This window comes from Streptomyces sp. LUP47B, assembly GCF_001746295.1.
GTDB lineage: Bacteria > Actinomycetota > Actinomycetes > Streptomycetales > Streptomycetaceae > Streptomyces.
Genome location: NZ_MJAH01000005.1, coordinates 168493 through 399178, shown reverse-complemented (window position 1 = coordinate 399178; position 230686 = coordinate 168493). Strand labels below are relative to the sequence as shown.

The following is a 230686-nucleotide window of genomic DNA, read 5'->3' as shown; positions in this document are numbered from 1 at the left end:
AACTCACCCCGCAGGGCCTCATGGGGCAGGTGCTGCCGCCCCAGTCGGCCCGGATCGAGGTGCTCAGCGGTCCGCAGGCGGGCTCGCCGCTCACCACCGACGACATGGGCCGCTTCACCTACGAGGCGTCCCCCGCCGGTCCGTTCGCGCTGCGGCTGCGGACGGGCGAAGGAGTGATCGTCACCGACTGGCTCACCGTCTGAACCACGCGTCAGGAGACTCCAGCGCATCCACGAGAGCGGCGAGTGCCTGCGCGAGCCGGTGCAGCCCCGGCCCGGCGGGCCCGCCCGGTTCCGTCATGTAGGTGTCCCGCCGGATCTCCACCATCAGGGCGCTCACCCGGGGCTCGCGGCCGTAGAACTCCAGCGGCACGTACGTCCCACCGAACGGACTGTCCAGCCCGACCTCCCCGAACGCCTCCCGCGCCGCGGCGAGCAGCCCGTGCGGCGTGTGGAAGGAGTCGGTACCGAGACAGACCGGAGGGCGTGGCCCCTGGCCGTGCAGCTCGTAGGGCAGCGGCGCGCTGGGGTAGGAGTGCACGTCGATGACGATGGCCCGCCCGGTGACGGCCAGCCGCTGGGCCACGGCGTCGGTCATCGCCCGGGCGTACGGCCGGAAGTAGCGCGCGAGGAGCGGCTCGGGGTCGGTGTCATCGGTCCGCAGCTCCTCCCGCCCCGTGGTCTTCGTGTATACGGCCCCCATCCCGACGGCGAGCATCTCCTCCCGCTCGTCCGGGAACCGCTCGGGATCGACGACCAGCCGCGAGAGCCGGTTCACGAACCGCCACGGGGCCACCCGGGCCAGCCGGGCCGCCTCCTCGGCGAGCTCCGCGGTGTGCGCGTCCACGATGTGATCGAGCTCCCGCTCCAGCGCGGAATCGTCCAGCACGATCCCGGCCCGTACGTCGTCCGGTATCTCCCGGGAGGAGTGCGGCACATGAAGGATCACCGGAGATTCCCCGGCGCCGGGCACGAGGTCGAACGAGGGCATACGGCTGCTCCCGGGGCGTTGTCAGTGGCGTGGTGCACCATCTCAGCATGAACATCAGCAACCAGCAGGTGACCGCCCACCCGTTCCTCGAGGCGCTCTACCGCGACGGCTACTACCCCGACCGCGCGGTGGACCGGGGCAAGGAGATCCTGCTGCGGCTGTGCGAGCGGATCGAGGCGGACCGGCCCGCCGACCTGGCCGCGCTGTACGTGCTGACCCAGGCGGCCACCGAGGAGTTCAACGACCTGCAGGACGACGACTTCGACATCGAGACCGTGGCCCGCGAGGAGATAGCCCAGAACTTCTGGTTCGTGGCCGACGCCTACGGCTTCGCGGGCGCCGACGTCGAGGAGCTCATCGCGACCCGGGACTGGTGAGCGCGCAAGATCCTCGCCGCAGACCCGGCCTCCCCACGGCGGAGACGACCCCGCCCCGGCCGGGCAGACGCCGACCGGGGCGGTATCACGCGGCGAGCCTGTGTCAGCTCAGGGACGCCAGCGTCTCGTTCCACGTCGTCGACGGGCGCATGATCTTCGCGGCCTTGGCCGGGTCGGGCTGGTAGTAGCCGCCGATGTCGGCCGGCTTGCCCTGGACGGCGTTCAGCTCCTCGACGATCTTCTGCTCGTTCGCGGCGAGCGTCTCGGCGAGCGGGGCGAAAGCCTTCGCCAGGTCCGCGTCGTCGGTCTGCGCGGCCAGCTCCTGGGCCCAGTACAGGGACAGGTAGAAGTGGCTGCCGCGGTTGTCGATGCCGCCGACGCGACGGGTCGGGGACTTGTCCTCGTTGAGGAAGGTCGCCGTGGCGCGGTCGAGCGTGTCGGCGAGGACCTTCGCGCGGGAGTTGCCCGTGAAGTCGGCGTACTGCTCCAGGGACGGGACCAGCGCGAAGAACTCACCGAGGGAGTCCCAGCGCAGGTAGTTCTCCTTTACCAGCTGCTGGACGTGCTTCGGCGCGGAGCCGCCGGCGCCCGTCTCGAACAGGCCGCCGCCCGCCATCAGCGGGACGACCGACAGCATCTTGGCGCTGGTGCCCAGCTCCAGGATCGGGAACAGGTCGGTGAGGTAGTCGCGCAGCACGTTGCCGGTGACGGAGATGGTGTCCTCGCCGCGGCGGATGCGCTCCACCGACAGCTTGGTCGCCTCGACCGGGTTCAGGACGCGGATGTCCAGGCCCTCGGTGTCGTGCTCGGTCAGGTACTGCTCGACCTTGGCGATCAGGTTGGCGTCGTGGGCGCGGGTCTCGTCCAGCCAGAACACCGCCGGGTTGCCGGTCGCGCGGGCGCGGGTGACGGCCAGCTTCACCCAGTCGCGGATCGGCGCGTCCTTGGTCTGGCAGGCGCGGAAGATGTCACCGGCGGAGACCGTCTGCTCGATGACGGCGTTGCCGTTCTGGTCGACGAGGCGGACCGTGCCGGTGGTCCGGATCTCGAAGGTCTTGTCGTGGGAGCCGTACTCCTCGGCCTTCTGCGCCATGAGGCCGACGTTCGGCACCGAGCCCATGGTCGAGGGGTCGTAGGCGCCGTTGGCCCGGCAGTCCTCGATCACGGCCTGGTAGACACCGGCGTACGACGAGTCCGGCAGCACCGCGAGGGTGTCGGCCTCCTGGCCGTCCGGGCCCCACATGTGGCCGGAGGTGCGGATCATGGCCGGCATCGAGGCGTCCACGATCACGTCGGACGGCACGTGCAGGTTGGTGATGCCCTTGTCGGAGTCGACCATCGCCAGGGCCGGGCCCTCGGCGAGCTCGGCGTCGAAGGACGCCTTGATCTCGGCGCCCTCGGGCAGGGACTCCAGGCCCTTGTAGATGCCGCCCAGACCGTCGTTCGGGGTCAGGCCGGCCGCGGCGAGCGTCGGGCCGTACTGCGCGAAGGTCTTCGGGAAGAACGCGCGCACCACGTGACCGAAGATGATCGGGTCGGAGACCTTCATCATCGTGGCCTTCAGGTGCACGGAGAACAGCACGTCCTCGGCCTTGGCGCGGGCGATCTGCGCGGTGAGGAACTCCCGCAGCGGGGCCACGTGCAGCACCGAGGCGTCGACGACCTCGCCCTCGAGAACCGGTACGGACTCGCGCAGCACGGTGGTGGAGCCGTCGTCACCGACCAGCTCGATCCGCAGCGAGCCGGCCTCGGAGATCACGACGGACTTCTCGGTGGAGCGGAAGTCGTCCACGCCCATGGTCGCCACGTTGGTCTTGGACTCCGACGACCAGGCGCCCATGCGGTGCGGGTGGTTCTTGGCGTAGTTCTTGACCGAGGCGGGGGCGCGGCGGTCGGAGTTGCCCTCACGCAGGACCGGGTTCACGGCGGAACCCTTGATCTTGTCGTAGCGGGCCTGGATGTCCCGCTCCTCGTCGGTCTTCGGGTCGTCCGGGTAGTCCGGCAGCGCGTAGCCCTGGGCCTGCAGCTCGGCGACGGCGGCCTTGAGCTGCGGGATCGACGCCGAGACGTTCGGCAGCTTGATGATGTTGGCCTCGGGCGTCTTGGCCAGTTCGCCCAGCTCGTGCAGGGCGTCCGGGATCCGCTGGTCCTCGGTCAGGTACTCCGGGAACACGGCGATGATGCGCCCGGCCAGCGAGATGTCCCGCGTCTCCACGGAGACACCCGCCTGCGAGGCGTACGCCTGGACCACCGGCAGGAAGGAATACGTCGCCAGGGCCGGGGCCTCGTCAGTGTGCGTATAGATGATGGTCGAGTCAGTCACCGGGTGCTCCGCTCCACGTCTGCAACATTGCTCGACATCAAGATATCTCGTGATCCCGCCGGTCTCGACAGCGGTCCTCGCCTACTTCCGGAGATCCCGCACATCCACCGAGGCAACCGAAGCGTCTGATCTTGTGGTCATGCACGTTGATCGCACTCATCCGACGGCCGGACCCGACCACCCGGCCGCCCGAGGGAAAGCAGACCATGAGATATCGCACCAGAGTGACGGCCCCGGCAGCCCTGCTCGGCACCGTGGCGGCCCTGTCCGTGGCCGCCCCGGCGCACGCGGACCCGGAGACCGGCACCCCTGGCCCGGAGACCCTCGGGGATCCCGTCTTCCCGGGCCTCGGCAATGACGGCTACCGCGTCCCGGCCTATCACCTCGACCTCGCGTACGACGCCACGACCCGGCTCGTCGACGCGACGGCGACCCTGACGCTCACCACCACCCAGGAGCTGAGCCGCCTCTCCCTGGACGCGCTGGGCCTCGACGTGCACGAGGTGCTGCTCGACGGCGTCCCGGCCGCCCGGGAGCAGGCCGGCGAGAAGCTGCGGATCACGCCGGCCGCCCCGCTGGCCGCGCGGACCACGGCGACCGTGACCGTGACGTACACGGCGGACCCGCGTGCCGCGCTCGCCCATACCGCATGGGTGCCCACCCCGGACGGCTTCGCGATCTGCCCCCAGCCCAATACGGCGCACACGGTCTTCCCGTGCAACGACCACCCCTCGGACAAGGCGGACTTCACCTTCCGCATCACCGTCCCGGCCGGCCTCAAGGGCGTCGCGAGCGGCCACCTGGTGAGCACCGAGGACCTCGGCGACGGCCGGACCGCGTACTGCTACCGGTCCCGGGAGCCGATCGCCACCGAGATCGTGCAGATCACGGTCGGCGACTACGTGATCAAGGACCGACAGGGGCCGCACGGACTCCCGCTCAGGGACGTCGTCCCGACCGCCCGGGCCACCGCCCTGGAACCCGCGCTCGCCCTCACGCCGAACCTGGTGAGCTGGATCGAGCAGCGGCTCGGGGCCTTCCCGTTCGAGACGTACGGCCTGCTGCCCTGCAACAGCGACGCCTCGGACGCCTTCGACTTCACGGGTCTGGAGACCCAGACCCTCACCCTGTACAAGCCGAACTTCCTGCTCCAGGCGGAGAAGAGCATCGGCTCGCACATGATGCACGAGCTGGTCCACTCCTACTTCGGCAACAGCGTGAGCCCGGCGACCTGGTCCGACCTGTGGCTCAACGAGGGCCACGCCGACTTCTACGGGCTGCTCTACCGCTACGAGCGCGGCTGGGCCGACTCCCTCGGGCTCACCACCATGGAAGCCCGCATGAAGGACACCTACGCGCGCGGCGACCAGTGGCGCAAGTCCTCGGGCCCGGTCGCCGCCCCGAACGAGGCCAACCTCTTCGACAGCCAGCGCTATCTGGGCGGCGTCCTCGTCCTGTACGCACTGCGCCAGCAGGTCGGGGAGAGCGTCTTCAGCGCGATCGAGTCCACGTTCCTGGAGCGCTTCCGCAACGCCTCGGCGTTGACCGACGACTACATCGCCGTCGCCTCGGAGGTCTCCGGCGCCGACCAGTCCGGCTTCCTGCGGGACTGGCTCTACGGCACCAGGACCCCGAGGATGCCCGGTCACCCGGACTGGACGGTGACACCGGTCAGCTCCGCGCTGCGGCAGCCGCAGAACCGGACGGACGGCCACTGGCACGACAACTCGGCGACCCTCTAGGGAACTCAGTCGAACCGGGCGGAGGACACCTCGCCCGGCTCGATCCCGATCTGGGCCCCGCGCTGCTGCGGAATCGACACCGATCCCTGCTGGAGGGCAACGGTCCGCGCGGGGGCCGGAATCCGGATGCCCTCGTCGCGGTAGCGCTTGTGCAGCTGCTTGATGAACTCGTGCTTGATCCGGAACTGGTCGCTGAACTCGCCGACACCCAGGATGACCGTGAAGCCGATGCGGGAGTCGCCGAACGTGTGGAAGCGCACCAGCGGTTCGTGCTCCGGGACCGCGCCCTCGATCTCCGTCATGACCTGGGTGACGACCTCGCAGGTGACCCGCTCGACGTGGTCGAGATCGCTGTCGTAGGCCACCCCGACCTGCACCAGGATCGTCAACTGCTGCTCGGGACGCATGAAGTTGGTCATGTTCGTCTTGGCGAGCTCGCCGTTGGGCACGACGATCAGGTTGTTGGAGAGTGCGCGGACCGTCGTCTGTCGCCAGTTGATGTCCTCGACGTAGCCCTCCTCGCCGCTGGCCAGCCGGATGTAGTCGCCGGGCTGGACGGTCTTGGAGGCCAGGATGTGGATGCCCGCGAAGAGGTTGGCGAGGGTGTCCTGGAGGGCGAGCGCGACCGCGAGACCGCCGACGCCGAGAGCGGTGAGCATCGGCGCTATGGAGATGCCGAGGGTCTGCAGGACGACCAGGAAACCGATCGCCAGGACCAGCACCCTCGTGATGTTGACGAAGATCGTGGCCGAACCGGCGACGCCGGAACGGGATGTGGTCACCGTCCGCACGAGCCCCGCGACCACCCGGGCCGCCGCCACCGTGACGACGAAGATCAGCAGCACCGTCAGGACCTGGTTGACGGTGTGCTGGACCGCCTTGGTCAGCGGCAGCGCCGCCGCGGCGACGGCGATGCCGCCAGCGACCGCCGCCGAGGGCACCACGGTCCGCAGCGCGGCCACGAGGACGTCGTCGCCGCCCCACTTGGTGCGGTCCGCGTGCTTGCCCAGCCACTTGAGCAGCATGCGCAGCAGGAAAGCCGCCACCAGGCCCGCCACCACGGCGATGCCGGCGCCGACCATGTCGTCCATGGTGAGATCCCGTTGAAATGCCGTCACGTTGCCACCTGTTCGAGAATTGCGGGATGTGCGATCGCGTCGTCCGCGTGAAGGTTCCGTGGCCGACGCGACCGCTCATCCTGCCGTATTCCGCGCCGGAGTTCGTACCTGGCCCGGTGCCGGACGGCGGGGTTTCGGACGATGCCGTCGGCGAGTTCGGCCTGTTCCCGGTCGGAGTACGCGGCGGTCGTGGGGGGTTCCGTACGACCGCCGGACCACGAACCACCAAGGACCGTCCTGGAGAGACCCTGGCCGGAACCGAACCCCCCGACGGCGTCCCCCTGTAGACCGACCCGTCCTGCGCCGGACCGCCCCCGAACCGCGTCACGCCGGCCGACGGCCGCCCCTGCACCCCGCCCGCCTACGCGACCGCCCGCTGGACGCACCAGCACGACCCCGAAGCTGGTCGTCGGCCGACCCGTCCTGCGCCGGACCGCCCCCGAACCGCGTCACGCCGATCGACGGCCGCACCCCGCCCGCCTACGCGACCGCCCGCCGGACGCACCAGCACGACCGCGAAGGCGGCCGTCGGCCGATCCGTCCCTACGCCGGCCGCCCCCGAACCGCGTCACGCCGGCCGACGACCCCGAGGGCGGACCGGCGCGCGACGTCCGGGTCAGATCACCTTCAGCCGCACCAGCGCGCCCAGCGTCAGCGCCCCCGGCACCAGCGGGACCCAGACCGTGATGATCCGGTAGGCGAGCACCACCGCCGTTGCCACGGCCACCGGGCCGCCGGCCGCCACCAGCGCCACCACGAGAGCCGCCTCCACCGAGCCGACCCCGCCGGGTGTGGGCACCAGCGCCACCGCGCAGGTCGCCGCCAGATACGCCACCGCCATGTGCAGGGGAGGCACCGGCAGCCCCAGCGCCTGTCCCACCGCGGCCAGTCCGGCCGCCTGCAGCGCCGGGAAGGCGAGCGAACCGCCCCACAGCGCGAACGCCCGGGACGGGCGGGTGTGCACCGAGCGGGCCTCGCCCAGCGCGGTCCGCAGGAAGGAACCCACGGCCGTCCGCACCCGGCGGACACCCGTGAGGACACTCACGGCCACCAGGAGCACCAACCCCAGGCCCAGCAGCAGCGGACCCACGGCGGTGTCGGGCAGCAGCCCGCCGAGGCGCAGCGCGTCCGGGAAGGCGACGAACAGTACGGCCAGCAGGGTGAGCCGGCCGATCGACTCCGCCAGCAGATAGAGGGCGAGCGCGGCCGAGGAGCGGGCGAGCGAGACACCGCACACGGTCATGAAGCGCAGATTGACCGCCCCGGCACCAAGGCCCGTCGGCAACAGGTGGTTCGCCGCGCCCGCCGCGAACTGTGTCGCCAGCAGCCGCCGCCGGGGCAGTCGCTCCACCACGGCGCCCTGCCGGGTGAAGGAGGCGGCCACCCAGGTCAGACAGGTGGCACCGGCCGCGGCGAGGAGCCAGGGCCACTCGGCGTGTCGCAGATGGCCGAAGCCCTCGGCGAGCACGGACCGGTGCCGCACCGCCACGACGGTGACCAGCAGGAGCGGGACCAGACACAGGATCTGGCGGATACGGCGGACGGGGAGGCGCTGGGGAGGGCGTCCCTGGGGGAGTTCTACCGCTGTCACATCGGGAGAGGTTCTCCTCGCCGTGCCAACGGCGGGTTGCGGAAGCGGGGCCAGGGTCTTACGTACGGTCATCGAGTCCTTCGGTCGGGCGGTTGTTGTACGGACGTTGACCTCAATAACGCTCGAGGTTCTAAGTTCTCTCCCATGAGCATGGAGACCACAGCCTGGACACAGCTGCACAGTGTCATGACCGCCGAGCAGGAGCGCCGCCCGTTCGCCCGTGCGACGCTGCGCCGCATCGGCTCGTTCGCCCGCCCGCACCGTACCCGTATCGCCCGTTTCGTCGTACTCGGGGTGGCGACCGCGCTGCTCGCCGTCGCCACGCCCGTACTGGCCGGACACATCGTCGACGCGATCGTGTCGGGCGACGACGAGGGCACGGTCGTACGCCTGGCCCTGCTCATCGCCCTCATCGCGGTCGCGGAGGCCGCCCTCGGCGTCCTCGGCAGACGCCTGTCGGCCGCGCTCGGGGAAGGACTCATCCTCGATCTGCGCACGGCTGTGTTCGATCATGTGCAGCGCATGCCGGTCGCGTTCTTCACACGCACTCGTACGGGAGCGCTGGTCTCCCGTCTCAACAACGACGTCATCGGCGCGCAGCGCGCCTTCAGCAACACCCTGTCAGGCGTGGTCAGCAACCTGGTCACCCTGCTGCTGACCCTTGTGGTGATGCTCACCCTGTCCTGGCAGATCACCCTGCTCGCGCTCGCGCTGCTCCCGGTGTTCGTGATCCCGGCCCGCCGCATGGGAAGCCGGATGGCCCGGATGCAGCGGGAGGCGGCCGCGCTGAACGCGGCCATGGGCACGAGGATGACCGAGCGGTTCTCCGCGCCCGGCGCCACCCTGGTCAAGCTCTTCGGCCGCCCCGAGCAGGAGTCCGACGAGTTCGCGGCCCGGGCCCGCCGCGTGGCCGACATCGGCGTTCGGACCGCCACCGCCCAGTCGGTGTTCATCACCGCCCTGACCCTGGTCTCCGCCCTGGCGCTCGCCCTGGTCTACGGCCTCGGCGGCTGGTTCGCCCTGCGCGGCAGCCTGGAACCCGGTGCCGTGGTCTCCCTCGCGCTGCTCCTGACCCGCATGTACGCCCCGCTCACCGCCCTCGCCGGCGCCCGCGTCGAGGTCATGAGCGCGCTGGTCAGCTTCGAGCGGGTCTTCGAGGTACTGGATCTGAAGCCGCTGATCGAGGACAAACCGGACGCCCGTGAGGTCCCCGAGGGTCCGGTCGCCGTCGAGTTCTCGGACGTCCGCTTCGGCTACCCCTCCGCCGACAAGGTCTCCCTGGCCTCCCTGGAGGAGGTCGCCTCCCTCGACACCCGCGGCGGCGCCGAGGTCCTGCACGGCGTCTCCTTCCGCGCCGAACCCGGCCAGACCGTCGCCCTCGTCGGCTCGTCCGGCGCCGGGAAGTCGACCGTCGCGCAACTGCTGCCGCGGCTCTACGACGTGGACGAGGGTGCCGTACGCATCGGCGGCGTCGACGTCCGCGATCTGACCGCCGGTTCCCTGCGGGCGACCCTCGGCATGGTCACCCAGGACGGCCATCTCTTCCACGACTCGGTCCGCGCGAACCTGCTGCTGGCCCGCCCGGAGGCGACCGAGGCCGAGCTGTGGGACGCGCTGCGCCGCTCCCGCCTGGACGATCTCGTGCGGTCCTTGCCGGACGGTCTCGACACCGTGGTCGGCGAGCGCGGCTACCGGCTCTCCGGCGGCGAGCGTCAGCGCATGACCATCGCCCGTCTTCTGCTGGCCCGCCAGCGTGTCGTCATCCTTGACGAGGCCACCGCCCACCTGGACAACACCTCGGAGGCCGCCGTCCAGGAGGCGCTCGGCGAGGCGCTGGAGGGCAGGACGGCGATCGTGATCGCCCACCGGCTGTCCACGGTCCGTACGGCCGACCAGATCCTGGTCGTCGAGGACGGGCGGATCGTGGAGCGGGGGACGCACGAGGAACTGCTCGTGCTCGACGGCCGGTACGCGGAGCTGTACCGGACCCAGTTCGCGTCCCACGACGGTGGGGTGACCGAGACCGCCGTGGCTTAGCCCCTCACCGGGTGCCGGCCGGGCACCTGACTCCTGAGCCGTGGCCGTCACTGCCGAAGCCACAGCCCAGGGTCGTGTTGCCGGACAAGGCGGCGGGACCGGTCAGCCGTCCTTGCCCATGGCCTTGCGTACGGCGTCCCGCGTGCGGTCGACCAGGGCGGCGACCGGCCCCAGGGTCATGTTCTTGGCCGCCGACTCGGTCCCGGGGTGCGGGTGGGTCGGTGCCATCGCTTCCGCCGCCTTCAGAGCGGTGGCCATGGAGGCCAGACGGGCCTTGTCCGCGTGCCTGCGGATGTGGTTGAACTCGTACCGCTCCTCGGCGCGGGCGTGTTTCATCACGTCCACGCGCAGCGTCAGGAGTTCGGGCAGGAACTTGGCGTCGTCGGTGTCCATCCCGTCGAGCCGCGACAGCAGTTCCTTCGCCTCCCGCTCCTCGGCAAGCCGTTCGTCGGCCACCTTCGCGCCGTCCGGCACGGACGTACGGGTGAAGGGCCTGATGACCTCCTCCTCGGCCGTCTCGTGCACGGCGAGAAGCCGGACCAGGTTCCGGAACGCCGCCCGGCGCTCGTCCCCGGCCGTCCGCTCCACCTCGTCGAAGAGGTTGCGGATGTCACCGTGCCGGCGCATCAGCAGGGCCACGACATCGGCGTCGCTCGCCGCGATCCCCGCCATCTCAGCTCCTCTCCCGGGAAGCGACGTCGGGGTGCTCGCCCTCCGACTCGATGCGGTACTCGCGGCCGAACATCTCCCGGTGCTGGGCCATCACCCGCTCACTGGGCGGCTCCTCGCCACCGTGGATCTGCTCCTGCATCCTCTCGAACCGCTCGTGGGCGTCCCGGACATAGCCGGTGCCGAGGGTGGTCAGATCCATCTGGGTGTCCAGCAGGCCCCGTACGAACTGCTTGTTCTCCTCGAAGGTCAGCACGTTCGGCAGCTCCGGCGCGAGGATCTCCTGCGGCTCCCGGCCGTCGTGCCGGCGCATCAGCTCGCACGCGATCCGCAGGTGTTCCAGCTCCATGTTCAGGTGGAGCTCCCAGATCGCCTTCACCTTGGGATCGGGCTCCTGCTCCATGAAGGAGTGGTAGAGGTAGCACTCGTTGTACTCGTGGGTGACGAGCTGCTCCCACCACGACTCTCCCGGGTCGACCAGGGACTCGTAGTGGGTGACGTGCTCCTCCTCGATCAGCCCGATCTCCTGGTACAGCTGGCGGGCGATCGGCTCCATGTACTGGGGGCCGACGTTCAGGTAGAAGTTCATGGTCTGCTGCTCGGCCGCCATGATGGTCAGCGCGTGCAGCCGGGAGAGCGGGTTGACCGTCGTACGGTCGTAGGGCTCGCGCACGTTGTCGGCCGGATGCCGGTGGTGGAACTTGGTCGGCCGTCCCGGCATCACCTCGGTGAGCCCCTCGACGATCGACTCCGCCTTGCGGTGCTCGATCATCTCGTAAAGGTTGGCGTACGGGTAAGGTGGTCGAAGTCCTCCAGGACACCGAATTCGTAGGCCTGCTTCAGATACGGGTCGGGCTCGTGGCGGGCGATCCAGCCGGTGAGGTCGACCGCGACCTGCTCGTAGGAGATGGTCGTCTCCAGGACCGAGGCGAGGCCGGGAAGCAGCCAGTTGACCGCCTTCTGCTGCTGTTGCTCGATGTAACGGACCTCGGCCAGCTGTCGCTTGACGTCCAGGTCGGGACAGTGGCGGGCGAACTGGTGGCTGAAGAGGATCGCCTCGATCTCGATGCCGTTCATCGCGATGATGCGGCACTTCGTGTACGGGTCGCCGTGGTCGGGATCCACGGGCTCGACGTCGAGCTCCCGCCAGTTGCGCACCTGGCGGTCCAGGGGGATGCCCCGGTGTTCCAGTGGGTTGAAGCCCATGAGGGTCTCCTGGTCTGAGGGACCGGAAACGGAGCCGCGCGAGTACCCGGGCCATTGCCCTGTAACCGAAACGTGAAGGGCGTGGTGGGAACGAATCGGCCAGACCGGCGAGGGCCGTCAGCCCGAGGAGCTCGTGCCTGCCGTGGTCTTCGACGCCGGTGCCTGCCCGGTCACCGGGAAAAGCAGTGCCGTGGCGATCCTCGCGTGCAGAGCGTCCATGGTCCTGATCTGTTGCTCCGCCCTGCGCAGCAACTCCTCCAGCCGGTCGGCGTCCAGACGCGAGTCCTGCGCCGACGCTGCGAGCAGCCCGCGCCACAGCGAGGCCTTGCCCTGCGCCCCCAGCCGCATCGCCTCGAGCTCGACCAGCAGCGCGAGCCCGGAGCGGCGCAGCAGCCGGCCGTTGGGCTTCAGCCGCCCGACCTTCTCGCCCAGCCACGCCCCGTACGTCTTGTAGCGCCTGACGGGGACGTCGAGGTCGGCAAGGAGGCGTACCAGCGCCTGCCGGTCCTGCGAGATCTCCTTGCGCAGGCTCTCCAGGGTCTCGCCGTAGGCCGACGCGTGGTGCTCCTGCGCCATCCGGCGGGCGAGCTCGACACCCGCCGTCGCACCGGCCAGGTGGTCGTTGAGATAGATCACCAGCCGCTTCTGCCGTGTCGGACCGTCGTGCGCGTTCCGTGCCGTCCTGTCCATGATTCCCCTCCGGCTGCCGGAGTCCTGTGATGGCCTCCGAGTGCCCCGGCCGGGCCGGTCAACCACTCCGTCCCGGAAACCCCGGCGCCGACGGCGGGCCCGGGCCCGTCCGGTGCCGGCGTACCAGCCCATTCCCATCACCACGGCCAGGCCCGCTTCCACGAGGTCGCCGCCGTAGTACATCCACTGGGCCGCGTGATGCAGGTCGGCGGCGGTGAAGCCGGTGCCGGGCGGCGGCCGGGAGTAGAGCGTGCGGGCCAGCACGGCGTGGGCGGTACCGGCGGCGAGTACGGTCGCGCCGCGCACGGCGAGACTCCAGCGGCGGCGCACGGGATCGAGCCCGCACACGGCGAAGGTGAACAGCAGCCCGGCCGCCACCATGTGCACCTGTACCGCGCCGTGCGCCAGCGGCCGGTGCGCCGTGGCCGCGAACAGTTCCGTGCGGTACGGCAGCCAGAGCCCGCCGATGTCCAGGACGGCCGCCAGGGGAGGAAAGAGCAGCAGCCCGACGGGAGCGGAGTGCGCGAGGGTCACCAGGAGTCGCCGGGGCCGGCCGGGAGGCAGGGCGCGCAGGGCGAGGGTCAGGGGGCGAGCCACCACGAACAGCAGCGGGGCCGCCATGCCGACGACCGGGTGCCGCACCACGTGCTGGGTGAACGGCCCGCCCCACCGTTCGGCCGGCGTCGCCCAGGCCGTTCCCGCGCCTGCCGCGGCGAACGAGGCGTCCCGGGCGCGGGGCCAGACGTCCCCGCGCCGCCGCAGCCGCCCCGCTGCCGCCAGGTAGCCGACGGTCACCAGTAGCGCGGCCCCGGCGATGAGCCCCTCGGCCGGTGCCGTTCCCGCGCCGGGGCCCGGGTGGACATGCCCGGGTGTCACGCCGGCGGCCCGCCGTCACCGTGCCGCCGCGCAGCGCGCACGGCGAGCCCGGCGCCGGTGAGCAGCAGGAGCAGGCCGGTGAGGTTCCAGGCCACGTCGTAGGGGGTGACGTCCACTCCGTAGCGGATCTGGTGCAGGCGCAGCACCTTGTGGTCCACGACGCCGTCGAACAGCTGGAAGGCGCCCATGCCGAGGAGGAGGCCCGCCCAGGCGTGGGGCGCCGCCAGGGATCCACGGCGGCGCAGATCGGCGTAGAGGAAGAACCCGGCGCACAGGGCGAGCAGTTCGGCGGTGTGCAGGAGTCCGTCGGAGAGCAGGCCCGCACTGGTGGTGGCACGGTCGTAGAAGTGGTGCCAGCCCAGGAGCTGGTGGAAGACGATCTCGTCGACCGCGGCCGTCACCGCGGCCCCGATCAGCGCGCACACGGCCATCGACCTGCGCGGTTCGGTGCGCACGCCCGGGCTGGTGCCGGGCCGGACCGAGGCGCTCATGTCCTCAGGACCGTCGGCCTTCGTGCCCCTCGGCGTCGATCGCGTCCCGCCTGCCGGAGTGCTCCTTCTGGTCCAGCTCGGCCGTCTCCCGGTGATGCAGGTCGAAGGCGGGGGATTCGGAGCGGATGCGGGGAAGTTCGGCGAAGTTGTGGCGCGGGGGCGGGCAGGAGGTGGCCCACTCCAGGGAACGGCCGAATCCCCAGGGGTCGTCGACCTCGATCCGCTCGCCCTTCTTGGCGGTCTTCCACACGTTGTAGAGGAAGGGCAGGGTGGACAGGCCCAGCAGGAAGGCGCCGAGGGAGGAGATGGTGTTGAGGGCGGTGAAGCCGTCGGCGGCCAGGTAGTCGGCGTAGCGGCGGGGCATGCCCTCGGCGCCCAGCCAGTGCTGGACCAGGAACGTGGTGTGGAAGCCGACGAACAGCGTCCAGAAGTGGATCTTCTCCAGGCGGTGGTCGAGCATGGTGCCGGTCATCTTCGGCCACCAGAAGCTGAATCCGCCGAACATCGCGAAGACGATGGTGCCGAACAGGACGTAGTGGAAGTGCGCCACCACGAAGTAGCTGTCGGTGACGTGGAAGTCCATCGGCGGCGACGCGAGGATCACGCCGGTCAGCCCACCGAAGAGGAACGTGACGAGGAAGCCCGCCGCCCACAGCATCGGCGGTTCGAAGGAGATCGAGCCCTTCCACATCGTGCCGATCCAGTTGAAGAACTTCACGCCGGTCGGGACGGCGATCAGGAAGCTCATGAACGAGAAGAACGGCAGCAGCACGGCCCCGGTGGCGAACATGTGGTGGGCCCACACGGTCACGGACAGGCCGGTGATGGCGATGGTGGCGCCGATCAGACCGACGTACCCGAAGATCGGCTTGCGCGAGAACACCGGGATGATCTCGCTGATCACCCCGAAGAACGGCAGGGCGAGGATGTACACCTCGGGATGGCCGAAGAACCAGAACAGGTGCTGCCACAGCAGCGGTCCGCCGTACTGGGCGTCGAAGACGTGGGAGCCGAAGCGCCGGTCCGCCTCCAGGGCCAACAGGGCGGCCGCCAGGACCGGGAAGGCCAGCAGAACCAGCACCGAGGTGAGCAGCACGTTCCAGGTGAAGATCGGCATCCTGAACATGGTCATGCCGGGGGCGCGCATGCAGATGATGGTGGTGATGAAGTTGACCGCGCCGAGGATGGTGCCGAATCCGGCGAGCGCCAGCCCCATGATCCACAGGTCGGCGCCGACGTAACCGCTGCGGATAGGGCCACTGAGCGGGGTGTAGGCGGTCCAGCCGTAGTCCGCGGCGCCCTGCGGGGTGAGGAAGCTGCCGAGGACGATCAGGCCGCCGAACAGGAACAGCCAGTAGGAGAACATGTTCAGCCGCGGGAAGGCGACGTCCGGGGAGCCGATCTGCAGTGGCATGACCGCGTTGGCGAACCCGGCGAAGGTCGGCGTCGCGAAGAGCAGCAGCATGATCGTGCCGTGCATCGTGAACGCCTGGTTGTACTGCTCGGTGGACAGCAGCTGAAGTCCCGGCCGGGCCAGCTCCGCCCTGATCGCCATCGCCAGCGCGCCGCCGATCAGGAAGAAGCAGAACGAGGTGATCAGGTAGAGGTGGCCGATCTTCTTGTGGTCGGTCGTGGTCAGCCAGGACACGACCACGCGGCCCTTGCTGCGCCGCTGCGCCGCCGGGACCGGAGCGACCGGTTCGGTATACGTGGCCATCAGCCGCCCTCCGGTACCTCAAGGGTCATCCTTCGGGCAGCGTGTAACCATCCTGCCGGAAGCCATTCCTACCGGTTTGGAGGCTTTGGTGCGCAGGCTCGGCGGCTCCGGGCCCCGGCACGGCTCACGGACCGGACCAGCCGCTCTCCCACTCCGCGCGCTCTTCGCTCTGCTCGGCGTCCTCGCCCTTCCTGTCCTCGCCCTCCGCCTGCGAAGGGGTCGTTCGGGGCACGTCATTAAGGCCGGACGTCTCCTCCTCCGGCCTGTCCCGCTGCGGTTCGCCCTCCGCCTGGGACGGGGTCTGTTCACTCATCTCGGCCTCCTGCGCTGTGTCCGGAGTCTGCGCCGGGCGGGAGCTCAACGATTCCCACTTCGCGCCCGTGCGGTGTCCCTTCCGGGGACGGACCGCAGCCAGGTGCTGATCCACCCGGCCCGCATCGCGGCGTCGAAGCGTCGCCGCCGTGGTGACGCGCAGGCCCCCAGGGCGTACGCCATCACGGCCATCGGGTCCCCACCCGGGGACCGGGGAAACGCCCAGGTCGCGGGGTGGCGGGCTCTCCGACGGCAGGGCGGCACACGGCAAGGCCCGGCGAACCCACGTGGGTTCGCCGGGCCTTGCCGTCGCTGTGCGATCAGGCGGGGCGGATGTTCTCCGCCTGCGGGCCCTTCTGGCCCTGGGTCACGTCGAACTCGACCTTCTGGCCCTCCTGCAGCTCACGGAAGCCCTGGGCGGCGATGTTCGAGTAGTGGGCGAAGACGTCGGGGCCGCCACCCTCCTGCTCGATGAAGCCGAAGCCCTTCTCGCTGTTGAACCACTTGACAGTGCCCTTGGCCACGACAAACTCCTTCGAGGGAAACCGGGCCCGCACCCTGCGAGCCCGGAGGTGATCGCCCTGGTCCGGAGAGGCGCTGAAACGCAAGAACGCCCGTGATGGCGATCACGGGCGAACGGGACTTCGGAACCACGACTGCTAGGTCACGACGCTACACCCGGGGAGCGGCAGCCGCCATCAGGACGCGGCCGGTGTCGCGTACTTCCTGCCATTCGCCGTCTCCACCGCGGTCGTGGCACCCGGCACCGAGGGCCTGCCCCTGACCAGGCGGGTCGGCCCCATGGGGTGACGTTGCGGAGATGCGGGGAAGAAGTTGCGGCAACCGATGGGAGGTTGCTGTGGAGGGTGGAGATCTGGAACTGGGCGAGTTGCTGGCCGCTGCGGAAGCGGCCCCGCCCAGCGAGTCCGTCGACGTGGTCGCCCGCGACCTGCAGAAGCGGCTCGGAGCGCAGCGGGTGTCCTTCCTGTTCGTCGACCTCATCGGTCAGCGGCTGGTACGGCTCGCCGCGGCCGACGACGAGGTCGCGGACCAGACCTGGCCGATCGACCTGCAGGGGACCGTCTACGACAGCGTGCTGCGAAGCCAGCGCCAGCATGTGGAGCCGGACGGCCAGGGCGGACGGCGCGTCATCACGCCGGTCAGCAACCGCGGCGACTGCCTCGGCGTCCTGGAGGTGACCCTGCAGTCCGTGGACGACACCGTGCTGCGGCAGGTCCGCGACGCGGCACACACGCTCGCCTACATCATCGTCACGGACGGGCGCTTCACCGACCTCTACCACTTGGGCCGGCGCACCACCGAGACCAGCCTGGCCGCGGAGATCCAGCACCAACTGCTTCCCTCGGCCCCCTGCTGCGAGGCGGCCCAGTTCACCCTCGCCGCCGGGCTGGTCCCCGCCGACGACATCGGTGGCGACACCTACGACTACACCCTCGACCGCGACACCCTGCACCTGTCCATCACCGACGCGATGGGCCACGACACGAACTCCGCACTGCTGGCCACCTTGCTGGTCGGCGCGCTGCGGCAGGCTCGCCGCAGTGGCTGTGACGCCCTCAAGCAGGCCCACCACGCCCATCAGGCCCTGCTGAGCCACAGCCGCGGGCTGGCCACCGGACAGTTGCTGTGCGTCGACCTCGAAACCGGTCTGTGCGAACTGGTCAACGCCGGCCACCCGTGGCCGCTGCGGCTGCGTGACGGCACCGTCGAAGAGGTCAGGCTCGCCGTCAACCTGCCGTTCGGTGTGGCGGCACCCACCTCCTACCGCGTCCAGGAACTGCAACTGCGTCCCGGGGACCGCCTGATCCTCCTCACCGACGGCATGCAGGAGCGCGGTGCCGCGGCGGCCGACCTGACCTCGGTCATTCACGACACCCGCGCGCTGCACCCGCGAGAAGCCGTCCGGGCCTTGACCGGCGCGGTCCTCGATGCCTGCCACGGCAGCCTCAAGGACGACGCCACGGTCATGATCCTGGACTGGCACGGTGGCTCGTAGGGGTACTCCGCCTGCCTCCGGCACGCCGTCGTCGCCTACTCTCCACCGGAAGGAGATACTGGGGAGCAGGACGGCAGGCGACCAGGGGTGACCGCGTGGACAGTTCAAGGGAGGCGGACGTGCCAACGGCATCGTCGGCCCCGCCCGGGGGCGCTCTACGCCTGCTCCCGCTGACGGACCGGCCCGGCTGGCAAGCGGCAGGCGAGGTCAGTCTGCTCACCCGCCCGGCCTGGCAGCAGACGCTGGACCGCGTTGCCCGGACCGACGAAGAGACGTGCCACTTGGATCTTTCAGCCGTCACCTTCGTCGACGTCGCCGGTGTCTCCGCTTTGGCGATGACCGCCCAGGGCCTTCCGCGGGGGCGACGCATCGTGCTCGAAGAGCCGCCCGCCACCCTGCGGCGCGTTCTGGACCTGTTCTGGCCGGACCTGCTTTCTGTCGAGGTGATGGGGCGATGACGGCTCCCAGCGTCGAACCGTTCGTTCACCCCGCCTTGTTCTACCGGGGTGAGGAGGAGTATCTGCACGGCACGGTGCCCTTCGTCCGCGACGGCCTGAAGGCCGGCGAGCCGGTGGCGGTGGCCGTGCCGGGGCCCAACCTCGCCATGCTCAAGGCGGCTCTGGGCGAGGACGTCGCACACGTGAAGTTCCTCGACATGACCGAGGCGGGGCGCAACCCGGGACGGATCATCCCCAGGGTGCTGCGCGCCTTCGCGGACACCCATCGCCACACGCGGGTGCGGATCATCGGCGAGCCGATCTGGGCCGGCCGCAGCACCGTGGAGTACCCGGCATGCGTCCAGCACGAGGCGCTGATCAACCCGGCGTTCGAAGGCCGGGACGTCACCATCCTGTGCCCGTACGACGCCGACCGCCTCGACGAACAGGTGCTCACCGACGCGTACGCGACGCACCCTCTGATCATCTCCGGCGGCAGGGAGCGGCCCAGCACCTCCTACGCCCCCGAGCATGTGGTCGCACGCTACAACCAGCCCCTGGAGCAGCCGGCGGCTGCCGAGGAACTCGCCTTCCAGGCCGACCGGTTGCCGGGCGCCCGGCACTTCGCGGTCGAACGGGCCGCGCGGTTCGGTCTTTCCGGTGGCCGCCTGGAGGACGTGGCCCTGATCGTGGCCGAGCTGACCACCAACAGCGTCGTGCACGGCGGGGGTTCCGGCGTCCTGCGGGTGTGGGCCGAAGGGGACCAGGTGGTGTACGAGGTGCGCGACCACGGGAACCTGGACGATCCGCTCGCCGGCCGTCGCCCACCCGCACGGGAGAAGCCCGGCGGCCGGGGCCTGCTGCTCGTGCACTCCCTCGCCGATCTCGTACGCCTCCACACCGGCCCCGACGGAACGACCGTTCGCTGCTACCTCGGTCAGGCCTGAACCCCTCCGTGCCGGGCACCGCTGCCCGGCACGGATGTGCTCCCGCGGATCCGCGCCGAGCCGGCGACATCATGAGCGATCGACCGCCGCGGGGCGTTCAGGCCGCGGTGACACGGGAGTTGACCCGCCGCATCCAGTCCCGGTCGGTGTGCCACATGGGGTGGTGCGGGGCCGCGTTGGAGGTCAGGACGACGCCCTGGAAACCCGCGGCGACGCAGCGGTCGACGACGAACTCGGCGATGTCCTTGCCGACCGCGTCCTCCTCGAAGCGCGTCAGCAACGGGGTGTAGCCCACGACGCCCTCGCCGAGGACGGCCGGGATGCCACGGCGACGGGCGAACTCGGCGACGGAGTCCACCCACCCGGCGAGCGTCTCCCGCATGGCCTGCCGGTGCGCCGGATAGTTCTCGTAGAGCCACAGGTCCCAGCGGTCGGGGTCGACCCAGTCGTGGGCGTAGAACAGCTCGCGCGGGATTCCGGTCGCGGCCAGCCGCCAGGGCTCGTCGGGCTGGTGGTCGGCGAAGGAGGGTGCGTCGGGGCGCAGCATGGCGGCCAGTTCGGGGGTGGGCCAGGTGGCCGTCTCGGGCGCCGCTTCGGTGCCGTGCCCCAGTCCGACCGCCTCGTACAGGGCGCCGAGCACGCCGTAGACGTAGAAGTGGAAGTGCGCGATCTGCGCCTGCTCCGGCAGGTCGTCGAGCTCGCCGGGCCAGGGCTCGCCCAGCGAGTAGGTGACGGGGATGCCGGGGTGGCGTGACCGCAGCAGCTTCACCGCGCGTTCGAGCGGGCCGCGCAGCCGGGTGTAGTGGCCGGGGGTGCCGTCGGCCGGTACCAGATCGCAGTTGTCGACCTCGTTGTGCACTTCGACGTAGGCGACCTGGTCGGCCAGGCCGCGCTCGGTGAGGAAGTCGAGGAGTCCGGCGAGCGCTTCGGCCACCGCCTCGGCGCGGTCCGGGCCCGGCACCTCGGCCAGGGCGCGGTGCCAGGTGTCGGTGTCGGCGAAGCTGGGGGACTGCTGGTACTCCCAGGAGGACACGATCACCTTGCAGTCGTGGCGGGCGGCGGCCTCGAACAGCTCGACGAGCCGTCGGCGGCCGTCCAGCGGGTAGCCGCCGCGCACGTCGTACCAGCGGGTGCGCTGGCCGAACTGCTCGCCCAGGCCGCGGACCTGGAGGGACTCCGGGTCGGGGACGCGCCCGGAGAACAGCAGGAAGGGCATGGCGCAGACGCGCACGGTGTTGAAGCCGCGGTCCACCGTCTCGGCGAAGGCGCGGTCGAGGTCGGCGAAGGGCTCGCCGGGTCCTGCCTGTGTGTACCAGCTGAAGTCCCACAAGGTGATGGCGAGTCGGCCCGTGGGCGCGCTCGTGGTGGCTTGCTGCTGTGCGGTGGTCATGAGGTCACCCGTCGTTCGTGTGCGGTAGGACGCCGTCGGCAACTGACTCGACGGCACCACGCTAGCTCAATTCATTATTTATGAATAATCCTTGACGAGGGTGACGGGGTTGTCCAGGCTGTGGGGCGGACGAACACGCATGTGCATCGAGGAGCCGCCTGTCATGACCGAATCCATCCACTTGTCCCGGCGCGCCGTCGTCACGGCCCTCGGGGCGGCCACCGTCGTCGGCCTGCCGGCCTGGCCGCAGACGGCACGAGCGGCGGACGGCACACCCGCGGCCGCCGCGAACGGCCCGGTTCTCGACTCCCACCCCGCCACCGAGCCCTCCGGCACCCATGTGCGCGACGTGGGCGGCACCCACGTCGTCTTCCAGTACGGCACGGTGCTTCCGGCCTTCGACGGCTGGCGCACCCACGAGCCCACTCGCGACTACCTGTCCCTGGACAAGCGGTGGCGCTTCCGCTTCGACCCCGCCGACCAGGGACTCGGCGAGACCTGGCAGTCCCCGCACCACGACGACCGCGCCTGGGACCTCATCGACGTCCCGTCGGCCTGGGACCTGTTGCACACCCCCGGATTCGGCTCGCAGTCCGCCCCCTTCGGCCAGGGCACGGCGTTCAGCGACGGGTACGCCTGGTACCGCACGGCCGTCGACGTTCCCGCGTCCTGGCGTGCCCGGCACGTACGCATCGCCTTCCTGGCCGCCGGCTACAGCGCCGAGGTCTGGCTCGACGGCACGCACCTCGGCAAGCACGAGGGCGCCAACTCGCCCTTCGCGCTGCCGGTGGCGGGGGCGCTGCGGCCGGGAACCCGCCAGACGATCGCCGTGCGCGTCTTCCGCCGGGCGAGCTACACCGACTACACGGCCTCGGCTCCGCAGCCCGTCACCGACGACCACGAGCTGCCCTACAAGCCCGTCGACCACTGGCCCTACGCGGGCCTGACCCGGTCGGCCTGGATCGAGGCGGTCCCGCAGGTCACCGTCGCCAAACTGCTCGTGGCCGCCGCGAACGGGCACCTTACGGCGCACGCGGTCGTCGAGAACCACGGCGACGCGGACTTCGACGGCCGGATCACCCTGGACCCCGGACGGGACAGCGGCGGCCGGCCCACGGTGGTCGCGGCCCGGATCGCCGCCCGGTCGGCGGGCGTCGTACGGGTCGTGGTCCGCATACCCGGCGCGCCCCGCTGGAGCCCGGCCGCGCCGCACACGCTCACCGCCCGCGCCACCCTGACCGCCGGCAGGTCCTCGGGCCCACGCGTGGACACGCTGTCCACCGTGTACGGCGTACGCGAACTGAGCACCGCCGACGCCCAGTTGCGCCTGAACGGCAGGCCGCTGTTCCTCAAGGGCCTCAACTGGCACGAGGAGACGGCCGAACACGGCAGGGCGATGACACCGGCCGAGTACGACCGGGAACTGGGCCACCTCACGACGCTGGGCGCCAACTTCATCCGCAACTGCGTCTACAACCGCCACCCGTACGTCTACGACTGGGCGGACGCGCACGGCGTGCTGGTGATGGACGACATCGACACGATGTGGCTCAACACCGCCCAGGAGAAGCTCCAGACCGAGCGGTACGGCCTCGCCCGCGCGCTGGCGCTGACCATGGCGTGGAACCAGCACAACCACCCGTCGGTGATCCTGTGGGGGCTGCAGAACGAGTCGGAGATCGACGCGGACGGCGCGCCCGTCTACCGGGCCTGGCTCGCCGACCTGAAGGCGGCCGTCAAGGCCGTCGACCTCACCGCCCGCCCGGTGACCTGGGCCTCCAACACGAGCAACGACCCCGCGTTCGACCTCGCCGACGTGATCGGGTTCAACGAGTACTTCGGCTACTTCTACGGCAAGGACGCCGACCTCGGTCCCACGCTGGACGCCGTCCACGCGAAGTATCCCGGCAAGCCGATCCTGATCACCGAGAACGGCACCTGGTCCCTGGCCGGCACCCACGGCCCCGACACCACGCAGGGCACGGAGGAGTGGCAGGCGGCGAGCTTCACCGCGCACTGGGCACAGGTGACCGCGCGCAGCGCGTTCGTCGCCGGCTTCACGTACTGGGTCCTCAAGGACTACAAGCAGCGGGCCGGGTACAACCAGGACTACAACGGCATCTCCGTGATGGGCCTGCTCACGTTCGCGGAGGAGCGGCCCAAGCTGGTCTACGACGCCTTCCGGAAGGCGGCCGTGCCGCGCGGTGAGTGAGCGTCAAATGGCTGAAGGGGGGAGGGGCGGACCGCCAATCCCCCCTTCAGCCATCGAGGCCTCAGCCCTTGACGCTGCCCTCGGTCAGACCGCTGCGCCAGAAGCGCTGCAGGACGACCATGGCGATCATCAGAGGGACGACGGAGACGAAGGCACCTCCGACGGTCAGCTGATAGAGCTGAGGCTGCCGGTCGGCGAAGGACTGCCACGACGTCAGACCCAGGGTGATCGGGTACAGCTTGGAGTCGGACAGCATGACCAGCGGCAGGAAGTAGTTGTTCCAGATGCCGACGAACTGGAAGAGGAAGATCGTCACCAGGGCGGGGGTCATGATGCGCAGAGCGACGACCGTGAAGATGCGGATCTCGCCCGCGCCGTCGATGCGGGCGGCCTCCAACAGCTCGTCCGGTATGGATGCCGCGGCGTAGATCCGGCACAGGTACACGCCGAAGGGGCTGACGAAGCTGGGCAGCAGTACGGCCCAGTAGGTGTTGGCCAGGCCTGCTTGGCTGAACAGCAGGTACATGGGCAGTGCCAGCGCCGTGGCGGGGATCAGGACGCCACCCAGCACGAGGTTGAAGAGCGTGTCGCGGCCGGCGAAGGAGAACTTGGCCAGCGCATAGCCGGACATCGCGGCCAGAAGCGTCGCCACGACTGCGCCGACGCCCGCGTACAGCAGGCTGTTGGCGGCCCAGCGCAGGTAGATCGCATGGTCGTAGGTGACCACCTGGCGCAGGTTGCTCAGGAACTGGGGATGGGAGAACCACAACCCGAAGCTGCCGAACAGGTTGCCGGTGGATTTGGTGGACGCCACGGCCAGCCAGTACACCGGAAGCAGGAAGTATCCTGCGGCCGCCACGAGCAGGCCGGTGACCAGCATGCGACTGCGCGTGGTGACCTCGGTGATGCCGCTGCCCGGCTTCGGGCCGTCGTCGGAGGCCGGCGTCTCGCCCAGCGGCGGGACTTTGCGGGCCGGTGTCTGGAGACTCACGCGTCCCCGCCTCTCTTGTTGATCAGCCGCAGGAAACCGAAGGAGAGCACGAACGCGGCGAGGGCGAGCAGCACTGCCTCGGCAGCGGCGAGGTGGTAGTTGTCGTTGGTGAACGCCTCGTTGTAAGCGCTGAGGTTGGGGGTGTAGGCGCTGTCGATACTCGACGAGACGGGCTTGAGCACCAGCGGTTCTGCGAACAACTGCAGCGTGCCGATGATGGTGAAGACCGTGGTGAGGATCAGCGCCGGGCGCAGCAGCGGCAGTTTGACGTGCCGGACCGTCATCCACGCACTGGCGCCGTCGATGCGGGCGGCCTCGTACAGCTCCGCGGGGATTGTGCGCAACTGGGCCACGAGAACCAGCACGTTGTAGCCGGCGAACTCCCACGTGACGATGTTCGCGATGGACCACAGGACCGTGTTTCCGCCCAGCAGATCGACCGACACCCCCAGATGGCGCATGCCGTCCACGAGAGGGCTGACTCCCGGAACGTAGAGGAAGCCCCACAGGATGGACGCGATGACCCCCGGAACGCCGTAGGGCAGGAAGAAGGCGGCGCGGAAGAACCGCACGCCTCTGGCCGAGGCGCTCTCCAGCAGCAGCGCGAGCCCGGCGGACAACGCGACCATCACCGGTACCTGGACGGCCGCGAACAGCAGTACGCGACCGATGCTTCGCACAAAGGCGTGATCGGACAACGCGTCGGCGTAGTTGCCGAGCCCTACGAAGACGGTATGGCTGCCGCCGAGCCCCAGGGCTCCGGTGTGCTCGACATCCATGACGCTCTGGTAGACGGCGTAGCCGATGGGCAGGGCGAAGGTCAGTAGGAACAGCAGGAGGAACGGCGCGACGAAGACGACGGGCGCCAGATTTCTGCGGCGACGGGGCGCTCGGGTGGGCATCAGGGTTCTTTCTGGAGTCCGGAGGGCACAACGGCGGCGGCCGTGTCGCGCCCTCCGGAGATGGTCACTGGCCGGTGGAAACCTTCAGACCCTTCCTCTTCAGATCCTCGACGGTCTGCTTCTGCGCCTGCTGGACCGCGGAGACGAACGTGCCCTTGCCGGCCAGGGCGGCCTGGAAGCCGTCGTTGAGGTGCTGGTAGGTGGCGTCGATCGTGGGTATCCACTTCCACGAGTTGTCGATGCTCTTGTCCGCCTCCGCGAAGACCTCGTTGTACTTCTGGCCTCCGAAGAACGATGACGGCTTGTCCAGCGAGGAACCCTTGTACCCGTCGGCCGCCGCGGGCCAGCCGTAGCCGCCCTGCAGCAGCAGGTCGACGCTCGTGGGGTCGGTGTTGAGCCATTCGGCGAACTTCAGGGCCTCGGGGATGTGCCCCGCGCCCTTGAGGACGGCCGTGGAGGATCCGCCCCAGTTCGCGGACACGTTCGAGCCCTTTTTCCACTGCGGCATGGGTGCGACCGCCCATTTGCCGGCGGTCTGAGGAGCGTTGCCGCTGATGATGGCGTCGCCCCACTGGGCACTGACCCACGAGGTGATGGCGCCGCTCTGCAGGTCCTTGTACCAGCCGTTGGCGAAGTCGGGCTCGGTCTTGATCACCTTCTTGCTGCGCAGGTCGTCCCAGAAGGCCGCGACCTTGAGCGTCTGCGGCGAGTTGATGTTCACCGTCCAGGTGTCGCCGTTCACGCCGAACCACTTGGCGCCGGCCTGCCATGCGAGGGCGGTGAACCAGGCGGAGTTGCCGGCCGGGAAGGTGCTGATGTAGGCCTTCGGGTCGGCGTCGTGGATCTTCTGCGCGGCCTGGGCGAAGTCGTCCCAGGTGGCGGGCGGCTTGATACCCCACTTCTTGTACAGGTCGGAGCGGTAGAACAGGCCCATCGGACCGGACGCCTGGGGGATCGCGTAGACGGCCTCGTCGAAGACGCCCTGCTGCCACTGCCAGTCCACGAACTTCGACCGGTCCTTGTCCGCGCCGTACTGGGACAGGTTCACCAGGCCGTTCTCCAGGAGGAACGAGGGGATCTCCTGGTACTCCACCTGTGCCAGGTCGGGTGCGTTGCCGCTCTTCAGCGCGGCGCGCATCTTGGCGTAGCCGCCGCTGCTGCCCGCCGGGATCTTCTCCAGTTTGACGTGGATGTCCGGGTGGGTGGCGTTCCACTTGTCGACAGCCTTGTCGACACCGGGTACCCACGACCAGAAGCGCAGGTCGACCTTCTGGCCGGGCTTGGCGGGTTTCTGGACCGCGGGGTCCTTCGAACCGGTCGAACCCCCGCAGGCGGAGATCAGCAGGGAGGCGGCGGCAAGGGTCACTGCGAGTGCGCCCCGGCTTCGGCGGCGGGGTGTGGTGCGGCTCATGGGGAGGAGGGTCCTTCCTGGCTTCGTACTGAAGGTGCCTGTTGCATGCCGGTCAGTTTCGGAGCGGCATCGCCACCCCGTCAAGATATATTCATAATTAATTGAAACAGCTATGGTGGGCCCGTAGGCAGGAGCGAGGGGAGAGCACGTGATGACGGAATGCCGCAGGATGACCGGGCGCGTGGCGGTGATCACCGGTGCCGCACACGGCATCGGCGCGGCCACGGCACGCAGGCTCGCGGCCGAAGGCGCGGTGGTCGTGGTCACGGACGTGGACGACACAGCCGGCAAGGCGGTCGCGGCAGGCATCATCGACAGCGGTGGACGCGCGGAGTACGTGCGCTGCGATGTGACCTCGGCCGCCGACTGGGAGAACCTGGCCCGCCACGTCGCAGAGCGCCACGGGCGGCTGGACGTGCTGCACAGCAACGCCTTCGCCCAGCTCAACAAACCCGCCGACGAACTGAGCGAGGCCGAGTGGGACGGTCAGATGGCCGTGCTGCTCAAGCCCGCCTGGCGGGCGATGAAGACCTTCGCGGCCATGCTGCGGGAAGCCCGGGGCTCCGTCGTGCTGACCTCCTCGGTGCACGCCGTCATCGGGCTGCCGGGCCATGCCGCCTACGCCGCCGCGAAGGGCGCACTGTGCTCGCTGGGACGGCAGTTGGCCGTCGAGTACGGTCCTGACATCCGGGTCAACACCGTGTTGCCCGGACCCATCCTCACCGCCGCCTGGGACGGCATCCCCGAGCCGGACCGGGAACGCAGTGTGGCGGCCACCGCGGCCCGGCGGTTCGGGCAGCCGGAGGAGGTGGCGGCCGCCGTCGCCTTCCTGGCCTCGGCGGACGGCTCCTATGTGACCGGCGCCAGCCTGGTGGTCGATGGAGGATGGAGCGTCATGAAGGAGTCCTCGTGAGCAGTGCGCACAGCACTTCAGGACCGATACGGAAACGGAGCACGTGGTGACCCATCCCCCCAAGGGGTTGCACGGCCAGGCGGTGGAGGAACTGGGCCGGCGCATCATCCGCGGCGACTACCCTCCGGGCTCCGTCGTGGACCCGGTCAAGTTCGAAACCGAACTCGGCGTCAGCAAGACCGTCGTCCGCGAGGCGCTGCGCGTGCTGGCGGCCAAGGGCCTGCTCGAGTCGAAGCAGAAACGCGGTACGACCATCAGGCCCCGCGCCGACTGGAACCTGCTCGACAGCGACCTGCTGCGCTGGCAGGGCAGCAGCGCCCCCACCGACGGCTTCCTGGAGGACCTGGCCGAGGTCCGCGCGATCGTCGAACCCGCCGGAGCCAGGCTCGCCGCGGCCCGCCGCACCCCCGCCGACCTGACCGCGCTGCGGCAGGCGCTCGACGCGATGGCGGCGGCCGGGACGGACGCGGACGCGATGGTCGAGGCGGACCTGGCCTTCCACCGCGCCCTGCTGGAGGCCGCCCACAACGAACTGCTCAGCCGGATGGAGGTCGTCATCGAGGCGGGTCTGCGCGTACGCGACCGGATCGTGCACGGCGCCCGGCACTTCTCCGACTCCATCCCCGTGCACCAGGACCTGCTCGCGGCGGTCGAGGCGGGTGACCCGGACGCGGCCGTTGCCGCCGTGGAGTCGCTGCTCGCGCAGGCGTCCCACGACCTGGCCGCCGTACAGGCGCAGGAAGACCACGACGACGCCCCGACCGACCCGCTCCCCGAGGAAACTCCTTGAAGATAACCGGACTTGAGACGTTCCTGGTGGCTCCGCGCTGGCTGTTCCTGCGCGTCGCCACCGACGAGGGGGTCACCGGCTGGGGCGAGCCCGTGATCGAGGGCCGCGCCGAGACCGTACGCGCCGCGGTGCACGAACTGGCCGACTACCTCGTCGGCCGGGACCCGCTGCGCATCGAGGACCACTGGCAGGTCCTCACCAAGGGCGGCTTCTACCGGGGCGGCCCCATCCTCTCCAGCGCCGTCGCCGGCATCGACCAGGCCCTGTGGGACATCGCAGGCAAGACCTACGGCGTCCCGGTGCACCGCCTCCTCGGCGGCCCCGTACGTGACCGCGTCCGGATGTACGCCTGGATCGGCGGGGACCGCCCCAGCGATGTCGCGGAGCTGGCCGAGGAACAGATGAAGGCGGGCTTCACCGCGGTGAAGATGAACGCCTCCGCCGAACTCGCGCCGATCGACACCCCGGCCCGCACCGCCGAGGTCGTCGAACGCGTCGCGGCCGTCCGCGAGGTGCTGGGCGACGAGCGGGACGTCGCCGTCGACTTCCACGGCCGGGCCTCCACCGCCATGTCACGACGTCTGCTGCCCCTGCTCGAACCCCTGCACCCGCTGTTCGTCGAGGAACCCGTCGCACCGGAACACTCGGGCCATCTGCGCAGCCTGGTGGAGTCCACGAGCATCCCGCTCGCCACCGGCGAACGCCTCTACTCCCGCTGGGACTTCCGTGAGGTCATGGCCAGCGGCATCGCCGTCGCCCAGCCGGACCTGTCGCACGCCGGCGGCATCTCCGAGGTCCGTCGCATCGCGGCCATGGCCGAGACGTACGACGTCGCCCTGGCCCCCCACTGCCCCCTCGGCCCGATCGCCCTGGCCGCAAGCCTCCAGATCGCCTTCTCTGTACCGAACTTCCTCATCCAGGAACAGAGCATGGGCATCCACTACAACCAGCAGTGCGACCTGCTGGAGTACGTGATGGACCCCGAACCCTTCCGTTTCCAGGGCGGATACGCCGTCGCCGGCTCCCGCCCCGGTCTCGGCGTCGACATCGACGAAGACGCGGTACGCCGGGCCGCCGAGACCGGACACCGCTGGCGCAACCCCGTGTGGCGGGGAGCGGACGGGGCGTTCACCGAGTGGTGAAGCACCCTCCGGCCCCCACACCCCGAAACCAAGGAGAGCCCGCTCCCATGAACCTGGTGGAATCGCTCGGCGCCCAGCGCCTGTTGGCGATCGTACGAGGCAAGGACCCCGCCGCCGCCCTGCGCACCGTAGGCACCCTCGCCGAGGAGGGCGTCACGGCCGTCGAGGTCTCACTGACCACGACCGACGCCCTCACCGTCATCAGGCGGGCCCGCGCCGAACTCGGCCCCGACGCCCTGCTCGGCGCCGGAACCGTGCGCTCGGCCGAGGACGCCGCACGCGCCGTGGACGCCGGCGCGTCCTACCTCGTCACCCCGGCACTGGTCGACGGACTGGCATCGTACGGCGTGCCCGTGCTGATGGGGGCGCTGAGCCCGAGCGAGATCGAACAGGCCCTCGCATGGGGCGCCGACGCGATCAAACTCTTCCCCGGCTCGCTCGGCGGGCCCGGCTATCTGCGCGCCCTGCGGGATCCCTTCCCCGAGGTGCCCTTCGTGCCCGTCGGCGGAGTGGACGCGCGGGCCGCGCGCGACTACCTGGACCGGGGTGCCCTCGCCGTAGGCGTCGGCTCACCCCTCGTGGGCGACGCGGCCGACGGCGGCGACCTCGCCGGACTCCGCGCCCGGGCGGCCGAGTTCCGCGCGGTGGCCGCGGGGGAGACGCCATGACGACCCCGGCCGCACCCGAGGTCGTGACCTTCGGCGAGACCATGGCGGCGCTCCGGGCCCAGGGTGCGCTGCGGCTCGGCGGCAGCCTCGGCCTGTCCGTCGCGGGAGCCGAGTCCAACGTCGCCATCGGCCTCGCCCGGCTCGGCCACCGGGTGCGCTGGGCGGGCCGGGTCGGCGCGGACGAACTCGGCGCACTGGTACTGCGCACCCTGCGCGCCGAGGGCGTCGACATCGGCCACGCGGTCACCGACGACACCGGCCGGCCCACCGGCCTGCTGCTCACCGAACCCCGTCTCGGCACGCTCACCCGGGTCAGCTACTACCGCGCGGGTTCCGCCGGTTCGGCCGTCTCACCGGCCGACGTCCTGCCCGCACTGGCTCCGGGATCCCGCATCCTGCATCTGACCGGCATCACCCCTGCGCTCGGCCCGTCGGCCGCCGAGGCCGCCCTGGCCGCCGCCACCGCCGCCCGCGAAGCCGGCATCACCGTATGCCTCGACGTCAACCACCGCTCCCGGCTGTGGACCGCCGACCGCGCCCGCACCGCGCTCCTACCGCTGCTGGCCCGCACCGACCTGCTCATCGCCTCGGAGGACGAACTGCCGCTGGTGCTCGAACGACCGGCCGCCGACGAAACCGAGGCCGCGCACGGCATCCTGGCGGCAGGCGTGACCGAGGTGGTCGTCAAACGGGGCGCGGCGGGCGCGACCAGCGTCACCGCCGAGGGAGCGACCGACTGCGCGGCGCGCCAGGTCGACGCCGTCGATCTGGTCGGCGCGGGCGACGCCTTCGTGGCCGGATACCTGTCCGGCCTCCTCGACGGCGCGGACACCCCGGCCCGCCTCCACCGAGCCGTCACCACCGCGGCCTTCGCCGTCGCCACCCGGGGCGACTGGGAGGGCCTTCCGACACGGGACGAACTCGGCCTGTTCGACCAGCCCGACGGCACGACCATCCGCTGATCCAGGAGACGCGACATGACATCAACGGCAGCGTCGGCGACGCTCGTCGTGGACGGAGCGTACGAACTCGCCGAGGGCGGCCGCTGGTTCGACGACCGGTACGTGTACGTCGACATCCTCAGCGGTCGGCTCTTCGAACCGCGCGACGACACCGGGCCGACCCGACTCGCCTGCCTCGACGTACCGTTGGGCGCCGTCGCGCCGGTGCACGGCCGGCTGGACACCTGGATCGCCGCCGCGGGAACGGGCATCGCGCTGCTCACCCCCGACGGCGCCCTGGACTGGCTGGACCGACCAGAGGACCGCACCCCGTTCCCCAGCCGCATGAACGACGGCGTCGCCGACCCCGCAGGGCGCTTCTGGGCCGGCAGCATGGCCTACGACGGCACCCCCGGCGCGGGTTCCCTGTACCGCACGGACCCCGACGGCACCGTGGTACGCGTCCTCGACGGCCTGACCATTGCCAACGGCCCGGCTTTCACCGCGGACGGCGCCATCATGTATCTCGCCGACACGGCGGTCGGCACCATCCTCCGCTGCCGGATCGACCCGCTCTCGGGCGATCTCCCGAGCAGCCCGGAAACCTTCGCCCGACTGCGTGACGACGAGGGCAGCCCCGACGGAATGACCGTCGACGCGGAGGGCTGTCTGTGGGTCGCCCTGTGGGGAGCCGGTGCGGTCCGCCGCTACCACCCCGACGGCCGCCTCCTGCACACCCTGGCCGTCCCCGCCCCGCATCCCACGTCGGTGTGCCTGCCCCCCGACGACAACCGCCTGTTCGTCACCACGGCCCGCTACGGGGTGACGAACCCGACGGCGACCTCCGGCGCGGTGCTCAGCTTCCCGGTACCGGTACCGGTGCGGGGAACGGCGGGGCGTTCCTGGCGGGGTCGGCTCTGAGATTGACGGCCTGAGTTAACATCGATAAGTTATCGCCGTTAACCTAGACGGGAGCAGCCTGTGCCCACACTTGAAGCGGAAGACGTCTACGCGCTGGCGCCGTACGCCAAGACGCTCGGAGTCGTGTTCGAGGAGATCTCGGAAGCCGGTGTGCGGGCCCGGTTGGCGCACGACCGCTCCCTCTCCACCGTGGGTGGTGGCCTCCATGGAGGGGCGTTGATGGGGATCGCCGACGTGTGTGCTGCCGTGTGCGCCGCCCTCAACGGTCCAGTCGGCGCCGCGCCGGCCACGGTCGAGTCGAGCACGCACTTTCTTCGACCCGCACGCACGGGCGTCGTGGCGACAGCTCGTCCCTTGCGGGTGGGGCGCAACAGCGTGGTCGAGGTCGACATCCGTGATGACGAAGGCGAACTGTGCGCCCGGGTGACCCAGGTGGTCACGACCGTCAAACCGAAGGCACCGTGATGCTCGGTGACGGACCGTCGGAGCACCGTGAATCCCGGGTGCGCGCCGCCAAGGGGCACGGCGGCCTGCTCCGGAACCAGCTTCTCGACATCGCCGATCAACTGCTCGAAGACGGTGGCGCCGACGCGCTGACGGTCCGGGCGGTAGCGACCCGTGCGGGAGTCAGCCCGCCGGCCGTCTACCTCCACTTCGCCTCGAAGCGGGAACTCGTCCATGCGGCGTGCCTGCGTGTGTGGAGTTCGCTGTTCATCGAGCTGGAAGCAGTGTCCCGGGACGTCGCGGACCCTGTGACGGCGCTCCATGAAACGTGCGTCGCCTATATCGCGTTCGGCCTGCGCCACCCGTCCCAGTACCGGCTGGTGATGGCCGGTGAGGCCACCGAAGCCAGCCGCCAGAACGAGGACGCGTGCTTCCGCTATTTCCGGGACAAGGTGGCAGCCTGTCTTGATGCCGGGGTACCTGTGGAGAGCAGGACCGAAACCGCCAGAGTGCTGTGTGCCGGCGTGCACGGGGCGGTTTCTCTTCTGATCCACCAAGACCGCGATGCCTGGCCCTCGGACAGTGATCGCTATGTCGGACGGGCGGCGTCCTCGGCCGTCCACGGAGCCCTCCTCACCGCATCCCAGGCGTCCACACCCTCGATCGCCGATGTGCTGCGCCTGGGCTGAACGGCGGTGCCGAGCACTGCGCAGGACCGTATCGAGAGAACGGAGCATCCAAGTGGACGTCTTCATCATCGGCATCACCGGCGGTATCGGTGGTCTGCTCGCGCAGAAACTGCGCTCGCGGGGAGACACCGTCCACGGGCTCGTACGCCGGGACGATCAGCGGGCTGAACTGGCGACGCGAGGAGTGGTCGCACAAGTCGGCGATCTCTCGAGCATGACGGTGGAGCAACTGGCGGCAGCCTTCGGTGACGTCGATGTGATCGTCTTCAGTGCCGGATCGAACGGCGGCACCAAGGAGGTCACGACGGCCATCGACGGCGACGGCGTCGTCAAGGCGATCGAGGCGGCGGGCCGCGCCGGTGTGGAGCGCTTCGCGCTGGTGTCGGTGCTTCCGGAATCGTGGCGGGAACGCGACCTCGGCGAGGAGGTCGAGTACTACTTCGCCCTGAAGAAGGGCGCCGACATCGCACTCAGCCGCAGTGACCTGAACTGGCTGATCCTGCGTCCCTCGCTGCTCCTCGACGGTCCGGGGACCGGCACCGTGTCCCTCGGGCCGGCGGAGTTCCACGGTGAGATCACTCGCGACGACGTCGCCGCCACCCTGGCCGAACTGCTCCACGAGCCCCGGATCGGCCGGCAGATCCTCGAACTCAACACGGGGTCGACACCCATCGAAGAGGCGGTCCGCGCGAACGTCCGCTCCTGACCGGCCCGGTGGGCGCCCCGACTCAGACGATCTTGACAGTGGTGCCGTTGCTTTCGAGGGCCGTGGTCTCGTCGGTGGATGCGGTGGTGTCGGTGACAAGGGTGTCCACCAGGGTGGACGGCCCGACGTAGGCGTGGGTGGTGCGGCCGAGTTTGCTGCCGTCGGCGGCCGCGATGATCCGGCGTGCCGAGGTGATGACCGCCCTTTTCACCGCCGCTTCGTCCAGCGCCTTCGCCTACCACGGCGACTTCGACTGGCCCGGCATCGCACTGGCCAACCGGGTCATGCAGCCGTACGCGGCAGAGCCGTGGCGCAAGCGAGCGGCCGACTACGAGTACCTCGCGCCCCGCGCCCAGGTGAACGGCACACCGTCGATCGCCCTCACCGGACCGTCGGCCGAGGCGCTGTGGGACACGGAACTGGCCCCCGCCATGGACGCGCTGGGCGTCGCCCTGCACAAGGAGGCGGCGCTCGATCTGCTACTGAAGGATCTCGGGTGAATGCCCGGCCGGTATCCCTTGCAGCCACGTCGGCGCGTGAAACACGGCCGGTGTCCGCTACGAGATCACTGGCCAGTGATCAGGAACGCCTCAGACGCCATCGAGAAGAGCCATTACATTCCGTACACGATGCGTCATCACATCTGTTGTTAACGACGTCAACAAATACGTTCATTGATAGTGGCATGAGCCCTGTGTACGGTTGCCCGTATGACGGACACCCCTGCCCCGCAGGCCACCCCCCTGGTCACCGGCTCCGAGATCGCACGGCTGGCGGGTGTCACCCGCGCCGCGGTATCGAACTGGCGGCGACGCTACGGCGACTTCCCCACGCCTGTCGGCGGCGGCGCCAACAGTCCGTTGTTCGACCTGGCCGAGGTACAGAGCTGGCTGGACAGGCAGCGCAAGGGGCAGGAAGTCTCCGTGGAGGTGCAGCTGTGGCAGGCGCTGCGCGGAGCCTACGGCGACGACATGCTCGGCGGGCTCGTGGACGTCGCCCGTTTCCTCACCGAGGGAGAGGCAGGTGAGGAGCTTCCGGCGGACGTCGCCCGGCTCGCGCGCGATCTTGCCGAGAGCGGTGGCGCGGCAGAGGCGGTGAGCGCCCTGGCCGAGCGCTTCACCGACTCCGTACGCCGAGCCGGATCGGACCAGGTCACCTCAGCGCGGGTCGTTCGAGCCGTACGCCACTTCGCCGGTGAGGTGGCACCGGACGCGACCCTTTTCGACCCGGCCTCCGGGATCGGCTCCCTCCTGCTCGCAGTCGGTCCAGACCACGGCCCAAGGCGCTGCGGGCAGGAGGCAGACGCCCGCAGGGCCACGTTCGCACAGCTGAGGGCCGTCCTCACCGCGCACGACGGTACCGACATCGTCGCCGGCGACTCCCTGCGTGATGACCAGTGGACGAATCTCAAGGCCGACCTGGTTGTCTGTGATCCGCCGGTCGGTGAACCCGACTGGGGACGCGAGGATCTGTTGCTCGACCCGCGCTGGGAGTTCGGCACCCCCTCTCGTGCAGAAGGTGAACTCGCCTGGTTGCAACACGCGTACGCGCACACTGCGCCTGGTGGCCGGGTCTTCATGGTCCTACCCGCCTCGGTCGCCTACCGCAAGGCAGGCCGCCGTATCCGCGCAGAACTCGTACGACGTGGCATCCTCACCCAGGTCACCGCCCTTCCCTCCGGCACGGCGGCCTCGCATGCGCTTCCGGTTCACCTCTGGCAGCTGCGTCGCCCCCTGACCCCGGGAGATGCCGCCACCAGCGTCCGCATGGTCGATCTGACGGCCGTCGATCCGGACGGCTCACTGGAACCGGATCCCGAGCAGATGGCGGAAGTGCCCCTGATCGATCTGCTGGACGATGCCGTGGACCTCACGCCCGGCCGTCATGTCGAGGATTCCCATCGCGACTTTGCCATCGAATACCAGACCCTACGACGGGAGTTGACCGAGCAAGTTCGGCTGCTGGCGGAGTTGCTGCCGGCCTTGGTCGCGGGCGAGGGCCCCAGCTCTCTGGACGGACCTACCGTCAGCGTCGCCGACCTCGCGCGCGCAGGGCTCGTCGCGTACGGAGATCCGGAACCGGTCTCGACCAGCGACCAGCTCGACACCGACTATCTCCAGGGCTTCCTGCGCAGCGCCGGCAACACCCGGCGCTCCACGAGCACCAGCGGCACCTTCCGTCTCGACAGCAAGGGCGCCCGCATTCCGCAGATGGACATCACCGAACAGCGGCGGTACGGGGCGGCCTTCCGCGCGCTGCAGGAGTTCGAGGAGCGGGCGCGGAGAGTGGTTGAGCTGAGCCGGGACGTGACGGCCCTGGCAAGAAATGGGCTCGGCAACGGGGCACTCGCCCCGGAAAGGTGACGGAGCCCGTCAGATCGCCTCGTCCGCGAGTCGATCAGGTCGGGGCACGAACGAACTGGCCGACCCGCTCCAGGTCACCGCCAGAGCCTCCCGCGCCCGCGTGCACGCCACGAACAGCAGACACCGCTCGCGCAGCAGATCCGCGTCGTGCTGCAGTGCGTCCACGGAGGCCGGCGTCACCTCGCGAGCGAACGGCACCGCGCCGGCCGTCACGCCCAGGACCGCGACACAGCGGAACTCCAGCCCCTTCATGGCGTGGATGGTGGCGAGCCGCACCCCGTCCTGGTCGGGCCCTGGGTTGTCCCTGACCCGGACGACGGGGATCCCGGCCGCGGCCAGCTTGTCGTACGCCTTGTCGAGCAGCATGTTGAACCGCGCGCACACCCCGATCTCCGACGGCCGGATGCCCTGGGCGATCCAGCCCTCGACGCGTTCGACGAGTGCGGCGACCTCCGCCTGCTCGGAGCCGTACCCGTGCACGTGCGGTCGGCGGCCGTGCAGCAGGGAGCGGTAGCCGGCCAGGGTGTCGCTGCCCTCGCCGCCCAGGTCGTCGACCGAGACCGGGTTGAGAATGCCCGTCGACCAGATCAGGATCTCCTCCGTCGAGCGGTAGTTGATCCGCAGACGGTGTGTCCGGCCGGTCACCGGGATGTCCAGGGAGCCGAGCGACACCTTCGAGTCGTAGATGCGCTGGTGCGGGTCGCCCGTGATGAACAGGTCGTCGCCTCCCGCGGCCACCGCGCCCCGCAGGACTCGCCACTGTGCGGGATGCAGATCCTGCGCCTCGTCGACCACGACGTGGTCGTGCGTGGGAGCCGACCCGGCCAGGAGGTCGGCCGCACGCGCGCACACCTTCAGGTGTGTGGTGGCCTTCTGCGCGCGCAGCATCGACGCGAACAGCTCGACGGCCGACCACAGTTGATCGCGTCGCGCCGGCGGCAGCGCGCTGCCGCGTCCGCGCCGCAGGGCGCTGCGGTAGGCCTCGGCGGTGCGCAGGTCCTGGGCCAGGACGACGTTCCGGTACTCCTGGGCCAGGAACTGTTCCGTCCACGGCAGGCCCAGCTGTTTGACGACCCGCTGTCACAGCTGCCTCTCGTCCCGGTCGTTGACGGGGGAGGGGGCCCTGCCGTCGAGGCGGGTCACGACCCCGTGCGCGTAGGCGTTGACCGTGGTCACATCGACGCGGCCGAGTAGCGCCGCGTCATCGCCCAGGAGCAGCGACAGGTTCTCGCGCAAGGAGGAGGCCAGCGCGTTCGTGTAGGTGGTCAGCAGGACGCGGGTGTCGGGCGCGCGGGAGAGGAGGTGCTTGACGCGGTGCAGGGCCGCGACCGTTTTGCCTGTGCCGGGGCCGCCCGTGATCTGGACCGGGCCGCCGTACGACACTCGGTAGGCGACCCGGCGTTGTGAGGGGTGCAGGAACACCCGCCAGGCCGTGAACGGCTTCTCCAGGATGTCTGCCAGCTCTTCGGGACCGCTGACCAGCGTGATGCGGCTCGTGGTGTTGGCAATGGCCACGGCGAGGCTCTCGTCGGAGTCGGGGCCCGCGTCGACCGGGCGGCGGACGGCGACCACGTCCCGGTACACCTCGTCGGGGCCGAACCCTTCGGCGAGGTACTGGAGCACCTCGCACTGGTCTTCCGGCAGCAGTGTCTCGAACGCCTTGAGCTGTGCCCCGTCGACTATGGTCCGCACCGCGCGCAGCACCTGGTCGTCGATGCCCAGTTCGCGCAGCACGCCGTCCGAGTACTTCGCGAAGAGCAGGGAGTCGGCGGCGGCAGCCGCCTTCTCCAGAGCCGGAGTCAGCTGTTCGAGCGCGACCACGTTGCGGACTTCGAGGGCGCGCGTCGCGGAGTTCGTCGTGTACAGCCGCTTGGCCGCCCAGGTGTACGCGTCGTCGTGCCGCACGACGTTGACGAGCAGGAACACATCACTGCCGTCGTCGGGTGCGAGGACGACTCCGCGCCAGAAGTCGTTGATGCGGATGGTCCGCATGCGGGTGTCCTGCGCGTTCTGCACGGACTCGAGGTGGAGCCCCTTGTCCGCATGCAGTTCGGGCACGGAGAGCAGCTGGAACTTCTGCATCGCCTTGCGCACGCCGGCCTTGACGGGCCTTTCCAGGGAGTCGTAGCTCTCCCAGAAACTGTTGGCGAACGCGAGCTGCGGCACGAAATGAACTCCCAACCCTGGTCGGACACTCCGCAGTCGATCATACGCGCGCGGTGTCCTCCAGCCGCTGGGCCAGTTCCTCGACCTCCGCAAGCAGTCCGGCGGGCTCCAGGCCCAGGTCGAGGGCGTGCTGATGGATGACGATGCCGGCGTGACGTACCTCGTGGGAGGCATGCGGGGCATTGCCCTTCGCATAGACGAGATGGCCCTCGCGCAGGTCGAGGGCTGTGCAGTACGCCAGCATCTGGTAGAGATCAGCGTCCGGGAAGCCGCCCCGCTTCTCCGCCTTGTACTTGGCGTCCACGACCGCGCACGGGATGTCGGCGCGCCCGTACAGCACGAAGTCCGGCCTCATGCGGATCGCGGCGGCCTCGTCGAGGTGGTGCGGGTCCTGGAACCGGACTGTGTGACCCGAATCCATGGTTCGGAAGGCCTCACGCAAGGCGACCGTCACGAAGTCCTCGAAGAGCTTGTTCATGTCGAACAGGAACCCGTCGATGTGCAGATCGCCGGGCGTGTGCTCGGCGGAGGCACCGTCCAGGACGACGCTTGAGAGACGCAAAGCGTGGTGATAGCGGGAGTTGAGGCGGGTGGGACGCCAGTCGGGGATCGGCTGCCCGCGCACGACGGTGGTGACGTCGGCCAGCCGGGCGCGCTGGTGCAGCAGTCTGCGACGCACGTCGCGCGGTATGCCGGGCAGCCGGAGGAGACGCTCGACAGCCGTACGCAGGATGCGGTTCTCCGCGATGTCGGTCGTGAACTCGTCGTACGCCACCTCCACCGGCAGCATGGCTCCGAACCGGCGCCGGATCTGTTCGGCCTCCCTGATCCGGCCGCGGACGACGAGCGCGGATTCCTCGGTCGCTCGATAACCCTGCAACAGCCCTTGTCGCAGGGCCCGGTCCACCTGCCGCTCCACGGCATGGGCGAGTGCCGGCAGCAGATCGCGGTGCTCGGCGACCTCGACCTCCCCGTCCCGCCAACTCCGTCGCGGATCGAGCGTGTAGCCGAGCAGGAAGAAGAGCCGGGCGATGGACACCTTGGGTGTGACACGCACCGTTACCGGGGTCCCACCGTCCGGTGCCGTGACGGCCACGGCCCCGACCTTGCTGCCGGCTCTCAGGGACCAGAACCCGGGCGTGTACGGGTCCGGGGCCGCGTCCACGACGTCGGAAGCGGCAAGGGCACGACCGATGGCGTCCGGCAGGGCGAGACGGGTCGCCGGCGCGTGCTCGACCAGGTCGACGGACCGCACGGCTTCCCCCGCGGGCGTCACGCCAGGGACTCCCGCAGCGCGGCCAGCCCGTACCGCTTCTCGATGTCCAAGCCCTCCCCGTAGTGGTGCTCTTCGAGGAGAGGGAGGATCTTCGTACGCCAGGTCCGCTCCAGGCCGCCCTCGCGGTACACGCCCTTCTTCATCAGGTACGAGGGCCCGATGCGGAAGTCGGGATCGCCGATGCGTGAGTTCAGCACGTCGAGCAGGTCGGCGGGCTCCGCGTCCTTGCCCTCTCTGGCCAGCCAGCGGCGCAGCAGGCCGCGTGTGGGTTCCGTACGCGGCGACAGTTCGACGAAGGCGAAGCGGCGGCGCATCGCCGCGTCCACGAGAGCGATCGAGCGGTCCGCGGTGTTCATCGTGCCGATCACGAACAGGTTCGGAGGCAGCGCGAAGTCGTCGCCGGAGTAGGTGAGACGCACCGACTTGTTGCGGTATTCCAGCAGGAAGTAGAGCTCGCCGAAGACCTTCGCCAGGTTGGCCCGGTTGATCTCGTCGATGATCAGGAAATGCGGGATGTGCCGGTTGCCCTCACGGGAGGCCAGATCGGCGAGTTCGCGCAGCGGACCCGCGGTGAGCCGGAAGGCGACCTCCCTGGTCTGCGCGTCCTCCTGGGGCCGGAAGCCCTCGAAGAAGTCCTCGTAGGCGTATGACGGGTGGAACTGCACGAGCTTGACCTGCTCGGGCCCGCCGCCGAGGAACTCGGCGAGCTTCAGCGCCAGGTAGGTCTTGCCGGTGCCGGGCGGCCCGTACAGCACCAGCTGCCGTTCGTCTGCCAGCAATTCACGCACCTCTCGCAGCCACGCGGCGTCGTGCACGAGGAGCTCGTCCGCCAGCTCGTCCGTGGGGGCGGGCAGTTCGGGCTCGCGACGGGCGACGATCGCCGGGAGCTCGACACTCGGGTCCCGGTCTATGGCCTTGGCTTCCTCCGTCAGCTCTTCGTCGCTTCGGCCCAGCCCTTCCACGAGGGCCTGGACGGGGGTCAGGTCGACGACGTCGTGCTGGATCGAGAGCTTCTGCTGGAGAGCCTCCGGCAACTCCTCGTACGGGATTCCGGCGGGCCTCCACCTGGCCCTGCGGCGCAGATTGGACAGACCGCCCTCGGACTCGACCTGCTCGGCCTCACCGGTGACCGTGCCCACGTACAACTGCCCGTCGGAGATGGCACAGAGGGTGTCACCCAACCGCATCTGGGCCAGGAAGTAGTGCAGCTCGTCGACCATGGCCTGCTTCTGGTTGTACGAGGTGGTGGCGTCGTACCCCTCCTGCACGTACCGCCGCAGCACGCTCTTGGTGGGGTCCGCCTCGTCCACCTGCGGCAGATGCGTGGCCGCCAGCGTCACCCATCCGTCCGGCACCCACAGCCGCTGCACCAGGTCGCGTCCGGACACATTGGAGCCCCGCACCAGCCAGGTCTTGTGCGGGGTGCGCCACGAACTCCCGAGGTAGTCGACGAGCGGGAAGCCTTCCTCCGTGCGCCATTGCGCCAAGCCGTCGGTGCCGCGCCCGGCCACCACGGACGCGGCCGCAGAAGGGGAGTTGCACTCGATGTCCCGTGTCGTCTCCCAGTGATCCGGCCACCGGTCCGACTCTCTGCGGATGCCGCCGTCCGCCACGAGCTTCTCCCGTTGGGCCGCGGGATACGGCGGGATGCCGGGGGTTGCTTCGGGATGCACGGGCGAGCCGGCGAGGACGAGGAATTTCAGACTTCCGTTCATCCCCTTCTCGGGCAGCACCCGCCCCCGGGCCACCATCTTGCCGTTCGGCAGCCTCAGCCGAAACTCGGGAAACTCGTCGGCCATGGACATCCTCTCAGCCCGCACTGTCCGATGTTGCCTGCAGCGTAGTGGCCACCGCCGACAGCCCGGCTTCTCTCACCCGCGACCCGGCTTCCTAGGATGTCCTTTCGCGTCGAGGAGGGGATCACATGACTGTGATGAGCGGTACGGGCGGGTTGTCGGAGCGGGAGTTCCGGCAGGGGCGAGCGGATTGGATGGAGATCAGGACCGGGGACCTCGCAGCCGTCCTGGAGACCGCGGGACCCCGGCTGTTAAGGCTGCTTCCCACCGATCTGGGCGACCGGAGACTGGTCGCGGCGGTGACGGTCGCGCGGGTGGCCGCGGACGGGGCGCGGGCCCAGCCCGTGGCGGAGACGGTCCACTGGCTGGAGAGGCTGATGCCCGGGGGCCCGCTCCACGATCTGGAGGGAGCGGTACGAGAACTCCGGTCCCGGCTGGCGGCGAGCGGTGAGCCGGCCCTGTGGTCCTGGAACGCCGAAGGCTGGGAGGAGCTCCTGCTGTGGTGGTGGAGGCGGGAACAGCCGGGAACGGGCGATCAGGCCGCCGACTTCGCGGGGTGGCGGGCACGGTGGTCGGCGGAGATCCTGCGGGACGGTGAGATCGACCGTCCGGAGTCGATGCCACGCCGACACGGCAGGCAACTCCTCACGCCCGCCGAGTTCTTCGCCGACGAGCCGGAGCCGGTACGGCTTCTGGCACAGGCCGTACTGGACGCACCCGGTACCGTTGCCGCGGTCCAGGACGCGGTGCTGCTGCGGGAGGAACACCTCCAGGGCGCGGGGCACCTGGTGTGGCTGTCCGAGCAGCAGGCCTGCGTCGAACAGCTCGAAGCGTGGCGCCGCAGACAGCAGGCCACCGGATCGGAGGCCACCCGGGCGTTCCTCGTGGAGCTGTCCGAAGCGGTCAAGCGATACATGTCGCTCGTACTCCAGCCGGTCATCGACGCCCTCTCCCGGTGCGAGCGGGCTCTGCTCGGTGACAGCAAGCACGGTGCGCGACGCTCCGCCGCCGACTACCTGGACGCCTTCCTCGACGCGCAGGAACAGCCCGGCACGGATGCCTGGCGGGACGAGCGGCTCGCCACGGACGTCGAACAGCAGGCGCGGGAGCACCATGACCGGGGGGAGACCACCTGGCACGGCATGCTCGGCACGCTCCCCGTCTGGTACCACGTCGTGACCTCCCGCGAAGAGCGGGCGGCCGCGCTGGCCTACTCCGGGAAGCCGTCGACGTCCGTCGTGCGGGTCAGGACCGGCACGACGACCCAGGGCCTGCTGACCGACCTGTTCGGATTTGGGGGCCCGGAAGACGAGCAGGAGGAGTGGTACCCCGAACCCGGGATCGAGATCGCCTACGACCCGGACCGCGCCTTCGACCTGTGCGCGCTGCTGGCGGTAGCCCAACTCGGCCACGCACGGCTGGAGTTCCTCGTACGGCGCGCCGACGGCACTTTCCAGCGGCTTCGCTCGGTGCGAGCACGGGTCCGTCGTGACGACACCGCCGCCTGGCGGCTCTGGGCGCTCAAGGTGCTGTCGGCGCTGGTCCCGGACCCGGAGGACCTGGCGGACCTGATCGCGCGGGAGGACGACGACGGCACGGACGAGAGCGACGCGGCGGACGCCCGGACGCGCGCCGACGACCGCACCTCGTCCGACTCCGGCATGTCCGGGCCCGGCCCCCGGGCCGCGCGCGACGGACTGCCCGAGGCATTGCTCGGCAAGGTCAGATCGCTGCTGCGGAAGGCGGAGAACGCGGGGGCCACAGAGGAAGAGGCCCGCGTTTACCTGGCCAAGGCCACCGAGCTCATGGCCAAGTACGGCATTGAGCAAGCGATGCTCGACGACGTGACCGAGCCAGAGCGGCCCGTGGACCGGATCGTCGATCTGTACCCGCCCTACGTCAAGGAGGGGCGTCGGCTGCTCGCCAGGATCGGCTACGAGATGCGCTGCCGATCGGTGTACCCCGGCGGCAAGGCCAACCGTCACCGCGTCCACCTCTTCGGTTTCGAGGCCGACATCCAGGCCACCGAGGTGCTGTTCGCGAGCCTGCGCCTGCAGATGCTGGAGGGCGCGGACCGTGCGGACCGCCTGCATCGCCCCGAAGGCGAGGACGCCCGCGCCTACAAGCGTTCCTGGATGCTCGGCTTCATCCGCGAGGTGACCGCGCGGATCGGTGCCGCCCAGCAGGTTGCGAGGGCCGCCGCCGAGCAGCGAACCGAAGCGGAAGGAGAGGGACCGGGCGGCCGCAGCGTGGCGCTGGTCCTCGCCGACCGGACGACCGTGGTCGAGGCGCGGCTCGCCGCCCAGTACCCGAAGCTGAATAAGACCCGTCCGACGAAGTTCAAGGGCACCGGCTACTGGCAAGGAGTCGCCGACGGGCGGGACGCCGACATCGGTGGCCCGGCCTTCGACGAAGAGGGCCGGGTTTCAGAGCTCGCCACCTGAGGCACGTGTCGCGCGGCGCCCCGAGAGGGTTGCGGGCCGGGGAAGACTCCGTCCCGCACCGGTCTCGCCGATGGTCAGCGCAGCATGGAGCCGATCCAGGCCGCCGCCTGCTCGGGCGTGGCGCTGGTGTCCACACCGAGCACCGGGATGATGCCCAACAGGCCATTGGGGCCGCGCACCTGGAGGGTTCGCTGGGTGTGACTGCCCGGCTGGGGATGGACGATAACAGCGAGCGGGGTGCCGGCGGACGCGTAGCCGCTGCCGTACGTGAGGAGCTGGTGGACGTCGTCCGAGCTCACACCGTGACGGTCGTAACGCTTGTACTTGGCGTCCACCGGCAGCAGCGTGCGCTGTGCCGTGTCATGTCCTGGAAAACTGAGCAGGAGATCGGGCCGGAAGGCCGAGGCGTTGCCCAGGTCTCCGCCAACGGTGATGCCGGCGACGCTCCCGCCGGGTACGGCGTGGCCGCCGTGCGGGCCGACGGCCTCGGTGCCGAGGCGGCGGACGACGGCTTCCCAGAGCGGGGGCATGGCGAGTAGAAGACCGTCCGCCGTAGTGCCCTGGTCGGTGAGCAGGTCCGTCACACCGCCCCCGCGCAGCAGCAGGCGGGCCCAGGTATGGGCGGGGCGGTAGCGGGCGTTGAGGCGCGTGTAGTGGGTGCGGTCCAGGGCGTGGAGTGCCGCGGTCGGGGTCGGGGCCTGTGGGAAGGCGTCGGCGGCGCTGTGCAGGGCGCGCGCAAGGCCAGGACCGGCGGTCAGGCCGAGAGCCGCCCTTAGCGCGCTCCCGAGAACGCGGTTGTCCCAGATGCCCGCCACCCGGTCAAAAGTGCGTACGTGCAGCTGGTCCAGTTGCCCGAAGCGGCGGGTGGCTTGGGCGGCCACGTCCAGAAGACCCCGCAGCACCGGTTCGACACTCCGGCCGCGTACGTAGTCCCGGCGCAGGCCCTCCCGCAGCAGCCGCTCGCACTCTTCGAGCAGGGCGGCGGCGACCAGGTCTGCGTAACCGTCGGGGCCGGTGGCCCACCGTCTGGCCGCCGCCGGGACGGGCGTGCCGAGGGCGTAGGCGAGCCAGCTCATGAGCTGTTCTCCGGGAATGGCGAACTTGGGTGAGATCACCACGCGGACACGGTCCAGGACCAGGACTCCGACGGTCGCGTCGGCCTTGAGTCGCCACCCGGTGCGCTCCCTGGTCAGGGTGAGACGGCCCCGTGCCTGGAGGGCGTGCAGACGGTCGACGTCCCGGGAAGTGAGCTGCCCCGGCTCCAGCGTGGTGGACTCGTACTCGCCGAGCTGGACCGGCGTGCGGTCAGGCATCCGGGCCGATGACGCCGCTGGTGAACTCGGTCGCCAGCGCGTCCGCCAGATCCTGCGGGGGCATGAGGAGCGGACGCCCGGTCTCGGCGTCGACCAGGCCGCCGAGGATGCGGTGCAACAGGTCCGCCCGGCCGAGGCAGTGGTCCTCCAGGAGTGGGATCACCTCGTGGTGGAAGGCCGCGGCCAGATCCTCCTCGGTCGCGATGGGCTCGCCGTCGCGGAGCAGGTAGGCGTGCCCGATCTGGTGGTCGGCGTCGAGATGGCGGGCGATGCGGGTGTTGAGGGACTCGAAGAACGCGGCCAGGTCCAGGGGACCCACGGTCCCCGAGACCGCGTCCGGGTCCGGGCCCACGGGCAGGAAGGCGAAGCGGCGGCGAACCGCGGCGTCCAGGTGGCTGATGCTCCGGTCGGCGGTGTTCATCGTGCCGATGACCCGGACGTTCGGCGGGACGGAGAAGCTTCGCTTGCTCACGGGCAGGGCGACCGGCAGGTTCCGTTTGTCGAGTTCGAGGAGCGTGATCAACTCGCCGAAGACCCGCGGCAGATCACCGCGGTTGATCTCGTCGATGACCAGCAGGAACGTATGGTTCGGATGGGCGGCTGCCCGGCTGCACACGCCGTGGAACAGGCCGTCGGTGAGGGCGAGGGTGAGTCCCGGGCCGGTGGCGCTCAGGTCCGGCTTGAAGCCCTCGACGAAGTCCTCGTACCCGTACGAGGGGTGGAAGGTGACCAAGCGGATACGGTCACCGTGCAGCATCTCGGCCTGCGCCTGGGCACGTTGGCGGGCGTCGGCGTCGGCGCCGAGCACGTCCGCGCGGCCGTCCAGGGCGAGGGCGGCGCCGAGTGCGAGCCGGGTCTTGCCCGTCCCGGGCGGTCCGTGCAGGATCACCTGGCCTTTGCGTTCCAGGGCGTCCAGTACCGCCTGTACATCCTCGGGCAGCGCGACGGGCGTGCCCGCCTGTGCCTGGTTCGTACCCGGGGCGGAGCCGGAGTCGACGTCGTGCGCGGTGAACCTGGCGAAGAGGGAGGGGTCGACCTTGGCGAAGGTGGACCGCCAACCGTGCTGAGGCTTGGACAGTTTCTGCGCGTGGGAGAGGTCCCAGGTCACCGGGACGACGTGGTGGAACTCCGGCCGGTCCGGGTCGTAGCGGTAGCTCCCGTCGACCTTGCCGGTGGCCAGGACCTCGTCCGTCCCGCGGTTGGCCACGACCCGATCTCCCGTCTCCAGGTCCCGGAAGGCCAGCAGCCGGCGGGCGAGGGTCAGGCTTCCGCCACTGCTGCGCGGCCAGTACGCGTCCAGGGCCTGCTTCAGCTCCGTGTCGCTCTGGTACTGGCCGAGATCGCCGAGCGCGTCCCACCCGACGCAGATGAACCCGCCGTCCCGGCATTCCTCCCACAGACGGCCGCGCTCGCCCGGGGCGATCTTCCAGATGGTGCGTTGCCGGGGGCGAGGGTCGAAGTGCTCGTACAGGAAACGCATCACTTCATGGCTGGTCCAGCCGTCGAACTCCGGCTGTACGCGGACGAGTTTGAGCAGGCGGCGATTGATGCGCCAGGCCGAGGCGTCGCCCTGGTCCAAGTCGCCCAGAAGCAGGGCGACGAACCGGCGTAGGTGTTCCCCCGCGTAGATCGGCAGAAAATGCTCGGGGAAGTAGGTCGCCAAGGTCTTCGTCACCAGTGCTGGCCCGTAGCGCAGCACTTCGAGGTCGTCCAAGGCGTCGAAGTCTCCTGCCCCGGCGGCCTCGAAGGCTCGGACGAACTGTCCTCGCAGTTCCGCCCAGGCGTCCTGCGGATCCATCCCTCTCAGCGGAGCGGCCAGCCGCCATTCGCCGGAGTTGTGGTGGTACATGATGTGCTTCGCGGCACTGCCGCCCTTGATGCTCCCCAGGTGGGGTGTGCCGAACTCCATGAGCCGGCAGTACGTCGGCCCCGACCCGGGCGGCTCTCCCTGCCCGAGGGCGTAGCGCTCCAGCGGCAGCTCCGCCCACTCCTCCAGCGGAAACCGGGCCAGCACCTGCTTGCGCTCGTCCTCGGCGGCCGACTCGGCCTCCGTCACGGAGCCCCTGTCGAACTTGGCCACGGCCGCGTGCACATCCAACCCACCCGTCATACGAGCCATCATGCCGGAACCGGCGGCAACGGCCATTTCACGAGCTGAGGTTGAGCATCCTTCTGCGGGGTTGCCCGAACGGCTGTCACCATGACTCCGCAGGGCGTTTTCCGTCTCGGGAAGGGCCGAGGGCCAAGGCGACAGGGGGAGATCGTGGAGGACTGGATCTACATCCTCAATCCGAACAGGGACACCCTGGACGGGGAGCCCTCCGACAAGGAGACCGTCCGCCGCCTCTCGCATGAGGACCCCGAGCTCGACCTCTGGCTCAGCCGACGCAACCGCATGAACCCCGGCGACCGCCTGTGGTTCTTCTTCAGCCAACCGGAGGCGGCAGTCGCCGCGGTGGCCGAGGTCGACAACGAGCCGCGAGAGGACCCCGACGACCCGGACTTCTCCTACCGGGTCGACGTGACCCTGCTGCCCGAGCCCACGGACTCTCTGTACCGCGCCCCGGTGGGCCGGGACGAGCTGCAACTCGGCCAGGTGCGGTCCGTGCAGAAGGTCAAGCCGGGGGCATTGAAAATCCTGCTGGAGCGGGCCGGTCTGTGAGATGACCACCCGGGGCGGATCGCTGCGGCCACAACGGGGACTTCGGACGAATACGCCTGGACGTAACCGCCGAAGGACTACCGTCAACCAGCCGCCGATGCATCGCCTGGATCCCGGGGGAGGTCCACCACCCTGGCGAGAACTCCTTCGGACAGCGCCTTGAACTCCTTGAAACAGGTCTTCACGTACTGCTGGGTGCTGCCCAGTGCACCGTCGGCCGGCTTCAGATCGAACATGGGCTTGCGCGCGTCGTGCGCCAAGGGCATCAGGCTCCGGTAGTTCCTCATGGTGGCGATGCGATGGCTGTCGTCCTGACGCGAGGGCGGCGACTCGTCGAGGACCGCCGAGGAGTAGACCCACGGAATGCGCTGAAGCCATCGCTCATACGCCTTGACCGGCCTGTCGAGTCGCATTTCCGGCTGCATGATGACGTACCCCAGCGGCTGCATGGCCGCGCGAGGAGCGGAAATGCCTTTCGGCACCCTGGGCAGGACCAGGGACTGCCAGTCGGTACGCCACTGGCGCAGTGTCGGGCCGAGGTTGCTCAAGCCCTTGAGGGAGAACAGGTCTGCGGCCAGCGGCATCAGCACGGTGTCGGCCGAGATCAGCGCCGCCCGGTTGATGGCACCCAGGTTGGGGCCGACGTCGATCAGCACGATATCGGCGTCCACGGCTCGCGCCGCCTGCTCGATGATGCGATGGAACGACGTGGATGTGCGAATGGCCGCGATATCGCCCGCATAGGCCCGTGACCACTCATTGGACAGTTTGTCCTCGAAGCGGCTCAGGTCGAGGCTGCCCGGCAGCAGCCAGAGGTCCGGCTGGAGCCGCGCGGGCTCGACGACCGCGATGTCGCCCGTGCCCTCCAGGATGGGACGGACGGCGTCGGCGATCGTCTGGCCGCTGCGCACCCGTCCTGTGCCCGGCAGACCCGCCATGGCCGCGCCCTGGTCGATGAGCTCCGAGGAGTTTTCCCACAGCTCTTCGATCTCCGTCTCCTCCAGGCACATCGAGGTCAGGTTGGCCTGGGGATCGAGGTCAACTGCCAGCACACTCAAGCCGAGTCGCCTGATCATGTGCGCGAGGTGGTAGGTGAGGGTCGTCTTCCCCACACCGCCCTTGTTGTTGAACAGCGCGATAGAGGTCATGCGGCCCTCCGGATGACGACGGCCCAGGACGCGTCATCGACCTGGAACTCGGCGGGTGGGTTTCCGTTGGTCTCCAGCGCCTTCTTCACCCGGCCGATGCCCCTGCCGAACCGGTTCACGTAGCCAAGGCCCTTCATCGCGGCGGCCAGGGACGGATTGCGGTAATCGGTGACCCGGTCGAAGTTGTCCTCCCGTACTTGCCCGAAAGGCCCACCGGGGTTGGTGACCTCGATGCGGTCGTCGAACCACACGATGCGGGTCGGCGCGTATGAGGTCTCGTAGTTCCGGTGCATGAGGGCATTCATGCAGAGTTCGCGCAGTGCCTCCAGTGGATAGTCCGGGCGGGGCGTCTCACGGAACCCGTCCTCGACGAGGCGGGTGCGCAGATTGCTCCGCAGGAGGGGTTCGAGCCGGGCCGACATCCCGACCAGGTTCTGCCGCAGTTCCTGCTCGTCGGAGATGGGGGCGTCGAGGTCCGTGCCCTGATAGCGGACGAACTGGAGGTACGCCCCGGGAATGTGGCTCCCTGGGTCGAGGCCGACCGTCAGCAGGCCGAGCACTGTGGGCGTTCCGTCCGGCGTCAGCAGGTGGAGGGACGACAGCTGGAGGTCCACGGGACGGCCGTTCTCCTCGATGACCTCGGGCGCGACCATGGAGGGCAGGTACGACTGCCGGAACAGATCGAGGTCCAGATCGTCGAGGTGGGCGAGAGAAAGCGGCCGGGTGTCGAACGGGATGTCCTTGGCGCGCCGCCGCTCCGCCAGCACGCGTTCGTCCTCGCGGCTCGCCTTGCGCGTGGTGGGACCGGGGCGGACCCAGATGACGCCCTCGAACCGGACTGGTGGAGTCGCGCAGGCCTCGACATGGAGCCGGATGACCGGCTTGCCCCGGAAGACGGCCCGATCGACGGTGAGCGACGGACGGTCGAGGATCCGGCCGTCGTCCCGCAGCTCGGTGAGCTGAAGGAGCGCCCGGTCGCTCAGGTCGACATCGTCGACAGGCTGACCCTTGTCGTCCACACCGATGAGGACATCGCCGCCACCATGGCCGCACAAATCATTGGCCATGGCACACACCGCGTTGCCGATGGCGTCTCCACGTCTCCCCTCGCGTTTCGCGGTGCGCTTGAACTCGAGGGACGCGGACTCCTGTGTGCCCAGGAGGTCCGCAAGATCCGTACTGTTGTCGCTCACGGTGCCCATTGTGCCGTGCGGGCTGGGCCCAGCCGTGTTCCAAGCCCGGAGCCTGCGCTTGTGCGCCGCGTCCGGCTCACTCGGCCAGCGGGACGACGTTTCCCCATCCTCCCTGGCGCACCCGGCCCACACCGCCTCGCCGACATCAGGTGGTCAGGCTTCCAGGGAGTCATCGGGGCTGTCCTTGCTTTCGGCCATCACCTTGCCGCCGACGAAAGCCACGCTCAGGGCGAGTGCGGCACCAGCGCCGGCCAGCACCCTCTTGAGATTCACGCTCAAGAACTGCTTGTTCTCGCTGTCCTTCTGGAACTCCATCCTCAGGGTTTCCTGGATCTGCTCGATGATGAATTTCTTGTCTTCCGCACTCAGGTTGTCTTTGCTCAGTTCAACCCTGAGGATTTCCCTTACCTCCTGACAGGCCCGATGGAAATGCTCCTGGCTCTGCTTGTTGGCCGAGAGCGTGGATTCATATGCCTTCTCCATCACTCCCACAACATCCTTGGCGAAATCCTTGAACGCGGGGAACTGTTCAATGATCTTCAGAGCCACCTCAGTGCTCATGTCGGGCATCATCGCCACAAATCTGATCATTTTCTCTTTAGAGAGATGCCGCCAGGATTCGATTCCAAGCGCCCGCTTGATCTCGTCTTCGTTCTTGTAGCCCATGCCGTGGTTCCGTCCGTCGTCCTGTCAGGAGTAGACCCAGCGCCAGGCGTTCGCGCTGTAAGTACACGTGATGCGGGTGCCGCCCGCGGTCGTGGTGGCGGCTCCGTGATTGCTGTTCCGGCAGAACTGCCCTGCCTGATAGCAGTTGCCCGAGTTGGAGGCTATGGAGCATGTGCCACTGCCACTGCCGGATACGGCTGCCTGCGCGGCTTTGGTGACGGTGACGGTGGGGCCGGGCCGTGTGACCGTCTTGGTCTTGGTGACCGTCGGCGCGGGCGTGGGCTCGGCGGTGGTGGTGACGGTGGCTGTCACCGTGATGGTCGGAGCGGGCCGCGAGGCGGCCGTGCGTGCGGTGTCCGCGTCGTCCTGACCGGCCTCCTGGCAGCCCACGAGCCCGAGAGCGAGCAGTGCCGCGCCTGTGGCCCACGCCCTCCTGCGCGTGTGCGGCGGTCTGGAGCCGGCCGGGCGTGACGGCCTGTTGCGCGAGTTCATGAATCCCCCCCGGGCTTCAAGCGTTCGCGGAAACATTCCTGCGAACGCGTCGGCCGACACCTCGCTGTGCCTGACACTCAGGAAAGGCCCTACGGGCGAAGACCGGAACGCCGTCGGCAGGCGACGGCGTCGAAAGGGAGCATGAGGCATTGCTGTTGGCGATGTCAACAGACTCGACTCGTCGAGGATGTGCAGACCTGTGTACGATCGGCTGTGCGGGCTCGGGGAGGTCGAGACACCGAGCGAGTGGTGATGCCGACTGATCGCCGAGCCCAGGCGGACGGAGCTGACGGCCCCTCTGCCACCGGTCGGGAGCGCGGTATTAGAGTGTCTCCGCTGATGAGGGGGGCTTCATCGCACGGCCGCCGCTGCTCGCGGGAGAAGCCGCCGGTCGACCGCAGGTACGCCGACGCCCGAAGTCGGCCGCGTCGCAGCGTACCGATCGGTACGCGAAGGCGCAGAACATCAGGGGGGTACATGACTCATCAGCGCGATCCGCGGTGTGATCTCCGAGCGCGGACGGTGTCGGCCGTACGGCCGTGCCCGGCGCCGAGGAGCGTCCCGTGCCGGTGAACCTGCCCGAACGCATCGGCCCCTACCGGCCGACCCGGCACCTCGGAACCGGCGGTATGGGCACGGTCTACTACGCGACCGACCCCGACAGCGGGCGTCCCCTCGCCGTGAAGGTCCTTCACCAGGGCTTCGCCGACGACCCCGCGCACCGGGCCCGTTTCCGCCGGGAGACCACCACGCTCCGCAAGGTCACCGGCCCGTACCTCGTGCCGCTGGTCGACGCCGACCCCGACGCCCCGCTGCCCTGGCTGGCGACCGCCTACGTCCAGGGCAACACCCTGCACCAGCACGTCCGGGACACCGGGCCCCTGCGCGCGGACAACCTGCTGACCTTCGCGGCGGCCGTCGCCCACGCGCTGGCCTGCGTCCACGGCGCGGGGGTCGCCCACCGCGACCTGAAGCCGACGAACGTACTCCTGGCGGCCGACGGTCCACACGTCGTGGACTTCGGCATCGCCCACCACCTGGACGCCACCGCCATCACCGCGACATCGGTGACGACCGGCACTCCTGGCTGGATGGCACCGGAGCAGCTCACCGACGGCACCACCCTCCCGGCCTGCGACATCTTCTGCTGGGGGCTGCTCGTCGCCTACGCCGCGGCAGCGGTCCACCCCTTCGGAGCCCCCACCGGGATCAACCACCGCATCATCAGTGCGGCGCCCTCGCTCCAGGGCGTGCCCGACGCTCTGCGGCCCCTGGTCCGTGACGCCCTGCACAAGGACCCCGGGGAGCGGCCGAGCGCGGCGGAGATCGCCGAGCGGGCGGCCGCCGTGTACGGGCCGACAGGGACCGCCGTCTTCCCGACCATGGCCTACACCCGGTCCTTCGAACGGGCCGAAACCGCCGTCACCGTGCCCCTGGACCGCGTGCGCTGGAACGTGCCCCTGCCCGCCGAGCCCTCCGCCGACGAGGCCCCTGCGGGTAGGGAGCCTGTGGGCGGTCAGAAACCTGCGCGCAAGGGGCCCGTGAACGATGAGGAGACCGCCGCTCCTCCGGAACCCTCGGAGCCCCCTCTTCAGCAGGCGTCCGGAGAGCCGGCGCTCTCGCCGACCGCGCAGGACGTACGTCGGCACGCTCCCCCGGTCACCCCTTCATCCCAAGCTCCGGCACCGCCTCCCGCCGCCTCGGGGGCCGCACCTGCCGGGCGCCGTACGCGAAGTCGCCGGGTCGTCCTCTGCACGGTGGCCGCTGCCGCGGTGCTGGGCGTCGTGGCCGGTGCCGTGGCGGCCGGCAACAGCGGGACCGCAGGCGCCGCCGGGCACCCCGCCACCGGTTCGACGGCCGAGCCGAAGCGGACGGCGACGAGTCGGCACCCGGTCGCCGCGCCACCCTCCGCGTCCGAGTCCCCGAGCGCCGAGGAGACCGCCGCATCGGAGCCGGAACCGGTGGCCCTCTTCGGCGGCCTGCGGGTCACGCTCCCCGTCGACTCGGACCTGGAGTTCTTCCGGTCGGGCGACGAGGACGCGGACGCCGGATCCTCCTGGGACACCTCGGAGACTTCGGGAACCACCGCCGCGACCAGTGCCGACTTCATCCTGCACGGGGACTCCGACACCGGCGTGCGCATCATGTACTCCCCGAGTCTGACCCTGGACCAGATCAAGGAGGGCCAGACGGACTCCGGTTCCATGTGGTCCGTCGAGAACGAGGACAGTGACACCGTCACGGACGAGTCGGTGATCTCCACGAAGGACGGGCCGCTGGCCGAAGTCGGCGGCAAGAAGGCCATGAGCTGGACGTTCGGCACGGATGTGCTTCCCGACTACGACGGCTCCCGCAAGAGCAGCCACCGCGTCTGGTGGCTGCCGTACAGCAAGTACCTCCTCTACACCTACGGGAAGCACGACAAGGCCGCCGAGGTGGCCGTGGACGAACTGATCGAGGGGATCGGCTTCGAGGCCACGGAGATGCCGCGCGACTGCGCGGACGCCGTCGTGGCCCTGGACAAAGCCGCCGCCAGCGGCGAACAGACGGACGACCAGGGCACCCTCGCCAACTGTTACGGAGCCGCGGCGGACGGTGTCGAACAACTCGACCCGGGGACGGTGCACACGAAGACGGAGGCCGCGTGCATCGCCCTCGTCCAGGCCTACAACGGGTACGGGGCCTACCCCGCCTACGACGAGGCGAAGGCCTACAAGGAACTGCGCCCCTGGTGTGACATCCCCGGGGCAGTCAGCAACCCGCGCCTGCCGGACTGGGCCTCCTGATGCTGTGACGGCCGGACGCCCTCAGCCGACGGGTCCGGTCACTTCCGGGAACGGCCGGTCGCGCGGCGGGGACTGTGTTAGCAGCAGTGCCCACACCGTCTTGCCCGAAGGCGGGAACGGTTCCGTGCCCCAGCGGTCGGCCAGGGCGTCGACCAGGAGCAGCCCGCGACCCGACTCGTGATCCGGCCCCCCCTCCGGAGGGATCGCGGGGCGGCGCTCGCCCCGCATGTCGCTCACCGCGATGCGCAGGGTGCCGGCCGCATTGTCCAGCGTCAGCGCCAGCAGGAAGTCACGCCCCTGGACGCGGCCGTGCAGCGCCGCGTTCGCCGCAAGCTCCGCTACGACGTGTTCCGCTCGCTCGATGACTTGTGGTGACGTCTCCCAGGCGGTCAGCCGTTCCACGGCCAGGAGCCGCGCGAGACGGGCGCCCCGGCGGGTGGAGGAGAGCCGCTGCGCGAACGTGCGTGCGGTGGCGTGGAGTTGGGGCGTAGAGGCGTGCATGGGACAACCGTGACGGGCGTGCGGGAGTGTGTTCCAGTAGCGCGGCCCGTACGCTGCGTCAGCGTACGGGCACGTTCTGTGGACGGTACGGGGATCTTGCCGTCACGCTGGGTGCTGTCGATCGCGGAGAAACCGCAGAGGACGTACGTATCTGGAGGTGGCCGCGTATGACGGACAGCATTGACGTGACGGCGTGCGACTGGGAGCGCGAGCCCGACCCCTCCGACAGTCTGAGGACGTTCGGGGCGGTCGTCCAGGCCCTGCGCGAGCACGCGGGGCTCAGCCGGGTGGACTTCGGGGCACGGGTCCGGTTCTCCAAACACACCGTGGAGTCGGTGGAGTTGGGGCGCCGCATGCCCGACGAATCCTTCGTGGAGCGGGCTGAGGAGGTCCTGGGGAACACGGGTGCGCTGCGGAAGGCGGCGGGGCATCTGGCTCGGGGCGAGGCGGGGCTGGCGGCCTGGTTCCGGCGGTGGGCTCGACTGGAGAAGGTGGCGGTGAGCCTGTGCACGTACGAGTGCCGGCTGGTGCCGGGGTTGTTGCAGTCGGAGGGGTATGCGCGGGCGGTGTTCGAGGGCACGATTCCGGTGGTCACGGATGAGGAGCTGGAGACTCTGCTCGGCGTCCGGATGGAGAGGCAGCGGATGCTGTACGAGCGGCCGACCGTGCCGTTCAGCTTCATCGTGGAGGAGCACGTGTTCCGGCGGCGGTTCGGTGACATGGAGCAGATGCGGGCGATGCTCGACCATGTGCTGGAACACAGCGCACCGCGCAACGTGACGCTTCAGGTTGTGCCGTTGGAGGCGGGGTTGCATGCGTGTCTGGATGGTCCTGTGCGGCTTCTGGAAACGTCGGAGGGGCGACGGTTCGCGTACTCCGAAGGGCAGCAGAACGGACGGCTGATTGCCGACGTGAAAGAGGTAAGCCTCCTTCAACAGCGCTATGACACACTGCGCTCGCAGGCCCTCAACCCCAAAGAGTCGAGGGGTCTGTTGGAGCGACTGCGAGGAGAGCTATGAGCACGACGGAACTCGCCTGGTTCAAGTCCAGCTACAGCGGGAGCCAGGGGGACGACTGCATCGAGGTGGCCGCGACTGAGCACGCCATCTGTGTACGGGACTCCAAGGACGTGACTCGCCCGCACTTCGCCGTCGGGCGTGAGGAGTGGTCGCGGTTCGTGGGGTTCGTCTCGGAGGTCTGAAGAGTTCACGGGGTGGCACTCGGGCCATGAAGTGGCCCCGGTCGGGGAATACCGACCGGGGCCGGACGCGTCTGTCAGGCACGGGCTTGGACGGGTCTGCCCCGACCGTAGAAGCCCCTCCACCCATGGGGTTCGTTTGTGGCCAGGCCACTGGTGACGTTGTCAGCCTCGACGGCAGCGATCCTGAAGCTCGGAGATGACGGCTCTCTCGCGTGAGTTGACGTCGCCGTCCACAGCGGCCACCTGGTTGGCCACGTCGAGGAGGTCGCTCAGATCCCCTGATTCGGCGTCCAGGCGTTGCCACACCTCTATGGGGTCGATGTCGACAAGGCGAGCGAGCTGTTCATCGACGACCTGATGCTGCTCCCGGACCAGTCTCACCAGGTGGCGCATCAACAGCGCCTCATCGTCGGCGATCTTGTGATTCGCCCGGATGACGAGCCAAGCGACCCACAACATCGCCTGTGGGTGCCGACTCCGCTTGCTCAGCCTTTCGGCGACTTCGATCACGCGTGCCTCGTTGCGGAAGACGGCTTGCGCGTGCCTCCCCGCGACCAGCGTCGTATAGCGGTTCAACACCACCGCCAGCGGTACGCCGACCACCGGGATGCCGATCTTGATGACGTTGCGCTGCAGGAGATACTTCCCGACGACGGGAAGCCCTTTCGCGGCGTTCAGCACCCCCTTGGAGTAGAAGCGCTTGATCACCTGCCGTACCACGAGCGGGACCGCCTTGAGCGCGCTTTCCTGGACCACTTCCCCGCTCTTGATGGTGAAGGCCACTCGTATGAGTTTCCACAGGTCCTCGGGGTCGGACAGGTCGAGCGGGACCTGGTAGAGGACCGCGATGTCGTAGGCCAGGCGGAGCTGGAGTCGGCTGGTGAACGCGACATCGACCATCATCGTCGCGACGGCGGCCGGGACGGCGGCCGGAGAGGCCCCGCCAAGGGTTCCGATGGTGGATGCGACGGCCGCCGTGTAAGCCCCGGCGGAGAGTCCGCCCTCGATCGCGGCGTACCGGGCCGCCATCTTGATCCGCTGATCGACGATGCCATCCGGGGGCACGCCCTCGTAGCGCTCCTGGAAGTACTGCCAGTCGACCTTCGCGGTGTAGGAACTCATGGCCTGAGCGCAGAGCTTGGTGAACCAGTTGCCCGACTTGATGTCGTCCGCGCTCAGGCTCTTGACGAACTCGCGTATCTCGGAGCGCTCTTGCTCGACGGACGTCCGGTCGGCAATGTCGTCGGCGGCATCAGTCGGGGGTTTGGGCATGGTGGGGTCTCCTGAGTTCGTTTCCATCGGGGTGGCGTCACCGCAGTTCGGAGTGGCGACGTAGTGCCATGCGCCAGTGCATGAACAGGGCCTCGGGCGGGGGAGCGATCCGGTCCAGGTTGAAAAGGATCTGCTGGTACAGCGGATGCGGCCGTTCGCCTCCGTGCGCTGTGACCAGGGCGGACAGCGGAGGCCAGTCGTCGGGTGTTTCACGGTCGGCCTCGACCAGTACGGCGATTTTGTCGTCGGGGTGGAGAGCCGCGAGGGGAGCCCCGATCCGCAGGGCCAGTTCGCCCCATGTCGTCGTACGGCGTTCACGCGCGCTCTGCCGCAGCGCGAAGCGCACGGCGACGGCGAGGTCACGTATCTGTGACAGAGTCAGACGCTCGGTCATCCGCTCCAGGTGTCGCTGCCAACGAGCGATGTCCTGGCGTTCCTCTGCTGCCAGATCGCCCCCGAGCTCCTCGGCTAGGTCGTTGGCACTCCGTAGAGCGAGCCGCAGCTGGTCCGGATGGAGATCGTCTCCGTCACGGTTGATCTCGTCGACGAGCGCTGACAGGCGCTCCCACGACTCGTGCAACTCGTCGGCGCGCTGGTTCACGAGCCAGTCGGTGAGGTCGCGCAGGGTCTCGTGGGCATCCGTCGAAGGCGCGGCCTGTTCCGCCAGGAACAGGTTCTGCTCGTAGGCGTCGAGGTCACCGGCTTGCTGTGCCTCGTGCGTCAGGTCGAGCAGCGCGTCGAACGCGGCACGGGACTCGGCCTCCTTGCGTCCGCTCCTGATCGGCGGCCGACGTGAGACTTCATGAATGGGCCGAGACGGCGAGTTCGGCTGGCTTCTGCTTCTGCTGTAGGCCGCCTGAACGCGGCCACGCTCGAGGTTCCAGATGTCGAGCAACTCGGCGTCGGAGAAACTCTTCGTCCAGCCGAGTCCGTGCAGTACCTCTTTGAAGAACGAGGCTGGGCCGCCGTCTCGCCCCTTGATGAGGGATGACAGAACGGGCTTGCCCGGTGTCCGGGGCTGTTCGACCTGGAGGAGGAGTTCCCTCCACCGGTCCACGGAGAGTGTGTGGCCGTGGAGGGACGCTCCCTTGCACAGGGTTGCCGTCGTGACGACGTTCCTGCTCCGCGCGGTGTTCTCCAGCGTCTTGCGGAAAGAGGCGACGAGTTCGGCATCAGAGGGAAGAGGGTGCCTCTCTGACGATGGCTCGTGGGTGTAGGTGGATGATGTGGCCCTGACCATGGGCCCGTCAGTGGGCTTGGTCCCGACGCGTTGCAGGGCACTGGCCTTGATCAGCCATGTGCCATCGCTCTCGAGGGAGACAACGGCGTCCAGGGGCAGGTACGTGTGCTGACGCTCGGGCGAATCCGCGTGGGCGGGGAGTGACAAGCGGGCGTTGACGCGCAGGGAGACGTCGAACCAGTGGTCGGTGTCGGTGGTGTGAGCCGGCGTGGCGTCGGTGATGAGTACGGAGGTCGGGGTGAGCGGCAGGCCGGACAGAGGACGGGCAGGTTCCACAGGTGCGGCGGCATGGCGTGGAACGATGCCGTCCGTTGTGTGGAGGAGGCTCGGGGTGACGATGCCTTCGGGGGTGAGCGTGCACTCCGAGAGTGAGGTCCACTCCACGGGCATGTCGGGAAACTGAGTCCCGACCTCCACCTCTCGCGTCGCCCCGAGAGACCGGCACTGCACGCGGAGGGCGTACCCCTGCCGTTCGATCTGCCAGTTGGCCAGGAGGCTGTCGGGCCCGAAGAGCCAGTCGAGCTCCGAGTGCCGGACCCGCAGTTCCGTGTCGGCCTCCTCCCACTCCCGCTTCGACCGCCGAGCGAGCTGTACGCGTATGAGACGGCGTCCAGCCCCGTACGACACGTCGACGGCCTCGCGGACCCGGTGCCCCTTCGGCTTGTAGACGGGCTGGACTGCCCGCTGCCCCTGCCGCTTCAGCCAGTCGGCGACGGCTCGTCCGATGTAGAGGTGGTCGGCGCTGTCCTCACCGGTGTCCGTGCGCCGACAGTGCACGGGCGGCCGGTGCGCGAAGTGGCATTTCTTGTCCGTGTACCGCTTCGGGGACAGTCGCTTGCCGCAGCCGCCGAGCAGCACGCCGCAGTAGAAGTCGTCGCGTGTCCGACCTCGCATGAATCTCTCGAAGTCGTCATGGTCGTAGGGCAGGAACACCGGCCGGTCCGACTCGGCCCGGCCGATGACTGCGGTCTGGACCTTGCGCGTGTCTTCTTCCTGTGCGTACGACAACGGGGGCTCCTGGTGACGGGTGGTGGCGGGTCAGGCGCTATGCCAGCGGTTACGGCCGTCGGAGCCGGGGCCGCAGACCATGGGGGTTCCTGCCTCGGTGACGCCGGTCGCGCCGCGCGGGGAGCAGAACGAGCCGGGGTGGACCGTGCCGACGCTGTTGCCACCGCCTGTGGAACCGCCGGAGGAGGACGAGGAGCCTCCATCGGTCGAGCCGCCACCGGTCGTGCCGTTGTCGTCGTTGTCGTAGTCGGGGTCGTTGGCGGGGATCTTGTAGGTGGTGTCCTTGGCGGACGGGCAATCCTGGACGAGGTCTGCGTCGGTCCACTGGCCCAGGTCCAGGCGGACCGTGGTGGCAAAGTCGACCTTGGTTCCCTCGTCCGGGGACTGGAAGCAGACCCGCCACTCATCGCCGTCCTCCGTGGCCTCCTCGGCGGTCGGAGTGTCGATGTCGAGGTAGACGTCGTCGAGCGTGACGCGGTCGAGGTTGATACCGGCCTGCTTCAGATCCTCGACGGCCTTGTTGTAGGTGGCGCCGACGACGGCTGGCATCTTCGGCCACGGGAGCGGGCCGCCGTCCTTCTCAGGGCACGGCTCGGGGCTCTTGACGGCCGCGAAGTCGATGGTCTTCGCGGCCGTGTCAGCCTTCTGAAAGCACACGGTCCATCCGGACCTCAGGACGATCACGCGATTGTTGTCGGCCGCGTCGTGATGGGCAGCGGTGTAGCCGGCGGAGCGTGCCCGCTTCTCGGCCTCGTCCAGTTGCTGTCCGACGTAGTCAACGGCGATGGCGGGCTGGGACTTCTTGGACGGGGTCGGGGATGCCTGGGCGGATTCACCGCTTGCCCCGCCCGCGTGCGCTGACTTGGTGCCGTTGTCGTCGAGCTGTCCACCCAGGCCCGCGCCGACCGTCAGGAGGATCAGGGCTCCGACCGTCGCTCCGAGCCTGGCGAACCAGCGCCACGGTGGCAGCACCCACACGGCCACCATGGCGCCGATCATCACGAGGAAACCCAGGGCGAAGCTGAACGCGCCGAGCAGGGCGACGAGGACGAGGATGCCGAGCACGGCCTGTGTGCTCTTCCACCAGGGACGGGACAGGGCCGGGGCAGTGTATGGATTCACGTGGTGCTCAACTCCTCAAGTGCGAGCCTGGGCACGGTGGGCTCACACCGGCCCTCGCACGGACCGGGATCGGGCTGTCAAGCGGAGTGTCTGGGGCCGAGGCCCGGGGGCGGAGTGAGGGTGGAGGTGTAGTTCTCGCCTTCGACGAGCGGGTTCTCCAGGGTGAGGCTGGCGGCGGCCATGCGGTCGTACTCGGCGAGGATCAGTTCCTTGGTGCGGTACGAGCCGTACTTGGCCTCGTCCTTGCGGCGGACGATGGGGAAGGTGTCGAGGATGTACTCGGCGTCCTCGCGGGATACGCCGTAGAGATGGAAGAAGAAGGCGTCGAGTTCTGCTCGGATTTGTTGCCGACGGGGCTCGTTCCATCGGAAGGGGGAGCCTGTGTCGTCAAGGTAAGTAGCTAGCCCCGTCATATCGGCGCTGGTATAGGCGAGTTCGAGAACTCGGGAAACAATGAAGTTTTCGTGAACGAAAAGTTGAGTGGGGGTGGGTACCGGGAGCTGCTTGATAGTGAAGTAGCTCATGTGTGTACCGCCGATGCTCTGGCGCGCAGCAAAGTCAAACACGAAGGAGGACCAAGCGGCTGCGAGTAGGGCTGGAAATCGAGACAAGGCCAACAAGATCAGGTGTCCTACGCCCGTTACCGGAAGGAGCGATGCGATCATGCTCCTCTCGTCCGTTGCGCGGCAGATGTCCCGCCACCCGAGCAATAGGTCATGCGGCCACCCTTTGTCTGCGAGACGCTTGCGTACCCCGGGAACGGTGATTTCCTCTCCGTCCTTATCGAATTTTCCGGAGCCCGTTTCATCCTCTGACACCCAGTACCGAGTCAGCGCCAGGGCGTCGCAGTCGTCCTTCTCTTCTGTCGTCAGCGGTCGGGTGCCATCCACCGAGTCGTAAGTGGCCCATCGATGGTCGTAGTGGTGAAACATTTTTGCTTCGTATAGAGGGAGCATGCGCTTCCCGTTTCTGGAGAATACGTTTCCCTCCAGTGACCAGCCGGCTGCTTCGAGCTCCTCGCTGGGGTGGAGTAGGAGCGAGTCGTGGCTCATGTGGTACATCATTTGGAATGTCATGTCCCATGGATTGCCGTTCAGGGTGCCCTCCTTCCAGAGAACCGGCAACCGCCGATATATGGCCAGAGTGATCTCCGCATCTCTCCTGGACCTGAATACAGGCAACGTGCCTGTATTCGGATTGAGTAGCGAGACTTCCTCCGGCGTAAGTGTGAACGCCTTACCCGCATCGTCCAGTTCGGCGGGGTCGTGCAGGAAGAACGCAAACTGGGCTGCCGGTTCCCGAAGGGAACGGCCGACCATGGCCAGAATGCTGAACTTGAAAGACCGGTGCACGCCTGGGAAAATGGGCGCGGCATTTTCGAAGTCGTAAAGCGCTGAGATTGCCCCACTCTGCACCAGATCGCCGGAGAAATGCCGCGTTCGTGCGTCTGTAGCGATCCCGGTCGGGACAATCACGCCTGCCCGTCCCATTGGCCCGAGCAGTATCCGGTCTGTCTCTGTGAAGACCGAGTACGTGTTGAGATTGCCCTGACCGGTCAGAGGGACTCGCCCTGAGCGCCGCAGAAAATGGCTCTCGGCATACATCTTCCGCCTGCCTGCCTCGAATTCTTTGTACAGCGGCAGGGTGTCAGGCGAATCCTTGAGTGCCTCGATCTTCCTTTTTCGCAGCGTTGTTGAAGCCTCGGCGATCTCCGGCAACCGCTGGGCGAAGAACTCCTGCTCGCGGAAGTCCACGCTGTCCCAAGGCGGGTTACCCACTACGGAGTCGAAGCCGCCAGCCCAACCAGTGGCAGGGGACACCCCCACCCCTTGACCGTTCTCGGGAACGGAAAAGACCTCAGGGAACTCCAGGTACCAGTGGAAGAAGTTGTACTGGCAGCGCAGACGCTTGATCTCGGCGCGGGTCTCCGCAGCCACACCTCCGCCGCTCGGGTCCTCCAGTGCCTTGAACACTGAGTGCGTCACCGCGCGCGGAGCCTCCGGCGTCTTCAACCACACGAACGCCGCACACCAGGCGTCCGCAACCCGCCGGGCACGCTGGTACGCCGACGAACCGGCCCACTCCTCGTACGCCTCCTCCTGGCGGCGTACGTCCGCCAGCTCCTCCGCCTGGGCCAGCGTGATGGACCGAAGCCCGCTGGCAAAGGCGGTGTTGGCGACCTGGACCGACTCGTCGCCGAGGTCGAAGAGGCTGCCCTGCCCGACACGCTCCTGCTGGTTGATCTTCTCCAGCGCCTTGGCGTGCTTCTTATCGTCGCCCTCGGTGGCGATGAACGCGTCGTCGGGAATGCCGGCCTGCAATAGCTTCGGCGTCGCACCGATCAGCCCGTTGCCGTGCTTCACGTGGGCGTCGAGGAAACCGAGCGGCTTGCCCGGTTCCAGCGCCTCCAGCCACAGCGACACCTTGGCCAGCTCCACAGCCATCGGGTTGAGGTCCACGCCGTAGATGCACCGGGCGACGACCTCATGCAAGGCATGCCGCACCGCATCCAACGTCGGCTCAGGGTTGCGATCCCGTACCGCCGCCACCTGCTTGGCGATACGCCTGGCCGCAGCCACCAGGAAGTGGCCGGAGCCGCATGCCGGGTCGCACACGGTAAGCGACAACAACGCATCCACGATCGAGTCCGCCGGGTCAGCCGCGCCCGACTTCGCCGCCGCTTCCTCGCCCCGCTTCACCGCGTCCCGTATCACCGGGTCCAGAGTCGAGTCCAGCAAGCACTCAATGAGGGAGGACGGGGTGTAGTAACTGCCCGTCGTTTTACGGGTGTTGCCGGCCACTTCGACCAGCATGAACGTACGGTCGGCGGTGCTGTGCTTCGGCTCCAGCTCCAGCAGGGACTCGTACACGGAGCCCAGCTCCTCCGCGTCCAGGTGCCGGTAGTCCACCGACCGCCAGCGCCCCGAGCTGCCGTCCCGCACCTGCGACAGGTGCCGTACGGCCGTCAGCAACGCCTCGTTGGACAGCTTCAGCCCACGCAGCGGCGCGTCCGCGTCCGTGTCGTTGAACAGACCGCCGAGGCCGGGCAGGCCCAGCTCGGGACGGCCTGCCTCATCACCAAGGGCGTCGAGGACGATGCGCAGGGCCTCGTACAGGTCACCGTTGGCCGTACCTCGCCGTTTCCGCGCGTGCGCACGCAGCCGGGCCGACGAGAAGTACGCCTCGTACCGCTCGCGTGCCTGCGAGTCCGCGTTGGGGGACAGCAGCGCGTCGCGGTCCTCGGCCACGAAGACGAACAGCAGCCTGTAGACGAGTCGCAGTAGCGCGGCCTGGAGAGGCTTGGGGCGGACGTTGTCCCGCAGAGCAGTGTTCTCCGGGTGCCGCAGGAAGCCCGTACCCAGCGCGGTGATCGCATCCTGGACGCCTTTGCGGAGCTGGTCCAGCGCCCGCGTCCCCGACGCGATGGCCTCCGTACGCCACTTCTCCAGACGGCACGCGGACGGCGGTGCGTCCTCCGCCACCTCGAACCGCGACACATGCAGCACCCGGTACAGCAGCACGAACTCGCTGAACAGCTCACCGTCGAAGATCGACTCCAGGTCGAACTCGACGTACGACGCCGTGGCCAGTGCGTTGGAGTCGCGTAGCAGCCGCACCTGACGACCGTTCGTCAGGACGCCCCACAGGTGGGCTTCCGCGCGGTTCAGGCACTCCTGGAGCATCGACTGCGGCGGGACCGTGCCCGCGCCTCCGGGGCGCTTGTCCAGGTCGGCGTTCCAGGCCGTCTGGTGGATCAGCGCGTGCCGCCAGCGGTGGGAGACCGGGAACTTCTTCTCCGTGTCCGAGTCGGCGGTGATGCCCACCACCCCGACCTGCGTCAGCGGGCCGAAGCCCAGCTCCCGCCAGAGCGGGGCCAGCCAGTCGGCCTCGGCGCGGCCCGTCGGGTCGGCCGCCGGCAGGCCCGTCTCCCGGTCCTCAGGGAGGTGTTTGCGCAGCTCGCGCCAGAGCGGCTTCAGGTACTCCCAGCTGCGCTCGGCCTCGTCGCGTACCGAGCGGGAGGACGGCAGGCCGTAGTCGGCCGGCTTCGAGCCGGGGACGTCCTTGCCCTCGGAGATCCGTACCAGCATGTCGGCAGGCAGCAGCCCTCCGACCGTGTGGACGGCGGTGAACACCTGGTTGCGGGTGACGGCGGACATCAGGCGGACACTCCAGAAGCAGCAGGGGCGACGGCCGGGGCAGCGGCGGGGACGGCGGGCAGGTACACGTACGCGCCGAGGATGTCGGCGGGCTTCTGCACGGTGACGGACAGGCCTCGGACGATCTCGCCGGACGCCTGGCGCACCCGGCGGTGCGAGGCGTCCAGCTCGGTGGCCAGTTCCTCGCCGTACGTCGCCAGATAGCCGTACACATCCGGGAGTTGGGAGAGCAGGCGCGTCATCGTCCGCTCGGCGTAGTGGCGGTCGGTGCTCTCCGACGCTGTTGCGTCGAGCAGGTCCTTTGCCTGCTCCGGCGGCAGCCACTCCGCCTTTCTGGCCGAGCCCTCGAAGGCGACCAGTCGCGCGTCCTCCGCGACGAGCTGCTTGTCGCCACTCCGGGACGGCAGCGTGAGGTGGAAGCGGTAACGGACCAGGAGCAGGGTGGTCATGGTGCCGACCGCGTCCGTGGTGACCACACCGCAGCGTCGCGCCGGGCGGACGCCGTCGGCCTGGGGGTCCAGGGCGGCGTTCAGGACGTGGGACGCGAGAGCCCCGACGACGGGATCAGTACGCACGAGCGCTGCCTCGCCCCTCGCCACCGCCGGGTCCGCGCGGAACGGGATCGGGCGGTCCTTGTCGATCACCTCCGCGCCGACTGTCGGAGCGAGTGCGTCCCGTAGGCCGATCGGCGTACCGCCGACCTGGGCCGTGAAGTCCTCACCCTCCCCCCGGAGCACGGCACCGAGGGCGCCCAGCGACTCCCGTACGAACGTGTCGATCTCGCCCGCACCGCCCAGCGCCTCCCGGACCGCGGCGACCTCGCGGGCCACCTCCTGCGGATGCACCGACCGCTGCGCGAACCGCGAGCGGGACGCCTTCTCGCGCTCGGCCGCAGAGTTCCAGTCGCTGTCCAGCTTCGCCGTGCTCACCTTGAACGCGTCCGCGCTGAACAGGGCGTCCTGGTCCTCGCGGCCGCGCATCAGCAGCCACTCTACGATCGCGTCCGTGACCCCCGTCGACAGCTCGTCGGGGACGGAGACGGAGATGCCGAGGTCCTTCTTGATCTGGCGGTGCTTCTTGATGAGGACTTCGAGGACCTTGCCGTCGATGCCGTTGTCGTCGCCGTACAGGGTGATGACGCGGACCTGGTCCCTGCGCTGGCCGTAGCGGTCGACGCGGCCCTCGCGCTGGTCGTGGCGGGTCGGGTTCCAGGCCAGGTCGTAGTGGATGACGGCGTCGAAGTGGTGCTGGAGGTTCACGCCCTCGGACAGACAGTCCGTCGCGATCAGGACGCGGCGGGCGGCAGCGTCCTCGCCGGCCTCCTCCGCGAGCTTCTCGATGCGCTCCAGGCGCTGCTGCGGGGAGAGCGTGCCGGTGACCGCCTTCACGACGGTCTGGGCGCCGAGCGGGCCGCGCTTGCCGGAGTCCTTGTCGTTCTCCAGCTGGGCGGCGAGGTACTCGGCCGTCGGGATGTAGCGGCAGAACACGATCGGGTTGTGGCCGTCCGCGAGGAGCGCTTTGAGGTGCTTGATCAGCGCCTTGAGCTTCAGGTCCTTCGCCGGGCCTTCCAGCTCCTCCGCGATGTCGGCCAGTTCGGCGAGGTACGAGCGTGGGTCCTCGGTCGTTTCCGCGCCCGGTGCGACGTCCATGCCCTCCATCGCGTCGCTGTCGGCCGCGTCGCTGTTGAGCGGGGCACCCAGCTTGTCGGCCTCCTCCGCCGACGCGGCGATCGCCGCCGCCGAACGCGTCCGCAGCGTCTGCGCGGCGGCGCGCGGGGACGACACCAGGGAGCGGAGCAGCGCGATCGCCGACCACCAGGCGATGCGTGCCTCCCGCCTGCCCTGGCTGCCCGCCTGCTCCACGCGCTCACTGGCGTACGCGATCGCGTCGTCGAGCAGGGCCCGGTACTCCGGCGACAGCTTGTACGTCTCGTCCTTGAAGTAGCGGTCCGAGGGGAACGCCGTCCGCTCCGCGAGGGAGTCGTCGCTGAGACCGTCCTCCTTGGTGAGGTACTGGCGTACGTCCGCTCGCTTGCGCGCCACGAAGTGCTGGGCGAGAAGCTTCCTGCCCCCCTCCGAATCCAGGCTCACGTCGGCCAGTTCGGGCTTGACGAGGCCCAGGAGGTTGCGGAACGCGGACTCCTTGCCGCTGTGCGGGGTCGCCGTCACGAGCAGCAGGTGCCGGTTCTCGTCCGCCGCGACGCGGCGCAGCAGCTCGTAGCGGAGCTGGTTCTGCGACGCCGTCGAGGTGTCGTCGGCGACCACGCAGGTGTGCGCCTCGTCGACGATGACCAGGTCGGGACAGTGGCGTACGAAGTCGTCGCGGTGGCGCGGGGACTTGATGAAGTCCGTCGAGACGATCACGTGCGGGTACTTGTCGAAGAGGGACTGGCCCAGGTCCAGGCCGCGTTCGAGGCGCGAGACCGTCGAGGACAGGACCAGCTCAGCGTCGATGCCGAACTTGGTGCGCAGCTCCTGCTGCCACTGCTCGGCGAGCGCGGGGGAGCAGAGCACGGCCAGACCGGTCGCCTCGCCCTGGGCGAGGAGTTCGCTCGCGACCAGGCCCGCCTCGATCGTCTTGCCGATGCCGACGTCGTCGGAGATCAGCATCCGGACCGTCTTCTGGCGCAGGGCCATGAGGAGCGGCACGAGCTGGTAGGCGCGCGGCTCCACCGCGATGCCGGCCAGCGAGCGGAACGGGCCCGCGCCGGAGCGGAAGCCGACCCGCAGGGCGGTGCGCAGCAGGCCTGCCGCCCGCTGGTCGCCCAGGTCGCTCGGCTCCGGGGGCGCGAACTTCGCCTCGTCGACCGTCTCGAACGCCGGGAACACGGCGGCGATGTCGTCGTCCGAGCCGCCCAGCGGACGCAGGACGAGCAGGTCGGGCTTGCTCTCGGGGAGCACGACCCATTCGCGGCCGCGGGCCTTCACCAGGGAACCGGCGGAGTACGTGAGTGCCATGTGTGTCGTCAAGTCCTCTGGATGAGCGGTTCAGTTGGCGGCCGGAGAGCCGAAGTAGCGGGCGTTGGCGGCGGCGACGGCGTCCCAGTCGGCACCGTGGGCGAAGCGGATGACGTCCCAGCGGGCGTTGAACAGGCGGTCCTCGGCGTCCTCGTCCCGGAAGGTGTCCTGCTCCTTGTCCGGCAGGTCCACGAAGACGGCCACGTTCACGCCGGGCAGGCGGTACACGTAGTCGGGGGTCGCCATCGCCTCGGTGAGGAACGAGCCCGGCTCGTCCGGCAGCCGCAGGCCGCGCGCCTTCGCCCAGCCCAGGAAGTCGCCCTGGGCCGCCAGCTCGGTCGGCGATGCCGCCTTGTCCGATGCCTCGACGGCCGCCCTGGCCGCCTCCTCGACCGGTGTCGGCTCGTCGGCGGCGGAGACCTGGTCGAGCAGTCGCCGGTACTGCTCCGAGCGCGACTCGCCGCGCGACTCCCGTCGGGCCTTCGCCGACGCCAGGCGCACCAGCAGGTCCCGCACCGAGTGCCGGTTGATGAGGGCGTGGTTGAGCTGGTTGCCGTACGTCAGCAGGCACTCGTAGCAGCCGAGCGCGCACGGCCGGTCCGGGTGCGGGCCGCCCAGGTCGACGCCGTCCGCGTCGAAGTGGCAGATGTCCAGGGCGCGTACGGCCGCCTTCGCCAGAGTGTCATCCTCCGCCTGGAGGCGGCGCAGCACACCCGCGCCGCCCTCGGCGGCCTCCGTGAACAGGATGCGGTCGCGCGGGCCGTCGTCCGGCGGCAGCAGCTCGCTGGACAGCTCGGCGTCCTCCAGCTCGAACGCGGCCTCGATGCCCCGTTCAAGGGCGTACATCAAGGAGAGCGCCACCGGCTCCGGCAGCGGCTCGTCCAGGGTGACCACGAGGATGTTGCGGCGGTCCTCCACGTACGGGATGACCCGTTTCTTGCGGCGCCGCTCGTTGCCGTCCGCGTCGATCACGGGCAGCTCGCTGGAGTCGCCGGACGCCTCGGAGGCGTCCTTGTCGTTCATCCAGCGGCCGTCCGCGAGGTCCAGCCAGTACCCGGCCGGCTCGTCGCTCTTGGCGCGCACCCGGCCGGTATTGGTGATCCGGACGGTCGCCGAGTCGCCGTACGCCACCTCGGCGAGCGGCGCGCCCGAGGCGTCGGCGACCGACGCGTTCAGACGGCCCTTGCGGGTGCCGTGGTCCTGGAAGCGATACGACGTCTCCAGCTTGAAGCCGGCGCGACGCCGCTCCTCCTCGTCGGACGAGATCCGCTCACGGCGGGTGGTGTACACGGTGTGCAGGTGCAGCAGGCCGTACGTCGCCGAGCCCAGCGGCTCGTGGCACATGGCGCAGCGGTCCTCCAGCTGCTCCGGATCATGGTGGTAGCCGCACTGCGCGCAGCGGCGGGCCTCGCTGGTCGCCAGCTCGCCCGAGGAGTCCGGCGGTAGCTGGATGCGGGTCACCTGGTAGCGGGCGCCCTCGTGGTAGATCAGCGCTCCCGGACCGAACTCGCGGATCGCGAGGAAACGCGGCCGCTGGAGGTAGTCGCCGTCTCCACGGCGCCGGCCGACGGTCGGGATGTACGCGGCGAGCGGGAGCCGCGGGAAGCTGTAGCCGGGCAGGAAGCCCTCGGACGCCAGATAGCGGTACGGGTTGAAGTCGGAGAGGACCGACTTGCTGTCGGCGCTCTCGTTCATCAGCAGGTTCAGCTGAGTCTCCGCCTCCCGGCGGCGGGCATTGGCGCGGATGCGGTCGCCCTCGGTGAGGCTGTAGTCCAGGCGGCGCCTGTTCTGGATGTACTGGTCGTCGAGCGCGGAGCGGAACAGCTGCCGCCAGCGGTCGAAGGCCCGGTCGAAGCGGGCCGCCACGGTCGCCACCCGGTCCTGGATCCAGTCGTCGTGCCACCAGGTGGTGTCGGCGAAGTCGGGCAGGAGCGGGCCGAGGACGCGCAGGGCCGCGTCGACCGTGCGGCGCCGGGCGCTCTCGTCGAGCGAGGCCGCCAGGATGTCCGGCAGCAGCTCCAGCGCGGGGTTCGGACGGTCACCCGTGTCCGGGTACGACACGTCGAGCACCTCGGGGACGGCCCGGCCCAGTTTCAGACCGGCCTCCGCGATCCAGATGCCCTGGAGGTGGGAGAGGACGAGGTCCTCGTTGGCGATGTCCAGACGCGGCGGGGCGACCGCGCCCGCGACCATGCGCTCCGATCGGCGGAAGTAGTACTGGTCGTGGCTGTTGCCTGTCGCGCAATAGGTGGTGACGAGGGCGGGCTGTCCGCTGCGGCCCGCGCGGCCCGAGCGCTGCGCGTAGTTCGCGGGCGTGGGCGGCACGTTGCGCATCATCACCGCGTTGAGCTGGGAGATGTCGACGCCCAGCTCCATCGTCGGAGAGCAGTACAGCAGCTTCAACTCCGCCTTGCGGAACGCCTCTTCGCGCTGCTCCCGCTCCTCCGGCGACACCTGTGCGGTGTGCTCGCGCGCGAACAGGCCGGACAGGGCGCCCGCCGCGTCCTTGTACAGGTCGCGGAAGAAGGTGTTGACGCGCGGGCCGTCGCCGCTCTGGTAGGTGCGGGTCAGCGGGTCGTGCGTGCCCCGCTCGCCCTTGCCCGCACGCCAGACGAGGGACTGGGCGGCCACCCGGTAGCCGGTTGCGGCCGGGGCCGAGAACCTGCGGTAGCGGCCCGCGCGCTGCGGAGCCTCCGTGACCTCCTTCACCAGGCCCGCCTTGGCCAGGACCTTCAGCAACTCCTCGATGACCAGCTGGAGATCGGCAGGGTCGAGCTTCTTGAACGAGGTGTCCGCACGCCGCAGGTACTTGCCGAACTTGCCGCGCGCCGACAGGAACAGGGCGGAGCGGTCCATGCCCGGACGGGAGGGGTGCGGATAGGCCGTTCCGACCTTCGGCCTGTCCGCGGCGGACAGCACCCACGGGTCGATCAGCCGCTCCTCGCTCGCCCGCTGGAGCGAGTCGAAGTCGTCACGGAAGTACGAGACGTCGATGGCCAGGGAGCGGCGCATCTCGTTGAGCAGCGCCTTCATGACCTCGGTCCGCAGCGCCGGGTCGGCGTCGCGCAGCGCCCCGTGCGTGCCCGCCCACCGGTCCTGCTTGGCCGCCACCCAGTCCAGATCCTCGTAGCCGATCTCCAGCAGGCCGGTCTGCTCCAGGTTCGGCATCGTGATACGCCAGCCACGCTCCAGATCCAGATAGAGCCGGAACGCGATCACGTCACGGAGGGTCTTGGCGGCGTTGCGGGCGAGGGAGGGCGGCAGGTCGCTCTCGCCCGTGTAGTCGGCCGGCTCGATGGAGAGCGCGTTCGTCACCGCCGAAGCCAGCTCCTCGTGGTGGACACCGTCCTCGCCCGCGTCCAGAGCCGCCCGGTACAGGGCGCCGCGCAACTGCGTGATCTGCACGAAGTCGTTGAAGTGACCCGCCTGGAGGGACGCGTCCTGCCGGTTGTCGACGAACGTGAGGAGCTTGCGCGCCTCCTTGTCCAGGGTCTCCTCCGGCACCGACTTCAGCGAGCGCACCACCGACGCGGAGATCAGCGAGGTCGCGGAGGACCGGCCCTCCTGGTCGAGCGTCGCCAGCTTCGCGAAATCCCGGCCGCGCGTCTGCTCGTACGCGACCCCGCAGTGCAGACAGAAAAGGAAGGGGGAGGGGACGAACGCGGCCTGGAGTTCGCCGCTCCCCTCGCGGCCGCGCGGATCGACGGTGACGGCACGCGGCACCCGGTCGCGGTACGACTTCTTCACGACCTCCTGGCCCTTGTCGTCCAACTCCAGCCAGGACTCGGGCAGTCGGCGGTCGTCCACGGCGTACTGGACGTTGGACGGCCATGCCCGCTCGTGGTCGACGTACAGATAGCCGTCGCCCTGCCGGCCGCCCGTCGCGGACGTGTCCCGGCGCGCTTCGTACCGGACCTCGCCGTCCTTCTCGGTCCGCCACACCGTCAGATACTCCTGACCGCACTCCCGGCAGAACGCCAGCGGCATCAGCAACTTGCTGCCGCTGCCCGGCTGTTCGAGCTGATACGAGCGGGTGAGGTGGCGCGAGAGCTTGTCCTCCAGGGTGACGTACACAGTGTCGCCCTTGGAGAGGAACTGGTGCAGCCGGAACGCGAACAGCGGCCGCTCGGTCACCGGGTGCCGCGCCTGCGAACCTGCCTCCAGGGTGGCGCGGATCGCGGCGGCGCACTGACTCTCGGCGACCCCGGTCCGCTCGTGCAGCTCCCGTGCCGCGACCTCGATCTTCGTGGGCCGCTGCCGGACCAGCCGCCCGGTGGCCTCGTCGGTGGCCAGTCCGAAACGGGTCTCGATCCAGCGGGCCAGCGGGTCGCGCACGAGATCGTCGTACGCGCGGGGCGCGGCGGGGGAGTTGAGGCGCTCGGCAGGAACGGCGTCGGGTGTGTCGTGGGTCGCGCGCACCAGGGTCTCGCCGATGACGTGCTCCGGACGCACCGGCGTACCGAACAGCGTGCTCGCCACCCCGGCCACGACCTTCTTCTGGTCGTCGAGGGTGCCCTCCGTCGACATCGTGGCCGACGTGCCGATGCACTGCAGGTCCTGCGCCTGGCACGCCTCGCGGACGCGGCGGATCAGCAGGGCGACGTCGGCGCCCTGCCGGCCGCGGTAGGTGTGCAGCTCGTCGAAGACCAGGAACTCCAGGCCCCGCGCCATCTTGATGAGACTCGCCCGGTCGGCGGGGCGGGTCAGCATCAGTTCCAGCATCACGTAGTTGGTGAGCAGGATGTCCGGCGGGTTGTCGCGGATCTCCTTGCGCTTCTTGTCGTCCTCCTGGCCCGTGTACCGGGCGAAGGTGACCGGCTCGCGGCCCGCACCGTATCCGTCGCGCAGGTACTTCTCCAGCTCCTTGAGCTGGCTGTTGGCGAGCGCGTTCATCGGGTAGACGATGATCGCCCGGACCCTCCTGGCGGCGTTCGGTCCCTCCGCGTCCCGCTGGTGAAGCACCTTGTTCACGATCGGCACGATGTACGCGAGCGACTTGCCGGACCCAGTGCCCGTCGTCAGGACGTACGACGCGCCGGACGCGGCGGCGTCGATCGCCTCGCGCTGGTGCTGGTGCAGCGTCAGCGGACGGCCGTCGAGGGCCGTGCCGCCCTCGGTCTTCCTCGCCTGGAAGATCCTGGCGCACTCCTCGTGCAGCACCTTCTGCCCGGCGAGCTCCACCACCGTGCCGCCGCTCTGGAAGAACGGGTTCAGCGACAGCCACGGGTCGGGCCACTGCGACTTGCTGTTGAGGTCGTCCTCGACGAACGCCGCGATGCGGTCGTCCCGGATGACGGTGCCGCCCTCGGTGAAGGAACGGTAGTCCCGGATGAGCGTGCGGTGGAGGCCGAAGACGTCCATGCCCGCGCCGGAGGCGGTGACCGGAGCCGGCTCCGGCTTCGGGGGGCCGGCCCGCCGGGCGGGAACCTGGGCGGCGGACGTACGCAGCGGGCGGGTCGGATCCAGGGCGCCCCAGTGCGGCAGCCGCGACATGTCGCCGTCCTGCCCGGCCAGCGGAAGCAACGCGTCGCGTACGGCCACGGCGTCCGCGGGACGTGCCGCAGGGTCCTTGGCGAGCAGCCGGTCGACGAGCCGGACGAACTCCGCGGGGATCTCGCTGCGGATGAGGGTGATGGGCGTCGGCGTCTCGCGCGTGTGCTTCGTGGCCAGCTCGAAGGGCGACTCGCTGGTGAACGGCGGTACGCCCACGAGCATCTCGTAGAGCACACATCCCAGTGCGTACAGATCGGCGGCCTGCGTGACCTGCTTGGCCTCGAACTGCTCGGGAGCCATGTAGCGGGCGGTGCCCACGCTGACGCCCGTGCTGGTCAGCCGGGCCTCGTCCGGGTCGTCGACGATCCGGCCCATGCCGAAGTCGAGTACCTTGACGGTGCCGCCCTGCGTCAGCATGACGTTGGCGGGCTTGAGGTCGCGGTGGACGATCTCGGCGGCGTGCGCGGCGGCGAGGCCCGAAGCGACCTGGGCGCCGATGGCGGCGGCCCAGGAGACGGGCAGCTGCCGTTCCTCCGCGATGAGGTCACGCAGAGTCTCGCCGTTCAGGAACTCCATCGCGAGGTAGGGAAGACCGTCCTGGTCGTGGGCCACTCCACCGGCGACGATGCGCGTGAGGTTGACGTCGTCGAGGCGACGCATGATGCGCACCTCGCGGGCGAAACGCTCGGTGGCCTTGAGGTCCGCACCGGTGTCGACCCGGGTGCCCGTGCGGCGGCGCAGGATGGTCTTGACGGCGACCGTGCGCTCAGGAGTGCCTTCGGCGGCCTGGAGATCCTCGGCCCGGTGGACCTCTCCCATATTGCCCTTGCCGATGACATGCCCCATGCGGAACCTGCCGTCCAGCAGCCCCTCGCTCACTGCCGCTCCCCTCGTTCTCTGCCGCCTCGTTCCCGCCCTCGCACGTGAGGGTAAGGAAACGGAACGTGCCCCCTGCACGCGTTGCCGCACCGCTCATCGTGACAGAGCGGAGGTGCGGTGCCCGCAACCGTACACGAAATCCACTGCATCCAACAGCTCGTCAGTCGGTTGACATTGTCAACGCGCGGTCATACGCACTGTCGTGTCATCGGCTAGGTGGTGGGCGGTGTGAAGCATCAATCCGTCGGAGGGCGTTGGGCACCAGGCGGTGCGTCCGAGTGGGAGCCGGGCCGCGCCGCGGGGGAGGTGCAGGGTGCTCAGTCGAGTCGCGCACCCGGAACGAAGGCTGCTCTGACGGAGTTGCTGGCCCGCCTGCGTCATGCAGCGGTCGACGGCGCCGTGCCGGAATCCGTGTTCCTGGAACAAGCCGGCGCGCTGGGGCTCGGTGATGCCGAGCGCGAACGGCTTCGCGAGGAACTGACAGGGCTGGGGCTGCCCGTCCTGGGGGCGGTGGTGCATGCAGACGGTGACGGTCCGAATGTGGAAAAGGTTGCACGAATCCGTGAAGGAAATGTGTCCAGCCCCACCTATCCTGTGGGCGACGTCGTTCGGGCGCTACTGAGCCGGTACGCCGACCCCGAGGGATACGTGACTCCTCGCGTACTGGATGGCGTGGCCCGCCTGGCCGGACTCGGTGCGCGGGAGGCAGCGGCCCTGCGGGCGGGGGCGCGGGTACGGGGGGACGCCGTTGCCACGGCTGCTGCGGTGGTGACGAGCGCGGAGACCGCGGTCAAGCTCACCGACGTCGAGGAACACGCGCCGGAGGGTGGTGCGGAGGACGAACCTTTCCCGTTGCCGGACACGGAGACCGGAAGGGGCATCGGGGATGTCACGGCCGCTGTTGCCGCTGCGCTGGCCGTCCTGGAGGACGACCGCTTCCGCAGGCGGCCGGAGACGCGTCTGCTGAGTGCCGAAGCGGAAGTCGGACTCGCCGTGCTGCTGCGTGGTGCCCACCTGCTGATCCGCCAGCTCTCCTTCGAATCCGGCTACACGACGGCCAGCCTGCGCGACCGTGTCTACGCACGCCCCGAACAGGATCAGTACGGCATCCTCGTCTACACCGCCGCGGGAGACGCCGAGGGCACCCTCGGCGGGCTCGTACGGCAGGGCGAGCCGCCGCGCCTCGCCGAGACCCTGCTGCGGATGACCGAAGCCGCCGCCTGGTGCTCAGCCGACCCTCTCTGCGCCGAACACACCGGCAAGGGCTTCGGCAACCTCAACCGCGCGGCGTGCCACGCCTGTGCCCTGCTGCCCGAGACGAGCTGCGAGACCGGCAACACCCTCGTCGACGGCGCTCTTGTCGTCGGCGGACAGGTACCCGGCTGCCTGGAGTCGATCGTCACGGCTGCCCGGAGTGCCGCGGTGGACCCCAGGAGGGGATGTGACCCTCACCTACCTCGACCTCGTACCGGAACAGCGCTCCTGCCTCGACGGCCTCCCCTTCGACGGAAATCACCTGATCAGCGGTCCGCCCAGCAGCGGCAAGAGTCTCCTGGCGGTCCAACGGGCCATCATGCTCGCCCTCACCGGAACCCCGGTGGTCCTGTTGACCCGGTCCAATCTGCTCCGCCAGTCACTGGCCGCGACCGCACACGCGCTCGGCCCGGGGGACCGCAGCATGCGCGTGGCGACCGCACACGACCAGCACGATGACCGCACCAGACAGTCTGCCCCTGCACATCCTCACCGAGGACAATCTCGCCACGGCGAGCCCCGATCTGCTGCGCGCACTGGTCAAGGCGTTCACCGACGCGCTCAGAGACGCCGAGGCCGATGTCCGCGCGAGTGGGACACCCGGGTCGGGACGGTAGAGCTCGCCGCCCCCAAGTTGCGGCAGGCCAGGTACTTCCCGCCCTGGCTCCTCCGAACAGGGTGCCGGCACGGGGAGGCCCTCATGCGAAGGTGGCCCCGCCTGCTGCTCGGGTCTCCACCCGCCGGGTCGAGAAGCTCGCTGAGTCGCTCGGCGTCACCCAGCTGGGGGGCCGGCCGGCCCGGAGTCGTCACAGTTCGGACCGTCCGCGCCGTCCGACGCCGATGCTCCCGGGTGGCCTGCGGTCCTCGGCGATCCATCCCGACGATCGTCATGAACCCGGGACGGTGCCGTATTCGAGGGCTCCGAGGTAATAGAGCGGGACGCCGCTGCTGCTGCCGACCTGGCGTCATCACGATTCTGACCGCTCAGCGATTCGGTGCCGGCAACGCGAGGCTCAGATGTCGCTTGCATCCCTTGGCGGCGACGGCCATGGTTGCGCCGGTACCAGTGCTGCCTCGCTCGCTGGATCCGCGAAGTGACTCGCCCTCAGCCCTAGAATGCCTGATGCATCGTCAGGTGAGTCAGCATTTGATCAGCCTCAGCCGTCGCCCATTCCGTGACGGGTGTCCGATCAGGTACCTGGCCGACGATGTCGCAACAGCCCGCTTCGCACGGAAGCCCAGGGTGGGAGCCTGCTCGGCGGCATGGAGCGATGTTCCTCACAATCTTCGAGTCGGGTGCGTGCCGGTTGTAGAGTGAAGACCGCCCTTGACCTGCACAAAGCAGGCAGGGAGCCGTCTTCCAGGAGTCCAAAGTGCTGCGTACTCTGTTCAAGTCCAAGATCCACCGAGCCACCGTCACCCAGGCCGACCTGCACTACGTGGGATCGGTGACCATCGACGCGGATCTCCTCGACGCCGCCGATCTGCTGCCCGGTGAGCTCGTCCACATCGTCGACATCACCAACGGCGCTCGCCTCGAGACGTACGTCATCGAGGGTGAGCGCGGCTCCGGAGTGATCGGCATCAACGGTGCCGCCGCCCATCTCGTCCACCCCGGAGATCTGGTGATCATCATCAGCTACGCTCAGGTGACCGACGCCGAGGCGCAGGCGCTCGTCCCCCGGGTCGTGCACGTGGACCACGACAACCGCATCGTGGCGCTGGGAGCCGACCCGTCCGAGCCGGTGCCGGGTTCGGACCAGGAGCGCAGCCCGCAGGCGGTGTCGGTCTGACCCTGCTCGACGACCTTCGGACCAGGAGTGTGCCCATGAGCGACATAGAGATCCGCGACGACCGACAGGCCGGTCTGCTGGAGGCCCTCGGTTCCGGGGGAGGCGAAGTCGTCGGCCACATCCAGTACTTCGTCCTCGAATCCCCGGCGCGCGCCCTGGTCCCGGTCCACACCATCGTGGAACCGGCCCACGAGGGAAAGGGCATCGCGGGCTCCCTGGCCCGCGAGCTCTACTCCATCGCGGCTCGCGAGGGCATCACCGTCGCCCCGCTCTGCCCGTACGTCGTCAAGTGGGCCGAGCGCCACCCCGACGAAGCCCCCGCGGTCACCCCCGAACTCCTCCACGCGGCGAAGAAGTGGCTGGCGGCCCACCCCGAGGGCTTCTGAGCGGGCGGGTCCGAAAGCCGCGGTCACGCCGGCCTCCCGCCGCACCCCGGCCCACGTCGAGAGCCCCCGCCCGCACCCCGAGCACACCCACGCGGGCCACGCCCGTCACGCGGGTGGGTGACTGGCGGGAGGGCTCACGGGTACGCGGGGGAGTAGTCCAGAGCCGACGTCGACCGAGTGGCTGGAGGACCCCATGACCAATCCGTACCCCGACCCCGTGCCTCCGGGTCCCACTCCGGGCCCCGGCCCGGTCCCCACGCCGCCGGGCCCCACCCCGGAGCCCCCGTCACCCCCGGACCCGGACCCGACTCCGGGACCGGGACCGGGCCCGGTCCCCGACCCGTCGCCGTCCCCGGTCCCGCCGGGCCCCGAACCGGTGCCGAACCCGGAACCGGGGCCACCGCTCAGCTGACGGCAACCCCGTGAACACACGGAAGGAGGGCCACCGAACGGTGGCCCTCCTTCACGTCGGGGTGACGCTCAGCCCGTCACCTCGGACCGGTCCCCGCCCCACAGCGTGTGGAAGGAACCGTCGCGGTCCGTGCGCCGGTACGTGTGCGCCCCGAAGAAGTCCCGCTGCCCCTGCGTGAGCGCCGCGGGCAGCCGCTCGGCGCGCAGCGCGTCGTAGTAGGCCAGCGCCGCCGCGAAGCCGGGCGTCGGAACACCCTGCCGCGTCGCCGCGACGATGACCTCGCGCCAGTCGTCCTGGGCGTCGGCGATCTCCCGGGCGAAGGTGTCGTCGGAGAGCAGGCTGGGCAGGTCCGCGCGGGTGTCGTAGGCGGACCGGATGCGGTCGAGGAAGGCCGCGCGGATGATGCAGCCGCCGCGCCAGATCGCCGAGACGGCACCCAGGTCGATGTCCCAGTCGTACTCCTCACGGGCGGCCGCGATCTCGTGGAAGCCCTGCGTGTACGACACGATCTTCGAGGCGTACAGGGCCTGCTCGACACGGTCCGCGAAGGCCCCGGCCTCCGACTCCGACAACGGGGACGCCTTGGGCCCGGCGAGACCCCGGGACGCCTCCCGCAGCTCCGCGTGCCCCGACAGGGACCGCGCGAAGACCGCCTCCGCGATGCCCGACACCGGGACACCCAGGTCCAGGGCGATCTGCACGGTCCAGCGGCCCGTGCCCTTCTGCTCCGCCTGGTCCACCACGACGTCCACGAAAGGCTTGCCCGTCGCCGCGTCCACGTGGGAGAGCACCTCGGCGGTGATCTCGATCAGGTACGAGTCCAGGCGGCCCGTGTTCCAGGTGCGGAAGATGTCGGCGATCTGGGCGGGGGAGTATCCGGCCACGTCCCGCAGCAACTGGTACGCCTCGCCGATGAGTTGCATGTCGGCGTACTCGATGCCGTTGTGGACCATCTTCACGAAGTGCCCGGCGCCGTCAGGACCGACGTGCGTCACACAGGGCGCCCCGTCCGCCGCCTTCGCGGAGATCTTCTCCAGCATCGGGCCGAGAGAGTCGTACGACTCCTTCGGACCGCCCGGCATGATGCTCGGTCCGTGCAGCGCGCCCTCCTCGCCGCCGGAGACGCCCATGCCGACGAAGTGGATGCCCTGCTCGCGCAGGTCGCGCTCCCGGCGCCGGGTGTCCGCGAAGTGCGCGTTGCCGCCGTCGATGATCATGTCGCCCGGCTCCAGCAGCGGCGCGAACTCCTGGATCACCGCGTCCGTCGGCTCACCGGCCTTCACCATGATGACCAGCCGGCGCGGCCGCTCCAACGCCGCCACGAACTCCTTGGCGGTCTCGGCCGCGATGAAGTCGCCCTCGCCGCCGAACTCCTCGACCAGGGCGTGCGTGCGCGACGCGGTCCGGTTGTGCAGGGCGACCGTATAGCCGTTGCGGGCGAAGTTGCGGGCCAGGTTGCGGCCCATGACCGCGAGGCCCGTGACGCCGATCTGCGCTGTTGTGCTCATACCGCCTGCTCCCAAAAGATCCTGTGGATCGCGTAGGTCATGTATCGCTGCTGCAAGTCGTGCTCGTCAGTATCGTCCACCGGTCATCCTGGCCTGTCGGAGGACTGTCCGCACACCAGGGATACGGTTCGGGCGCCTCGTTGCGTTCAGTGGGAGACGCCGGTCCGGCGCACGCCCCTATGCGGCTGGTTGCCGTCTTGTCATGGCCTGTTCGCGGCGCTTACTTTTGCCCCTCCTGACGCATTGTTGTAGGGGGAGGCCTCCATGGCCGTACGCGGCCGGCACCGCCGGTATCAGCCGAACAGGATCAACCGCGCCTCGCTCACCGTCACCGCGGGTGGCGTCGGCATCGCGGTCCCGCTCATCGGCACCGGCACCGCCCACGCGGCCGACGTGGACACCTGGAACAAGGTCGCCGCGTGCGAGTCCAGCAGCAACTGGAGCATCAACACCGGCAACGGCTACTACGGCGGGCTCCAGTTCACCCAGTCCACCTGGGAGGCCTACGGCGGCACCCGGTACGCGGGACGGGCGGATCTGGCCACCAGGGACCAGCAGATCGCCGTGGCGGAGAAGGTGCTGGACGGACAGGGACCTGGCGCCTGGCCGGCGTGCTCGGTGCGGGCCGGGCTCACCCGCGGGGGTTCCACCCCCGGCCTTCAGCCCCTCACCAAGAAGACGGCCTCCGTAGCGGACGTACAGCCGCAGACCACCCCGCAGTCGCGGGCCGGGTCCGCCGAGATGTACACCGTGGTCCGGGGCGACTCGCTCTCCCGGATCGCCGACGCCCAGAAGGTCCGGGGCGGCTGGCGGGGGCTGTACGCCGCCAACCGGCAGACCGTCGGGGCCGACCCCGACCTGATCATTCCCGGTCAGCGGCTCAAGCTGCGCGCCACCGCCGCTACGACCACCACCGATCATTCCTCGACGAAGAAGACCTCCTCCCACACCGCGGAGAAGACCGAGAAGGCCACTGACACCGGTCTGGTCGCCCCCGTGAACGCCTCCCTCGGCACGCCCTACCACAAGGCGGGTTCCGCCTGGTCGAAGGGCTACCACACCGGCGTCGACTTCGCGGTGCCCACCGGGACGTCCGTGAAGGCGGTCGCGGCCGGGAAGGTCGTCACCTCGGGGTGGGGAGGCTCCTTCGGCTACCAGGTGGTCATCCGGCACGCCGACGGCCGCTACACCCAGTACGGCCACCTGTCCGCGATCTCCGTGAAGGCCGGGCAGAGCGTGGGTGGCGGGCAGCGCATCGGCCGTTCGGGGTCCACCGGCAACAGCTCGGGCCCGCATCTGCACTTCGAGGTGCGGACGGGGCCCGGCTTCGGTTCCGACATCGACCCGGTGGCGTATCTACGGGCCGGCGGCATCAGGATTTGACACGGGTGCGGTGCCGGTCCAGGACCGGCACCGGGATGTACGCGGCGCCGTAGAAGGGGCCGTAGTACGCCGGGGGCTCGTCGCCCAGCTTCTCCAGGAGCTCGTCGTCGGAGGTGCCGTCCGGCAGTGCCGCCTCAGGGACCGTCGCCGTGGCGGGGCCCGGGACGAACAGCTCCTCGCGCAGGGCGGCGACCTCGTCGAGGAGTACGCCCTCGCGCACGACGGCCGCCGCCGGCTCCTCGGCGGGCACCGGGACGAACCCGTCCCCACCCTTGAGTACGACGGGCGCCGCGGGTTCCGGCTCGGCGTGGGTGCGCTGGAGCCGCTCCGTCGTCAGCAGGATCAGGCCGCCGGCCGCCACCACGCCGCAGCTCAGGGCGAGCGCGGTGCCCGTGGTGCCGTAGCGGAAGGTTTCTCCGAACATCGTGATGCCGACCGCCGCCGCCACCACCGGGTTCACGACCGTCAGGGTCGCCAGCGGGGCCGCGAGACCGGCACCGCGGTAGGAGGCCTGCGACAGCATCAATCCGGCCGTCGCCAGGACGCCGATCGCGGCCAGCGAGGGCAGGTCCGCCGCCGTCACGCCACCGCTCCAGTCGACGGCGACGGTCTTGGTGAACACCGAGGACATACCGAACGCTATGCCGGACGCGGTCGCGAGCAGCACGCTGCGCACCACCGGGTGCCGGTGCGCGGCCCGGCCCGCGATCATCAGCGCGACCACCGCGGCGGCCGTCACCACACCGGCGAACACCCGCTGGGCCGTGCTCAGGGACTGTGCGTCGGACGCGCCGACCAGGGAGAGCAGACCGGCCAGACCCACCGTCGCCATGATCGCGCCCCGCCAGGCGGTGGCGCCGGCCCTGCGGCCGACGAACAGCGCGGCCATCGGCAGCGCGAACACGATCGTCAGGGCGCCCAGCGGCTGCACCAGGCTGAGCGGGCCGTAGGCGAGTGCCACCACGTGCAGCAGTCCACCGAGGCCGTTCAGCGCGACCGCCGCCCACCAGCTCGGCCGGCGCAGCGGCGCGTACTGCTCGTCCGGGTGCGACACCGCGACCTGCTCCTGCACGATCGCTCCGCCCGCGTAGGCGACGGCGGAGACGAGGGAGAGGAGCACGGACAACGCGAGGGCACTCATGAGCTGCTCCTCTGCGTGAGGCGGGGGCTGGCTGCCCGGCGCGACGAACGGTCGTCTTCCATGCAGAACACGATGCCGGGAAAAGTTCTTCCCGTCGTCGTACCTGAGCAGGCAATGGGTCCTACTGCCGATGGAGTACAAAAGGGTCCGTGTCCTACCCAAGGCGGGTGACACGGGGTGGAGGCCCCCTGGTGGGTACCCCTACGGGCCTTGGTACTACTGCTGGTCGTGGACCTCGACCCAGATCTCGCGGCGCTGCGACCGCTCGGCGCCTTCTTCGTACTACGGACGATCGGCGGCACTCGCGGCACAGCACGCCCGGCGCTGCCGACCCTCGCACAAGTCTACGAGCACCAGGCGTCGGAAGTTTATGGAAATACCCTGACTTTTCGTGTCCGTAAGGTCGCTGCGGCTCTGCGCGCCCCCGAACCCCGGATCGCGGCCTCCATCGCCCAGCAGGGCCTCGCGGCCCGGCTGTGGTCGGTGGCGCTCGGCTGCGCGGTGCTGTACGGCCGGATCCCCGACATGTCGCCGTGGCGGCTGTACTGGGACCCCGACGCGAGCGCCCCCGACGACCTGTGGCTGGACGCCGTGGAGCCGCTGCCGGGCGATGCCGGGACCATCGCCGACCTCGTCCTGCACGGTCACCTCGAACCGCTCACGGCAGCGCTGCGCGCCGAGTACCGGCTCGCCACCGGACTGCTGTGGGGCAACGCCGCCTCGGCCCTGGCGGGTGCCGCCCGTCAGCTGGGCCACCGTCCGGACCTCTCCGCCGGCGCCCGTGACCTCGCCACCGAACTCCTCGCCCACCCGCTGCTGGCCGGCGCACTCGAACGGACCACCCTGCGCCGCCGCAGCTGCTGTCTGTACTACCGGTTGCCGGAGGGTGGCGTGTGCGGTGACTGTTGTTTCACACGAGCCCCGCGCTCTTCCCCGCGCGGCGCATCTGGGTGACCATGAAAGCCAACCAGCCGCTGAGACAGGGGGTTCCGGGTGCGTGTGGGCCTGCTGACCCGGGAGTACCCGCCGGATGTGTACGGCGGTGCAGGGGTCCATGTCGAGTTTCTCGCCCGGGAGCTGAGGTCCCTCGTCGACCTGGACGTGCACTGCTGGGGCGAGGTGTCCGTCAAGGAAAGAGCGGCGGGCGTGCTCCGGCACCGGCCCTGGTCCGCACTCGACACCGCCAACGACGCGCTGCGCACCTTCTCCGTGGACCTCTCCATGGCCGCGGGCCTCGAAGGCCGCGAGCTGGTCCACTCGCACACCTGGTACGCCAACCTCGCCGGCCACCTCGGCAAGCTGCTGCACGGCATCCCGCACGTGATGACCGCCCACTCCCTGGAGCCCCTGCGGCCCTGGAAGGCCGAGCAGCTCGGCGGCGGATACGCCCTCTCCAGCTGGGCCGAGCGCACCGCGATCGAGACCGCCGACGCGGTGATCGCCGTGTCGGGAGCCATGCGCGAGGACATCCTCGGCTGCTATCCGGCGCTGGATCCGGCCAAGGTCCACATCGTGCACAACGGCATCGACACCGCCCTGTACCGGCCCGACCACGGCACCGACGTGCTGGACCGGATCGGACTGGACCGGGCTCGCCCGTTCGTGCTGTTCGTCGGCCGTATCACCCGCCAGAAGGGCGTGCCGCACCTGATGCGCGCGGTCCGGGACATCGACCCGGCCGCGCAGGTCGTGCTGTGCGCGGGCGCGCCGGACACCCCCGAGATCGACCGGGAGTTCCGCGAGCTCTTCGAGGAGCTGAGCCGGGTCCGCGAGGGCGTCCACTGGATCCCGCAGATGCTGCCGCGCCCCGAGGTGATCCAGCTCCTGACCCACGCGGCCGTGTTCGTGTGCCCCTCGGTGTACGAACCCCTCGGCATCGTCAACCTGGAGGCGATGGCCTGCGGGACCCCTGTGGTGGCCTCGCGGGTGGGCGGTATCCCCGAGGTCGTGGACGACGGCAGGACCGGGCTGCTCGTGACCGTGGACGACGCGTTCGAGACGGCCCTCGCCGGGGCACTCGACTCGGTGATCGGCGATCCGGAGACGGCACGGCGGATGGGTGAGGCGGGACGTGAGCGCGCGGTGGGCGAGTTCGGCTGGGACGCGGTCGCCCGGCGCACGGTCCGGCTGTACGAGGAGATCCTCAAACAGGCGTAGCAAGCCCCTGGCAAGGGCAAGCATCGGTCACAGACCAGGGTGAGGGGAGCGGCCATGCGTCGTGGCGGACCTTCGGTGCTCGGCATCGTACTCGCGGGCGGAGAGGGCAAACGCCTGATGCCCTTGACCACAGACCGCGCCAAGCCGGCGGTCACCTTCGGAGGAACGTATCGTCTGGTCGACTTCGTCCTGTCCAACCTCGTCAACGCCGACGTCCTGCGCATCTGTGTGCTCACGCAGTACAAGTCGCACTCGCTCGACCGGCACATCACGACCACCTGGCGGATGTCGAGTCTGCTCGGCAACTACATCACGCCGGTGCCCGCCCAGCAGCGCCTCGGACCGCGCTGGTACCTGGGCAGCGCGGACGCGATCCTGCAGTCCCTGAACCTGCTCTACGACGAGCGCCCGGAGTACGTCGCGGTCTTCGGCGCCGACCACGTGTACCGCATGGACCCGCGCCAGATGCTCGCGCAGCACATCGAGTCCGGCGCGGGCGTCACGGTGGCCGGGATCCGGGTCCCGCGCTCCGAGTCCCCCTCGTTCGGGGTGATCTCCCCGGGCTCGGACGGCCTCACGGTGGAACGCTTCCTGGAGAAGCCCGCCGAGCCGCCGGGGCTGGCGGACGACCCGGAGCGTGTGTTCGCCTCGATGGGCAACTACATCTTCACCACCAAGGCCCTGATCGAGGCGCTCCAGCGGGACTCCGAGGAGGAGCACTCGGTCCACGACATGGGCGGCTCGATCCTGCCCCAGCTCACCGAGCGCGGCGAGGCCCAGCTCTACGACTTCAGCGCCAACCACGTCCCCGGCGAGACCACCCGCGACCGCGGCTACTGGCGCGACGTGGGAACCCTGGACGCCTACTACGACGCCCACATGGACCTGATCGCCGAGCGCCCCGCCTTCAACCTCTACAACCGGCAGTGGCCCATCTACACCCACTCCGGCCAGCTCTCCCCGGCCCGCTTCAACTCCGGAGGCATCGCCAGCGAGTCCATCATCAGCGCGGGCTGCCTGATCCGGGGCCAGGTCACCCGGTCCGTGCTCTCGCCCGGTGTCCTGGTCGACCCGGGGGCCGTGGTTCAGGGCTCGGTGCTGCACGACAACGTCAAGATCGGGCGGGGCGCGGTGGTCCGCGGTGCCGTCCTCGACAAGAACGTCGAGGTCCCGCCGGGCGCGACGATCGGCGTGAACCCGGAGCGGGACGCGGAGCTGTACACCGTGTCCAAGGGCGGGGTGATCGCGCTCGGGAAGGGACAACTGGTGTCGTAGGCAGGGGTCTCTCCGGCGGCTGAGGCCGGCGGTGGGTCAGGCCGGCATCGCAGGGGCGGGTACGCACTCCTCCGGAGCGGGTGTCCCAGCGGCGTTGTGGTCACTCGCCGGCTGGGCCCACGCCCCATGCCGGACCGGCCCTGGCCGTCGGGCGGGTCAGCCCTGTCCTCGCAGTGACTCGAAGTTCTTCATGATCACCTCGCTGGTCCGGCGCAGCTCGTCCGTAGGGCTGATCTGCAGGTATTCGCTGCCCGGCTCAGTGTGGACGGGCACATGCCCCGCGGGGGCGTAGAACGCGTCGCCCTCGTGGTACACCTCGTCGTGGTCCGCGTAGTGCAGGGTGAGTTCGCCCTTGAAAACGTAGCCCCAGTGCGGGCACTGGCAGCGGCCGTCGGGCAGCCCCTTCAGCAGCGGCCGGTGGTCGACGTCCTCGCGGAACGTCAGGAAGTCGACCGTGTAGTCGCCGAACTCCTCGGAGCGGTCGACGACCGCCCCGAAGTCGCCGCCCTGGGTGGCCGTGTCGCGGGAGACCTTCGGCATCTCCATCGCCTTCTTCCGGCAGGGGAGGATCCTTCTGCCATTGTCCGCGTGCGGCGCGTCGACGGCATGCGCGGACAGACTTGTCATGTCCCTGGACGGAAGCCGGAATCCGTGTTGTCATGCCACTTCCTGCCCATGACAACGTTGTTATGGAGGCTTCCGTGCACAGCAGGCACATCACCCGTCTCAGAGCCCGGCTGGCGTTACTGTTCGCCGCCCTCCTCGGCCTCGCCGGTCTGACCGCGGTTCCCGCCCTCGCCGACGATCCCGTCGAGGCCCGTGGTCTCAAGGGCGAGTACTACACACAGTCGGCCCCCGGCGCCTTCGACTTCCACGAGCTCAAGGCGACCACCTTCGACCCGAACCTCGATTTCGACAACCTGGAACCCCGGCTGGCCGCCGCGACCGGCCGTTCGGACGACGTCAGCGTCCGCTGGACCGGCAGGCTGGTGCCGACGGCCTCCGGACCCCACACCTTCTCGGTCATCGGCGACAACGGTTTCCGCCTCTGGATCGGCGGACAGCTCCTCATCGACCACTGGGTCGACGACTGGGACCGCGAACAGAGCGCGCAGCCCGTCGAGTTGACCGCCGGCGAGTCCTACGACATCAAGGTCGAGTACTTCGAGCACTACGGCGGCTCCAACCTCCACCTGCGCTGGCTCCAACCCGGCGGAGCCAAACAGGCCGTTCCGCAGTCGGCGTTCCGGCTGCCCGAGGGCTACGACTACGACGGCCCGGTCGCGACCACCGTCCTCGGCACCGGCCGCACCCTGAAGCTCGACTTCGCCCAGCCCCTCGCCGCACCCCCGGCCGCACTCACCGACCACCTCCAGGCGGTGATCGGCGGCGCCAAGTGGCCCTTGGACACGGCGAAACAGGACCCGGAAGACCCCCGTGTCCTGCTCGTCACCCTCACCGAACCCGTCGTGGGCAACAGGACCGGCACCGCGCGCGGCACCGCCGACCTCCGCTACGACGGCGAAGGCGGGCTCACCAGTGCCGACGGCAACGTTGTCGGCGCGTTCTGGAGCAGCGGACCCAACCGTTCGACGTACGAACTGCGTACGAAGTGGGCCGACGAGGTGGGGCCGGACAACGCCCATCCCGAGTACCCGCGGCCCCAGTTGACCCGCGACGCGTGGCTGGGCCTCAACGGCCGTTGGCAGTTCGCCGCCGCCGAGGCGGGTGAACAGCCGCCGGTGGGCAGGAACCTGGCCGAGCGCATCCTCGTCCCGTACCCCGTGGAGTCCCAACTCTCCGGTCTGGAACGGCATGAGGACCGCATGTGGTACCGCCGCACCTTCACCGTCCCGGCCGACTGGCACATCGGCTCCGGCAAGCGCCTCCAGCTCAACTTCGGGGCGGTCGACTGGCGGTCCGAGGTGTACGTCAACGGGACCAGGGTCGCCGAACACACCGGCGGCTACGACAAGTTCGGCGCCGACATCACCGACGCGCTGAAGCCCGGCCGCACCCAGGAACTGATCGTCGGCGTGTACGACCCCACCGACGCGGCCGACGGCGAGAACCCGCCCCTCGGCAAGCAGCGTCTCGACCCGAGCGGCATCTGGTACACGCCGTCCTCCGGGATCTGGCAGACCGTCTGGATGGAGCCGGTCGCCCGCGACCACGTCGGCTCCCTCAAACTGACTCCCGACGTCTCCGCCGACCGGCTGACGGTCGAGGCGCAGGGTGTCCGGGACGGCGTACCGATCACGGCGACGGCGTACGACGGAAAGCGGAAGGTCGCGACGGCCAGTGGGCGCACCGGCGGACCGCTGACCCTGACCATCGAGAACCCGCGCCTGTGGTCGCCGGACGATCCGTTCCTCTACGGCCTGAAGGTGACCGTCGGCGCCGACCGCGTCGGCAGCTACTTCGGGATGCGCTCCATCGCCGTCGAGAACGTGAACGGCACCCCGCGCACGGTCCTCAACGGCAAGCCAATCTTCATGATGGCCACCCTCGACCAGGGCTTCTGGCCCGACGGCCTGCACACCGCGCCCACCGACGAAGCCATGGCGTATGACCTGAAGGTGCACAAGAAGCTCGGTTTCAACGCCGTCCGCAAGCACATCAAGGTCGAGCCCGACCGCTGGTTCTACTGGGCCGACCGGCTGGGCCTGATGGTGTGGCAGGACATGCCCGCGATGACCGCGGGGGTGAATCCGGGCCCTGCCGCCCGCGCCGAGTACGAGCGCGAGATGAAGCAGATGATCGACGAGCACATCAGCAGTCCCTCGGTCGTCATGTGGGTGACCTTCAACGAGGGCTGGGGGCAGTACGACATCGGCCGGATCGCCGAGCAGGCCAAGGCCTGGGACCCGACCCGCCTGGTCAACAACCAGTCGGGTCTCAACCTCGGCGCCGACGGCAACGCCGGCGACATCATGGACGAGCACGGGTATCCCAGTCCCGCCCTGCCACCTCACCCGGACGGCAGACGCGCCCTGGTCAGCGGTGAGTACGGTGGCCTGGGTCTCGCGGTTCCCGGGCACGCCTGGTCCGTCCAGCAGTCGTACGTCGACGTGGATCCGGCGACCTACACCGACGACTATCTGGCCAGGCTCGACGAGGTGCGGGCCCTGGCCTGCCGGGGCGGCAACGGCGCCGTCTACACCCAGATCTCGGATGTCGAGGGTGAGCTGAACGGGCTGCTCACCTACGACCGCAAGGTCCTCAAACCGGACGCCGAGCGGCTCAGGGCCGCGCACCGTGCCCTGATCCGGGACGCGTCCCGGGCGATTCCGGCCGGGTGTGTGTCAACCGGCGGATGATTACGTTCGCCCCATGTGTCCCGCCCCCTTCGACTGGGGGCGGGACTTAATCTGCTGTTAACTGTGCGTAGCTTGATCGTACTTGACCGTAATCGCCGGAGGGCGATTGACTGCTGGCCCACCCGTTGTCGGACGCGAGGCAAGCCATTGACTTCTGACCTGCTCGCCCCTCTCGACCTGGCGTTCTGGAACATGGAATCCGCCGAGCACCCGATGCACCTGGGAGCGCTCGGCGTCTTCGCGGCACACTCGCCCACCGCCGGCGCGCACGCGGCCGATCTGCTGGCGGGCCGCGCCGCCGCCGTGCCCGGCCTCAGGATGCGGATCCGGGACGTGTGGCCGCTCGGCTTCCCGTACGCCTTCGGGGGCGCCGCCCGCGTGCCCGACCCGGACTTCGACCCGCTCCGCCACGTCCTGCTGCACGCCCCGACCGCGGACTTCCACACCGAGGCCGGCCGGCTCATGCAGCGGCCGCTCGACCGCGAACGGCCGCCGTGGGAGGCGCATGTGCTGCCGGGGGAGGACGGTGTCTCCTTCGCCGTGCTCTTCAAGTTCCACCACGCCCTGGCCGACGGACTGCGGGCCCTGACGCTCGCCGCCGCCGTCCTGGACCCGATGGACCTTCCGGTGCGCAAGCCGCGCCCCCAGGAGCCCGCCAAGGCCCTGCTCCCGGACGTGCGCAAGCTGCCCGGGCTCGTCAGGACCGCCGTCTCCGACCTGGGGCGCGCCCTCGACATCGGCGCATCCGTCGCCCTGTCCTGCGTGGGCGTGAGCTCCTCGGACGCCCTCGTCTCCGAGCCGAGCGGCACCCGCCGCACCGCCGGAGTCGTCGTCGACCTCGACGACGTGCACCGCGTCCGCAAGTCGCGGGGCGGCACCGTCAACGACGTCCTGATCGCCGTCGTCGCGGGCGCGCTGCGCCGCTGGCTGGACGAGCGGGGGGACGGCAGTGCGGGCGTGGCGCCCCGCGCCCTGATCCCCGTCTCCAAGCGCCGTCCGCGCACCGCGCACCCGCAGGGCAACCGGCTCTCCGGGTACCTGATGCGGCTTCCGGTCGACGACCCCGACCCGCTGGGCCGCCTGGACACGGTCCGCACGGCCATGGACCGCAAAAAGGACGCCGGCCCCAACCGCGGCGCGGGCGCGGTCGCCCTGCTCGCCGACCACGTCCCGGCCCTCGGCCACCGCCTCGGCGGGCCCCTGGCCGGCCAGGGCGCCCGGCTCTGGTTCGACATCCTCGTCACCAGCGTCCCGCTGCCCGGCATCGGACTGAAGCTCGGCGGCAACCTGGTCACCGAGGTCTACCCCTTCGCCCCGCTGGCCCGCGGCCAGTCCCTCGCGGTCGCGATCTCGACGTACCGGGGAGCGGTCCACTACGGCCTCGTGGCGGACGCCGAAGCCGTGCCTGACCTGGACGTCCTCGCCCGGGCGCTGTCCGAGGAGGTGAAGGAACTGCTGGCTGCCTGCGGTTCTTGATCGTTCCGGATTGCGGGTCAGGCCCGGCGCTGAAGTAAAATTCCGCGTTCGACAAGCGGACGCGGCCGACGCGCCGCTCGGGTGACCAGGGAAACGGCAGCGCGATGACGGTGACAGAGGACGGCTCGGCGACGATGGACGAGGTCGTGCGCGAGCCCGGTGACGAGGTCGTGCACGGCCCCGGCATCGACCCGGAGCGGCTGGCCGTCTGCCTCGGCGTGCTCGACGAGCTCGACAAGCTGGAGGTCGACCACCCCGACGCGATCGCCGTGCGCCGGGCCACCGCCGGGATCTACCGCACCGTGAAGCAGCGCCGCCGGCAGGAGCGCCGGGCCGCCAAGACCGCCCACGACAAGGCGGTCACGGAGGCCACGGCGACCGGCTCCGCCCAGCGCATCGACGACGAGACCGAGGGCATCCTGCCGTCGTCCGTCACCGAGGAGGGCCGGATCGCGGGGATACTCCAGCGCCCGCGCTCCTGCTACACCTGCAAGACCCGGTACGTCGAGGTCGACTACTTCTACCACCAGCTCTGTCCGGACTGCGCCGCCCTGAACCGCGCCAAGCGCGACGTCCGCGCCGACCTCACCGGCAAGCGCGCCCTGCTCACCGGCGGCCGCGCCAAGATCGGCATGTACATCGCGCTGCGGCTGCTGCGCGACGGCGCGCACACCACCATCACCACGCGCTTCCCGAAGGACGCCATCCGCCGTTTCAAGGCCATGGACGACTCCGCGGACTGGATCCAACGCCTGGAGGTCGTCGGCATCGACCTGCGGGACCCGGCGCAGGCCGTGGCCCTCGCCCAGCAGGTCGCCGAGGCGGGCCCGCTCGACATCCTCGTCAACAACGCGACGCAGACCGTACGACGGCTGCCCTCGGCCTACGCCGCCCTGGTCGACGGCGAGAGCGCCCCGCTGCCCGCCGGTGAGCTCCCCGCCCACCACGTCATCGGTGCCTTCGGTTCCGGCGCGGTCGACGGACTCGCCTCCCTGCCCGCCGGGATCTCCGGCCTCGACGCGCAGCAGATCGCCGACCTCGCCCTCGTCGCGGGCAACGCCAGCGTGGCCCGGCACCTCGACGGCACCGCCATCGACGCGGGCGGCCTCGTCCCCGACGTCGTCGACAGCAACACCTGGGTGCAGACGATCGAGCAGATCTCCCCGGTGGAGCTGCTCGAAACCCAGCTGTGCAACTACACGGCACCGTTCATCCTGATCAGCGCGCTGCGCCCGGCCATGGCCGACGCCGCGAGGAAGGCCGGGAGCGGACGCGCCTACGTGGTGAACGTCTCGGCGATGGAGGGCGTCTTCGGCCGCGGTTACAAGGGCGCGGGCCACCCCAACACCAACGCCGCCAAGGCCGCCATGAACATGGTCACGCGGACCAGCGCCCAGGAGATGTTCCAGACCGACGGCATCCTCATGACCTCGGTCGACACCGGCTGGATCACGGACGAGCGCCCTCACTACGACAAGCTCCGTCTCGCCGAGGAGGGCTTCCACGCCCCTCTCGACCTGGTCGACGGCGCGGCCCGCGTCTATGACCCGATCGTGCGCGGCGAGGACGGCGAGGACGTGTACGGGGTCTTCCTGAAGGACTACGTGCCCGGCAAGTGGTGAGCTCGCGGCCCTGATGTGTGGGCCGTCGCCGACGGGGAACCCGGGGAGTGGAAGGTTCCCTGCCAGGAGTTGTCATGGCACGTCCACACAGCATCGATCCGCGCGCGTTCAACGATCCGCGCAACCACTACCCGACCGACGAGGAGTTCTACGCGAGCGACCGTCCGGTCCAGCACGAGCTCCCGGAGGACCGGCCCCGCGGGGGTGCCCACGACCCGTTCAGGCACCCCTGGAGCTGGGGCATGATCGCGCTCGTCGTCTTCGCGGGCCTGATCGTCCTCATGGGGATCGCCCTGTTCCCGTGACGCGGTCATGAGGGCGGCGGGGCGTACGACCGCAGCCGGTCATGGACGGCGTACCCGCCCGGGTGCGCCGCCCGCACCCGGGTGCCCCCGTCCACCAGCAGATCCGCCCCGGTGATCCACTCGGCCGCGTCGGACGCCAGCCACACCACGGCCCGCGCGACGTCCTCGGGCTCCCCGATCCGCCCCAGCGGCAGGTCGACGGGGCCCTGCTCCCACACGAACCGCGCCATCTCCGTCCGTACGAGACCAGGAGAGACGGAGTTGACCCGCACCCGGGGAGCCAGCTCGCCCGCCAGCTGCCGGGTGAGATGGAGCAGCGCCGCCTTGCTGGTCCCGTACGCGCCGACGTTCGGCCCCACGTGTCCGGCGCCCTCCGTGCACACGTTGACCACCGACCCGCCGTGCTCCCGCATCCACCCCCGCCACGCCGCCTGCACCAGCCGCAGCGGTGCCTCGACGTTGACGGTGAAGGCCTCGCGCCACGCCTGGGGATCCAGATCCATGAGGGGGCCGTACGGCTGATTCGTCGCCGCGTTGTTGACGAGGACGTCGAGCCGGCCGAACTCGCCGAGAGCGAGATCCACGGCCGCCCGCGCGTGCTCCGGGTCCGCGACGTTCCCCGCAAGGCCGATACCGCCGAGCTGCTCGGCGGCCCGCCGGACCTCCTCCGGGTCCCTGGCCGTCACACACACCCGCGCCCCGGCGTCGGCCAGCTGCCGGGCGACGGCCGCTCCGATGCCGCGCGTGGCCCCGGTGACCAGGGCGACCCTGCCGTGCAGTCCAGGCGTCATCGCCGTACCGTCTCATGACGGACCGTCAGTCGACAGCCCCGAGACGGGAGTTGCGTGCCGCGACCAGCTCCAGGAGGGTGCGCCAGTCCTCCAGGACGCCCGCGTCGAAGACGATGGCCCGGCTCTCCTCGTCCGCCTCCCGCAGGCGCGACAGGTCGTCGTCGGAGGTCGGGCCGTGGTGGCGGACCAGGTGGGCGACGCGCTCACCGAGCAGGGGGCGTACCGCCGCCGCCGCGCGTTCGGCCCGGGCGCTGCCGTCGGCGGGGGACAGCAGCTGCCCGATGTCCCGCACCAGCCCCGCCACCTGGAGTTCCTTGTCGGCGGGGCGGCTGCGGCGCAGCAGGGCGGCGGTCCGCAACGCCTGCTGGTGCCGACAGGCGTACAGCAGATCCATCAGCTCATCGACACTGCGCAGCTCCATGCGTCAGTCCTCCCGAGTCCACCCGCGGGACAAGCCGTTGCCGCACGTCAGCAGATCATGGGTGGCTTGCGATTCGGCCAACAGGACCTGAACTGTGTGGCTCCGGACCGTCGAAGGCGTGCGCGGTCGTGTAGGCCGGTCGGGTGACCCTCAAACCGTGCATCGGGTGACAAACTTGCGCAGAACATGGCTGAAAGACCTTAGGTGACTCGCGATGGTTACGCCTTGTTTTCAGCCCCTATCGAGCGGACCACTGCTCATCTGGTTAATCTGTAGCCGACGGACGGCAGTACGGGGTCCTACCCACACCCATAGTCCGTCCCGGGACAAGCCGGTCACCACGGCCTGCTCTCACCTGAGTTGCCGGCGCCACCGCGTCCGAACCCGATCTCGACCCAGACCCGAGCGGACGTCCAGGCCTCGACCGTAGGTTGCACAGGTACGTCCCGAGGGTGAGCCCGACACATAAGGAGTGCGCGGTGACACCGGAGAAGACGAATCGCGAACAACGCCCCAAGGAACGCCCGGAGCGTGCGGGCCGACGGCCCGGAGACATCGGCAGTCTCGACGTGTGGGCGCGCTCCGCCCCCATCCGTCTCGCGGGCTACGAGGACGACCTCGCCGAGCCCCACATCCTGCCCAGCGTGGACTGACCGCAGGATCTTCGCGATCGCCGACGGCATGGGCGTGCGAGACTCACGCCCATGCTGATCAGAGAAGCCGCGGCCGACGACTGGCCGCGGATCTGGCCTTTCTGGCACCGGATCGTGGCCGCGGGCGAGACCTACGCCTGGGACCCCGACACTCCCGAAGACACAGCGCGCGCCCTGTGGATGCACCCGGTCAAGCGCGTCTACGTCGTCGAGGACGAGAGCGGCGCCCTGGTCGCCTCGGCCTACGTCACCCCCAACTACGGCGGTCCCGCCGCCCGTATCGCCAACGCCGGCTTCATGGTCGACCCCGACCAGGGCGGCCGCGGCATCGGCCGCACCCTCGCCGAGCACATCCTGGCCGCCGCCGCGGCCGACGGCTACCGGGGGATGGTCTTCAACGCCGTCGTCGAGACCAACCCGGCCGTGCGGCTGTGGACCTCGCTCGGCTTCACGATCCTCGGCACCGTGCCGGACGCCTTCGAACACCCCCGGCACGGGCGGGTCGGACTGCACATCATGTACAAGGCTCTCTAGGACTTCTCCCAGGACCGGTGTTCAGTCGAGCGGTGCCGTCCGCCGCCACGGCTGCCGCCGCTCCAGCTCCTCCGCGACCTCCAGCAGCACCGACTCCGACCCGGGCCGGGCCACCAGTTGTACGGCGGTGGGGGCGCCCGAGGACAGCGTGCCGAGCGGGACCGACATCGCCGGCCAGCCCGTGAGGTTCCACGGCGGGGTGAGCGGCGAGTAGTTGGTGTTGACCAGGACATTGCGCAACCAGCCCCGCTCGTGCCAGGCCTCGGCCTTGGGGGAGCGGCGGGCCAGCGCCGGAAGCAGCAGCACGTCGTGCTCGGCGAAGAACGGCTCCAGGCGCTCGCGCAGTTCCTGCCGGGCCTTGCCCTTGCGCACGGTGTTGACGAAGCGCCGGCCGATCGCCGCGTGCACCCGGGTGCGCCGGGCCAGCAGCCGCGGATCCAGCCCCGCCGCGTCCACCGAGGTGCCCGCCGTCCACGTGGCGAGCGAGGTGACACCCAGCGACAGCGGGTACGGCGGGTCCGCCCGCCGCACCTGATGCCCCGCCTTGATCAGCAGCCCGGCCGCCTCCCGGACCGCGTTCGTATACGGCGCGCTGACCGTGACGCCGGCGAGCGGGCTGCGCAGGGACACCGCGACATCGAGCGCGGCGGGCGTGTCCCGTCGTACGAACTCGGTGCCGGCGATGACCGAAAGCAGCAGGCGGGCGTCCTCGACCGTGGTCGCGAGCGGACCGTTTTCGGACATGCCGAACCAGTCGCCGTCGCTGATGCCGGCCGGGACCACCCCCGACCCCGGCTTCAGGGTGACGAGCCCGCAGTTGGCCGCCGGGATGCGCAGGGAGCCCATGCCGTCGTTGCCGAGGGCGATCGGGACCAGGCCCGCGGCGACCGCGGCCGCGCTGCCGCCGGACGAGCCGCCCGCCGTACGCGAGGTGTCCCAGGGGTTCCGGGAGGTGCCGTGGACGCCCTCCGTGGTGCCGAAGACACACAGCTCCGGGACGTTCGTCAGCCCCACGACCACCGCGCCCGCGGCCCGCAGCCGGGCGACGACCTCGTGATCCGCCTCGGCCGGCGTGTCCGGGGTTGCGGCGGAGCCGACACGGTTGGTCTCGCCGCGCACGGAGAGGTTGTCCTTGACGGCCACGGGCACGCCCGCCAGGGGCAGTTCCCCGAGGTCGCCCCGGGAGCCCACCTCGTCGGCCTCCGCCAGCGCCGCTTCGGCGCGCACCACCCGGAACGCCCCGATCCGCCCGTCGAGCCTCTCGATCCGGGCGAGGTGCTCGGCCAGCACCTCCCGGGGCGTGGCCCGCTTCTCGCGGACGGCGGCGGCGATCTCGGCGGCGGTACGGCCGACCCAGCTGGTCACGTGCGCTCCTCGGGGCTACTCGCGAGTACGTAGGGAGAACTCTGCCCGGAGGCGGACGTCGCGTCGAGAGCGCTCGCTCTTGGACATTCGGACCGGTCTTCTTGGACTTTTCGCGACGGAGGGCATCGGAGAGAGGCGTCGACCAGCAGGTCATCCGATCTCTGGATCAACTCTCAGCCGATTCTGCCCCGTTGACAGCCCTTGTGCTGACCTCAATTATCAGCCATCCGATGAATAGGGAGTCACTCATGAGGAAACGGCTGGGATTCGCCGCCGTCGTGGCGCTGCTGGCGCTGCTCCTGGCGCCCGCCCCGGCGCTCGCGCGCTCGGAGCAGGGCCCGCCGGTCACGGTGCCCGCGCTGACCCGATGGACTCCGGAGTCGGGCGCCTACGTCTACCGGCCCGGGGCCCGGCTCGTCGCCGACGACCCGGCCGGACGCCGCGTGGCCGACACGCTCGCCGGTGATCTGCGGGCGGCGGGCCACGGCTCGGTCCCCGTCGTCCGTGGCGGAGCCAGAGCCGGTGACATCGTTATCAACCTCGAGCCGTCCCGAAGCTCCCTCGGCGCCGAGGGCTACGAACTCCACGCCGGCAGCAGCCTGTCGATCACCGGAGCGACCGAGACCGGCGCCTTCTACGGCACCCGGACCCTCCTCCAGCTCCTCGCACAGGGCGACCGGATCCCCGCCGGACGCACGGTCGACGTGCCGCGCTACAAGGAGCGGGGCGTCGGCGTGTGCGCCTGCTACATCCACATCTCGCTGCCCTGGCTGGAGAACCTCGTCCGCGAGATGTCCTACAACAAGCTCAACCAGCTGCTCGTGGAGCTGAAGGTCAAGAGCGACGCCCACCCCGAGGCCAACACCTGGGGCTACTACACCAAGGACGAGATACGGCAGCTTGTCGCGCTCGGTGACAGGTACCACGTCGAGATCATCCCCGAGATCAACTCCCCGGGGCACATCGACCCGTGGATCGAGAACCGCCCGGACCTCCAGCTGACCGACTCCGACGGCAACAAGCAGCCGTCCCGTCTCGACATCACCCAGCAGGCGGCCTTCGACTACTACACGAGCCTGATGGACGAGTACGCCCAGGTCTTCACGGCGAAGTCCTGGCACATGGGGGCCGACGAGTACATGCTCGGCTCCGACTTCGCGAAGTACCCGCAGATGCTCAAGTACGCCCAGGAGAAGTACGGTCCGGGCGCCACCCCGCAGGACGCCTTCGTCGACTTCGTCAACCGCGTCCACGACTACGCGGCCGGCAAGGGCGTGAAGCTGCGGATCTGGAACGACGGCCTGACCGGAGCCAACACCGTCCCCGTGAAGGCCGACACCACGGTCGAGCACTGGCTGAACGTGGCGGTCAAGCCCAGTCAACTCATCGCGCAGGGCTACTCGGTGATGAACGCCTCCTATTCGCTCTACCTCATCCGCGGCGGCTTCCACAGCGACACCGAGTCGCTCTACGACCAGAGTTGGGACCCGCGCAGCTTCGAGGGCGAGAAGCTCGCCTCGTCCCGCGGCGTCACCGGCGCGAAGATCAGCCTGTGGCCTGACAACGGACGCGGCGAGACCGAGAACGAGGTCGCCGTCCGGCTCTGGCCCGCGCTACGGCATGTCGCCCAGGCCACCTGGGGTGACCCGCATCCCGACGCCACCTACGCGGAGTTCGTGGCGCGCGGCGCGGCGGTGGGGCACGCGCCGGGTTGGCGGGACCTGACCCGGGTGCCGGTGGCGGACGGCACGTACACCTTCGGGCGGTCGTTCACGGCCTCCGTGCAGCGCACGGCGGACGGCTATGTGACCCTCCGCTCGGCGGCCGGCTGCCTCGCGATCAGCGGCGGCAAGCTCACGCTCAACGTGCCGCTGCAGCCCGGTGTCGAGGCGACCTGGGACACCTGCGACCCGTCCGGCACCCTGCAGCGCTGGGAGTTGGAGCCCGCGGCGGGCGGCTACCGGCTCGTCAACGCGATCACCCGGATGGCGCTCACCGTCACGGACGACGGCCGGATCGTGCAGTACCCGGCCGATCAACGCACCCCCACCGTCTGGCACTTGAGCTGAGGAGCCCCCCATGACCGTCTCCAGACGCCTCTTCGTCACCGCCGCCACCGCACTCGCCGTGACCGGCATCCCCACGATGGCCGCCGCGGCCTCCGACGACCGCTCCTACCGCATCCCCGTCTCCCCGGACGACACCGAGGCCGACCTCGTCCGCAAGGCGTCCCTCGTCAGGCCCACCGCACGGCAGATCGCCTGGCAGAGCCTGGAGCGGACCGCCTTTCTGCACTTCGGCGTGAACACCTTCACCGGCCTGGAGTGGGGTACCGGCGACGAGGACCCGGACGTCTTCCAGCCGGCCGGCCTCGACACCGACCAGTGGGCGGCGGCCCTGAAGGACGGCGGCTTCAAGCTCGCCATCCTCACCGTCAAGCACCACGACGGCTTCGTCCTCTATCCCTCCCGCTACACCGACCACTCGGTGGCGTCGAGCAGTTGGCGCGACGGACAGGGCGATGTGCTGCGTTCCTTCGCCGACTCCATGCGCCGCCACGGCATCGAGGTCGGCGTCTACATCTCGCCCGCCGACGAGAACCAGTACCTGCACGGCGTGTACGCCAACGGCAGCGCACGTTCCCCGCGCACGATCCCGACCCTGGTGGCGGACGACGACCGTGCGCCGGACCGCTTCCACACCCTGGACGCGACCGACTACGGCGCCCACATGCTCAACACGCTGTACGAGGTGCTCACCGAGTACGGGCCCGTCGACGAGGTGTGGTTCGACGGCGCGCAGGGGCACATCCCGCCCGAGAAGGTGGAGAGCTACGACTGGGACAGCTGGTACAGCCTGGTGCGGACCCTCGCCCCGGACGCGGCGATCGCCGTCACCGGTCCCGACCTGCGCTGGGTCGGGAACGAGAGCGGTATCGCACGCGAGGACGAGTGGAGCGTCATCCCGGTCAAGGAGAACCAGTACGGCCGCACCGACTGGGCCATGTCCTACGACACCCCCGACGAGGGCAGTCGTGCCGCTCTGGTGAAGGCGCAGCCCGCGACGGACTACCTCCAGTGGTGGCCCGCCGAGTGTGACGTCTCCATCCGCGACGGCTGGTTCTACCACGCCGACCAGCAGCCCAAGTCCGTGGACTACCTGACGGAGATCTTCTTCGGCTCGGTGGGGCGCAACGCGGTGCTGCTGCTCAACGTCCCACCGGACACGGAGGGCCTGCTGCACGGCACGGACGTCGTACGGCTGCGGGAGTTCAGGGAACGGATCGAGCGGGAACTGCCGCAGGACCTGGCCGTGCGCGGTCGCACCACGTCGGCACCGGGCCGTGTCACCGTCGACCTCGGCACGGACCACGAGGTCGACCGCATCCTGCTCGCCGAGGACATCCGGCACGGCCAGCAGGTGGAGAGCTTCGTCGTCGAGGCGTTCCGCGACGGCACCTGGACGAAGGTCACGGGCGCCGGGACCATCGGCGCGAGCCGCATCCTGCCGCTGTCGGCTCCGGTACGGGCCCGGAGGTGGCGACTGCGGGTGACACAGGCCCGAAGTGCCGTACACATCAAGGAGTTCGGGCTGTACCGGTCCGAGGTCTGAGGGAGCGAGCGGCCACCGGGTCGGGTGCCCTGGCCCGCGGATCACCGCGGGCCCCGTACCTGCGTCTCGCAGGGAACCCCGCTCCCGGGCCGTACGCCACCACGCCCGGCACCGGCTCCTGCCCGGCGGCGGCCTCCGGCCCGAACAGGGCGAGGGGCGGGCGTGGTTGGAGCTGGGTGCCGTGGGGGAGCTGTACACGTCGTCGGAACCCCGTGACCGTGACGCATCCCTGGTAACCCCCGGACCCTTGGAGAGCACCCCGCATGCATGACGACCGCAGCCTGGTCGAAGCCCGCCTCAGGCGTGTCCTCGACGAGCGACTCCGCCCCGCCGTGTACCCCGAGTCCGTGCCGCTGGAAGTTGCGGTGTGGCACGCCCCCGACGAGCCGGTGCCCGTCGCCGAGGGCCTGGCGGCCGAGCCTGAGCCCATCGCCGTGGGCGCCCGCTGGGGTGCTCCCTGGGGCACCAGCTGGTTCCGGGTCACCGGGACCGTCCCCGAGGCGTGGGCCGGGAAAACCGTCGAGGCCCTCCTCGACCTCGGCTTCGACGAGAACATGCCCGGCTTCCAGTGCGAGGGCCTGGTCTACCGGCCCGACGGCACCCCGGTGAAGGGCCTCAACCCGCGCAACCAGTGGGTGCGGATCGGCGCCCCCGTCGAGGGCGGCGAGGAGATCCGCCTGCACATCGAGGCCGCCTCGAACCCCGTCATCCTCGACCACCACCCCTTCCTGCCCACGCGGTTGGGCGACAAGGAGACCGCGGGCGGCGAACCGCAGTACCGGCTGGCACGCATGGACCTCGCCGTCCTCGACGAGACGGTGTGGCAACTGGTGATCGACCTGGAGGTGCTCGGTGAGCTGATGGCCGAGCTGCCGGTGGAGTCTGCGCGGCGCTGGGAGATCCTGCGGGCGGTGGAGAAGGCGCTGGACGCGCTGGACCTCCAGGACGTGGGCGGCACGGCGGCGCAGGCCCGTTCGCGGTTGGACAGTGCCTTCGAGGCGCCCGCCGTCCCCTCCGCCCACCACCTCTGCGCCGTGGGACACGCCCACATCGACTCGGCGTGGCTGTGGCCGCTGCGGGAGACCGTGCGCAAGGTCGCCCGGACGACCTCCAACATGACCGCGCTCCTCGACGACGAGCCGGAGTTCGTGTTCGCCATGTCCCAGGCCCAGCAGTGGGCATGGGTCCGCGACCACCGGCCCGAGGTGTGGGCGCGGGTCAAGAAGGCGGTGGCGGACGGGCGGTTCGTGCCGGCCGGCGGCATGTGGGTGGAGTCGGACACCAACATGCCCGGCTCGGAGGCGATGGCCCGTCAGTTCGTGCACGGCAAACGGTTCTTCCTCGACGAGTTCGGCATCGAGAACCAGGAGGCGTGGCTGCCCGACACGTTCGGCTTCGCGGCCGGACTGCCCCAGATCATCAGGGCCGCGGGCTCCAAGTGGCTGCTGACACAGAAGATCTCCTGGTCCCGGACCAACGAGTTCCCCCACCACACCTTCCAGTGGGAGGGCATCGACGGCACCCGGATCTTCACGCACTTCCCACCCGTCGACACCTACAACTGCTCCATGAAGGGCAGCGAGATCGCCCACGCGGCACGGAACTTCAAGGACAAGGGGGTCGCCCGGCACTCCCTCGCCCCCACCGGCTGGGGCGACGGAGGAGGCGGCACCACGAGGGAGATGGTCGCCAAGGCGGCCCGGCTGCGCGACCTCGAAGGCTCGGCGACCGTGGCCTGGGAGACCCCGAAGGAGTTCTTCACCAAGGCCGAGGCCGAGTACCCCGAACCACCCGTCTGGGTCGGCGAGCTCTACCTCGAACTGCACCGCGCGACCCTCACCAGCCAGGCGAAGACCAAGCAGGGCAACCGCCGCAGCGAACATCTCCTGCGCGAGGCCGAACTGTGGGCGGCGACGGCAGCCGTACGGACCGGATCGCCTTACCCGTACGAGGAGTTGGACCGCATCTGGAAGACGGTGCTGCTCCACCAGTTCCACGACATCCTGCCGGGGTCGTCGATCGCCTGGGTGCACCGGGAGGCGCGGCGCACGTACGAGCGGCTCGCGGACGAGCTGACCGGCATCATCGACACGGCCCAGCGCGCCCTGGCGGGGGAGGGCACACGGGAACTGCTCTTCAACGCCGCACCCCATGGCCGTAAAGGAGTCGCCGCGGGCGGCGCCGGAACGGCGGTCGTCGAGGGACGGACGACCGTGACCGAGCGGCCCGGCGGCGGGCACGTCCTGGACAACGGCATCCTGCGGGTCGAGGTCGACGCGCACGGACTGGCCGTCTCCGTGTACGACATCGAGGCCGACCGCGAGACGATCGCACCGGGCCGCGCCGGCAACCTCCTCCAACTCCACCCGGACTTCCCGAACATGTGGGATGCGTGGGACGTGGACGAGTTCTACCGCAACACGGTCACGGATCTCACCGATGTGGACGAGCTCGCCCCCGACGGGCACGGTGTGCGGATCGTGCGGACCTTCGGCGGCTCCCGCGTCACCCAGGTGCTGTCCCTCGGGCCCGGTGAGCGGCGGCTTCTCGTGGACACGGAGGTCGACTGGCACGAGACGGAGAAGTTCCTGAAGCTGGCCTTCCCGCTCGACGTGCACGCCGAACGGTACGCGTCGGAGACGCAGTTCGGGCACTTCCACCGGCCCACCCACACCAACACCTCATGGGAGGCGGCGAAGTTCGAGGCCTGCAACCACCGCTTCGTGCACCTGGAGGAACCGGGCTGGGGCGTGGCGATCGTCAACGACTCGACGTACGGGCACGACGTGACCCGTACGGTCCGGGCCGACGGTGACCATGGCACGACCACCACGGTCCGGGTGTCGCTGCTGCGGGCCCCGCGTTTCCCCGACCCCGAGACCGACCAGGGCGTCCACCGGTTCCGGCACGCGCTGGTGCCGGGCGCGGGCATCGGGGACGCGGTACGGGAGGGGTGGCGGATCAATCTGCCGGACCGGTCCGTGCGGGGTTCCCAGGAGGTCGCTCCCCTCGTGAGCGTCGACCAGGAGGCGGTGGTGATCACCGCGGTCAAACTCGCCGACGACGGAAGCGGGGACGTGGTGGTCCGCCTCCACGAGGCCCACGGCGGGCGGGCCCGGGCCACCCTCACGGCGGGGTTCGAGGTCGCCGGGGTCACGGCGACGGACCTGCTGGAGCGCCCGTCGGCGGATGCGCCCTCGCTGCGGTGTGAGGGGAACGAGGTGGCCCTGCGACTGCGGCCGTTCGAGCTGGTCACGCTGCGGTTCAGCAGGGCCTGAGCAAGGGGGCGGGGAGACCCGCCCCCTTCACCTCGTGAACCGATCCTCGTCGCACCTCTCAGCCCCCGAGCTGCGTCCGCAGCCACTCCTCCACCTCGCCCACATGCGCGGCCGCCGCCGCCCGCGCCGCCTCGGGGTCGTGGGCGATCAGGGCCCGGTGGATCGCGGCGTGCTCGCGCCGCGTCCGTTCGAAGGCGCCCTCCTCCTGGTAGCCGCGCCACACCCGCGCCCGGAAGGTGCGCGACGACAGGCCCTCCAGGATCGCCGCCATCGTGTCGTTGCCGGCCGCCACCGCGATTTCGCGGTGGAATGCCAGGTCGTGGGCGAGGATCTCCTCGGGGTCGTCCGTGGCGTTCATCGCCGCGAGGTGTTTCTCGACCTCGGCCAGCTGGTCGGGCGTGATGCGGGCGGCGGCCAGCGCGGTCGCCGTCGACTCGAGGACGCGGCGCACCTCGAGCAGCTCCACCAGACGCGGGCCCCGGGACAGGTCGGCGACCACGCCGAAGGTCTCCAGCAGGTCACCCGCCTCCAGCTGGGTGACGTAGATCCCCGAGCCGTGCCGGGCCTCCAGCACGCCCATCACCGTCAGCGCCCGGATCGCCTCCCGCATCGAACTGCGGGAGAGGCCCAGCTGGACGGCCAGATCACGCTCGGTCGGCAGCCGCTCACCCGGCTCCAGCCGGCCCTCGCCGATCATCGCCTTGATCTGCTCGATGGCGCGCTGCGTCACGGTGCCCTTCTGCGGGGCTGTCTCGTCCACGCCATTCCTCCACATCACCGGGGTGCGCCGCAGTCTAACCGCCAGGGTGGTCGGACCACTATGGCCGAAAGACGGGAAAATCTGCCGCCGGAGGGTATTGCAAGGGCCGAGTGGTCTGATAAGTATGCGTCATCTGCTCGAACACGCTCATGCTCGATCACGCTCGACACGCTCAACGAGGAGCCTCCAGATGCCCGGCAGAACAGTGGGGAAGCGGAACAGGTTTCGCATCATCGGCGCGGTGGCCGCGGCTGCGAGCGCCTCGCTCGTGCTCGCCGCGTGCGGCAGCACCAAGGACACCGGCAGCGCCGGCGCCGAGGGAGGCGACGGGACCGGCAAGGTAGGAGTGATCCTGCCGCTGCTGACCTCGCCGTTCTGGCAGTCGTACAACGACTACGTGCCCAAGATGGCCAAGTCCGAGGGGGTGGACACGCTGAAGACGGTCAACTCCAACAGCGATCCCTCCCAGCAGATCACCGACATCAACAACGAGCTCAACCAGGGCGTCAAGGGCCTGGTCGTCGCCCCGCTCGACAGCGCCGCCATCGAGGCCGGCCTCGACCAGGCCGAGCGCAAGGGCGTCCCGGTCGTCGCGGTCGACGTGGCCCCCGACAAGGGCAAGGTCGCCATGGTCGTACGGGCGAACAACGTCTCGTACGGCGAGAAGGCCTGCCAGTACCTCGGGGAGCAGATCCCCTCCGGCAAGGTCGTGCAGATCATGGGCGACCTGGCCTCCGTCAACGGCCGCGACCGCTCCGAGGCCTTCCGGGCCTGTGTGAAGAAGAACTTCCCGAAGCTGAAGGTGCTGGAGATCCCCGCCAAGTGGGAGTCCGACGCGGCCGCCTCGCAGCTGGGCACCCTCCTGAACGCCAACCCCGACATCAAGGGCATCTACATGCAGGCCGGCGGCGTCTACCTCGCGCCGACCCTGCAGACCCTCAAGTCCAAGGGGATGCTGAAGAAGGCCGGGCAGGCGGGCCACATCGACATCGTCTCCAACGACGGCATCCCGCAGGAGTTCGACGCCATCCGCAAGGGCGAGATCGACGCCACCGTCTCCCAGCCCGCCGACCTGTACGCCAAGTACGGCATGTACTACATCAAGGCGGCGATGCAGGGGAAGACCTTCAAGCCCGGTCCGACCGACCACGACTCCACGATCGTCAAGCTGTCCAGCGGCATCCTGGAGGACCAGCTGCCCGCGCCCCTGGTCACCAAGGACAACGTCGACGACCCCAAGCTGTGGGGCAACACGGTCAAATGAGCACCCCACTCGTTGAAGCCCAGGGGGTCGTCAAACGGTACGGCCCCACGACCGCCCTCGCGGACGGCCGCCTCACCGTCCTGCCCGGCGAGTCCCACGCCCTCGTCGGCCGCAACGGCGCGGGCAAGTCCACCCTCGTCACGATCCTCACCGGCCTCCAGGCTCCCGACGAGGGCACCGTCCGCTTCGACGGCGAGCCCGCGCCACCCCTCGCCGACCGGGACGCCTGGCGGAGCAAGGTCGCCTGCGTCTACCAGAAGCCCACCGTCGTACCCGAGTTGACGGTCGCCGAGAACCTCTTCATCAACCGGCAGCCCCTGCGGCGCGGGTTCATCAGCTGGCGTGGGCTGAGGACCCGGGCCGCCGAACTCCTCGACACCTGGGACGTGCGCGTCGACCCGGAGGCGCGCACGGCCGACCTCAAGGTCGAGGACCGCCAAATGGTGGAGATCGCGAGGGCGTTGAGCTTCGGCGCCCGCTTCATCGTCCTCGACGAGCCGACCGCGCAGCTCGACAAGCGGGAGATCGAGCGGCTCTTCGGCCGGATGCGGGCACTGCAGGACTCCGGCGTCACCTTCCTGTTCATCTCGCACCACCTCCAGGAGGTGTACGAGGTGTGCCAGACGGTGACGGTCCTCAGGGACGCCCGCTGGATCACCACGGCCCCGGTCGCCGACATGCCCCGGACGGCCCTGATCGAGGCCATGGCCGGCGAGACCATCGCCGAACAGGCCGTACAGCTCAGGGAGGTCGGGGAAACCGCCCCGGTCCTCCTCGACGTCAGCGGCCTCACCTCCGACGCCTACGAGGACGTCGACCTCACCGTGCGCCGCGGTGAGGTCGTCGGACTCGCCGGCATCAGCGGCAGCGGCAAGATCGAGCTGGCCGAGTCCTTCACGGGACTGCACACCCCGACGGGCGGAACGGCCCGGCTCGACGGCAGGCCGCTGCCGTTCGGCGATGTGCAGGCCTCCTTGAAAGCGGGCGTCGGCTTCGTGCCACGCGACCGGCACGCGCAGGGCCTGGTCTTCGGCATGACCATCGGTGACAACGCCACGCTCAGTGTCCTGGACCGGCTCGGCCGCTACGGCTTCGTCGGCACCGACCGCAAGCGCGGCTTCGCCACCGAGCTGATCGACCGGCTCGACATCCACACCGAGGGCCCCGACCAGCCGGTCTCGGACCTCTCCGGCGGCAACGCGCAGAAGGTCGTCATGGCCCGCGCGCTCGCCTCCGACCCCCGCCTGCTCGTCCTCATCAACCCCACCGCGGGCGTCGACGTGAAGTCCAAGGAGTCCCTCCTCTCCCGCGTGGACACCGCCCGCGAGGACGGCACCGCGGTCCTCGTCGTCTCCGACGAACTCGACGACCTGCGCCGCTGCGACCGCGTCCTCGTCCTCTTCCACGGCCGCGTGGTCGCCGAGCATCCGGCCGGCTGGCGCGACCACGAGCTGATCGCCTCCATCGAAGGAGTGGACCACCATGGCTGACACCCAGGCTCCGCCGGTGAAGCACGTGCGGGTGCCCGAGGCGCGGGCAGCCCGGACGGTCCTGCTGCGCCGCGCCCGCGAACTCGCCCTCGTCCCCGCCCTGTTGCTGCTCATGGTGCTCGGCGCGTTCGTCAACGACTCGTTCCTCACCGAGCGCAACCTGATCTCCATCCTCGGCGCCTCGGCCGCCCTCGCCATGGTGGTGCTCGCCGAGTCCCTCGTCCTGATCACCGGCAAGTTCGACCTCTCCCTGGAGTCGGTCGTCGGCATCGCGCCCGCCGTGGGAGCCCTCCTCGTCCTGCCCGCGGCCCAGTCCGGCTGGGGCACCGAGTTCCCGGCCGTCCTCGCCCTGCTCGCGGTCCTCGTCGTCGGCGCGGCCGTCGGCGCCTTCAACGGCATCCTGGTCGTGAAGTTCAAGCTCAACGCGTTCATCGTGACGCTCGCGATGCTGATCGTGCTGCGCGGACTGCTCGTAGGCGCCACCAAGGGCAAGACTCTCTTCGGCATGCCGGACAGCTTCTACTCCCTGGCCACCACGACCTTCCTGAGCGTCCCCATGTCCGTGTGGCTCGCCGCGGTCGCCTTCGCCGTCACCGGCTTCGTCCTGAAGTACCACCGCATCGGCCGTTCCCTCTACGCCATCGGCGGCAACGCCGACGCGGCCCGCGCCGCGGGCATCCGCGTCGAGCGCGTGATGCTCGGCGTGTTCGTCGTGGCCGGTGTCCTCGCCTCCGTCGGCGGCATCATGCAGACCGGCTATGTCGGCGCGATCAGCGCCAATCAGGGCCAGAACATGATCTTCACCGTGTTCGCGGCGGCGGTGATCGGCGGCATCAGCCTCGACGGCGGCAAGGGCACCATGTTCGGCGCCCTGACCGGCGTACTCCTGCTGGGTGTCGTACAGAACCTGCTGACACTCGCCCAGGTGCCGTCCTTCTGGATCCAGGCCATCTACGGCGGAATCATCCTGGTGGCCCTCATGATCGCCCGTGTGACGACGGGGCGCGCCCAGGACTGAGTCCGCCCGCCCCGTCCCTTACCGAAAGGCCTTCCGTGTCCTCGACCCCCGCCCGCGTCACCGCGGTAGACACCTACGACATCCGCTTCCCCACCTCGCGCGAGCTCGACGGCTCCGACGCGATGAACCCGGACCCCGACTACTCGGCGGCCTACGTCGTGCTGCGCACGGACGCGGCCGACGGGCACGAGGGGCACGGATTCACCTTCACCATCGGGCGGGGCAACGAGGTCCAGGTCGCAGCGATCGAGGCGCTGCGCGGGCATGTGGTCGGACGGTCCGTCGACGAGCTGTGCGCGGACCCGGGGACGCTGAACCGCGACCTGATCGGCGACAGCCAGTTGCGCTGGCTCGGCCCCGAGAAGGGCGTGATGCACATGGCGATCGGCGCGGTCGTCAACGCCGTGTGGGATCTCGCCGCCAAACGCGCGGACAAGCCGCTGTGGCGGCTGCTGGCCGAGGGCGACCCCGAGTGGCTGGTCGCTCAGATCGACTTCCGCTACCTCACGGACGCACTCACTCCCGAGGAGGCGCTGGAGATCCTGCGGCGGGGGCGTGCGGGCTCGCAGGAGCGCACCGAGAGGCTTCTGGAGCGCGGCTACCCCGCCTACACCACCTCCGCCGGCTGGCTCGGCTACGACGACGAGAAGCTCACCCGGCTCGCCGCCGAGGCCGTCGCCGCCGGCTTCCGGCAGATCAAGCTCAAGGTCGGCGCGGATCTGGAGGACGACGTACGGCGCTGCCGGGTCGCCCGCCAGGTCGTCGGCGCCGACATCCGCATGGCCATCGACGCCAACCAGCGCTGGGACGTCGACGAGGCGATCCGCTGGACCAAGGCCCTCGCCGAGTTCGACCCGTACTGGATCGAGGAGCCCACCAGCCCCGACGACATCCTCGGCCACGCCACGATCCGCAAGGCCGTCGCCCCGGTCAAGGTCGCCACCGGCGAGCACGTCCAGAACCGGGTCGTCTTCAAGCAGCTGCTCCAGGCCGGCGCCCTCGACGTCGTCCAGATCGACGCGGCCCGCGTCGGCGGCGTCAACGAGAACCTCGCCATCCTGCTGCTTGCCGCCAAGTTCGGCGTGCCGGTCTGCCCGCACGCGGGCGGGGTCGGCCTGTGCGAACTCGTCCAGCACCTGTCGATGTTCGACTACGTGGCCGTCACCGGCACCACCGAGGACCGGGTCATCGAGTACGTCGACCATCTGCACGACCACTTCCTCGATCCCGTGGTGATCCGGGAAGGCCACTACTCGGCACCCGTCGCGCCGGGCTTCTCGGCCGCCATGCGCCCCGAGTCCATCGCGCGGTACACGTTCCCCGGTGGCGCCTTCTGGGCAGAAGACCTCGCCAACGACACGCAGAAGAAGGGGCAGGCGGCATGAGTGACTTCGAGGGCCTCAAGGCACTGGTGACCGGCGGCGCCTCCGGCATCGGCCGGGCCACCGCGGAACTCCTCGTCGCACGCGGCGCCCAGGTCGCCGTCCTCGACCTGGACACCTCCTCGGTCGAGAAGCCGCTGCTCGCCTACCGCGCCGACGTCACCGACGACGCCTCCGTCCGCGAGGCCGTGGCCGCCGCCGTGGCCGACCTCGGCGGACTCGACGTGGTCGTCAACAACGCGGGCATCGGCGCCCAGGGCACCGTGGCGGACAACGACGACGACGAATGGCACCGCGTCCTGGACGTCAACGTCGTCGGCATGGTCCGGGTCGCCCGCGCCGCCCTGCCCCATCTGCGCGAGTCCGCGCACGCGGCGATCGTGAACACCTCGTCCATCGCGGCCACCGCGGGCCTGCCGCAACGGGCGCTGTACAGCGCGACCAAGGGGGCGGTGTACTCCCTGACGCTCGCCATGGCCGCCGACCACGTCCGTGAGGGCATCCGCGTGAACTGCGTCAACCCCGGTACGGCGGACACCCCGTGGATCGGGCGGCTGCTGGCCAAGGCCCCCGACCCGGCCGCCGAACGTGCCGCCCTGGAGGCCCGTCAGCCCGCCGGCCGGCTCGTCTCGGCGGACGAGGTCGCGGGCGCCGTCGCCTACCTGGCGAGCCCGCTCTCCGGCGCCACCACCGGCACCTCCCTCGCCGTCGACGGCGGCATGCAGGGCCTGCGCCTGAGGCCGGTGGGCCAGTGAACCCTCTCGGCACGAGCGGGGTGCGGGTCAGCGGACTGGGCTTCGGCGCCGCCGTCATCGGCAACCTGTTCACCGAGGTAAGCGACGAGCAGGCGCACGAGGCGGTCACCGCCGCCTGGCAGCGCGGCATCCGCTACTTCGACACCGCCCCGCACTACGGTCTCGGACTGTCGGAACGCCGCCTTGGGGAGGCACTGCGCGAGCACCCGCGCGCGGATTACACACTCTCCACGAAGGTGGGCCGCCGCCTGGTGCCGTCCGCGGACGGCGGCGACGACCTCGCCGACGGCTTCGCGGTCCCCGCCACCCACCGCCGGGTCTGGGACTTCAGCGCCGACGGCGTACGACGCACCCTCGAGTCGAGCCTCGAACGGCTCGGCCTCGACCGCGTCGACGTCGTCTACCTCCACGATCCCGACGACCACGCCGAAGAGGCCTTCCGCGAGGGGTACCCGGCCCTGGAGAAGCTCCGCTCCGAGGGGGTCGTCGGGGCTATCGGCGCCGGCATGAACCAGGCCGGTATGCTGACCCGCTTCGTGCACGAGACCGACGTCGACGTGGTGCTGTGCGCCGGCCGCTACACCCTGCTCGACCAGAGCGCGCTCACCGAGCTGCTCCCCGCCGCCGTGGCACGGGGCGTCTCCGTGGTGATCGGCGGCGCCTTCAACTCCGGGCTGCTGGCCGATCCGAGACCGGGAGCGACGTACAACTACGCGCAGGCCTCCGGGGACGTGCTGGACCGAGCCCTGCGTATGCGGGGGGCCGCCGAGCGGCACGGCATCAGCCTGCGGGCCGCCGCCCTCGCCTTCTGCGCCGCCCACCCGGCCGTCGCGAGCGTCCTGGTGGGCGCCCGCTCGGCGGCCGAAGTCCAGGATGCCGCCGACCAGTTCGCGACCCCGGTGCCACCCGCCTTCTGGCAGGAACTGCGCGACACCGGTCTCCTGACCACCGAGGAGCCGTCATGAGAGTGGCCCTGCACACCACGGTCCGCGCGGACCGTGTCGAGGAGTACGAGGCGGCACACCGCGAGGTTCCGGAGGAGCTGACCGCCGCCATCCGCGCCGCGGGCGTGAGCGAGTGGACGATCTGGCGCAGCGGCACCGATCTCTTCCACGTCCTGGAGGTCGAGGACTACCCGGCGATGATCGCCGAACTGGAGAAACTGCCGGTCAACATCGCCTGGCAGGCCCGCATGGGCGAACTCCTCGACGTGGCGCACGACTACTCCGACGAGGGCGCCGACGCCGGCCTGCCCGTCGTGTGGGAGCTGCCGTGACGGTGGTGGACGCGCACCACCATGTGTGGGACCTGTCGGTGCGGGACCAGGACTGGATCGCCTCCGGCAGCCCGCTGCGACGGAACTTCACGATCGAGGACCTCGCCCCCGAGGCCCGCGCGGCAGGCGTCGAACGCACGGTTCTCGTCCAGACGGTTACCGTGCCCGAGGAGACCCCGGAGTTCCTGGCCCTCGCCGCCGGGCACGATCTGATCGCGGGGGTCGTCGGCTGGACCGACCTGACCCGTCCCGACGCCGCCGAAGAGCTGGCCCGGCTGCGTGAACTCCCCGGCGGGACCTGGCTCAAGGGCATCCGCCACCAGGTCCAGGGCGAGCCGGACCCCGAGTGGCTGCTGCGGCCGGACGTACACCGCGGCCTGACCGCGGTGGCCGAAGCGGGTCTGGTGTACGACCTGGTCGTCCTTCCCCACCAACTGCCCGCCTGCGCCAAGGCGGCCGAGTCGCTGCCACAACTCACCTTCGTCCTCGACCACTTGGGCAAGCCTCCCATCGCCTCCGGCGCCCTGGAACCCTGGGCGGCCGACGTCCGCGCCCTCGCCGCCCTGCCCAACACCGTCTGCAAACTCTCCGGCATGGTCACCGAGGCGGACCTCGACTCCTGGACGCTCGACGACCTGCGCCCGTACGCCGACACCGTCCTGGAGACCTTCGGCCCGGACCGCCTGATGTTCGGCTCGGACTGGCCGGTGTGCTCGCTCGCGGCGACCTACGGTGAGGTGGTGTCCGCGGCGCGGGAACTCACCGCCGGCCTCGGCACATCGGAACGCGACGACGCCTTCGGAGGTACGGCCACCCGCGCCTACGGCCTGTGACCCTGCCCAGCCGGCTGCGCCAGCCGTGTGGGCGGCAGGAACTCCCGCACATACGTCCGCTCCCAGCACGCCCCCGTCTCCCGCAGCTCCCGCCACGTCGTGTACCGGTACCGGAAGAGGCGGGCGCGGACATGGCGGGGCGGCTCGTCCGGCGGGAACGGTGAGCGGCGCAGCAGCCTCAGCGTGGCGGGGTCGTTCTCCAGGAGCCGTTCGACCATGGTGCCGAACCACGCCTGGGCGTACGCCGGGGACAGCGCGGCGAACCACATCATCCAGTCCAGGCGCAGATGGTAGGGCGCGAACTGGCGCGGCCAGCGCCGTGGATCACCCGGCTTGCCCTTGAACTCGTACTCCTTCCACTCGGAGTCCCGGCGCGGTGCGTCGTCCGCCGTACCCTCGACCACCACTTCGTGGCGGACCCGGCTGACGCTGCCGAACGCGCCGTAGGTGTTGACGAGGTGGAGCGGGTCGAAGGAACGGTTCATGATCTGGCTCCGGGAGATCATGTTGCGGACCGGGTGGTAGCTCAGGGCGAGCAGGAGCGCGGCGACGGCGAGGACCACCACCTCGTACCAGAGCGGGGTGGCGGGCAGGTCGGGTGCCTCGCCCCCGAGATCCAGCGCCGGCACCGCCAGCACGATCGTGATCCAGTTCAGCCAGGCGAAGTTGCCCGAGAGCACCAACCACAGCTGGGTCGCGATCATCAGGGACGCGGCCGCCGTGGCGATCGGCTGCGGGGTGAACAGCAGGAAGGGAACCACGAGCTGGGTGACGTGGTTCGCGGCCACCTCCACCCGGTGCAGCGGCCGGGGCAGATGGTGGAAGAACCAGCTCAGCGGCCCCGGCATCGGCTGGGTCTCGTGGTGGTGGTCGAGGCAGGTGAGCTTGCGCCAGCAGGCGTCGCCGCGCATCTTGATGAGCCCCGCGCCGAACTCGACCCGGAACAGGATCCAGCGCAGGAGGAACAGCACCAGGACCGGCGGGGCCACCTCGTCGTTGCCGAGGAACACCGCGAGGAAGCCGACCTCCAGCAGCAGGGACTCCCAGCCGAAGCCGTACCAGGTCTGGCCCACGTTGACGATCGACAGGTACAGCAGCCACGGCACCAGCCACAGCAGCATCCCGCCCCACAGCGGCAGCCGGGAGTCGAGGCCCGCCGCAAGCGCGGCCGCCACCGCGCAGCCCGTCGCCGCGCAGAGAGCGAAGAACCGGTCCGAGTAGTGGAGTTGGAAGAGGCTCGGCGCCCGCCGGAAGGGCACGCGGGCGACGAAACGCGGGATCGGCAGCATCCCGCGCTCCCCGAGCAGCGCCCGGAACTGCAGGGCCGCCGCCAGGAACGCGACGAAGTACAGCCCGGCCAGAGCCCGCTGGAAGACCAGTCGGCTCAGCCAGTAGTCGGATGCGGTGAACCAGTCCACGCCGTGTTCTCCTGCCTCCATTGTCCCGCCGAACCCTGCGTGACTCTCCGTGTACCTGCTCTCCGCTTGCGTAACCCAAGTGAACGAAGCAGACAATAGTGACGAACTGCCCGGTATGGACGGGAGAACGTGGTGCGGACACCCACCCAGGCCCTCGTCACGGCCTGCGCGCTCGCGGCGGCACTCCTCGTTGCCGGAGGCGCCGGAAGCGGCGGAGGCGGCGGCGAGAACAGCGCCGAGGCGAACAGCGAACTCCTTCTCCAGCCGGCGGCGGCTCAGGGCCCGAGCCCCTTCACCCGCTCCTCGGCGACCTCGATGACCTCGGTGACCGTACCCACGCCTCTCACCCGAACGCCCCAGCGGGCCTCAACCGCCCCGCGGACGGTCTCCGGCGGGATGCCCGGTCTCTACGGCGGCCTCGATCGGGTCGCCGGCTGTGACGTGACACGCCAGATCGACGACCTGACCGAGGACCGGTCCAGGACGCGCGCGTTCGCCCGGGTCGAGGGCGTCTCTCCGGCCGCGGTGCCAGACTTCCTGCGCGGGCTCGCCCCGGTCGTCCTGCGGGCCGACACCCTGGTCACCGGCCACGGCTATCGCGCAGGCCGGGCGAGCGGCTTCCAGTCCGTCCTCCAGGCGGGCACCGCCGTCCTCGTCGACGACCGTGGCGTCCCGCGCGTCCGCTGCGCCTGCGGCAACCCTTTGACGCCGCCGATGGCGATGCGGGGCGACGCGGTCGTGGGCGGTCGGCCATGGCCCGGATACCGTCCCGCCCGAGTGGTCGTGGTGGCCCCCAGCGAGCAGCTCATCACCGACATCACGATCATCGACCTCGTCGACAACACCTGGATCGAACGCCTGATCGGCCACGACTGCCGGGACGACCACGTCGTACCCCCACCGCGGCCGGCACCGCCGACTCCCACGTCGGCTCCCGCGACGCCCCTCGGCCCGCGCCCGCACGAGACGGCGCTCCCGGAGACCTCACCGAGCGCCGAGAGAGACTGCGCCACCCCCGGCACACCCGGCGTGGAGAACTGCCCCACGGCCACCCCGCCGCCCACGACCGGGCCCGCCTCCCCGCGACCCCGCCGGACGGCACCCGTACGACCGCCCCCGTGGACCCCGGGACCGGGATCGGCCCCGAGACCGTCCCGGACACCCCCGATCTCCCCGACGGCGGCGGGCTGATCCCCGACGACCCGTCGGACCCGGCCGGCACGGACACCGCCTCCGGTGTCTGACGGGTCCGGATCGCACCCGTCTCCCGGTCGAAGAATCGGACAAATCCTGGCAAGGTGGGCCCATGGTTGATCGGGGAGCGAGCGCCCTGTCACTCCCGGACGACTGGCCCGCCCACCCGGACCCGATCCTGGCGCTCAACCGCATGGGCAGCTTCGACTGGGACCTGGACAGCGGTCTGTTCCACATGGACGCCCAGGCCCACGAGGTCTTCGACCTGCGCCCCGACGAATTCGACGACAACCCCGTGAGCCTCGCCGGCCGGGTGCCGAGCACCGAGGCCCACCGGCTGGACGCCCTGGTCGCCCAGGCGATCAAGGACGGCAGCGAGAACTACGGCACCTACTTCCGCCTGCGCTGCCGCGACGGCAGCCTGCGCTGGACCCACACCCAGGGCTACATCCGCCGCGACGAGACGGGCCGCCCGCGGCGGATCATCGGCATCGTCCGCGACGCCACCCAGGAGATGGGCGAGCTGGAGGCCCGCCGGGAACAGGCCGCACAGGACGAGGCCAGGCGACGGCAGACCAACGTCGTCCAGCTCACCACGGCCGCCCTCGCCCACGCCCGGACCGTCCAGGACGTCATCGACGTCCTCAAGGACACCCACGGCCTCACCCACCTCGGCGCCACCAGCCTGGTCATGGGCCTGGTCGAGGCCGGCCGGATCCGGCTGATCGCCGAGGGCCCCGCGGGCAGCTTCGTGCCCGGCACCGACATCACCCGGATCGACGAGCCGTACCCGATGAGCGAGGCCGTGCGCACGCTCACCCCGCGCTTCATCGAGTCGCCGCAGGAGTTCGCCGATCGCTACCCGATCCTGTGGCCGCACATCACCGACCTCAAGATCACCTCCGCGGCCTATCTCCCGCTGATCGCCGAGGCCCGTCCGATCGGTGCGATGGGTCTGCTGTACAGCGACCGGTACGGCTTCACCCCCGAGGACCGCAACGTCCTGATCGCCCTCGGCAGCAGCATCGCCCAGAGCCTCCAGCGGGCCATGCTGTACGAGCAGGAGAAGGACCTCGCCACCGGGCTACAGCAGGCGATGCTGCCGCGCACCATCCCGAGCGTCCCCGGCGTCGATGTCGCCGTCCGCTACCGGGCCGCCAGCGCCGAAGGCTCGCTGGGCCGGGACATCGGCGGCGACTGGTACGACCTGATCCCGCTGCCCGGCGGCCGCGTGGGCGCCGTCATCGGAGACGTCCAGGGCCATGACACGCACGCCGCCGCCGTCATGGGCCAGCTGCGGATCGTCCTCAGGGCCTACGCGGCCGAGGGACACCCGCCGGCCACCGTCATGGCCCGCGCCTCCGTGTTCCTCCACGAGCTCGACACCGACCGCTTCGCGACCTGCCTGTACGCGGAGGCCGACCTGTCCACCGGAGTCGTCCAGGTGGTCCGGGCCGGCCACATCGACCCGCTGGTCCGGCAGGCCGGGGGCAGCTGCCGCCGGGTAACCGTGGCCGGGGGGCTGCCGCTCGGGCTGTCCGCCGAGTTCGGTCAGCTCGACTATCCCGTCGCCACCCTCGAACTCGACCCCGGGGACACCCTGCTGCTGTGCACCGACGGGCTGGTCGAAGTGCCAGGCGCCGATCTCGACGACGGCATGCAGGCCCTCACGACCCTCATCACGGGCGGCCCCACCGACGTGTGGGAGCTGGCCGACCTGCTCATCGACGTGGCCGAGGAACGCGCCGGCGACGACGACGTGGCGCTGCTCCTGCTGCTCCGCCGCGTCCCGGACGCCCAGCAGCCCGGCGGCCGCCTCCAGCAGCACGTGGCGCCCGGGGACCCCGAGGCCCTCACCCAGGCCCGGCACATGATCCGGACCGCGGTCGGCGCCTGGGGCGCGCGGGAGCGCTCCGACGAGATCGAACTGGTCGCCGACGAGCTGATCACCAACGCCCTGATGCACACCGAGGGCGCCGCGATCGTCACCCTGCGGGTCCTGAGCGGCTCCGACCGGCGGATGCGCGTCGAGGTCGAGGACTCCTCCAGCGCCCTGCCGCGCCGCCGCGAGGCGGGCGAGTCGGGGGTCTCGGGCCGAGGTCTGCTCCTGGTCGACCTGCTGAGCGATGTCTGGGGCGTGGAGGCGCGGGGCGGCGGCAAGTGCGTGTGGTCCGAGTTCGTCGTCCGGGAGCGGACCTGACCTGACCACGGCGGCCCCGGGTGGCACTCTGGACCTATGCCGGAACTCCCCGAGGTGGAAGCGCTCAAGGACTTCCTGACCGAGAACCTGGTCGGCCACGAGATCGTGCGTGCACTGCCGGTGGCCATCAGCGTCCTGAAGACGTACGACCCTCCGCTCACCGCCGTCGAGGGCCGCGAGGTGGTCGCCGTGCACCGCCACGGCAAGTTCCTCGACCTGGAGACGGACGGCGGCCCGCACTTCGTCACCCACCTGGCCCGCGCGGGCTGGCTGCACTGGAAGGACCGCCTCCCCGACGGCCCGCCCCGCCCCGGCAAGGGCCCCCTCGCCCTGCGCGTGGCCCTGGAGACCGGCGCGGGTTTCGACCTCACGGAGGCGGGCACCCAGAAGCGCCTGGCGGTGTACGTGGTGGCCGACCCGCAGGAGGTCCCCGGCATCGCCCGACTGGGCCCGGACCCGCTGGCCGAGGATTTCGACGAGGCGAGCTTCGCGGCCCTGCTGGAGGACGAACGCCGGCAGCTGAAGGGCGCCCTGCGCGACCAGACGCTCATCGCCGGCGTGGGCAACGCCTACAGCGACGAGATCCTGCACGCGGCGAGAATGTCCCCCTTCAAACTGGCCGCGTCCCTGACCCCCGAGGAGACGGAGACCCTCTACCGGGCCCTGCGTTCGACGCTCACCGACGCGGTGGAACGCTCAAGAGGTGTGGCGGCGGGCCGCCTGAAGTCGGAGAAGAAGTCGGGCCTGCGCGTCCACGGCCGCACCGGTCAACCCTGCCCGGTCTGCGGCGACACCATCCTGGAGGTCTCCTTCAGCGACTCCTCGCTCCAGTACTGCCCCACCTGCCAGACGGGCGGCAGGACACTGGCGGACCGGAGGATGTCGAGACTGCTCAAGTGATCCGACGTGCTCAGCCGGGATCCAGCGTCACCAGATGCTCCCCGCTCGACGTCCTGACCTCGTAGCGGTCGATCTGGTCGGCGTGGAAGGTGGAGCTGCCCATCATGGTGTTGTCGTCCGTGGCGTGCCCGGTGGCGTTCCAGCCGGTGACCGTCTCCTCCTTGCCGTCGCGGCTGACCGCGACGAGGTGACAGGCGCGGGGGCCGGACTCGTCCTTGACCTTGAGCTCCACCTGGGTGCCCCAGTCCTCGTCCTCGGTGGTGACCTGGGCCCACACGCCGGACCGGCCGTCGGTGGCCTCGACACTGCTGGCCCGGCCCGGGTCGCCGCCCGCCGTCAGCGCGAGGGTGGAACCGCCCACCGCCAGGACCACCGAGGCGGCAACGGCGTACAACAACCGCCTGCGGCGCGCCCGGTGCCGCGTCGCGACCTCGCCGAGGAGGCGGTTGAGAAGCTGGGGGCCGGGCTGGGCCATCGGGTGCACGACGCGCGGAGTGGCCCGGCGGTAGAGCATCATCTGACGGGTCACCGGACCGAACTCGGTCACGTGTGCCGCGCACTTGGGGCACTCCATGAGGTGATCCTCGAAGCGGAAGGCCTCCGCCTCATCCAGCACGCCGAGCGCGTACGCGCCGACGTCGCGATGCCTCTCCAAGGACCTCATGCGGAAACCTCGTGCCGTTGAGTGTGGGTGGGGTTACTGGTTGCTCCCACCGGTACGCACCAGCCCGCCGAATCACTCAAGGCATGCACAGAATCGTGACCAAGGGATTCGGAGCGGTCGGCCCCGCGGATTGGTCCGAATCGAAAGGAATCTAGAACAGGTGGATGGCGAGGTGACCGAGGGGCAGACCGAGCTGCCACGCCGGTGTCCACACCTTCGGACCGTCGTCCTCACCGACGCCCGCCCCGCCGCCCGGCACGGCGTTCAGATCGGGTGCGAGCAGCTCCGTCTCCTCCAGCCAGCGCCAGGCCGCCGCCGCGAGTTCGAGGTCCGGCGCGGGCTCGCCGGTGGCCACCGCCTCGGCGGTCAGCGCGGCCATCCGCTCGCACACCCAGTCCTGCCACGGCTGGTCGTACGCCGTCAGGGACAGCCAGTTCTCCAGCTGGGAGACGACCTGGATGCCGGAGAGCTCTCCCTCGGTGTCGGCGAGGAAGACGGTCAGCGCCAGCGCGTCCCGTCCGGCGCGGAACTCGAAGGACGTGGGGGGCATCAGATCGCCGGAACGCAGCAGTTCGTCGGCGATGTACTCGGCGTACAACCAGGCCATGGGGACGAGGAGTTCGCCCCCGCCGGTGCCGTCCGTGCTCTCTTGACCTCTGTGCAGCATCCCTTCCTGCCTTCCTCCGGTACGTGCGCGTCGCCCGACCCCGGGCCTTGGGGTCCCGGCGCAGGATTCCCACCTGCCGCGCGGCGTCCGGCACGCACGCTCGCGGCGTTGCCGAATCGCCCACGTGGCTCCGCCACGAGGACGCTCCGGCGCCTTGCGATCGCACGCACCAGACGCCGCGCGGCCCGCCCTTCGGGCGGACGGTGCGAATCCTGCGCCAGGACCCCATCCGGAACACGGATGAGGACAGCCGATTACTCAACCGGGGTCCTCAGCAAGGCGCTTTACGGAGGTTTGACTTTCCCATTGGTTTCACCGCAGGTCGGCCGCGTATCCCGGAAGGCCCCGGCGCAGGGCCCGCAGCGCGTAGTACGCGCGGGACTTCACCGTACCGGGCGGAATCCCGAGGATTTCGGCGGCCTCCGCCACACTCGCCCCCTGGAAATACACCAGCACCAGGACTTCACGGTGCTCCGGAGTGAGTGTCTTCACAGCCTCGCGTACGTCGAGGGCGGCGGCCGCCCGTTCGGCGTGATCGGCGCACACCCGGGCGTTCTCCAGAACCGCGTCGCCGACCTCGGCGGGGCGTGCCTGCCGGGCCCGTCGCGCGTCGATAGCGAGCCGGCGTCCCACGGTCAGCAGCCATGGCCGTACGGACTCGAAGGCGTCGGCGCGCAGCGCCTCGGGGTGCTGCCAGGCGCGCACGAGGGTCTCCTGCACCAGGTCCTCGGCGCGTTGCCGGTCGCCGTCACTGAGCCGGAGCAGGAGCGCGAAGAGGGGCCGGCCGTGCTCCCGCTGCAGTGCGGCGAGCTCGTGCTCGGCGGTCGTCCCGTTCGTGAGGGTGGTTCCGGCCGTCATGGCCGTATGGCACCTCAGCACGGGGCCGGGGGACAGGGCACGCACAAGGATCTGCGGCGGACGGTCGATCGCGTCGACGAACGGTCCGATGAACGGTCCCTTCCGCGTCGCGGCCACCCCGGACGGGTCAAGAAGGCGGCCAGACCGTTTGCGGACACGGACAAGCTCATACCTATTCGTCAGCAAATATGACCACAGTGGGGTGAGCTGATGATTGCACGCAGACGGCAGGTTGCCCTGGCCCTCACGGCGCTTCTCGCCGGGGGCGCCGCCTGTCAGGCGCACGACCACGAGACACCCGGGCGCCCGGCCCCGGCCGCCGCCGCACCGCGCGGCTTCACACTCGTCGCCTCCGGTGACGTCCTGCCGCACAGTTCGATCATCGACCGGGCCCGCTTCGACGCGGGCGGGGGCGGCTACGACTTCCGTCCGATGCTGTCCGGAATCCGATCCGTCGTCTCCCGCGCCGATCTGGCGCTGTGTCACATGGAGACCGTCTACGGCGCGAACGGCGACTACACCGGCTACCCGACCTTCAAGTCACCGCCCGAGGTGGCCCAGGCCCTCGCCGTCACCGGCTACGACGGCTGCTCCACCGCCTCCAACCACAGCCTCGACGACGGCTCAGGCGGTATCCGCCGCACCCTCGACGCCCTGGACCGCGCGGGCGTACGGCATGCCGGGTCGGCCCGCACCGAGGCGGAGGCGCACACGGTCACCGTCCTGCGTGCCGGGTCGGCGAAGGTCGCCCACCTCGCCTACACCTATGACACCAACGGTCTCCCGTTGCCCCAGGGGCAGCCCTGGGCGGTCAACCTGATGGACGAGAAAAAGATCCTGGCGGACGCCCGGGCCGCCCGGAAGGCGGGCGCCGACATCGTCGTCGTATCGCTGCACTGGGGCACGGAATGGCAGGACGAGCCCGACGAGCAGCAGGTGGCCCTGGCGCGCGATCTGACCGCCGCCCGCGTCGGCGGCCGTCCCGACGTCGACCTGATCCTCGGCACCCACGCCCATGTCCCGCAGGCGTACGAGAAGGTCAACGGCACCTGGGTCGTCTACGGCATGGGCGACCAGATCGCCGGTGAGATGTTCAACAACGAGGGCGCGCAGGACCCGCGCGGCAACCAGTCCACCCTCGGCCGCTTCACCTTCGCCCCGCCCGCCCGGCCGGGTGGGCGCTGGCGGGTCACGAAGGCGGAGTTCGTACCGCAGATGTTCGACGTGGACGCCGGCCGGGTGGTGAACCTCAACCAGGCGATCGCGCAGGGCGCCGATCTCGAGGGCGTCCGCGACCGGATCCGGGAGGTGGTGCTGAGCCGGGGCGCGGCCGAGGACGGGCTGGCGATGGGGCAGTAGGTCAGTCCACGTCCACGTGGTCGAAGGTCCGCAGCATCTCCTTCAGCACCCGTACGCACGCCCGGAGTTCGGCTTCGGTCAGCTCGCCGCCGCCGACCTGCCGGTTCAGGGCGTGCTCGCGGGCGAGGATCGCGGTGATGACGGCCACGCCCTCGTCCGTGATCCGGATCAGGTAGGACCGCTGGTGGGCGGGGTTGGGCGTGGCCTCCGCCCAGCCCCGCTCCATCGCGTCGTTGGCCATGCGCTGCACGAACTGCCGGGTGAGCGCCATGAGCCGACCCATCTGGGGAACCGTCATGGGCCCGTACCTGTGCAGCAGTACGAGGACGGAACGCACGCCGACGGACACCCCGCCGACCGCCTCGTCCTGCTCCAGTTTGCGCAGGCCGCGTCGGTAGAGCGCGCCGACGAGGTCGAACACCTCGCTGACCCGGTGGCCGAGATCGTCGGGCGGCAGTGGTTCGTCGATGTCGTTCACCCGCTCATCATGCACCGGTTCATTATGACAACCAGGTTGTCAAAGTTCCCCGTCCATGACACCTTGGTTGTCATGACAGCTGCTTCGGAACTGAGCTTCTTCGCGTCTGCCGACGGGGACATCGCCTATCTCGACACCGGAACCGGGGATCCCGTCGTCCTGCTGCACTCCGGCTACGTCGACCACCGCCTCTTCGAGGCCCAGACACCGGTCCTCGCCGCCGAGCACCGCGTCATCGCCGTGGACGTCCGCGGCCACGGCTGGACCGCCAACGCCACCAAGCCCTTCCGCTGGGCCGACGACCTCGCCGACCTGCTGCGCCACCTCGACGCGGGCCCCGCGGTCCTGGTCGGCGTCTCGATGGGTGGGGCCATCGCCGGTGACACGGCGCTCGAGTATCCGGAACTGGTCCGGGGGATCGTGCTGAGCGGGGCCTCGGTCAGCGACTTCGAGTACACCCACGAGGTGACCCGACAGATCGTGGCGGAGTCTCAGCGGACCCTGTACTCGGGTGACATCGACGGCTGGCTGAAGGTGTTCCTCAAGTCCGTCGCGGGCCCCTTCCGCGAGGCCGACGAGGTCGACCCGCGCATCCTGGACCACCTGCGCGAGATGGCCCTGCACACCGTCGCCAAGCACACACCGGGCGAACGGAACTGGCACGTACCCATGACCGACACCTGGTCCCGGGTCCCGAAGATCGACGTGCCGGTGCTCACCGTCAACGGCACGCTCGACTCACCCGACCTGCTCGCCGACGCGGAACTCTTCGCCGGCACCGTCCGCAACGGCCGCTCGGTCCTGGTGGAGGGCACCTCGCACTTCCCGAACCTGGAGAGGCCCGAAGAGTTCAACGCGATCGTGCTGGACTTCCTGCGCTCGCTCTGACGCCCTGTCGGCGCCGGGTACCGGACCGGCCGCGCGAGGAGGCGCTCGCCCGATCCCGAACGGGCTTACGGCACCACGGTCACCGGCCAGCGCCCCGCCTTGACCAGCCGCACCGCGACGGAACCGACGATCCGGTGGCCGGCCTGCTCCGAGGCCCCGACGACGACCGCGTCGGCCTTGAGCTCGTCCGCCGCCTTCGTCAGCCCGCTGTAGGGGTCGCCGCGGAAGGTGTGGAACTCCCAGCGCACATCGAATATCCCCTTGTTCTGCTCGGTCGCGTGCCGGATCTGGGCGACCAGGTCCTCGGCGATCTCGTCGGTCGTCTCGGCGACCGGCGCGCCGAGCGCGGCACCCGAGGCGATCACCGGCTGGACGTACACGACGGCGAGCAGCGCGTGCTGCCGCCGGGCCAGACCGCCGGCGTATGCCGCGGCGCGGAGCGAGGAGTCGGAGCCGTCCACGCCGACGACGATGACCTTGGGCCCGTCCGTGCCTCGCTCGAACTGGTGCGCATGCTGTTCCGTCACGGCTGTGAGGTTATCGGAAGCCGCAGGTCCGGGCGGCACACGGGGACCTGTCGACATGAGTGCGCAAGTTTTCGGCAGAGGGGGCACCCGAAGGGCGGGCCGCGAGCGGGTCGCACCCGAAGCCCGCCGCCGCCCTCGGCGCCCGGCCTCGACGGAGGGGACGAGGCCGGGCCCAAGCCGACTGCCCTCGTACGGCGTCGGCCTGACGTTCCGCCATGCCGCCGCGTACGTCCTCGCTGAGCCGGGCGGGTGTATTCGTGCCGCCACACCGGTGTTGCTGAGGTGCGTCGGAGCCCCGCCGGGCGACTGATGAGTCATGACGAAGGATCAGTTGCTCACACGGCTGTCGTCGACGGCGGCGGTGCTCACCCGGCGTCGCGCCCTGCTGGCGGGCGCCGCCGCGGTCGGGGCCGCCGGCACGGCCGGAGTGCTCGCGGCGGTCACCGGCGAGGAGCGGGTCGGGCCGGCGCTCCCCGCCGCCGGCCCACCACCGGCCCACCGCGCGGTCAAGTCCTCGGCCTACCGGCTCCAGCCCCTGACCGGATACGGCCCGCCGCACACCACCCACCGCAAGACGCCGGTGCGCCACGAGCCGTTGCTGAAGGTCTCCGGACGCGGCAGGACCATGGTGCTGACCTTCGACGACGGACCCGACCCCCGCTACACCCCGCACATCCTGGACACGCTGGCCGAGCACGACGTACGGGCGATGTTCTTCGTGTGCGGGGAGATGGCGGTCGACAACCAGGACCTGCTGGCCCGGATGTCCGACGAGGGACACGTCGTCGGCAACCACACCTGGTCCCACCCCCTGCTCACCCGGCTCACCCGCTCCCGCATCCGCTCCGAGATGGAACGCACCTGCGACGTCATCGAGGACGCCTACGGCGAGCGGCCCGAATGGTTCCGTGCCCCCTACGGTGCCTGGAACCGCGCCGCCTTCCAGCTCGGCGCCGAGCTCGGCATGGAACCCCTCGCCTGGAGCGTCGACACCCTCGACTGGACCACCCCGGGCACCCGCCGCATCGTGGGCGCGGTGGAGCACGGCGCCGCCCCCGGCGTCGTGGTGCTCTCGCACGACGCCGGGGGCGACCGCTCCCAGAGTGTCCGGGCGCTGCGCGCCTATCTGCCGCAGCTCATCGATTCCGGCTATCACCTCACCGTCCCGCGACGGCAATACGTATAGCCGGATCGCGCCCGCCTGGTCGGGGAACTCTCAGCGAACCTCGACCAGGCGGGCGAAGGCGACGACGTTTCCGTCGTAGCCGTTGTTCTTGGAAAATCCGCCCCCGCAGGTGATGACCCGCAATTCGGGGGTTCCCTTGGAGCCGTAGACACGGTCTCCGGGGAAATTGTTCTTCTCGAAGACCTCGATGCCGTAGATCTCGAAGACTGCCGTCTTTCCGTCCTTGCGCCTGATCTCGACGCGATTTCCCTTCTTCAGGGCCCCGAGTCCGTAGAACACGGCGGGGCCCTGTTTGTTGTCGACATGGCCGACGACGACCGCGGTGCCCTTCTCGCCGGGGGAGACCGCGCCGGTGAACCAGCCGGCCAGATTCGGGTCCTCCGGCGGCGGCGCGCCGACCCAGCCGTCCGAGTCCAGGCCGACCGGCACCATCGGCGCGTCGACCCGGATCGTCGGGATGGAGACCCGGTCGGGCGCGGCGTACGGCAGGGGAGCGGGGGCGTTGCCGAAGGCGGAGCCGTGCACCCGGCTGTCCGCCGCGGCCGCCGACGCGGGCTGCGGCGGGCCGACGTCGAACTCCCCGGAACCGTTCCGAATGAGCGCCAGACCGGTCAGCAGAACAAGCGCTATCACGCCCCAGGGAGCGCGCTTCTTCCGCTGCTCCTCCTCTTCGGCCAGCCCGGCCAGCTCGGACGCAGACATTGACTTCCCCTCTCGACGCGGCCGTCGCCACGTCATTCGCGCATACGAGAACGCTAAGTCCCGCGCGCGGAACCGGCGACGGGTCGGCGGCGAACGGGTGGCGCCGGGACGCGGGTGGTGCGCCATCCGAGTTGCCGTGAGCAGGAATTTTCTGACGGCCCGTGACCTGCGGAGATATCCGATTGTGCGCTTTTCGTTCGGCGTGTCCTCTCACCAGTACGGCCCAATGCCGAAATGCGGGCTTGCGCACGGCATCTGAGGGTCATTCTGGGAGGCGTTTTCTCGCCGATCCACCGGGGACCGTTCCCGGGGCGTCTCCCGCGGAGGATTCACATGCGTACTACTCGTGCCCTGGCAGCCGCCGGCGCCGCGGTCGCCGTGCTCGGACTCGCCGCCCCGGCGGCCGTCGCGCGGGACGGCATGAACCTGAGCCCCAGCAATGTCGTCGCCCTGCCCAATGTCATCGCCCGGGGCGGACAACTGACCATCACCGTCAACAACTGCACCGGCAACGCCACCGCGAGCTCGGACGCGTTCCGGACGATCAGGCTGAGGACGGGGGGCAACAACCTGGCGACGGGGCGCGCCACGGTCAATCGGAACGCGTCCACGGGATCGCACAGCATCAGCGTCGTCTGCGGCAACGGCACCGTGATCAACCCCACGGCCTTCACCGTCATCGGCGGAGTCCGCGGTGGCCTCGGCGGCAGCAGCTCCACCGGGGCCACCCCGACCGACATGGCCATCGGCGGCGGCCTCGTGGCCCTGGCCGTCGTCGGCGGCGGCGTGTTCTGGATGCGCCGGCGGTCCGAGAAGCACATCTGATCTCCGCCCCTTCGGAGACGTCCGACCGCACGTGGCACAGGCCTTCGCCCCGGATTCCGAGAGGAACGACCGGGGCGGAGGTCTGCGCGCCCGGCGGAGCCGTCACGCGTCGTCCTCGCCGGGGCGACGACGGGAGAAGTAGTACGCCGCTCCGATCGACCCCGTGATCAGCGCGGCGCCCATCCCGAGCTCCTTGAGGTCGAACCCGGCGATGCTGCTGCCGCCCTCACCGGCCTGCACACCGTGGTCGGGATGGAGCGGCACCGGTGTGGGACCGTCCGGGCGGCCGCCGGCGATGGTCACACGCGTGGACCCGCTCACGCCGTCGCAGGTGAACGTCACCCGGTACACCGAACCGGGTCTGGCGTCCCAGTCGACGATGGCCGTCGCGTAGCTCTTGTGCGGCGGGATGACGACCGTGTCGAGGACGTCCGAGGTGACGGTCGCCGAACCCCTGCAGCCGCCGTGGTTCCGTTCCAGCAGGAGCGCCACCTGTCCGCCCGCGGCGATGGTCGAGGGCAGGACGCTGAAGCCGAAGGGCGTGATGCTGGTGTCGGCCTTCGCCACGGCGGCCGGTGCGGCGAAGGACAGGGCGGTCGCGCCCAGCAGTGCGGCCGAAGCGACGCGTATCGCGCGCATGGTGGTTCCTCCGGTCCCCGAGGAGCAGCTGCGGACCTTTTCCGCCTTGGTCAGAAATGCACCTCGATGACCGAAACGCTAGGAACAGGTGTACGTCCGCGCGATCGCTGTCGCTCCGAATGGGGCACGCGTGTGGGCCGGTCGGGGGACGCCGACGGTGTGTCGGACGCCGGACGTCCCCGGATGTGCCCGCGGTGGGACGCCGTCAGCCCTTGATGCCCGGGAAGAGGGCGAAGAACGGCTCCGCCGACGCCGTGATGCCACGGCTGTAGGGGGCGTCGAAGTCCCAGATCAGGAAGAGCAGGAAGGCGATCAGAGCGGAGAACAGGCCGGCCAGGATCAGCTCGCGTGTCGTACGCCGGATCTGCAGCGCGAAGACCATGCCGATGGTGACGACACCGCCGCCCAGCAGACCGAACCACACCACCCCGGGCATGGTGGGCTCGACCGAGTCGGCACGGGCGTTGCGGGCCTGGTCCACGGCCGCCACCTGGTCCACGAGCGGCTGGTAGGCCTGCGCCTCGAAGTCGGTCCTCGGCTGGTAGGAGGTGACGTCCGTGCGCATCCGGTCGAGGAGTTCGGTGCCGCGCGCCGTCATGCGGCGGTGGTCGGCCATCTCCTTCCACTCGGTGGTGACGACGTGTCCGACATAGGCGTTGACATCGTTCCGAATGCGGTCACGGGTGCCGGCCGGATAGACCTGGACCCGCTCCGAGATCTCGTGCAGCGCCTGGGCCTCCGCCTGGACGTGGTCCTGGGCTGCGCTGCGGGCCTCCCACACGCCCGCGATGGCCAGACCCAGGACGATGGCGTACACCACCCCGATCCACATCGTCATGTACTCGATGACGTCGGGGGTCTCGCTGGGATCCTCGTCCACGGGCGCCGCCTTGTGGCGGATGAGCGTGATGGCGACCACCACGGCGCACGCGGCCAGCATCGCGAGGATGAGAACAAGCCATTCCGGCAAGGGGTGCCTCCAGGATCGGCACTAGCGGGGCCGCAGGGCGGCCACGGCGACCACCGCGGGCGCGGTGATGAGCAGGACGTAGATCACGGGCGAGGTCGTGCTGTGCGTGCGCCGGTCGGGCGCCTTCGCGTGGTGGTAGGCCGGGTAGGTCACCGGGCTCGCGGAGGGGGCCGGGGCCGGCCTGGGCGGCGGCTTCCGCGTCGGGGTCGGGGTGGGGGCCGGTGTCGGGGTGGGTGCGGGGGGCGGTGTGGGGCGCGGCCGCGGGGCGGCCGGTTGCGGTGCCGGCGCGGGCGGCGGGGGAGCCGGTGGCTCCGGGGGCTCGGGGGTCGGTGCCGGCTTCGGCGGCTTCACCGTCGGTGTCGGCGTGGGGTCGGGAGGGGGAGTCGGCGTACACGGAGGCTCGGGGGGTGTCGGAGTGGGAGTGGGCGGGGGTGGCGGCTCGGGCTTCGGGCACGGCGGGAAGGTGGGCCAGGTGGGACTGCCGGCGACCGCCACCGCCTGCGCGCCGTCGGGGCCGGCAGAGGCGTAGGCGCAGGCATCCGCCTCGGCCACCCCGGCCGTGGGACCGATGAGCGCCCACGTCAACGTCAGCAGGGCCAACACCCGTATGGCGGAGGCGGATTGGGGTGATTCGGGTCGATGCACGACGGAGATCATGAGGCCTGCCACGCCCTCACACGCGCGGGCGCGAAGAGATTGGCCCGAAGGAGGGACAAGGGGTCGCCCGATGTTTGAATTCCGGGCGCGCGTCCGTCCGGTGGGGGGTACAGCTGTGCGGTCTGAGGCGGGTGTGGTCACAGCTTCCGAAAAGAAATATTCGGGACGGTTGAACACAACCCCTGCTCCGGTGCGTACCCATGGTCGTGCGGCGGCGCAGCAGGGCGCTGCAACACCCTTTTTAATTATGGGGAGTTGACGATGAAGACCTCCTGGCGGAACGCCTCACTCGTGGCAGGCGCCGCGGCGGTGCTGGTGCTGACGACGGCGTGCGGTCAGGAAGGCGGCACGTCGTCGGTGGGCAGCCAGAACGTCGGTGCCACGGCGGCGGCGGGCGGTTACGGCGGTGTCGGCTCCGGTATCGGTACCGGTACCAGCCCGAGCCCCAGCTCGACCGTGGGCGGTGGCCAGGGCAACCTGGGTGCCCAGTCGGCCTCGGCCGGCAAGCTCGAGGTCTCCGCGAACGCCGAACTCGGCGACGTGCTGACCGACAGTGCCGGTCACAGCCTCTACCGCTTCGACGAGGACACCGCCGAGCCGCCGAAGTCGAACTGCAACGGCGACTGCGCGACCGCCTGGCCGCCGGTACCCGCGAACGACGCCTCGGCCGGCGCCGGTATCGACAAGGCGCTGCTCGGTGAGGTGACCCGGGCCGACGGCAGTAAGCAGCTGACCATCGCCGGCTGGCCGGCCTACCGCTATGCGAAGGACACCAAGGCCGGCGATCTGACCGGCCAGGGCGTGGGCGGCAAGTGGTACGCGCTGGCGCCCACGGGCAAGAAGGCGTCGGTCGCCAGTCTGCCCGGACTGTCCACGCGCAACGACCCCAACCTGGGTGAGATCGTCGTCGACAAGAACGGCATGACGGTCTACCGCTTCGCCAAGGACAAGGCCTGGCCCGAGCCGGTCTCCAACTGCCTCGGTGCCTGCCTGGAGAAGTGGCCGGTCGTGGGGCCGGTGTCGGCGAACGACACCAAGGACGTCCAGAAGAAGGGCCTGATGAGCTTCACCCGCTCCGACGGCGTCAAGCAGCAGACGGTCAACTGCTCGCCCATCTACACCTTCGCGGCCGACAAGCAGCCCGGCGACACCAACGGCCAGGGCGTCGGCGGCACCTGGTACGCCGTCCGTCCCAACGGAGACATGGTCGGCGTCTCCGACAAGTGACGGCGGTCCCGCCCGAACCACCGGCCCGCCCCCTCCGCGCCGCACGGAGGGGGCGGGCCGGTTTGCCGTGATTCCCCCCAACTCCCCGCGAGTCGGCGCCCGCTCCGGAACTCTCCGGAGTGCGGCGCCTACTTTTCGTAGGGAGTTCACAGAGTTGCGCGGCGGCACGTGCCGCAGGCAGTGACCGGGAACGGACGGTCAATTTCCGTTTCCGCTCGCTCCATTGGCGGCCGATCAGTAGCCTCAGCTCGAACACCGGATCGTCTACGCCTTGGAGAGATACATGGAGCGTCCCGCCTGGGCTCCCCGGAGCATCGACATCTCGGTGCCGAGTGTCTCGCGTATCTACGACTTCTACCTGGGCGGTTCGCACAACTTCGAGGCCGACCGCGAGGCGGCCCGCAGGGCCATGGAGTTCGCACCGGGGCTGCCGAAGACCATGCAGGCCAACCGGGCCTTCCTGCGGCGGGCGGTGCGGTTCGCCGCCGAGGAGGGCATCTCCCAGTTCCTGGACATCGGCTCCGGCATCCCGACCTTCGGCAACGTCCACGAGGTCGCCCAGAGCGCCCGCGCCGGCGCCCGTGTCGTCTACGTCGACCACGACCCGGTGGCCGTCGCGCACAGCCAGGCCGTCCTGGAGGGCAACGCGGACGCGGGAGTCGTCGCCGCCGACCTTCGCAAGCCCCGCGAGATCCTCGCCAGCCCCGAGGTTCAGCGCCTGATCGACCTGAACCGGCCGGTGGCACTGCTTCTCGTTGCCATACTGCACTTCGTGGAAGACGCGGACGACCCCTACGGAGCGGTGGCGCAGCTGCGCGACGCACTCGCGCCCGGCAGCCTGCTGGTGCTCACGCACGCGTCGTACGAGGGAATGCCGCTTCCGCAGGAGCGGACCGAGGGGGCGGTGGACGTGTACAAGGACATCCGCAACCCGCTGATCATGCGCTCGCGCGACGAGATCGCGCGGTTCTTCGAGGGGTACGACATGGTGGAACCGGGACTGGTGTCGCCGCCGCGGTGGCGGCCCGAGTCGGCGACCTGGAACCCCGACGACGAGGATCCGTGGGCCTTCTCCGGGTTCGCCGGCGTGGGGCGTACCGCGTGATCGCCGAGCCGGACGGGCCGGAGGACAGACTGCGCCGGTTCGCGACGATCTGGAGCCGGGCCGTGTTCCCGGTGACGTCGACGTCCGCGACCCGGCCGGAGTTCGAGGAACAACTGCTGCCGCTGGCCCGCCGGTTGAGCGAGGCGCTCGCGGCCAGGGTCGTCGACACCGACGCGGGCCGGGCGGTCGGCGCCGCCCTCGTCGACGCGCACTGCACGGATCCGGACGCGCTGACCCGCTCCCTGGACTGCGTCGACGCGTATCTGGTGCTGTACTGCGGCGGAGACGGCGACCGCGAGGACCTGCGGTCGCGTTCCGCACGCCTCCAGCACGCCATGGCCGCCGGGTTCGCGCAGGCGCTGCGGGAGCGGACGCTGGCCGAGCAGGAGGCCATCGCGAAGGCCGCCCTCGAGGCGCAGGGCGTGGTGGCGCAGGCGCTGCACGCGACCGAGGCCCGGTTCCGCGCGGTGTTCGAGGGCGCGGCCATAGGGATCGGCATCGCCGACCTGGACGGCAACGTCCTCCAGGTCAACGGCGCGCTGCTGCGCATGTTCGGAGTCTCCGACCAGACGATGCGCGGCCGCCGGGTCCAGGAGTGGATCCACCCCGAGGACGCCCCCCAGACCTGGACGCTCTACGACGAACTCGTCCGCGGTGACCGCGAGCACTACCACCTCGAAAAGGCCTTCTACCGTCCGGACGGAACGGTCCTGTGGACCAACCTGACGGTCTCCCTGCTGCGCGACGCCGACGGCGTCCCGCAGTACCAGCTCGCCCTCATGGAGGACACCACCGAGCGCCGGCTGCTCAATCTCCGGCTGCGCTACGAGGCCACGCACGACGCGCTCACCGGACTGCCCAACCGCACGCTGTTCTTCGAGCGCCTGGAGAAGGCGCTGAACGCGGGCGAGGGCCAGCGGTTCGGCCTGTGCTACCTCGACCTCGACGGCTTCAAGACCATCAACGACAGCCTCGGCCACGCGGCCGGCGACCGGCTGCTCGTCGAGGTCGCCGACCGGCTCCAGTCCTGTGCGACCGCCCCGGGCGAGATGGTGGCCCGGCTCGGCGGTGACGAGTTCGTGGCGCTGACCACCGGGCCCGACACCGAGAGCGAGGTCGACGACCTCGCGGCGCGCATCATGAACGTGCTGCTCGCACCGGTCCGTATCGACGGCCGTGAGCTGACCGTGCGCGGCAGCATCGGCATCGTCGAGGGCCCCACGGGCGAGCGGGGTCCGGCGGAGGTCCTGCGCAGCGCCGACATCACCATGTACCGGGCCAAGTCGGCGGGCGGCAACCGCTTCGAGCTGGCCGACCCGGAGGCCGACGCCCGTGCCATCACCCGGCACGGGCTGACCACGGCGCTGCCCGCGGCCCTGGACCGCGGCGAGTTCTTCATCGAGTACCAGCCGCTGGTCCACCTCGGCGACGGCAGTGTGCGGGGCGCCGAGGCGCTGGTGCGCTGGCTGCATCCGCAGCACGGGGTGCTCGGCCCGGACCGGTTCATCCCGCTCGCCGAGCACACCGGGCTGATCGTGCCGCTCGGCCGCTGGGTCCTGGAGCAGTCGGTACGCCAAGCCCGTGAATGGCGAGAACGGTACGGGGAGAACGGCCCCCTGAGGATCAACGTCAACCTCTCGCCGTGCCAGCTCACCCACCCCGGCCTCGTCCAGGACACCGTCGACATCCTGGAGCGCGCCGGCGTCGAGCCGGACGCCCTCTGCCTCGAAGTCACGGAGTCGGCCCTCATCGGCGCCGACGACGACCTCCTCAAGCCGCTGCGCCGGCTCGCCGAGATGGGCGTCGACATCGCCCTGGACGACTTCGGCACCGGCTACTCGAACCTGGCGAACCTGCGCCGCCTCCCGGTCAGCGTTCTGAAGCTGGACCGCTCCTTCACCCAGAGCATGCAGCAGTTCCCCGCCGATCCCGTCGACCTCAAGATCGTCGAGGGTATCGTTTCGCTCGCCCACGGCCTGAACCTCGCGGTGACGGTCGAGGGGGTCGAAACCGGGGCCCAGGCCGAGCAGTTGCGGATACTGGGCTGCGACACGGCCCAGGGCTGGTACTACGCCCGCCCGGGCCCGCCGGAGCGGCTGCACGAGCTGGCGCTGGTGGACGCGACGGGCTGAGCCCCGCTCCGTTCCTAGGGCAGCGGCAGCGAGCGCAGGGAACCGTGGGTACGGGCCATGACGACGATGTGGCCCGTGTCCCTGCCCGGCGCGACGAAGACGGGGTGTTCGCCGCCTCTGGTCTGCGAGTACGCCGCGGACATGCGGGGCGCTGCGGTTCCGGTCCCGTGCGGACCGGCGTGCAGGTCGATCGTGAGCACGCGGCCCCGCCTGGTGCGGTCGTTGACGGGGGTGAAGGTCACGAACCGGCCGCCTGCCACGGCGGCGTCCGCCTCGGTGGCGTACGTGCTCCACAGCTTGCGGTCGTTCTCGAGGTCGTACGCGAACCAGTTGCCCGCGCTCGTGTCCTCAGCGCCGGCCTCGTACAGCACCAGGACCCCGTCGTCGGAGATCACCCCGCGTACGGGCTTGTCGATCGTGTTCCTCGGGGTCGGCAGCGGCCTCAGCGTCGCCGGATCCAGGCGCCGCATGGGCGGGAAGGTGTCCCCGGCGGAGAACGGGCTGCCGGTGCAGACCAGGTAGTGGCCGCCGGTGACGAGATGCGGGCACTCGACGCCCGTGGGGCTGGTCGCCACGGTGTCGCCGGTGCGGGCGTCCCGGGCGGTGACCCGGGTGCCGTCGGCCGTGTAGACGCGGCCCCGGAAGGCGGCCAGGGGTTCGCCCGTGCTCCAGGCGACGGTCCGGTGCCAGAGGGGCGTGCCGTCGGATGCGCGAACGGCGTCGAGGGCGGCGGTGCCGGTGAAGGGATCCGGTGCGTCGAGAGCGTAGACGATCCCGTCGGCAGCGCCGAGAGCCAAGTAGGTGCGACCGGTGCGCAGTTGATGGGTCCACGCCTGCGCGCCCGTCCGCAGGTTCGCCGCGCGGAGCCTGCCCGCGACCCCGGTCACGGCCCGTTCGTCGGCCGCGTCGACGACCAGTCCGGCGCTCTTGCCGTGGTCGCCCGCGGGCACGGTCCAGGTGATACGGCCGTCGGCCCGCGAACGCCCCACGAATCCGCCGGAGTTCGTCGCGCACACCACCTGGTGCGCCGTCGAGCCGCAACTGCCGTGGGCCTCCCGGCTGGAGAGGGACGCCGTCCACGCGCGCCACGGGCCGGAGACGGACCTCGAGGTCGTCTCCACCGTCGGCCCGGAGTCACCGGACGGCGAGGCGACCGCCGGGCCCTTCGGTCCGCCGGACGAGGTGTTCCCCGCACACCCCACCAGCACCAGCAGTGCCGCGCCCACCGCAACGATCTGCCGCTTCATCCCCGCCCACCCCGTCTGAGAAAACCCCATGCTACGACCGCTCACCGCTCCAGGAGCATCCGCTGCAACTCCCGTGCCGCCCGCGGCGGAGCCACATCGCTGCGGTGGGCCAGCGCGATCGTCCGGCGCAGGCCGGGCCGGGCGAGCGGGGTGACCCGCAGCCCCCGCCCCGAGCGGGTGGCGACCATGCGCGGTACGACGGCCACGCCCAGGCCCGCCCGAACGAAGCCCAGTACCGCGTCCATCTCCCCGCCCTCCACCGCGAAGTCCGGCTCGAAGCCCTCGGCGCGGCATGCGGCCACGGTCAGTTCGCGCAGGTCGTAGCCGTGCCGGAACATCACCAGGGGCTCGCTCTCCAGGTCGGCGACGCGCACGGTACGGCGTCCCGGGCCACCCGGGGCCGGTGCCTCCGGCGAGGACACGACGACCAGGTCCTCGTGCAGCAGCTCCACCGTCGTCAGCGCCGGGGACGGCGACGGCAGCGGGAGGACCACCAGGGCCAGGTCGAGGGCGCCGCGCGCGAGCAGCCGTACGAGATCGTGGGAGCCGCCCTCCTCGATCATCAGCCGGATGCCGGGATAGCGGTCGTGGAAGGCGCGCAGCACGTCCGGCAGCAGACCGGTGCACAGGCTCGGGGTCGCGCCGAGCCGGACCCGGCCGCTGCGCAGCTGCACCAGCTCCTGCACCTCGTGCCGGGCGGTGTCGGCGTCGGCCAGGATGCGGCGGGCCAGCGGCAGCAGGGCCTCGCCCGCGTCGGTGAGGGCGATGTTGCCGCGCGCCCGCAGGAAGAGGTCGGCCCCGAGCTCCCGCTCAAGGGCCTTGATCTGCTGGGACAGGGACGGCTGCGCCACATGGACGAGGTCGGCGGCGCGGGTGAAGTGCCGGGTCTCGGCGACCGCCACGAAGTACTGGAGCTGCTGGAACTGCATCCCCTTACGATAGTCGCTCTCTATGGAATCAAGCCGGACCATGTCTTGGACCGATCGGCTCGTTCGGCTCTAGCGTCTTGACCCATGGCTCTGGCAACGCGGACGGACCGACGGCCGTCCATGGCACGCACCGTGTGGGACAGCTCCGTCGGCAAGAAGACCGTGATGGCCGTCAGCGGCCTGATCATGCTGCTCTACCTGGTCGTTCACATGATCGGCAACCTGAAGATCTTCTTCGGGGCGGGCGAGTTCAACCACTACGCGCACTGGCTGCGCACGGTCGGGGAACCGTTCATGCACTACGAGTGGACGCTCTGGCTCATCCGGATCGTCCTGGTCGTCGCCGTCGTCGCGCACGCCGTCTCGGCCTACCAGCTCAGCCGCCGCGACATCAGGGCCCGGCCCGGCAAGTACGTCCACAAGAAGCCGCGGGCGAGCTACGCGACACGCACCATGCGCTGGGGCGGGACCATCCTCGGCCTGTTCATCGTGTGGCACATCCTCGACCTGACGACCGGCACCGTGCACTCCGGCGGCTTCCAGGAGGGCCACCCGTACCAGAACGTCGTGGACACCTTCTCCACCTGGTACGGCAACGTCATCTACATCGTCGCGATGCTCGCCCTCGGCCTGCACGTCCGGCACGGCTTCTGGAGTGCCGCGCAGACCCTCGGCGTCGGCAGCCGCACCCGCGACCGTGCCCTCAAGGCCGTCGCCAATGTCCTCGCACTGCTGCTCACGGCCGGCTTCATCGCCGTGCCCGTGGGTGTCATGACCGGAGTGGTGAGCTGAACATGACGTACACCGACTACGCGACCGGCGAACCGGTAGCCGACACCAGGGCTCCGGCAGGTCCGGTGGCCGAGCGCTGGGACAAGCGCCGTTTCGAGGCCAAGCTCGTCAACCCCGCCAACCGCCGCAAGCACACGGTGATCGTCGTCGGCACCGGCCTCGCGGGCGGCTCCGCGGGCGCGACCCTCGCCGAACAGGGCTACCACGTCGTCCAGTTCTGCTACCAGGACTCCCCGCGCCGCGCCCACTCCATCGCCGCGCAGGGCGGCATCAACGCGGCCAAGAACTACCGCAACGACGGCGACTCGATCCACCGGCTGTTCTACGACACCGTCAAGGGCGGCGACTTCCGGGCGCGGGAGTCCAACGTCCACCGCCTGGCGCAGATCTCGGTGGAGATCATCGACCAGTGCGTGGCGCAGGGCGTGCCCTTCGCGCGGGAGTACGGCGGTCTGCTGGACACCCGTTCCTTCGGCGGCGTCCAGGTATCCCGGACCTTCTACGCCCGCGGTCAGACGGGCCAGCAGCTCCTGCTGGGGGCGTATCAGGCGCTGTCGAGGCAGATCGCCGCCGGGAACATCGAGATGCACCCGCGCACCGAGATGCTCGACCTGATCGTCGTCGACGGCCGGGCCCGCGGGATCGTGGCCCGGGACCTCGTCACCGGTCGCATCGACACCTACTTCGCGGACGCGGTGGTGCTGGCCTCCGGCGGCTACGGCAACGTCTTCTACCTGTCGACGAACGCGATGAACTCCAACGCGACGGCCATCTGGCGGGCCCACCGGCGCGGCGCCCACTTCGCCAACCCCTGCTTCACCCAGATCCATCCGACCTGCATCCCGCGCACCGGCGACCACCAGTCCAAGCTCACGCTGATGAGCGAGTCGCTGCGCAACGACGGCCGGATCTGGGTGCCGAAGGCCAAGGGCGACACCCGTGCGCCGAACCGGATTCCCGAGGACGAGCGCGACTACTACCTGGAGCGCATCTACCCGTCCTTCGGCAACCTGGTCCCGCGCGACATCGCCTCCCGCGCCGCGAAGAACGTCTGCGACGAGGGCAGGGGGGTCGGGCCGGGCGGACAGGGCGTGTACCTCGACTTCGCCGACGCCATCCGGCGCATGGGCCGGGAGGCCGTGGCGGCGAAGTACGGCAACCTCTTCGACATGTACCAGCGGATCACCGACGAGGACCCGTACGAGGTGCCGATGCGGATCTACCCCGCCGTGCACTACACGATGGGCGGACTGTGGGTCGACTACGACCTCCAGACCACGATCCCCGGCCTGTTCGCGATCGGCGAGGCGAACTTCTCCGACCACGGGGCCAACCGCCTCGGCGCCTCCGCGCTGATGCAGGGCCTGGCCGACGGCTACTTCGTGCTGCCGGCGACCATCAACGACTACCTCGCCCGCAACCCGCACCAGGACGCGGTGACCGGTGAACACCCCGCCGTGCAGGAGGTGCTGGCGGAGACCGAGGACCGGCTCAACCTACTTCTGGCCGTCGACGGCGACCGCACCCCGGACTCCTTCCACCGCGAGGTCGGTGAACTCATGTGGGAGTTCTGCGGGATGGCGCGCACCGACTCCGGCCTGCGCAAGGCGCTGGAGCGCATCCCGCAGATCCGCGAGGAGTTCTGGCGGCGGATCAAGGTCCCGGGCACCGGCGAGGAGTTCAACCAGTCGCTGGAGAAGGCGAATCGCGTCGTCGACTACCTCGAGCTCGCCGAGCTGATGTGCCTCGACGCACTGCACCGCGCCGAGTCCTGCGGCGGTCACTTCCGCGAGGAGTCCCAGACACCCGAGGGTGAAGCCGCCCGCCGGGACGACGAGTTCGCCTACGCGGCGGCCTGGGAGTTCACCGGCACCGGCGAGGCTCCCGTCCTGCACAAGGAAGACCTGGTCTTCGAGTACGTCCACCCCACTCAGCGGAGCTACGCATGAAGCTCACCCTGCGCGTCTGGCGACAGAAGAACGCCGACGCCGACGGCGCGATGTCCACGTACGAGGTGGACGGCATCTCGTCCGACATGTCCTTCCTGGAGATGCTGGACACCCTCAACGAGGAGCTCATCCTGCGCGGTGAGGATCCGGTGGCCTTCGACCACGACTGCCGTGAGGGCATCTGCGGCGCGTGCTCGCTCGTCATCAACGGCGACGCCCACGGACCCGAGCGGACGACCACCTGCCAGCTGCACATGCGGTCCTTCTCGGACGGCGACACGATCGACGTGGAGCCGTGGCGGGCGTCCGCGTTCCCGGTGATCAAGGACCTGGTCGTGGACCGGTCGGCCTTCGACCGGATCATCCAGGCCGGGGGATACATCACCGCGCCCACCGGGGCGGCTCCGGAAGCGCATGCCACGCCGGTACCCAAGCCCGACGCCGACCTCGCCTTCGAGCACGCCGAGTGCATCGGCTGCGGGGCGTGTGTCGCCGCATGTCCCAACGGGGCGGCCATGTTGTTCACCTCGGCGAAGGTGAACCACCTGAACGTGCTGCCGCAGGGGGCACCGGAGCGGGAGACCAGGGTTCTCGACATGGTGGAGCAGATGGACGAGGAGGGCTTCGGCGGCTGCACGTTGGCGGGTGAGTGCGCGACGGCCTGTCCCAAGGGGATTCCGCTGGTCTCCATCACCAGCATGAACAAGGAATGGCTGCGGGCGACCCGGAAGGTCGCCAGGCGCTGAGAGACGTTCGCCGACAAGGTGCGGACGGGCGGGGCCGGACGTGGTGCTCAGGTCCGGCCCCGCCAAGGTCACGTGGAGAACGCCGCATCGATCAGGTCGGCCTTGCTCCGGACACCGGCGGGACACCGGCCGGTCGACGGAGTCGGAGGCCCCGGACACCTTGCCCGAGCCGTTCAGCCTCCGCACATCCGCGCTCTCGGCATCCGTCACGTACACGCCAACCGGCGTCGGGAGAACAGGGACAGCGGCACCGCTCGCCGCCTCCGCCTGTGACCTGGAGAGTGCCATGAACGGCGTTTCCACCCTGGACCGTCCCCCGCAGAGCGTCGCCCCCACCCGCTACACCGTCACCCTGGCCCGCGACGAGGACGACGTACGGGCCGCGCAGCGGCTGCGGCACGACGTGTTCGCCGGGGAGATGGGCGCCCTCCTGGCCACCCCGGAACCCGGCCTCGACGTGGACGGCTTCGACGCCTACTGCGACCACCTGCTCGTCCGTGACACCGTGACCGGCCAGGTCGTCGGCACCTACCGGCTGCTGCCCCCGGAGCGGGCCGCGGTGGCCGGACGCCTCTACTCGGAGGGCGAGTTCGACCTCGCGTCGCTCGACGCGATCCGCCCGGGTCTCGTCGAGGTCGGCCGTTCCTGCGTGCACCCCGACCACCGCGACGGCGCCGTCATCGGTCTCATCTGGGCCGGGATCGCCCGCTACATGGTGGACCGCGGCCACGACTGGCTGGCCGGCTGCTGCTCGGTCCCGCTCGCCGACGGGGGCGCCCTCGCGGCCGGTACCTGGGACCGGGTGCGCACCAAGTACCTGGCTCCCGAGGAGTTCCGGGTACGGCCCCTGCTGCCCTGGGAGCCGGCCGAGGGGACGCCCGCCGCCCACACCGAGCTGCCCCCGCTGCTGCGCGGCTACCTCCGCCTCGGCGCCTGGGTGTGCGGTCAGCCCGCCCACGACCCGGACTTCGGGGTCGCCGACATGTACGTGCTGCTGTCGATGCGCCGGGTCAACGCCCGCTATCTGCGGCACTTCCTCTCGCTCGCCCCGGCCTGATGAGCGTCTGGCTGCCCAGCGCGCCCTGCACCCCGGGGGCGTGTGTGGAGCGGACGGGGGTCGCCACGGCCGTACCCCGTGCCGTGCTGCGGCTCCTCGCGGTCACTTCGGTGCTGCTCGCCGGGATCGCGTTGCTGCCGGTCGGCCGGTTGATCCCGGCCGACGCGGTCAGGTGGTGGTGCCGGGCGGTGGTGCGGGCCTCGGGGGTCCGGGTCCGCATGTCCGGCGCCGCCACGCCTTCGGGCGGGGTGCTCCTGGTCGCCAACCACATCTCCTGGCTGGACATCCCGCTGCTCGCCGCGGTACGCCCCGCGCGGATGCTCGCCAAGTCCGAGATCCGGCAGTGGCCCGTGGCGGGATGGCTGACGGCCCGCAGCGGCGCGCTGTTCATCGAGAGGGACCGGCTGCGTGCCCTCCCGGACACGGTCGCCCGGATCGCCGACGCGCTGCGCGGGGGCGCCGCGGTCGCCGTCTTCCCCGAGGGCAGCACCTGGTGCGGTCGCGCCCAGGGCCACTTCCGTCGCGCGGTGTTCCAGGCGGCCCTGGACGCCGGGGTGCCCGTCCAGCCGGTGAGTCTGCGGTACCGCCTTGTCGACGGCGGATCCAGTACGGCCCCCGCCTTCATCGGCGACGACTCCCTGCTCACGTCGGTGTGGCGGGTGGTGTCGGCACGGGGCCTGATGGCCGAGGTGGAGGTCGTGGACCCCGTCACCCCGGGCAGCCACCCCGACCGCCGCTCACTGGCCCGGGCGGCGCAGTCGTGCTCGTGCCACGGGCGGACCGGGCAGCACACCGCCGACCGGCACCCCGACGGCCACGGCGGCGAGGCCGACCGCCCGACGGGCAACAGCCATGAGCCTGCCGGCACGCGGTGGAGGCGGTCACCGTCGGGCACCCCATAGTCAGGTGCCCGACGTCAGTGCCCTGGCCAGATAGGGGGCCGTGGCACTCCCCTCCACGCCGGCCACGTGCTCCGGAGTCCCCGCCGCCACGATCCGTCCGCCGGCGTTCCCGCCGCCCGGCCCCAGGTCGATCACCCAGTCCGCGTCCGCCACGACCGACATGTCGTGCTCGACGACGATCACCGTGTGACCGGCGTCGACGAGGCCGTGGAGTTGGCGCATGAGGACCTCCACGTCGGCCGGGTGGAGACCCGTCGTGGGTTCGTCGAGGAGGTACAGGGTGTGGCCGCGGCGGACGCGCTGGAGTTCGCTCGCGAGCTTGATGCGCTGGGCCTCGCCGCCGGAGAGCTCGGTGGCGGGCTGACCGAGGCGGAGGTAGCCGAGACCGACGTCGAGGAGGGTGGCCAGACTGCGGGCCACGGCCGGGGTGTCCGCGAAGAAGTCCGCCGCCGACTCCACCGTGAGGTCGAGCACCTGGGCGATGTTCCGTTCCCGGTACGTCACTTCGAGGGTGGCCGGGTTGTAGCGGGCCCCGCCGCAGTCCGGGCAGGGCGCGTACGTGCTCGGCAGGAAGAGCAGCTCGACGCTGACGAACCCCTCGCCCTGGCAGGTCTCGCAGCGCCCTCCCGCCACGTTGAAGGAGAACCGGCCGACACCGTAACCGCGTTCACGTGCCTCGTCGGTACCGGCGAAGACCTTGCGCACGACGTCGAACAGGCCCGTGTAGGTCGCCAGGTTGGAGCGCGGGGTCCGGCCGATCGGCTTCTGGTCGACCGAGACCAGACGGCCCACCCCCTCCCGCTCCTGCGTGATCTCGCCGACCAGCGTGGACTTGCCCGAGCCCGACACCCCGGTCACCGCGGTGAACACGCCGAGCGGGAACTCGGCCGTCACCCCGCGCAGGTTGTGCCGGTCGACCGGACCGACCGTCAACCAGCCGCGGCCGGGCCGCACTTCGCGCTTCACCACGGGGGAGCGGTCGAACAGGAACCGGGCCGTCGCCGATTCCGCGACCTCGGCCAGCTGCTCCACCGGGCCGCTGTGCAGCACCCGCCCGCCGTGCTCACCGGCCAGCGGCCCGACGTCCACCAGCCAGTCCGCCCCGCGCATGACGTCCAGCTGGTGCTCCACCACGAACACCGAGTTGCCGGCCGCCTTCAGCCGCGCCAGCACGGTCAGCAGTGCCTCGGTGTCCGCGGGGTGCAGCCCGGCGGAGGGTTCGTCGAGGACGTACACGACTCCGAACAGCCCGGAGCGCAACTGGGTGGCCAGCCGCAGCCGTTGGAGTTCACCGGCGGACAGGGTGGGCGTCGCGCGGTCCAGGCTGAGATAGCCGAGACCGAGCTCGACGATGGGCACGATGCGGGACTTGAGGTCGTCGGTGAGGAACCGCGCGGTCTCGCCGCGGGCGACCAGCGAGGCGGCCAGCTCGGTCAGCGGCAGTGCCGCGAAGTCGGCGATCGTGCGGCCCGCGAAGGTGACCGCCAGCGCCTCCGGACGCAGCCTGCTGCCGCCGCAGACCGGGCACGGGGCGGAGACCAGAAAGCCCTCGGCCTTCGCCCTGAGAGTCTGGCTCTTGGAGTCCGCGAACGTCTTCAGGACATAGCGGCGGGCGCTCATGTACGTGCCCTGGTACGGGCGTTGAATGCGGTCCGCGTCGCGCACCGGGTGCACGGTGACGACCGGCTGCTCGTCGGTGAACAGGATCCACTCCCGCTGCTCGGCGGGCAGTTCACGCCAGGGCCGGTCCACGTCGTAACCGAGCGCGTCGAGGATGTCCCGCAGGTTCTTGCCCTGCCAGGCACCGGGCCACGCGGCGATGGCGCCCTCCCGGATCGACAGCGACGGGTCGGGGACCAGCGACTGTTCGGTCGTACGGTGGACGCGGCCCAGGCCATGACACTCCGGGCAGGCGCCGGCCGCCGTGTTGGGGGAGAAGGAGTCCGAGTCGAGCCGTTCGGCGCCGGGCGGGTAGTCACCGGCCCGGGAGAACAGCATGCGCAGCGAGTTCGAGAGATTGGTGACGGTCCCCACTGACGAGCGGGACGTCGGCGCCGAACGGCGTTGCTCGAGCGAGACCGCGGGCGGCAGTCCGGTGATCTCCCCGACCTTCGGTGCGCCCACCTGGTGGATCAGCCGGCGCGCGTACGGAGCCACCGACTCGAAGTACCGCCGCTGAGCCTCCGCGTAGATCGTCCCGAACGCCAGCGACGACTTCCCCGACCCGGACACCCCCGTGAACACGGCCAGCACATCCCGCGGAATGTCGACATCCACCCCTTGGAGATTGTGCTCACGGGCACCGCGGACGCGGACATACGGGTCGTGGGAACCGTTGGGGTCGGGCATGCGGACGACTCTAACCGGAGGTGATCGTCGCCAGCCGCCGGAAGGAGTCCAGCAGGGCCTCGCGGTCGTATGTGCTGGTCGTGACCAGGACCTCCTGCGCCGCCGTCTCCTTCAGCACCGTCTCCAGCTCATGGGCGACCTGTTCCTCGGTGCCGGCGATGTGCCCGGTGAGACCGGACTCGTAGAAGCCGCGCTCCTTCTCCTTCATCGCGAGATCCTCGACGCGCTCCGCGGGCGGGAGCGGCGGGAAGGTGCCGTGGGTGCGGGAGTACGCCATCGCCCACGCCTCCGGGATCAGCAGGCGCCGCGCCTCCTCGGGGGTGGCGGCGACCGCGACCGTCCCGGAGATGACGACGTACGGCTCCCGCGCCCAGGCAGAGGGCCGGAAGTGCGCGCGGTAGTGGTCGATGCCGCGCCGCATCCTGTCGCGGCTCCTGAGGTCGCCGATGACCATCGGCAGGCCCGCGCGGGCCGCGATCGCGGCTCCCTCGCCCATGGCCAGCACGAAAGGCGGCACGGTCAGGCCTTCGGCCGGCCGGGCGTGCACCCCCGTCGGGGAGGTGCCGCGGAACCAGCCCAGCAGCTCCCCCAGCTGTACGGCGAAGTCGTCGGCGTCGTCCTTGCCGCGGCCCAGCGCCTTGCGCACACCGTCGGTGAAGCCGACCGAGCGCCCCACGCCCATGTCGATCCGGCCGGGGAAGAGCGACTCCAGGACCCCGAACTGTTCGGCGACGACCAGGGGTTGGTGGTTCGGCAGCATCACACCGCCGGTGCCGACCCGGATCGTGTCCGTGGCGGAGGCGACGGCGGCCGCCAGCACGGTCGGTGCGGAGCCCGCGACTCCCGGCACGCCGTGGTGCTCCGAGACCCAGAACCGGTGGTAACCGAGCCCCTCCAGGTCACGCGCCAGCCGGACGGTGTCCCGCAGTGCCTGCGCGTTCGTGCCGCCCTCGCGGGTGCGGGAGCGGTCCAGGACGGAGAAGCGGGTGGCGGCGATCACGGAACTCACACAGGGTTCAACGCGTGACCGGGTGGGCTATTCCCGCCGGAAAACCGGATGACCACGATCGCCGCAGGTCAGCACAATGGACCGCGTGACCGTCCAGAACATCCTGCTCTCCGGCATCGTCGGCTCGACCGCGTACGGACTCGCCCGCGAGGGCTCCGACGTGGACCGGCTCGGCATGTTCGCCGCGCCCACCGAGACCCTGCTCGGCCTGCACACGCCGAAGGAGTCCCACGTCAGCACGGCACCGGACCGCACCCTGCACGAGGCGGCGAAGTGGTGCCGGCTCGCCCTCGGCGGCAATCCGACCGTGATGGAGCTGGTCTGGCTGCCGGACGAGCTGTACGAGGTCCGCACCCCGCTGGGCGACGAACTGATCGCCATCCGCGGGTCGTTCCTGAGCGCCCAGCGGGTCCGGGACGCCTATCTCGGGTACGCCACCCAGCAGTTCAGGAAACTGGAGAGCCGCGCCGGCGACCACCGCACCGCCAAGCACGCCCGGCATCTGAAGCGGCTCTGCCACCAGGGTCTGGAGCTGTACACCACCGGACGGCTCGCGGTGCGGGTCGTGGATCCCGAGGAGTACCACCGCTTCGGGGACGCCGTCGCCGCCGATCCCGCGTCGGCCCGGTCACTGCTCGCCCACTACGAGACCGCGTTCACCGAGACCCGCAGTGTGCTGCCGGAGCGGCCCGACGAGCGACCGGCCGAGGCGTGGCTGCGCCGCGTCCGCGCGGAGTTCTACGACACGGCGGCGTGAGCGGGGGCTTCGTTGACGGGTCCGGTCCTGCCAGCCATCAACGCCGGCGGCGCGACCGCACCCTCGCCTCCCGCGGCGGTTCGATGAACTGGAGCTCCAGCGTCAGCGGCGGCTCAGCGACCCCCGGGCCGCCCGCTGCCGCCCACCGCACGACCTCCTCGGTGCCGTCGTCGTCCATGACGAACCCGATCCAGGCGGCCCGGCCACCCGCCCGGCGCCCGGCGGCGGAGGGCCGCACGACGATGACGTTCGCCTGGTCGCAGGGGCCCAGACAGTCGGTCGTGCGGACCTGGAAGCCGTGCGAGGCCGCCCCCGCCCGCAGCAGCTCCAACTGCCAGGCGTGGTCGGTGCCCGGGTTTTTGCGGGCGTCGCCGCAGCAGCAGCCCCGGCAGACGACGACGGTGCAGGAGGCGGAGCCGATCAGGGAGGTGCCGGGCGTCGAGGGCATGGGAGAAGCATGATCCATGCGGTTCGCGCCCCGCGTCACCGGGTCGGCCGGATCAGAACCTCGCTCCCACGGCGGCCCCGCTCCGCGGCACCAGGAACGACGGCGCCGACGGCAGTGAACCATCGGCCCCGCGTGCGCCGGTGAGCGGCGCGGGGTCCGTGCTCAGTACCGACGACGCGTTCCAAGTGCCGCCCAGATCCCAGGAGTTCCCGCTGGAGACGGTCGCCGAACCGAGCGCGGCGGCCTTGGCGTCGGCGACGGACAGGTTCGCGGACAGTTTGGCCTTGCCACCCGAGACGTCGGCGTCGAAGCCGGTTCCGCCGTTGGCCCACGTGGAGTTGCGCGACAGGGCGAGGGCGCCGGTGTTGCCGTTGTCCGTCACGCCGTGCGCCGCGTTCTTGAAGGCGATCGAGTTGCGCAGGGTGTGCGCCACCGCCGGTGCCGGGCTGCCGCCGCCGAGCTTGAAGCCGTTGCCGTCGCCCGCGAAGTCGGGGAAGTTCCAGCGGTTGAATCCGTTGCCGTACGCGATCGTGTTCTCGATGAGGACCGGCGAGGTGAACTTCCAGTCGTCGAAGCCGTCGTCGACGTTGTTCCACAACCGGGCGCCCCGCACGACGTTGCCGGTGCCCGACCCCTCCTTGACGGCCAGCCCGTCCGCGCTCTCGCCGTTCTTGCGCGGATCGCGGTTGGCGTAACTGTCCAGGTTCAGGATCTGGTTGTTGCTGGAGGCGCCCTGGAGCTGGAAGCCGGACTCGTAGTTGTCGTGGGTCTTCAGCCGGGCGAAGACATTGCCGTTGCAGCCGTCGCAGTAGACGCCGTAGGGACCGTTCACGATCTCCAGGTCCGAGATCCGCCAGTACGACGCCTCCTGGTGGATCGCCCCGCGCTCGGCCCGCGGGATGCTGCCGCCGACCGGGGTGTGGCTCGCCGCCAGCTGCTCGCCGTCGATCACGACCCGCTCGCCCTGATAGGCGCCGAGAGAGATGGGCTGGGACGCGGTGCCGGCGGTGGCGATGGTGATGTTGTCGGTGAGCGCGTAGGTCCCCGCCCGTACGGCGACGGTGTCGCCGGGCTTCGCCAGGTCCACCGCCCGTTGGACGGTGCGCAAGGGCTGCGCGAGGGTGCCGGGGGCGGTGTCGTTCCCGTTCGTCGCCACCACCAGGGTCGTCGGCGCCGCGGCTGCCTCGGTCGCCGGTAATGCCGTCATCAGTACGGCGCTCACCGCTGCCGCCGTCCAGATCGCCTTGTTCACGTGCATGGGGTCTCCCGCCTCGGCCTGACTGCTGTATGTGCCAGGCAGTGGTCACCCGGGGCGGGAAGGTTGCCGGGTCTAGGGTGGATGGTGTGACCGAAAGCGACAAGCGCCCGCTCGCCGTGTTCGACCTGGACAACACCCTGGCCGACACGGCCCACCGGCAGCGGTTCCTGGAGCGCAGACCGCGCGACTGGGACGCCTTCTTCGCGGCCGCGCCCGAGGACCCGCCGATCCCCGAGGGCATCGCGCTGGTGCTGGAGCGTGCCGAGGAGTGCGAGATCCGCTACCTCACCGGGCGGCCCGAGCGCTGCCGGCGCGACACGCTCGCCTGGCTCGCCGCGCAGGGGCTCCCCGAGGGGCGCGTGTACATGCGGCGCAACGACGACCGGCGGCCCGCCCGGCGCACCAAGCTGGAGATCCTGAAGCGGCTCGCCCGCACCCGCGAGATCCGGGTCCTGGTGGACGACGACGAGTTGGTCTGCGCGGACGCCGAACGGGCCGGATTCACCGTCGTACGGGCGCACTGGACCGCCCCTTCCGCGGCGCTGGAGGTGGCGCAGGAGCGGGAGGGGCGGACCTGAGAGCCGTCAGCCGGACTCGTCCAGGCGGAAGCCGACCTTGAGCCCCACCTGCCAGTGCTCGATCTGTCCGTCCTCGATCTGGCCCCGCACCTGGGTCACCTCGAACCAGTCGAGGTTGTGGAGGGTCTGCGAGGCACGGGCGATGCCGTTGCGGATCGCCTGGTCGACGCCGTCGGGGGAGGTGCCGACGATCTCGGTCACCCGGTAGGTGTGGTTCGTCATGGTTCCACGGTGCCTCAGGCGGCGTCGGAGCGCGAGCCGTCCGACCCTATCGTTGGCCCATGGACGCTATGCCCAATCCCCTGCGCCGGCTCACCTTGGAGCAGCTCCGGCGGCGTACGAGCATGAAGTGGCGGACCTACCCGCAGGACGTACTGCCGCTGTGGGTCGCCGAGATGGACGTCCCCCTGGCCGAGCCGGTCGCACAGGCGATCCGGGACGCGGTGGCGCTGGGAGACACCGGGTATCCGGCCGGCACGGCGTACGCCGAGGCGCTGGCCGGCTTCGCGAGCGAGCGGTGGAGCTGGGACGGGCTCGCCGTGGAGCGCACGGCGATCGTCCCGGACGTCATGCTGGGCATCGTCGAGATGCTCAAGCTGGTCTCCGGACCGGGCGATCCGGTGGTCGTCAACTCGCCCGTGTACCCGCCCTTCTACCAGTTCGTCGGAAACATGGGCAGGCAGGTCGTCGAGGCCGAACTCGGTACGGACGGCCGGATCGACTTCGAGGTCCTGGAAAACGTCTTCGCGCGGGTACGCAAGGGCGCGGCCCGGCCCGCCTATCTGCTGTGCAGCCCGCACAACCCCACCGGCGCCGTCCACTCCGCCGAAGAGCTGGCGCACGTGGCGGCGCTGGCGCGGACGTACGGCGTGCGGGTCGTGGCCGACGAGATCCACGCCCCGCTCATCGCGGCGGGCGCGACGTTCGTGCCCTACCTGAGCGTGCCCGGCGCGGAGAGCGGGCTGTCGCTGATGTCGGCCTCCAAGGCGTGGAACCTGGCCGGGCTCAAAGCCGCGGTGGCCGTAGCCGGGCCCGACGCGGCCGACGACCTCGCGCGCCTTCCCGAAGAGGTGGGTCACGGTCCCAGCCATGTCGGCGTCATCGCCCACACCGCGGCACTGCGGGACGGCGGCGCCTGGCTCGACGCCCTGCTCAGCGGCCTCGACGACAACCGCCGGCTGCTGGCCCAGCTCCTCGCCGAGGAACTGCCCGCCGTGCGCTACGAACCCGCCCAAGCCACCTACCTCGCCTGGCTGGACTGCCGGGCGCTGGAACTGCGCGGCGATCCGGCGGACGTCTTCCTGGAGCGTGGCCGGGTCGCCCTGAACTCCGGCGTCCCCTTCGGCACCGGGGGCGCCGGCTTCGTACGGCTGAACCTGGCGACCTCCCCGGAGCTGATCACCGAGGCGGTCCGGCGGATGGCCGCGGCCCTCGACTGACCGCGGGGGCCGGCGCGAACCGGCCCCCGCGAGTCCGCGCTACCGCACCACGCTCAGCGACAAGGCGAACCGGCCCTCGCTGTCCGTCCACCAGTGCGCCAACTCCAGCCCGACGGCGGCCAGTTCGGCACGAACGCCCTCCTTGCGGAACTTCGCCGAGATCTCGGTGTGCAGCTCCTCGTCCGCCGCGAAGTCGACGGCCAGGTCGAGCGCGGGGACCTTCACGGTCTGTTCCCTACGCGAGCGCAGCCGCATCTCGATCCACTCGTTCTCGGCGTCCCAGAGGGCCACGTGGTCGAAGGCACCGGGATCGAAGTCGGCACCCAGCTCGCGGTTGACGACGGTCAGGACGTTCTTGTTGAAGGCGGCCGTCACCCCGGCCGCGTCGTCGTACGCCCTGACCAGCACGTTCTCGTCCTTGACCAGGTCGGTGCCGAGCAGCAGCGCGTCACCGGGTGAGAGCAGGGCGTGGACGGAGGCGAGGAACGCGGCGCGCTCGACCGGCAGCAAATTGCCGATCGTGCCGCCGAGGAAGGCCACCAGACGCGGGCCCGGCGTCCCCGGCAGGCTCAGACCGCCCGTGAAGTCGGCGATCAGCGCGTGCACGCTGAGCTCCGGCCGCTGGGCGATGAGGGCGTGCCCGGCCTGGGTGAGCGCACTCTCGCTGACGTCGACCGGCACGTACGTGTGCAGCCCGGTCAGCGCGTCGAGCAGGTACCGGGTCTTCTCCGACGAACCGGAGCCCAGCTCGACCAGGGTGCGGGCGCCGGTCGCCGCGGCGATCTCGCCGGAGCGTGCGACGAGGATCTCCCGTTCGGCGCGGGTCGGATAGTACTCCGGCAACTCGGTGATCTGCTCGAAGAGTTCGCTGCCGTGGGCGTCGTAGAACCACTTCGGCGGCAGTGTCTTCGGCGTGTGCGTCAGGCCCTTGAGGACGTCGGCGCGCAGGGCGGCCTCGGTGGCGTCCTCGGGCAGGGTGCGGGTCAGTAGGAACGGACTCACGTGCTGGGCTCCTCGAATGGTTCCGCGGACGGTTCCTTGAGCGGTGTGAGCAGGACGTCGGTGCGGCTCGCCGCGAGCAGTGTGCGGTCGGGGACCTCCTGCCAGTGCGGATCGTCGTCGTAGGGCTCGGAGGCCACGACGGTGCCGGTGCCGGGGCGCTGGAGGTACCAGAGGGTGTCGCCCCAGGCGGTCGCGGCTATGGACTCCCCGTTGGTCAGCAGGAGGTTCAGCCGGGAGCCCGGGGCCGCCTCGGCGACCTCCAGGACCGTGTCGGCCAGCGCCTGGCCCTCCTCGTCGCCGCCGTGCAGCCGGTTCAGGACCAGCGCCCACACGAACGCCGAGTCGTTGCGGGCCTCCATCGAGAGCAGGTCCCCCGGGGGGAGCGCCGCGGTCAGGGGAGCCAGGGCATGTGGCCACCCCTTGACCGCGCCGTTGTGGCTGAACAGCCAGGGACCCGAGGCGTACGGCGCCGCGGCGGCCTCGGCGTCGGCTCCCGCCAGGGTCGCGTCCCGTACGGCGGCCAGGATCGCGGTGCTGCTCACGACCCGTGCCAGGTCCGCGAAGGACAGGTCCGCCCAGATGGGTCCGGCCCGTCGGTACCGGGCCGGGACCGGGTCGCCCTCGGCGTACCAACCGACCCCGAAACCATCGGCGTTGACAGTGCCGTACCGCTGCCGCCTGGGTGCCCAGGACTGGCGGTAGAGACTGTGCGGAGGCGCCACGAGGAGGCTGCCGAGCGGCTCCTCGGGCCCCAGGTACGCCAGGTGACGGCACATCAGACGGCCTCCGCGGAACGGGCCGTGCGGAAGCCGGAGAAGATCTGCCGCCTGATCGGATAGTCCCAGTTGCGGAACGTGCCCCGGCAGGCCACCGCGTCCACGGCGAACGAACCACCGCGCAGCACCTTGTGGTCGGGGCCGAAGAACACCTCCGAGTACTCCTTGTACGGGAACGCCTGGAACCCGGGGTAGGGCTCGAAGTCGCTCGCCGTCCACTCCCACACGTCACCGATCAACTGCCGCACGCCGAGCGGTGATTCGCCCTCCGGGTAGCTTCCGGCGGGGGCGGGGCGCAGGTGCCGCTGGCCCAGGTTGGCGTGCTCGGGCGCGGGGTCGGCGTCGCCCCACGGGTAGCGCGTCGAGCGGCCGCCGGCCGGGTCGTGGCGGGCCGCCTTCTCCCACTCGGCCTCGGTGGGCAGCCGCCGTCCGGCCCAGCGGGCGTAGGCGTCGGCCTCGTACCAGCACACGTGGACCACCGGCTCGTCGGGCGGCACGACCTCGGTGACGCCGAAGCGCCTGCGCAGCCACTGCTTGCCGTCGCGGCTCCAGAACAGCGGGGCGTGGATGGAGTGCTTGCGGATGTGTGCCCACCCGGCCGGCGCCCACCAGCGCTCGTTGTCGTAGCCGCCGTCCTCGATGAAGGCCTGGTACTCGGCGTTCGTCACCGGAGTGGTGTCGATGTAGAAGGGATCCACCTCACGCCGGTGCGCCGGGCGTTCGTTGTCCAGCGCCCACGGCTCGTCGGAGGTGCCCATGGTGAACGGGCCGCCGGGGACGAGGACTTCGGCCGGGCCGGTGAACAGCGGGGCCGGTTCCGGGTCGGGGGCGGTCAGGGCCTGGGGGCCCTTGCGCAGCTGATGGGTGATCAGCATCGTCTCGTCGTGCTGCTGTTCGTGCTGCGCGATCATCCCGAAGGCGAACCCGGCCTCGGTGAGCCGGGTCCCGTGGAGCGCGGCGCCCTCCAGGACGTCCAGCACCCGCCCGCGTACCTCCGCCGCGTAGCGCCGGGACTCGACGGGCGACAGCAGGGGCAGCGTGGGCCGTTCGGAGCGCGGGTGCTCGAAGGCGTCGTAGATGCCGTCGATCTCGGGCCGTATCGCCTCCTGCCCGGCGACGGTCCGCAGCAGCCACTGCTCCTCCTGGTTGCCGATGTGGGCGAGGTCCCACACGAGCGGCGACATGAGCGGCGAGTGCTGGGCGGTCAGGTCGGGGTCCTCCACACAGCTGGTGAGGAGGGTCGTGCGGTCCCGGGCGGTGACCAGGGTGGTCACGGCCCGCTCGCGGACGGTCTCGGGGTCGACGGAGGAATCGACGGACGGGTTGGTCATGTGCGGATTTCCTTCCCGAGCGAACCGTGGGTCCGGTCCAGCAGATCGTCGGCGGGGCAGCGGCCCCGGATCACATAGCGGTGCAGATACGTTTCGACGGCGTGCGTGACCTCGGGTGTGGCGCCCAGCCGTGGCAGCGCCTCCAGGGCCGCCGCGAAGCACGCGATCGCCGCCTCGTGCAGTTCGGGGTCGGCCAGGCCGTGGCGGGCCGCGTCGATCCACAGAGGGTTGTGCGGCGCGGGCAGCGAGTGGGTGCGTTCGGCCAGCGGCTTCACCACCCGGTAGGCGGTCTCGGCGGCCTCGGGGTCGTCGAACAGTGCCGTCGTCACCGCGAGCGGCACGATCCAGCCGTCCTCGCCCGGCTGGGCGTCGATCATGCGCAGCTCGAGATGCCCGCGCGGCCTGACCGGCGGGAACAGGGTCGAGACGTGGTAGTCGAGATCCTCCCGCGTCGGCTGCCGCGGCGCCCCCGACCTGGCCCACTCCCGGAAGGTGAGTCCCTCCGGGACGTCCCAGGGGCCGCTGTCCCGGCGTATGCACATCACCGGCGCGTCCAGGACGTGCCGGGCCCACGCGGTGCGGGGGTCGGTGTCCAGGGAGGGACCGCCCGCCCGGCCCTTGCCGATCTCCGTCCACAGCAGCTGGCGGGTCGAGAGCCAGCCGGTGGGCTCGGAACCGGCGAGCGGGGAGTTGGCGAAGGCGGCCACCAGGACCGGGCCCAGCTGGTGCGCCAGCCACCAGCGTCGTCCCAGGCCGAGGGGGCCGGGCTCCTCGTGTCCGGCGTCCACGCACACCTGCACGGACGCCGAGGTGCACATCATCGCGCGGCCCGCAGGGCCGGTGCGGTCGAGGCAGGTCTCCAGGGCGTCGTAGCGCGGTTCGTGCAGATACCTGCGGGGCGGGTGCCACGGGTCGTGGCCGATGCCGACGAGGCCGAGACCGTGCTCGGCGAGCGCCGCGCGGACGGCGGCGAGGTCGGCGGAGACGGTACCGATGCACTCCATCAGGGAGTCGGCGGGCTGAGAACTCAGCTCCAGCTGACCGCCCGGTTCGACGGTGAGCGCCGACTTCAGGGGCACGGTCCGCAGTGCGGCGTAGGCCGCCGCGAGTCGTTCGGGTGTGACGGGGAGCCGAGGGCTGCTCAGCTCGTGCACGAGCCATTCCACTTCCACCCCGATGCGGCGGGGCGGGCCCGTCTTGAAGCAGATGCCACGGACCAGGGCCTCGAGCTCGGCTTCCGGCAGGGATGTACGGGGCTTCGTACAGTCGCCCGGCGTACAGTCGCTGGGTGTGTCGGACATGTCGGGATCCTCCTGAGATTCCACCATGCCACCAGTCCGGGGATCAGGTGGGTCGGACCGGCAACGCTCGTCCCACCCAAGACCCTCATCTCGTTCCGCACAAGGGGGCACTTCCTTGCATTAGGGGCTGTGGATCTCCGTTTTCCCCGGGTTTTCGAGGAGTTTTCCTGCTGCGCCGGGCGCAGGAAACTCTGTTGCACCACATCCGGGCCATCGCCCACGATTCCTCCATGGGCACGACGGGGGAGACCGCGCGGCGTGCGGTCATGGCGTCCACGGGGGTGGCGCCATGAGCGCACGTCTGCGCGGGATCGCGCACGAGACGGAACAGATCGTCTCGGCGGGGCACTATCGAGCGCCCGACGGACGCGAGGTCTCCGTGGCCGCCGAGATCGAGGCGGCACGGGCGGGGACGCGGATGTACGCACCGGAACCCCTGGAGGCCCCGGTCTTCGCCGCTGTGGACACGTTCTTCGAGGTCACGGGCGAGTCCAGCCTGGAGGCGGCCCATCGGCTCGGTGGGCGCACCGCCGTACTGAACTTCGCCTCGGCGCGCAATCCGGGCGGCGGCCATCTGAACGGCGCCCAGGCGCAGGAAGAGGCCCTGTGCCGGGCCTCCGCGCTGTACACCTGCCAGCTGGGGGCCCGCGAGTTCTACGACCACCACCGGGCCCACCGTGACCCGTTCTACTCCGATCGGGTCATCCACTCACCGGCCGTGCCGGTGTTCCGGGACGATCGCGGCCGTCTGCTGGACGCGGCACACCTCGTGGGTTTCCTGACGGCGGCCGCCCCGAACGCCGGGGTGGTCCGGCGCACGGCACCCGAGCGGGCCGCCGAGCTGCCGCGAGCCGTGGCGGCGCGGGCCGGGCAGGTGCTGTCGGTCGCCGTCACGGAGGGCTACCGGCGGCTGGTGCTGGGCGCCTGGGGGTGCGGGGTCTTCCAGAACGACCCCGCACAGGTGGCGGGGGCGTTCCGGGCGCTGCTCGGGCCGGGCGGACGGTTCGCCGGGGCCTTCGAGCACGTGGTCTTCGGGGTGTTGGACCGAACGAGGGACGCGGTGGTGCGGGATGCGTTCGTACGGGCTTTTCCGGAGCGTCAGCTCCAGCGGTGACCCGTCAGCTCTCCGAAGCGGTGCTCAGCGCCAGCCGTACCGCTCGTGCAGCCGCTGCCTGACCAGGTTGAACCGCCCCCGGTCCAGCGCGCACGCCTCCCGGCGCATGCCCTCCTCGTGGAGGCGCAGGATGCGGTCGACGTCCACCCAGGAGTCCCGCCCGGTCCGGTCCCAGGGCCCGCTGCCGATCGCGACCCACTCCCGGTCCCCGTCGTGCCGCTTGCTCGACAGCTGTACGGCGAGGAAGGTGCCGGCCGCCTCCCGGGCGACCACGAGCACGGGACGGTCCTTGCCGCGTCCGTCGTTCTCCTCGAAGGGCACCCAGGTCCACACGATCTCGCCGGGGTCGGGGTCGCCGTCGTGCGCGGGGGAGTACTCGGTGCGCACCCTGCCGACCTCGCGGGGTTCGGCCTCGGTGGTGGCGGTGGCGCCGAAGCGGCCGGGGACGTTCTCATCGGTAAACGCAGTCACGTGGGGAACCTTAAGGCGTCCCCCGAACCGGGCGAGCGGTACGGTCGGTTGGATGAACGCAACGTCGGCCGCGACGGCGAGCGCGGTCACCTTCGTGTGGCTGGGGATGGTGCTGGCGATCTCCTTCCTGGAGGCGCCGCTGAAGTTCCGCGCCCCGGGCGTGAGTGTCCGCGTCGGCCTGGCCATCGGGCGACTGGTCTTCCGGGCCCTGAACGTCGTGGAGTGCGTCCTGGCCACCGGGGTCGTCGTGGCCGTCGCCGCCGGTGACCCACCGGGCCGGATCGTCGGGTGGACCGTGGCCGCGGTGGTGCTGCTGGTCGGTCAACTGGCGGTGATCCGCCCCCGTTTGAACCGTCGCTCCGACCGCGTTCTGGCCGGTGAGGACCTGCCCCGCTCGCGCGGCCACCTTTTCTACGTCGCCTTCGAGGCCGCCAAGGTCGTCGCCCTGCTCGGTCTGGGTGTCACGCTGCTCGCCCTGTGAACGCGGGCCGTCCGGGACCCTCGTGTGCGAGAGCCCCGGACGGATGCCGGGTGCCGCTGCCCGTTACTCCTGGACCGGCACCTTCTGGGAGGGCGGCGGCGCCACCCCGTTGAGCGAAGTGCCGTTGACCGGCTGCCCGTTCTGGTTCATCGACGCCAGCAGCTGACGGGCCAGACCCAGCCCGGTGCCGCCCATGGTGAGCGCCTTGGCGAACATGTCCGCCATACCGTCGGCGCCGTTGAGGATCACCATGTTGTCGGCGTTGCCGAACGCGGACGCGCCGGCCCTGACGATCTCCGGCCAGTTCTCGGCGAGTTGCTGGGCGACGACCGCCTCCTGGTTCTCGGCCAGGGCGGCGGCGCGGGCCTTGATGGCCTCCGCCTCCGCGAGACCCTTCGCCCTGGCCGCCTCGGCCTCCGCGAGACCCCTGGCCTGAGCCGAGGCGGCCTCGGCCTCACCGGTGGCCCGGGTCGACGCGGCCATGGCCGTACCGCGGGCCTTGGTCGCCTCCGCCTCGGCTATCGCCGCCGTCTTGACCCGGGTGGCCTCGGCCGCCGCGGCGAGCTCGGTCTCCTTCGCCTTGGCCTCGGCCCCGGAGATCCGTGCGTCACGCTCCGCCTCGGCGAGGGTGCGCTTCTCGTAGGCCTTGGCGTCCGCCGGCTTGCGGACGTCCGCCTGGAGCTGCTGCTCCCGCCGGTTCGCCTCCAGTTCGGCGATCCGGGTCTCCTGGACGACGACCTCCTGCCGGGCCGCGGCGTCGGCCAGCGGGCCGGCCTGGCGCGCCTTGGCGCCCGCCTTGTCCCGCTCGGCCTGGTAGCCGGCCTGCAGGATCTCGCTGTCCCGGGTAGCCTCCGCCATCCGGGCGTACGCCTGCTGCTCGGCCTCGGTGGCCAGCCGGTTCGCCTCCGCCTGCGCGATCCGCGCGTCCCGCTGGACGGCCGCCGCGTGCGGCATCGCCAGGTTCTGCATGTACCCGGTCGGGTCCTCGATCTCGTGGATCTGCAGGGAGTCGACGATGAGCCCCAGCTTCTCCATCTCCGTGCCGCAGGCGGCCCGGGTCTGCCCGGTGAGCTTCTCCCGGTCGCGGATCATGTCCTCGACGGTCAACCCGCCGACGATGGACCGCAGATGACCGGCGAACACGTTGTGCACCCGCTCGGACATCAGCTTCTGCTGGTCGAGGAAGCGACGTCCCGCGTTGGCGATCGACACGAAGTCGTCGCCCACCTTGAAGATGACCACGCCCCGCACCTTGAGCGGAATGCCCTGGTGGGTCACGCAGTCCACGTGCAGTTCGGTCTCGTTCAGGTCGAGCGAGAGCTTGCGCACCGCCTGCACACCGGGCAGCACCAGCGTGCCGCGTCCGGTGACGATGCGGAATCCCATCCCCGCTTCGAGCCCCTCCGTCTTGTGGTTGGAGCCCGAGATGATCAGTGCCTCGTTGGGTTCCGCGACACGCCACATCAGTTTGAACAGACCGATCAAAGCGGCGATGGCAGCAACGGCCACCCCCGCAACGACGCCGACAACCATCGGCATACGCCCCCTTTGGATGGTGCCCTTTCGGCACCGAACGAAGGGAGTGTGCGCCTGTTCGAGGCGCCGGTGAAGACGCTGACGCATCCTTGTCGAAACCTTGATACACACGCCTCTCACCTGCGCGTGAGCAGGCTCAACTGTCGTACGCCGCCTGGACGTAGACCGTCCTCGGCGGCAGGTACTCCACCACCATCACCACCGTCCCCCGCTCGATCCGGTCCGTGCCGGAGGCGGGGTAGGCGAGGAAGTGCTCGGCGCCGCCCCGGACCCGGACGATCACCTCGCCGACGAGCCCCGGCCCGATCGCCCCCGTGACCCGCCCCATGAGCCCGACCATCGACGCATCGTCCATGGTCACAGGGTACGGGCCAGGGATGCTCACCCGACCGGTGAATCCGCGCCCACGCGAGGTTCGGGCCAGACCTCGTGCCAGCGCAGCTCCGCCTCCAACTGCGCCGCGAGCGACAGCAGGAGCGGCTCGCTGTTCGCGGGGCCGAGCAACTGCGCCCCGACGGGCAGCCCGCCGCCGACGAACCCGGCGGGCACATTGACCCCGGGCCACCCCAGCACGTTCCAGGGCCAGGCGTAGGGACAGGCCGCGATCATCGCGCGGTCCGTGGCCAGCCCGCCCAGCTCCAGCATCGCCCCGATGCGCGGCGGGGGAGCGGCCGTCGTCGGGGCGAGGACGACGTCGTACGACGTGAAGAACCCGCCGATACGGCGGTGCAGGACCGCCTCCGCGCGCCGCGCCACCCGCAGCGGGACCCCGCCGAGCAGTCCCCCGAGCCGGGCCGCGTCCCGGGTACGGCGATCGAGGAGCGCGGGGAAGGGCGCCTCGCGGACCCGTTCGGCGATACCGGCCGTGGCGCGCGGGATGAAGGTGAGCCCGATCTGCCCGTACGGCGGATCCGCCTCCTCGACCGTGTGGCCCAAGTCGCTCAGCTTTTCGGCCAGTTCGACGGTCCGTGCCCGCACCTCCGGCTGGAGCCGGGCGGGCAGCGCGGTGAACGGCGGCTTCAGGGCGAGCGCGATGCGCAGCCGGCCGGGGTCGCGGCCGATCGCCGCCGAGGCGTCGACGGCGGGCGGGCGGTGCGGGTCCAGGGCGTGGTTGCCGGCCGCCGCGTCGAGGAGGAGGGCCGCGTCGGCGACCGTGCGGGCGAGCGTGCCGTTGACGGTGATGCCCTGGAAGGACTCGCCGCGCGGCCAGGTCGAGATACGGCCGCGCTGGGGTTTGATGCCGACCAGGTGGGTCCAGGAGGCGGGGATCCGTACCGAACCCGCCCCGTCCGAGCCGAGCGCTGCGGGCACCAGACCCGCGGCGACGGCAGCGGCGGACCCGCCGGACGAGCCGCCCGGCGTGTGCTCCGGGCTCCACGGATTGCGCGTCGCGCCGAAGGCGGGCCCCTCGGTGAACGGCCACTGCCCGAACTCGCAGGTGTTGGTCTTGCCGATGATCACGGCCCCGGCCGCGCGCAGCCGCCGTACCGCCTCGCCGTCCCGGGCGACCGCCGGGAACTCTCCCCGGCAGCCGAACGCGGTGGGTTCACCGGCCACATCCATGTCGTCCTTGACGGCGACGGGCACCCCGAGCAGCGGCTTGCGCACCCCGGCGGCCAGTTGGGCGTCCGCGGCCTCGGCCTCGGCGAGAGCGGCCTTCGTCCGTACGATCCGGAAGGCGTTGAGCACGGCCTGGGACGTCTCGATCCGCGCAAGGGCCTCTTCGACGAGGGCCCGGGAGGTGATCGTGCCGTCGGCCAGTGCGCGGGCGGTCTCCACCAGGCCTGCGGAACGGTCGTGCGTCATACGGGGGCACCTCCGGGACTCCGGGTCGACGTTGCCTACCGAACGGTAACGTCGGAAAGCGCTTCTCCGGAACGTGCCGGGCCGGAGTGGCGGCCGTGCGGGTGGCACAGCTTTCACACAGGGCTCACCAGGTCGTGCGCGAAGCATTGACGCGTACCGGTCACAGTCCTACCTTCTGATCGACTTCCCGAACTTCGTTCGGTATGCCGGACGTGCAGGTCGACGGCAGAGTCGCGCCTTGTTCCTGTTCGAGGGAGAGCCGCCCGTGAGCACACGACCCCCCACGCCGTCCCGCCGCACGCTGCTGCGCGCGCTGGCGGCCCTGCCGGCCTCGGCCGTCCTGCTGGGTGAACTGCCCGGCGCGGCCTTCGCCGCCGCCCCGCCGAGCGGTTCCGCGACGCGCTACACGATCGTGCCGTTCCTCAACAGCAACGACGGGACCGTGAACGTCTACCAGTCCGACGACGCCACGGACTTCCGGCTGCTCAAGTCCTCCGCCTTCACACCGCCCAGCAACAGAATCCGCGACGCGAGCGTCTTCAAGCACACCGACGGCTACTACTACCTGACGTACACGACCCACACCTGGCAGGACGTCAGTACCACCATCGGTTTCGCGCGGAGCTCCGACCGGGCCAACTGGACCTTCCTGTACGACTACACGGTCCCGATCACCAACCTGTCCCGTGCGTGGGCGCCGGAGTGGTTCGTCGACAGCGACGGCAGCGTGAACGTCATCGTGTCCTGCTCGGTCACCAGTGACGAGTGGATCTTCACGCCGTACCGGCTGAAGGCGACGAACTCGGCGCTGACGGCCTGGAGTTCGCCGGTGGCCCTGTCCGGGATCGGCTCGAACCACATCGACACGTACATCGTGAGGACCGGCTCGACGTACCACGCCTTCACGAAGAACGAGACAGCGAAGTACATCGAGTACGCGACGGCTTCCTCGCTCACCGGCCCCTACACGATCTCCCGGACCGGCGACTGGGCGGGCTGGGGCAGCTATCGCGAGGGCCCGTCCGTGATCCCGCTCGACAACGGCGGCTGGCGGATCTTCTTCGACGGCTACGGCGACGGCACCTACTACTACAGCGACAGCTACGACACGTTCGCGACGTGGTCCGCCCCGACCGCGCTGCCGGTGGTCTCCGGCACCGCCCGGCACTTCACGGTCATCAAGGAGACGGTGTCCGGCGGGCCTTCGCTCGCGAAGAACGTCACGCGGTCCTTCCAGTCGGCCAACTACTCGACGCGCTACTGGCAGGCGCAGTCCTCGCTGCTCAACCTCCCGGTGGTGACCGCCTCCAGCACGGCCGCCGAGAAGTCGGCGGCCACCTTCACGGTTGTCGCGGGCCTCGCCGACTCGAACGGCTACTCCTTCCGCGACTCCGCCGGCAACTATTTGCGCCACTGGGACTTCCGTGCGCGCTTCGACGCCAACGACGGCACGTCGACCTTCGCCAAGGACGCGACGTTCATCGCCCGCACGGGCTCGTCCTCGGGCGCGATCCGCTGGGAGTCGTACAACTACCCCGGGTACTACCTGCGCCACTACAACTACCAACTCCGGGTCGAGCGGACGGCCGGGACGGATCTGTTCCGGCAGGACAGTTCCTTTGTGCCGGTGGGGGCCTGGGGCTGAGCCGCACCGCCGCTGGGGCTGCGGGAGCCGGCATCACGGAAGCGTCACAGGGGCGATCGAGAAGGCGCTTCGTCGGTCCCATGGGGGCGGACACACCGGGACGACACCGTCGGCATAGAACATTTGGGCAACAACGCGCTTTCGGGATGGTTCTGGTCGGGGCAGCACTCCGTACGTTTCTGCCGAAATTCGGACGGCAGATCGAGGAGTGTGCGTGTGTTCAACCAGAACCGAGTCCTGCGAAGAGTGGCCGCTGTCGCAGCCATGTCCCTGGTGGCAGGGTGCGGCGTCTTCTCCGGCAGCGCGGGGGCCGGCGGGCCGATCGTCGTCGGGACGACCAGCGCCCCCAGCACCCTCGATCCGGCCGGGGCCTGGGACGGCTCCTGGGAGCTGTTCCGGAACATCTACCAGACGCTCCTCGCCTACCCGAACGGCGCCACCACCCCCCAGCCCGACGCCGCCGAGAGCTGCGCCTTCACGGACTCCGGCAACCGCACCTACCGCTGCGAACTGCGCCACGGCCTGAAGTTCACCGACGGCGCGACGCTCGACGCACGCGCCGTCAAGTACTCCGTCGACCGGATCCGGACCATCAACGCGGCCGGCGGCCCGGCCGGACTGCTCGGCAGCCTCGACCGGGTGCAGGTGCTCGGCGACCGCGAGGTGGTCTTCCACCTCAACAAGGCCGACGCCACCTTCCCGTTCGTGCTCGCCACCCCGGCCATGTCGATCGTCGACCCCGACGACTACCCCGCCAGGTCACTGCGCAGGGACAAGTCGGTGTACGGCTCCGGGCCGTACACGCTCAAGTCCTACGAGGACGGCAAGCAGGCCGAACTCGTCCGCAACGGCGACTACCAGGGCTTCGCCGACCGGCACAACAACGCAGTCACCATCCGCTACTTCCATGATTCGGCCACGATGGTCAAAGCCCTGCGGACCGGGGCGATCGATGTCACCTACCGCGGTCTCGCCGCGTCCGACATCGTCGCCCTGCAGTCGTACAACTCCTCCGACCAGCAACTGATCGACGGGTCCGGTGTCGACATCAACTATCTGGTGTTCAACCCCAAGGACCCATGGGCCGGGATTCCGGCCGTCCGCAAGGCCGTTGCCCAGGTCGTGGACCGTCCCGCCATCACCTTCAAGGTCTACCGGGGCACCGTCGACCCGCTCTACTCCATGGTCCCGGCCGGGCTGACCGGCCACACCCCCGGCTACTTCGACACGTACGGTGATCCCAGTACCTCCAAAGCCCGCCGGACCCTCGCCGACGCCGGCATCACCCAGCGGGTCCCGCTCACTTTCTGGTACACGACTGACCGCTACGGCTCGGAGACCGTGAAGGAGTTCCAGGAGCTCAAGCGGCAACTGGACGGCTCGGGCCTGTTCACCATCACCCTCAAGGGCCGGCCGTGGAAGACGTACGTCATCGGTTACCAGAAGGGCGAGTACCCGGTGTTCGGGCGCGGTTGGTTCCCCGACTTCCCCGACGCCGACAACTTCATCGCCCCCTTCGTCGGCGACCACAACACCCTCGGTACGCCTTACCTGTCACCCGTGATCACCGGCAAGCTGCTGCCCGAGGCGCGCGCCGAGGACGATCGCGGCGAGGCCGTCGAGGACTTCGAGGAGGCCCAGCAGATCCTCGTCGACGACGCCCGTCTGATCCCGCTCTGGCAGGGACGCCAGTACATCGCGGCCGGCGACGACATCTCCGGCGGCGAGCAGTCGCTCGACCCCTCGACGATCATGATGATGTGGGAGCTGCACCGCAAGGCCAGTTGGTGAAGGAGCTCACTCCCGTGCCGGGCGGCCGGGCGCCGGTGGTGGTTCGTGGCGCGGGAGGGCGCGGCTGTTCAGCATGATGCGGGTGAGGCTCGCACGGTTCGAGACACCGAGCTTGCGATATGCCTGTCCCAGGTGGGTCTCGACTGTCCGCACGCTGAGCACCAGGGTTGCGGCGACCTGACCGTTCGTCATTCCCGTGCTGACCAGGTCGGCTATCTCTCGTTCCCGGGCCGTGAGCGACGCCGACGCGTCAGGGACGGTCGGCGCGGCGGCGAGCCTGCCGCGCTGGTGGACGACCGCCTCGGTCAGACGTGCGGAACCGCACTGGTCCGCCAGGATTCCGGCATGGTCCAGCCAGTTGGCCACCTCATGGGTACGCCCCGCGTGCAGGGACAGCTCGGCGGCCGTGAGGAGCGTACGGCAGACCTCGAGGCGTTCGTCGCTGTCCGAAAACGCGGTGATCGCCTCCTTCGCACTGCGCACCGCCCGCTCCGTCGCGCCGCCCAGGGCGTGGGCCCGCATACGCGCACGCAGGGCGAAACCCTGTCGGCTGGTGGAGGGAAGCTGTTCGAGGCAGGTCTCGGCGAGTCGTGCCCAGTGGTCGACCGACGCGTGGTCGTTTTCCGCGAACGCCGCCTGCGCCAGGGTGTCGCACCAGCGCGGTTTGCGCCATGTGGTGAGCCTGGGCAGGTCAGTTCCGCCTGCCGCGTTCAGCAGGAGCGATCGGGCGCGTGCCGTGTCGCCGGTGAGCAGGACGAATTCGGCGTGGAAGCAGCGGACGGTGACCGCCCACGCGGTCGGTGTGTCGCCGGCGATCGCCGCGGCGTGTTCCGCCGTCGCGACCGCGTCCTGTAGGTCACCGGGGCTGTTTCGCCAGTAGAGGGTCTCGGCCCGCACCATCGCGATGATCGCCTCAGTGGCGGGGTTGCCGACTTGCTCGATGTGGCGGGCGGTCTCGTCCAGGGTCGCCAGCGCGCGGCGCAGGTTCCCCGAGCGCAGCTGGGTGTTCGCCAACACCGTGAGTATCTGGGGCTGGATGTACGTCTGCCCCGTGCTCCTGGACAGGGCTGCGCCGCGCGTGAGGTGGCGTTCCGCGTCGACCAGCCGTCCCATCATCCCTTCTGCCATACCCAACTGGAACGCTGCCTCCAGGTTTGTCAGGAGGGTGGTGTCGGAGGCGACGTCGATGAGTTCGGCCGCTCTGGTCGTCGTTGCCCGCGCGGTCGCCTGGTCGCCTGTGAACAGGTGGGCGAGGGCGGCCTGGGCCAAGGCGAAGGACTCACCGATGTCGTCATGGTGTCTGTGCGCGATCGCCGCGGCTGTCTCGGCATGGTTCCGGGATGTCTCGTAGTCCTGCAGGTCGTAGGCGTAGTCAGCCAGTTCGGTGTGCAGGGCGGCGGCGGTCGCGGTGTCGTGGTCGGCCAGCGCCGCGAGACCGGCGCGCGCGATGGCTCCGGCTTCGGTGTACCGCCCGAGCCGTCGTTCGATCCGGCTGGAGTCGGCGAGCGCGGTCGCTTCGATGGGCTGCCCGCCGGGCATGGCCGACCGCAGCGCGTCGAGAAGGGCCCGGCCCTCGGAAGCGTTTCCGGTCAGCAATCGGGTGCGAGCGAGCAGGACCTGCGCTTCGTGCCAGTGGGCCTGGCCTTCTCGGAGCAGCGGCAGCGCGGCATGCAGGTACTCGGCTGCCAACGCGGGCTTGGCGTAGAGCACGCCCCTCGTGGCGGCGATCAAGGTCGTTATGTGGTCGGGTCGGTGCGGGTCGGCGGCCCGGGCGACATGGTGGGCGCGCCGCGCGATCGGAGCCCCCTGCTCGGCCAGCACCCGCTCGGCACGCCGGTGCAGGGCGACGCGCCGGCTGAATTCGAGCCGCTGGTAGACGACCTCCTGTACTGCCTGTTGCCGCAGCTCCAGTTGCGTCGCGGGTTCGGTCGGCCGCACCAGATCCAGGCGGATGAGGGTGTCCAGCGCAGCCATGGTCTCGGGCATCTCCAGGCCCGCGACCGCGGCCAGCAGTTCGGGGTGGAACGGCTCACCGAGGACGGCTGCGGCCTGGACTGCCGTCAGGGCACCAGGATCGAGGCCGACCAACTCGCCCAGGATCGCCGTACCGGCATCGATGCTCCTTCGAGGGGCGACGGCCGCATCGAGGTCCATGTCGCCCGTGGTCTCACGATGGCCCTCATCGGCGTTCGCGTGCTCGTCGAGTACATGCCGGGTGTGCTCCTGGGGCAGCGGCGTAAGGTCCCAGACCTCCAGCAGGCCGGCGGACGCCGCGCGGGAGAGGGCGGCCGCGAGGGCGGGTGAAAGCCGGCTCCGCCGGTAGGCCAGGAGACACAGCACCGGGCCGGCCGCGGTCGCCGCTATCAGCTTTTCCAGGTCCTCGATCTGGTCGGCGGACAGCTGATGCAGGTCGTCCATCACCGCCAGCACGGCGGCTGAGCGGGTTGTGGACTCCACCACCCGGCCCACGCCCTCAGCGTCTGCCCCGGCGGGCGGAGCAGGCACGGGGCCCGCGCCCCCACCATGCGCCGTGAGGACTGCGACCTCCATGGTTCGGGCATACGCTGCCGCCGTCGACAGCAGCGTGCTTTTGCCGATCCCCGGCTCTCCGACCAGCGCGATCGCCCGCCCCATTCCCTCCTGCAGACCGGTCAAGGCCGCAAGCAGGGCTGCCACTTCGACGTCCCGCCCGGACAGGCGGCGATCGCCGACATCCACGCCGTGGGACATGGGCCCGAGGCCACCGACCTCAGAAAGTACGAACTGACGGGCCTCGGCAGGCCGAGCGCCATGCCGACCTGCCGGCACGAGGACACCGTCGGGGAGCAGGCCGCCATTCTGCGGATCATCAGCCATAAGTGGGATCTTAAGCGTATCCCCCGATAAGACCGTAGTGACCCGTCTTGTGGAAATCCTGTGGGACAGGTGACCGGAGCCGACGGGCACGTCAGAGCTCAACCCCGAAGGCCAACTCACCTACGGGCGTACGCCGTTCGGGAACGTCAGCCACCGGCCTTCTTGTCGAACCATCCCGACAACCGGGCGAAGGTTGAACCGGTGACGAGGATGCCGAGAGGAACGAGCGTGAACCAGACGGCGGCGGCCTTCACAGCCGCGAGCAGGGCGATGGCGCCGATGGCCAGCGCCAGGAGCACGAGCATGCCCAGAAGGACACGAATCTTGGAAACCAACGGAGACTCTCCAAAGGTCAGCTGGGCTCTGGTGACTGGACAGTGTTCGCTCCCCGGCGTGACACCACGGCTCCGTCAGGCAGCTCATGGGGCGAGTCTCCCAACGCTGTCTTCCGCAGGAACCAGTGGAACTACGCAATCGGATACGTATGTTCACCTGTCGAAGTCGACGGTGAGACGGTCGGAGACCGCGAAGGTCTGGCAGGTGAGGACGTAGCCCGCGGACACCTCGGCGGGTTCCAGCGCGTAGTTGCGGCGCATGTCGGCGGCACCGTGGGTGACGAGGGCGCGGCAGGTGCCGCAGACACCGCCCTTGCACGCGAACGGCAGGTCGGGGCGCGCCTGTTGGGCACTGTCGAGGACGGTCCGGTCGCGCGGGGCGGAGAACGCGGTGGCCCGGCCGTCGAGGACCACGGTGATCTCGCTCTTCGGGTCGCCGCCTTCCGCGCTGTCACGATCGGCCGCCGACGACGGGGCGGGCGGTTCGTCCTCCGCGTGGAACAGTTCCCTGTGGACACGGTCGGCCGGGACGCCGAGACCGGCGAGGGCAGCGCAGGCCTCGCGAACCATGCCGTGCGGTCCGCACAGCCACCAGTGGTCGACGTCAGGGATGTCGACGAGGGCGCCGAGCAGCGTGGTGAGCCGGACGGTGTCGAGGCGGCCGGAGAGCAGTTCGGCTTCGCGCGGCTCGCGGGACAGGACGTGGGCGAGCTGGAAGCGGCCCGGGTACTGGTCCTTCAGGTCGGCGAGTTCGTCCGCGAACATCACGGTGCCGGTGCGCCGGTTGCCGTAGATCAGGGTGATGCGTGAGGCCTCGTCCGCGCCCAGGACGGACGCGGCTATGGAGAGCATGGGTGTGACGCCGGATCCGGCGGCGATGAGCACATGGTGGCCGAGGGGACCGGCATCGCCGAGGTCGGGAGTGAAGGCGCCGGCCGGGCCCATGACGTGAAGGGTGTCGCCGGGACGCACGTCGTGGACGAGCCAGGAGGAGAAGACCCCCTCCGGTACCACGCGCACGCCGATGCGGGGCGGTGTTCCGGCCGGTGCGCAGATGGAGTACGAACGGCGCTCGTCGCGTCCGTCGAACTCCCGGCGAAGGGTGAGGCATTGGCCGGGGAGGAAGGCGAACTCGTCGGCCAGATGGTCCGGAACGTCGAGGGTGAGGGCGGCGGCGTCGGAGCACAGCGGCTCCACGGAAGCCACGCGCAGAGCATGGAAAGCCGGACGGCGGCGGGCCCGTACGGCAGCGGGCGGTGCGGGGTCGGTCATCAGAGTTCCTTGATGTGCGGGAAAGGCTCCAGGCAGGCGCGGCAGCGCCGAAGAGCGGTGCAGGCGGTGGCGGCGAAGCGTGAGAGTTCCTCGGTGTCGATGGAGGCACAGCGGGGGCAGGGCACGCCTGCCGGGTGGGGGGTCAGGGACAGCCAGACCCGGGTCGGCGCGGAGTGCGCGGGTCGCCGTGCACCGGGCGGCGCGATGCCGTGTTCCGCCAGCTTGCGGCGGCCCTCGGCGGTGATCCAGTCGGTGGTCCAGGGCGGGTCGAGCACCGTGACCACCCGCACGTCGGCAAAGCCGGCGGTGCGCAGCCGGGTGGCGACCTCGGCGCGCATCTCCGCCACGGCGGGGCAGCCCGCGTACGTCGGGGTGAGTTGCACGACGACGCTTCCGTCCTTGTCCACGTCGATGCCGCGGAGCACCCCGAGGTCGGAGAGCGTCAGCATCGGCAGTTCGGGATCCGGGACGCCCGCGGCGATGTCCCGGGCGCGTCGCGTCAGTTCCCCGCCCTGCTCCGCTCGCTCAGACGCGGTCACCATGTCGCGTCCGGGTGGGCGCGGGCGACGCTCTGCAGTTCGGTGAGCAGGGGCACCAGATGCTCGGTGTGGTCTCCGTCCCGACCGGAGCCCGGTACGCAGGACGCGAACATGTCGTCGCGGGGCGTCGGCCCGGACCGGTGCAGTCCGGCCCGGGCGAGCACGTCGGACAGTTCGCGTCGGGTCCGGTCGGCGACGGTGGCGGGATCCACGCCGAGGCGTACCGCGGTGCGCTCGGTCATCAGTTCGTCCAGCCAGGGGGCGACGTCGCCCAGGGCGGCTTCGATGCGGGCCCGCGACTCGTCGGTGCCGTCACCGAGACGCACGGTCCACCCGGCGGCGTAACGACCGTGGTACGTCAGCTCCTTGACACTCTTCGCGGCGACGGCGGCCAGCACCGGGTCGGGCGCAGCGGTCAGTGCCTCGCAAAGGGCCAGTCTCCAGACGGACATCACCAGCAGGCGGGCGACGGTGAACGCGAAGTCACCGCAGGGCAGTTCGGCGAGTCGCACGTTGCGGAAGTCGTCCGGGTCGCGGAAGTAGGCGTAGGCGTCCTCGCCTCGGCCGGTGCCGTCGGCCTGGCCGGCTCGGGCGTACAGCAGACGAGCCTGGCCGAGCAGATCCAGGCCGATGTTGGCCAGGGCCAGCTCCTCCTCCAACTCCGGGGCGCGGGTGCACCACTCGGCGAGCCGCTGTGCGGACACCAGGGCGTCGTCGCCCAGCGCCAGACAGCAGGCGACCAGATCCGCGGCGTCGACACCGTCGGGTACCGCCTGGTCGACACCGTGCAGCGGGTCGGTGAAGCCCGTACCGAACGCCCATTGAGCGTTGTCGGCGTCGACGTACAGGTCCTCGTCACTCATGCGCTCGCTCCTAGATGTGGGGGACGTCGTCGGGAATGGCGTAAAAGGTGGGATGCCGGTAGACCTTGTCGCCGCTCGGCGCGAAGAAGGGGTCCTTCTCGCCGGGGGTGGACGCGGCGATGGTGTCCGAGCGCACGGCCCAGATGCTGACGCCCTCGTTGCGCCGGGTGTACAGGTCCCGGGCATGGGTGAGGGCCATGTCGTCGTCGGCCGCGCGAAGGGAGCCGACGTGGACGTGGCTGAGGCCGCGCCTGCCCCGGACGAACACCTCGTACAGCGGCCACTGCGCCTGGGTACGAACAGCGGCTTGCGCCGGGACTCCCTCGGTGCCGCTCATGCCGCCGCTCCTTCCCGCACCGGGGCGGCCTGCCTGCGGGCGTGCGCGGCCGCGGCTTCCCGTACCCAGGCGCCTTCCTCGTGCGCGGCACGGCGCCGGGCGATGCGTTCGGCGTTGCACGGTCCCTCACCGGAGATCACTCGCTTCAGCTCGTCCCAGTCGGGGGTGCCGAAGTCGTGGTGTCCGCGCTCCTCGTTCCACCGCAGCTCAGGGTCGGGCAGGGTGACGCCGAGCTTCCGGGACTGCGGGACGGTCATGTCGACGAAACGCCGGCGCAGTTCGTCGTTGGAGTGCCGCTTGATCTTCCAGGCCATGGAACGAAGGGAGTTGGGAGAGTCGTCGTCGGGTGGGCCGAACATCATCAGCGAGGGCCACCACCAGCGGTTGACGGCGTCCTGCACCATGTCCCGCTGTTCGTCGGTGCCGCGCATCATGGTGAGCAGCAGTTCGTAGCCCTGGCGCTGGTGGAAGGACTCCTCCTTGCAGACGCGGACCATGGCGCGTCCGTACGGGCCGTACGACGTGCGGCACAGGGGCACCTGGTTGCAGATGGCCGCGCCGTCCACGAACCAGCCGATCACCCCGACGTCGGCGAAGGTCGGCGTCGGGTAGTTGAAGATGGAGGAGTACTTCTGGCGGCCCTCGATCAGCCACGCGGTCAGTTCCGAGCGGTCCGCGCCGAGGGTCTCGGCCGCCGAGTACAGGTAGAGCCCGTGACCTGCCTCGTCCTGCACCTTCGCGAAGAGGATGGCCTTGCGGCGCAGGGAGGGCGCCCGGGTGATCCAGTCGCCTTCCGGCTGCATGCCGATGATCTCGGAGTGGGCGTGCTGGGCGATCTGCCGGATCAGCGTGGCCCGGTAGCCGTCGGGCATCCAGTCCCGGGGCTCGATGCGCTGGTCGCGGGCGATGGTGTCGTCGAAGGCGGACTCCGGGCTCTGGGGCCCGGGTGACGTGCCGGTCGGGGTGTTCATGGTGTGTGTCCCGGTGTACTGGGTGGGTGGGCGGATCAGCGGCCGTGGAAGTCCGGACCGCGGCGTTCGAGGAAGGCTGTGACGGCCTCGTGGTGATCGTCGGTGGCGCCGAGTCGGCGTTGGACGACGGCCTCGCGCTCCAGCGCCTCGGGCAGCGGAACGGAGGCCGCCGACCGGAGCAGTGCCTTGATCTCCCGGTAGGCGGCGGTGGGCCCCTCGGCCAGGGCGTGGGCCAGAGCCAGCCCCTCGGCCGCGGCGGAGCCGTCCGGTACGACCCGGTGGACCAGGCCCCAGCGTTGCGCGTCCTGCGCGGAGAAGCGTTCCCCCAGGAGCATGATTCCGGCGGTCCTCGACGGGCCTAGCTGGCGGGCGAGGGCGCGGGCCACCCCGGAGTCGGAGGCCAGGCCGATTCCGGTGAACGCGGTCGCGAAGCGGGCGCCCTCGGCGGCGACCCGCACGTCGGCGCACAGGGCGAGGCCGAGCCCGGCCCCGACGCAGGCCCCCTCGACGGCCACGACGAGCGGGATCTGCAGTGCGTGCAGCTCTTTGACCAACGGGTTGTAGTCGTTGGGAAGGTTCGCGAAGGCCGTGGCCGGTGCTGTCTTCAGCAACCGGGCGTGCTCCTTGAGGTCCTGGCCGACACAGAAGTGCCGGCCACGCCCCGTGATCAGGGCCGCCCTGACTCCTCGTGCGGTAGCCGTCGTGAGGCGCCGTGCCGCCATGAGGAGCGCGCTGCGCATGTGCCCGTCGAGCGCGTTGCCGTCGGCGGGCCCGCGCAGCTCGATGACGGCAACGGCGTCCGTGACGTCGTAGGACACTCCGTAGGGAGCAGGGCGTCCCGGACTGCTCTCCTGAGCCGGGAGGGCCGGGGGGTCGTTCACTGCCATCGGTGGAACCCCTGACCGGTCTTGCGGCCCAGTTCGCCGCGGGCGACCTTCCCCCGCAGCAGTGGGGGCGGCGCGAACCGCTCCCCGAGCGTGGCGTGCAGGTGTTCGGCGATGGCCAGCCGTACGTCGAGCCCTACCAGGTCGGTCAGGCGCAGCGGTCCCATCGGGTGCCGGTAGCCCAGGCGCATGGCCGTGTCGATGGCCTCCGGGTCGGCGACCCCCTCCTCGACCATCCGGATCGCCTCCAGACCGAGGGCGAGGCCGAGGCGGCTGCTGGCGAACCCCGGCGAGTCCTGGACGACGACCTCCTGTTTGCCGAGGGTGTGCGTCCAGCCGACCGCCGCATCGAGGGTCTCCCTCGTGGTCCCGGGACCGAGGACCAACTCGACCAGTGCGGAGACGGGTACGGGGTTGAAGAAGTGCATCCCGAGGAAGCGTCCCGGTCTCGTCAGTGCCGCCGCGAGTTCGGTGACCGGAAGGGAACTGGTGTTGGTGGCGAGCACGCACCTGTCTCCCACGGCTTGTTCGGCGGCGGCGAGCAGCCGGGCCTTGAGCGCGGCGTCCTCCGGTACCGCCTCGACGACCAGATCGGCGTCGTGGGGCAGTTGTGCCGTCGAGGACACGGCGGTGACCGGTCCCGGCGCATCGCGGGCCGCGAGTTCGCCGAGCCCCCCGCGCTCGGCGGCCCGCCGCAGCCCGTTGGCGATCCGGTCCAGGGCGACGGCCGCGGTCGCGTCGTCGTGCTCCACGACGACCACGGTGGACCCGGCGGCCGCGAAGGACTGGGCGATACCGGCGCCCATCCGGCCGCCGCCGATCACCCCCACGACCGCGGGTGGCGCTGATGCCGAGGTCATGACCGGCCTCCGTTCTTCTCCAGGAAACGCGTCATGCGCTCGGCCTTGTCCGGGCTTTCGAACAGCACCGCCTGGGCGAGGTCGTCGGCCACCGGATGGGCGCCCGGGGCGTCCGTGACGAGCTTGGTGAGGCGCAGGGCGAGCGCCGAGGAAAGCGCCATCCGGTCGAGCAGGACGTTTGCCTCGGTGATCAGCCGGTCGGCCGGAACGACGTCCATGACCAGCCCGCAGGCGAGCGCGGCAGCCGCGTCGAGGGTTCGCCCGGCGAGCAGGATCTGTTTGGCCACCGACTCACCGACCAGTTCCCTGAGCCGCCAGCACGCACCGGCGCCGGCGAGAATGCCCAGTCCCGGTTCGGGGTTGCCGAAGACCGCGTGCGGTCCGGCGATCCGGATGTCGCAGGCGTACGCCAGCTCGGCGCCGCCGCCCAGTGCCCAGCCGTCCACGGCGGCCACGGTGGGCAGGGGCAGCCCGCGCATCCGCTCGAACAGCCGACTGTTGATCCCCCGCAGCGCGTCGTCCCGGCCGCGCCGCCGCAGTTCGGCGATGTCGGCGCCGCCGGCGAAGACGCCGCCGTGCCCGGTGAGCAGCATCAGCTTCGGCTCGCGCTCCAGGTCCTCGCACACGCGGTGCAGTTCGGCGATCATGCGACCGCTGATCGCGTTGCGGGCCGCGGGCCGGTGCAGGGTGACGACGACCCGGTCCTCGCGACGCTCGACCAGCAGGGTCTCGTACACCGGGTTCTCCCGCGTGCTCATGCGCGCTCCACGAGCATCGACACGCCCTGCCCGACACCCACGCACATGGTCGCCAGGCCCCGGTGGGCGTCCTCGCGTTCCATGCGGCCGAGCAGGGTGAGGACGATGCGTGCACCGGAGCAGCCCAGCGGGTGGCCGAGTGCGATGGCGCCGCCGTCGGCATTGACGCGGTCCTCGTCGAGCTTCAGCCGGCGGACGACCGCCAACACCTGTGAGGCGAATGCCTCGTTCACCTCGACCGCGTCCAGATCCTCGACCGTCCAGCCCGCTCGCTCCAGCGCCATCTCGGTGGCGGGCACGGGCCCGAGCCCCATCAGGCGGGGGTCGACCCCGGCCGAGGCGGCGGTGACGACGCGGGCCCGGGGGATGAGCCCGTACCGTTCGACCGCCGCCCCGCTCGCCACCACCAGGGCCGCGGCCCCGTCGGACAGCGGGGAGGAGTTGCCCGCGGTGACGATCCCGTCCCTGCGGAAGGAGGTCCGCAGCCCGCCCAGCTTCTCCAGCGAGGTCGCGGGCCGAGGTCCCTCGTCCTGGGTCACCTCGCCGTCCTTCACCGGCACCGGGACGATCTCCCTGTCGAAGCGGCCCGCCTTCTGGGCGGCCTCGGCACGCCGGTGGCTGCGCAGCGCGAAGGCATCCGCTTCCAGGCGGGTGATGCCGTCCAGGGCGGCGAGTTCCTCGGCGGTTTCGCCCATCGACAAAGTGGTTGTGGCGGGGAAGCGCGGGTTGGTGAAGCGCCAGCCGAGCGGGGTGTCGTACGTCTCGCCGGGCGGGGCCCAGGGCGTGCCGGGCTTGGCCGTCACCCAGGGGGCGCGGGTCATCGACTCCACTCCGCCCGCCACGACCAGGTCGGCCTCACCGGCCCGTATCGTCTGGGCGGCTGACGCGACGGCTGTCAGCCCGGAGGCGCACAGCCGGTTGACGGTGTATCCGGGCACGGTGTGGGGCAGACCGGCGAGCAGCACCGCCATCCGGGCCACGTCCCGGTTGTCCTCGCCGGCCTGGTTGGCGGCGCCGGCCGGGACACCGGAGCGCCGTACCGCCTCCCCGACGACGAGAGCGGCCAGGTCGTCGGGGCGTACCGAGGCCAGGGCACCGCGGTGGCGGCCCTGCGGGGTGCGGGCCCCGTCGATCAGATAGACCTCGTCAGGCATCGACCTGCTCCTCGGCGGTGGCGTGACGGCGGGACTGAAGGACCGAGAAGCGTCCGGTGACGAACGCCGGGTCGGTGAGGGCGGCGTTCGCGGCGGGGTTGGCCGCGGTGCCGTGGAAGTCGCTGAACGCGGCGGACTGGTTGACGAACACTTGGCCGGTCAGGTTCTCCGACAGGTGCACGCCCGCTTCCAGGGCGGCCGTCCGCGCCGCCGTCAGCACGTCCTCGTCGGTCGCGTACACGGACGCGGTCAGCGCGCCGTACCGCTGTACGCAGTCGTGAAGCAGTCGCAGACCGTGCGCGGTGGAGTCGGTGCCGATGACGAAGCAGACCGGCCCGAACCACTCGGTGGTGTAGGAGTCCTGGTCGGTCCCGGCCTCGAGCCGGACCACGAGCGGGGAACGGACGACCGCGTCCGGGAAGTCCGGATGGGCGAGTTCCCTCGACGGATGGGCGGTACGGCCGAGCGCGGCCGCCTCCTCCACGCGCTTGAGTACACCGTCGTTCACGATCGCGCCGAGGGTGGCGGCCGCACGCGCCGGGTCACCGAGCAGTTTGTCCAGGGCGGCGCCCAGGTCGGCGGCGAACTCGTCGGCCGTGCGCCGCCCCTGGTCGGTCGGGAAGCCGTCGCGGGGAACGAGGATGTTCTGGGGGGTGGTGCACATCTGGCCGCTGTAGAGCGACAGGGAGAACGCGAGGTTGCGCAGCAGCCCGGCGTAGTCGTCCGTGGAGTCCACGACGACGGTGTTGAGCCCTGCCTTCTCGGTGTGGACGACGGCCTGGCGGGCGTTGGTCTCCAGCCAGTCGCCGAACTCGCTGGAACCGGTGAAGTCCACGATGCGCACATCGGGGTGGGTGGCCAGCGCGGGAGCGGTGCGCTCGTCGGCCTTTTCTGCGGCGAGCAGCACCACATCAGGGTCGAAGCCGGCCTCCGCCAGCACCTCACGGGCGATCCGTACGGTGATCGCCAGGGGAAGCACGGCGCGTCGGTGCGGCTTGACGACCACCGGGTTGCCGGTGACCAGACTGGCGAAGAGTCCTGGATATCCGTTCCAGGTGGGGAAGGTGTTGCAGGCGATCAGCACTGCCACGCCCCGCCCCACGGGGGTGAAGGTCTTGTCCATGACGAGCGGGCCGCCCTTGCGCTGCGGCTTGCTCCAGCGGGCCGCGGCCGGGTGGCGCTTCTGCTCGTTCCATGCGTGCGCGACCGCTTCGAGGCCTCGGTCCTGGGCGTGCGGGCCGCCGGCCTGGAACGCCATCATGAAGGGCTGGCCGGTGGTGTGCTGGACGGTGTACGCGATCTCGAAGCTCGCTGCGTTCAGCCGGGCGAGGATCTCGGCCGCGACGCCGGCCCGGGTGTCGGGGCTTGCACGGCGCCATGCCGCGGCGGCGGCCTTGGCCGTCGCGACGGCCACCTCGGGCACCAGGGCCGGATAGCTGACGCCGAGCGGGAAGCCGTAGGGCGAGACCTCCGTCGCGGGAACGGTGCCGGTGGTGGGGTGCCCTTCGAGGGAGAAGGGGCGGTCGAGCAGGTCGCGGAAGGCGGCCTCGCCCAGGTCGGGCGCCCCGGCTCCGTAGGCCGAGGCGCTGGGGGTTTCGGGGTACGGCGTCCAGTAGCCGCGGTCCGCGGCACGGGCCACCGCCTGGTCGAGCAGTTCCGCGTGGCGGACGAAGAAGTCGGGGTGTTGGTCAGTGGTCACAAGGAGCTCCAGGCCGAACGTTCGGTAGGTGAGTGGGTGCGGTGCACCCGGGCTGACTGAGGGACAGAGGGTCGGATCAGGCGTCGGCGAGCAGGATCGCGGGGCGTTCCACGCAGTCGGCCACGTAGCGCAGGAACCCGCCGGCCACGCCGCCGTCGCAGACCCGGTGGTCGAAGCTGAAGGAGAGCTGCATGACCTTGCGGACGGCCAGCGCCCCGTCCACCACCCACGGCTTGTCCACGATGCGACCCGCTCCGAGCAGCGCGGCCTCGGGGTGGTTGATGATGGGCGTGGATCCGTCGACACCGAACACGCCGTAGTTGTTGAGGGTGAAGGTCCCACCCGTCAGACGATCGGGCGGCAGGCTTCCCGCGCGGGCGAGCTCGGTCAACCGGGCGAGTTCGAGGGCCAGTTGTACGGTCGTCATGAGATGGGCATCGCGGACGACGGGGACGACCAGGCCGCGCTCGGTCTGGGCGGCGAAGCCGAGGTGCACCTCGTTGAAGCGGAGGATCTCCCGCCGCTCGGTGTCCACCGTGGAGTTCAGCTCCGGGAAGCGTCTCAGTCCGGCAACGCAGATGCGCGCCAGCAGGGCCAGCAGCCCGATGCGGCGGCCGGGTTCGGCGGCCTCGAGTGCCTTCTTGGCCTGCAGCAGTCCGGTCGCGTCCACGTCGACCCAGGTGGTGGCGTCGGGGATCTCGGTGCGGCTGCGGGAGAGCTTGTCCGCCACGGCGCGGCGCACTCCGCGCAGCGGGATGCGTTGCGGGCCGTCCGCTGCCGGCCGCCCCTGTGGCGCGAGGGCGAGGTCCGCCGACGGCTGGGCAGGAGCGACTGGTGCGACCTCGGGGTCCGTCGCCGTTCGCCGGACCCGCGCGAGGGCCTGCTCCACGTCTCGTCGCAGGACAACGCCCGCCGGGCCGGAGGGCGCCACCGCGGCGAGATCGATCCCGTGCTCCCGTGCCATCCGCCGGACCAGGGGCGAGATCACCCGGGGAGCGTGCGGCCCCAAGGGCTGCGCCGCCTCGGTGCCCGTGCCGCCTCCTGTCGCGCCACCCGTGCGCCCGCGGCGGCGACGCGGTGCCGGGCCGTGGCCGGTGCCGTAGCCGATCAGAACGTTGCCGGACCCGGCCTGTTCCTCCTCGCGGTATCGCTCCTCGGCGACCGAGCCCCCAGCCGTGCCCTCGGCCTCGCCCGCGACTGCGGCGCCCACCGTGATCAGTGGTTCTCCCACGGCCAGCGCCGTGCCCGCCTCCGCATGCAGTCGCAGCACCGTGCCGGCGTACGGGACCGGCACCTCCACCGCGGCCTTGGCGGTCTCGACCTCGATGACGATCTGGTCGATCGTCACCGTGTCGCCGACCGCGACCTTCCACTCGACGATCTCGGCCTCGGCCAGGCCCTCGCCGAGGTCGGGCAGCCGGAACAGCTGCTCCTGGAGCGTTGCGGTGGTCATGCGACCGCTCCCTTCAGCAGGTGCCGGGTGTCCGGCTCGTCGTCGAGCTGGAGGCGGTCGACGGCGTCGAGGATCCGCTCGACGCCGGGCAGGTGCGCGTGTTCGAGCTTCGGGGGCGGATACGGAATGTCGAAGCCCGCGACCCTCAGGACAGGTGCGGCCAGCGAGTGAAAGCAGCGTTCCTGTACCCGCGCGGCGATCTCCGCCCCGACCCCGGCGAACCCCTGGGCCTCCTGCACGACCAGGCAGCGCCCGGTCCGGCGTACGGACGCCGTCACCGTCTCGTCGTCGAAGGGCACCAGCGTCCGCAGGTCCACGACCTCCAGCTCGATGCCCTCGACCGCCGCGGCCTCGGCGGCGGCCATGGCCACCGGAACCGACGGACCGTACGCGACGACCGTGGCGTCGCGGCCCTCCCGCCGGATCGCCGCCCGCCCGAACGGCTGCGCGGCGCGCTGCCCCAGGTCGGTGTCCTCCTTCGACCAGTACAGCTTCTTCGGCTCCATGAAGACGACCGGGTCGGGGTCGGCCACGGCGTCGCGCAGCAGCCAGTACGCGTCCTCGGGCGTGGCCGGGGTGACGACCTTCAGCCCCGGGGTGTGCGCGTAGTACGCCTCGCTGGAGTCGCAGTGGTGTTCGACGCCGCCGATCCCACCCGCGTACGGGATGCGGATCACCATGGGCAGCGTGAGCCGCCCCCGGGTCCGGTTGCGCAACTTGGCGACATGCGAGGCGATCTGCTCGAACGCCGGATACGCGAAGGCGTCGAACTGCATCTCCACCACGGGCCGGAAGCCGCCCATGGCCATGCCGACAGCCAGTCCGACGATGCCGGCCTCGGCCAGCGGGGTGTCGAAGCACCGTTGCTCGCCGAAGTCGCGGGTCAGCCCGTCGGTGATCCGGAAGACGCCGCCTAGCCGGCCGACGTCCTCGCCGAAGACGAGCACCCGCTCGTCCTCGCGCAGTGCGTCACGCAGTGCGGTGTTCAGCGCCTGCGCCATCGTGACCTTGGCCATGGCCGTCAGCTCTCCTGGGTGTGAAGGACGGGGGAAGCGGCGTCTTCGGCCAGCTCGGCGGCCAACAGGGCGCGCTGCTCGCGCAGTTGAGGGGTCGGCTCGGCGTAGACGTGGTCGAAGAGTTCCAGCGGGTCGGCGACGGACTCCGTGTTCATGCCCGCGCGCAGCTCGGCGGCCCGGGCCTCCGCCTCCTCCCGCACCGCCGCGACGAACTCGTCGGTCAGTACGCCGCGGCCGCGCAGGTACGTCTCCAGGCGGTCGACGGGGTCGGCGGCCCGCCACTGCTCGACCTCGCCGTCCTCGCGGTAGCGGGTGGCGTCGTCGGCATTGGTGTGCGCGTCCATGCGGTAGGTGTGCGCCTCGACGAGTACCGGACCATGGCCCGCCCGGGCGTGTTCCACGGCCGATGTCAGCACCGCGAGCACCGCCACCAGGTCGTTGCCGTCGACCTGCTCGGAGCGGACCCCGTGACCGATGCCCTTGTACGCGAGTGCGGGCGCCGCGGTCTGGCGGGCCAGCGGCACCGAGATCGCGTACTTGTTGTTCTGCACGAAGAACACGACCGGGGCGCGGAAGACGGCGGCGAAGTTCAGCGCCTCGTGGAAGTCCCCCTCGCTGGTCGCGCCGTCGCCGACGAGCGCCATGGCCACGCCGTCCCCGCCCGTGCGGCGCAGGGACTCGGCCATGCCGGTCGCGTGCAGCACCTGGGTGGCCAGCGGGGTGCACTGGGGCGCGACACGGGTGGCGGCGGGATCGTAACCGCAGTGCCAGTCGCCGCGCAGCAGCGTCAGCACTTCGACCGGGTCGATGCCGCGGGTCACCAGGGCGACGGAGTCGCGGTAGGTCGGGAACAGCCAGTCGGCGGGGCGCAGTGCCAGCACCGCCCCGATCTGGCAGGCCTCCTGGCCCCGGCTGGACGGGTAGACGGCGAGGCGGCCCTGCTTGGTCAGGGCGGTCGCCTGGGTGTCGAACCGGCGGCCCAGGACCATCTGCCGCCAGGCCTCGACCAGTGCCTCGACCTGCGGCTCGGCGTAGTCGGCAGGCCGCCTGGCGACGGGCGTGCCGTCCTCGGCCACGAACCGCACCGGCACGAGGGACGGCAAGAGGCCCTGGACCGTCTGGCGGAGGCTCTTCACGGACATCGGAGGGCACTCGCTTTCTCTGGACACTTGACAGGAGAATGGTGGCTACCACGGAATATGTGTTCAATAGCTCCGCCGAACTGGCGATGAACTGCCGAGCATCAGCGTCCGGGAGGACAAAGTGTCCGAGGAAAACTCGCCGTCGGCGGCAGTGGCCGGACGAACTGCCGTCCCGCTCGACGACATCGACCGGCAGATCCTGAGCCGGCTCCTCGAGGACGGCCGGATCTCGGTCCGCGCCCTCGCCGAGCAGGTGCACATCTCCCGGGCGAACGCCTACACCCGCATCGGCCGGCTGGTGGCCGAGGACGTCATCACCGGCTTCACCGCGCAGCTCAACGCCCAGCGGGCGGGCCTCGGCACCAGCGCCTACGTCATGCTGGGAATCGAGCAGAACGCCTGGCGCGACATCTCCCGCGAGCTGTGCAAGATCCCGTACGTGGAGCACGTCGCCCTCGTCACCGGCGATTTCGATGTCCTGGTGGTCGTGCGCACCCCGGACAACCTGGTGCTGCGCCAGGTCGTGCTGGAGAAGGTCCAGGGGATCCCCGGAGTGCGCTCCACCCGCACCTGGCTCGTCTTCGACGAGGTGCGGGGGCCCGGCGCCATCTGGACCGGCTGAACGCGACCGGCCCGGTCACACGTCGACCAGCGCGGCGGCGACACCGGGGTCCGGCACGGGAACCACGCACACCCCCGGCATCGGCACCGCCGGGGTCGCGTGCCGCCTCGAGCGCACCACCCGGAACCGTCCGGTGATGAAGTGGGCGCCCACGCCCGGCAGTTCGGCACGAGCGGAGGACGGGTCGGCGGGCAGGTCGTCGAGGTTCTCCACCAGATGCACACCGGCGTCCAGCGCCGCCGTCTCGGCCGCCGCCAGCACCAGCGGGTCGGTGGAGTGCACCGACGCGTACAGCGCCCCGTGCCGCGCCACCGTACGGCGCAGGATCGCCAGACTGTGCGAAGCCGAGTCGGTGCCCACCAGGAAGGAGACCGGCCCGGGCCACTCGCGCGTGTAGACCTGCTCGTCCGAGGCGCGCAGCCGCACCAGCACCGGGCTGCGCAGGTCGGCACCGGCGTGGTCGGGGTGGGCCAGGCGACCGGAAGCGTGCAGGACGGGGCCGTAACGGGCGGCCTCCGCCAGGACGTCACGCACCTCTCCGACGGGGATGGCACCCAACACCCTCGCCGCGCGTGCGGGATGCCCGAGCAGCCGGTCCACGGCGTCGCCGAGGTCGGCGCCGAGGTCCCGCAGCGTCTTGTGCCCCTCGTCGGTGCTGAAGCCCGACTCCGGCACCAGGATGTTCTGCGGCGTGGTGCGCGCCATTCCGTTGCACCGGCACAAGGCGAGGCCGAGCCCCCTGACCAGGCCCCGGTAGTCGTCGGTCGAGTCCACGACCACCGTGTTCAACCCGGTCCGGTGGGCGAACACGACGGCCTGGCCGGCGTGTTGCTCCAGCCAGTCGGCGAAGCGCGCGCAGCCCGTGAAGTCGACGATGCGCACTGCCGGGTCCGTGGCCAGCCGCCGGTGCACCTGCCGTTCCGGTTCAGCCACGGCCAACGTGACGAGATCCTGGGAGTGACCGGCCTCCGCGAGCACCTGCCGGGCGACCCGCACGGTGATCGCCAGCGGCAGCACCGAGCGCGGGTGCGGAGCCACGACGACCGGGTTGCCGGTCACCAGGCTGGCGAACAGGCCCGGAAGGCCGTTCCAGAGCGGGAAGTCCGAGCAGCCGACGAGCAGCGACACCCCGCGGGGCGCCAGGGTCGAGGTGCCCCGCAGCGGTTGCCCGCCGCCTTCGGCGCTCGCCCAGCGCAGTTCGGTCGGGACGCGTTCCGACTCGGCGAAGGCCTGGGCCACGGTCTCCAGGGCGCGGTCCTGGGCGCGCGGCCCGGCGGCGCGAAAGGCCGCCTGGAGAGGCTGACCGGTGGTGTGGTGCACCGCGAGGGCCAGCTCGTGGCTGCGGGTGTTGAGCCGGCGCAGAATCTCCACGGCGAGCCCGGCCCGCTGGTACAGCCCGGCCGCCCGCCAGCCGGCCGCAGCCCGACCGGCCGCAGCGACCAGCTCCCTGGGATCACAGCGCGGGTAGTCGATGGCGAGATCGACCCCGTACGGCGACGACTCCGTTCGCACGCGGCCGAGTTCGCCGGGCTGCCCCAGCTCGAACGGCCGCCCCAGCAGCGAGCGGAACACCTTCCCGGCGGTGCGGGTCGACCTCATGCCCGCGTCCGCCGCGTCCTGACTGGTCGCCTCGGTGAAGGGGCGACGGCACTCACCGGAGTCGATCGCGCGAACGACGCTCTGCAGCAGTTCGCGATGGCGCTCGTAGGGACCGGGGCCCATGGCCGTCAGCCTCTCCAGCTCACCGCGAGCGCGAGCAGGGCGTCGTTCTCCTCCGGCAGCCCGATCGTCACCCGGACGCCCTCGCCCGGGAACGGGCGGACCACGACCTTCCCGTCGGCGCAGTGCCTGGCGAAGTCCGCGCTGTGCTCGCCGAGCGGCAGCCAGACGAAGTTGGACTGGGAGTGGGGCACGTCGTGGCCCAGCTCCCGCAGGCGTCCGGTGACACGGTCGCGTTCCGCGACGGTGCGGGCGGCCCGCCGGGTGACCTCCGCGCCCTCGCCGAGGGCGACGACGGCAGCTTGCTGGGCGAGCGCGCTGACGCTGAACGGCACCTGCGTGCGGCGCACGTGCGCGGCGATCCCGGGAGGCGCGACGCAGTAGCCGACGCGCAGCCCGGCCAGCCCGTACGCCTTCGAGAAGGTCCGCAGCACCACCACGTTCGGCCGGTCTCCGAGCAGCGCGAGGCCGTCGGGGACCAGGTCCGGATCGGCGTACTCCCGGTACGCCTCGTCGACGACGATCAGCACGTCCCGGGGCACCCGGTCCGCGAAGTCGGTCAGGGCCCGCGCGCCGACCGCCGTGGAGGTCGGGTTGTTGGGGTTGCACACGAAGACCAGCCGGGTCCGGGCGGTGATCGCCGCGGTCATGGCGTCCAGGTCGAGGGTGTGGTCGCGCAGGGGCACCCGGACCGCCGTACCGCCCGCCACCGAGGTGAGGATCGGGTAGGCCTCGAACGACCGCCAGCCGAAGACGACCTCGTCACCCGGCCCGACGACCGTGTGCAGCAACTGCCCGCACACCTCGGAGGACCCGGCGCCCACGGCGATCCGGTCGCGCTCGACGCCATGGTGCGCGGCCAGGGCCTCGACGAGCGAGGCGGCGTGCAGGTCGGGGTACCGCGACACACCGCCGGCGGCCTCCGCGAGGGTTGCGGCCACGCCGGGCAGCAGCCCGTGCGGGGATTCGTTGCTGGCCAGCACGATGGCCCCGGGCAGTTTGCGGCCCGGGACGTAGGCGGGCAGCTGGAACAGGGACGCACGGACACGCACCATGCTGGTCTCGCTTCTGCAGCGCTGAGACCCGAGGCCTGGCCGTCGGGCCCTTGACAGGGGAATCGTGAAGAAGGGACGAGAAGTACTCAACTGTTTGACGAATTCGGCTACGAATCGCCAAAAACAGGACAGCTCTTCGGCAAACCGTCTTCCGGTGCGTCCCTCCGGCCCCTCGCTACGAGACGAACAGCGCGCCCTGCTCCGAGCACCGGGCCGGCGCCTCGAGCATGCGATGTCCGGCATCGACATGAACATCGAGACCGCCGAGCAGGTGACTCCCGCACACCGCGCGGGAGTCACGGTCGTGCCGCCCTTCAGATGGGCCTGGCATCCGCCCCGACCGGCACAGCGCAGCCTTGTCCGCGGAACCGGCCCGCGAAGCGACCGCCCGGATCGGCGGTGTCCGGGTGGCACCGCTCCGCAGGAGTCGCCGGAGGGGCGGCGGTTGCGTAATTCCACTGATGACTTCCTGCCCAAGCAACTGGAAGGCTTTCGCCTTGGTGGACGGAGCTCGACGTCACGAGTGGCGAGGCGGGGGATCGACGGGTGTCAGGAAACGCGTGGTTGCTGCTGTTGGCCGCCGCCTTCGGAGCGTGGGCCGTGGTGGAGTCGGTCTGGTACGCGACACGGTTCACCTCGGATCCGGTTGCGCACTACGTCGACTCCCGGATCGTGCGGGTCGACCTACCGCCGCCCGAGACGGATCAAACGCACGGCCTGCCGGTGACCGTGGTCTTCCAGGACCCGTCGACCGGACAGGAGCTGACACTGCGAACGGCCGACGGGAAGAACGGCGCGCTGTACGCCGCCTGGGAGGGCCGGCCGGTCTGGGTGCGTTTCCCGTCGGGAGAACCCTCCCATTTCCGTGTGCAGGGCTCGCCGTTCAGCCGGGGACAGGAGCTGGCCGGTGCGTGGTGGGGCGCGGTGCTCTGCGCGGCCGTGCTGCTCGTGCGTTTCACGACCGTCCAGCACCACAGTTACGGCTGGGCCCTGCTCGGGTTCGGCGATGGCCTGACCGTCCTCGTCGCGTGCGCCTGCGTCAGCGCCATCCCGTGGCGAGGCCGCCGGCGGGCTCTGCTCGACGGTGCACCGACCGTTCCGGCCGAGGTCGTCTGCCTCATGCGCGAGGCCCATCTCAACGAGGAGATCACCACATACACCTACACCGCCGTCGTCACCTTCACCACGGAGGAGGGGCTGACGGTCATGGGCATCGGCCCCGGCGGCCTGACCCATCACGACGATCTCCCCCTCGGCACCCGGCTGTCGGTCCGCTACAGCCCCGAGAACCCCGCGGCCTTCGACTTCGGCCCACCCTGTGATTCCGATCCTTACGGCACGTTGACCGCGTGGATCGTCGGGACGATCGCCTGGGGCACGATCGTCACGTCGGCCGGCTTGCACGCTCTGCTCTGACCCCTCGACGACGGGTCGGGCGGCACGCCGTGACACTGTGCAGCAACCGTCGCCGGTCGGACGACGAGCCGATCCGCGGCGACGTACGACACCCTGCCGAGCCGCACGGCACCTCGTGTGCCGGGCCACGGCATCCCCACGTGAGCGCCGGCCGCAGGCACTCCTCACGGACCCCGACGATTGCGAGACACACTCCATGATTCCGAAGCTGCCCCTGCACGACCCCCGTTGGCGTGACCTCGAGGGTGTGACAGCCGACGAGGTGAGGGCACTTCTGGAGCAGATGGCGTCCACGGCTGCCACCGGGACCGGCGATGAATGGCGGCGGACCTGGACGCACCTGACCGGCGGCCTGATGGACGACGGAGTCGTCTCCGACGGGGCCTATGCGGCCCTGCCGCATCTCGTCGAGGCGGCAGCGGCCCTCCCTCCGGAACAGACCGTGGATTTCTGGGTGGACCTGGGCTTCCTCATGACCGCGGATCACAGGCCACCCGTCCCGGCCGACCTCGGGGCCGGGTTCAGCGCCGCGCTGCGTGTAGCCGAGCGGGCGGCCACCCGAAGCCTCCTGGCCACCGGCACACCCGCGCAGACATACCCCCACCTGGCGCTGTCCTGTGTGGCCTTCACCGGTCACCACATCGCCTCAGCGCTGCAGCGGATCCCCGACAGCCAGGAGAGTGAGCTCCTGCTGGTGTGCCCCGGGTGCGGAAGCGATACCGAGATCCCCGAGTTCTTCGTGAACCCGGTGCGTCCGCCCGTCGAGTCTCCGGAGCTGCCTGATCCCGTCCCGGTCCGCCAAGGAGAGCATCCGTGGGGCGAGGTCGCCGCGGTCTTGGAGCAGGAGACGCCGGGGGAGGGATGGGAGCCCTTCCTGCGGGTGGCACGCGAAGTCGCGGCGGTGGGCCTGCCACCCGAGACACCGGGGCAAGCCGTCCTGTGCCTGGTCGCCGTCCTGGTCGCGGCCAAGGGCGCCCCGCAACGGGACGGGAGGGAGCGGGCCCGCCAACTGATGTCGCTCACCGGGTACTTCCGCTGCTGGGACTGTGAGCGGACATGGACGATCGCCGACGGTCTGGCGGAGAATCCCGATGGTGCGCACCCCCGGAGCCATCCGACGGAGGCGTGGACGGACTCCGGCTGGTCGGCTGTCACGGGAGAGCCGGCGGCGGGCGGAACAGGTGAGACGGCGACCCGGTTCCGGCGGGAGGGGAACGCGCTGCTTGCGGCCGACGGCACCCGCTGGGGTCGTATATCGGACTTCCCCGATTCCGCGCCCGGTTCCATCGGGGGTGTCGACTCACTGGCGGTGGTGTCCCGCCCCGGTCAGCCGACGCTCGTGGCCGGCGCCGGCGACAGGGGCATGTTGTATCTGTGGGATGCGGCCGACGGCCGACTCGTCCATGGACCCCTGGCGGGACATCCCGACCGTATCCGCTCGATGACGGTCCTGCCCCTCTCCGACGGCCGCATCCTCCTGGCAAGCGGGGGCGACGCCGGGACGATCGCCGTGTGGGACCCCGTCACCGGGCGTCCGGTTCGCGAACCGGCCGGCAACTGGCCCGGCGGGGTGACCGGGATGTGTACCGCGACCGTCCCCGACGGCGAGACCCTGCTCGTCACCGCCACCCCCCGAGGCGCGGTCCGGCTGTGGCATCCGGACACCGGTGAGGCCGTCGGGCGCCTCAACCCGTATGGGAGTCCGATCCGTTCGATCGCAGCCGTCCCGATCGCCGCCGACCACACCCTGATCGCGGCCGCGGACACCGCGGGCCGCGTACACGTGTGGGACCCGGCCGTCGACGACCCCTGGGAACCGGGCGCGGCCGTGCAGTTGAGCGGACGCGCGCTCCACGACGCCGATCACCGTGCGGCAACCGTGGCGGCCGTGCCCACTCACGACGGAACCGTGCTGGCCACTGGGGACGACCGCGGCGCGGTCATGCTGTGGGACCCCGCGACGGGTGCCCCCGTCGGCGACGGCCTCCCCGCCTCGACAGGCACCGCCGGGCTTCCGGTGATGACCGCCGCCATGCCGCACGGCGGCCGCGCTGTCCTGGTCATCGGCAGCAGATTTGGGCGCAACCTGCGGGTATGGGAACCGGAGAGCGGCACGGTGCGGCACATCGCCGTGGATGTGGCGGTCACCTGTCTGGCCACCGCGGGCCCCGACCTGATCGTCGGACACGACCACGGAGTCCTCCGACTACCGCTCACACGGCAGTGAACCGTCTACGTGCCGCGGGGCCAGAGACCTGGTCGCGTACGTGCACCGGGACTACGTGGTTTCACGGATTACTCCGGGGTTGGGGGCCGTCGAGGACGAGCGTCGCATCCGCATCGCCGAGGTGCGCTTCATTGCATAGTCAGGCCGCCCTCCCCGTAATCAACGACGACGGTGAACGTGAAGTGAACTTCGACGACACTACTTATGGGTAGTGTTCCCGAACGATCGGTCGGCTGCAATTCTCGGCACGGACACCGTCCCGTGCCGAGGAGAATGAGTAATGAGCATGACTGTGTTGAGGGAGTGCGCCGAGGTTCGATTTCTCTGCGCGGAAGACGTGGAATCCCTCGTGACGCTCGAAGAAGGCAAATGGGATGAGGATCAGGCCGCTTCCGCGGCGGAGCTAGCTGCCCGAATCCAGGCGTACCCGCAGCTCTGCGTCGGTGCCTTCGCCGCCGACGGTGTGGCGCTGGCCTCGCTCTTCATGAAGCCGATCACGATCGGGGAGTTGCGTGCGTCAGCCACCTGGTCGGACTGTGCCGAGGTGCGGACCCCGGACCGGGCAGGTACACGGTCACTGTTCGGTATAAGCCTGAGCAGCATCGACGCGACCGCCGTGACGGCCATATTCGAGTTCTTCTGGCCTTACGCGCTGAAGGGCGGATGGCGTGACATCTATCTGGGCTCGCCCATGTCGGGCCTTCGAGGCTGGAAGACGTCAAATCCGGAAGGGTCGCCGGATTCTTATATGCGCGAGAAGCGTCATGGGATGCCACGCGACCCGCAACTGCGCTACTACTACAACAAAGGCTTCAAGGAAATCCTGGAATGCAAGCCCGGATATTTTCCCCATCCGGCCTCACTCGACCACGGAGCGCTGCTCCGCGGGCGTATCCCATTGGCCGCCGGCGCCCCGCTGTGGCGTCTCGTGCCGCTGCCCTGGCTCCAGTTGATGCGGAAGACCCTCTTCCGGCTCGTTTAGCGGCTTCGGACAACCGTTCAGTCGGAAGAGCAGACAGGAAAAAGTGAACATGAACGAGGCCGACAGCCCTACCGGGACGACCGCGGACGCCGTGGTCATAGGGGCGGGCATGGCGGGACTGCTGGCCGCGGCCGTCCTGAGCGGATCGGGTCGTACCGTCACCGTCCTCGAACGTGACACCGCCACCACGGTCCCCGCACCGCGCGACGGTGTTCCCCAGGGCCGCCAGCCGCACGTGCTCCTGCACCGGGGTCTGTGCGAGATCGAGGAGCTGCTGCCGGGGCTGCGTCAGCAGTTGATCGCCGCGGGCGGGGTGCCACTGGACACGGGCAACCTCGCCTGGCTCGGCGAACGCGGATGGGCCCCCTTCGGCACCTCTGCCTTCGAGCTGGTCTCGGCCACCCGCCCGCTGGTCGAGCACCTGGTGCGGGAAAGGGTGACCGCACTTCCCGGGGTCGTACTGCTGGGCGGCGCCCGCGTCCGTGGCCTGAACCGCCCCGCGAGCGGCACCGGATGGCTCGTCGAGCGCCATGGTGCCCCGGCCGTCAGGACGGACCTCGTCGTGGACGCGTCCGGACGTGGCTCCCGAATGCCCCAGTGGCTGGCACAACAAGGGCTCGGTGAGGTGCCCGCCACCTCGGTCGACGCCGGATTCGGCTACGCGGGACGCGCCTACGCCGCACCACCCGGCCATCTCGGCCGTGTCGCGGGTGTCGTCCTGCTGCCCACGGCGGGCTGCCCGGCCGGGGGCGTGGCCCTTCCCGTGGAGGGCGGACGCTGGTTGGTCGCCGCCGTGGGCGCCGCGGAACACCGCCCGCCACGGGATCCCGAAGGCTTCGACGCCTTCCTGGCCCGTCTCCGGGACCCGGCCCTCGCCGACTTCACGGCAAGCGCCCGCCCACTGGGCGACATCGCCGTACACCGCCGCACCGGCAACCTGCGCCGGCACTACGACCGCATGGCATCGTGGCCCGACGGCCTCCTGGTCACGGGCGACAGCCTCTGCGCCTTCAACCCGGTGTACGGGCAGGGCATCACCGTGGCGGCGACCCAGGCGCTGCTCCTGCGACGGGCGTTGGCCACCACCAGGCCGGGCTGGGAGCACCGGCTCGTGCGGCGACTCGCCCGCGCCGCCGACCTCCCCTGGGCCATCGCGACAGGCGAGGACCTGCGCCACACCGGCGGTGGACGCCGCTCGGGAGTGGACGCGCTGTTCGGCCGCTGGTCGGGCGAGGTCGACCGGCTCGCCGCGCACGGGAACGTCAGGGCCCAGCGCACCCTCGACAGCATCTACCATCTCGTCGGCTCACCGGCCCGGTTGTTCGACCCCGCACTGATCGTCTCCGCTGTCAAAGCGCGCCTCATGGGCCTGCCTGCCCCCTCGCCGCGTCCACCCCTCAACTCCTCGCTCGGCAGAGCAGGGTCTCTTCAGGAGAAGACCGGATGAACGTCGCCGTGACCGGACTCGGCGCCACCACACCCCTGGGCGGGGACGTGCCGAGCACCCTCACAGAGGACCGCGCAGAGGCCCGCCGACTGGACCGCTGTGAGCAGGTGGGGATCGGTACCGGCACCGGCGGCGTACTCGCACTGCTCGGCCAGGACGACATCCTGGAACGCTCCGGCGCCCGCCAAGTGTCCCCGCGTGCAGTGACGCTGCCGATGGCGAGCGGGCCGGCAGCCATGCTCAGCCTGGAACTCGGTGCCCGAGGCGCCGCCCACACACCCGTCAGCGACTGCGCCCCCGGCGCGGAGGCCATCGCCCTGGCCCTGGGCGCCGTCCTCACCGGCATCACTCAAGCCGCCGCGCACTCCACCCGCAACGACGATCTCTCAGTGGCCTCCCGGCCGTTCGACGCCACCAGGGACGCTGCCGTTGTCGTGCTGGAGCACGTCGACTTCGCTCCCGCCCACGCCACCGCGCCGTGTGCCGTCCCGGCCGACGAGGGCGTCACCTCCGACGCGCGCCACCTGACACCCGGACACACCGATGGCCAAGTCCGCGCCAGCCGCCGGGCACCCGCCGACTCCTTCGGCTTCGAAGGTCACAACGCCTGCCACGCCTTCCTGGCCGGCGCCGTTGGGGGGCAGCGATGATGTCATCACCCACTCCCTCCGTGTCGGGGGCGCAGAAGGCGGGTCGCCCGGTGCCGTGGGTGGACCGTGGGGCCGCGGGGCACTGGCCGGCGATCCGGATCTGGCGTTTCGACGTACTCGCGGAGAGCGCCTGGATCGGGCCGACCGGCGCGCGCACCGGCCTGCACCACGACCTGCTGGACAACGTCGCTGTGCAGTTGGTGGGACGCAAACGGTTCCGGCTGCTGCCGCCGGGAAGCGTCCAGCGTGTCGGCGGCCGGTCACCGCGTTACGACAAGTGGGCCCGGCTGTCCCGGCTGACCGCCGACGAGGTGACGGAACAAGCCGCACATCGGGCCGCGGGCGGGCCGGACGTACTCACGGTCGATCTCGACCCGGGCGATGTGCTGCATGTGCCGGCGGGGTGGTGGCACGAGGTGGTGAACCTCAGTCCGGGGGTGCTGCTGAGTGGCTTCCACGGTTTCCAGCCCGCGGTCGGCCTGCTGTGGATGAGGGAGTCCGCCCGCCACGCCGCACATCGTCTGGGTGTCGTCGGCCGCCGGGGCTGCACCTGTCACCCCGAGGCCGTGCTGTAACTCCCCAGGGCCGGCGGAGAGGGGTCCGGTTCCTACCTGGAGCGTGTCCTCGCCGCCGACACTTACGCCATGCATCACCGCCACCCAGGTGCGTGGTCCAAGACCTGTCCCTACGCCTGTGATGCCTGAAGGTATGAGCTCCCCGTGCTCACGTCGACGGCCTCACTCATTCGGCTTCCAGACCCAATTCCGCCGCTCGTAGGCGACCTTGGAACCCAGGCCGAGCATGTTGTGGAGCGACGACGAAGTGGGCCGAGGTCAGCGGTGCCGCGGATTTCCCGGCCGGGAGGTAGGTTCGCCGAATCCTGGAGCGGTTCGTGTGCGCGGAGAGGGGGCCGGTGCCCGCCGCTCGAGCTGCCGTCGGCTCCGGGCAGGTCATCTGCATCCAGGGCCTGTGATGGCGAGCCCTGGGCCCCGAACGCGGGTCAGCCCCGGCTCCGTTCCGACTCGGAGCCGAGGCTGACCCTGCATCGTGTACGGCGAGGCGTACCCACCCGCGCCGTACACGAAGTACGGGAAGTACCCGAAGCGAGTGATCGCAGTACCCGAAGTACCTGGCGTCCCCGGTGTACGGGCCGTCAGTGGGCGATCACCGGGATCCTCATCTCGTCCTCGGCGCCCTCGCCGGAGGCCGGACCGACTTCCGGCTTGCCGGTGTTGACGAAGGTCGCGGCGATCGTGGCGGCGAGCACGAGGATGCCGACGGCGAACCAGATCGCGTTGGTGTACCCGTGCACCTGGCCCTCCAGCTGGACCAGCTGCTGCTGGGCCTTCGATCCGGCGCCGCCGATGTGGTCCTTGATGTACGCGGTCGTCGCCGAGGCGGCGATCGTGTTCAGCAGGGCCGTACCGATCGCGCCGCCCACCTGCTGCGAGGTGTTGACCATCGCGGAGGCGACACCGGAGTCACGCGGCTCGACACCGTGCGTGGACAGGGAGAGGGCGGGCATGAACGCCGTACCCATGCCGAGGCCGAGCAGCACCAGCCCCGGCAGGATGACACCGGCGTACGAGGTGTTGATCTCCAGCCGGGTGAGGAAGAACATGCCGGTCCCGGCGAGCAGGAAGCCCGGAGCCATCAGCAGGCGCGGGGGAATCCGGGTTATCAGACGGGTGCCGATCTGGGTGGAGCCGACCATCAGGCCGCCGATCAACGGCAGGAAGGCGAGGCCGGTCTTGACCGGGGAGTAGCCCTTCACGAGCTGCATGTAGTAGGTCAGGAAGAGGAACAGACCGAAGAGCGCGATGATCGCGAGGCCGAGGGAGAGGTAGACACCGCCGCGGTTGCGCTCGGTGATGACGCGCAGGGGCAGCAGCGGGGCCCTGACCTTGGACTCGGTGAAGACGAACGCGGCGAGCAGCACCGCCGCGGCGACGAACAGGCCGACCGTCGTGGAGTCGCCCCAGCCGTCGGACTCGGCGCGGGTGAAGGCGTAGACCAGCGTGACGAGACCGAGGATGGACAGGGCGACGCCCGGGATGTCGAGCGGCGAGCGGTTGCGGCTGCCGGACGGCTCACGGATGACGAAGTACGCGCCCGCGGCCGCGATGACCGCGAAGGGGATGTTCACGAAGAAGGTCCAGCGCCAGTTCATGTACTCGGTGAGGACGCCGCCGAGGATGAAGCCCACGGCGCCGCCGCCACCGGCGATCGCGCCGTAGATGCCGAACGCCTTGGCGCGCTCCTTGGGCTCTGTGAACATCACGGCGAGCAGGGAGAGCGCGGCGGGCGCGAGCAGCGCGCCGAACGCACCCTGCAGGGCACGGGCGCCGAGCATCGTCGCCTCGTTCGTGGCCGCGCCGCCGAGGGCGGACGCGGCGGCGAAGCCGATCAGACCGGCGACGAAGGTGCGCTTGCGACCCCAGAGATCCGCGATACGGCCGCCGAAGAGCAGCAGACCACCGAAGGCCAGGGCGTACGCCGTGATGACCCACTGGCGGTTGCCGTCGGATATGCCCAGGTCCTGCTGGGCGGACGGCAACGCGATGTTCACGATCGTCGCGTCCAGCACGACCATCAGCTGGGCGAGCGTGATGAAGGTGAGCGCTTTCCAGCGGTTGGAATGGGAGTCGGCTGCCGCCTTGGCGGTGGCCTGAGCTGTTTCGGACATGGGGATACCCACTTCGGGACTTCGGGACTTCGGGACTTCGTGGCGAAGAACGATGAGAGAAGTTCAGAGAGACAGAGCTGGAGATGACCTGGCAGTGGCTGGGTGAGCCGGCTCCCGGCGACGATCGGATCGCCGGGAGCGCTGCACTGTCTGCAGGTCTCAGCCGGCCAGCTGGTTGGTCTTGCGGACCTGTCCGTCGAAGACCCCGGCGGGAAGGATGCGGTGCGCCACGCTGAGGAGCCGGGCGCTCCGGCCGGCGCTGTAGCGCACCTTGGGCTTGGAGTCGGTGGCGGCCGCGACGATCGCCTTCGCGACGATGGCGGGATCGTCGCCGTCCGCGTTGACCGCCAACGCCAGCTTGTCGGCGATGCGCCGCTGCTCCGCGTAGATGTCCATGGGCATGTCGGGCTCGACGGTGTTCGCCTCGAACGAGGATTTGGTACCGCCCGGCTGGACGATAAGGGCCCGGATCCCCTGTGCGCGGATCTCGTGGTCCAGCGACTCGGTGTACCCCTCGAGCGCGTGCTTGGACGCCGAGTAGTTGGCCATGTAGGGCGCGGGGAGGAACCCGAGGACGGACGAGATGTTGATGACGCGCCCGCTTCCCTGGGCGCGCATGTGCGGGAGAACGGCCTTGGTCATGCGCATCGCACCGAAGACGTTGATGTTGAAGAGGCGCTCGGCCTGCGCGAGAGAGTTTTCCTCCCACGCGCCCGAGGAGCCGATGCCCGCGTTGTTGACCAGGACGTCGATCCGCCCGAACCGCTCGATCACCTGCTTGACCGCGGCAGCGACCGAATCATCGCTGCCCACATCGAGGGCGAGGAACGTCACGCCGTCACGACGGTCGGCTCCCGACGTCTTCCGGCTCGTTCCCACCGTCTCGAAACCCGCTTCGGCGAGCGCGAGGGCGGCCGCCTTTCCGATACCGGTGGACGCACCTGTCACGAGTGCCACCGGTCGAGTTGTCGCCATCATGAGCTCCCTTAGTTTTGAAGTACGGTCGTATGTCTTACGTTCGTACGACCATACGGGGATCGCCGGTCGATGGCAAGTGGTCGCGTCCGGCGGTTCGGGACCGGGCCGGCATCGGCGTATCGGCCGGCTGGGCCGACGGTCGGGACGGGATGTGTGTGACGGCCATGGCTTCCTCCACGCGGTCGGTACGACGGAAGCCACTTTCGGCGTCGCGTAGAGGAACCCGAGCTTCTTCGTGTTCGGTGAGGCCGACAAGAACATCCCGGCCGCTGCCCAGCACTTCATGGCCGAGCGAGCCAAGGCCGAGGTGATCGTGGCCATTGACGGCGGCCGCCACGCCATCTCCCACGCGGTGTTCGCTTCCCACCGGACGAGGTCGCAGAGGTCATCCTGCGCGCCGGAGCCTGACCGGCGCCCTGCTGGACGGCAGGCCGACGGTTCGGTGTGGGGGGCGTCGGTGTGAACCGACTGGACGACTGAAGAAGGCCCGTATGACGGTGTCGGGGCCTGCTCCGTGTCCCGATCCCGGTGACGGCTCACCGATGGGGTGAGCGCCGGTGCCGGGACCCCTGTGCTCGCAACTGGAGCAGTGCGGTGGCGAAGTCTCGAAGGCCTTCGCCACCGCACAGGGTCGGTCTTCGTTCGAAGCCAGACCATGGGGTTGCCGCTGACCGTGTCCTCCGCCGGAACATATGGCTGGACGACATCCCAGTGCTCGGCTGTGCGTCCCTCCTCGAACCGGAAGATGCCGACGATGGCCGCGTCGCCCTCCGGCAACCACCGCCGTCCCGGAAGGTCCGCTCCGGATTCCATTCGAAGCCCACCAGCCCCGGAACGGCCGCACGCAGGCCGTCCGTGCTATTGGGAAGGTTCGGACTGTGCTTGTTCGGGGGGTGCCGTGAAGGTCCCGACCGGCGTGAAGAGCCGGTCGTCCGGCGCGATGGTCGCATGCACCCTCTGCCGGGACAGGTCCGCCACGTGGACCACAGTGCTGCCGTCGGCCTCCGGCCAACTGGCGAGGAACACGTCCGGACGAATCTCGGCGATTTGTACGTCGACGGTCTCGATGTGACCGTCGGCGGCCAGTCCGGCGCCATCGACAACCTCGAACGTCATTCTTGTGTCCGAGTGGTAGGTGAAACGCGCCTTGGACCGGCCCATCCCGGCTGCCCGCGTCTTCCCTGCAAGCTTTGCCGGCATGGCTGCTCTTCTCGTCTCGCTGACGAGGACGACGTTCGGCGAAGCGCCCCTCGGACAGCGACCGTCGGATGACTGGGACGCCTCACCCCTGCCTCCCGACCAGGCGTCCGACGTCGACCGTCATCAGCCCAGTCATCCGACGGTCGCAGGATGACGGGAGGCTGTTCAGTATTGGATTCAGTAGGGTCGAGCAATAGGGAAGAAATTTCCGGCTTGTCCCGAACAACCGCGCGTGGACCGAGAACGGAGATCGGAATGCCTTTCATCACCACGAACGACGGTACGGAGATTTTCTACAAGGACTGGGGTTCGGGTCAGCCGGTGGTGTTCAGCCACGGCTGGCCGCTGTCGGCGGACGACTGGGACAACCAGATGCTGTTCTTTCTTCGGAACGGCTACCGGGTCGTCGCTCACGACCGCCGAGGTCACGGCCGATCGGCGCAGGTCGACGAGGGGCACGACCTGGACCACTACGCCGACGACCTGGCTGCGGTAACCGCTCACCTCGACCTGCGCAACGCCATCCACGTCGGCCACTCGACGGGCGGCGGTGAGGTCGTGCGTTACCTCGCCCGCCACGGCGAGGAGCGCGTGGCCAAAGCGGCGCTCATCGCCGCGGTCCCGCCTCTCATGGTGCAGACCGAGGCCAACCCGAACGGTGTGCCCAAGAGCGTGTTCGACGACATTCAGGCGCAACTGGCCGCGAACCGCTCGGAGTTCTACCGGGCGCTGCCGTCCGGCCCGTTCTACGGCTACAACCGCCCGGGTGTCGAGCCGTCCGAGGCCAACATCCAGAACTGGTGGCGGCAGGGCATGATGGGTGGCGCGAAGGCGCACTACGACGGCGTCGTGGCGTTCTCGCAGACCGACTTCACCGAGGACCTCAAGAAGATCTCGGTTCCGGTTCTGGTCATGCACGGCGACGACGACCAGATCGTGCCGTACGAGAACTCCGGCCCGTTGTCGGCGAAGCTGCTTCGGAACGGCGAGCTCAAGACGTACGCCGGATTCCCTCATGGCATGCCGACCACCCACGCGGACACCGTCAACGCTGACCTGCTGGAGTTCTTCCGTTCTTGACGCCTCAAGGGATCAAGAGATCAAGGGAGATGACTGAGCCCGGGTGCCCGCTGTACGTCAGGGGTTCCCGGGCCGGACGGTGTGACGCCCAGCTTCAGTAAGTGGTCGCCGGCCGCCAACAGGTTGTCCACCCAGCTGCGAGTCAGCTCGAGTCGATCCGCTGCCAGAAGGAGTGCCGACGGACCGCGGGAGGCCTTCTGAAAGACCGTCAAGGTGCAGGCGATCACGACAAGCATCATCCGCCCGGTGGGTTGGACCGTACGCGTGAAGTTGTAGGTGGGCTTTTCGGCTGACTTAAAAGTCCCCTGACGCACTCAGCTCAGGTAGTTCTCGACCTGTGAGGCCGGACGCACATGGGCCTCATCCGGGTCCTCGCCGAATTCTGCCTTTGCGCGTCGCTGGCGCAACAAATCCCAGCACTGGTCGAGTTCACGCTCCAGTTCGCCGAGACGCTGCTTTTCTTCCTGCGTATCGATTTGGCCCTCTTGGGCGGAATCCCGCAGTTTCCGTTCCTGTTCCACCATCGCCGCTATCCTGCCGAGAATTTCTCCCTGATCCATTGTTCCTCCAAGGGGTCCCAGCTGCACCATGACCTGACACGGCGTCACGTGATCTGGCGATCACCTGTCAGTTTTACCGAACTCTAAGACGCGTTACTTGAGGGCGCAAGGGACGTCAAGTGCACGCCTTGTCGTCTCAACTCCCCTCCGTAGCGCCGGGTGTGACCGACACCTACTCACGCCCAACTACAACTGTCGGTAACATTTGGAAGGTCGTTCCAGGCTGCGAAACTTACCCGGCCAGTTTCGGATTGCGGACTGTGAAGAAGCCCGGTCGGCCGAAGCGGCTCGCTGTAGTGGTCCGACACCCACTACGACGCCCCGAGGCCGTTCAGCAGGGTGTCCACGACGACGTCTGCCGCCTGCCCGGGGCTCAGCTCGGGCAACTGGCGGGACACGAGGTGCATGAGCTGGGGCAGCAGCGCGCTCGCCCAACCCTCCGGCACGCCGGATCGCAGGAGACCTTCGTCGGTGGCGCGGCGGAGGAAGGTGTCGACCTCGTGGACGGAGGTGTCACGGCGTGCGCGGACGGCGTCGTCGACGAGCACGCGGGTGAGGTCGACGGGCCAGGTGCGGTTGACGGCGATGATGTTCTCGACGTAGCGGTGCAGGGCGACGGCGACGGGGGCTTCGCGCAGCCGTGCTTCTTCGATGGCGTGCTCGATGGCCGTGAGGCGGGCGTCGTAGATGGTCGCGAGCAGGTCTTCGCGGGAGGCGAAGCGACGGTAGACGGTGCGGCGGTCCACGCCCGCCTCGGCGGCGATGGCGGCGATGCTCGCCCCGGAGTCGGCGGCGAGCATACGTGCTCCGGTGGTCAGGACCGCTTCCAGGTTGCGCGCTGCGTCGGCTCTCACAGCACCGAGTCTAACCGGCACCGCCTCCCCGAAGTTGACCTTTACCCGTTAAGTGTCACATGGAAGGGGTAGATAGGGTTCCTCCTGTCAGTCACATGCGGCGACATCGCTCCGAGCCTTACGGCGAACCCTGTTCCGGAGTTGGTACGTGAGATCAGAGCCGCGGCCCCGTGCGCGTCCCCGCGGGCCCGGCGGGGGAGAATGAGGGCCGTACCCGAAGGTCGACCCTTGCGGAGGAGCCGGGAAATGCAGAACGCGCGAGCGGGGCAGGTCGCCGGGCCTGAGGACCTCATCGATGTGGCCCGTCTGGTCACGGCGTACTACACGCTGCACCCCGACCCGGCCGAACCGGGACAGCGGGTCGCCTTCGGTACCTCGGGGCACCGCGGTTCGTCCCTCGCGGTGGCGTTCAACGAGGACCACATCGCGGCCACCAGCCAGGCCATCTGCGAGTACCGCGCCGCCCAGGGCACCGACGGCCCCCTCTTCCTCGGAGCCGACACCCACGCCCTGTCCGAGCCCGCCCGGGCCACGGCGCTGGAGGTGTTCGCGGCCAACGACGTGACCGTCCTCATCGACGAGGCCGACGGCTACACGCCCACCCCGGCCGTCTCGCACGCCATTCTCACCCACAACCGGCACCGGACCTCGGCGCTCGCCGACGGAGTCGTCGTCACCCCCTCGCACAACCCGCCCGCCGACGGCGGCTTCAAGTACAACCCGCCGAACGGCGGCCCCGCCGGATCCGAGGCGACCTCCTGGATCCAGGACCGCGCCAACGAGATCATCACCGGCGGCCTGAAGGACGTACGGCGCATCCCCTACGCCCGTGCCCTGGCCGCGCCCGGCACCGGCCGCCACGACTTCCTCGGGGCCTACGTCGCCGACCTGCCGAACGTCCTGGACCTGGACGCGATCCGGTCCGCGGGAGTGCGCATCGGCGCCGATCCGCTGGGCGGCGCCTCGGTCGCCTACTGGGGCCGGATCGCCGAACAGCACCGCCTCGACCTGACGGTGGTCAATCCGCTCACCGATCCCACCTGGCGCTTCATGACGCTCGACTGGGACGGCAAGATCCGCATGGACTGCTCCTCCCCGTACGCCATGGCCTCGCTCATCGAGCAGCGCGACCGGTTCGACATCGCCACCGGCAACGACGCCGACTCCGACCGGCACGGCATCGTCACGCCGGACGCGGGCCTGATGAACCCGAACCACTATCTGGCCGTGGCGATCTCGTACCTGTTCTCACACCGGGACCAGTGGCCCGCGGGGGCCGGGATCGGCAAGACCCTGGTGTCGTCGAGCATGATCGACCGGGTCGCGGCGGACCTCGGCCGGACGCTGGTGGAAGTACCCGTCGGCTTCAAGTGGTTCGTGGACGGCCTGTCCGACGGCACGATCGGTTTCGGCGGCGAGGAGTCGGCCGGCGCGTCCTTCCTGCGCCGCGACGGCTCGGTGTGGACCACCGACAAGGACGGCATCATCCTGGCCCTGCTCGCCTCCGAGATCACGGCGGTCACCGGCAAGAGCCCCTCGCAGCACTACGCCGAGCTCACCCAGCGCTTCGGTGCCCCCGCCTACGCGCGTGTCGACGCCCCGGCCTCCCGCGAGGAGAAGGCACTGCTCGCCAAGCTGTCCCCGCGCCAGGTCACCGCCGACACCCTCGCCGGCGAGCCGGTCACCCAGGTCCTCACCGAGGCCCCCGGCAACGGCGCTGCCCTCGGCGGTATCAAGGTGGCCACCGCCAACGCCTGGTTCGCGGCCCGCCCTTCGGGCACCGAGGACGTCTACAAGATCTACGGGGAGTCCTTCCTCGGCGCGGACCACCTGCGCCGGGTCCAGGAGGAGGCCAAGTCCGTGGTGCTGGCGGCGCTGGGCGCCTGACCCGAGAAGGGTGACTTTCGGACACGTGCAGGTGTGACGCATGGGGGGCCGCATGAACGATCGCGACGTGCCGTCGAACGAGGAGGCCGGCGAGATCCGCCGTTTCTGGGGCGGGCTCGGTCTGCCGGGTCTCATCGACGTCCACACCCACTTCATGCCCGAGCGGGTCCTGCACAAGGTCTGGGACTACTTCGACACCAACGGGCCGCTGATCGGCGGACTGGGATGGCCGATCACCTACCGGAAGGAGGAGGCGGAGAGAACGGCTCTGCTGCGGGCTTTCGGGGTAAGGGCCTTCACCGCGATGCTCTACCCCCACAAGCCCGGCATGGCCAGGTGGCTGAACGGATGGGCGGCCGACTTCGCCCGCCGCACCCCCGACTGTCTGCACACCGCCACCCTCCACCCCGAGCCGGACGTCGAGACCTATGTCCGCGAGGCCGTCGAAGCGGGGGCGCGGGTGTTCAAGGCACACGTCCAGGTGGGCGCGTACGACCCGGGCGACGAACGCCTCCAACCGGCCTGGGGGCTGCTGGCGGAGGCAGGCATCCCCGTGGTGATCCACTGCGGCTCAGGGCCCGCGCCCGGCAAGCACACCGGCCCCGAGCCCATCGCGCGGGTGCTGGCACGGCACCCGAGGCTACGGCTGATCGTCGCGCACATGGGCATGCCCGAGTACGAGGAGTTCCTCGACCTCGCCGAGCGGTACGACCAGGTGCGGCTGGACACCACGATGGCGTTCACCGACTTCACCGAGGGATTCATGCCGTTCCCGCGCCGGGCCCTGCCCCGGCTCGCCGCACTCGGCGACCGCATCCTGCTCGGCTCCGACTTCCCGAGCATCCCCTATCCCTACCTGCACCAGCTCCAGGCCCTGGAACGGCTGGACCTCGGACCGGAGTGGCTGCGGGCCGTGTGCCACGACAACGCGAGAAGTCTGTTCGACCTGTAACGCCGCCGCCGTGCACGGGCGGAGGGGTGGGGGAAGGGCCGCCTCGACCTCCCCAGGTGCGACGGCCCTTCCCCCGGGTAAGCATCGACTCTGTTACCCCGAAGATCCGGACTCATGCCGCAGGGGTTGACGGACACGTGTGCTGCGGTCACGTTGAACAACGCCAGGGGTGTGGGAGCGCTCCCGTGCCGTACGGGCCGGTACAGGCGTTACTCGCCGTACTGAGCATTCCGGGGCGGGCACCGCATCCCGCCCCGTACCGTCCCCACCTCCGAAGGATGGCCACATGCAGCCCCCTCCGCCCCGTCGCTTATCGCGCAGAGCCCTGGTGACCGCCACCGCTGCCGGTCTGGTCGCCGCCGTCGCCGCTCCCTCGCGGGCGTCCAGCGCCACCCCGACCCGGTTCCACACGGTGGGCCGGGTCAAAGCGGCCGCCGACGGGTTCGTGCGGTACAGCTGGCCCGGCATCTACTTCGAGGGCCGGTTCCGAGGTACCGGTGTCGGAGTGGTCCTGGACGACTCCGTCAACGACTACGACGTCCAGATGGACGGCAGGACCACGGCCACCCTCGTGACCCCGGGCCGAACCACCGCCTGGATCAAGGGGCTCACCGACACCGAGCACCACGTGCGGCTCGTCAAACGGACGGAATGCCCTTGGGCCGAGGGCCTGTTCGGCGGCTTCGTCGCCGCTCCGGGCGGTGCGATCCTCGCCAGGCCGTGCGCCCGGCGCAGGCAGATCGAGTTCATCGGCGACTCGTACACCGCGGGCTACGGCAACGTCTCCGGCACGCGGGACTGTTCGAACAACGGGGGAGTGGACCGGAACACCAACTCCGACCTCTCCTTCGGCGCCCTCACCGCCCGACGCCTCGGCGCCGACTACCAGATCAACGCCTTCTCCGGCCGTGGCATGGTCCGCAACTACAACGGCAGCAGCCCCGGCACCGATTACCGCACCTACTACGACCGTGCCCTGCTGAGCGTGGAGGGCGACGTCTGGCGGAAGCCGGCCGACTGGAGGCCGCAGGCCGTCGTCATCGGCCTGGGCCTCAACGACTTCTCGACACCCCTCAACCCCGGCGAGCGTTGGAGCACGGAGGCCGAACTGGTCGCCGCCTACGAGTCCGCCTACCACGGCTTCCTCGACAAACTGCGTGCCCGCTACGGCCCCGGGACGTTCCTCGTCGTCAGCGCCACCAACCTGGGCTCCAGCCCCTTCGCCGAGACCACCGAGCGCATTGTCCGGACCCGCAATGCGCGGGGCGACGAACGGGTCGGCCACTGGTACTACGACGACCCCGGCCTGGACCACCTGGGCTGCGACTGGCATCCCTCCACGCAGGACCACCGGATCATCTCCGGCCTGCTCGAGGACCACCTCGCCGCGCTTCCGCTGCGCTGGTAGCGGACGGGCCGTCAGCACACCGTCAGGCCGGTCCGGCGTTCAGTTGATGCAGAGCAGGTTGAGCACGCACAGCCCCGACGGATCGGTCGCGGAGGACGAGGAGGTCGACTGCGAAGTCTGCGAGCTGTTGCTGCTCGTGCCCGTGTTCGTTGTCGTCGTGCTGTCCGTGCTCGTGGACGAAGGGGTCTGTTCTGTCGTCGTGCCGCTGCTGCCGGACGTGCCGGTCGATCCCGTCGAGCCGCCGTTGTCGACGCCCGCCGCGACCGACGTGGAGCCCGTGCTCCGGGACTTCGACTGCGAGGCGGTCGTCGCCGTGGGCGTGGGGGAGGAGGCGGAGTCCGTGTGGACCGACGACCGGTTCGTGGTGGACGCGGCGGCGTCCGTCCGCCGGTGCGAGGCGACCGACTTGGAGGGCGCGTTCGTGGACGCCTGCTGTGCCTTGGCGGGCGTCGACGCCGGCAGGGCGTCGTCCGAGGTCGGCAGCTCCGCCACGCCCATGGACCGGTTGTCGGGCGAAGTGGCCGCCTGCGCCCGGACGTTGGACTGCTGGTTCATCGCGGTGACGGTCAGGCCACCACCGACGAGGGCGACGGCGGTCGCGACCACCGCCTTGCGCTGGTTCTTCCGCCAGCGGTCCCGCTGACGTCGGCGCGCCGCCCGGCCCTCCGCCGCCACCGGCGCGTCCGTCACGTCGTCGGACGGCGCCTCGGCGGGGTCGGACCCGGCCGCCGGCTCCTCATGGAGTCCCGCGTCGCGCCATGTGGGTGCTTCGTCCCATGCCGCTGCCGCCACGCCCGTCGTCGCGTAGATGTGGGCGGGGGGAGCGATGTCCGGGGCGTAGGCGCCGCATCCGGGACACGCCAGGGCGCCGTTGAGATGCCGGCGGCACGAGGAGCAGTAGTCCATCTGGTCTTCCTGAGTCGACTGCACCATCGGCCCAGTGGCCGTGGCCGGTCTCGTTCGTACGGAGGATCGAGCCGGAGGTAAAAGTAGCGAGGCTTTCGAAAGGCGGTGTGCAGCCTGTGTGATGCTCCTGCGCAGATGTCCGTGGGGTGACGTGGGCGGGAGGGGCGTACGTCGTTTTCGCGCCCCTTGGTCCTCTGTGTTCATGGAGTCCCCCTGCGAACCGGTGTGCGATCTCATCCGGGTGACGCACCCCCTGTGGACGCTCCGCGCGCCGCTGCACGCGCCGCCAGTGCCTCCAGCAGCAGGTCCACCGCCTCCTCGAACGAGCTGTCCGCCATGCCCGGCAACTCGCGCCGTACCGCGGTGAGTGCCGGGTACGCCACCGGGTCCAGGTCCTGGTAGACGTCCCGCCACGCCCGATGGTCGGCCTCGCGCTGCTGCCGGGGGAGTGCCTGGAACGCCGCGTCGGTGGCCGCGTGGCTGAGCACGGTGTCGATGAAGGCGAGGTACAGGCGCGCGGCGGCGGCCCGCTCGAAGCCCGCGGAGAGCAGCAGGCCGATCCCCGTGTCCACCGCCCGGATCTCGCTCCTGCGCCGGGTCACCCGGTGCGCGGCCATGGCGGCCGCCCGAGGATGGGCGAGGTATCCGGCACGGACCCGCAGGGCCATCTCGCGCAGCGAGGCCGCCCAGTCCTCTCCGGGGACGAATCCGGCCATCGCGTCACCGATGATCCGGTCCGCGATGGCGAGCACCAAGTCGTCGGTGTCGTGGAAATAGCGGTAGAGGGCGGTCGGGTCGCAGCCCAGCGCCGCGCCGAGCCGACGCACGCTCAGCGCCTCGGGACCGTGCTCCTCGATCAGCCGCAGGGCCGTCTGCACGATGAGGTCCTCGGACAGCAGGACTCCGGAGCGAGTGGGCCGCCGGCGTCGGCGCTCCTGCGGGACACGGCTGGACATGGGCACGTTCCTCTCGTCCGGGCACGCTCAGTGAACGACCCCCATCCGCCTTACGTCAACAGGGTTGACCCAATGTGGACGGCGGCGGTTCCATCACCTCACCGCGCGGCTCTTCCCGTCTCCCGTCCCCGAGGAGCCCTTCATGTCGTCAGCACCGCCCCTGCCCTCCGCGCCGGGCTCGGCCCTGCGCCGTTCCCTCGGCGTCGTCGACGGCGTGGCCATCGCCGCGTCGAGCACCGCGGCCACCACCAGCATCGCCATCGGCATGGGCACGATCGCGACCATCGTGGGCCTCCAGGCCCCGGCGCTGCTGTTGCTGGCCTTCCTGCCGGTCCTCGGCATCGCCACCGCCTACGCCCGTCTGAACCGCTCGGAGCCGAACTGCGGCAACGGCTACGTCTGGGTCGGCAGGGCCCTCGGGCCCTGGCCCGGCTTCCTGACCGGCTGGGTCACCCTGGTCGGCTCGGTCATCTTCTGCGCCTACACCAGCGCGATCATGGGTTCGGTCGTCCTGGCCTTCGCCAACAAGGCCGGACTGCACAGCCTCGCCGGCATCACCCTCGACCCCACGTCCACCGGTGTCACCACGGCTGTCGGGCTGGTGATCCTCCTCGGCCTCACCGCCCTGGCCGTCACGGGGGTGCGGTCCGCCACCCGCTTCCAGTTCGCCCTGCTGATCTTCGAGTACTCCGTGCTGCTGGCCTTCTGCGGCTGGGCCCTGGTCACCGGGGACCACGCCGTCTCCCTGTCCTGGTTCAACCCCTTCGAGATCTCCAGCGGCACCACCTTCGCCCAGGGCATGGTGCTCGCGGTCTTCTTCTTCTGGGGCTGGGACGCGGCCTTCAGCGTCAACGAGGAGACGAAGAGCCCGGGTGACGCGGCCCGCGGCGGCCTCATCGCCCTCTTCGCCATGCTCGGTCTGTTCCTCTTCGCCTCAGTAGCCTTCCAGCGGGAGATGAGCCTGGCCGAACTCGTCAGAAACGGCCCCCAGGCACTCCCGTACCTCGGCGAGAAACTGGCCGCCGAACCCTGGGCCACCCTGCCCCTGGTCGCTCTGATGTTCTCCGCCGTCGCCTCCGTGCAGGCCACTCTGATCCCCACGGCACGCGGCCTGTTCGCCATGAGCCGTGACCGCACGATGGGCCCGGTGTGGACCCGGACCCACCCCCGCTACGGCACCCCCGCTGCCGGCACGGTCGTCGTGATGGCCATCGCCGGAGTGATCGCCCTGCTCGCCGTCGCGATCCCCAAGCTGAGCGACATGCTGCTGGCCGCCGTCAACGCCATCGGTCTGATCGTCGCCCTCTACTACGGCCTCACCGCGGTGGCCTGCGCCGTGCGCTTCCGCTCCGCGCGGCACGAAGGAGCACGGGAGGCGCTGCTCGCCATCGGCGTGCCCGCCGCGTCCGGCCTGATCCTGCTCGGGCTCGGCGGCTACCTCGGATACTCGTACCTGACCATGAGCGACCACTTCGAACTCAGCCCGGACAACGGCTGGTTCATGTTCTCGCTGCCCGCCGCGATCGTCCTCGCCGGCCTCGGCATGGCAGCCGTCGCCAAGTACGTGAGGCACTCGCCGTACTTCACGACCGGGCGCGGCACCGACGCCGAGTCCCTGACCCTGCCGATGGACCGTACGGCGGTCTGACCTTCTCTGGAGCCCACTCACATGTCACACACCGCGGACCTCGTCCTCACCGGCGGTCCCGTGCACACCGTCGATCCCGCCCGCAGCCGGGCCACCGCCGTGGCCGTGCGCGACGGGCGGATCGCCGCCGTCGGCCACGACGAGGTGCGCGAGCTGATCGGCCCGCGTACCGAAGTCGTCGACCTGGCGGGCAAGTTGCTGCTCCCGGGCTTCCAGGACGCCCACGTCCACCCGCAGGGCGCGGGCCTCGAACTCGGCCTGTGTCACCTCGCCGACACCGTGGACCCGGCCGAGTACCTGCGCAGGATCAAGGCGTACGCCGATCAGCACCCGGACGCCGAGTGGATCACCGGGGGCGGCTGGTCCCTGGAGGCGTTCCCGGGCGGTGCTCCCACGGCTGTGGCCCTCGACGCGGTCGTGTCTGACCGGCCCGTCTTCCTGCCCAACCGCGACCACCACGGCGCCTGGGTCAACAGCCGGGCCCTGGAGCGCGCGGGCATCGACTCCCGTACCCCGGACCCGGTCGACGGCCGGATCGAACGCGACGCCGACGGCAACCCCACCGGCATGCTCCAGGAGGGCGCGGTCCACCTCGTGGGAAGGCTGGTTCCCGATCCCACACCGCAGGACCAACTCGCGGCCCTGCTGCGGGCCCAGTCCGTGCTGCACTCGTACGGCGTCACCGCCTGGCAGGACGCCATCGTCGGCGCGTACGCCAACATGACCGACCCGGCGCCCACCTATCAGGCGGCCCTCGACCGGGGACTGCTCACCGCCCGCGTCGTCGGCGCCCTGTGGTGGGACCGTGAGCGGGGCGCCGAGCAGATTCCCGAACTCGTCGCCCGACGCGAGGAGTTGCACCGTGGCCGGTTCCGTGCCACCACGGTGAAGGTCATGCAGGACGGCGTCGCGGAGAACCACACCGCCGCGATGCTCGACCCGTATCTGACCGGTTGCGGCTGCTCCTCGGACAACAGCGGCATCAGCTTCGTCGAACCGGGTGAGTTGAGGAAGTACGTCACCGAGCTCGACGCGTCCGGCTTCCAGGTCCACTTCCACGCGCTCGGCGACCGCGCGGTCCGTGAGGCCCTCGACGCCGTGGAGTCCGCCCGTGCGGCCAACGGGTGGCGCGACACACGGCACCACCTCGCACATCTGCAGGTCGTGCACCCGCACGACGTCCCCCGGTTCCGCACCCTGGGCGCGAGCGCCAACCTCCAGATGCTGTGGGCCGCCCACGAACCGCAGATGGACGAACTGACCCTGCCCTTCCTCGGCGCGGAACGCGGCACCCGGCAGTATCCGTTCGGTGATCTGCTGCGCGCGGGCGCGACCCTCGCCGCCGGCAGCGACTGGCCGGTCAGCAGCCCCGACCCCCTCCAGGCCATCCATGTCGCCGTCAACCGGATCGCCCCCGACGCGCCCGCCGGCACCCCCGAGTTCCTTCCGGAGCAGCGCCTCGACCTGGGGACCGCCCTCGCCGCGTACACAGCGGGCAGCGCCTACGTGAACCACCTCGACGACATCGCCGGGAGCATCACCGTGGGCAAGTCGGCCGATCTCGTCGTCCTCGACCGCGATCCGTTCGCGGGGCCGCCCGAGGAGATCGCCGCCACTCGGGTCCTGGAGACCTTTGTCGACGGTCGGCGAGTTCACGCGGCGCGGGACGCCTGAGCCGCTATCCGACGGGAAAATCGAAATAGGTGTCCGGATAGGGCTCGTCCCTGAGGGTGTAGTGCCACCACTCGCATTCGTATGGGCTGAAACCACAGGCATCCATGAGGGAGCGCAGGTGATGGCGGTTCTTGGCTACGGCCGGCGTGATCCCCCCTGCTCCATGATGCGAGAGGGAATCCATCAGGTCATGGCCACCGCCCATGGGGACGAGTTCGCCGGTCGACAGGAGATACAGCGTCAAGTCAACGGTGCTTCCCCGGCTGTGGCCCGACTTCTCGGCCACGTACCCCTTGTCGAACATCTCGGCTCTGTCGATGTTCGGGTAATGCCGTGGCTTGGTCCGGCCGTCCTCCGGTTGTCGTGACCAGCGCACAAAGCAGTCCACGGCGCGTTGCGGGCGGTACCCGTCCCACAGGAGCAGACCGAAACCGAGGGACTCGGCCCTGTCCCGCGCCCTTTCCAGAGCCGCGCACACGGTCCTCGTGCCGACTATTCGGTTTGCCAGGTATCCGTCGACCGGCTTGCCGGTGAAGTTGTCCCAGGTGGCGTACTTGGCATCCCAGCGTATTCCGGGTACGTGTTCGTCGACGAAGACGAAGTCGTCCGTCATTGGCTTTTTCCCGTCAACGCCAGCGACACCACCCGGTCGATCACTTCGGCGAGCGGCAACCCTGCCGCAGCCATCATCCTCGGATAACGGCTGTACGCGGTCATACCGGGCAGGGTGTTGACCTCGTTGAGGATTACTTCGCCGTCCTCCTTGAGGAACATGTCCACGCGTGAGAGCCCCCTGCACCCCAAGGCGCGGTACACGGCTTTGGCCGTCTCCTGAACAAGGGATCGCGACTCCGCCGGAATGTCGGCGGGAACGATCGCTGTCGAGTTCTCGGAGCCGCTCTCAGGCTCTGACTCCTGATGGATTCTGAAGAAGCCGTGCGAGAGGGCGATCCGATCCACCTCGCCCACGACCAGATCCGGACCGTTCCCCAGCACGGCGCATCCGATCTCGCTGCCGACGACCGCCTCTTCGATCAGCACCTTCGAGTCGTACTGCCCTGCGCTTTTCACCGCGCTCAGGAGTTCCTCTTTGCGGGACACCTTGCTGACGCCGAAGGACGACCCCGACCGGGCCGGCTTCACGAAAACAGGACAGGTGAACCGGTCGGGATCAATGCTTTCGTCCGCCGCGACCGTCCAGAACTTCGGCGTGGCGATACCCGCGTTTCCGGCGACGAGGTAGGCAAGGGATTTGTCCATGCACAGGGCGGAGCCTTGGACATCGCAGCCCACGTAAGGGATGCCGGACATTTCCAGCAGCCCCTGTATCGCGCCGTCCTCACCGAACCTGCCGTGCAGAACGGGAAACACGACGTCCAAACGGATCGTTTCGTATCGCCCCTGCTCAAGAACGAGCAGTCCCTGCGCGCTTCGGTCCGGTGACAGGGCGACGGGACGACACCTGCCGCTCTCCCACTCCGGTTCAGGGCCGTCACAGAGCAGCCAAGCGCCGCCCTTCGTTATCCCGACATAGAACGGTTCATACTTCTCGGTGTCGAGATTTCGTGCGACCTCCTGTGCCGACTTGACGGAGACACCGTGCTCTTCGGAGCATCCCCCGAATATGACTCCGACCTTCAACTTAGCCATGCTGACTCCTGCTTTCGAATTTCAGGCAGTTGGTGATCGAGTTTTGGACCGTGTCGCTCAGGGCGTGATCGGTGTAGTAGGCGATGTGTGGACTGATGAGCACATTCGGGAGCTTTTGCAGCCGCAACAGCAGCTTGCTCTCAATGAGCTTGTTTCTGCAGTCGGCGTAGAAAATGCCTTCCTCTCCTTCGAGCACATCCAGCGCCGCACCGCCCAATCGGCCGCTTTCCAAGGCGAGAACAAGGGCCTCGGTGTCGAGAAGTGGACCGCGTGCGGTGTTGATGACGAAAGCGCCCTGCTTCAACCGCTCGATACGCAAATGATCGAGCAGGTGATACGTGTCCGGGGTGAGCGGTGCATGGAGCGTTACGATGTCGCTCCGCTGCAGCAGCTCATCGAGCGGAACGTAGTCGGCTGCGATCTTGGGGCGATTGTCGTGCGCCAGTATGCGACAGCCGAAACCGCACAGCCTTTCCATGACTGCTGTGCCGATGCGTCCTGTTCCGATCACGCCTACGGTGAGGTCGCGCAGTTCCCTTCCGCGCACATCGTTCAGCCGGTAATCGTGCTCGTCCCCCCGGCGGACAGTGGATTTCGCGTTCCGTACCGCCATCAGCATCAGCATGAGCGTGTAGTCAGCGACACTGTCGGGCGAATAGGTGACGTTTTCTACGGAAATGTCGACGTCAGCCGCGTATTCCACGTCGATGTGGTTGCAGCCGATACTCCTTGTGGAGATGTACCTCACGCCGGCTTGCCCGAGGGCAAGAAGAGTGGCATGGGTGACGCGGGTCTTATGGCCTACGCTGATGCACCGGTTTCCGAAGGCCAGTGAGACATTGGTCTCGGATACCGGGGCCTCCGTGATGGTCGGTATCACGCCGAAGCGGGGCGCCATCTCGCGGAACAAACGGGCCTCGTCCTGCCCGCATCCATAGATGGTGATCCCCGTTGCCGGTCCGCTGTAGGTCATGCCGCCAGTCAAGGCAGTGACGTGTTGCCGGCATGTATGTGGTTTTCGATATGCCGACGATATGTTCCCGATGAGTGTCGGTACTCATAGGTAACGTATCGTCGCCGTATCGAAAACCACATACGCGCCGACAACACCACATCACCTTGACTTGAGGCATGACCTACGGCGAACCAGCTTCCGTCAGCCCCAGCGGCGCCCTGTCGTGATCCCGCTCAGCGTCGGTGAGATCGCCGCGGTCGTCGGCGGCAGGGTCGAGGGCGACGGCTCCGTGACGGTGACCGCGCCGGCCGTGCTCGACGGCAGACAGGCCGAGCCGGGCGGCCTCTTCGTCGCCTTCGCAGGCGAGCATGTCGACGGTCACGACTACGTCCGCCAAGCCGGCCTTTCAGGCGCGGTGGCCGTGCTCGGCTCCCGGCCCACTCCGCTGCCCACCGTCGTCGTCGACGACGCCCGGGCCGCGCTGCAGACACTCGCCACCCACGTCGTGGCCCGGCTGCGCGACGAGCTGACCGTTGCCGGACTGACCGGCTCCCAGGGCAAGACCGGCACCAAGGACCTGCTGGCCGCCGTGCTTTCGAGCGCCGCGCCGACGACCGCCACGATCGGCTCCCTCAACAACGAACTCGGTGTGCCGCTCACCATGCTGCGCGCCGACACGGCCACCAGGTTCCTCGTCCCCGAGATGGGAGCCCGCCACATCGGAGACATCGCCGCGCTCACGGGCCTGGTCGCGCCCGACATCGCCGTCGTTCTCAACGTCGGCCAGGCCCACCTCGGCGAGTTCGGGTCACGCGCGGCCATCGCCCGGACCAAGGGCGAGCTGATCCAGGGCCTGGCACCGGGCGGCACCGCCGTCCTCAACGCCGACGACCCCCGGGTGGCGGCGATGCGCTCACTCACGGACGGCCCGGTACTGACCTTCGGCCGGGCCGAGCACGCCGACCTGCGCGTGACCGACCTGACGCTGGACCGGCTCGGCCGGCCGTCCTTCACGCTGCGGACCGCCGACAACTCGGCACCCGTCGCGCTGTCACTCGTGGGTGCCCACCAGGCGCTCAACGCGTCGGCTGCCGCGGCCGCGGGGCTGGCGGCCGGCGTACCCCTCGACGTGGCCGCGGCGGCGCTGGCGACCGCCTCGCTGTCACCGTGGCGCATGGAACTGCGCGAGCTCGCCGGTGGCGCAACGCTGCTCGACGACTCCTACAACGCCAACCCCGACTCGACCCGCGCCGCTCTGGACGCGCTGGTGGTGATCGAGGGCGGGCGCCGCATCGCCGTCCTCGGCGAGATGCTCGAACTCGGCGCCGACGGCGCGGCCGAGCACCGCGCCGTCGGCGAGTACGCCGCCTCCCGTGCCGAAGTCGTCGCCGCGGTCGGTGCGGCCGCCCGGTCGATCGCCGCCGGCGCAGGAGAGCGGGCGGTGGTGCTGGCCGACAACGACGCGGCGGTCGACTGGCTGCGCGGCCATATCGCCGTCGGCGATGTGGTCCTCGTCAAGGCATCCCGCGGAGCGCGCCTCGACGAGGTCGCCGCCGCGCTCGCGCAGGGGCGTCAAGAGGCCCCGTGTCGCCCGCGCCGCTTCATATAGAGGTCGAAGGCCCGGTAGACCATCGGCCGCAGTGGCAGGTCCCACTCACCGACGTACCTCACCGCCCGGCCGCCGGTGCCGACCTTGAACTGGACCAGTCCGACATGCGGGTCGTCGGCGTCCAGGGTGGGGGTGATGCCGCGCAGGTCGTAGACGTCGCAGCCGGCCGCCAGCGAGTCGCGGATCATCGCCCACTGGCAGGCGTTGGAGCCGCGCACCTCGCGCTTCTCGGTGGAGGAGGCACCGTAGGAGTACCACGCGTGCTCGCCGACGCGGACCAGGACGGTGGCGGCGACCAGGTCGCCTCGGTGACGGGCGAGGTAGAGCCTGATCCGCTCGGGATCCTCCGCGCTCAGCGCCGCGAACATGGTGTCGAAGTAGCGCAGCGGCCGGGGTGTGAAGCGGTCCCGCTCGGCGGTGTGGACGTAGAGATCGTGGAACGCCTTCACGTCCGCAGCGACCGTGACCTCGACTCCTTCCCTGGCCGCCTTCCTGATGTTGCGGCGCCAGAGCTGGTTCATGCCCCTGAACACGTCGTCCTCGGTCCTGCCGGCCAGCGGGATCTCGTATTTGTACTGCGGATGCCCGACCCCGAAGCCGTCCTCGGGGCTCTGCGGAAGCCAGCCGGCGTCCGTGAGCCGGCTGGTCACGCGGGCACCGACCGGGTCGGCCCACTGTCGTGACAGCTCGGTGAGCCGTTTGATGCCCGGGTCCGCGATGCCCTCCTTGACCTGGTCGGCGCTCCAGGCGTTCGTGCGCACCGGCGGGCCGAGCCTGATCGCGAACGCGCCGTGTGCCTTGAGGTAGGACGCCAGTGGGTCGAGCCACGGGTCGATCTCGCCGGTCCAGTCGATGACCGGTCCCTCGGGGAGATAGGCCAGTGTGAAGCGCTCCATCCGTGGCACCGGTCGGTGCAGGACGAGCCCGGCACCGACCAGCCGCCCGGCGTCGTACCAGCCGAGGGACTCGCTGCGCCACTGCGTCTTCACCCGGCCCCACGCCGGAGTCTGCAGGAAGCTGACCGACCGCTGGGTCCGCACGAACGCCAGATGTTCGGCCGCGCTGATCGGCCCGACCGTAAGCCTCACCGGGCGTTCTCGGTTCCTGTGCCTGCTTCGCTGTAGGACATGTCCCCAGTCAAGGCAGCGGGGTGTTGCCGACACGTATGCGGTTTTCGATACGCCGACGATATGGGCCGGCTCGGCCGACCCCCAGGGGATTCCGATGTCCGGGGACGGGGAAGTCGGGATCTTGCAAGATGCTGGACCTGGCGCGCGCCGACCTCCCCAACTTCCCCCGCCCCTGAAGTCCGTCGATCCGAGGAACGTCATGACATCGCACAGCCCGGCCAGTGCCCACGGAGCCGCCCTGCTCGCCGATCCTCTCCGGAACAAGGGCACCGCCTTCAGCCCCCAGGAGCGTGCCGAACTCGGTCTGGACGGGCTGCTGCCACCGGCGACGGAGACGCTCGACGAGCAGGCGGACCGGGCGTACGAGGCGTTCCTCGGCTACGACAAGCCGCTCAACCGGCACATCTACCTGCGCCAGCTCCAGGACACCAACGAGGTGCTGTTCTACAGCCTGCTCACCCGCCATCTGGAGGAGATGCTGCCGGTCGTCTACACGCCCACGGTCGGCGAGGCGTGCCGGCGCTTCAGCGAGATCTACCGCAGGCCGCGCGGTCTGTTCCTGACCTACGAGGACCGCCACCGCTTCCGGGAGATCCTGCGCAACCGGCCCGGCGGCGAGGTCGACGTCATCGTCGTCACCGACGGTCAGCGCATCCTGGGCCTGGGTGACCAGGGGGTGGGCGGCATGGGCATCCCGATCGGCAAGCTCAGCCTGTACACCGCCATCGGCGGCATCCACCCGGCTCGCACCCTCCCGGTTCTCCTCGACGCCGGCACCGACAACGAGCAGCTGCTGGCCGGCGAGCACTATCTCGGCCGCAGGCGGCACCGGGTGACCGGGGACGCCTACGACGAGATGATCGAGGCGTTCGTGTCCGCCGTGGAGGCCGAACTCCCCGGGACCCTCCTGCAGTGGGAGGATTTCGCCACCGCGCACGCCCGTCCGATCCTCACCCGCTACCAGGACCGGCTGCTGACCTTCAACGACGACATCCAGGGCACCGCGGCCGTGGCACTCGGAGCGCTGTCCACCGCCACGAAGATCGCCGGAACGCCCCTGACCGACCACCGCATCGTGGTCCTGGGCGCCGGCTCGGCGGCGATCGGGGTCGCCGACATGATCCGCACCGCACTCGTGGAGGAAGGCGACTCCGAACAGCAGGCGGCCGACCGCTTCTGGTTCGTCGACATCGACGGCCTGCTGGTGCGCTCCCGCACCGACCTCACCCCCGAGCAGCGCGTCTACGCGCGCGACGACGCCGAGGTAGGCGACTGGGGTGCGCTCGATCTGGCGCGAGTCGTGGGCGAGGTGAAGCCGACGGTGCTGATCGGGCTCTCCACGGCGCACGGCGCGTTCACCGAACAGATCGTGCGGACGATGGCCGACGCCTGTGACCGGCCGGTGATCCTGCCGCTGTCCAACCCGACCTCGAACGCCGAGGCCGAGCCCGCCGACCTGGCCCGCTGGACCGACGGCAGGGCCCTGATCGCGGCCGGCTCGCCCTTCCCGCCGCTGACGCTGGACGGGCGCGAGGTGCCGGTGGCGCAGGCCAACAACGTCTACGTCTTCCCCGCCGTCGGCCTGGCCGTCACCGCCTGCCGGGCCACCCGCGTGACCGACCGCATGATGGTGGCCGCGGCGCGCGCGGTGGGGGAGTGCGCGGTACAGGCGGGCGCAGACGGGGCCACCCCGTTGCTGCCTCCGCTGGCGAGCATGCGGGACGCCGCCCGCGAGATCGCCCTGGCCGTCGCACTGGCCGCGGTCGAGGACGGCGTGGCCCCCGAGGCCACCGAGGCCGAACTGCGCGAAGCGATCGCGACGACGCAGTGGACACCGCGGTACGCCTCCTGACATGCAACTGCCGGGCCGGGCCGGGCCGCGCCGTCGCGGACCTGGCAGCTCTCAGGCCCTGTGACAGGATCTGCGGTGGGCGCGAGGCCCTGGGGTTGAAGGCAGAGGACGAATGACATGGACCGGCCGCCAGGCATGATGGACGTGGCCCGGGAGGCCGGCGTCTCGCACATCACCGTCTCCCGTGTCATCAACGGCCACCCCTCGGTCCGCCCGGAAACCCGCACCCGGGTCGAGGCCGCTATCCAGAAGCTGGGCTACCGCCGCAACAGTGTCGCCAGGGCGCTCAAGAGCCGGCGTTCCTCGACGATCGGCGTGGTGATCGTCGGGTCGGAGCTGTTCGAGCTGCCGCGTATCCTCCTGGGCGTCGAGACGGCCGCCAAGCAGGCCGGTTACTGGGTGAGCCTGGCCAGCAGACAGGGTGAGAGCACCTCCGCCGACCTCCTGGAGACGCTGCGACGGCTCACCGACCAGTCGGTGGAGGCGATCGCGGTCGTGGCGGACCGGCCCGTCGTGGTGGAGGCGCTGTCCGGCCTGTCCTTCGGGGTGCCGGTCACAGTGGTGATGTCCGGCGGCGCGCCCGACCCCGGTCTGGGTTTCGTCGAGGTCGACCAGGAACTGGGCGCCCGTCTCGCGGTCCGCCACCTCCTCGGCCTCGGGCACCGGGACATCGCCCACCTGACGGGTGCGCTGCGCACCTTCGACGCCCGGGCACGCGTCGACGGCTGGCAGGCCGAACTCGCCGCGGCGGAAGCCGAAGGAGCCCTGCTGGAAGGCGACTTCAGCGCGGAGAGCGGATTCCGCCTGACCCATGAACTCTGCGAAGCCGACACCGGCCTGCCCACCGCGGTGTTCGCCGGGAACGACCAGATGGCGATGGGAGCGCTGGCCGCCTTCGCCGAGCGGGGCGTGAAGGTGCCGCAGGACGTCTCCCTCGTCGGCTTCGACGACATGAAGGGCGCCGGATACCTGGTCCCCGCACTGACCACGGTCCGCCAGGACTTCGCCCACCTCGGCAGGACCGCCATCGAGCAACTGGTGCGGATGCTGGGCGGCGAGCGGGCGGAACGGCGGAAGATCACGCCGGAACTCGTCGTACGGCGAAGCACCGCCGCGCCGCGCGCCGGTTCCTGAAGCCCGCCACCGTTTAGCCGGCCAAGGGGCGAACGACGACGTGACCAGGTAGAAGTCCTCGCCGACCCGGCAGATCGAGGGGTCGGAGTGACTACCGGCGAGAACCGGGTTGGCGAAGGCCGGCACGGGGCGCACTCCGAGTCGGACTAAAAGGGAAGGAACGGGGGTGGGACAGGGACCAGGCCTGCTTGTTAACGTTAACATCGCCTTTGGCCACGACAACGGAGAGACGTGCATGCCCACTGCCGCGAACACCCAGCAGCTGACGTTCCCCGCCGGCTTCCTCCTCGGCTCCGCGACCGCCGCCTACCAGATCGAGGGTGCCGCCGACGAGGACGGGCGCGGCCCCTCCATCTGGGACACCTACTCCCACACGCCGGGCAGGACGTGGAACGGCGACACCGGTGACGTGGCCGCCGATCACTACCACCGCCTCGACGAGGACCTCGACCTCATGGCGTCCCTGGGCCTGAAGGCCTACCGGTTCTCCATAGCCTGGCCGCGCATCCAGCCCACGGGCCGCGGCCCGGCCAACCCCAAGGGGCTCGACTTCTACAGCCGCCTGGTCGACGGCCTGCTCCAGAGGGACATCGCGCCGGTCGCGACCCTCTACCACTGGGACCTGCCCCAGGCCCTCGAGGACGAGGGCGGCTGGACGAACCGCGAGACCGCGTACGCCTTCGCCGACTACGCCCGTGTGGTCGGCGAGGCGCTCGGCGACCGCGTCGCGATCTGGACCACTCTGAACGAACCGTGGTGCTCCGCCTACCTCGGCTACGGCGCCGGAGCCCACGCTCCCGGCCGCAGCGACGGCGCCGCGGCGCTGAGTGCGGTCCACCACCTCAACCTTGCCCACGGACTGGCCGTTCAGCAGCTCAGGGCGGTCACCACCAACGACCCGCAGTACTCGGTCACGCTCAACTTCCATGTCCTGAGGGGCGAGGGCGAGGGTGCCGACGAGGCCGTACGGCGCATCGACGCGCTGGCCAACCGCGCCTTCACCGAACCCCTGTTGCGCGGCCACTACCCGCAGGACCTGATCGAGGACACCGCCGCCGTCACCGACTGGGCGTTCGTGCAGGACGGCGACCTCGACCGGATCCACCAGCCCCTGGACCTGCTCGGCGTCAACTACTACGCCACCACCACCGTTCGCCTCTGGGACGGCGTGACGCCACGTCAGAACAACGACGGGCACAAGGACATGGGCGGATCCCCCTGGCCCGGCTCGACCCACGTCGAGTTCGTGGCACAGGAGGGCCCGCACACCGCCATGGGCTGGAACATCGACCCCGACGGGCTCGAGGAACTCCTCCTGGACCTGCACACCCGGTTCCCGGACCAGCCGCTGGTCATCACCGAGAACGGAGCCGCCTTCGAGGACCAGCTCTCCACCCGCCCCGACGGCAGCCACGCCGTCCACGACCCGGAGCGCATCGACTACCTCCACCGCCACTTCGTCGCCGCCCATCGCGCCCTCGCCGCCGGTGTCGATCTGCGCGGGTACTTCGTGTGGTCCCTGATGGACAACTTCGAGTGGGGATACGGCTACTCGAAGCGCTTCGGCATCGTCCACGTCGACTACGAGACCCAGCGGCGCACGCTCAAGGACAGCGCCGTGTGGTACCGGGAACTGGCGACGACGGGAAGCATTCCGCTGCCGGGGGCCCGGGTGGGCTGACCCGACACGGGCCCCGGGACCATTGGGTGAAGTGTCATGGGAGAGACGGTGCGATGGCTGACGCCGGAGGAGCAGCGCGCGTGGCGTGGGTTCGTCCGGTTGCACGAGCGGCTCGGCGGGCGTCTCGGGCGCCTGCTGCAGTCGGAGTCCCATGTGTCGCCGGCCGACTTCGCGGTGCTGGTCCATCTGACGGACACCCCGGAGGGGCGACAGCGGTACCAGGATCTGGCCCGGGCGCTGGAGTGGGAGAAGAGCCGGCCGGGCGGCGGTCGAGGCGGCGGCCCCGCGTCATGTCGGGGCGGTACGTGAACTGTTCATGGACCATGTCACCCCGGCCGAACTGCGGGTCCTGGCCGAGATCTCCGAGCGCGTCATCGGCAAGCTGGACGAGGAGTCGCCCTGACCCGGCCGGTCTGCGGGAGGGGCGCTTAATCGGTTGCCCGCCGGCCCGGGTGAGGATGCAATGTCCGGCATGCTCACCCAGGCGCGTCCACCACAGCCGGTCAGGATCGGCGCTCTCGTTCCGCTGACCAGGCCCGGCTGGGTCGAGGCGGGCCAGCACCTGCTCGCCGGACTCGAACTGGCCGTCGGCGAGGTCAATGACGCCGACGGGATCGGCGGAAGACCGCTCGAGCTGCTGGTCCGGGACACCGCGGCCGATCCGCGGCGGGCCGCGGCGGCCGTGGACGAACTGGCTCGGCTGGGCGTGGCCGCCGTGGCGGGGGAGTATCACAGCGTCGTCGCCCGCGCCGCTGCCGCCAGGGCCGATGCCCTCGGACTGCCGTTCCTCTGCTCGTCAGCGGTTCTCGACGCGCTGACCGAAGAGCCGACGGAATGGGTCGCGCGCCTGGCCCCGCCGCAGTCCCACGGCTGGCGGGTCTACGCGGACTTCCTCCTCGACGCAGGCCACAGCCGGATCGCCGTGGCGACCGAACCGAGCGTCTACTGGGCCTCGGGGGTCCGCATCCTGCGGGACCACTTCGCTCCACGCGGTGGCACCGTCGTGGAACTCGATGCGCGGGCGCTCGCTCCCGCCGCCGTGTGCGACGCACTCGTCGGCCATCGCGCCACGGCCCTCCTTCTGCTGGTCGGCCTCCCCGAGCCGGCGGTGTCGATCGTCAGGTCCGTCCGCCGTGACCAGCGCCTCACCGAGACCATGATCGGTGCTCCGGCCGGGCAACCCGAGTTCGCCGAATGGGCGAGGCTGCTGGGCGGCGACGGCGCCGCCGTCCCGTTCCTGCGCTATCTGCCCGGGCGTCTCGGCCCGCTCGGCGCACGGGTCGCGACGGCCCTGCGTGAGCAGCTGTCCGAAGAGCCTTCCTTCGTGGCCTTCGAGGGCTACGACACGATCACCGTCCTCGCCGACGTGCTGCGCTCGCACGGCGCGGACCGGGGGCGCATCGCCGCATCGTGGCCGCACGTGGCGGTCGAAGGCACCCGCGGGCAGATCCGGTTCTCCCGCACGCCCGGCGTCAGCGTTTGGCAATGGGCTGGGACACCGGTCCAGGTCGTCGACCGGGATCCGGCGGAACCCGACCGCTTCCGGATCCGACACGCCGACTGAGAGCCGGGCTTCGGCCGGTCAGGCGGGCTGCCACAGCTCGATGCGGTTGCCCTCCGGGTCGGTGACCCAGCCGAATCGACCGACACCGTCCATGTCCTGCGTCTCCTCGGCCACGTCCGCTCCGCCGGCGCGCAGTTGCGCGAGCATCGCGTCCAGGTCGCTGACCCGGAAGTTGAGCATGGTCTGCTGGGTGCGGGACCCGAAGTAGTCGGTCCCGGACTCGAACGTCGCGAACACCGTGGGTCCGGCTTCCTGACGCCACAAGCCGTTCGCGTCGACGTCCAGGCCCAGGCAGTCGCGATACCACGCGCTCAGGGCAGCCGGGTCGGCCGCCCTGAGGAAGTATCCGCCGATTCCAAGCACACGTTCCATGCCGGCCATCTTGCCAGGAGGGGAGACGTGCCGCCCGTAGGTCTCAGGCCGTCATGGCGTCACGCACGAGCGCGGTGTCACTGGCGGTGGGCCGCTCACGGCAGCAGTGGCAGGGAGCCCCGGGCGGCGTGGCTGAGAATGCGCGGGTCCTCCGCGAAGCGGTCCCGGTGGGCGGCGGGCAGGGGCTCCAGGAAGTACCGCTTGATGTTCTCCACGCGCAGCCGGGAAGCACGTGCGGCGGTCTTCTCACCCAGCGGGGTCAGACGTACCAGACGCCCTCGCCGGTCCTGGCTGATCTCCCTCAGAAAGGTGTCCCCTTAGGCCCCGCGGCCGTCCACCGGTGCCCGTTCGTCCAGGAGTCCTTCGCCTCGCAGGTCGTCCCACAGCTGTGCCGGGATCTCCGCGCCGAACGCCGCCGTATTGCTGCGTACTTCCTCCGCCGTGCGCATGCCGACGACGATGCCCGCGACCGCCGGGTGGCGCAGCGGGAACGCCATCGCCAGCTCCGGGAGGGTCACGCCGTGCGCCTCGCAGACGTCGGCGATGCGGTGCGCACGGTGCAGCAGGCTCGGCGCGGCGGGGGCGTAGTCGAAGGTGCTGCCCTCGGTGGGGCGGGCCGTTGCGAGCAGACCGGAGTTGAAGACCGACGCGGCCAGGACCGACACCCCGCGGTCCGTGCAGGCCGGCAGGAGTTCGTCCAGGGCGCTGTGGTCCAGGAGCGTGTAGCGGCCGGACAGCATCACGACGTCGACGTCCGACTCCTTGACCAGCCGGGTCAGTTTGCCGGGGTGGTACATCCCCGCGCCGATCGCCCCCACCACGCCCTGGGCGCGGAGTTCGGCGAGGGCCGGGTACCCGTCGCGCAGCGCGTCCTCGAAGTGCTCCTCCGCGTCGTGCAGGAACAGCATGTCGACACGGTCCACGCCCATCCGCTCCAGCGAGTCCGCCACGCTGCGCAGCACACCGTCCCGCGTGAAGTCCCACACCCTGCGGTGGGTGGCGGGCACCGCAAAGCTCTCGTCCGTACGGCCCGCCGGGTCCTGCGGGACCAGCAGTCGGCCGACCTTCGTCGACAGGGTGAACTCGTCGCGCGGCCGGCCCCGGAGCAGGGCGCCGGTGCGACGCTCGGAGTGGCCGATGCCGTAGTGCGGGGAGGTGTCGAAGTAGCGGATCCCGCTGTCCCAGGCCGCCTCCAGGGCGCCCGCGGCCGTGTCGTCGTCGAGCGGTGCGAAGAGTCCGCCGAGGGGACCGCCACCGAAGCCCAGCTCCGTGACGTGCACATCGGTCTTACCGAGCCGGTTCCGCCTCATCCACCGTTCCCCTCGTCGGTCGGACACCTCGCGATCATCCTGCCGTGGCGAACGCCCCGGGGCCAGCGATTTACCGGAGCGCGGCTTCCTCCGCCGGCTCGTCGGCCTACCTGTCGTTCCAGGCCTCGTGACCGCGGGCGGTGGTCCCGGGGAAATCGTTGTTCGTGAAGGCGGCCAGGGCCATGGTGTCGATGTCGGACTCAGCTCCCGTCCCCCGATAAGTGATCGTGTCCGGAAGCATCGCCAGCGCCGTCGTGCCCTGTCCCTCCTCGTGCGGGCGCAGCTGGACGCGGATGCCGTGCCGGTCCGCCAGCCGGCCGACCACGTACAGGCCCATGCGCTGGGAGATCGCGACGTCCACGGTGGGCGGTTCGGCCAGCTGGTGGTTGATGTCGGCCAGTTCCCCGGGCGGTAGCCCGATGCCCCGGTCGTGGATCTCGACCATGATCCGGCCGTCGGGCAGTCGCGCCGCGGTGACCAGGACACCGGAGTGCGGCGACGAGAACGTCGTCGCGTTCTCCAGCAGTTCCGCCAGCAAATGCACCAGGTCGGTCACCGCACGGCCGTGGATCTGGGCCTCCGGGACACCCGACAACTCGACCCGCTCGTACTGCTCCACCTCCGAGGCGGCGGCGCGGATCACGTCGACCAGGGGCAGCGGCTGGTCCCACTGCTGGGCGGGGGTCTCGCCGCCGAGCACGAGGAGGTTCTCGCCGTTGCGGCGCACACGCGTGGCCAGATGGTCCAACTTGAAGAGGTTCTCCAGCTGGTCGGGGTCGGCCTCCTTGTCCTCGAGACCGGTGATCAGGGCGAGTTGCCGCTCGATCAGCGACTGGTTGCGGCGCGCCAGGTTGCTGAAGATCGTGTTGATGTTGGCGCGCAGCAGGGCCTGTTCGGCGGCGAGCCTGACGGCCTCGCGGTGCACATGGTCGAAGGCGCGGGCGACCTCGCCGATCTCGTCCGTGGTGGTGATCGGGATCCGCGCCACCTGGGCGTCGACCCGGCCCGGGATGGCCCGGGTGAGCTGGGTGAGCAGCGCGGGCAGGCGCTGCTCGGCGATCTCGAGGGCCGAGGCGCTCAGCCGGCGCATGCTGGTGCTCATCGTCCGGGCCACCCAGGCGGCGAGCAGGAAGGCGGCGAGGACGGCGGTGAGCACCAGTACGGCGTTGATGACGGCGTCGTCGCGGGCGTTGTCGGCGATGCTGTGGGCGTCCGCGAGCGCGCTGTCGGTGAGGTACACCTCGACGCTGCGGTACGCGTCGAAGCTGAGGGTGGAGGCGGCGAAGAACGTCTCGGGCGTGATGCCCTGCGCGGCGAGCTGCGCGGCCGACTTGCCCGAGGCGATCTCGGCGGCCATCTTCTCCAGGCTCGGCGGGGCCACGAAGGTCTTCCCCGCCGCCTCGGCCTGCGTCTGGGCCTTCTCGGCCTGCTCCTTGCCCCGCTTCTCCGCGTCGGACAGGGCCTTGCGCAGCCGCGTCATGTCGTCGGCGGTGCCGGCGCCGGCGTACTCCTGGAGCGCGACCTGTTCGAGGTAGACGTAGGAACTGAACGAGCCGAGCTGGACCTGGAGTTCGCCCTCGGCGAGCTTGTCGCGGTCCTCGACGAGGAGGTGGGTGCCGATCGACCGGATCAGGGATTCGGCGGCCTGGGTGAGGGAGCCGGCGTAGAGGGTGCGGCCGAAGCTGGCCTGGTTGCTGCTGCCGAAGCCGAGCTCGTTGGAGATCTCCATCAGCGGGTGCTGGACGGCGTGATAGCTCTCCTCGGTCTGCACGCCGGTCAGCCGGGAGGTGAAGGCGTTCGCGCGCACCGTCGCGAGCTGCTTCTCGCCGGTGCGGACGAGCTGGACCCGGCGCTGCAGCCCGGCGGTCTGCGGCATCCGTTCCACTGCCTCGTCGAACGCCTTCGCGTCCGCGTCGGTGACGGCCCGGGCCTTGGCGACCACGCTCGACGTCCGGTCGCCCTTGACCAGGGGAATGACCGACACATCGCGTTCGTCGATGGCGTCGCTGGCGTACTTGTTGGCCGCCTGGACCAGTTCGGCCACGCGGACCGCGTCGTCGGCGTCCTGCCAGGTGTCCACGGAACGCTTGACGCGGATGCCACCGAGGACAAGGGCCACGATCACCGGGATGAGGAGGATGGCTTGGAGCTTTCTGGCCACGCGCCAGTTGCGGGTCCCCCATCCCCTGCGGGGGGCGGACGGTGTGTTCGACAAGATGGCCTCACGGTTCTGGTTCGCCTCGCGTCCTGCACTCCTAAGAACGCGGCGCACCGGGGTAGTTGTTCAGATCGGGCGCCGGGTGATTCGGGGAGAGGTGCGCAGGATGAGCGGTTGTGGCCAATTCCTAGCACCATGTCTTCACTTCTGACCCACTTTTCGACGAAGTGGGGCGGTCTCAGCTGCGCGGAGAGCGGCGGACCGTCAGGACGGCCACGTCGTCGTGCGGGCCACCGTTGCCGGCGAACGCGCGGGCGTCGTCGTGCAGGGCCGGCGGCAGCTCGGTGGGGGAGAGGCCGACGTACTCCGCCAGGCGCTCGTCGACCGGGTAGAACGTGCCGTCCGCGGAGCGGGTCTCCGTCAGGCCGTCGGTGCTCAGCAGCAGCGTCGCGCCCTCGGGGAACTCGAACCAGCCCACCGTCGTGGGCTCGTGGGCGAGCTCGGCCAGGCCGAGCGGGACGCCGGGATCCAGCTCGGGAGTGCTGATCGTCCCCTCGTACAGCACATGCGGCAGGACGTGTCCGCAGTTGACGGCCTGGACCTCGGTCTCCGCGTTGACGCAGACGACGAGGGCGGTGACGAAGCGTTCGTCGTCACCGGTGTGCAGGGCATAGGAGTTGTGCCGCACGACGGCGGCGTCCAGGGCGTCCACGAGCCCGGTGAGGGTGGGCTCGCGGTGGGCCGCCTCCCGGAAGGCGCCGATGACGGCGAACGCGGAGCCCACGGCGGCGAGCCCCTTGCCCTGCACGTCCCCGATCAGCACCCGGGTCCCGAAGGGCGAGTCGACGACGTCGTAGATGTCGCCGCCGACGAGCCGTTCCTCCTGGAGCGGCTCGTACACGCCGTTGACCAGGACGTCGTCGGTGAGCAGGGGGAGAGGGTGCAGGATGTGCCGCTGCATGGCCGCGGCGGTGGAGCGCAGACGCAGCATCGCGTGCTCGCGTCGGATCCGCCGGTGGCAGGCGTAGACGGAGGTGGCCGCCAGGGCCAGGGTGAACAGGATCAGCAGGAGCCGGTCGAACCAGTCACCCCCGTCGCGGTTCCGCAGCAGCACGCTGGCGGTGACGACGATCGCCGTCCACACGGCGACGAACGTCGTCTGCCGGACCGTGCCCAGCGCCGAGGCGGCGCCCGGCAGGAACACCAGGAGCCCCAGGAGCCACACCTCGGACCCCGACAGCGTGCCGAGGACCTCGACCAGGCCCGTCACGGTCACCACGCCGGCGACCAGCTGGGCGTTGCCCGGAGGCTCGATGGCGTCGAAGGTGTCGCCAGGTCTCTTGCGGCGGCTACCTGTCATGCGTGCTCCCGGGCAGGTGGTGATCTGGCCCTACGTTATGCAGGCCCGCTCCGGCCCGGTGGCACGCCCCGCCGTTGCGACCCCGGCTACCCGCCCAGCTCCTTGCTGATCCGGTCCAGCATGAACGCCGAGGACTCGTGCGCCCGCTCCTCCCAGGCGAAGACACAGGCTGTCGCCACGCCGTCGAAGTCCAGCTCGCGCAGGGTGCCGAAGAAGGCGTCCCAGTCGACCTCGCCCTGACCGATGTCCAGGTGCTGGTGGATGCGGGCCGTGGTGCCGGGCGGGTTGAGGATGTAGCGCAGGCCGCTCGACCCCTTGTGGTTGAAGGAGTCGGCGATGTGCACGTGCTGGAGCTTGTCACCCGCGTAGCGCATCATCTTCGCGATGTCCGCTCCGGCCTCCGAGGCGCCCGAGAGGTGGAAGGTGTGCGGCGCGCAGTACAGGTAGTTCACCCAGGGCTTGTTGATGGCCCGGACCAGGTCGACCGCGGGGGTGTTCTCCTCGCAGAAGTCGTCGGGGTGGGCCTCCAGGTTCAGAGCGATGCCTTCGCGCTCGAACAGCGGGAGCAGCTCCTCCAGCGAGTTCCAGAACGCGGCCTCGCTCTCGGCGGCGCGCTCGGGACGGCCGTTGAACTCGCTGTTCATCAGCGGGCATTCGAGGTCCGCGGCGATCTCGATCATCCGCTTCCAGTAGCGGACGGCGGCCTGCCGTTCGGTCTCGTCGGGCGACGACCACTTGTACAGCGGCAGCACGGAGGACAGCTTCACACCGTGCGTGCGCAGGGCGTTCTTCAGCTCCGCGACGCGCTCGTCGTCCGCCCGCGGGTGCAGGAAGAACGGCATGAAGTCGTCGCGCGGCGACAACTCGATGTATTCGTAGCCGAGTTCGGCCACCGTGCGCACCATGTCGTCGATCGGCAGGGCGCGGAACATGTACGGGTCGAGGGCGATCTTCACGCGGCACCTCCGTAGAAGGCGGGACGGGGCTTGAGGTCCGTGGCGACGACGAGGCCCGACTCCAGGGCCTCGACGGTCGCGGCGGTGATGACGGTGGCGGCGTACCCGTCCCAGGCGGACGGACCGGTGGGCTCGGCACCGGCGGCGAGGCCCGCGATCCACTCACGGAACTCGGTGTCGAAGGCGTCCCGGAAGCGGCTCACCCAGTCCGTGAGCACCTCGGTGCTGTGCTGGGCGGCGGTCCGCACACCCACCGCGGCCGGGTCGGGCAGCCGTACGAGACCCTCCTCGCCGACCGCCTCGCACTGGATGTCGTAGCCGTACTGGCAGTTGACGAAGACCTCCAGATCGATGCGGACGCCCTTCGCCGTCTCGAAGAGCATGATCTGAGGGTCCTTGAGGTGGGCGAACCGCTTGCTCGTGGCGCGCGGCGTGACCACCTGGGTGGAGACGATCTCGTCGTCCAGGAGCCAGCGCAGCACATCGACCTCGTGCACGGCCGTGTCCAGGGCCGCCATGGCGGAGGTGTACGACTCCGGGACGGTCGGGTTGCGGTGGGCGCAGTGCACGATCAGCGGCTCACCGATCCGGCCCGATTCGATGACCTGCTTCATCTCGCGATAGCCGGCGTCGTAACGGCGCATGAAGCCGACCTGGACCAGGCGGCGGCCGTGGGCCGTCTCCGCCTCGACGATCCTCAGGCAGTCCTCGGCGGTGGTGGCCAGCGGCTTCTCGCAGAACACCGGCTTTCCTGCGGCTATCGCGGTCAGCACGTGCTCGGCGTGGGTGGGACCCCAGGACGTCACGAGGACGGCGTCGACGTCGTCCGCCGCGATGAGCTCGGCGCCGCTCGCGTACACCCGGGCGCCGACCGGTGCCGCCGCCGCCTCGGCACGGGCCGCGTCGATGTCGGTGACCGCGGTGACCCGGGCACCGGTCACGGTGTGGGTGAGACGCCGGATGTGCTCGTGGCCGATCCAGCCGGCGCCGATCACCCCTACACGTACAGTCATGATCGTTTCCTAACGAGTGGTAACTAGGAGAAGCGCGCCCGGAGTTCGGCTTCGAGGGTTTCGAGGGTGCGGCCCCTGGTCTCGGGGACGCAGCGCTTGACGAAGAGGATGGAGAAGACGCCCGCCACCACGAACAGGAAGAAGGTGTTGGAGATCCCGATGCCGGAGACCAGCGACGGGAAGACCAGGCCGATCACGAAGTTGGTCAGCCACAGCACCACGGCGGCCACGCCCATGCCGAAGCCGCGCATCCGCATCGGGAAGATCTCCGACAGCATCAGCCAGGTCACCGGCGAGATCGCGCCCTGCTGGAAGGCGAGGAACGTGACGGTCATCGCGAGCACGGCGTAGGCGCGAGCGTCGCCCGAGGGCAGCACCAGCGAGAAGACACCGATGAGCAACAGGGCCGTTGTAGTGCCCGCCTGACCGGTCATCAGCATCGGGCGGCGGGGTACCCGGCCCAGCAGCCAGATCCCGACGAAGGTCGCCAGCACCGAGATCACACCGTTGGCGATGTTCGCGGTCAGCGCGCTGTCGGCGGCGAAACCGGCGTCGGTGAGGATCTGGGTGCCGTAGTACATGATCGTGTTGACGCCGGTGATCTGCTGCACGATCGCGATGCCGAAGCCGACGAACATCAGCTTGCGGATCCACGGCGTGGACTTCATGTCCTGCCAGCCGCCGAGCCGTTGCTGCTCCTCCTTGACGGCGAGCGCGGACACCTCGGCGAGTTCGGCTTCGGCGCGCTGCCGTGAACGCACCTGCTTCAGGACCTCCAGGGCCTCGTTGAAACGCGTCTGCGAGGCCAGCCAGCGCGGGCTCTCCGGCATCACCAGCATGCCGAACCACAGCACCACCGCCGGGATCGTGGCGATCACCAGCATCCATCGCCACACCCCGCCGGACTCGCCGCCCGCCCGCGCGATGATCGCGTTGGAGGTGAAGGCGAGCAACTGCCCGCTGACGATCATGAGTTCGTTACGGGTGACCAGCGCGCCACGGCGCTCGGCGGGAGAGACCTCGGCGAGGTACACCGGCACGGTCACCGACGCGCCGCCGACCGCGAGACCGAGCACGAACCGCGCGACCACCATCACCGCGGTGGTCGGCGCGAGCGTGCAGCCCAGCGCCCCGACGAAGAACAGCACCGCGAGGGCGAGAATCGTACGGCGCCGTCCGCGTGCGTCCGACAGCCGTCCGCCGATCACCGCGCCCAGCGCGGCACCCAGCAGCAGCGAGCTGGTGACCATGCCCTCGGTGACCGCGGTCAGACCGAGGTCGTCCGTCATGTACGGCAGGGCGCCGTTGATGACGCCGGTGTCGTAGCCGAAGAGCAGTCCGCCGAAGGTGGCGATGATCGTGATGAGCCGCAGCCGCCGGGAGACGGCGGGAGGAGCGTCGTCCGTGAGGGCGTGGGCCCGGGTCGCGTCGTCCCTGACGTCCATGGCCGGCTCCTATCGGTCGTCGTTCGGGCGTCGGGTTCCGGTGAGGCCGCAGCCGGCCAGGTGTTCACGCGTGGTCACCGCGATGGGCAGCGGCACCTCGGGAGCGCACGGGTACAGGTCCTGCTCGACGATCACGAACAACTCGGCGTCCAGCTGGGCGAGTTCGGCCACCACGTCGGCCGGGTTCGGTACTCCCGCGGGCGGCGACACGCACACGCCCCGCTTGACGGCCTCGCCGAAGGAGAGGTCCTCGGCGGCGACCTGCGCGAGTATCTCCGGGTCCATCTGCTTGATGTGGACGTAGCCGACCCGCTCGCCGAACCGGCGGATGAGATCGAGGTTGTCCCCGCCGCCGTAGGCCACGTGCCCGGTGTCCAGGCAGAGGTTGGTGTACCGGCCGTCCGACTCGTTCAGGAGCCGTTCGATCTCCGGCTGGGTCTGGATGTGGCTGTCGGCGTGCGGGTGGATCACCAGCCGGACGTCGTACTCGTCGAGCAGCAGCCTGCCCAGCCGGTCGGCGGCCTTGCCGAAGCCCGCCCACTGGTCGGCGGTCAGCTCCGGGGACTCGGTGAACGCGCCGGTCCTCTCGTCCCGGTACATGGGTGGGATGAGGACAAGGTGGTGGGCGCCCGCGGCCTGGGTGAGCGTGGCGACCTGGCGGACGTGGGCGAGCATCTCGTCCCAGGCCTCGGGCCGGTGCAGCGCGCCGAAGGCCGTACCGCCGGAGACCTGGAGGCCACGGGCGTCCAGCTCCTCCTTGAGGCGCTGCGGGTCGGTGGGGAGATAGCCGTACGGGCCGAGCTCCAGCCACCGGTAGCCGGCCTGCGCGAGTTCGTCGAGGAAGCGGGTGTGCGACACCTGCTGCTCGTCCTCGGGGAACCAGACGCCCCAGGAGTCGGGGGCGGAGCCCAGGCACAGGTTGCCGACGGTGGTGCGGAGCGGGGATGGCGCCGTTGCCATGAAGTGTCCTTCGGGGCAGGGGACAGGGATCAGTTGGAGGTGGGGAAGTCGAAGCCGGCGGCGATCCGCTGGGCCTGCTGCGGCCAGCGGGTGGTGACGACCTTGGGGCGGGTGTAGAAGCGGATGCCCTCGGGGCCGTGGATCGGGTGGTCGCCGATGAGGGAGTCCTTCCAGCCTCCGAAGGAGTAGTAGGACATCGGGACCGGTACCGGGACGTTGATGCCGATCATGCCGACCTTGATGCGGCGCTGGAATCGCCGCGCGGCCTCGCCGGAGGCGGTGAACAGGGCGGTGCCGTTGCCGTAGGGGTTGGCGTTGATGACGTCGATGGCCTGGTCGAGGCTGTCCACGCGCACGATCGCGAGGACGGGGCCGAAGAGTTCTTCCCGGTAGGCGTCCATGGCGGTGCTGACGTGGTCGAGGAGGGAGGGGCCGGTGAAGAAGCCGTCCTCGTGTCCGTCGACCTTGAGGCCCCGACCGTCGACCACGACGGTGGCGCCCTGGGCCTGGGCGGTGCCGACCGCGTTCTCCACTCGCTCCTGGGCGGCCTTGGTGACCAGGGGGCCCATGTCGGTGCCGGGCCGGTCGCCGGGGCCGACGTTGATCTCGCGGGCCTTGCGTTCCAGCACCTCGACCAGCCCGTCGGCCGCGTCGCCGACGGCGACGGCCACGGAGACGGCCATGCAGCGTTCACCGGCGGAGCCGTAGGCGCCGGCGGTGATGTGGTCGGCGGCGAACTCCAGGTCGGCGTCCGGCAGGACGACGGCGTGGTTCTTGGCGCCACCGAGGGCCTGGACGCGCTTGCCGTGTGCGGTGGCCTGCTCGTGGACGTACTTGGCGATCGGCGTCGACCCCACGAAAGACACCGCCTCGATGCCGGGGTGGGTCAGGATCGCGTCGACCGCGTCTTTGCCGCCGTGCACGACGTTGAAGACGCCGTCCGGCAGACCGGCTCGCTGATACAGCCGGGCGACGAAGTTCGCGGCGGACGGGTCGCGCTCGCTCGGCTTCAACAGGAAGGTGTTGCCGGTCGCGATGGCGATCGGGTGCATCCACAGCGGCACCATGGCCGGGAAGTTGAACGGCGTGATCCCGGCGACCACGCCCAGCGGCTGACGGAAGTTGTGCACGTCCACGCCGCGCGAGACCTGGTCGGAGAAGGAGCCCTTGAGCACCTCACCCAGGCCGCAGGCGAACTCCACGACCTCCCGGCCGCGGGTGATCTCCCCGCGGGCGTCGTCGACGGTCTTGCCGTGCTCGGCGGAGATGATCCGGCCCAGTTCCTCCTCGTGCTCCACGAGGAGTTGGCGGAAGGCGAACATCACCTGGGTGCGCTGCGAGAGCGACGACTCCGACCAGGTCTCGAACGCGGCGGAGGCGGCCTGCACGGCGGCTTCCACGTCGGCGGCACCGCCGAGGGGGACCCGTGCCTGCTCGGCGCCGGTGGCGGGGTTGAAGACCGGGGCGGTGTCCGTGCCGGCGACCGGGGAGCCGTTGATCCAGTGGGGAATGGTGTTCACGGGGAGCGGTTTCCTTACAGGTAGTGGCGCTGGGTCTGCTTGTGGGCGACGTAGGTGGCGTAGGCGCCCCGGGTGGTGTCGAGGGCGGCGACCTCGCTGACCGGGACGTCCCACCAGCCGTGGCCCGGCGGGTTGGGCCCGTACAGGTCGGTCTCCACGTGCACGACCGTGGTGCGGGTAGCCGCCTTCGCCTTTTCCATGGCCGAGCGGAACTCGTCGACGGAGGCGGCGTGCAGGACGTCCGCGCCCAGGGAGGAGGCGTTCGCGGCCAGGTCGACGGGGAGCACCTCACCGTCGAGGAGGCCCGAACCACCGTCGCGGTAGCGGTATTTGGTGCCGAAGCGCTGTGATCCGAGCGATTCCGACAGGGCGCCGATCGAGGCGAAGCCGTGGTTCTGGACCAGGACGACGATGACCTTGAGGCCTTCGGAGATCATGGTGACGATCTCCTGGGCCATCATCAGATACGAGCCGTCGCCGACCAGGACGACGACCTCGCGGGTGGGGTCGGCCATCTTGACGCCGACACCGGCGGCGACCTCGTAGCCCATGCAGGAGTAGGCGTACTCGACGTGGTACGCCTTGGGATCCCTGGCCCGCCAGAGCTGCTGCAGATCGCCGGGCATGGAACCGGCCGCGTTGATGACCACGGCCCGGTCGTCGAGGACGTCGTTGAGGGCGCCGAGGATCTCCGTCTGGGCGGGCAGCGGGCCATGACCGACGTGGAAGCACCTCTCCTCGATCTCCCGTGTCCGGGCGATCACTTGACGGGTGAGCGCGCGGTACTCAGCAGGGACCTCCCAGTCCGTCAGCGCGCCCGCCAGGGCCTCGACACCCAGCCGGGCGTCGGCCACCAGGGGCTCCGCCGAGTGCTTCACGGCGTCCAGGCGGGCCACGTTGAGGTTGACGAAGGTGACGTCCCGGTTGGCGAAGACCGTGTGGCTCGCGGTCGTGAAGTCGGAGTAGCGGGTGCCGACACCGAGCACCACGTCCGCCTCGCGGGCCAGTTCGTTGGCCGCGTACGACCCCGTCGAGCCGATGCCCCCGACGGCGCAGGGGTGGTCCCAGGGCACCGCGCCCTTGCCGGCGTGGGTGTCGGCGACCGGGATGCCGGTGGCCTCGGCGAAGGCGCGCAACGCGGTCTCGGCGCCGGAGTAGACGGCTCCGCCGCCCGCGACGATGAGCGGCCTCTTGGCGTTCCGCAGCAGCCGTGCGGCCCGTTCCACGGCGGCTGCCTCCGGCACCGGGCGGCCCACGTGCCACACCCGGTGCCGGAAGAAGGAGACCGGCCAGTCGTACGCCTCGGCCTGCACATCCTGCGGCAGCGCGAGGGTGACCGCTCCCGTCTCCACGGGGTCGGTCAGGACCCGCATCGCCGCGAGCGCGGCGGTGATCAGCTGTTCGGGGCGCGAGATGCGGTCGAAGTACTTCGATACGGCGCGGAAGGTGTCGTTGACGGTGATGTCCCCGCCGCGGGTGTCCTCCAGTTGCTGCAGGACGGGGTCGGCGGCGCGGGTGGCGAACATGTCGGAGGGCAGCAGCAGCACGGGCAGGCGGTTGGTGGTGGCCAGCGCCGCACCGGTGATCATGTTCGTCGAGCCGGGGCCGGTGGATGCCGTGCAGGCGAAGGTGGCCAGCCGGTCGCGCATCTTGGCGTAGGCGACGGAGGCGTGGACCATGCCCTGTTCGTTGCGGGCGAGGTAGTAGGGGAGGTCGGCCTCTCCGGTGGTGGCGGCCTGCAGCAGGGCCTGGCCGATGCCGGCGACGTTGCCGTGGCCGAAGATGCCCCACACGCCCGGGATCAGGCGCTGCTCCTGTCCGTCGCGCTCGCTGTACTGGTGGGCCAGGAAGCGCACGAGGGCCTGCGAGGTGGTCAGTCGTACGGTGTTCATCGCTGTTCTCCGAAGGGCAGCCGGTCGTCGACGTCCTGGGACGCCCAGGTGTCGCGGACCCGGCCGTGGGCGGGGTCGTCGCAGATCAGCCGGGCACGGTCCTGTCCGGGTCCCGCCATGACGTCGAGGCGGTACAGGTCGTAGCGGGGCGCGGCGCTGGACGGGCCGTGCCGGCCGTTGGGATCAGCACCGTGTCGCCCGTGCGGATCTCGGCGTGCACGTCGATCGGCCGCTCGTCGGTGCCGTGGACCCTCCCCCACGTTCGGCTTCGCTCGCGCGGGGGCACCCCCGGACAGCCGAAGCCGTTCCCGCCCGTGACCGGGAAGTGACGCGGCGCAGGCTCCTGCCCCGCGCGGTTCAACGGGGACGTCCTCCTTGCGCCCGTACCGAGCCGAGTGACCTCCCTGCTCGGTACGGGCGGAGGGCAGTGCGTACGTTCCACCGTCCGCACTGCTGATCACGGTCTGCGACTCGCGGGGCTGATACGCGAAGTCGGTGACCGCCGAGTACACGTCCGTCCGACCGCCGAGTTCGAAGCTCCGCCCGTCGACGGCGACGGTGCAGCCGCCGTTCAGGGGCGGGGCCAGGAACTCGTTCTCCCCGGTGGGCAGGGCGTGTTCCTCGCCCGGCTTCAGGGTCAGAATCCTGAGGCCGGAGTATGCCGAGCCCGCCGACTCCGGCGTGATGGCCGGGGCGTAGGGGCCGTCGACCGAAGTCCCCTTCGGCAGGTGGTACTTGCTCGCGCCGGTCACAGCAGGCTCACCGCCTTGTCGACGGCGCCGGCGACATCGCCGCCCGCGGGGTAGAGCAGGGAGCGACCCACGACCAGTCCCTGCGCGGTGGGCTGCTTCAGCGCCTTGCCCCAGGAGGCGAAGGCCGCCTCGGCGTCCTTGACCTCACCGCCCAGCAGCAGCGCCGGCAGGGTGGACGAGGCGAGCACGCGCTCCATCTCGGGGACCACCGGGAGCTTCAGCCAGGTGTAGGCGGTACGGCGCCCCAGCGCCGAGGCAATGGTGATCGACTTGACGACGGCCTCGGTGGAGAGGTCGTTGCGGATGCGGCCGTCCTGCCATTCCGAGATGAACGGCTCGACCATCGCGATCAGTTGGCGGTCGTTGAGCTCGTCCACCGCGCGGGCCGTGTTCTCCAGTGCTGAGGGCGTCGCGGGGTCGTCGAGGGCGATCCGGGTGAGCATCTTGCCGCCGTCGAAGCCCATCGCGGCGATCGTGGCGGCGTCGTAGCCGGTGAACCGGTCGTCGACCTCGAACACCGAGCCCGCAAGACCGGCCCGGTTCATGGACCCGAAGACGCTCCTTCCGTCCAGGACCCCGAGCAGGAGGAGGTCCTCCAGGATGTCGGCGGTGGCCAGCACGCCGGTCACACCGGGGCGTTCGAGCGCGACGCAGAGCCGGTCGAGCAGTTCGGAGCGGTCGGCCATCGCGTACGGGTCGGCGCCGACGCCGTTGGCGCCGCGCGCGGGATGGTCGGCGGCAATGATCATCGCCTTGCCGTGCTCACCGAGGATCGAGGTCGCCTTCACCCGGCGGGCGGCGGCGGCCGCGACGGCGCCGGGGTCCCCCACCCGGGCGGACACGATCCGGCTCAGCTTCTCAGACGGCACGGGGCACCTCGTCCAGCTTGGCGTGGACTTCCGACTCGGCCGGCATGGCGTCGGAGCAGGACAGCCGGCCCGCGACGATCGCGCCGGCGGCGTTGGCGAAGGACACCGCCCGGCGGGTGTCCCAGCCGGACAGCAGCCCGTGGCACAGCGCCCCGCCGAAGGCGTCGCCCGCCCCCAGACCGTTGACCACGTCCACCGGAACCGGCGGGATCTCGACGACGGAACCGTCCCCGTCCATCGCCAGCACGCCCTTGGGCCCCTGCTTCACCACCGCCAGCTCCACCCCGGCGGCCAGCAGCGCCTTCGCGGCGGCGTACGGCTCACGCTCACCGGTGGCCACCTCGCACTCGTCGAGGTTGCCGACGGCGACCGTCACATGGCGCAGCGCCTCCGCGTAGAAGGCCCGCGCCTGCGCCGGATCGGCCCAGAACATCTGCCGCCAGTCCAAGTCGAAGACGGTCGCCCCCGCCCTCGCCCGGTGCGCCAGCGCCGCCAGGGTGGCCGAACGGCTCGGCTCCTCGCTCAGCCCGGTCCCGGTCACCCAGAAGATCCGCGCGTCCCGCACCGCGTCCAGGTCCAGCTCACCAGCCTCGATGTCCAGGTCGGGAGCCTTCGGCAGCCGGTAGAAGTACAGCGGGAAGTCGTCCGGCGGGAAGATCTCGCAGAACGTCACGGGCGTCGGCGCGATGTCCGACGTACCGACGAAACGGCTGTCGACGCCGTAGCCGTCGAGCGCCTGTCGCACGAAGTCCCCGAACGGGTCCCGGCCCGTCTTGGTGATCACCGCGGCCGAGTGGCCGTACCGGGCCGCCGCCACCGCCACGTTGGTCGGACTGCCGCCCAGGTACTTGCCGAACGAAGAGACCTCCCCCAGCCCGACGCCGGTCTG

The 230686-nt window shown here is 70.3% G+C and carries 192 protein-coding genes and 6 pseudogenes (2 of these 198 running past the window's edge); 90 read left to right on the top strand and 108 right to left on the bottom strand.

Going from position 1 to position 230686, the window contains the following annotated elements; all coding sequences use genetic code 11:
- Positions 1-203: the 3' end of a hypothetical protein gene (locus BFN33_RS17920; protein WP_069761062.1), read on the top strand. It extends 283 nt beyond the left edge of the window; the window shows 203 of its 486 coding nt (coding positions 284-486); the start codon falls outside the window, past its left edge; its stop codon occupies positions 201-203.
- Here the strand turns inward: BFN33_RS17920 and BFN33_RS17915 are convergent.
- Positions 193-990 (bottom strand): N-formylglutamate amidohydrolase, encoded by a 798-nt coding sequence (locus BFN33_RS17915; RefSeq protein WP_069761061.1) that lies wholly within the window; start codon positions 988-990, stop codon positions 193-195. The genes BFN33_RS17920 and BFN33_RS17915 overlap by 11 nt on opposite strands.
- A gap of 47 nt (positions 991-1037) precedes the next feature.
- Between BFN33_RS17915 and BFN33_RS17910 the strand changes: the two genes are divergently transcribed.
- A complete protein-coding gene (locus BFN33_RS17910) occupies positions 1038-1367 on the top strand; it encodes a DUF5713 family protein (RefSeq protein ID WP_069761147.1) in 330 nt (109 codons plus the stop codon).
- 103 nt (positions 1368-1470) lie between these two features.
- Here the strand turns inward: BFN33_RS17910 and BFN33_RS17905 are convergent, their stop codons facing one another.
- Positions 1471-3690, bottom strand: a complete 2220-nt coding sequence (locus tag BFN33_RS17905; RefSeq protein ID WP_069761060.1) for an NADP-dependent isocitrate dehydrogenase — start codon at positions 3688-3690, stop codon at positions 1471-1473.
- A 206-nt stretch (positions 3691-3896) separates the two neighbouring features.
- Between BFN33_RS17905 and BFN33_RS17900 the strand changes: the two genes are divergently transcribed.
- Positions 3897-5432: a M1 family metallopeptidase gene (locus tag BFN33_RS17900; RefSeq protein WP_069761059.1), complete on the top strand. Its 1536-nt coding sequence runs from the start codon at positions 3897-3899 to the stop codon at positions 5430-5432.
- 5 nt (positions 5433-5437) lie between these two features.
- On the opposite strand, the gene BFN33_RS17895 is transcribed toward BFN33_RS17900, so the two are convergent.
- Together BFN33_RS17895 and BFN33_RS17890 are read right to left on the bottom strand one after the other, a co-directional pair.
- Positions 5438-6523: a mechanosensitive ion channel family protein gene (locus tag BFN33_RS17895; protein WP_069761058.1), complete on the bottom strand. Its 1086-nt coding sequence runs from the start codon at positions 6521-6523 to the stop codon at positions 5438-5440.
- A 643-nt stretch (positions 6524-7166) separates the two neighbouring features.
- Complete coding sequence (locus BFN33_RS17890) at positions 7167-8141, bottom strand: lysylphosphatidylglycerol synthase transmembrane domain-containing protein (protein WP_176742407.1); 975 nt, start codon at positions 8139-8141, stop codon at positions 7167-7169.
- Positions 8142-8291: 150 nt separating this feature from the next.
- Here BFN33_RS17890 and BFN33_RS17885 point away from each other — a divergent pair, with 150 nt between their 5' ends.
- Positions 8292-10178 carry an ABC transporter ATP-binding protein gene (locus BFN33_RS17885; protein ID WP_069761057.1) on the top strand — a complete coding sequence of 629 codons (1887 nt, stop codon included), beginning with the start codon at positions 8292-8294 and terminating at the stop codon, positions 10176-10178.
- A 102-nt stretch (positions 10179-10280) separates the two neighbouring features.
- Here the strand turns inward: BFN33_RS17885 and BFN33_RS17880 are convergent, their stop codons facing one another.
- The 7 genes and pseudogenes from BFN33_RS17880 to BFN33_RS17850 all read right to left on the bottom strand — a co-directional run bounded on the left by BFN33_RS17880 (position 10281) and on the right by BFN33_RS17850 (position 16663).
- Positions 10281-10850 carry a hemerythrin domain-containing protein gene (locus tag BFN33_RS17880; protein ID WP_069761056.1) on the bottom strand — a complete coding sequence of 190 codons (570 nt, stop codon included), beginning with the start codon at positions 10848-10850 and terminating at the stop codon, positions 10281-10283.
- Between the two features lies 1 nt (position 10851).
- Positions 10852-12053: pseudogene (locus BFN33_RS55495) on the bottom strand (hypothetical protein).
- Positions 12054-12170: 117 nt separating this feature from the next.
- Positions 12171-13619 carry a cytochrome c oxidase assembly protein gene (locus BFN33_RS55490; RefSeq protein WP_370743297.1) on the bottom strand — a complete coding sequence of 483 codons (1449 nt, stop codon included), beginning with the start codon at positions 13617-13619 and terminating at the stop codon, positions 12171-12173.
- Positions 13616-14110, bottom strand: coding sequence for a DUF2243 domain-containing protein (locus tag BFN33_RS17865; RefSeq protein ID WP_069761055.1), 495 nt, complete (start codon positions 14108-14110; stop codon positions 13616-13618). Before BFN33_RS17865 ends, BFN33_RS55490 begins: the two co-directional genes overlap by 4 nt.
- A 4-nt stretch (positions 14111-14114) precedes the next feature.
- Positions 14115-15827: a cytochrome c oxidase subunit I gene (ctaD, locus tag BFN33_RS17860; RefSeq protein ID WP_079140868.1), complete on the bottom strand. Its 1713-nt coding sequence runs from the start codon at positions 15825-15827 to the stop codon at positions 14115-14117.
- Positions 15828-15951: 124 nt separating this feature from the next.
- Positions 15952-16140: a hypothetical protein gene (locus BFN33_RS17855; RefSeq protein WP_069761054.1), complete on the bottom strand. Its 189-nt coding sequence runs from the start codon at positions 16138-16140 to the stop codon at positions 15952-15954.
- A 319-nt stretch (positions 16141-16459) separates the two neighbouring features.
- Positions 16460-16663 carry a cold-shock protein gene (locus tag BFN33_RS17850; protein WP_007379522.1) on the bottom strand — a complete coding sequence of 68 codons (204 nt, stop codon included), beginning with the start codon at positions 16661-16663 and terminating at the stop codon, positions 16460-16462.
- 335 nt (positions 16664-16998) lie between these two features.
- Here BFN33_RS17850 and BFN33_RS17845 point away from each other — a divergent pair, with 335 nt between their 5' ends.
- The 3 genes from BFN33_RS17845 to BFN33_RS17835 all read left to right on the top strand — a co-directional run bounded on the left by BFN33_RS17845 (position 16999) and on the right by BFN33_RS17835 (position 19540).
- Complete coding sequence (locus tag BFN33_RS17845; protein ID WP_069761053.1) at positions 16999-18156, top strand: PP2C family protein-serine/threonine phosphatase; 1158 nt, start codon at positions 16999-17001, stop codon at positions 18154-18156.
- A gap of 119 nt (positions 18157-18275) precedes the next feature.
- On the top strand, positions 18276-18614 hold the full coding sequence (locus tag BFN33_RS17840; protein WP_256122785.1) for an STAS domain-containing protein: 339 nt from the start codon (positions 18276-18278) through the stop codon (positions 18612-18614).
- The gene (locus tag BFN33_RS17835) at positions 18611-19540 is read left to right on the top strand and encodes a sensor histidine kinase (RefSeq protein WP_069761051.1); all 930 of its coding nucleotides are present in this window, start codon (positions 18611-18613) and stop codon (positions 19538-19540) included. Before BFN33_RS17840 ends, BFN33_RS17835 begins: the two co-directional genes overlap by 4 nt.
- A gap of 97 nt (positions 19541-19637) precedes the next feature.
- On the opposite strand, the gene BFN33_RS17830 is transcribed toward BFN33_RS17835, so the two are convergent.
- Complete coding sequence (locus BFN33_RS17830; protein WP_069761050.1) at positions 19638-20930, bottom strand: cellulase-like family protein; 1293 nt, start codon at positions 20928-20930, stop codon at positions 19638-19640.
- Positions 20931-21093: 163 nt separating this feature from the next.
- Between BFN33_RS17830 and BFN33_RS17825 the strand changes: the two genes are divergently transcribed.
- Positions 21094-23142 (top strand): glycoside hydrolase family 2 protein, encoded by a 2049-nt coding sequence (locus BFN33_RS17825; protein ID WP_069761049.1) that lies wholly within the window; start codon positions 21094-21096, stop codon positions 23140-23142.
- Between the two features lie 61 nt (positions 23143-23203).
- Here the strand turns inward: BFN33_RS17825 and BFN33_RS17820 are convergent, their stop codons facing one another.
- From BFN33_RS17820 to BFN33_RS17810, 3 genes are all read right to left on the bottom strand, one after another.
- Complete coding sequence (locus BFN33_RS17820) at positions 23204-24133, bottom strand: carbohydrate ABC transporter permease (protein ID WP_069761048.1); 930 nt, start codon at positions 24131-24133, stop codon at positions 23204-23206.
- On the bottom strand, positions 24130-25035 hold the full coding sequence (locus tag BFN33_RS17815; protein WP_069761047.1) for a carbohydrate ABC transporter permease: 906 nt from the start codon (positions 25033-25035) through the stop codon (positions 24130-24132). The genes BFN33_RS17820 and BFN33_RS17815 overlap by 4 nt, the downstream gene beginning before the upstream one ends.
- 64 nt (positions 25036-25099) lie before the next feature.
- On the bottom strand, positions 25100-26446 hold the full coding sequence (locus tag BFN33_RS17810) for an ABC transporter substrate-binding protein (RefSeq protein WP_069761046.1): 1347 nt from the start codon (positions 26444-26446) through the stop codon (positions 25100-25102).
- Between the two features lie 169 nt (positions 26447-26615).
- Here BFN33_RS17810 and BFN33_RS17805 point away from each other — a divergent pair, with 169 nt between their 5' ends.
- Genes BFN33_RS17805 through BFN33_RS17765 form a run of 9 tightly spaced genes read left to right on the top strand, consistent with a single transcriptional unit; the run spans position 26616 to position 33660 of the window.
- Positions 26616-27359 (top strand): SDR family NAD(P)-dependent oxidoreductase, encoded by a 744-nt coding sequence (locus BFN33_RS17805; RefSeq protein ID WP_079140867.1) that lies wholly within the window; start codon positions 26616-26618, stop codon positions 27357-27359.
- A gap of 43 nt (positions 27360-27402) precedes the next feature.
- Positions 27403-28149: a FadR/GntR family transcriptional regulator gene (locus BFN33_RS17800; RefSeq protein ID WP_069761044.1), complete on the top strand. Its 747-nt coding sequence runs from the start codon at positions 27403-27405 to the stop codon at positions 28147-28149.
- Positions 28146-29291 carry a galactonate dehydratase gene (dgoD, locus tag BFN33_RS17795; RefSeq protein ID WP_069761043.1) on the top strand — a complete coding sequence of 382 codons (1146 nt, stop codon included), beginning with the start codon at positions 28146-28148 and terminating at the stop codon, positions 29289-29291. Before BFN33_RS17800 ends, dgoD begins: the two co-directional genes overlap by 4 nt.
- A 47-nt stretch (positions 29292-29338) precedes the next feature.
- Complete coding sequence (locus tag BFN33_RS17790; protein WP_069761042.1) at positions 29339-29959, top strand: bifunctional 4-hydroxy-2-oxoglutarate aldolase/2-dehydro-3-deoxy-phosphogluconate aldolase; 621 nt, start codon at positions 29339-29341, stop codon at positions 29957-29959.
- On the top strand, positions 29956-30921 hold the full coding sequence (locus tag BFN33_RS17785; protein WP_069761041.1) for a sugar kinase: 966 nt from the start codon (positions 29956-29958) through the stop codon (positions 30919-30921). The genes BFN33_RS17790 and BFN33_RS17785 overlap by 4 nt, the downstream gene beginning before the upstream one ends.
- Before the next feature lie 15 nt (positions 30922-30936).
- Positions 30937-31821 carry an SMP-30/gluconolactonase/LRE family protein gene (locus BFN33_RS17780; protein WP_069761040.1) on the top strand — a complete coding sequence of 295 codons (885 nt, stop codon included), beginning with the start codon at positions 30937-30939 and terminating at the stop codon, positions 31819-31821.
- Between the two features lie 60 nt (positions 31822-31881).
- Entirely contained in the window at positions 31882-32286 is a 405-nt protein-coding gene (locus BFN33_RS17775) for a PaaI family thioesterase (protein WP_069761039.1), read from the top strand.
- Positions 32286-32954 carry a TetR/AcrR family transcriptional regulator gene (locus tag BFN33_RS17770; RefSeq protein WP_069761038.1) on the top strand — a complete coding sequence of 223 codons (669 nt, stop codon included), beginning with the start codon at positions 32286-32288 and terminating at the stop codon, positions 32952-32954. Before BFN33_RS17775 ends, BFN33_RS17770 begins: the two co-directional genes overlap by 1 nt.
- A gap of 52 nt (positions 32955-33006) precedes the next feature.
- Positions 33007-33660, top strand: coding sequence for an NAD(P)H-binding protein (locus tag BFN33_RS17765; RefSeq protein ID WP_069761037.1), 654 nt, complete (start codon positions 33007-33009; stop codon positions 33658-33660).
- Positions 33661-33682: 22 nt separating this feature from the next.
- Here BFN33_RS17765 and BFN33_RS17760 read toward each other — a convergent pair whose 3' ends face one another.
- Positions 33683-33871 (bottom strand): hypothetical protein, encoded by a 189-nt coding sequence (locus BFN33_RS17760; protein ID WP_069761036.1) that lies wholly within the window; start codon positions 33869-33871, stop codon positions 33683-33685.
- Between BFN33_RS17760 and BFN33_RS17755 the strand changes: the two genes are divergently transcribed.
- Together BFN33_RS17755 and BFN33_RS17750 are read left to right on the top strand one after the other, a co-directional pair.
- The gene (locus tag BFN33_RS17755) at positions 33855-34160 is read left to right on the top strand and encodes a DUF2399 domain-containing protein (RefSeq protein ID WP_069761035.1); all 306 of its coding nucleotides are present in this window, start codon (positions 33855-33857) and stop codon (positions 34158-34160) included. The genes BFN33_RS17760 and BFN33_RS17755 overlap by 17 nt on opposite strands.
- Before the next feature lie 210 nt (positions 34161-34370).
- Entirely contained in the window at positions 34371-36023 is a 1653-nt protein-coding gene (locus BFN33_RS17750) for an N-6 DNA methylase (RefSeq protein ID WP_069761034.1), read from the top strand.
- A gap of 9 nt (positions 36024-36032) precedes the next feature.
- On the opposite strand, the pseudogene BFN33_RS17745 reads toward BFN33_RS17750, so the two are convergent.
- From BFN33_RS17745 to BFN33_RS17735, 3 genes and pseudogenes are all read right to left on the bottom strand, one after another.
- A pseudogene (locus BFN33_RS17745) lies at positions 36033-38189 on the bottom strand (UvrD-helicase domain-containing protein).
- Between the two features lie 40 nt (positions 38190-38229).
- Complete coding sequence (locus BFN33_RS17740; protein ID WP_079140866.1) at positions 38230-39465, bottom strand: McrC family protein; 1236 nt, start codon at positions 39463-39465, stop codon at positions 38230-38232.
- On the bottom strand, positions 39462-41264 hold the full coding sequence (locus tag BFN33_RS17735; protein WP_069761033.1) for a DUF4357 domain-containing protein: 1803 nt from the start codon (positions 41262-41264) through the stop codon (positions 39462-39464). Before BFN33_RS17735 ends, BFN33_RS17740 begins: the two co-directional genes overlap by 4 nt.
- Positions 41265-41389: 125 nt before the next feature.
- On the opposite strand from BFN33_RS17735, the gene BFN33_RS49830 reads away from it, so the two are divergent.
- Positions 41390-43705 (top strand): DUF2786 domain-containing protein, encoded by a 2316-nt coding sequence (locus tag BFN33_RS49830; protein ID WP_141757972.1) that lies wholly within the window; start codon positions 41390-41392, stop codon positions 43703-43705.
- 74 nt (positions 43706-43779) lie between these two features.
- Here BFN33_RS49830 and BFN33_RS17725 read toward each other — a convergent pair whose 3' ends face one another.
- Both BFN33_RS17725 and BFN33_RS17720 read right to left on the bottom strand, forming a co-directional pair.
- Positions 43780-45018 (bottom strand): McrC family protein, encoded by a 1239-nt coding sequence (locus BFN33_RS17725; protein ID WP_069761032.1) that lies wholly within the window; start codon positions 45016-45018, stop codon positions 43780-43782.
- A complete protein-coding gene (locus BFN33_RS17720; protein WP_069761031.1) occupies positions 45011-47128 on the bottom strand; it encodes an McrB family protein in 2118 nt (705 codons plus the stop codon). The genes BFN33_RS17725 and BFN33_RS17720 overlap by 8 nt, the downstream gene beginning before the upstream one ends.
- A 153-nt stretch (positions 47129-47281) precedes the next feature.
- Between BFN33_RS17720 and BFN33_RS17715 the strand changes: the two genes are divergently transcribed.
- A complete protein-coding gene (locus BFN33_RS17715; protein ID WP_069761030.1) occupies positions 47282-47680 on the top strand; it encodes an EVE domain-containing protein in 399 nt (132 codons plus the stop codon).
- A gap of 83 nt (positions 47681-47763) precedes the next feature.
- Here the strand turns inward: BFN33_RS17715 and BFN33_RS17710 are convergent, their stop codons facing one another.
- The 4 genes from BFN33_RS17710 to BFN33_RS17695 all read right to left on the bottom strand — a co-directional run bounded on the left by BFN33_RS17710 (position 47764) and on the right by BFN33_RS17695 (position 51179).
- Positions 47764-48828, bottom strand: a complete 1065-nt coding sequence (locus BFN33_RS17710; RefSeq protein WP_069761029.1) for a ParA family protein — start codon at positions 48826-48828, stop codon at positions 47764-47766.
- Positions 48825-50030, bottom strand: coding sequence for an ATP-binding protein (locus tag BFN33_RS17705; RefSeq protein ID WP_079140863.1), 1206 nt, complete (start codon positions 50028-50030; stop codon positions 48825-48827). Before BFN33_RS17705 ends, BFN33_RS17710 begins: the two co-directional genes overlap by 4 nt.
- A gap of 144 nt (positions 50031-50174) precedes the next feature.
- On the bottom strand, positions 50175-50687 hold the full coding sequence (locus BFN33_RS17700; protein WP_069761028.1) for a hypothetical protein: 513 nt from the start codon (positions 50685-50687) through the stop codon (positions 50175-50177).
- 24 nt (positions 50688-50711) lie between these two features.
- The gene (locus BFN33_RS17695) at positions 50712-51179 is read right to left on the bottom strand and encodes a hypothetical protein (protein ID WP_069761027.1); all 468 of its coding nucleotides are present in this window, start codon (positions 51177-51179) and stop codon (positions 50712-50714) included.
- A 563-nt stretch (positions 51180-51742) separates the two neighbouring features.
- On the opposite strand from BFN33_RS17695, the gene BFN33_RS17690 reads away from it, so the two are divergent.
- On the top strand, positions 51743-53965 hold the full coding sequence (locus BFN33_RS17690; RefSeq protein ID WP_069761026.1) for a serine/threonine-protein kinase: 2223 nt from the start codon (positions 51743-51745) through the stop codon (positions 53963-53965).
- Between the two features lie 21 nt (positions 53966-53986).
- Here BFN33_RS17690 and BFN33_RS17685 read toward each other — a convergent pair whose 3' ends face one another.
- Positions 53987-54466, bottom strand: coding sequence for an ATP-binding protein (locus BFN33_RS17685; protein WP_069761025.1), 480 nt, complete (start codon positions 54464-54466; stop codon positions 53987-53989).
- Between the two features lie 167 nt (positions 54467-54633).
- Between BFN33_RS17685 and BFN33_RS17680 the strand changes: the two genes are divergently transcribed.
- Positions 54634-55485 carry a helix-turn-helix transcriptional regulator gene (locus tag BFN33_RS17680; RefSeq protein ID WP_069761024.1) on the top strand — a complete coding sequence of 284 codons (852 nt, stop codon included), beginning with the start codon at positions 54634-54636 and terminating at the stop codon, positions 55483-55485.
- Positions 55482-55667 carry a DUF397 domain-containing protein gene (locus BFN33_RS17675; RefSeq protein WP_069761023.1) on the top strand — a complete coding sequence of 62 codons (186 nt, stop codon included), beginning with the start codon at positions 55482-55484 and terminating at the stop codon, positions 55665-55667. The genes BFN33_RS17680 and BFN33_RS17675 overlap by 4 nt, the downstream gene beginning before the upstream one ends.
- A gap of 162 nt (positions 55668-55829) precedes the next feature.
- Here BFN33_RS17675 and BFN33_RS17670 read toward each other — a convergent pair whose 3' ends face one another.
- The 6 genes from BFN33_RS17670 to BFN33_RS17645 all read right to left on the bottom strand — a co-directional run bounded on the left by BFN33_RS17670 (position 55830) and on the right by BFN33_RS17645 (position 73795).
- Positions 55830-56939: a TerB family tellurite resistance protein gene (locus BFN33_RS17670; RefSeq protein ID WP_069761022.1), complete on the bottom strand. Its 1110-nt coding sequence runs from the start codon at positions 56937-56939 to the stop codon at positions 55830-55832.
- A 37-nt stretch (positions 56940-56976) separates the two neighbouring features.
- Complete coding sequence (locus tag BFN33_RS17665; RefSeq protein ID WP_069761021.1) at positions 56977-59187, bottom strand: competence protein CoiA family protein; 2211 nt, start codon at positions 59185-59187, stop codon at positions 56977-56979.
- Positions 59188-59217: 30 nt separating this feature from the next.
- Positions 59218-60309 (bottom strand): PASTA domain-containing protein, encoded by a 1092-nt coding sequence (locus BFN33_RS17660; protein ID WP_069761020.1) that lies wholly within the window; start codon positions 60307-60309, stop codon positions 59218-59220.
- A gap of 77 nt (positions 60310-60386) precedes the next feature.
- Entirely contained in the window at positions 60387-64466 is a 4080-nt protein-coding gene (locus BFN33_RS17655; protein WP_069761019.1) for a DNA methyltransferase, read from the bottom strand.
- On the bottom strand, positions 64466-67423 hold the full coding sequence (locus BFN33_RS17650; protein ID WP_069761018.1) for a DEAD/DEAH box helicase: 2958 nt from the start codon (positions 67421-67423) through the stop codon (positions 64466-64468). Before BFN33_RS17650 ends, BFN33_RS17655 begins: the two co-directional genes overlap by 1 nt.
- A gap of 30 nt (positions 67424-67453) precedes the next feature.
- Positions 67454-73795, bottom strand: coding sequence for a protein kinase (locus BFN33_RS17645; RefSeq protein ID WP_079140862.1), 6342 nt, complete (start codon positions 73793-73795; stop codon positions 67454-67456).
- Between the two features lie 573 nt (positions 73796-74368).
- Here BFN33_RS17645 and BFN33_RS54335 point away from each other — a divergent pair.
- Genes BFN33_RS54335 through BFN33_RS17625 form a run of 4 tightly spaced genes read left to right on the top strand, consistent with a single transcriptional unit; the run spans position 74369 to position 77228 of the window.
- Complete coding sequence (locus BFN33_RS54335; RefSeq protein WP_256122784.1) at positions 74369-75508, top strand: DUF1998 domain-containing protein; 1140 nt, start codon at positions 74369-74371, stop codon at positions 75506-75508.
- Positions 75474-76367, top strand: coding sequence for a transposase (locus tag BFN33_RS54330; protein ID WP_256122783.1), 894 nt, complete (start codon positions 75474-75476; stop codon positions 76365-76367). Before BFN33_RS54335 ends, BFN33_RS54330 begins: the two co-directional genes overlap by 35 nt.
- Before the next feature lie 55 nt (positions 76368-76422).
- Entirely contained in the window at positions 76423-76842 is a 420-nt protein-coding gene (gene panD, locus BFN33_RS17630) for an aspartate 1-decarboxylase (protein WP_069761015.1), read from the top strand.
- Between the two features lie 35 nt (positions 76843-76877).
- Entirely contained in the window at positions 76878-77228 is a 351-nt protein-coding gene (locus BFN33_RS17625) for a GNAT family N-acetyltransferase (protein WP_069761014.1), read from the top strand.
- Positions 77229-77708: 480 nt separating this feature from the next.
- Here BFN33_RS17625 and gndA read toward each other — a convergent pair whose 3' ends face one another.
- Positions 77709-79148 (bottom strand): NADP-dependent phosphogluconate dehydrogenase, encoded by a 1440-nt coding sequence (gene gndA, locus BFN33_RS17620; RefSeq protein ID WP_069761013.1) that lies wholly within the window; start codon positions 79146-79148, stop codon positions 77709-77711.
- Positions 79149-79412: 264 nt separating this feature from the next.
- Between gndA and BFN33_RS17615 the strand changes: the two genes are divergently transcribed.
- The gene (locus BFN33_RS17615) at positions 79413-80531 is read left to right on the top strand and encodes a transglycosylase family protein (protein WP_069761012.1); all 1119 of its coding nucleotides are present in this window, start codon (positions 79413-79415) and stop codon (positions 80529-80531) included.
- Here BFN33_RS17615 and BFN33_RS17610 read toward each other — a convergent pair.
- Positions 80521-81672 carry a DMT family transporter gene (locus tag BFN33_RS17610; RefSeq protein ID WP_069761011.1) on the bottom strand — a complete coding sequence of 384 codons (1152 nt, stop codon included), beginning with the start codon at positions 81670-81672 and terminating at the stop codon, positions 80521-80523. The two genes, BFN33_RS17615 and BFN33_RS17610, sit on opposite strands and share 11 nt — an antisense overlap.
- A 210-nt stretch (positions 81673-81882) precedes the next feature.
- Here BFN33_RS17610 and BFN33_RS17605 point away from each other — a divergent pair, with 210 nt between their 5' ends.
- From BFN33_RS17605 to glgC, 3 genes are read left to right on the top strand one after another with little or no spacing between them, the layout of a single operon-like run.
- Entirely contained in the window at positions 81883-82626 is a 744-nt protein-coding gene (locus BFN33_RS17605; RefSeq protein ID WP_069761010.1) for a (2Fe-2S)-binding protein, read from the top strand.
- 39 nt (positions 82627-82665) lie between these two features.
- Positions 82666-83829 carry a glycogen synthase gene (gene glgA / locus BFN33_RS17600; RefSeq protein WP_069761009.1) on the top strand — a complete coding sequence of 388 codons (1164 nt, stop codon included), beginning with the start codon at positions 82666-82668 and terminating at the stop codon, positions 83827-83829.
- Between the two features lie 54 nt (positions 83830-83883).
- Positions 83884-85104, top strand: coding sequence for a glucose-1-phosphate adenylyltransferase (glgC, locus tag BFN33_RS17595; protein ID WP_069761008.1), 1221 nt, complete (start codon positions 83884-83886; stop codon positions 85102-85104).
- Positions 85105-85260: 156 nt separating this feature from the next.
- Here the strand turns inward: glgC and BFN33_RS17590 are convergent, their stop codons facing one another.
- Positions 85261-85731, bottom strand: a complete 471-nt coding sequence (locus BFN33_RS17590; RefSeq protein ID WP_256122782.1) for a hypothetical protein — start codon at positions 85729-85731, stop codon at positions 85261-85263.
- A 74-nt stretch (positions 85732-85805) separates the two neighbouring features.
- Between BFN33_RS17590 and BFN33_RS17585 the strand changes: the two genes are divergently transcribed.
- The 4 genes from BFN33_RS17585 to BFN33_RS17570 all read left to right on the top strand — a co-directional run bounded on the left by BFN33_RS17585 (position 85806) and on the right by BFN33_RS17570 (position 91827).
- A complete protein-coding gene (locus tag BFN33_RS17585; protein ID WP_256122781.1) occupies positions 85806-88424 on the top strand; it encodes a PA14 domain-containing protein in 2619 nt (872 codons plus the stop codon).
- A 147-nt stretch (positions 88425-88571) separates the two neighbouring features.
- Positions 88572-89900, top strand: coding sequence for a wax ester/triacylglycerol synthase family O-acyltransferase (locus tag BFN33_RS17580; RefSeq protein WP_069761006.1), 1329 nt, complete (start codon positions 88572-88574; stop codon positions 89898-89900).
- Positions 89901-90004: 104 nt separating this feature from the next.
- Positions 90005-91522 (top strand): SDR family NAD(P)-dependent oxidoreductase, encoded by a 1518-nt coding sequence (locus tag BFN33_RS17575; protein WP_069761005.1) that lies wholly within the window; start codon positions 90005-90007, stop codon positions 91520-91522.
- Positions 91523-91596: 74 nt separating this feature from the next.
- The gene (locus BFN33_RS17570) at positions 91597-91827 is read left to right on the top strand and encodes a hypothetical protein (protein WP_069761004.1); all 231 of its coding nucleotides are present in this window, start codon (positions 91597-91599) and stop codon (positions 91825-91827) included.
- Between the two features lie 5 nt (positions 91828-91832).
- On the opposite strand, the gene BFN33_RS17565 is transcribed toward BFN33_RS17570, so the two are convergent.
- Positions 91833-92618, bottom strand: coding sequence for an SDR family oxidoreductase (locus tag BFN33_RS17565; RefSeq protein WP_069761003.1), 786 nt, complete (start codon positions 92616-92618; stop codon positions 91833-91835).
- 25 nt (positions 92619-92643) lie between these two features.
- Positions 92644-93039: a hypothetical protein gene (locus BFN33_RS17560; RefSeq protein ID WP_069761002.1), complete on the bottom strand. Its 396-nt coding sequence runs from the start codon at positions 93037-93039 to the stop codon at positions 92644-92646.
- 479 nt (positions 93040-93518) lie between these two features.
- On the opposite strand from BFN33_RS17560, the gene BFN33_RS51940 reads away from it, so the two are divergent.
- Positions 93519-93692 (top strand): hypothetical protein, encoded by a 174-nt coding sequence (locus BFN33_RS51940; RefSeq protein ID WP_007386357.1) that lies wholly within the window; start codon positions 93519-93521, stop codon positions 93690-93692.
- 51 nt (positions 93693-93743) lie between these two features.
- Positions 93744-94226, top strand: coding sequence for a GNAT family N-acetyltransferase (locus BFN33_RS17555; RefSeq protein WP_069761001.1), 483 nt, complete (start codon positions 93744-93746; stop codon positions 94224-94226).
- Between the two features lie 21 nt (positions 94227-94247).
- Here the strand turns inward: BFN33_RS17555 and BFN33_RS17550 are convergent, their stop codons facing one another.
- A complete protein-coding gene (locus tag BFN33_RS17550) occupies positions 94248-95591 on the bottom strand; it encodes an amidase (RefSeq protein ID WP_069761000.1) in 1344 nt (447 codons plus the stop codon).
- Positions 95592-95839: 248 nt separating this feature from the next.
- On the opposite strand from BFN33_RS17550, the gene BFN33_RS17545 reads away from it, so the two are divergent.
- The 3 genes from BFN33_RS17545 (at position 95840) to BFN33_RS17535 (ending at position 102481) form a co-directional block, all read left to right on the top strand.
- Positions 95840-97660, top strand: coding sequence for a family 20 glycosylhydrolase (locus BFN33_RS17545; RefSeq protein WP_069760999.1), 1821 nt, complete (start codon positions 95840-95842; stop codon positions 97658-97660).
- A gap of 10 nt (positions 97661-97670) precedes the next feature.
- Positions 97671-99203 (top strand): alpha-L-fucosidase, encoded by a 1533-nt coding sequence (locus BFN33_RS17540; RefSeq protein ID WP_069760998.1) that lies wholly within the window; start codon positions 97671-97673, stop codon positions 99201-99203.
- A 263-nt stretch (positions 99204-99466) separates the two neighbouring features.
- A complete protein-coding gene (locus BFN33_RS17535) occupies positions 99467-102481 on the top strand; it encodes a glycoside hydrolase family 38 C-terminal domain-containing protein (protein ID WP_069760997.1) in 3015 nt (1004 codons plus the stop codon).
- A 58-nt stretch (positions 102482-102539) separates the two neighbouring features.
- On the opposite strand, the gene BFN33_RS17530 is transcribed toward BFN33_RS17535, so the two are convergent.
- Positions 102540-103241, bottom strand: a complete 702-nt coding sequence (locus BFN33_RS17530; protein WP_069760996.1) for a FadR/GntR family transcriptional regulator — start codon at positions 103239-103241, stop codon at positions 102540-102542.
- A 190-nt stretch (positions 103242-103431) separates the two neighbouring features.
- Here BFN33_RS17530 and BFN33_RS17525 point away from each other — a divergent pair, with 190 nt between their 5' ends.
- From BFN33_RS17525 to BFN33_RS17490, 8 genes are read left to right on the top strand one after another with little or no spacing between them, the layout of a single operon-like run.
- On the top strand, positions 103432-104505 hold the full coding sequence (locus BFN33_RS17525; RefSeq protein ID WP_069760995.1) for a sugar ABC transporter substrate-binding protein: 1074 nt from the start codon (positions 103432-103434) through the stop codon (positions 104503-104505).
- Positions 104502-105995 carry a sugar ABC transporter ATP-binding protein gene (locus BFN33_RS17520; protein WP_069760994.1) on the top strand — a complete coding sequence of 498 codons (1494 nt, stop codon included), beginning with the start codon at positions 104502-104504 and terminating at the stop codon, positions 105993-105995. Before BFN33_RS17525 ends, BFN33_RS17520 begins: the two co-directional genes overlap by 4 nt.
- Positions 105988-107013, top strand: coding sequence for an ABC transporter permease (locus BFN33_RS17515; RefSeq protein ID WP_069760993.1), 1026 nt, complete (start codon positions 105988-105990; stop codon positions 107011-107013). The genes BFN33_RS17520 and BFN33_RS17515 overlap by 8 nt, the downstream gene beginning before the upstream one ends.
- A gap of 35 nt (positions 107014-107048) precedes the next feature.
- Positions 107049-108398 carry an L-fuconate dehydratase gene (locus tag BFN33_RS17510; RefSeq protein WP_069760992.1) on the top strand — a complete coding sequence of 450 codons (1350 nt, stop codon included), beginning with the start codon at positions 107049-107051 and terminating at the stop codon, positions 108396-108398.
- A complete protein-coding gene (locus BFN33_RS17505; protein WP_069760991.1) occupies positions 108395-109150 on the top strand; it encodes an SDR family NAD(P)-dependent oxidoreductase in 756 nt (251 codons plus the stop codon). The genes BFN33_RS17510 and BFN33_RS17505 overlap by 4 nt, the downstream gene beginning before the upstream one ends.
- Complete coding sequence (locus BFN33_RS17500; protein ID WP_069760990.1) at positions 109147-110115, top strand: aldo/keto reductase; 969 nt, start codon at positions 109147-109149, stop codon at positions 110113-110115. The genes BFN33_RS17505 and BFN33_RS17500 overlap by 4 nt, the downstream gene beginning before the upstream one ends.
- The gene (locus BFN33_RS17495) at positions 110112-110426 is read left to right on the top strand and encodes an L-rhamnose mutarotase (RefSeq protein ID WP_069760989.1); all 315 of its coding nucleotides are present in this window, start codon (positions 110112-110114) and stop codon (positions 110424-110426) included. The genes BFN33_RS17500 and BFN33_RS17495 overlap by 4 nt, the downstream gene beginning before the upstream one ends.
- The gene (locus BFN33_RS17490) at positions 110423-111259 is read left to right on the top strand and encodes an amidohydrolase (protein WP_069760988.1); all 837 of its coding nucleotides are present in this window, start codon (positions 110423-110425) and stop codon (positions 111257-111259) included. Before BFN33_RS17495 ends, BFN33_RS17490 begins: the two co-directional genes overlap by 4 nt.
- Here BFN33_RS17490 and BFN33_RS17485 read toward each other — a convergent pair.
- A complete protein-coding gene (locus BFN33_RS17485; RefSeq protein WP_069760987.1) occupies positions 111247-112677 on the bottom strand; it encodes a lipase maturation factor family protein in 1431 nt (476 codons plus the stop codon). The two genes, BFN33_RS17490 and BFN33_RS17485, sit on opposite strands and share 13 nt — an antisense overlap.
- 132 nt (positions 112678-112809) lie before the next feature.
- On the opposite strand from BFN33_RS17485, the gene BFN33_RS17480 reads away from it, so the two are divergent.
- From BFN33_RS17480 to BFN33_RS17470, 3 genes are all read left to right on the top strand, one after another.
- Positions 112810-113868: a DUF6777 domain-containing protein gene (locus BFN33_RS17480; RefSeq protein ID WP_256122780.1), complete on the top strand. Its 1059-nt coding sequence runs from the start codon at positions 112810-112812 to the stop codon at positions 113866-113868.
- Between the two features lie 115 nt (positions 113869-113983).
- Entirely contained in the window at positions 113984-116071 is a 2088-nt protein-coding gene (locus tag BFN33_RS17475) for a SpoIIE family protein phosphatase (protein WP_069760986.1), read from the top strand.
- 36 nt (positions 116072-116107) lie between these two features.
- Positions 116108-116971, top strand: coding sequence for an Fpg/Nei family DNA glycosylase (locus BFN33_RS17470; protein WP_069760985.1), 864 nt, complete (start codon positions 116108-116110; stop codon positions 116969-116971).
- 10 nt (positions 116972-116981) lie between these two features.
- Here BFN33_RS17470 and BFN33_RS17465 read toward each other — a convergent pair whose 3' ends face one another.
- From BFN33_RS17465 to BFN33_RS17455, 3 genes are all read right to left on the bottom strand, one after another.
- Positions 116982-117635 (bottom strand): zf-HC2 domain-containing protein, encoded by a 654-nt coding sequence (locus BFN33_RS17465; protein WP_069760984.1) that lies wholly within the window; start codon positions 117633-117635, stop codon positions 116982-116984.
- Positions 117636-117786: 151 nt separating this feature from the next.
- Entirely contained in the window at positions 117787-118302 is a 516-nt protein-coding gene (locus tag BFN33_RS17460) for a hypothetical protein (RefSeq protein ID WP_069760983.1), read from the bottom strand.
- Between the two features lie 312 nt (positions 118303-118614).
- Positions 118615-119160, bottom strand: coding sequence for a sigma-70 family RNA polymerase sigma factor (locus BFN33_RS17455; protein WP_069761138.1), 546 nt, complete (start codon positions 119158-119160; stop codon positions 118615-118617).
- Positions 119161-119370: 210 nt separating this feature from the next.
- On the opposite strand from BFN33_RS17455, the gene BFN33_RS17450 reads away from it, so the two are divergent.
- On the top strand, positions 119371-120519 hold the full coding sequence (locus BFN33_RS17450) for a CapA family protein (protein ID WP_069760982.1): 1149 nt from the start codon (positions 119371-119373) through the stop codon (positions 120517-120519).
- A 1-nt stretch (position 120520) separates the two neighbouring features.
- Here BFN33_RS17450 and BFN33_RS17445 read toward each other — a convergent pair whose 3' ends face one another.
- A complete protein-coding gene (locus BFN33_RS17445; RefSeq protein WP_069760981.1) occupies positions 120521-120997 on the bottom strand; it encodes a MarR family winged helix-turn-helix transcriptional regulator in 477 nt (158 codons plus the stop codon).
- A gap of 72 nt (positions 120998-121069) precedes the next feature.
- Here BFN33_RS17445 and BFN33_RS17440 point away from each other — a divergent pair, with 72 nt between their 5' ends.
- Complete coding sequence (locus tag BFN33_RS17440) at positions 121070-121885, top strand: alpha/beta fold hydrolase (protein ID WP_069760980.1); 816 nt, start codon at positions 121070-121072, stop codon at positions 121883-121885.
- 65 nt (positions 121886-121950) lie between these two features.
- Here BFN33_RS17440 and BFN33_RS17435 read toward each other — a convergent pair whose 3' ends face one another.
- The gene (locus tag BFN33_RS17435; RefSeq protein ID WP_057617986.1) at positions 121951-122412 is read right to left on the bottom strand and encodes a universal stress protein; all 462 of its coding nucleotides are present in this window, start codon (positions 122410-122412) and stop codon (positions 121951-121953) included.
- A gap of 316 nt (positions 122413-122728) precedes the next feature.
- Between BFN33_RS17435 and BFN33_RS17430 the strand changes: the two genes are divergently transcribed.
- The gene (locus BFN33_RS17430) at positions 122729-123598 is read left to right on the top strand and encodes a polysaccharide deacetylase family protein (protein WP_069760979.1); all 870 of its coding nucleotides are present in this window, start codon (positions 122729-122731) and stop codon (positions 123596-123598) included.
- A 30-nt stretch (positions 123599-123628) separates the two neighbouring features.
- Here the strand turns inward: BFN33_RS17430 and BFN33_RS17425 are convergent, their stop codons facing one another.
- Positions 123629-124300, bottom strand: a complete 672-nt coding sequence (locus BFN33_RS17425; protein WP_069760978.1) for a class F sortase — start codon at positions 124298-124300, stop codon at positions 123629-123631.
- A 333-nt stretch (positions 124301-124633) separates the two neighbouring features.
- On the opposite strand from BFN33_RS17425, the gene BFN33_RS17420 reads away from it, so the two are divergent.
- On the top strand, positions 124634-125125 hold the full coding sequence (locus BFN33_RS17420) for a hypothetical protein (protein ID WP_069760977.1): 492 nt from the start codon (positions 124634-124636) through the stop codon (positions 125123-125125).
- A 102-nt stretch (positions 125126-125227) separates the two neighbouring features.
- Here the strand turns inward: BFN33_RS17420 and BFN33_RS17415 are convergent, their stop codons facing one another.
- The 3 genes from BFN33_RS17415 to BFN33_RS54325 form a co-directional block, all read right to left on the bottom strand.
- Positions 125228-125764 (bottom strand): hypothetical protein, encoded by a 537-nt coding sequence (locus BFN33_RS17415; protein WP_069760976.1) that lies wholly within the window; start codon positions 125762-125764, stop codon positions 125228-125230.
- A 205-nt stretch (positions 125765-125969) separates the two neighbouring features.
- Complete coding sequence (locus BFN33_RS17410) at positions 125970-126734, bottom strand: DUF4239 domain-containing protein (protein WP_069760975.1); 765 nt, start codon at positions 126732-126734, stop codon at positions 125970-125972.
- 21 nt (positions 126735-126755) lie between these two features.
- On the bottom strand, positions 126756-126887 hold the full coding sequence (locus tag BFN33_RS54325) for a hypothetical protein (protein ID WP_256122779.1): 132 nt from the start codon (positions 126885-126887) through the stop codon (positions 126756-126758).
- 765 nt (positions 126888-127652) lie between these two features.
- Between BFN33_RS54325 and BFN33_RS17405 the strand changes: the two genes are divergently transcribed.
- The 3 genes from BFN33_RS17405 (at position 127653) to BFN33_RS17395 (ending at position 131855) form a co-directional block, all read left to right on the top strand.
- Complete coding sequence (locus tag BFN33_RS17405; protein WP_069760974.1) at positions 127653-128618, top strand: SCO0930 family lipoprotein; 966 nt, start codon at positions 127653-127655, stop codon at positions 128616-128618.
- Positions 128619-128901: 283 nt separating this feature from the next.
- Positions 128902-129723, top strand: coding sequence for an SAM-dependent methyltransferase (locus BFN33_RS17400; RefSeq protein WP_069760973.1), 822 nt, complete (start codon positions 128902-128904; stop codon positions 129721-129723).
- On the top strand, positions 129720-131855 hold the full coding sequence (locus BFN33_RS17395) for a bifunctional diguanylate cyclase/phosphodiesterase (RefSeq protein ID WP_069761137.1): 2136 nt from the start codon (positions 129720-129722) through the stop codon (positions 131853-131855). Before BFN33_RS17400 ends, BFN33_RS17395 begins: the two co-directional genes overlap by 4 nt.
- Before the next feature lie 14 nt (positions 131856-131869).
- Here the strand turns inward: BFN33_RS17395 and BFN33_RS17390 are convergent, their stop codons facing one another.
- Together BFN33_RS17390 and BFN33_RS17385 are read right to left on the bottom strand one after the other, a co-directional pair.
- A complete protein-coding gene (locus BFN33_RS17390; RefSeq protein ID WP_069760972.1) occupies positions 131870-133102 on the bottom strand; it encodes a PQQ-binding-like beta-propeller repeat protein in 1233 nt (410 codons plus the stop codon).
- A 41-nt stretch (positions 133103-133143) separates the two neighbouring features.
- Entirely contained in the window at positions 133144-134031 is an 888-nt protein-coding gene (locus BFN33_RS17385; RefSeq protein WP_069760971.1) for a LysR family transcriptional regulator, read from the bottom strand.
- 120 nt (positions 134032-134151) lie between these two features.
- On the opposite strand from BFN33_RS17385, the gene BFN33_RS17380 reads away from it, so the two are divergent.
- The 5 genes from BFN33_RS17380 to BFN33_RS17360 all read left to right on the top strand — a co-directional run bounded on the left by BFN33_RS17380 (position 134152) and on the right by BFN33_RS17360 (position 139477).
- Positions 134152-134823 carry a succinate dehydrogenase gene (locus tag BFN33_RS17380; RefSeq protein ID WP_069760970.1) on the top strand — a complete coding sequence of 224 codons (672 nt, stop codon included), beginning with the start codon at positions 134152-134154 and terminating at the stop codon, positions 134821-134823.
- Positions 134824-134825: 2 nt separating this feature from the next.
- Positions 134826-136772: a fumarate reductase/succinate dehydrogenase flavoprotein subunit gene (locus BFN33_RS17375; protein WP_069760969.1), complete on the top strand. Its 1947-nt coding sequence runs from the start codon at positions 134826-134828 to the stop codon at positions 136770-136772.
- Positions 136769-137518, top strand: a complete 750-nt coding sequence (locus tag BFN33_RS17370) for a succinate dehydrogenase/fumarate reductase iron-sulfur subunit (protein WP_069760968.1) — start codon at positions 136769-136771, stop codon at positions 137516-137518. The genes BFN33_RS17375 and BFN33_RS17370 overlap by 4 nt, the downstream gene beginning before the upstream one ends.
- A 286-nt stretch (positions 137519-137804) precedes the next feature.
- Complete coding sequence (locus BFN33_RS17365) at positions 137805-138575, top strand: GNAT family N-acetyltransferase (protein ID WP_069760967.1); 771 nt, start codon at positions 137805-137807, stop codon at positions 138573-138575.
- The gene (locus BFN33_RS17360; protein WP_218108991.1) at positions 138575-139477 is read left to right on the top strand and encodes a 1-acyl-sn-glycerol-3-phosphate acyltransferase; all 903 of its coding nucleotides are present in this window, start codon (positions 138575-138577) and stop codon (positions 139475-139477) included. Before BFN33_RS17365 ends, BFN33_RS17360 begins: the two co-directional genes overlap by 1 nt.
- On the opposite strand, the gene BFN33_RS17355 is transcribed toward BFN33_RS17360, so the two are convergent.
- Together BFN33_RS17355 and BFN33_RS17350 are read right to left on the bottom strand one after the other, a co-directional pair.
- On the bottom strand, positions 139478-141826 hold the full coding sequence (locus BFN33_RS17355; protein WP_069760966.1) for an excinuclease ABC subunit UvrA: 2349 nt from the start codon (positions 141824-141826) through the stop codon (positions 139478-139480).
- A gap of 10 nt (positions 141827-141836) precedes the next feature.
- Positions 141837-142835 carry an LLM class flavin-dependent oxidoreductase gene (locus tag BFN33_RS17350; RefSeq protein ID WP_069760965.1) on the bottom strand — a complete coding sequence of 333 codons (999 nt, stop codon included), beginning with the start codon at positions 142833-142835 and terminating at the stop codon, positions 141837-141839.
- An 85-nt stretch (positions 142836-142920) separates the two neighbouring features.
- On the opposite strand from BFN33_RS17350, the gene BFN33_RS17345 reads away from it, so the two are divergent.
- Positions 142921-143592, top strand: a complete 672-nt coding sequence (locus BFN33_RS17345) for a DNA polymerase beta superfamily protein (protein WP_069761136.1) — start codon at positions 142921-142923, stop codon at positions 143590-143592.
- Positions 143593-143629: 37 nt separating this feature from the next.
- Here BFN33_RS17345 and BFN33_RS17340 read toward each other — a convergent pair whose 3' ends face one another.
- Positions 143630-144040: a hypothetical protein gene (locus tag BFN33_RS17340; RefSeq protein WP_069760964.1), complete on the bottom strand. Its 411-nt coding sequence runs from the start codon at positions 144038-144040 to the stop codon at positions 143630-143632.
- A gap of 52 nt (positions 144041-144092) precedes the next feature.
- Complete coding sequence (locus BFN33_RS17335; RefSeq protein WP_069760963.1) at positions 144093-145298, bottom strand: right-handed parallel beta-helix repeat-containing protein; 1206 nt, start codon at positions 145296-145298, stop codon at positions 144093-144095.
- A gap of 86 nt (positions 145299-145384) precedes the next feature.
- Between BFN33_RS17335 and BFN33_RS17330 the strand changes: the two genes are divergently transcribed.
- On the top strand, positions 145385-145876 hold the full coding sequence (locus tag BFN33_RS17330) for a hypothetical protein (protein ID WP_069760962.1): 492 nt from the start codon (positions 145385-145387) through the stop codon (positions 145874-145876).
- A 6-nt stretch (positions 145877-145882) separates the two neighbouring features.
- Here the strand turns inward: BFN33_RS17330 and BFN33_RS17325 are convergent, their stop codons facing one another.
- Complete coding sequence (locus BFN33_RS17325) at positions 145883-146098, bottom strand: dodecin (protein WP_069760961.1); 216 nt, start codon at positions 146096-146098, stop codon at positions 145883-145885.
- 59 nt (positions 146099-146157) lie between these two features.
- Between BFN33_RS17325 and BFN33_RS17320 the strand changes: the two genes are divergently transcribed.
- Entirely contained in the window at positions 146158-147315 is a 1158-nt protein-coding gene (locus tag BFN33_RS17320) for a MalY/PatB family protein (protein WP_069760960.1), read from the top strand.
- 39 nt (positions 147316-147354) lie between these two features.
- Here BFN33_RS17320 and egtD read toward each other — a convergent pair whose 3' ends face one another.
- Genes egtD through egtA form a run of 4 tightly spaced genes read right to left on the bottom strand, consistent with a single transcriptional unit; the run spans position 147355 to position 151725 of the window.
- On the bottom strand, positions 147355-148317 hold the full coding sequence (gene egtD, locus BFN33_RS17315) for an L-histidine N(alpha)-methyltransferase (protein WP_069760959.1): 963 nt from the start codon (positions 148315-148317) through the stop codon (positions 147355-147357).
- The gene (gene egtC, locus BFN33_RS17310) at positions 148314-149093 is read right to left on the bottom strand and encodes an ergothioneine biosynthesis protein EgtC (protein ID WP_069760958.1); all 780 of its coding nucleotides are present in this window, start codon (positions 149091-149093) and stop codon (positions 148314-148316) included. Before egtC ends, egtD begins: the two co-directional genes overlap by 4 nt.
- Complete coding sequence (gene egtB / locus BFN33_RS17305) at positions 149093-150424, bottom strand: ergothioneine biosynthesis protein EgtB (protein ID WP_069760957.1); 1332 nt, start codon at positions 150422-150424, stop codon at positions 149093-149095. The genes egtC and egtB overlap by 1 nt, the downstream gene beginning before the upstream one ends.
- Positions 150421-151725, bottom strand: a complete 1305-nt coding sequence (gene egtA / locus BFN33_RS17300; RefSeq protein WP_069760956.1) for an ergothioneine biosynthesis glutamate--cysteine ligase EgtA — start codon at positions 151723-151725, stop codon at positions 150421-150423. Before egtA ends, egtB begins: the two co-directional genes overlap by 4 nt.
- A 289-nt stretch (positions 151726-152014) precedes the next feature.
- On the opposite strand from egtA, the gene BFN33_RS17295 reads away from it, so the two are divergent.
- Complete coding sequence (locus tag BFN33_RS17295) at positions 152015-152839, top strand: TIGR02452 family protein (protein WP_069760955.1); 825 nt, start codon at positions 152015-152017, stop codon at positions 152837-152839.
- 24 nt (positions 152840-152863) lie between these two features.
- Here BFN33_RS17295 and BFN33_RS17290 read toward each other — a convergent pair whose 3' ends face one another.
- Positions 152864-153310, bottom strand: coding sequence for a type II toxin-antitoxin system PemK/MazF family toxin (locus BFN33_RS17290; RefSeq protein ID WP_069760954.1), 447 nt, complete (start codon positions 153308-153310; stop codon positions 152864-152866).
- A 52-nt stretch (positions 153311-153362) separates the two neighbouring features.
- On the opposite strand from BFN33_RS17290, the gene BFN33_RS17285 reads away from it, so the two are divergent.
- Positions 153363-153791, top strand: coding sequence for a hypothetical protein (locus tag BFN33_RS17285; RefSeq protein ID WP_069760953.1), 429 nt, complete (start codon positions 153363-153365; stop codon positions 153789-153791).
- 63 nt (positions 153792-153854) lie between these two features.
- Here BFN33_RS17285 and BFN33_RS17280 read toward each other — a convergent pair whose 3' ends face one another.
- The 3 genes from BFN33_RS17280 to BFN33_RS17270 form a co-directional block, all read right to left on the bottom strand.
- Positions 153855-155330, bottom strand: coding sequence for a flotillin family protein (locus BFN33_RS17280; RefSeq protein ID WP_069760952.1), 1476 nt, complete (start codon positions 155328-155330; stop codon positions 153855-153857).
- 133 nt (positions 155331-155463) lie between these two features.
- Positions 155464-155682: a hypothetical protein gene (locus tag BFN33_RS17275; protein WP_242436198.1), complete on the bottom strand. Its 219-nt coding sequence runs from the start codon at positions 155680-155682 to the stop codon at positions 155464-155466.
- A gap of 26 nt (positions 155683-155708) precedes the next feature.
- Positions 155709-157133, bottom strand: coding sequence for an amidase (locus tag BFN33_RS17270; RefSeq protein WP_069760951.1), 1425 nt, complete (start codon positions 157131-157133; stop codon positions 155709-155711).
- A gap of 265 nt (positions 157134-157398) precedes the next feature.
- On the opposite strand from BFN33_RS17270, the gene BFN33_RS17265 reads away from it, so the two are divergent.
- Positions 157399-158778 carry a glycoside hydrolase family 43 protein gene (locus tag BFN33_RS17265; RefSeq protein WP_069760950.1) on the top strand — a complete coding sequence of 460 codons (1380 nt, stop codon included), beginning with the start codon at positions 157399-157401 and terminating at the stop codon, positions 158776-158778.
- 216 nt (positions 158779-158994) lie between these two features.
- Entirely contained in the window at positions 158995-160569 is a 1575-nt protein-coding gene (locus BFN33_RS17260; protein WP_069760949.1) for an ABC transporter substrate-binding protein, read from the top strand.
- 6 nt (positions 160570-160575) lie between these two features.
- On the opposite strand, the gene BFN33_RS17255 is transcribed toward BFN33_RS17260, so the two are convergent.
- The 16 genes and pseudogenes from BFN33_RS17255 to pdhA all read right to left on the bottom strand — a co-directional run bounded on the left by BFN33_RS17255 (position 160576) and on the right by pdhA (position 176708).
- Entirely contained in the window at positions 160576-163026 is a 2451-nt protein-coding gene (locus BFN33_RS17255) for a LuxR family transcriptional regulator (RefSeq protein ID WP_256122777.1), read from the bottom strand.
- Positions 163027-163152: 126 nt separating this feature from the next.
- A pseudogene (locus tag BFN33_RS55485) lies at positions 163153-163299 on the bottom strand (hypothetical protein); the annotation flags it as partial.
- Positions 163300-163571: 272 nt separating this feature from the next.
- Positions 163572-163730, bottom strand: coding sequence for a hypothetical protein (locus tag BFN33_RS17245; RefSeq protein WP_256122776.1), 159 nt, complete (start codon positions 163728-163730; stop codon positions 163572-163574).
- 183 nt (positions 163731-163913) lie between these two features.
- Complete coding sequence (paaE, locus tag BFN33_RS17240) at positions 163914-165032, bottom strand: 1,2-phenylacetyl-CoA epoxidase subunit PaaE (protein ID WP_069760945.1); 1119 nt, start codon at positions 165030-165032, stop codon at positions 163914-163916.
- On the bottom strand, positions 165032-165574 hold the full coding sequence (paaD, locus tag BFN33_RS17235; RefSeq protein WP_069760944.1) for a 1,2-phenylacetyl-CoA epoxidase subunit PaaD: 543 nt from the start codon (positions 165572-165574) through the stop codon (positions 165032-165034). The genes paaE and paaD overlap by 1 nt, the downstream gene beginning before the upstream one ends.
- Positions 165568-166434, bottom strand: a complete 867-nt coding sequence (gene paaC, locus BFN33_RS17230) for a 1,2-phenylacetyl-CoA epoxidase subunit PaaC (RefSeq protein ID WP_069760943.1) — start codon at positions 166432-166434, stop codon at positions 165568-165570. Before paaC ends, paaD begins: the two co-directional genes overlap by 7 nt.
- A 10-nt stretch (positions 166435-166444) precedes the next feature.
- A complete protein-coding gene (paaB, locus tag BFN33_RS17225) occupies positions 166445-166771 on the bottom strand; it encodes a 1,2-phenylacetyl-CoA epoxidase subunit PaaB (RefSeq protein WP_069760942.1) in 327 nt (108 codons plus the stop codon).
- Complete coding sequence (gene paaA / locus BFN33_RS17220; protein ID WP_069760941.1) at positions 166768-167742, bottom strand: 1,2-phenylacetyl-CoA epoxidase subunit PaaA; 975 nt, start codon at positions 167740-167742, stop codon at positions 166768-166770. The genes paaB and paaA overlap by 4 nt, the downstream gene beginning before the upstream one ends.
- 35 nt (positions 167743-167777) lie before the next feature.
- Positions 167778-168629, bottom strand: a complete 852-nt coding sequence (locus BFN33_RS17215; RefSeq protein ID WP_079140859.1) for an enoyl-CoA hydratase/isomerase family protein — start codon at positions 168627-168629, stop codon at positions 167778-167780.
- Positions 168620-169486: a 3-hydroxyacyl-CoA dehydrogenase family protein gene (locus BFN33_RS17210; RefSeq protein WP_069760939.1), complete on the bottom strand. Its 867-nt coding sequence runs from the start codon at positions 169484-169486 to the stop codon at positions 168620-168622. The genes BFN33_RS17215 and BFN33_RS17210 overlap by 10 nt, the downstream gene beginning before the upstream one ends.
- Complete coding sequence (locus tag BFN33_RS17205) at positions 169483-170244, bottom strand: enoyl-CoA hydratase/isomerase family protein (protein WP_069760938.1); 762 nt, start codon at positions 170242-170244, stop codon at positions 169483-169485. The genes BFN33_RS17210 and BFN33_RS17205 overlap by 4 nt, the downstream gene beginning before the upstream one ends.
- Positions 170241-171398 (bottom strand): thiolase family protein, encoded by a 1158-nt coding sequence (locus BFN33_RS17200; protein ID WP_069760937.1) that lies wholly within the window; start codon positions 171396-171398, stop codon positions 170241-170243. Before BFN33_RS17200 ends, BFN33_RS17205 begins: the two co-directional genes overlap by 4 nt.
- On the bottom strand, positions 171391-173097 hold the full coding sequence (gene paaN, locus BFN33_RS17195; RefSeq protein ID WP_069760936.1) for a phenylacetic acid degradation protein PaaN: 1707 nt from the start codon (positions 173095-173097) through the stop codon (positions 171391-171393). Before paaN ends, BFN33_RS17200 begins: the two co-directional genes overlap by 8 nt.
- Positions 173098-173173: 76 nt before the next feature.
- The gene (locus BFN33_RS17190; RefSeq protein WP_069760935.1) at positions 173174-174550 is read right to left on the bottom strand and encodes a dihydrolipoamide acetyltransferase family protein; all 1377 of its coding nucleotides are present in this window, start codon (positions 174548-174550) and stop codon (positions 173174-173176) included.
- On the bottom strand, positions 174547-175566 hold the full coding sequence (locus BFN33_RS17185; RefSeq protein WP_069760934.1) for an alpha-ketoacid dehydrogenase subunit beta: 1020 nt from the start codon (positions 175564-175566) through the stop codon (positions 174547-174549). The genes BFN33_RS17190 and BFN33_RS17185 overlap by 4 nt, the downstream gene beginning before the upstream one ends.
- 5 nt (positions 175567-175571) lie before the next feature.
- Positions 175572-176708 carry a pyruvate dehydrogenase (acetyl-transferring) E1 component subunit alpha gene (pdhA, locus tag BFN33_RS17180; protein ID WP_069760933.1) on the bottom strand — a complete coding sequence of 379 codons (1137 nt, stop codon included), beginning with the start codon at positions 176706-176708 and terminating at the stop codon, positions 175572-175574.
- 121 nt (positions 176709-176829) lie between these two features.
- On the opposite strand from pdhA, the gene BFN33_RS17175 reads away from it, so the two are divergent.
- Positions 176830-177330 carry an Lrp/AsnC family transcriptional regulator gene (locus tag BFN33_RS17175; RefSeq protein WP_069760932.1) on the top strand — a complete coding sequence of 167 codons (501 nt, stop codon included), beginning with the start codon at positions 176830-176832 and terminating at the stop codon, positions 177328-177330.
- 15 nt (positions 177331-177345) lie between these two features.
- On the opposite strand, the gene BFN33_RS17170 is transcribed toward BFN33_RS17175, so the two are convergent.
- Complete coding sequence (locus tag BFN33_RS17170; RefSeq protein ID WP_069760931.1) at positions 177346-179052, bottom strand: aldehyde dehydrogenase family protein; 1707 nt, start codon at positions 179050-179052, stop codon at positions 177346-177348.
- A gap of 5 nt (positions 179053-179057) precedes the next feature.
- A complete protein-coding gene (locus tag BFN33_RS17165) occupies positions 179058-180104 on the bottom strand; it encodes a histidinol-phosphate transaminase (protein WP_069760930.1) in 1047 nt (348 codons plus the stop codon).
- A 546-nt stretch (positions 180105-180650) separates the two neighbouring features.
- Here BFN33_RS17165 and BFN33_RS17160 point away from each other — a divergent pair.
- The 6 genes from BFN33_RS17160 (at position 180651) to BFN33_RS17135 (ending at position 187401) form a co-directional block, all read left to right on the top strand.
- Positions 180651-181520, top strand: a complete 870-nt coding sequence (locus tag BFN33_RS17160) for a DUF3592 domain-containing protein (protein WP_079140858.1) — start codon at positions 180651-180653, stop codon at positions 181518-181520.
- 196 nt (positions 181521-181716) lie between these two features.
- Positions 181717-183747 carry a WD40 repeat domain-containing protein gene (locus BFN33_RS17155; protein ID WP_256122775.1) on the top strand — a complete coding sequence of 677 codons (2031 nt, stop codon included), beginning with the start codon at positions 181717-181719 and terminating at the stop codon, positions 183745-183747.
- Positions 183748-184027: 280 nt separating this feature from the next.
- Positions 184028-184729, top strand: coding sequence for a hypothetical protein (locus BFN33_RS17150; RefSeq protein WP_079140857.1), 702 nt, complete (start codon positions 184028-184030; stop codon positions 184727-184729).
- Between the two features lie 49 nt (positions 184730-184778).
- Positions 184779-186176, top strand: coding sequence for an NAD(P)/FAD-dependent oxidoreductase (locus tag BFN33_RS17145; protein WP_069760928.1), 1398 nt, complete (start codon positions 184779-184781; stop codon positions 186174-186176).
- The gene (locus tag BFN33_RS17140; protein ID WP_069760927.1) at positions 186173-186826 is read left to right on the top strand and encodes a beta-ketoacyl synthase N-terminal-like domain-containing protein; all 654 of its coding nucleotides are present in this window, start codon (positions 186173-186175) and stop codon (positions 186824-186826) included. Before BFN33_RS17145 ends, BFN33_RS17140 begins: the two co-directional genes overlap by 4 nt.
- Before the next feature lie 20 nt (positions 186827-186846).
- Complete coding sequence (locus tag BFN33_RS17135) at positions 186847-187401, top strand: cupin-like domain-containing protein (RefSeq protein ID WP_176742405.1); 555 nt, start codon at positions 186847-186849, stop codon at positions 187399-187401.
- A 578-nt stretch (positions 187402-187979) separates the two neighbouring features.
- Here the strand turns inward: BFN33_RS17135 and BFN33_RS17130 are convergent.
- The 4 genes from BFN33_RS17130 to BFN33_RS17115 form a co-directional block, all read right to left on the bottom strand.
- On the bottom strand, positions 187980-189512 hold the full coding sequence (locus BFN33_RS17130; RefSeq protein ID WP_069760925.1) for an MFS transporter: 1533 nt from the start codon (positions 189510-189512) through the stop codon (positions 187980-187982).
- Positions 189513-189671: 159 nt separating this feature from the next.
- Positions 189672-190487, bottom strand: coding sequence for an oxidoreductase (locus BFN33_RS17125; protein WP_069761133.1), 816 nt, complete (start codon positions 190485-190487; stop codon positions 189672-189674).
- A gap of 37 nt (positions 190488-190524) precedes the next feature.
- On the bottom strand, positions 190525-190827 hold the full coding sequence (locus tag BFN33_RS53170; protein WP_176742404.1) for a hypothetical protein: 303 nt from the start codon (positions 190825-190827) through the stop codon (positions 190525-190527).
- 521 nt (positions 190828-191348) lie between these two features.
- On the bottom strand, positions 191349-191690 hold the full coding sequence (locus BFN33_RS17115; protein ID WP_370743294.1) for a hypothetical protein: 342 nt from the start codon (positions 191688-191690) through the stop codon (positions 191349-191351).
- A gap of 255 nt (positions 191691-191945) precedes the next feature.
- On the opposite strand from BFN33_RS17115, the gene BFN33_RS17110 reads away from it, so the two are divergent.
- Positions 191946-192770: an alpha/beta fold hydrolase gene (locus BFN33_RS17110; protein WP_069760922.1), complete on the top strand. Its 825-nt coding sequence runs from the start codon at positions 191946-191948 to the stop codon at positions 192768-192770.
- A gap of 314 nt (positions 192771-193084) precedes the next feature.
- Here BFN33_RS17110 and BFN33_RS49810 read toward each other — a convergent pair whose 3' ends face one another.
- Together BFN33_RS49810 and BFN33_RS17100 are read right to left on the bottom strand one after the other, a co-directional pair.
- The gene (locus BFN33_RS49810; protein ID WP_079140855.1) at positions 193085-193330 is read right to left on the bottom strand and encodes a DUF2630 family protein; all 246 of its coding nucleotides are present in this window, start codon (positions 193328-193330) and stop codon (positions 193085-193087) included.
- A gap of 311 nt (positions 193331-193641) precedes the next feature.
- Entirely contained in the window at positions 193642-194130 is a 489-nt protein-coding gene (locus BFN33_RS17100) for a TetR/AcrR family transcriptional regulator (RefSeq protein WP_069760920.1), read from the bottom strand.
- 300 nt (positions 194131-194430) lie between these two features.
- Here BFN33_RS17100 and pgm point away from each other — a divergent pair, with 300 nt between their 5' ends.
- The 3 genes from pgm (at position 194431) to BFN33_RS17085 (ending at position 198431) form a co-directional block, all read left to right on the top strand.
- Positions 194431-196071, top strand: a complete 1641-nt coding sequence (pgm, locus tag BFN33_RS17095; RefSeq protein ID WP_069760919.1) for a phosphoglucomutase (alpha-D-glucose-1,6-bisphosphate-dependent) — start codon at positions 194431-194433, stop codon at positions 196069-196071.
- Between the two features lie 52 nt (positions 196072-196123).
- Entirely contained in the window at positions 196124-197023 is a 900-nt protein-coding gene (locus BFN33_RS17090; RefSeq protein ID WP_088245353.1) for an amidohydrolase family protein, read from the top strand.
- 286 nt (positions 197024-197309) lie between these two features.
- Positions 197310-198431 carry an SGNH/GDSL hydrolase family protein gene (locus tag BFN33_RS17085; protein WP_176742403.1) on the top strand — a complete coding sequence of 374 codons (1122 nt, stop codon included), beginning with the start codon at positions 197310-197312 and terminating at the stop codon, positions 198429-198431.
- 39 nt (positions 198432-198470) lie between these two features.
- On the opposite strand, the gene BFN33_RS53165 is transcribed toward BFN33_RS17085, so the two are convergent.
- Together BFN33_RS53165 and BFN33_RS17075 are read right to left on the bottom strand one after the other, a co-directional pair.
- The gene (locus BFN33_RS53165; protein ID WP_176742402.1) at positions 198471-199364 is read right to left on the bottom strand and encodes a hypothetical protein; all 894 of its coding nucleotides are present in this window, start codon (positions 199362-199364) and stop codon (positions 198471-198473) included.
- Positions 199365-199570: 206 nt separating this feature from the next.
- A complete protein-coding gene (locus BFN33_RS17075; protein ID WP_069760916.1) occupies positions 199571-200293 on the bottom strand; it encodes a TetR/AcrR family transcriptional regulator in 723 nt (240 codons plus the stop codon).
- Positions 200294-200435: 142 nt separating this feature from the next.
- Here BFN33_RS17075 and BFN33_RS17070 point away from each other — a divergent pair, with 142 nt between their 5' ends.
- Positions 200436-201941 (top strand): APC family permease, encoded by a 1506-nt coding sequence (locus tag BFN33_RS17070; RefSeq protein WP_069760915.1) that lies wholly within the window; start codon positions 200436-200438, stop codon positions 201939-201941.
- A gap of 21 nt (positions 201942-201962) precedes the next feature.
- On the top strand, positions 201963-203615 hold the full coding sequence (locus tag BFN33_RS17065; protein ID WP_069760914.1) for an amidohydrolase: 1653 nt from the start codon (positions 201963-201965) through the stop codon (positions 203613-203615).
- Positions 203616-203619: 4 nt separating this feature from the next.
- Here the strand turns inward: BFN33_RS17065 and vanX are convergent, their stop codons facing one another.
- From vanX to vanH, 3 genes are read right to left on the bottom strand one after another with little or no spacing between them, the layout of a single operon-like run.
- Positions 203620-204228, bottom strand: coding sequence for a D-Ala-D-Ala dipeptidase VanX (gene vanX, locus BFN33_RS17060; protein ID WP_069760913.1), 609 nt, complete (start codon positions 204226-204228; stop codon positions 203620-203622).
- A complete protein-coding gene (gene vanA-Sc / locus BFN33_RS17055) occupies positions 204225-205265 on the bottom strand; it encodes a D-alanine--(R)-lactate ligase VanA-Sc (RefSeq protein WP_069760912.1) in 1041 nt (346 codons plus the stop codon). Before vanA-Sc ends, vanX begins: the two co-directional genes overlap by 4 nt.
- The gene (vanH, locus tag BFN33_RS17050) at positions 205258-206238 is read right to left on the bottom strand and encodes a D-lactate dehydrogenase VanH (RefSeq protein WP_069760911.1); all 981 of its coding nucleotides are present in this window, start codon (positions 206236-206238) and stop codon (positions 205258-205260) included. The genes vanA-Sc and vanH overlap by 8 nt, the downstream gene beginning before the upstream one ends.
- A 205-nt stretch (positions 206239-206443) precedes the next feature.
- Between vanH and murF the strand changes: the two genes are divergently transcribed.
- Positions 206444-207829, top strand: a complete 1386-nt coding sequence (murF, locus tag BFN33_RS17045) for a UDP-N-acetylmuramoyl-tripeptide--D-alanyl-D-alanine ligase (protein ID WP_069760910.1) — start codon at positions 206444-206446, stop codon at positions 207827-207829.
- Here the strand turns inward: murF and BFN33_RS17040 are convergent.
- Positions 207793-208917 carry a peptidoglycan bridge formation glycyltransferase FemA/FemB family protein gene (locus BFN33_RS17040; RefSeq protein ID WP_069760909.1) on the bottom strand — a complete coding sequence of 375 codons (1125 nt, stop codon included), beginning with the start codon at positions 208915-208917 and terminating at the stop codon, positions 207793-207795. The two genes, murF and BFN33_RS17040, sit on opposite strands and share 37 nt — an antisense overlap.
- 241 nt (positions 208918-209158) lie before the next feature.
- On the opposite strand from BFN33_RS17040, the gene BFN33_RS17035 reads away from it, so the two are divergent.
- Both BFN33_RS17035 and BFN33_RS17030 read left to right on the top strand, forming a co-directional pair.
- A complete protein-coding gene (locus tag BFN33_RS17035; protein WP_069760908.1) occupies positions 209159-210811 on the top strand; it encodes an NAD-dependent malic enzyme in 1653 nt (550 codons plus the stop codon).
- A 117-nt stretch (positions 210812-210928) separates the two neighbouring features.
- Positions 210929-211945, top strand: coding sequence for a LacI family DNA-binding transcriptional regulator (locus BFN33_RS17030; RefSeq protein ID WP_069760907.1), 1017 nt, complete (start codon positions 210929-210931; stop codon positions 211943-211945).
- A gap of 18 nt (positions 211946-211963) precedes the next feature.
- Here BFN33_RS17030 and BFN33_RS53685 read toward each other — a convergent pair.
- Positions 211964-212071: pseudogene (locus tag BFN33_RS53685) on the bottom strand (family 43 glycosylhydrolase); the annotation flags it as partial.
- A gap of 109 nt (positions 212072-212180) precedes the next feature.
- Here BFN33_RS53685 and BFN33_RS17025 point away from each other — a divergent pair.
- The 3 genes and pseudogenes from BFN33_RS17025 to BFN33_RS17015 all read left to right on the top strand — a co-directional run bounded on the left by BFN33_RS17025 (position 212181) and on the right by BFN33_RS17015 (position 215190).
- A complete protein-coding gene (locus BFN33_RS17025) occupies positions 212181-213626 on the top strand; it encodes a GH1 family beta-glucosidase (protein ID WP_069760906.1) in 1446 nt (481 codons plus the stop codon).
- Positions 213627-213662: 36 nt separating this feature from the next.
- Positions 213663-214029 (top strand): annotated as a pseudogene (locus BFN33_RS17020) (MarR family transcriptional regulator).
- A 69-nt stretch (positions 214030-214098) separates the two neighbouring features.
- Complete coding sequence (locus tag BFN33_RS17015) at positions 214099-215190, top strand: ABC transporter substrate-binding protein (RefSeq protein ID WP_176742412.1); 1092 nt, start codon at positions 214099-214101, stop codon at positions 215188-215190.
- Positions 215191-215208: 18 nt separating this feature from the next.
- Here BFN33_RS17015 and BFN33_RS17010 read toward each other — a convergent pair whose 3' ends face one another.
- The 13 genes and pseudogenes from BFN33_RS17010 to iolC form a co-directional block, all read right to left on the bottom strand.
- A complete protein-coding gene (locus BFN33_RS17010) occupies positions 215209-215562 on the bottom strand; it encodes a VOC family protein (RefSeq protein ID WP_069761131.1) in 354 nt (117 codons plus the stop codon).
- Between the two features lie 317 nt (positions 215563-215879).
- Positions 215880-216872, bottom strand: coding sequence for an aldo/keto reductase (locus BFN33_RS17000; RefSeq protein WP_069760904.1), 993 nt, complete (start codon positions 216870-216872; stop codon positions 215880-215882).
- 106 nt (positions 216873-216978) lie between these two features.
- The gene (locus tag BFN33_RS16995) at positions 216979-219033 is read right to left on the bottom strand and encodes a nitrate- and nitrite sensing domain-containing protein (RefSeq protein ID WP_256122774.1); all 2055 of its coding nucleotides are present in this window, start codon (positions 219031-219033) and stop codon (positions 216979-216981) included.
- Between the two features lie 235 nt (positions 219034-219268).
- On the bottom strand, positions 219269-220390 hold the full coding sequence (locus BFN33_RS16990; RefSeq protein WP_069760902.1) for a PP2C family protein-serine/threonine phosphatase: 1122 nt from the start codon (positions 220388-220390) through the stop codon (positions 219269-219271).
- A gap of 86 nt (positions 220391-220476) precedes the next feature.
- On the bottom strand, positions 220477-221346 hold the full coding sequence (locus tag BFN33_RS16985; RefSeq protein ID WP_069760901.1) for a sugar phosphate isomerase/epimerase: 870 nt from the start codon (positions 221344-221346) through the stop codon (positions 220477-220479).
- Complete coding sequence (locus tag BFN33_RS16980) at positions 221343-222359, bottom strand: Gfo/Idh/MocA family protein (RefSeq protein ID WP_069760900.1); 1017 nt, start codon at positions 222357-222359, stop codon at positions 221343-221345. The genes BFN33_RS16985 and BFN33_RS16980 overlap by 4 nt, the downstream gene beginning before the upstream one ends.
- A gap of 23 nt (positions 222360-222382) precedes the next feature.
- A complete protein-coding gene (locus tag BFN33_RS16975) occupies positions 222383-223804 on the bottom strand; it encodes a sugar porter family MFS transporter (RefSeq protein ID WP_069760899.1) in 1422 nt (473 codons plus the stop codon).
- A gap of 9 nt (positions 223805-223813) precedes the next feature.
- Positions 223814-224764 (bottom strand): TIM barrel protein, encoded by a 951-nt coding sequence (locus BFN33_RS16970; protein WP_069760898.1) that lies wholly within the window; start codon positions 224762-224764, stop codon positions 223814-223816.
- A gap of 29 nt (positions 224765-224793) precedes the next feature.
- Positions 224794-226284 carry a CoA-acylating methylmalonate-semialdehyde dehydrogenase gene (locus BFN33_RS16965; protein WP_069760897.1) on the bottom strand — a complete coding sequence of 497 codons (1491 nt, stop codon included), beginning with the start codon at positions 226282-226284 and terminating at the stop codon, positions 224794-224796.
- 14 nt (positions 226285-226298) lie between these two features.
- Entirely contained in the window at positions 226299-228176 is a 1878-nt protein-coding gene (iolD, locus tag BFN33_RS16960) for a 3D-(3,5/4)-trihydroxycyclohexane-1,2-dione acylhydrolase (decyclizing) (RefSeq protein WP_069760896.1), read from the bottom strand.
- Positions 228173-228928: pseudogene (locus BFN33_RS16955) on the bottom strand (5-deoxy-glucuronate isomerase). Before BFN33_RS16955 ends, iolD begins: the two are co-directional and overlap by 4 nt.
- Positions 228925-229797 (bottom strand): aldolase, encoded by an 873-nt coding sequence (locus tag BFN33_RS16950; protein ID WP_069760895.1) that lies wholly within the window; start codon positions 229795-229797, stop codon positions 228925-228927. The pseudogene BFN33_RS16955 and the gene BFN33_RS16950 overlap by 4 nt, the downstream one beginning before the upstream one ends.
- Positions 229787-230686: the 3' portion of a 5-dehydro-2-deoxygluconokinase gene (gene iolC, locus BFN33_RS16945; protein WP_069760894.1), read on the bottom strand. It continues 54 nt past the right edge of the window; only the last 900 of its 954 coding nucleotides appear in the window; its start codon lies off the right edge, out of view; its stop codon occupies positions 229787-229789. The genes BFN33_RS16950 and iolC overlap by 11 nt, the downstream gene beginning before the upstream one ends.

What these genes read in the sequence shown, in the direction of transcription:
- iolD (WP_069760896.1), bottom strand. Translation starts at nt 228,176, where the DNA reads ATGAACACCGTACGACTGACCACCTCGCAGGCCCTCGTGCGCTTCCTG.
- BFN33_RS17520 (WP_069760994.1), top strand. Translation starts at nt 104,502, where the DNA reads ATGAGCACCCCACTCGTTGAAGCCCAGGGGGTCGTCAAACGGTACGGC.
- pgm (WP_069760919.1), top strand. Translation starts at nt 194,431, where the DNA reads ATGCAGAACGCGCGAGCGGGGCAGGTCGCCGGGCCTGAGGACCTCATC.
- BFN33_RS17010 (WP_069761131.1), bottom strand. Translation starts at nt 215,562, where the DNA reads ATGGAACGTGTGCTTGGAATCGGCGGATACTTCCTCAGGGCGGCCGAC.
- BFN33_RS17470 (WP_069760985.1), top strand. Translation starts at nt 116,108, where the DNA reads ATGCCGGAACTCCCCGAGGTGGAAGCGCTCAAGGACTTCCTGACCGAG.
- BFN33_RS17565 (WP_069761003.1), bottom strand. Translation starts at nt 92,618, where the DNA reads ATGACGCCTGGACTGCACGGCAGGGTCGCCCTGGTCACCGGGGCCACG.
- BFN33_RS17405 (WP_069760974.1), top strand. Translation starts at nt 127,653, where the DNA reads ATGAAGACCTCCTGGCGGAACGCCTCACTCGTGGCAGGCGCCGCGGCG.
- BFN33_RS17150 (WP_079140857.1), top strand. Translation starts at nt 184,028, where the DNA reads ATGAGCATGACTGTGTTGAGGGAGTGCGCCGAGGTTCGATTTCTCTGC.
- BFN33_RS17360 (WP_218108991.1), top strand. Translation starts at nt 138,575, where the DNA reads ATGAGCGTCTGGCTGCCCAGCGCGCCCTGCACCCCGGGGGCGTGTGTG.
- BFN33_RS17675 (WP_069761023.1), top strand. Translation starts at nt 55,482, where the DNA reads ATGAGCACGACGGAACTCGCCTGGTTCAAGTCCAGCTACAGCGGGAGC.
- egtC (WP_069760958.1), bottom strand. Translation starts at nt 149,093, where the DNA reads ATGTGCCGTCACCTGGCGTACCTGGGGCCCGAGGAGCCGCTCGGCAGC.
- BFN33_RS17495 (WP_069760989.1), top strand. Translation starts at nt 110,112, where the DNA reads ATGAGAGTGGCCCTGCACACCACGGTCCGCGCGGACCGTGTCGAGGAG.
- BFN33_RS17505 (WP_069760991.1), top strand. Translation starts at nt 108,395, where the DNA reads ATGAGTGACTTCGAGGGCCTCAAGGCACTGGTGACCGGCGGCGCCTCC.
- BFN33_RS17075 (WP_069760916.1), bottom strand. Translation starts at nt 200,293, where the DNA reads ATGTCCAGCCGTGTCCCGCAGGAGCGCCGACGCCGGCGGCCCACTCGC.
- BFN33_RS17165 (WP_069760930.1), bottom strand. Translation starts at nt 180,104, where the DNA reads ATGGTGCGTGTCCGTGCGTCCCTGTTCCAGCTGCCCGCCTACGTCCCG.
- BFN33_RS17115 (WP_370743294.1), bottom strand. Translation starts at nt 191,690, where the DNA reads ATGCCGGCAAAGCTTGCAGGGAAGACGCGGGCAGCCGGGATGGGCCGG.
- BFN33_RS17785 (WP_069761041.1), top strand. Translation starts at nt 29,956, where the DNA reads ATGACGACCCCGGCCGCACCCGAGGTCGTGACCTTCGGCGAGACCATG.
- BFN33_RS17245 (WP_256122776.1), bottom strand. Translation starts at nt 163,730, where the DNA reads ATGCTCGTGCTCCTGGCGCTGGCCATCGGCGCCATCGCCCTGCTCGCG.
- paaB (WP_069760942.1), bottom strand. Translation starts at nt 166,771, where the DNA reads ATGAGCGGCACCGAGGGAGTCCCGGCGCAAGCCGCTGTTCGTACCCAG.
- BFN33_RS17340 (WP_069760964.1), bottom strand. Translation starts at nt 144,040, where the DNA reads ATGCCCTCGACGCCCGGCACCTCCCTGATCGGCTCCGCCTCCTGCACC.
- BFN33_RS16990 (WP_069760902.1), bottom strand. Translation starts at nt 220,390, where the DNA reads ATGACAGGTAGCCGCCGCAAGAGACCTGGCGACACCTTCGACGCCATC.
- BFN33_RS17540 (WP_069760998.1), top strand. Translation starts at nt 97,671, where the DNA reads ATGACCGTCTCCAGACGCCTCTTCGTCACCGCCGCCACCGCACTCGCC.
- BFN33_RS17385 (WP_069760971.1), bottom strand. Translation starts at nt 134,031, where the DNA reads ATGCAGTTCCAGCAGCTCCAGTACTTCGTGGCGGTCGCCGAGACCCGG.
- BFN33_RS17670 (WP_069761022.1), bottom strand. Translation starts at nt 56,939, where the DNA reads ATGCCCAAACCCCCGACTGATGCCGCCGACGACATTGCCGACCGGACG.
- BFN33_RS17295 (WP_069760955.1), top strand. Translation starts at nt 152,015, where the DNA reads ATGAGCGCACGTCTGCGCGGGATCGCGCACGAGACGGAACAGATCGTC.
- BFN33_RS49830 (WP_141757972.1), top strand. Translation starts at nt 41,390, where the DNA reads ATGACTGTGATGAGCGGTACGGGCGGGTTGTCGGAGCGGGAGTTCCGG.
- BFN33_RS17590 (WP_256122782.1), bottom strand. Translation starts at nt 85,731, where the DNA reads ATGACAAGTCTGTCCGCGCATGCCGTCGACGCGCCGCACGCGGACAAT.
- paaD (WP_069760944.1), bottom strand. Translation starts at nt 165,574, where the DNA reads ATGGTGACCGCGTCTGAGCGAGCGGAGCAGGGCGGGGAACTGACGCGA.
- BFN33_RS17070 (WP_069760915.1), top strand. Translation starts at nt 200,436, where the DNA reads ATGTCGTCAGCACCGCCCCTGCCCTCCGCGCCGGGCTCGGCCCTGCGC.
- BFN33_RS17570 (WP_069761004.1), top strand. Translation starts at nt 91,597, where the DNA reads ATGGCACGTCCACACAGCATCGATCCGCGCGCGTTCAACGATCCGCGC.
- BFN33_RS17355 (WP_069760966.1), bottom strand. Translation starts at nt 141,826, where the DNA reads ATGCCCGACCCCAACGGTTCCCACGACCCGTATGTCCGCGTCCGCGGT.
- BFN33_RS17750 (WP_069761034.1), top strand. Translation starts at nt 34,371, where the DNA reads ATGACGGACACCCCTGCCCCGCAGGCCACCCCCCTGGTCACCGGCTCC.
- BFN33_RS17390 (WP_069760972.1), bottom strand. Translation starts at nt 133,102, where the DNA reads ATGAAGCGGCAGATCGTTGCGGTGGGCGCGGCACTGCTGGTGCTGGTG.
- BFN33_RS17125 (WP_069761133.1), bottom strand. Translation starts at nt 190,487, where the DNA reads ATGGCGACAACTCGACCGGTGGCACTCGTGACAGGTGCGTCCACCGGT.
- BFN33_RS17695 (WP_069761027.1), bottom strand. Translation starts at nt 51,179, where the DNA reads ATGAACTCGCGCAACAGGCCGTCACGCCCGGCCGGCTCCAGACCGCCG.
- BFN33_RS17440 (WP_069760980.1), top strand. Translation starts at nt 121,070, where the DNA reads ATGACAGCTGCTTCGGAACTGAGCTTCTTCGCGTCTGCCGACGGGGAC.
- BFN33_RS17880 (WP_069761056.1), bottom strand. Translation starts at nt 10,850, where the DNA reads ATGGCGGGGATCGCGGCGAGCGACGCCGATGTCGTGGCCCTGCTGATG.
- BFN33_RS17755 (WP_069761035.1), top strand. Translation starts at nt 33,855, where the DNA reads ATGACCGCCCTTTTCACCGCCGCTTCGTCCAGCGCCTTCGCCTACCAC.
- BFN33_RS17780 (WP_069761040.1), top strand. Translation starts at nt 30,937, where the DNA reads ATGACATCAACGGCAGCGTCGGCGACGCTCGTCGTGGACGGAGCGTAC.
- BFN33_RS16970 (WP_069760898.1), bottom strand. Translation starts at nt 224,764, where the DNA reads ATGGCAACGGCGCCATCCCCGCTCCGCACCACCGTCGGCAACCTGTGC.
- BFN33_RS16975 (WP_069760899.1), bottom strand. Translation starts at nt 223,804, where the DNA reads ATGGACGTCAGGGACGACGCGACCCGGGCCCACGCCCTCACGGACGAC.
- BFN33_RS17610 (WP_069761011.1), bottom strand. Translation starts at nt 81,672, where the DNA reads ATGAGTGCCCTCGCGTTGTCCGTGCTCCTCTCCCTCGTCTCCGCCGTC.
- BFN33_RS16980 (WP_069760900.1), bottom strand. Translation starts at nt 222,359, where the DNA reads ATGACTGTACGTGTAGGGGTGATCGGCGCCGGCTGGATCGGCCACGAG.
- BFN33_RS17155 (WP_256122775.1), top strand. Translation starts at nt 181,717, where the DNA reads ATGATTCCGAAGCTGCCCCTGCACGACCCCCGTTGGCGTGACCTCGAG.
- paaC (WP_069760943.1), bottom strand. Translation starts at nt 166,434, where the DNA reads ATGAGTGACGAGGACCTGTACGTCGACGCCGACAACGCTCAATGGGCG.
- BFN33_RS17815 (WP_069761047.1), bottom strand. Translation starts at nt 25,035, where the DNA reads ATGCCCACCCGAGCGCCCCGTCGCCGCAGAAATCTGGCGCCCGTCGTC.
- BFN33_RS17895 (WP_069761058.1), bottom strand. Translation starts at nt 6,523, where the DNA reads ATGGACGACATGGTCGGCGCCGGCATCGCCGTGGTGGCGGGCCTGGTG.
- BFN33_RS17725 (WP_069761032.1), bottom strand. Translation starts at nt 45,018, where the DNA reads ATGCCTGACCGCACGCCGGTCCAGCTCGGCGAGTACGAGTCCACCACG.
- BFN33_RS17015 (WP_176742412.1), top strand. Translation starts at nt 214,099, where the DNA reads ATGCTCACCCAGGCGCGTCCACCACAGCCGGTCAGGATCGGCGCTCTC.
- BFN33_RS17535 (WP_069760997.1), top strand. Translation starts at nt 99,467, where the DNA reads ATGCATGACGACCGCAGCCTGGTCGAAGCCCGCCTCAGGCGTGTCCTC.
- vanH (WP_069760911.1), bottom strand. Translation starts at nt 206,238, where the DNA reads ATGACCTACAGCGGACCGGCAACGGGGATCACCATCTATGGATGCGGG.
- BFN33_RS17065 (WP_069760914.1), top strand. Translation starts at nt 201,963, where the DNA reads ATGTCACACACCGCGGACCTCGTCCTCACCGGCGGTCCCGTGCACACC.
- BFN33_RS17325 (WP_069760961.1), bottom strand. Translation starts at nt 146,098, where the DNA reads ATGACGAACCACACCTACCGGGTGACCGAGATCGTCGGCACCTCCCCC.
- BFN33_RS17705 (WP_079140863.1), bottom strand. Translation starts at nt 50,030, where the DNA reads ATGGGCACCGTGAGCGACAACAGTACGGATCTTGCGGACCTCCTGGGC.
- BFN33_RS17465 (WP_069760984.1), bottom strand. Translation starts at nt 117,635, where the DNA reads ATGAGGTCCTTGGAGAGGCATCGCGACGTCGGCGCGTACGCGCTCGGC.
- BFN33_RS17900 (WP_069761059.1), top strand. Translation starts at nt 3,897, where the DNA reads ATGAGATATCGCACCAGAGTGACGGCCCCGGCAGCCCTGCTCGGCACC.
- BFN33_RS17525 (WP_069760995.1), top strand. Translation starts at nt 103,432, where the DNA reads ATGCCCGGCAGAACAGTGGGGAAGCGGAACAGGTTTCGCATCATCGGC.
- BFN33_RS17320 (WP_069760960.1), top strand. Translation starts at nt 146,158, where the DNA reads ATGGACGCTATGCCCAATCCCCTGCGCCGGCTCACCTTGGAGCAGCTC.
- BFN33_RS17805 (WP_079140867.1), top strand. Translation starts at nt 26,616, where the DNA reads ATGACCGGGCGCGTGGCGGTGATCACCGGTGCCGCACACGGCATCGGC.
- ctaD (WP_079140868.1), bottom strand. Translation starts at nt 15,827, where the DNA reads ATGGCCACGTATACCGAACCGGTCGCTCCGGTCCCGGCGGCGCAGCGG.
- BFN33_RS17140 (WP_069760927.1), top strand. Translation starts at nt 186,173, where the DNA reads ATGAACGTCGCCGTGACCGGACTCGGCGCCACCACACCCCTGGGCGGG.
- BFN33_RS17835 (WP_069761051.1), top strand. Translation starts at nt 18,611, where the DNA reads ATGACGGCTCCCAGCGTCGAACCGTTCGTTCACCCCGCCTTGTTCTAC.
- BFN33_RS17865 (WP_069761055.1), bottom strand. Translation starts at nt 14,110, where the DNA reads ATGAGCGCCTCGGTCCGGCCCGGCACCAGCCCGGGCGTGCGCACCGAA.
- BFN33_RS17430 (WP_069760979.1), top strand. Translation starts at nt 122,729, where the DNA reads ATGACGAAGGATCAGTTGCTCACACGGCTGTCGTCGACGGCGGCGGTG.
- BFN33_RS17205 (WP_069760938.1), bottom strand. Translation starts at nt 170,244, where the DNA reads ATGAGCACGCGGGAGAACCCGGTGTACGAGACCCTGCTGGTCGAGCGT.
- BFN33_RS17215 (WP_079140859.1), bottom strand. Translation starts at nt 168,629, where the DNA reads ATGGCAGTGAACGACCCCCCGGCCCTCCCGGCTCAGGAGAGCAGTCCG.
- BFN33_RS17770 (WP_069761038.1), top strand. Translation starts at nt 32,286, where the DNA reads ATGCTCGGTGACGGACCGTCGGAGCACCGTGAATCCCGGGTGCGCGCC.
- BFN33_RS17455 (WP_069761138.1), bottom strand. Translation starts at nt 119,160, where the DNA reads ATGACGGCCGGAACCACCCTCACGAACGGGACGACCGCCGAGCACGAG.
- BFN33_RS17560 (WP_069761002.1), bottom strand. Translation starts at nt 93,039, where the DNA reads ATGGAGCTGCGCAGTGTCGATGAGCTGATGGATCTGCTGTACGCCTGT.
- BFN33_RS17515 (WP_069760993.1), top strand. Translation starts at nt 105,988, where the DNA reads ATGGCTGACACCCAGGCTCCGCCGGTGAAGCACGTGCGGGTGCCCGAG.
- BFN33_RS17025 (WP_069760906.1), top strand. Translation starts at nt 212,181, where the DNA reads ATGCCCACTGCCGCGAACACCCAGCAGCTGACGTTCCCCGCCGGCTTC.
- BFN33_RS17575 (WP_069761005.1), top strand. Translation starts at nt 90,005, where the DNA reads ATGACGGTGACAGAGGACGGCTCGGCGACGATGGACGAGGTCGTGCGC.
- BFN33_RS17280 (WP_069760952.1), bottom strand. Translation starts at nt 155,330, where the DNA reads ATGCCGATGGTTGTCGGCGTCGTTGCGGGGGTGGCCGTTGCTGCCATC.
- BFN33_RS17420 (WP_069760977.1), top strand. Translation starts at nt 124,634, where the DNA reads ATGCGTACTACTCGTGCCCTGGCAGCCGCCGGCGCCGCGGTCGCCGTG.
- BFN33_RS17285 (WP_069760953.1), top strand. Translation starts at nt 153,363, where the DNA reads ATGAACGCAACGTCGGCCGCGACGGCGAGCGCGGTCACCTTCGTGTGG.
- BFN33_RS17885 (WP_069761057.1), top strand. Translation starts at nt 8,292, where the DNA reads ATGGAGACCACAGCCTGGACACAGCTGCACAGTGTCATGACCGCCGAG.
- BFN33_RS17185 (WP_069760934.1), bottom strand. Translation starts at nt 175,566, where the DNA reads ATGGCCAAGGTCACGATGGCGCAGGCGCTGAACACCGCACTGCGTGAC.
- BFN33_RS17090 (WP_088245353.1), top strand. Translation starts at nt 196,124, where the DNA reads ATGAACGATCGCGACGTGCCGTCGAACGAGGAGGCCGGCGAGATCCGC.
- BFN33_RS17700 (WP_069761028.1), bottom strand. Translation starts at nt 50,687, where the DNA reads ATGGGCTACAAGAACGAAGACGAGATCAAGCGGGCGCTTGGAATCGAA.
- glgC (WP_069761008.1), top strand. Translation starts at nt 83,884, where the DNA reads ATGCGTCGTGGCGGACCTTCGGTGCTCGGCATCGTACTCGCGGGCGGA.
- BFN33_RS17680 (WP_069761024.1), top strand. Translation starts at nt 54,634, where the DNA reads ATGACGGACAGCATTGACGTGACGGCGTGCGACTGGGAGCGCGAGCCC.
- pdhA (WP_069760933.1), bottom strand. Translation starts at nt 176,708, where the DNA reads ATGTCCGTGAAGAGCCTCCGCCAGACGGTCCAGGGCCTCTTGCCGTCC.
- BFN33_RS17100 (WP_069760920.1), bottom strand. Translation starts at nt 194,130, where the DNA reads ATGCTCGCCGCCGACTCCGGGGCGAGCATCGCCGCCATCGCCGCCGAG.
- BFN33_RS17270 (WP_069760951.1), bottom strand. Translation starts at nt 157,133, where the DNA reads ATGACGCACGACCGTTCCGCAGGCCTGGTGGAGACCGCCCGCGCACTG.
- BFN33_RS17910 (WP_069761147.1), top strand. Translation starts at nt 1,038, where the DNA reads ATGAACATCAGCAACCAGCAGGTGACCGCCCACCCGTTCCTCGAGGCG.
- BFN33_RS17735 (WP_069761033.1), bottom strand. Translation starts at nt 41,264, where the DNA reads ATGGCCGACGAGTTTCCCGAGTTTCGGCTGAGGCTGCCGAACGGCAAG.
- BFN33_RS17190 (WP_069760935.1), bottom strand. Translation starts at nt 174,550, where the DNA reads ATGACCACCGCAACGCTCCAGGAGCAGCTGTTCCGGCTGCCCGACCTC.
- BFN33_RS49810 (WP_079140855.1), bottom strand. Translation starts at nt 193,330, where the DNA reads ATGGATCAGGGAGAAATTCTCGGCAGGATAGCGGCGATGGTGGAACAG.
- BFN33_RS17335 (WP_069760963.1), bottom strand. Translation starts at nt 145,298, where the DNA reads ATGCACGTGAACAAGGCGATCTGGACGGCGGCAGCGGTGAGCGCCGTA.
- BFN33_RS17790 (WP_069761042.1), top strand. Translation starts at nt 29,339, where the DNA reads ATGAACCTGGTGGAATCGCTCGGCGCCCAGCGCCTGTTGGCGATCGTA.
- BFN33_RS17855 (WP_069761054.1), bottom strand. Translation starts at nt 16,140, where the DNA reads ATGAGTGAACAGACCCCGTCCCAGGCGGAGGGCGAACCGCAGCGGGAC.
- vanA-Sc (WP_069760912.1), bottom strand. Translation starts at nt 205,265, where the DNA reads ATGGCTAAGTTGAAGGTCGGAGTCATATTCGGGGGATGCTCCGAAGAG.
- BFN33_RS17170 (WP_069760931.1), bottom strand. Translation starts at nt 179,052, where the DNA reads ATGGGCCCCGGTCCCTACGAGCGCCATCGCGAACTGCTGCAGAGCGTC.
- BFN33_RS17475 (WP_069760986.1), top strand. Translation starts at nt 113,984, where the DNA reads ATGGTTGATCGGGGAGCGAGCGCCCTGTCACTCCCGGACGACTGGCCC.
- BFN33_RS17085 (WP_176742403.1), top strand. Translation starts at nt 197,310, where the DNA reads ATGCAGCCCCCTCCGCCCCGTCGCTTATCGCGCAGAGCCCTGGTGACC.
- BFN33_RS17365 (WP_069760967.1), top strand. Translation starts at nt 137,805, where the DNA reads ATGAACGGCGTTTCCACCCTGGACCGTCCCCCGCAGAGCGTCGCCCCC.
- BFN33_RS17615 (WP_069761012.1), top strand. Translation starts at nt 79,413, where the DNA reads ATGGCCGTACGCGGCCGGCACCGCCGGTATCAGCCGAACAGGATCAAC.
- BFN33_RS17370 (WP_069760968.1), top strand. Translation starts at nt 136,769, where the DNA reads ATGAAGCTCACCCTGCGCGTCTGGCGACAGAAGAACGCCGACGCCGAC.
- BFN33_RS17830 (WP_069761050.1), bottom strand. Translation starts at nt 20,930, where the DNA reads ATGACCACCGCACAGCAGCAAGCCACCACGAGCGCGCCCACGGGCCGA.
- paaA (WP_069760941.1), bottom strand. Translation starts at nt 167,742, where the DNA reads ATGAACACCCCGACCGGCACGTCACCCGGGCCCCAGAGCCCGGAGTCC.
- BFN33_RS17425 (WP_069760978.1), bottom strand. Translation starts at nt 124,300, where the DNA reads ATGTCTGCGTCCGAGCTGGCCGGGCTGGCCGAAGAGGAGGAGCAGCGG.
- egtA (WP_069760956.1), bottom strand. Translation starts at nt 151,725, where the DNA reads ATGTCCGACACACCCAGCGACTGTACGCCGGGCGACTGTACGAAGCCC.
- BFN33_RS17720 (WP_069761031.1), bottom strand. Translation starts at nt 47,128, where the DNA reads ATGACGGGTGGGTTGGATGTGCACGCGGCCGTGGCCAAGTTCGACAGG.
- BFN33_RS17915 (WP_069761061.1), bottom strand. Translation starts at nt 990, where the DNA reads ATGCCCTCGTTCGACCTCGTGCCCGGCGCCGGGGAATCTCCGGTGATC.
- BFN33_RS17625 (WP_069761014.1), top strand. Translation starts at nt 76,878, where the DNA reads ATGAGCGACATAGAGATCCGCGACGACCGACAGGCCGGTCTGCTGGAG.
- BFN33_RS17460 (WP_069760983.1), bottom strand. Translation starts at nt 118,302, where the DNA reads ATGCTGCACAGAGGTCAAGAGAGCACGGACGGCACCGGCGGGGGCGAA.
- BFN33_RS17110 (WP_069760922.1), top strand. Translation starts at nt 191,946, where the DNA reads ATGCCTTTCATCACCACGAACGACGGTACGGAGATTTTCTACAAGGAC.
- BFN33_RS17380 (WP_069760970.1), top strand. Translation starts at nt 134,152, where the DNA reads ATGGCACGCACCGTGTGGGACAGCTCCGTCGGCAAGAAGACCGTGATG.
- BFN33_RS17130 (WP_069760925.1), bottom strand. Translation starts at nt 189,512, where the DNA reads ATGTCCGAAACAGCTCAGGCCACCGCCAAGGCGGCAGCCGACTCCCAT.
- egtB (WP_069760957.1), bottom strand. Translation starts at nt 150,424, where the DNA reads ATGACCAACCCGTCCGTCGATTCCTCCGTCGACCCCGAGACCGTCCGC.
- vanX (WP_069760913.1), bottom strand. Translation starts at nt 204,228, where the DNA reads ATGACGGACGACTTCGTCTTCGTCGACGAACACGTACCCGGAATACGC.
- BFN33_RS17655 (WP_069761019.1), bottom strand. Translation starts at nt 64,466, where the DNA reads ATGTCCGCCGTCACCCGCAACCAGGTGTTCACCGCCGTCCACACGGTC.
- BFN33_RS17200 (WP_069760937.1), bottom strand. Translation starts at nt 171,398, where the DNA reads ATGCCTGACGAGGTCTATCTGATCGACGGGGCCCGCACCCCGCAGGGC.
- BFN33_RS17030 (WP_069760907.1), top strand. Translation starts at nt 210,929, where the DNA reads ATGGACCGGCCGCCAGGCATGATGGACGTGGCCCGGGAGGCCGGCGTC.
- BFN33_RS17145 (WP_069760928.1), top strand. Translation starts at nt 184,779, where the DNA reads ATGAACGAGGCCGACAGCCCTACCGGGACGACCGCGGACGCCGTGGTC.
- BFN33_RS17685 (WP_069761025.1), bottom strand. Translation starts at nt 54,466, where the DNA reads ATGCACGCCTCTACGCCCCAACTCCACGCCACCGCACGCACGTTCGCG.
- paaE (WP_069760945.1), bottom strand. Translation starts at nt 165,032, where the DNA reads ATGACCGACCCCGCACCGCCCGCTGCCGTACGGGCCCGCCGCCGTCCG.
- gndA (WP_069761013.1), bottom strand. Translation starts at nt 79,148, where the DNA reads ATGAGCACAACAGCGCAGATCGGCGTCACGGGCCTCGCGGTCATGGGC.
- BFN33_RS54330 (WP_256122783.1), top strand. Translation starts at nt 75,474, where the DNA reads ATGCGCGTGGCGACCGCACACGACCAGCACGATGACCGCACCAGACAG.
- BFN33_RS17035 (WP_069760908.1), top strand. Translation starts at nt 209,159, where the DNA reads ATGACATCGCACAGCCCGGCCAGTGCCCACGGAGCCGCCCTGCTCGCC.
- BFN33_RS17825 (WP_069761049.1), top strand. Translation starts at nt 21,094, where the DNA reads ATGACCGAATCCATCCACTTGTCCCGGCGCGCCGTCGTCACGGCCCTC.
- BFN33_RS17810 (WP_069761046.1), bottom strand. Translation starts at nt 26,446, where the DNA reads ATGAGCCGCACCACACCCCGCCGCCGAAGCCGGGGCGCACTCGCAGTG.
- BFN33_RS17210 (WP_069760939.1), bottom strand. Translation starts at nt 169,486, where the DNA reads ATGACCTCGGCATCAGCGCCACCCGCGGTCGTGGGGGTGATCGGCGGC.
- BFN33_RS17415 (WP_069760976.1), bottom strand. Translation starts at nt 125,764, where the DNA reads ATGCGCGCGATACGCGTCGCTTCGGCCGCACTGCTGGGCGCGACCGCC.
- BFN33_RS17545 (WP_069760999.1), top strand. Translation starts at nt 95,840, where the DNA reads ATGAGGAAACGGCTGGGATTCGCCGCCGTCGTGGCGCTGCTGGCGCTG.
- BFN33_RS17555 (WP_069761001.1), top strand. Translation starts at nt 93,744, where the DNA reads ATGCTGATCAGAGAAGCCGCGGCCGACGACTGGCCGCGGATCTGGCCT.
- BFN33_RS17450 (WP_069760982.1), top strand. Translation starts at nt 119,371, where the DNA reads ATGATTGCACGCAGACGGCAGGTTGCCCTGGCCCTCACGGCGCTTCTC.
- BFN33_RS17710 (WP_069761029.1), bottom strand. Translation starts at nt 48,828, where the DNA reads ATGACCTCTATCGCGCTGTTCAACAACAAGGGCGGTGTGGGGAAGACG.
- BFN33_RS17375 (WP_069760969.1), top strand. Translation starts at nt 134,826, where the DNA reads ATGACGTACACCGACTACGCGACCGGCGAACCGGTAGCCGACACCAGG.
- BFN33_RS17000 (WP_069760904.1), bottom strand. Translation starts at nt 216,872, where the DNA reads ATGAGGCGGAACCGGCTCGGTAAGACCGATGTGCACGTCACGGAGCTG.
- BFN33_RS17650 (WP_069761018.1), bottom strand. Translation starts at nt 67,423, where the DNA reads ATGGCACTCACGTACTCCGCCGGTTCCCTGGTGAAGGCCCGCGGCCGC.
- BFN33_RS17275 (WP_242436198.1), bottom strand. Translation starts at nt 155,682, where the DNA reads ATGGACGATGCGTCGATGGTCGGGCTCATGGGGCGGGTCACGGGGGCG.
- BFN33_RS53165 (WP_176742402.1), bottom strand. Translation starts at nt 199,364, where the DNA reads ATGGTGCAGTCGACTCAGGAAGACCAGATGGACTACTGCTCCTCGTGC.
- BFN33_RS17400 (WP_069760973.1), top strand. Translation starts at nt 128,902, where the DNA reads ATGGAGCGTCCCGCCTGGGCTCCCCGGAGCATCGACATCTCGGTGCCG.